At 64.4% G+C, this 228,955-nt stretch carries 203 protein-coding genes, 1 tRNA gene, 3 pseudogenes and 1 riboswitch (2 of these 208 only partly in view); of the genes and pseudogenes, 104 read left to right on the forward strand and 103 right to left on the reverse strand.

The features are described from left to right. From CCOS191_RS15145 to CCOS191_RS15155, 3 genes are all read right to left on the reverse strand, one after another. Positions 1–1,258 carry the 5' portion of a VRR-NUC domain-containing protein gene (locus tag CCOS191_RS15145; RefSeq protein ID WP_046855924.1) on the reverse strand. Its footprint begins 395 nt before the window's first position, so only the first 1,258 of its 1,653 coding nucleotides appear in the window; its start codon is at positions 1,256–1,258; its stop codon lies beyond the left edge, outside the window. Between the two features lie 79 nt (positions 1,259–1,337). After that, positions 1,338–2,717 (reverse strand): hypothetical protein, encoded by a 1,380-nt coding sequence (locus CCOS191_RS15150; protein ID WP_046855925.1) that lies wholly within the window; start codon positions 2,715–2,717, stop codon positions 1,338–1,340. Positions 2,718–2,925: 208 nt separating this feature from the next. Beyond that, positions 2,926–3,951: a zinc-dependent alcohol dehydrogenase family protein gene (locus CCOS191_RS15155; protein WP_046855926.1), complete on the reverse strand. Its 1,026-nt coding sequence runs from the start codon at positions 3,949–3,951 to the stop codon at positions 2,926–2,928. A 207-nt stretch (positions 3,952–4,158) separates the two neighbouring features. Here CCOS191_RS15155 and CCOS191_RS15160 point away from each other — a divergent pair, with 207 nt between their 5' ends. Continuing rightward, positions 4,159–5,073 (forward strand): LysR family transcriptional regulator, encoded by a 915-nt coding sequence (locus CCOS191_RS15160; RefSeq protein ID WP_046855927.1) that lies wholly within the window; start codon positions 4,159–4,161, stop codon positions 5,071–5,073. Between the two features lie 41 nt (positions 5,074–5,114). On the opposite strand, the gene CCOS191_RS15165 is transcribed toward CCOS191_RS15160, so the two are convergent. Genes CCOS191_RS15165 through CCOS191_RS15175 form a run of 3 tightly spaced genes read right to left on the reverse strand, consistent with a single transcriptional unit; the run spans position 5,115 to position 6,862 of the window. Then, entirely contained in the window at positions 5,115–5,666 is a 552-nt protein-coding gene (locus tag CCOS191_RS15165) for a hypothetical protein (protein WP_046855928.1), read from the reverse strand. Continuing rightward, on the reverse strand, positions 5,663–6,187 hold the full coding sequence (locus tag CCOS191_RS15170) for a hypothetical protein (RefSeq protein WP_046855929.1): 525 nt from the start codon (positions 6,185–6,187) through the stop codon (positions 5,663–5,665). Before CCOS191_RS15170 ends, CCOS191_RS15165 begins: the two co-directional genes overlap by 4 nt. Before the next feature lie 21 nt (positions 6,188–6,208). Continuing rightward, positions 6,209–6,862, reverse strand: a complete 654-nt coding sequence (locus CCOS191_RS15175) for a hypothetical protein (protein WP_046855930.1) — start codon at positions 6,860–6,862, stop codon at positions 6,209–6,211. Positions 6,863–7,135: 273 nt separating this feature from the next. On the opposite strand from CCOS191_RS15175, the gene CCOS191_RS15180 reads away from it, so the two are divergent. Next, positions 7,136–7,858 carry a tellurite resistance TerB family protein gene (locus tag CCOS191_RS15180; protein ID WP_046855931.1) on the forward strand — a complete coding sequence of 241 codons (723 nt, stop codon included), beginning with the start codon at positions 7,136–7,138 and terminating at the stop codon, positions 7,856–7,858. Between the two features lie 173 nt (positions 7,859–8,031). Next, complete coding sequence (locus tag CCOS191_RS27445; RefSeq protein WP_082120430.1) at positions 8,032–8,475, forward strand: GFA family protein; 444 nt, start codon at positions 8,032–8,034, stop codon at positions 8,473–8,475. Between the two features lie 165 nt (positions 8,476–8,640). On the opposite strand, the pseudogene CCOS191_RS27450 reads toward CCOS191_RS27445, so the two are convergent. After that, positions 8,641–8,856, reverse strand: a pseudogene (locus CCOS191_RS27450) (cupin domain-containing protein); the annotation flags it as partial. 176 nt (positions 8,857–9,032) lie between these two features. Between CCOS191_RS27450 and dapF the strand changes: the two are divergent. Continuing rightward, positions 9,033–9,839, forward strand: coding sequence for a diaminopimelate epimerase (gene dapF / locus CCOS191_RS15185; protein WP_046855932.1), 807 nt, complete (start codon positions 9,033–9,035; stop codon positions 9,837–9,839). Continuing rightward, positions 9,818–10,057, forward strand: coding sequence for a VOC family protein (locus CCOS191_RS28585; protein WP_156177597.1), 240 nt, complete (start codon positions 9,818–9,820; stop codon positions 10,055–10,057). The genes dapF and CCOS191_RS28585 overlap by 22 nt, the downstream gene beginning before the upstream one ends. A 9-nt stretch (positions 10,058–10,066) precedes the next feature. Here CCOS191_RS28585 and arsH read toward each other — a convergent pair whose 3' ends face one another. From arsH to CCOS191_RS15205, 4 genes are read right to left on the reverse strand one after another with little or no spacing between them, the layout of a single operon-like run. After that, a complete protein-coding gene (arsH, locus tag CCOS191_RS15190) occupies positions 10,067–10,768 on the reverse strand; it encodes an arsenical resistance protein ArsH (protein WP_046855933.1) in 702 nt (233 codons plus the stop codon). A gap of 12 nt (positions 10,769–10,780) precedes the next feature. Beyond that, positions 10,781–11,251 (reverse strand): arsenate reductase ArsC, encoded by a 471-nt coding sequence (locus CCOS191_RS15195; RefSeq protein WP_046855934.1) that lies wholly within the window; start codon positions 11,249–11,251, stop codon positions 10,781–10,783. Positions 11,252–11,278: 27 nt separating this feature from the next. After that, positions 11,279–12,562 (reverse strand): arsenic transporter, encoded by a 1,284-nt coding sequence (locus CCOS191_RS15200; protein WP_046855935.1) that lies wholly within the window; start codon positions 12,560–12,562, stop codon positions 11,279–11,281. A 21-nt stretch (positions 12,563–12,583) separates the two neighbouring features. Continuing rightward, entirely contained in the window at positions 12,584–12,931 is a 348-nt protein-coding gene (locus CCOS191_RS15205) for a metalloregulator ArsR/SmtB family transcription factor (protein WP_046855936.1), read from the reverse strand. A 232-nt stretch (positions 12,932–13,163) separates the two neighbouring features. Here CCOS191_RS15205 and CCOS191_RS15210 point away from each other — a divergent pair, with 232 nt between their 5' ends. The 14 genes from CCOS191_RS15210 to CCOS191_RS15275 all read left to right on the forward strand — a co-directional run bounded on the left by CCOS191_RS15210 (position 13,164) and on the right by CCOS191_RS15275 (position 28,981). Beyond that, positions 13,164–14,390, forward strand: coding sequence for an MFS transporter (locus tag CCOS191_RS15210; RefSeq protein ID WP_046857811.1), 1,227 nt, complete (start codon positions 13,164–13,166; stop codon positions 14,388–14,390). A 137-nt stretch (positions 14,391–14,527) separates the two neighbouring features. Next, on the forward strand, positions 14,528–16,378 hold the full coding sequence (locus CCOS191_RS15215) for an ABC transporter ATP-binding protein (RefSeq protein ID WP_046855937.1): 1,851 nt from the start codon (positions 14,528–14,530) through the stop codon (positions 16,376–16,378). A gap of 144 nt (positions 16,379–16,522) precedes the next feature. After that, the gene (locus CCOS191_RS15220; protein ID WP_046855938.1) at positions 16,523–17,050 is read left to right on the forward strand and encodes a DUF3455 domain-containing protein; all 528 of its coding nucleotides are present in this window, start codon (positions 16,523–16,525) and stop codon (positions 17,048–17,050) included. A gap of 103 nt (positions 17,051–17,153) precedes the next feature. Further along, complete coding sequence (locus tag CCOS191_RS15225; protein WP_046855939.1) at positions 17,154–17,702, forward strand: sigma-70 family RNA polymerase sigma factor; 549 nt, start codon at positions 17,154–17,156, stop codon at positions 17,700–17,702. Continuing rightward, positions 17,699–18,397 (forward strand): anti-sigma factor, encoded by a 699-nt coding sequence (locus tag CCOS191_RS15230; RefSeq protein WP_046855940.1) that lies wholly within the window; start codon positions 17,699–17,701, stop codon positions 18,395–18,397. Before CCOS191_RS15225 ends, CCOS191_RS15230 begins: the two co-directional genes overlap by 4 nt. Positions 18,398–18,526: 129 nt before the next feature. Continuing rightward, positions 18,527–19,360, forward strand: coding sequence for a phytanoyl-CoA dioxygenase family protein (locus tag CCOS191_RS15235; RefSeq protein WP_046855941.1), 834 nt, complete (start codon positions 18,527–18,529; stop codon positions 19,358–19,360). Between the two features lie 13 nt (positions 19,361–19,373). Next, positions 19,374–19,790 (forward strand): RidA family protein, encoded by a 417-nt coding sequence (locus CCOS191_RS15240; RefSeq protein WP_046855942.1) that lies wholly within the window; start codon positions 19,374–19,376, stop codon positions 19,788–19,790. A 136-nt stretch (positions 19,791–19,926) separates the two neighbouring features. Next, positions 19,927–20,631, forward strand: a complete 705-nt coding sequence (locus tag CCOS191_RS15245) for a TetR/AcrR family transcriptional regulator (RefSeq protein ID WP_046855943.1) — start codon at positions 19,927–19,929, stop codon at positions 20,629–20,631. A gap of 211 nt (positions 20,632–20,842) precedes the next feature. Then, on the forward strand, positions 20,843–22,330 hold the full coding sequence (locus CCOS191_RS15250; protein WP_046857812.1) for a flavin monoamine oxidase family protein: 1,488 nt from the start codon (positions 20,843–20,845) through the stop codon (positions 22,328–22,330). After that, on the forward strand, positions 22,327–22,995 hold the full coding sequence (locus CCOS191_RS15255) for a c-type cytochrome (RefSeq protein ID WP_046855944.1): 669 nt from the start codon (positions 22,327–22,329) through the stop codon (positions 22,993–22,995). The genes CCOS191_RS15250 and CCOS191_RS15255 overlap by 4 nt, the downstream gene beginning before the upstream one ends. Positions 22,996–23,189: 194 nt before the next feature. After that, positions 23,190–24,689, forward strand: coding sequence for a flavin-containing monooxygenase (locus tag CCOS191_RS15260; protein WP_046855945.1), 1,500 nt, complete (start codon positions 23,190–23,192; stop codon positions 24,687–24,689). Between the two features lie 72 nt (positions 24,690–24,761). Then, the gene (locus tag CCOS191_RS15265) at positions 24,762–26,405 is read left to right on the forward strand and encodes a 3-(methylthio)propionyl-CoA ligase (protein WP_046855946.1); all 1,644 of its coding nucleotides are present in this window, start codon (positions 24,762–24,764) and stop codon (positions 26,403–26,405) included. Continuing rightward, positions 26,402–27,352, forward strand: a complete 951-nt coding sequence (locus CCOS191_RS15270; protein WP_046855947.1) for an alpha/beta hydrolase — start codon at positions 26,402–26,404, stop codon at positions 27,350–27,352. Before CCOS191_RS15265 ends, CCOS191_RS15270 begins: the two co-directional genes overlap by 4 nt. Before the next feature lie 48 nt (positions 27,353–27,400). After that, the gene (locus tag CCOS191_RS15275) at positions 27,401–28,981 is read left to right on the forward strand and encodes a GMC family oxidoreductase (protein ID WP_046855948.1); all 1,581 of its coding nucleotides are present in this window, start codon (positions 27,401–27,403) and stop codon (positions 28,979–28,981) included. A gap of 198 nt (positions 28,982–29,179) precedes the next feature. Here the strand turns inward: CCOS191_RS15275 and CCOS191_RS15280 are convergent, their stop codons facing one another. The 11 genes from CCOS191_RS15280 to CCOS191_RS15330 form a co-directional block, all read right to left on the reverse strand. Next, entirely contained in the window at positions 29,180–30,604 is a 1,425-nt protein-coding gene (locus CCOS191_RS15280; protein WP_046855949.1) for a coniferyl aldehyde dehydrogenase, read from the reverse strand. A gap of 54 nt (positions 30,605–30,658) precedes the next feature. Beyond that, complete coding sequence (locus CCOS191_RS15285; protein ID WP_046855950.1) at positions 30,659–31,300, reverse strand: hypothetical protein; 642 nt, start codon at positions 31,298–31,300, stop codon at positions 30,659–30,661. A gap of 32 nt (positions 31,301–31,332) precedes the next feature. Next, positions 31,333–31,986, reverse strand: a complete 654-nt coding sequence (locus CCOS191_RS15290) for a c-type cytochrome (RefSeq protein ID WP_046855951.1) — start codon at positions 31,984–31,986, stop codon at positions 31,333–31,335. A gap of 9 nt (positions 31,987–31,995) precedes the next feature. Continuing rightward, positions 31,996–33,483 (reverse strand): flavin monoamine oxidase family protein, encoded by a 1,488-nt coding sequence (locus CCOS191_RS15295; protein WP_046855952.1) that lies wholly within the window; start codon positions 33,481–33,483, stop codon positions 31,996–31,998. A gap of 75 nt (positions 33,484–33,558) precedes the next feature. Further along, on the reverse strand, positions 33,559–34,275 hold the full coding sequence (locus CCOS191_RS15300) for a hypothetical protein (RefSeq protein ID WP_046855953.1): 717 nt from the start codon (positions 34,273–34,275) through the stop codon (positions 33,559–33,561). Between the two features lie 63 nt (positions 34,276–34,338). Then, positions 34,339–35,700 carry an NAD(P)/FAD-dependent oxidoreductase gene (locus CCOS191_RS15305; protein ID WP_046855954.1) on the reverse strand — a complete coding sequence of 454 codons (1,362 nt, stop codon included), beginning with the start codon at positions 35,698–35,700 and terminating at the stop codon, positions 34,339–34,341. Between the two features lie 238 nt (positions 35,701–35,938). Beyond that, entirely contained in the window at positions 35,939–36,892 is a 954-nt protein-coding gene (locus CCOS191_RS15310; RefSeq protein ID WP_046855955.1) for a WD40/YVTN/BNR-like repeat-containing protein, read from the reverse strand. A gap of 10 nt (positions 36,893–36,902) precedes the next feature. Further along, positions 36,903–39,311, reverse strand: a complete 2,409-nt coding sequence (locus CCOS191_RS15315) for an efflux RND transporter permease subunit (protein ID WP_172670896.1) — start codon at positions 39,309–39,311, stop codon at positions 36,903–36,905. Positions 39,312–39,325: 14 nt separating this feature from the next. Then, positions 39,326–40,972 (reverse strand): DUF1302 domain-containing protein, encoded by a 1,647-nt coding sequence (locus tag CCOS191_RS15320; RefSeq protein ID WP_331711933.1) that lies wholly within the window; start codon positions 40,970–40,972, stop codon positions 39,326–39,328. 23 nt (positions 40,973–40,995) lie between these two features. Beyond that, positions 40,996–42,420 carry a DUF1329 domain-containing protein gene (locus CCOS191_RS15325; protein ID WP_046855958.1) on the reverse strand — a complete coding sequence of 475 codons (1,425 nt, stop codon included), beginning with the start codon at positions 42,418–42,420 and terminating at the stop codon, positions 40,996–40,998. Between the two features lie 349 nt (positions 42,421–42,769). After that, the gene (locus CCOS191_RS15330; protein ID WP_046855959.1) at positions 42,770–43,657 is read right to left on the reverse strand and encodes a LysR substrate-binding domain-containing protein; all 888 of its coding nucleotides are present in this window, start codon (positions 43,655–43,657) and stop codon (positions 42,770–42,772) included. A gap of 126 nt (positions 43,658–43,783) precedes the next feature. Between CCOS191_RS15330 and CCOS191_RS15335 the strand changes: the two genes are divergently transcribed. Together CCOS191_RS15335 and CCOS191_RS15340 are read left to right on the forward strand one after the other, a co-directional pair. Further along, positions 43,784–44,419 (forward strand): glutathione S-transferase family protein, encoded by a 636-nt coding sequence (locus CCOS191_RS15335; protein ID WP_046855960.1) that lies wholly within the window; start codon positions 43,784–43,786, stop codon positions 44,417–44,419. A gap of 23 nt (positions 44,420–44,442) precedes the next feature. After that, positions 44,443–45,471 (forward strand): LLM class oxidoreductase, encoded by a 1,029-nt coding sequence (locus CCOS191_RS15340; RefSeq protein ID WP_046855961.1) that lies wholly within the window; start codon positions 44,443–44,445, stop codon positions 45,469–45,471. Between the two features lie 82 nt (positions 45,472–45,553). On the opposite strand, the gene CCOS191_RS15345 is transcribed toward CCOS191_RS15340, so the two are convergent. The 3 genes from CCOS191_RS15345 to CCOS191_RS15355 all read right to left on the reverse strand — a co-directional run bounded on the left by CCOS191_RS15345 (position 45,554) and on the right by CCOS191_RS15355 (position 49,569). Beyond that, positions 45,554–47,965, reverse strand: coding sequence for a TonB-dependent siderophore receptor (locus CCOS191_RS15345; RefSeq protein WP_046855962.1), 2,412 nt, complete (start codon positions 47,963–47,965; stop codon positions 45,554–45,556). Positions 47,966–48,136: 171 nt separating this feature from the next. Then, positions 48,137–49,057 (reverse strand): FecR domain-containing protein, encoded by a 921-nt coding sequence (locus CCOS191_RS15350; protein ID WP_046855963.1) that lies wholly within the window; start codon positions 49,055–49,057, stop codon positions 48,137–48,139. After that, positions 49,054–49,569, reverse strand: a complete 516-nt coding sequence (locus CCOS191_RS15355; RefSeq protein WP_023630684.1) for a sigma-70 family RNA polymerase sigma factor — start codon at positions 49,567–49,569, stop codon at positions 49,054–49,056. The genes CCOS191_RS15350 and CCOS191_RS15355 overlap by 4 nt, the downstream gene beginning before the upstream one ends. Positions 49,570–49,857: 288 nt before the next feature. Between CCOS191_RS15355 and CCOS191_RS15360 the strand changes: the two genes are divergently transcribed. Then, entirely contained in the window at positions 49,858–50,460 is a 603-nt protein-coding gene (locus tag CCOS191_RS15360; protein WP_046857813.1) for a histidine phosphatase family protein, read from the forward strand. 49 nt (positions 50,461–50,509) lie between these two features. On the opposite strand, the gene CCOS191_RS15365 is transcribed toward CCOS191_RS15360, so the two are convergent. The 9 genes and pseudogenes from CCOS191_RS15365 to CCOS191_RS15405 all read right to left on the reverse strand — a co-directional run bounded on the left by CCOS191_RS15365 (position 50,510) and on the right by CCOS191_RS15405 (position 60,846). Beyond that, positions 50,510–50,944 carry an NUDIX hydrolase gene (locus CCOS191_RS15365; RefSeq protein WP_046855964.1) on the reverse strand — a complete coding sequence of 145 codons (435 nt, stop codon included), beginning with the start codon at positions 50,942–50,944 and terminating at the stop codon, positions 50,510–50,512. A 197-nt stretch (positions 50,945–51,141) separates the two neighbouring features. Next, positions 51,142–53,565 carry a TonB-dependent siderophore receptor gene (locus CCOS191_RS15370; RefSeq protein WP_052752619.1) on the reverse strand — a complete coding sequence of 808 codons (2,424 nt, stop codon included), beginning with the start codon at positions 53,563–53,565 and terminating at the stop codon, positions 51,142–51,144. 90 nt (positions 53,566–53,655) lie between these two features. Then, complete coding sequence (locus tag CCOS191_RS15375) at positions 53,656–54,489, reverse strand: FecR family protein (RefSeq protein ID WP_046855965.1); 834 nt, start codon at positions 54,487–54,489, stop codon at positions 53,656–53,658. A gap of 3 nt (positions 54,490–54,492) precedes the next feature. Further along, positions 54,493–55,002 carry an RNA polymerase sigma factor gene (locus CCOS191_RS15380; protein ID WP_046855966.1) on the reverse strand — a complete coding sequence of 170 codons (510 nt, stop codon included), beginning with the start codon at positions 55,000–55,002 and terminating at the stop codon, positions 54,493–54,495. Positions 55,003–55,166: 164 nt separating this feature from the next. After that, positions 55,167–56,102 carry a DNA-3-methyladenine glycosylase family protein gene (locus CCOS191_RS15385; RefSeq protein WP_082120432.1) on the reverse strand — a complete coding sequence of 312 codons (936 nt, stop codon included), beginning with the start codon at positions 56,100–56,102 and terminating at the stop codon, positions 55,167–55,169. 353 nt (positions 56,103–56,455) lie between these two features. After that, positions 56,456–57,463 (reverse strand): annotated as a pseudogene (locus CCOS191_RS15390) (chitinase); the annotation flags it as partial. 37 nt (positions 57,464–57,500) lie between these two features. Then, on the reverse strand, positions 57,501–58,136 hold the full coding sequence (locus CCOS191_RS15395; protein WP_046855967.1) for a lytic polysaccharide monooxygenase auxiliary activity family 9 protein: 636 nt from the start codon (positions 58,134–58,136) through the stop codon (positions 57,501–57,503). Between the two features lie 227 nt (positions 58,137–58,363). Continuing rightward, positions 58,364–60,052 carry a phospholipase D-like domain-containing protein gene (locus CCOS191_RS15400; protein WP_046855968.1) on the reverse strand — a complete coding sequence of 563 codons (1,689 nt, stop codon included), beginning with the start codon at positions 60,050–60,052 and terminating at the stop codon, positions 58,364–58,366. A gap of 23 nt (positions 60,053–60,075) precedes the next feature. Then, the gene (locus CCOS191_RS15405; protein ID WP_046855969.1) at positions 60,076–60,846 is read right to left on the reverse strand and encodes a ribonuclease T2 family protein; all 771 of its coding nucleotides are present in this window, start codon (positions 60,844–60,846) and stop codon (positions 60,076–60,078) included. Positions 60,847–60,999: 153 nt separating this feature from the next. On the opposite strand from CCOS191_RS15405, the gene CCOS191_RS15410 reads away from it, so the two are divergent. Continuing rightward, positions 61,000–61,179, forward strand: a complete 180-nt coding sequence (locus CCOS191_RS15410; RefSeq protein WP_046855970.1) for a DUF2986 domain-containing protein — start codon at positions 61,000–61,002, stop codon at positions 61,177–61,179. Positions 61,180–61,204: 25 nt separating this feature from the next. Then, positions 61,205–61,678, forward strand: a complete 474-nt coding sequence (locus tag CCOS191_RS15415) for a VOC family protein (RefSeq protein WP_046855971.1) — start codon at positions 61,205–61,207, stop codon at positions 61,676–61,678. Positions 61,679–61,690: 12 nt separating this feature from the next. Here the strand turns inward: CCOS191_RS15415 and CCOS191_RS15420 are convergent, their stop codons facing one another. Continuing rightward, positions 61,691–62,563: a LysR family transcriptional regulator gene (locus CCOS191_RS15420; RefSeq protein ID WP_046855972.1), complete on the reverse strand. Its 873-nt coding sequence runs from the start codon at positions 62,561–62,563 to the stop codon at positions 61,691–61,693. Positions 62,564–62,861: 298 nt separating this feature from the next. Here CCOS191_RS15420 and CCOS191_RS15425 point away from each other — a divergent pair, with 298 nt between their 5' ends. After that, positions 62,862–63,854, forward strand: coding sequence for an NAD(P)H-quinone oxidoreductase (locus tag CCOS191_RS15425; protein ID WP_046857816.1), 993 nt, complete (start codon positions 62,862–62,864; stop codon positions 63,852–63,854). A gap of 1 nt (position 63,855) precedes the next feature. Here the strand turns inward: CCOS191_RS15425 and CCOS191_RS15430 are convergent, their stop codons facing one another. The 8 genes from CCOS191_RS15430 to CCOS191_RS15465 form a co-directional block, all read right to left on the reverse strand. Beyond that, positions 63,856–64,566, reverse strand: a complete 711-nt coding sequence (locus CCOS191_RS15430) for a PA1136 family autoinducer-binding transcriptional regulator (protein ID WP_046855973.1) — start codon at positions 64,564–64,566, stop codon at positions 63,856–63,858. Continuing rightward, positions 64,563–65,417, reverse strand: coding sequence for a glyoxalase III HchA (hchA, locus tag CCOS191_RS15435; protein ID WP_046855974.1), 855 nt, complete (start codon positions 65,415–65,417; stop codon positions 64,563–64,565). The genes CCOS191_RS15430 and hchA overlap by 4 nt, the downstream gene beginning before the upstream one ends. 119 nt (positions 65,418–65,536) lie before the next feature. After that, positions 65,537–66,106: a nucleotidyltransferase family protein gene (locus CCOS191_RS15440; RefSeq protein ID WP_046855975.1), complete on the reverse strand. Its 570-nt coding sequence runs from the start codon at positions 66,104–66,106 to the stop codon at positions 65,537–65,539. After that, the gene (locus CCOS191_RS15445) at positions 66,103–67,074 is read right to left on the reverse strand and encodes an XdhC family protein (RefSeq protein ID WP_046855976.1); all 972 of its coding nucleotides are present in this window, start codon (positions 67,072–67,074) and stop codon (positions 66,103–66,105) included. The genes CCOS191_RS15440 and CCOS191_RS15445 overlap by 4 nt, the downstream gene beginning before the upstream one ends. A gap of 3 nt (positions 67,075–67,077) precedes the next feature. Next, complete coding sequence (locus CCOS191_RS15450; protein WP_046855977.1) at positions 67,078–68,289, reverse strand: cytochrome c; 1,212 nt, start codon at positions 68,287–68,289, stop codon at positions 67,078–67,080. Positions 68,290–68,291: 2 nt separating this feature from the next. Then, positions 68,292–68,831, reverse strand: a complete 540-nt coding sequence (locus CCOS191_RS15455) for a (2Fe-2S)-binding protein (RefSeq protein WP_046855978.1) — start codon at positions 68,829–68,831, stop codon at positions 68,292–68,294. Next, positions 68,824–71,655, reverse strand: a complete 2,832-nt coding sequence (locus CCOS191_RS15460; protein ID WP_046855979.1) for a xanthine dehydrogenase family protein molybdopterin-binding subunit — start codon at positions 71,653–71,655, stop codon at positions 68,824–68,826. Before CCOS191_RS15460 ends, CCOS191_RS15455 begins: the two co-directional genes overlap by 8 nt. A 163-nt stretch (positions 71,656–71,818) precedes the next feature. Beyond that, on the reverse strand, positions 71,819–72,730 hold the full coding sequence (locus tag CCOS191_RS15465; RefSeq protein ID WP_046855980.1) for a LysR substrate-binding domain-containing protein: 912 nt from the start codon (positions 72,728–72,730) through the stop codon (positions 71,819–71,821). A 95-nt stretch (positions 72,731–72,825) separates the two neighbouring features. Between CCOS191_RS15465 and CCOS191_RS15470 the strand changes: the two genes are divergently transcribed. The 15 genes and pseudogenes from CCOS191_RS15470 to CCOS191_RS15515 all read left to right on the forward strand — a co-directional run bounded on the left by CCOS191_RS15470 (position 72,826) and on the right by CCOS191_RS15515 (position 90,233). Then, positions 72,826–73,917 carry a tartrate dehydrogenase gene (locus CCOS191_RS15470; protein WP_038705913.1) on the forward strand — a complete coding sequence of 364 codons (1,092 nt, stop codon included), beginning with the start codon at positions 72,826–72,828 and terminating at the stop codon, positions 73,915–73,917. A 229-nt stretch (positions 73,918–74,146) separates the two neighbouring features. After that, positions 74,147–75,745, forward strand: coding sequence for a BCCT family transporter (locus CCOS191_RS15475; RefSeq protein WP_046855981.1), 1,599 nt, complete (start codon positions 74,147–74,149; stop codon positions 75,743–75,745). Between the two features lie 105 nt (positions 75,746–75,850). After that, complete coding sequence (locus CCOS191_RS15480; RefSeq protein ID WP_038705911.1) at positions 75,851–76,972, forward strand: aromatic ring-hydroxylating oxygenase subunit alpha; 1,122 nt, start codon at positions 75,851–75,853, stop codon at positions 76,970–76,972. A gap of 63 nt (positions 76,973–77,035) precedes the next feature. Then, positions 77,036–78,010 carry a PDR/VanB family oxidoreductase gene (locus tag CCOS191_RS15485; protein ID WP_046855982.1) on the forward strand — a complete coding sequence of 325 codons (975 nt, stop codon included), beginning with the start codon at positions 77,036–77,038 and terminating at the stop codon, positions 78,008–78,010. A gap of 435 nt (positions 78,011–78,445) precedes the next feature. Beyond that, a complete protein-coding gene (locus tag CCOS191_RS15490) occupies positions 78,446–81,436 on the forward strand; it encodes a T6SS effector BTH_I2691 family protein (protein ID WP_046855983.1) in 2,991 nt (996 codons plus the stop codon). Positions 81,437–81,438: 2 nt separating this feature from the next. After that, positions 81,439–82,332, forward strand: coding sequence for a DUF6708 domain-containing protein (locus tag CCOS191_RS27455; protein WP_082120433.1), 894 nt, complete (start codon positions 81,439–81,441; stop codon positions 82,330–82,332). Beyond that, entirely contained in the window at positions 82,329–82,937 is a 609-nt protein-coding gene (locus CCOS191_RS27975) for a hypothetical protein (protein WP_177330350.1), read from the forward strand. The genes CCOS191_RS27455 and CCOS191_RS27975 overlap by 4 nt, the downstream gene beginning before the upstream one ends. Before the next feature lie 2 nt (positions 82,938–82,939). After that, positions 82,940–83,832, forward strand: a pseudogene (locus CCOS191_RS27460) (hypothetical protein). After that, on the forward strand, positions 83,829–84,059 hold the full coding sequence (locus CCOS191_RS28590; protein ID WP_156177600.1) for a hypothetical protein: 231 nt from the start codon (positions 83,829–83,831) through the stop codon (positions 84,057–84,059). Before CCOS191_RS27460 ends, CCOS191_RS28590 begins: the two are co-directional and overlap by 4 nt. Before the next feature lie 391 nt (positions 84,060–84,450). After that, positions 84,451–85,344 carry a DUF6708 domain-containing protein gene (locus CCOS191_RS27465; protein WP_082120434.1) on the forward strand — a complete coding sequence of 298 codons (894 nt, stop codon included), beginning with the start codon at positions 84,451–84,453 and terminating at the stop codon, positions 85,342–85,344. 98 nt (positions 85,345–85,442) lie between these two features. Then, entirely contained in the window at positions 85,443–85,544 is a 102-nt protein-coding gene (locus tag CCOS191_RS28760) for a hypothetical protein (RefSeq protein WP_442963646.1), read from the forward strand. 376 nt (positions 85,545–85,920) lie between these two features. After that, the gene (locus tag CCOS191_RS15500; RefSeq protein ID WP_046855984.1) at positions 85,921–87,090 is read left to right on the forward strand and encodes a DUF1624 domain-containing protein; all 1,170 of its coding nucleotides are present in this window, start codon (positions 85,921–85,923) and stop codon (positions 87,088–87,090) included. A gap of 27 nt (positions 87,091–87,117) precedes the next feature. Further along, positions 87,118–87,315: riboswitch (cobalamin riboswitch) on the forward strand. Between the two features lie 109 nt (positions 87,316–87,424). Continuing rightward, the gene (locus CCOS191_RS15505) at positions 87,425–88,438 is read left to right on the forward strand and encodes an ABC transporter substrate-binding protein (RefSeq protein WP_046855985.1); all 1,014 of its coding nucleotides are present in this window, start codon (positions 87,425–87,427) and stop codon (positions 88,436–88,438) included. Next, entirely contained in the window at positions 88,435–89,451 is a 1,017-nt protein-coding gene (locus CCOS191_RS15510) for a FecCD family ABC transporter permease (RefSeq protein WP_046855986.1), read from the forward strand. Before CCOS191_RS15505 ends, CCOS191_RS15510 begins: the two co-directional genes overlap by 4 nt. Continuing rightward, positions 89,448–90,233, forward strand: coding sequence for an ABC transporter ATP-binding protein (locus CCOS191_RS15515; RefSeq protein WP_046855987.1), 786 nt, complete (start codon positions 89,448–89,450; stop codon positions 90,231–90,233). Before CCOS191_RS15510 ends, CCOS191_RS15515 begins: the two co-directional genes overlap by 4 nt. Positions 90,234–90,344: 111 nt before the next feature. On the opposite strand, the gene CCOS191_RS15520 is transcribed toward CCOS191_RS15515, so the two are convergent. The 3 genes from CCOS191_RS15520 to CCOS191_RS15530 form a co-directional block, all read right to left on the reverse strand. Then, positions 90,345–90,665 carry a hypothetical protein gene (locus CCOS191_RS15520; protein ID WP_046855988.1) on the reverse strand — a complete coding sequence of 107 codons (321 nt, stop codon included), beginning with the start codon at positions 90,663–90,665 and terminating at the stop codon, positions 90,345–90,347. A gap of 136 nt (positions 90,666–90,801) precedes the next feature. Then, positions 90,802–91,236, reverse strand: coding sequence for a bleomycin resistance protein (locus tag CCOS191_RS15525; protein ID WP_046855989.1), 435 nt, complete (start codon positions 91,234–91,236; stop codon positions 90,802–90,804). Between the two features lie 47 nt (positions 91,237–91,283). Then, a complete protein-coding gene (locus tag CCOS191_RS15530) occupies positions 91,284–91,655 on the reverse strand; it encodes a GFA family protein (RefSeq protein WP_046855990.1) in 372 nt (123 codons plus the stop codon). Positions 91,656–91,821: 166 nt separating this feature from the next. On the opposite strand from CCOS191_RS15530, the gene CCOS191_RS27985 reads away from it, so the two are divergent. The 5 genes from CCOS191_RS27985 (at position 91,822) to CCOS191_RS15550 (ending at position 96,362) form a co-directional block, all read left to right on the forward strand. After that, positions 91,822–91,977 (forward strand): hypothetical protein, encoded by a 156-nt coding sequence (locus CCOS191_RS27985; RefSeq protein ID WP_156177603.1) that lies wholly within the window; start codon positions 91,822–91,824, stop codon positions 91,975–91,977. A gap of 56 nt (positions 91,978–92,033) precedes the next feature. Further along, positions 92,034–92,513, forward strand: coding sequence for a hypothetical protein (locus tag CCOS191_RS15535; RefSeq protein ID WP_046855991.1), 480 nt, complete (start codon positions 92,034–92,036; stop codon positions 92,511–92,513). A 167-nt stretch (positions 92,514–92,680) separates the two neighbouring features. Continuing rightward, positions 92,681–94,255, forward strand: a complete 1,575-nt coding sequence (locus CCOS191_RS15540; protein ID WP_046855992.1) for a GGDEF domain-containing protein — start codon at positions 92,681–92,683, stop codon at positions 94,253–94,255. A gap of 176 nt (positions 94,256–94,431) precedes the next feature. Continuing rightward, the gene (locus CCOS191_RS15545; RefSeq protein WP_052752620.1) at positions 94,432–94,878 is read left to right on the forward strand and encodes a hypothetical protein; all 447 of its coding nucleotides are present in this window, start codon (positions 94,432–94,434) and stop codon (positions 94,876–94,878) included. Between the two features lie 149 nt (positions 94,879–95,027). Continuing rightward, the gene (locus CCOS191_RS15550; protein ID WP_046855993.1) at positions 95,028–96,362 is read left to right on the forward strand and encodes an MFS transporter; all 1,335 of its coding nucleotides are present in this window, start codon (positions 95,028–95,030) and stop codon (positions 96,360–96,362) included. A gap of 69 nt (positions 96,363–96,431) precedes the next feature. Here CCOS191_RS15550 and katG read toward each other — a convergent pair whose 3' ends face one another. After that, the gene (katG, locus tag CCOS191_RS15555) at positions 96,432–98,666 is read right to left on the reverse strand and encodes a catalase/peroxidase HPI (RefSeq protein ID WP_046855994.1); all 2,235 of its coding nucleotides are present in this window, start codon (positions 98,664–98,666) and stop codon (positions 96,432–96,434) included. A 480-nt stretch (positions 98,667–99,146) separates the two neighbouring features. Here katG and CCOS191_RS15560 point away from each other — a divergent pair, with 480 nt between their 5' ends. Together CCOS191_RS15560 and CCOS191_RS15565 are read left to right on the forward strand one after the other, a co-directional pair. Beyond that, complete coding sequence (locus CCOS191_RS15560) at positions 99,147–100,244, forward strand: carboxynorspermidine decarboxylase (protein ID WP_046855995.1); 1,098 nt, start codon at positions 99,147–99,149, stop codon at positions 100,242–100,244. Positions 100,245–100,274: 30 nt separating this feature from the next. Next, positions 100,275–101,519 (forward strand): saccharopine dehydrogenase family protein, encoded by a 1,245-nt coding sequence (locus tag CCOS191_RS15565; protein ID WP_038705903.1) that lies wholly within the window; start codon positions 100,275–100,277, stop codon positions 101,517–101,519. Between the two features lie 63 nt (positions 101,520–101,582). Here CCOS191_RS15565 and CCOS191_RS15570 read toward each other — a convergent pair whose 3' ends face one another. Then, positions 101,583–102,629 (reverse strand): class I SAM-dependent methyltransferase, encoded by a 1,047-nt coding sequence (locus CCOS191_RS15570; protein WP_046855996.1) that lies wholly within the window; start codon positions 102,627–102,629, stop codon positions 101,583–101,585. A gap of 196 nt (positions 102,630–102,825) precedes the next feature. Between CCOS191_RS15570 and CCOS191_RS15575 the strand changes: the two genes are divergently transcribed. Together CCOS191_RS15575 and CCOS191_RS15580 are read left to right on the forward strand one after the other, a co-directional pair. Then, a complete protein-coding gene (locus tag CCOS191_RS15575; protein WP_046855997.1) occupies positions 102,826–103,314 on the forward strand; it encodes a signal peptidase II in 489 nt (162 codons plus the stop codon). A gap of 171 nt (positions 103,315–103,485) precedes the next feature. Beyond that, positions 103,486–103,752 (forward strand): hypothetical protein, encoded by a 267-nt coding sequence (locus CCOS191_RS15580; protein ID WP_231867438.1) that lies wholly within the window; start codon positions 103,486–103,488, stop codon positions 103,750–103,752. Between the two features lie 46 nt (positions 103,753–103,798). Here the strand turns inward: CCOS191_RS15580 and CCOS191_RS15585 are convergent, their stop codons facing one another. Together CCOS191_RS15585 and CCOS191_RS15590 are read right to left on the reverse strand one after the other, a co-directional pair. Further along, complete coding sequence (locus CCOS191_RS15585) at positions 103,799–104,653, reverse strand: type 1 glutamine amidotransferase domain-containing protein (protein WP_046855999.1); 855 nt, start codon at positions 104,651–104,653, stop codon at positions 103,799–103,801. 13 nt (positions 104,654–104,666) lie between these two features. Next, positions 104,667–104,972, reverse strand: coding sequence for a putative quinol monooxygenase (locus tag CCOS191_RS15590; RefSeq protein WP_046856000.1), 306 nt, complete (start codon positions 104,970–104,972; stop codon positions 104,667–104,669). A gap of 87 nt (positions 104,973–105,059) precedes the next feature. Here CCOS191_RS15590 and CCOS191_RS15595 point away from each other — a divergent pair, with 87 nt between their 5' ends. Continuing rightward, complete coding sequence (locus CCOS191_RS15595; protein ID WP_046856001.1) at positions 105,060–105,986, forward strand: LysR family transcriptional regulator; 927 nt, start codon at positions 105,060–105,062, stop codon at positions 105,984–105,986. A 126-nt stretch (positions 105,987–106,112) separates the two neighbouring features. Beyond that, the gene (locus tag CCOS191_RS15600) at positions 106,113–107,165 is read left to right on the forward strand and encodes a YncE family protein (protein ID WP_082120435.1); all 1,053 of its coding nucleotides are present in this window, start codon (positions 106,113–106,115) and stop codon (positions 107,163–107,165) included. 155 nt (positions 107,166–107,320) lie between these two features. On the opposite strand, the gene gspF is transcribed toward CCOS191_RS15600, so the two are convergent. Genes gspF through gspG form a run of 7 tightly spaced genes read right to left on the reverse strand, consistent with a single transcriptional unit; the run spans position 107,321 to position 115,135 of the window. Beyond that, positions 107,321–108,526: a type II secretion system inner membrane protein GspF gene (gene gspF / locus CCOS191_RS15605; protein WP_046856002.1), complete on the reverse strand. Its 1,206-nt coding sequence runs from the start codon at positions 108,524–108,526 to the stop codon at positions 107,321–107,323. Then, positions 108,526–109,947, reverse strand: a complete 1,422-nt coding sequence (gspE, locus tag CCOS191_RS15610; RefSeq protein WP_046856003.1) for a type II secretion system ATPase GspE — start codon at positions 109,945–109,947, stop codon at positions 108,526–108,528. The genes gspF and gspE overlap by 1 nt, the downstream gene beginning before the upstream one ends. Further along, on the reverse strand, positions 109,944–112,310 hold the full coding sequence (gene gspD / locus CCOS191_RS15615; RefSeq protein WP_046856004.1) for a type II secretion system secretin GspD: 2,367 nt from the start codon (positions 112,308–112,310) through the stop codon (positions 109,944–109,946). Before gspD ends, gspE begins: the two co-directional genes overlap by 4 nt. Next, positions 112,307–112,825 (reverse strand): type II secretion system protein GspM, encoded by a 519-nt coding sequence (gene gspM / locus CCOS191_RS15620; RefSeq protein WP_046856005.1) that lies wholly within the window; start codon positions 112,823–112,825, stop codon positions 112,307–112,309. The genes gspD and gspM overlap by 4 nt, the downstream gene beginning before the upstream one ends. Then, the gene (locus CCOS191_RS15625; protein WP_052752621.1) at positions 112,815–113,735 is read right to left on the reverse strand and encodes a GspL/Epsl periplasmic domain-containing protein; all 921 of its coding nucleotides are present in this window, start codon (positions 113,733–113,735) and stop codon (positions 112,815–112,817) included. The genes gspM and CCOS191_RS15625 overlap by 11 nt, the downstream gene beginning before the upstream one ends. Continuing rightward, on the reverse strand, positions 113,732–114,682 hold the full coding sequence (gspK, locus tag CCOS191_RS15630; protein ID WP_046856006.1) for a type II secretion system minor pseudopilin GspK: 951 nt from the start codon (positions 114,680–114,682) through the stop codon (positions 113,732–113,734). Before gspK ends, CCOS191_RS15625 begins: the two co-directional genes overlap by 4 nt. A 6-nt stretch (positions 114,683–114,688) precedes the next feature. Next, positions 114,689–115,135 (reverse strand): type II secretion system major pseudopilin GspG, encoded by a 447-nt coding sequence (gene gspG, locus CCOS191_RS15635; protein ID WP_038705895.1) that lies wholly within the window; start codon positions 115,133–115,135, stop codon positions 114,689–114,691. 147 nt (positions 115,136–115,282) lie between these two features. On the opposite strand from gspG, the gene gspI reads away from it, so the two are divergent. Continuing rightward, complete coding sequence (gene gspI, locus CCOS191_RS15640; protein WP_046856007.1) at positions 115,283–115,672, forward strand: type II secretion system minor pseudopilin GspI; 390 nt, start codon at positions 115,283–115,285, stop codon at positions 115,670–115,672. Positions 115,673–115,708: 36 nt separating this feature from the next. Here gspI and CCOS191_RS28595 read toward each other — a convergent pair whose 3' ends face one another. Continuing rightward, positions 115,709–115,918, reverse strand: coding sequence for a hypothetical protein (locus CCOS191_RS28595; RefSeq protein WP_331711935.1), 210 nt, complete (start codon positions 115,916–115,918; stop codon positions 115,709–115,711). A gap of 18 nt (positions 115,919–115,936) precedes the next feature. Next, positions 115,937–117,943 carry a TonB-dependent siderophore receptor gene (locus CCOS191_RS15645; protein WP_331711936.1) on the reverse strand — a complete coding sequence of 669 codons (2,007 nt, stop codon included), beginning with the start codon at positions 117,941–117,943 and terminating at the stop codon, positions 115,937–115,939. A gap of 303 nt (positions 117,944–118,246) precedes the next feature. On the opposite strand from CCOS191_RS15645, the gene CCOS191_RS15650 reads away from it, so the two are divergent. Beyond that, on the forward strand, positions 118,247–119,335 hold the full coding sequence (locus CCOS191_RS15650) for a TerC family protein (protein WP_046856008.1): 1,089 nt from the start codon (positions 118,247–118,249) through the stop codon (positions 119,333–119,335). Here the strand turns inward: CCOS191_RS15650 and CCOS191_RS15655 are convergent, their stop codons facing one another. Continuing rightward, on the reverse strand, positions 119,336–119,629 hold the full coding sequence (locus CCOS191_RS15655) for a DUF1330 domain-containing protein (protein WP_038705893.1): 294 nt from the start codon (positions 119,627–119,629) through the stop codon (positions 119,336–119,338). It lies immediately after the preceding gene. A 78-nt stretch (positions 119,630–119,707) separates the two neighbouring features. Here CCOS191_RS15655 and ribBA point away from each other — a divergent pair, with 78 nt between their 5' ends. From ribBA to CCOS191_RS15680, 5 genes are all read left to right on the forward strand, one after another. Then, positions 119,708–120,820, forward strand: a complete 1,113-nt coding sequence (gene ribBA / locus CCOS191_RS15660) for a bifunctional 3,4-dihydroxy-2-butanone-4-phosphate synthase/GTP cyclohydrolase II (RefSeq protein WP_046856009.1) — start codon at positions 119,708–119,710, stop codon at positions 120,818–120,820. Between the two features lie 327 nt (positions 120,821–121,147). Continuing rightward, positions 121,148–122,173, forward strand: coding sequence for a polyamine ABC transporter substrate-binding protein (locus CCOS191_RS15665; RefSeq protein ID WP_046856010.1), 1,026 nt, complete (start codon positions 121,148–121,150; stop codon positions 122,171–122,173). Continuing rightward, on the forward strand, positions 122,170–123,087 hold the full coding sequence (locus CCOS191_RS15670) for an ABC transporter permease (protein ID WP_038705891.1): 918 nt from the start codon (positions 122,170–122,172) through the stop codon (positions 123,085–123,087). The genes CCOS191_RS15665 and CCOS191_RS15670 overlap by 4 nt, the downstream gene beginning before the upstream one ends. Positions 123,088–123,093: 6 nt before the next feature. Continuing rightward, entirely contained in the window at positions 123,094–123,900 is an 807-nt protein-coding gene (locus CCOS191_RS15675) for an ABC transporter permease (protein ID WP_046856011.1), read from the forward strand. 19 nt (positions 123,901–123,919) lie between these two features. After that, on the forward strand, positions 123,920–125,068 hold the full coding sequence (locus CCOS191_RS15680; protein WP_046856012.1) for an ABC transporter ATP-binding protein: 1,149 nt from the start codon (positions 123,920–123,922) through the stop codon (positions 125,066–125,068). A gap of 27 nt (positions 125,069–125,095) precedes the next feature. Here the strand turns inward: CCOS191_RS15680 and CCOS191_RS15685 are convergent, their stop codons facing one another. The 3 genes from CCOS191_RS15685 to mqo form a co-directional block, all read right to left on the reverse strand. After that, complete coding sequence (locus CCOS191_RS15685; RefSeq protein WP_046856013.1) at positions 125,096–137,584, reverse strand: filamentous hemagglutinin family protein; 12,489 nt, start codon at positions 137,582–137,584, stop codon at positions 125,096–125,098. Positions 137,585–137,791: 207 nt separating this feature from the next. After that, a complete protein-coding gene (locus CCOS191_RS15690) occupies positions 137,792–138,940 on the reverse strand; it encodes a substrate-binding domain-containing protein (protein WP_046856014.1) in 1,149 nt (382 codons plus the stop codon). Between the two features lie 467 nt (positions 138,941–139,407). Continuing rightward, complete coding sequence (gene mqo / locus CCOS191_RS15695) at positions 139,408–140,982, reverse strand: malate dehydrogenase (quinone) (protein ID WP_046856015.1); 1,575 nt, start codon at positions 140,980–140,982, stop codon at positions 139,408–139,410. Positions 140,983–141,198: 216 nt separating this feature from the next. Between mqo and aroQ the strand changes: the two genes are divergently transcribed. After that, complete coding sequence (gene aroQ, locus CCOS191_RS15700; RefSeq protein ID WP_046856016.1) at positions 141,199–141,648, forward strand: type II 3-dehydroquinate dehydratase; 450 nt, start codon at positions 141,199–141,201, stop codon at positions 141,646–141,648. Beyond that, complete coding sequence (locus CCOS191_RS15705) at positions 141,645–142,490, forward strand: shikimate dehydrogenase (protein WP_046856017.1); 846 nt, start codon at positions 141,645–141,647, stop codon at positions 142,488–142,490. The genes aroQ and CCOS191_RS15705 overlap by 4 nt, the downstream gene beginning before the upstream one ends. 71 nt (positions 142,491–142,561) lie before the next feature. Here CCOS191_RS15705 and CCOS191_RS15710 read toward each other — a convergent pair whose 3' ends face one another. After that, complete coding sequence (locus CCOS191_RS15710) at positions 142,562–143,224, reverse strand: TetR/AcrR family transcriptional regulator (protein WP_038705885.1); 663 nt, start codon at positions 143,222–143,224, stop codon at positions 142,562–142,564. Between the two features lie 126 nt (positions 143,225–143,350). After that, the gene (quiC, locus tag CCOS191_RS15715) at positions 143,351–145,258 is read right to left on the reverse strand and encodes a 3-dehydroshikimate dehydratase QuiC (protein ID WP_046856018.1); all 1,908 of its coding nucleotides are present in this window, start codon (positions 145,256–145,258) and stop codon (positions 143,351–143,353) included. A 394-nt stretch (positions 145,259–145,652) separates the two neighbouring features. On the opposite strand from quiC, the gene CCOS191_RS15720 reads away from it, so the two are divergent. Then, positions 145,653–147,026, forward strand: a complete 1,374-nt coding sequence (locus CCOS191_RS15720; protein WP_046856019.1) for an MFS transporter — start codon at positions 145,653–145,655, stop codon at positions 147,024–147,026. Between the two features lie 89 nt (positions 147,027–147,115). On the opposite strand, the gene CCOS191_RS15725 is transcribed toward CCOS191_RS15720, so the two are convergent. Next, the gene (locus tag CCOS191_RS15725) at positions 147,116–148,459 is read right to left on the reverse strand and encodes an OprD family porin (protein WP_046856020.1); all 1,344 of its coding nucleotides are present in this window, start codon (positions 148,457–148,459) and stop codon (positions 147,116–147,118) included. A gap of 278 nt (positions 148,460–148,737) precedes the next feature. Between CCOS191_RS15725 and CCOS191_RS15730 the strand changes: the two genes are divergently transcribed. Continuing rightward, entirely contained in the window at positions 148,738–149,061 is a 324-nt protein-coding gene (locus CCOS191_RS15730) for a DUF2790 domain-containing protein (RefSeq protein ID WP_046856021.1), read from the forward strand. Position 149,062: 1 nt separating this feature from the next. On the opposite strand, the gene CCOS191_RS15735 is transcribed toward CCOS191_RS15730, so the two are convergent. Both CCOS191_RS15735 and CCOS191_RS15740 read right to left on the reverse strand, forming a co-directional pair. Further along, positions 149,063–150,217: a GGDEF domain-containing protein gene (locus CCOS191_RS15735; protein WP_046856022.1), complete on the reverse strand. Its 1,155-nt coding sequence runs from the start codon at positions 150,215–150,217 to the stop codon at positions 149,063–149,065. 144 nt (positions 150,218–150,361) lie between these two features. Further along, a complete protein-coding gene (locus CCOS191_RS15740) occupies positions 150,362–151,246 on the reverse strand; it encodes a LysR substrate-binding domain-containing protein (RefSeq protein WP_038705881.1) in 885 nt (294 codons plus the stop codon). Positions 151,247–151,350: 104 nt separating this feature from the next. On the opposite strand from CCOS191_RS15740, the gene CCOS191_RS15745 reads away from it, so the two are divergent. The 9 genes from CCOS191_RS15745 to CCOS191_RS15785 all read left to right on the forward strand — a co-directional run bounded on the left by CCOS191_RS15745 (position 151,351) and on the right by CCOS191_RS15785 (position 159,729). After that, positions 151,351–152,316, forward strand: coding sequence for a DMT family transporter (locus CCOS191_RS15745; RefSeq protein WP_046856023.1), 966 nt, complete (start codon positions 151,351–151,353; stop codon positions 152,314–152,316). Between the two features lie 135 nt (positions 152,317–152,451). Beyond that, a complete protein-coding gene (yghU, locus tag CCOS191_RS15750; RefSeq protein ID WP_023631972.1) occupies positions 152,452–153,291 on the forward strand; it encodes a glutathione-dependent disulfide-bond oxidoreductase in 840 nt (279 codons plus the stop codon). Positions 153,292–153,455: 164 nt separating this feature from the next. After that, on the forward strand, positions 153,456–154,019 hold the full coding sequence (locus CCOS191_RS15755; RefSeq protein ID WP_046857821.1) for a hypothetical protein: 564 nt from the start codon (positions 153,456–153,458) through the stop codon (positions 154,017–154,019). Positions 154,020–154,035: 16 nt separating this feature from the next. After that, positions 154,036–154,620, forward strand: a complete 585-nt coding sequence (locus tag CCOS191_RS15760) for a hypothetical protein (protein ID WP_046856024.1) — start codon at positions 154,036–154,038, stop codon at positions 154,618–154,620. A 208-nt stretch (positions 154,621–154,828) separates the two neighbouring features. Then, positions 154,829–156,532 carry an amidase gene (locus CCOS191_RS15765; protein ID WP_046857822.1) on the forward strand — a complete coding sequence of 568 codons (1,704 nt, stop codon included), beginning with the start codon at positions 154,829–154,831 and terminating at the stop codon, positions 156,530–156,532. Between the two features lie 138 nt (positions 156,533–156,670). Beyond that, positions 156,671–157,366 (forward strand): helix-turn-helix transcriptional regulator, encoded by a 696-nt coding sequence (locus tag CCOS191_RS15770; protein WP_046856025.1) that lies wholly within the window; start codon positions 156,671–156,673, stop codon positions 157,364–157,366. Between the two features lie 15 nt (positions 157,367–157,381). Further along, positions 157,382–158,296 (forward strand): pyridoxal-phosphate dependent enzyme, encoded by a 915-nt coding sequence (locus CCOS191_RS15775; RefSeq protein WP_046856026.1) that lies wholly within the window; start codon positions 157,382–157,384, stop codon positions 158,294–158,296. 100 nt (positions 158,297–158,396) lie between these two features. Then, complete coding sequence (locus tag CCOS191_RS15780) at positions 158,397–159,011, forward strand: TetR family transcriptional regulator C-terminal domain-containing protein (protein WP_046856027.1); 615 nt, start codon at positions 158,397–158,399, stop codon at positions 159,009–159,011. A gap of 52 nt (positions 159,012–159,063) precedes the next feature. After that, a complete protein-coding gene (locus CCOS191_RS15785) occupies positions 159,064–159,729 on the forward strand; it encodes a M24 family metallopeptidase (protein WP_046856028.1) in 666 nt (221 codons plus the stop codon). A 7-nt stretch (positions 159,730–159,736) separates the two neighbouring features. On the opposite strand, the gene CCOS191_RS15790 is transcribed toward CCOS191_RS15785, so the two are convergent. From CCOS191_RS15790 to CCOS191_RS15810, 5 genes are all read right to left on the reverse strand, one after another. Next, entirely contained in the window at positions 159,737–161,149 is a 1,413-nt protein-coding gene (locus tag CCOS191_RS15790) for a DOPA decarboxylase (RefSeq protein WP_046856029.1), read from the reverse strand. 79 nt (positions 161,150–161,228) lie between these two features. Next, entirely contained in the window at positions 161,229–162,173 is a 945-nt protein-coding gene (locus CCOS191_RS15795) for a LysR family transcriptional regulator (protein WP_046856030.1), read from the reverse strand. Positions 162,174–162,299: 126 nt separating this feature from the next. Then, positions 162,300–163,010: a YebC/PmpR family DNA-binding transcriptional regulator gene (locus CCOS191_RS15800; protein ID WP_046856031.1), complete on the reverse strand. Its 711-nt coding sequence runs from the start codon at positions 163,008–163,010 to the stop codon at positions 162,300–162,302. Positions 163,011–163,115: 105 nt separating this feature from the next. Continuing rightward, a complete protein-coding gene (locus tag CCOS191_RS15805) occupies positions 163,116–164,507 on the reverse strand; it encodes an FAD-dependent oxidoreductase (RefSeq protein ID WP_046856032.1) in 1,392 nt (463 codons plus the stop codon). 14 nt (positions 164,508–164,521) lie between these two features. Beyond that, on the reverse strand, positions 164,522–165,838 hold the full coding sequence (locus CCOS191_RS15810) for an MFS transporter (protein WP_046856033.1): 1,317 nt from the start codon (positions 165,836–165,838) through the stop codon (positions 164,522–164,524). Positions 165,839–166,084: 246 nt separating this feature from the next. Here CCOS191_RS15810 and CCOS191_RS15815 point away from each other — a divergent pair, with 246 nt between their 5' ends. Continuing rightward, positions 166,085–166,954: a LysR substrate-binding domain-containing protein gene (locus CCOS191_RS15815; RefSeq protein ID WP_046856034.1), complete on the forward strand. Its 870-nt coding sequence runs from the start codon at positions 166,085–166,087 to the stop codon at positions 166,952–166,954. Between the two features lie 521 nt (positions 166,955–167,475). Here the strand turns inward: CCOS191_RS15815 and CCOS191_RS27990 are convergent. After that, positions 167,476–167,880 (reverse strand): hypothetical protein, encoded by a 405-nt coding sequence (locus CCOS191_RS27990; protein WP_156177607.1) that lies wholly within the window; start codon positions 167,878–167,880, stop codon positions 167,476–167,478. A gap of 1,035 nt (positions 167,881–168,915) precedes the next feature. Between CCOS191_RS27990 and CCOS191_RS15825 the strand changes: the two genes are divergently transcribed. After that, positions 168,916–169,290, forward strand: coding sequence for a DUF2784 domain-containing protein (locus CCOS191_RS15825; protein WP_046856036.1), 375 nt, complete (start codon positions 168,916–168,918; stop codon positions 169,288–169,290). On the opposite strand, the gene tam is transcribed toward CCOS191_RS15825, so the two are convergent. Next, entirely contained in the window at positions 169,267–170,043 is a 777-nt protein-coding gene (gene tam / locus CCOS191_RS15830) for a trans-aconitate 2-methyltransferase (RefSeq protein WP_046856037.1), read from the reverse strand. The two genes, CCOS191_RS15825 and tam, sit on opposite strands and share 24 nt — an antisense overlap. Before the next feature lie 144 nt (positions 170,044–170,187). Beyond that, complete coding sequence (locus CCOS191_RS15835) at positions 170,188–171,597, reverse strand: amino acid permease (RefSeq protein ID WP_046856038.1); 1,410 nt, start codon at positions 171,595–171,597, stop codon at positions 170,188–170,190. A gap of 438 nt (positions 171,598–172,035) precedes the next feature. On the opposite strand from CCOS191_RS15835, the gene CCOS191_RS15840 reads away from it, so the two are divergent. Then, positions 172,036–173,460 (forward strand): aminotransferase-like domain-containing protein, encoded by a 1,425-nt coding sequence (locus tag CCOS191_RS15840; RefSeq protein WP_046856039.1) that lies wholly within the window; start codon positions 172,036–172,038, stop codon positions 173,458–173,460. A gap of 254 nt (positions 173,461–173,714) precedes the next feature. Then, on the forward strand, positions 173,715–174,515 hold the full coding sequence (locus tag CCOS191_RS27475) for an RHS repeat-associated core domain-containing protein (RefSeq protein WP_082120437.1): 801 nt from the start codon (positions 173,715–173,717) through the stop codon (positions 174,513–174,515). 354 nt (positions 174,516–174,869) lie between these two features. Here the strand turns inward: CCOS191_RS27475 and CCOS191_RS15845 are convergent, their stop codons facing one another. Genes CCOS191_RS15845 through CCOS191_RS15855 form a run of 3 tightly spaced genes read right to left on the reverse strand, consistent with a single transcriptional unit; the run spans position 174,870 to position 178,469 of the window. Continuing rightward, a complete protein-coding gene (locus CCOS191_RS15845) occupies positions 174,870–175,907 on the reverse strand; it encodes a histone deacetylase family protein (RefSeq protein WP_046856040.1) in 1,038 nt (345 codons plus the stop codon). Continuing rightward, on the reverse strand, positions 175,907–177,148 hold the full coding sequence (locus tag CCOS191_RS15850; RefSeq protein ID WP_046856041.1) for a Zn-dependent hydrolase: 1,242 nt from the start codon (positions 177,146–177,148) through the stop codon (positions 175,907–175,909). The genes CCOS191_RS15845 and CCOS191_RS15850 overlap by 1 nt, the downstream gene beginning before the upstream one ends. A 16-nt stretch (positions 177,149–177,164) precedes the next feature. Next, on the reverse strand, positions 177,165–178,469 hold the full coding sequence (locus tag CCOS191_RS15855) for an MFS transporter (RefSeq protein WP_046856042.1): 1,305 nt from the start codon (positions 178,467–178,469) through the stop codon (positions 177,165–177,167). Positions 178,470–178,652: 183 nt separating this feature from the next. Between CCOS191_RS15855 and CCOS191_RS15860 the strand changes: the two genes are divergently transcribed. Then, positions 178,653–179,570, forward strand: a complete 918-nt coding sequence (locus CCOS191_RS15860) for a LysR family transcriptional regulator (protein ID WP_046856043.1) — start codon at positions 178,653–178,655, stop codon at positions 179,568–179,570. Between the two features lie 8 nt (positions 179,571–179,578). Here the strand turns inward: CCOS191_RS15860 and CCOS191_RS15865 are convergent, their stop codons facing one another. The 3 genes from CCOS191_RS15865 to CCOS191_RS15875 form a co-directional block, all read right to left on the reverse strand. Then, positions 179,579–179,863, reverse strand: coding sequence for a type II toxin-antitoxin system RelE family toxin (locus CCOS191_RS15865; protein WP_046856044.1), 285 nt, complete (start codon positions 179,861–179,863; stop codon positions 179,579–179,581). Beyond that, positions 179,853–180,098, reverse strand: coding sequence for a type II toxin-antitoxin system Phd/YefM family antitoxin (locus CCOS191_RS15870; RefSeq protein WP_046857823.1), 246 nt, complete (start codon positions 180,096–180,098; stop codon positions 179,853–179,855). Before CCOS191_RS15870 ends, CCOS191_RS15865 begins: the two co-directional genes overlap by 11 nt. A gap of 79 nt (positions 180,099–180,177) precedes the next feature. After that, complete coding sequence (locus tag CCOS191_RS15875; RefSeq protein ID WP_046856045.1) at positions 180,178–180,918, reverse strand: hypothetical protein; 741 nt, start codon at positions 180,916–180,918, stop codon at positions 180,178–180,180. Between the two features lie 364 nt (positions 180,919–181,282). Between CCOS191_RS15875 and CCOS191_RS15880 the strand changes: the two genes are divergently transcribed. The 6 genes from CCOS191_RS15880 to CCOS191_RS15905 all read left to right on the forward strand — a co-directional run bounded on the left by CCOS191_RS15880 (position 181,283) and on the right by CCOS191_RS15905 (position 189,819). Continuing rightward, positions 181,283–184,678: an Ig-like domain-containing protein gene (locus tag CCOS191_RS15880; protein ID WP_046856046.1), complete on the forward strand. Its 3,396-nt coding sequence runs from the start codon at positions 181,283–181,285 to the stop codon at positions 184,676–184,678. A gap of 170 nt (positions 184,679–184,848) precedes the next feature. Next, a complete protein-coding gene (locus CCOS191_RS15885; protein ID WP_046856047.1) occupies positions 184,849–185,817 on the forward strand; it encodes an SCO family protein in 969 nt (322 codons plus the stop codon). A 118-nt stretch (positions 185,818–185,935) separates the two neighbouring features. Then, positions 185,936–186,874 (forward strand): hypothetical protein, encoded by a 939-nt coding sequence (locus CCOS191_RS15890; protein WP_046856048.1) that lies wholly within the window; start codon positions 185,936–185,938, stop codon positions 186,872–186,874. A gap of 121 nt (positions 186,875–186,995) precedes the next feature. Further along, positions 186,996–188,273, forward strand: coding sequence for a bifunctional O-acetylhomoserine aminocarboxypropyltransferase/cysteine synthase (locus tag CCOS191_RS15895; RefSeq protein ID WP_046856049.1), 1,278 nt, complete (start codon positions 186,996–186,998; stop codon positions 188,271–188,273). 63 nt (positions 188,274–188,336) lie between these two features. After that, on the forward strand, positions 188,337–189,101 hold the full coding sequence (locus CCOS191_RS15900; RefSeq protein ID WP_046856050.1) for a hypothetical protein: 765 nt from the start codon (positions 188,337–188,339) through the stop codon (positions 189,099–189,101). Positions 189,102–189,309: 208 nt separating this feature from the next. After that, a complete protein-coding gene (locus CCOS191_RS15905; protein WP_046856051.1) occupies positions 189,310–189,819 on the forward strand; it encodes a hypothetical protein in 510 nt (169 codons plus the stop codon). A 58-nt stretch (positions 189,820–189,877) separates the two neighbouring features. On the opposite strand, the gene CCOS191_RS15910 is transcribed toward CCOS191_RS15905, so the two are convergent. Further along, a complete protein-coding gene (locus CCOS191_RS15910; protein ID WP_046856052.1) occupies positions 189,878–190,174 on the reverse strand; it encodes a DUF3077 domain-containing protein in 297 nt (98 codons plus the stop codon). A 362-nt stretch (positions 190,175–190,536) separates the two neighbouring features. Between CCOS191_RS15910 and CCOS191_RS15915 the strand changes: the two genes are divergently transcribed. From CCOS191_RS15915 to CCOS191_RS15960, 10 genes are all read left to right on the forward strand, one after another. Beyond that, positions 190,537–191,442 (forward strand): AraC family transcriptional regulator, encoded by a 906-nt coding sequence (locus CCOS191_RS15915; RefSeq protein ID WP_046856053.1) that lies wholly within the window; start codon positions 190,537–190,539, stop codon positions 191,440–191,442. 230 nt (positions 191,443–191,672) lie between these two features. Continuing rightward, positions 191,673–192,983 carry an ABC transporter substrate-binding protein gene (locus tag CCOS191_RS15920; protein WP_046856054.1) on the forward strand — a complete coding sequence of 437 codons (1,311 nt, stop codon included), beginning with the start codon at positions 191,673–191,675 and terminating at the stop codon, positions 192,981–192,983. 71 nt (positions 192,984–193,054) lie between these two features. Continuing rightward, positions 193,055–193,978 (forward strand): carbohydrate ABC transporter permease, encoded by a 924-nt coding sequence (locus tag CCOS191_RS15925; protein ID WP_046856055.1) that lies wholly within the window; start codon positions 193,055–193,057, stop codon positions 193,976–193,978. A gap of 10 nt (positions 193,979–193,988) precedes the next feature. Next, positions 193,989–194,822, forward strand: coding sequence for a carbohydrate ABC transporter permease (locus CCOS191_RS15930; RefSeq protein ID WP_046856056.1), 834 nt, complete (start codon positions 193,989–193,991; stop codon positions 194,820–194,822). A 126-nt stretch (positions 194,823–194,948) separates the two neighbouring features. Then, positions 194,949–196,061, forward strand: a complete 1,113-nt coding sequence (locus tag CCOS191_RS15935; protein WP_046856057.1) for an ABC transporter ATP-binding protein — start codon at positions 194,949–194,951, stop codon at positions 196,059–196,061. A gap of 377 nt (positions 196,062–196,438) precedes the next feature. Then, on the forward strand, positions 196,439–197,914 hold the full coding sequence (locus tag CCOS191_RS15940) for a mannitol dehydrogenase family protein (RefSeq protein ID WP_046856058.1): 1,476 nt from the start codon (positions 196,439–196,441) through the stop codon (positions 197,912–197,914). 16 nt (positions 197,915–197,930) lie between these two features. Further along, entirely contained in the window at positions 197,931–199,421 is a 1,491-nt protein-coding gene (gene xylB / locus CCOS191_RS15945; protein ID WP_046856059.1) for a xylulokinase, read from the forward strand. Between the two features lie 41 nt (positions 199,422–199,462). Further along, positions 199,463–200,422, forward strand: coding sequence for a carbohydrate kinase family protein (locus CCOS191_RS15950; protein ID WP_046856060.1), 960 nt, complete (start codon positions 199,463–199,465; stop codon positions 200,420–200,422). Between the two features lie 221 nt (positions 200,423–200,643). Next, on the forward strand, positions 200,644–201,207 hold the full coding sequence (locus tag CCOS191_RS15955) for a hypothetical protein (protein WP_046856061.1): 564 nt from the start codon (positions 200,644–200,646) through the stop codon (positions 201,205–201,207). Further along, a complete protein-coding gene (locus tag CCOS191_RS15960) occupies positions 201,204–201,593 on the forward strand; it encodes a hypothetical protein (protein WP_046856062.1) in 390 nt (129 codons plus the stop codon). The genes CCOS191_RS15955 and CCOS191_RS15960 overlap by 4 nt, the downstream gene beginning before the upstream one ends. 125 nt (positions 201,594–201,718) lie before the next feature. Here the strand turns inward: CCOS191_RS15960 and CCOS191_RS15965 are convergent, their stop codons facing one another. The 4 genes from CCOS191_RS15965 to CCOS191_RS27995 form a co-directional block, all read right to left on the reverse strand. After that, positions 201,719–202,183, reverse strand: a complete 465-nt coding sequence (locus tag CCOS191_RS15965; protein WP_046856063.1) for a DUF6998 domain-containing protein — start codon at positions 202,181–202,183, stop codon at positions 201,719–201,721. A 148-nt stretch (positions 202,184–202,331) separates the two neighbouring features. After that, the gene (locus tag CCOS191_RS15970; RefSeq protein ID WP_052752622.1) at positions 202,332–202,640 is read right to left on the reverse strand and encodes a DUF3077 domain-containing protein; all 309 of its coding nucleotides are present in this window, start codon (positions 202,638–202,640) and stop codon (positions 202,332–202,334) included. Between the two features lie 76 nt (positions 202,641–202,716). Further along, positions 202,717–202,953 (reverse strand): hypothetical protein, encoded by a 237-nt coding sequence (locus tag CCOS191_RS15975; RefSeq protein ID WP_028688843.1) that lies wholly within the window; start codon positions 202,951–202,953, stop codon positions 202,717–202,719. A gap of 445 nt (positions 202,954–203,398) precedes the next feature. Beyond that, positions 203,399–204,442, reverse strand: a complete 1,044-nt coding sequence (locus CCOS191_RS27995; RefSeq protein WP_134694182.1) for a hypothetical protein — start codon at positions 204,440–204,442, stop codon at positions 203,399–203,401. A gap of 150 nt (positions 204,443–204,592) precedes the next feature. Here CCOS191_RS27995 and CCOS191_RS27480 point away from each other — a divergent pair, with 150 nt between their 5' ends. Continuing rightward, entirely contained in the window at positions 204,593–205,744 is a 1,152-nt protein-coding gene (locus tag CCOS191_RS27480) for a DNA cytosine methyltransferase (protein ID WP_197541418.1), read from the forward strand. Between the two features lie 63 nt (positions 205,745–205,807). Here CCOS191_RS27480 and CCOS191_RS15995 read toward each other — a convergent pair whose 3' ends face one another. From CCOS191_RS15995 to thrS, 10 genes are all read right to left on the reverse strand, one after another. Continuing rightward, entirely contained in the window at positions 205,808–207,016 is a 1,209-nt protein-coding gene (locus tag CCOS191_RS15995) for a hypothetical protein (protein ID WP_156177610.1), read from the reverse strand. A 164-nt stretch (positions 207,017–207,180) separates the two neighbouring features. Then, a tRNA-Pro gene (locus CCOS191_RS16000) sits at positions 207,181–207,257 on the reverse strand. A gap of 102 nt (positions 207,258–207,359) precedes the next feature. Continuing rightward, complete coding sequence (locus tag CCOS191_RS16005; RefSeq protein WP_023629031.1) at positions 207,360–207,716, reverse strand: MerR family transcriptional regulator; 357 nt, start codon at positions 207,714–207,716, stop codon at positions 207,360–207,362. Beyond that, a complete protein-coding gene (gene ihfA / locus CCOS191_RS16010; RefSeq protein ID WP_009394049.1) occupies positions 207,697–207,999 on the reverse strand; it encodes an integration host factor subunit alpha in 303 nt (100 codons plus the stop codon). Before ihfA ends, CCOS191_RS16005 begins: the two co-directional genes overlap by 20 nt. 4 nt (positions 208,000–208,003) lie before the next feature. Beyond that, positions 208,004–210,385: a phenylalanine--tRNA ligase subunit beta gene (gene pheT, locus CCOS191_RS16015; RefSeq protein WP_046856068.1), complete on the reverse strand. Its 2,382-nt coding sequence runs from the start codon at positions 210,383–210,385 to the stop codon at positions 208,004–208,006. 31 nt (positions 210,386–210,416) lie between these two features. Beyond that, positions 210,417–211,433, reverse strand: a complete 1,017-nt coding sequence (gene pheS, locus CCOS191_RS16020; RefSeq protein ID WP_023629191.1) for a phenylalanine--tRNA ligase subunit alpha — start codon at positions 211,431–211,433, stop codon at positions 210,417–210,419. 111 nt (positions 211,434–211,544) lie between these two features. After that, entirely contained in the window at positions 211,545–211,901 is a 357-nt protein-coding gene (gene rplT / locus CCOS191_RS16025; RefSeq protein WP_003250671.1) for a 50S ribosomal protein L20, read from the reverse strand. Positions 211,902–211,928: 27 nt separating this feature from the next. After that, positions 211,929–212,123, reverse strand: coding sequence for a 50S ribosomal protein L35 (rpmI, locus tag CCOS191_RS16030; protein ID WP_003250667.1), 195 nt, complete (start codon positions 212,121–212,123; stop codon positions 211,929–211,931). A gap of 63 nt (positions 212,124–212,186) precedes the next feature. Next, a complete protein-coding gene (gene infC / locus CCOS191_RS16035) occupies positions 212,187–212,738 on the reverse strand; it encodes a translation initiation factor IF-3 (RefSeq protein ID WP_172670897.1) in 552 nt (183 codons plus the stop codon). Beyond that, on the reverse strand, positions 212,738–214,660 hold the full coding sequence (gene thrS / locus CCOS191_RS16040) for a threonine--tRNA ligase (protein WP_046856069.1): 1,923 nt from the start codon (positions 214,658–214,660) through the stop codon (positions 212,738–212,740). Before thrS ends, infC begins: the two co-directional genes overlap by 1 nt. 336 nt (positions 214,661–214,996) lie before the next feature. On the opposite strand from thrS, the gene CCOS191_RS16045 reads away from it, so the two are divergent. From CCOS191_RS16045 to CCOS191_RS16055, 3 genes are all read left to right on the forward strand, one after another. After that, positions 214,997–215,299, forward strand: coding sequence for a hypothetical protein (locus CCOS191_RS16045; RefSeq protein WP_046856070.1), 303 nt, complete (start codon positions 214,997–214,999; stop codon positions 215,297–215,299). A gap of 163 nt (positions 215,300–215,462) precedes the next feature. Continuing rightward, positions 215,463–215,675, forward strand: coding sequence for a cold-shock protein (locus tag CCOS191_RS16050; protein ID WP_007956027.1), 213 nt, complete (start codon positions 215,463–215,465; stop codon positions 215,673–215,675). A gap of 124 nt (positions 215,676–215,799) precedes the next feature. Further along, a complete protein-coding gene (locus CCOS191_RS16055; RefSeq protein ID WP_052752623.1) occupies positions 215,800–217,221 on the forward strand; it encodes an ABC-F family ATP-binding cassette domain-containing protein in 1,422 nt (473 codons plus the stop codon). Here the strand turns inward: CCOS191_RS16055 and thpR are convergent. Further along, positions 217,185–217,730 (reverse strand): RNA 2',3'-cyclic phosphodiesterase, encoded by a 546-nt coding sequence (gene thpR, locus CCOS191_RS16060; RefSeq protein WP_046856071.1) that lies wholly within the window; start codon positions 217,728–217,730, stop codon positions 217,185–217,187. The two genes, CCOS191_RS16055 and thpR, sit on opposite strands and share 37 nt — an antisense overlap. A gap of 216 nt (positions 217,731–217,946) precedes the next feature. Between thpR and lpxO the strand changes: the two genes are divergently transcribed. The 5 genes from lpxO to CCOS191_RS16085 all read left to right on the forward strand — a co-directional run bounded on the left by lpxO (position 217,947) and on the right by CCOS191_RS16085 (position 223,496). After that, the gene (gene lpxO, locus CCOS191_RS16065) at positions 217,947–218,846 is read left to right on the forward strand and encodes a lipid A hydroxylase LpxO (protein WP_023632669.1); all 900 of its coding nucleotides are present in this window, start codon (positions 217,947–217,949) and stop codon (positions 218,844–218,846) included. 139 nt (positions 218,847–218,985) lie between these two features. After that, positions 218,986–219,330, forward strand: coding sequence for a carboxymuconolactone decarboxylase family protein (locus CCOS191_RS16070; protein ID WP_046856072.1), 345 nt, complete (start codon positions 218,986–218,988; stop codon positions 219,328–219,330). 78 nt (positions 219,331–219,408) lie between these two features. Next, positions 219,409–219,978: a GNAT family N-acetyltransferase gene (locus CCOS191_RS16075; protein ID WP_046856073.1), complete on the forward strand. Its 570-nt coding sequence runs from the start codon at positions 219,409–219,411 to the stop codon at positions 219,976–219,978. A 154-nt stretch (positions 219,979–220,132) separates the two neighbouring features. Beyond that, positions 220,133–221,962 (forward strand): SLC13 family permease, encoded by a 1,830-nt coding sequence (locus CCOS191_RS16080; protein WP_046856074.1) that lies wholly within the window; start codon positions 220,133–220,135, stop codon positions 221,960–221,962. Positions 221,963–222,077: 115 nt separating this feature from the next. Further along, a complete protein-coding gene (locus CCOS191_RS16085; RefSeq protein WP_046856075.1) occupies positions 222,078–223,496 on the forward strand; it encodes a GGDEF domain-containing protein in 1,419 nt (472 codons plus the stop codon). Between the two features lies 1 nt (position 223,497). On the opposite strand, the gene CCOS191_RS16090 is transcribed toward CCOS191_RS16085, so the two are convergent. Further along, complete coding sequence (locus CCOS191_RS16090; RefSeq protein ID WP_046856076.1) at positions 223,498–224,259, reverse strand: sulfite exporter TauE/SafE family protein; 762 nt, start codon at positions 224,257–224,259, stop codon at positions 223,498–223,500. Positions 224,260–224,360: 101 nt separating this feature from the next. On the opposite strand from CCOS191_RS16090, the gene CCOS191_RS16095 reads away from it, so the two are divergent. Next, positions 224,361–225,278: a LysR family transcriptional regulator gene (locus tag CCOS191_RS16095; protein ID WP_046856077.1), complete on the forward strand. Its 918-nt coding sequence runs from the start codon at positions 224,361–224,363 to the stop codon at positions 225,276–225,278. A 121-nt stretch (positions 225,279–225,399) separates the two neighbouring features. Here CCOS191_RS16095 and CCOS191_RS16100 read toward each other — a convergent pair whose 3' ends face one another. Next, positions 225,400–225,591: a hypothetical protein gene (locus tag CCOS191_RS16100; RefSeq protein ID WP_031315428.1), complete on the reverse strand. Its 192-nt coding sequence runs from the start codon at positions 225,589–225,591 to the stop codon at positions 225,400–225,402. Between the two features lie 611 nt (positions 225,592–226,202). Between CCOS191_RS16100 and CCOS191_RS16105 the strand changes: the two genes are divergently transcribed. Further along, a complete protein-coding gene (locus tag CCOS191_RS16105; protein WP_046856078.1) occupies positions 226,203–226,763 on the forward strand; it encodes a cysteine hydrolase family protein in 561 nt (186 codons plus the stop codon). On the opposite strand, the gene CCOS191_RS16110 is transcribed toward CCOS191_RS16105, so the two are convergent. The 3 genes from CCOS191_RS16110 to CCOS191_RS16120 all read right to left on the reverse strand — a co-directional run bounded on the left by CCOS191_RS16110 (position 226,764) and on the right by CCOS191_RS16120 (position 228,440). Further along, the gene (locus tag CCOS191_RS16110; RefSeq protein WP_023631242.1) at positions 226,764–227,117 is read right to left on the reverse strand and encodes an SH3 domain-containing protein; all 354 of its coding nucleotides are present in this window, start codon (positions 227,115–227,117) and stop codon (positions 226,764–226,766) included. It lies immediately after the preceding gene. 47 nt (positions 227,118–227,164) lie between these two features. Then, positions 227,165–227,656: a GNAT family N-acetyltransferase gene (locus CCOS191_RS16115; RefSeq protein ID WP_046856079.1), complete on the reverse strand. Its 492-nt coding sequence runs from the start codon at positions 227,654–227,656 to the stop codon at positions 227,165–227,167. 79 nt (positions 227,657–227,735) lie between these two features. Then, a complete protein-coding gene (locus tag CCOS191_RS16120) occupies positions 227,736–228,440 on the reverse strand; it encodes an SDR family oxidoreductase (RefSeq protein WP_046856080.1) in 705 nt (234 codons plus the stop codon). 103 nt (positions 228,441–228,543) lie between these two features. Here CCOS191_RS16120 and CCOS191_RS16125 point away from each other — a divergent pair, with 103 nt between their 5' ends. Continuing rightward, positions 228,544–228,955, forward strand: the beginning of a protein-coding gene (locus tag CCOS191_RS16125) for a LysR substrate-binding domain-containing protein (RefSeq protein WP_046856081.1). Its footprint extends 500 nt past the window's final position; 412 of the gene's 912 nt are visible here — the first part of the coding sequence; the start codon lies at positions 228,544–228,546; its stop codon lies beyond the right edge, outside the window.

Here is a 228,955-nt window from a genome sequence, read left to right on the forward strand (position 1 = left end):
GACGCTGCTGGAAATCGCTGTCGTGCAGGTCTTGCGGCCCGGCCTGGAATGGGTTGAAGAAAGCACCTGGTACCGGGGCGAAGATCGCCTCCCAGCACAGCAGGCCGAACAGGCTGTTGAACAAGGTGTTCTCGACATAGTGGGCAGCCCCGCCCTGCTGTTCCAGGTGCTGACGCACCGCCTCTTCCACCCCCAGTGCGGCCATCGCGACCGGCAGTTCCAGCTCGATGAGCGTGACCGCGCTCGTGCGCCGACGCGGTTGTGGCGGGCCGCCGAGCTTGCGCGCCAGGCGTGGCAGCATGCGCTCCAGTGCCTGGCGCTCCAACGCGTTGGCAGGCGCCTGGGCCATGGCCTGGGCCAATGCGAGTGCCGGCTGCCACTGCTCGCTGCGCTCATAGACCCGGACCTGACGGATGCGCGCCTCGGGGTGGGCGCAGTCGGCATAGACCTGCAACGCCAGCTCCCAGTCGCCAGCACGCTCGCATTGCTGGCCGATGCTGAACAGCAGCCGCGCCCGACGTCGGACCAACCAGGGGTTGCTGTGGTCCAGGCCCGCGAGTGCCGCGAGCAGTTCGGCGGGCGCAGCGCCCTGCTCCAGGCGCTCGGCGCACTGGTGCAGGGCCATGGCCAGGTCAACCTCCGTCCGCTGGCGCAAGGCTCGCGAATCGGCGCTGAACGCCACCTGTTCGTAACGGAACACGCCCAGGTCGGCGAGCACGAAATCGGACCAGCTCTGGTACAGGTTGCCAAAGAACAACAGCCGCAACCGGTCGCATAACGGCTGCCGGCTCCAGTGCAGGAGCAGCGTCGGGAAATCGGGGCACCACTGTGCCAGGGGCCTGGGCGCCAACTCGAGTGCCTGCAGCTGTTCCAGCAATTCGGCCTTGCTCGCCCGAGGCCGAGGAATTTTCCCGGCGAAAAGCCCGGCCAGCTCGTCCTTGCGCAGCAAAGCCCACAATTGCTCGACGGCCAACGGTGCGTCGGCTGCTACCCAGCCCAAAGCCAGCAACGGCCCCAGGGCCGCGTCGGTATCGCCGATCTCCGCGTAGTCGAGCTTGTCCCTGCGAAACCACTCGCCCTTGCGCATGACCATCCGTACCAGCAAGGCCTGCGCGGATGCCGGCAGCTTGCCGAACGCCTCGATGAAAGCGTGCTCGTCGTGGTCCAGCAGGTCGGCGTAGCGTTGCCCGACCCAGCTCAGGACCTGACGGAAGTTATACAGGTAGTACAAGGGATCATCGACGGAATGGGCGATCACGGTGCAGGTCGGCCGCGGGGGAACAAGCACTGGTTATACATACAGATCGCCCTCTGAAGCAAGCGCGCTGGATCAACGGTCAGGCGCTGCTCCACGCACCAGCCGGCAGCGGCCGAAGCCACAGGTCGCGCCGCCCCAGCAACTGGTACAGGCGCCGTGCCTGGCTGCCGAGCGTGCCGGCGTACAGCGCCCGCAACTGCGCAAGCTGCAGGCCGCTGGTGTCCACCAGCCACTGGCTGACAGGCTCCGGACAAGTCCGCCCCTGCAGGGCACGGTGCAGGTACGGCAACGCCACGCGCATACCGGGATGGCAGCGCAGCACAAAGGCTTCAAGGTTGTGCCCCTGCGCGTCGAAGGGGGTGAACAGTTGGCAGACCAGCTGCGCTTCATTGACGCCGTATGCCGCAAGCAGTCGCGCCTTCGCCTCGTCGCGCAACGCCCGCCCCTGCGGCCAGGCCACCGACGGCTGGCGCAAGCGCTGATAGAACGCCTGCGCGCCCTCACGATAGGTACGCTGCTCAAGGTACTGCGCCTTGAGGCCATGCAGGTGGGCCAGCGGCAAGGGGTCGAACAACCCGGCCGGCCCCTGGGCGTGCCAGGCCTGCGCCTCCTCCCGCCCAAGCATGCGGTCAAGGTGCCCACCGTCATCGGGATGGCGCAGCAGATCCTCCACGGTCATCAGGTGGGTATCGCTCCAGGGCTGATCATGCTTGGGCGCTGTTACCGGCTGCCAAGGGTCGGACAGCACCTGGTGCAGCTGTTCGACACCGGCGGCCAGTACGCTGTGGGGTGTCACGGTGTGCGCAACCTCCCCGCTATGGCGCAGGCAACGCCGCCCCCAGGCCAGCAGGCGGTGGCGCTGGGCAAGCGGCGCGGCGCTGACCAGGAGTTGCTCGCCGTCTTGCCCACCCAGCACCTGCCCAAGGCTGGCCCCCACATCCAGATACCCCCTGGCCCCGAGCAAAGCCCCCGGTTGCCCGCCGGCGAGGTGCCCGAACAGCAGCCAGGCGTTACCCGCAGCGGCCAATTGTTCGGCCGAACAGGCCTGTCGGGCACCGAACGGGCCGAGCTGCCCGCCATCGGCGCGCAACAGCTCCACCCGCGGATCATCGTGCAGGAACAGTGCGCTGAAGCAACGGTCGTGAAGGGCCAGGGCGGTGTCGTCAAGGGTGGGCAGGCGAACCGCCAGCACCCGCAGGCGGAAGGTGGCGGCGTGGCGAATGGCGATACTCAGTTGCGCGGCGCGCAGGCAGGCCAGCAGATGCGCACTGCGCCGGTCCACGCCGTGCAGGGCCAGGACCCGCAGGTTGCCGATGCAGTCCTGGCCACCGGCGATGACCAGCAGGCGCTGGATCAGCAACTGCACCGAGGCGCGCTGGGCCTGGCTCATGTGCTCCAGCAGGCGTTGCAGGACCTGCTGGTAGATATAGTGCATGGCTTGGTCGTGGGTCTCGGTCATGCTATCGCTCCATCTCCCTGACGGCTTCGAATTGAAGTCCGATTCTGGCAGATGAATAGCTGACCGGGCTTGAAGGAAACTTCCCAAAACCGGGTAGGAAAATTAGCTATGTTTGGTGGCGAGGCCACAAGGCAAAGCCCGCCCCTGCAGGGCGGGCGTCATGTCACGGCGGGAGAAGCAGGCTTACCCGACGCAGGCGTCGGCAGCGTCAGCCCTGCCCGCCCATGTCCAGCACCACCCGGCCACCGCAAGGGCAGGCGTCCATATGCCGGTGCGCCTCGACCACCTGCTCGAACGGGTACACCTTGATGATCTGCGGCGTCAGCAGCTGGTCGGCGGTGAACTGGTTGATGTCGCGCAAGGCCCGCTGCAACGCCACCTGGTCCTGGGTGATGCCCAGCTCCGGCTTGCCGGTGAAGTTGCCGATGCAGTGCACATGGAACTGGATGTTCTTCTGGAACGCCGCGCAGGCCGGGAACGGCGTCTGGTTGCCGCCCTGCAGGCCATACAGCACCAGGTTGCCGCGCGGTGCCAGGACATCGCCGAGCAGCGACATCTGCGGGCCGCCCATGCCGTCGAGGACCATGTCCACGCCACGGCCATCGGTGTACTTGCCGATCTGCATCAGCAGGTCCTGCTCCTCGGTGACGATCACCTTGTCCGCGCCCAGGCCCAGCAGGTATTCACGCTGCTCGGGTTCCTTGGTGGCAGCGAACACCTTCAACCCCAGGGCCTTGCCCAGCTGCACGAAGGCCGGCCCGGCGCAGTGGCTGGCGTCGGTGACCAGCGCGGTCTGCCCGGCCTTGGCCCGGGCCAGGTCGACATAGGCGAAGTAGGCGATCAGCAGCGGGGTGTAGTGCACGCTGGCCTCGATCGGGGTCAGCACGTCAGGGTAACGGGTGATGGCGCTGCGCGGCAGCACGATCACGTCACCGTAGACCGGATGGTCGTTGGGGCTGGTGGCCGGGAAGCTGGCGACCCGGTCGCCCACCGCGATATCGTCCACGCCCTCGCCGACCGCGGTGACCACGCCGGCCATCTCATGGCCGATACCCGCCGGCAGCCGCGCCTGGGACGGCGCCAGGTTCTGCCGCCAGAGCACGTCGTACCAGCTGATGCCGATCGCCTCGACGCGGATCTGCACCTCGCCGGTGGCCGGGGACGGTTCGGCCTGCTCCTCGCAACGGAGCACATCGGCCTGGCCGAACTTGTGGAAACGGATCATGCGGGACATCGCATACCTCGCCTTTGTGAATCTCGTATTACCACGGACTTTATCCGGGCTTTCACGGTTGGACCATCAGTGGCTGTTAATAGTCGACATGCCTGTCATTGATTGGGCCCCTGACAAATCTGTGCATTGGCACCCGGAAATCGGTGCAGGGTACCAGCCTTTGGCCTTAAGATTCACCCCTGCCCCACTTCAGGCGAGCCGCATCGAATGAATCGTAACGACTTGCGTCGCGTAGACCTCAACCTGCTGATCGTGTTCGAGACGCTGATGCACGAACGCAGCGTGACCCGCGCCGCCGAGAAACTGTTCCTCGGCCAGCCGGCGATCAGCGCCGCGCTGTCGCGCCTGCGCAACCTGTTCGACGACCCATTGTTCGTGCGCACCGGACGCAGCATGGAGCCGTCGGCGCGCGCCCACGAAATCTTCGCCCTGCTGTCGCCGGCGCTGGACTCGATCTCCACCGCCGTCAGCCGCGCCGCCGAGTTCGACCCGGCCACCAGCAACGCAGTGTTCCGCATCGGCCTGTCGGATGACGCCGAATTCGCCCTGCTGCCCCAGCTGCTCAAGCGCATCCGCGCCGAGGCGCCCGGCATCGTGCTGGTGGTGCGCCGGGTCAACTACCTGCTGATGCCCACCCTGCTGGCCTCCGGCGAAATCTCGGTGGGCGTGAGCTACACCAGCGACCTGCCAGCCAACGCCAAGCGCAAGGTACTGCGCCGCAGCATGCCCAAGCTGCTGCGCGCCGACAGCATGCCCGGCAACATCACCCTGGACGACTTCTGCGCCCGGCCCCATGCACTGGTGTCGTTCGCCGGCGACCTGTCCGGGTTCATCGACGAGGCGCTGGAGGAGATCGGCCGCAAGCGCCACGTGGTGCTGGCCGTGCCGCAGTTCAACGGATTGGGGAGCTTGCTGGCGGGGACCGATATTGTTGCCACGGTGCCGGATTACACCGCCGATGCGCTCACCGCCGCAGGCGGCCTGCGGGCCGAGGACCTGCCGCTGGAGGTGCGCAGCTTCGAGCTGCACATGGCCTGGCGCGGGGCGCAGGATAATGATCCGGCGGAGCGGTGGTTGAGGTCGCGGATACAGATGTTCTTTGGAGATCCGGATAGCCTCTGACGTCCACCCTCGGAGGGTTTGTTCGCCCTGTCCACGGCTCGCTACTGCTCGACCAGCCCAACCTGCCCCGCATCATCGACATGGGGAATCAGCGCACTGGCCTCCAGGTCGCGCATCAGTTCAGTCAGCATTTGCCGTTGGTTCTCGGTGTTCGGCGGCGGCACATACCAGGCGCCCACACTCATGCCCTCACGCTTGTAGCTGAAGGTGCGCAGCAGCTCGCCATCCTTGTAGACCTTGCCGGTAAGGTTGTGCACATAGCTGTACGGCATCGGGAACGTCAGCAGCGTAAGGGCGTTGAGTACGACCAGAAAACCAGCCCCCTCCCCTGGCGGTTGGCTGATGACCAGGGCGTAACCCTTGCGCGGCAGTCCGTGGTCGACGAAAGAGAACGCGCCGGACGACCTGACCGCCTTGGTCAGCTCGTCGCGCTTCTGGACGTCGAAGCGGGTGTAGCCATCCGGCAGCACCAACAGGCTCATCGGCACATAGGGCTTTTGCGCGTGATAGCCCAGCGGCTTCATCGACGGGTTGCAGCCGCCGAGCAATGCCAGCCCGGCCGCCATCAGCGCCACCTTGACCAGGTTGTTCATCGCTGCGCCTCCAGCGGCTTGCTGGCCAGGTTGGCGGCCTGCATGTCACGGGCGAAAGCACGGGCGACCCTCCGGATGTTTTCCTCGCGTTCAGGAACACCGAGGTCGAGCAGCCAGGCGTACTTGGCCATGTAGTTCTCATAGTGATAGCGCTTGAGCACCTTGCCATCACGCATCACGGTGAAGTCGGCCTTGGTGTCCAGGTCACTCTGCAAGGGCAAGAGGAACAGAGTGGCGGCACTGAGGAACAGTAGAGGAAATGGCGCGACCTTGGGCTGGGCATCCAGCTTGACCATCACCTGGGTCTCCCCTTCGCCGGCGGCACCGTTCTCGACCTTGCTGAACACGCCGCTCTCGCGCAGGTAATTGCGCAGCTCGGTGCCGTGCTCGAGCGAATCGACCATCACCGCGATCGGCGGCAGGTAGTCCTGGCCTGCCTCGATGCGCGGTTCGGGCAAGGTCTGGGTACCTGCGCAGCCGGCCAGCAGCAGGCTGGCGCTGAGGAACAGAGTCTTTTTCATTGCGGGTTTCCTGGGTACGGGTCACTTCGCCGGCTGGGCGATTTGGGGCAGTTGCATGACGAAGGGGAATGCCGGCGCCATGTTCAAGTTCAGGGCCTGCAGGGGTGGCAACCCGGGGGTGTAGCGCCGGGCGATCACTTCATCGCGCGGCTGTTGGTCGCCATGGAAGAACAGGCACGCGGAAAGCCCGAGGCAACGCGAACGGAATTCGCCGATGTAGTACGCCTTGCCGGCTTCCAGATGCATGGGCACGAGGAACTGTTCCCGTGCCCGGATGGAGCTGTAGCCACCGTTGTAGCCGTTCCAGAAGAACTGGAAGTCATAGAATTCGTAGTCGCCAGGCTTGAGGGGCATGACGAACACGCTGGCCTCGCCGGGCAGCGCCTGCTTGTCGGGGCCGCGCACCTCTTCGATGTCTTTCGGGGTGTGGGCCACCTCGGCGAAACCCCACCATGCCGCCGCGCCGTCCTGCGCGCCACGTTTGCGCAGGAGGATGCGCTGGTTGGTGTAGGCACTATCGCGGCCAAGGGGGCCGATGCTGCCTACCAGGTACGTTACTGGGCCACCAGCGGCAGGTTGCAGGGCCTCGCTGACCAGGGCGGGGGATTTGGCGGCGCAGCCGGTAAGTAGGGCAAGCGGTAACAGACGTGCGAACGCACGGAGCAATCCAGGCATGAAAAATCCTTGGGGCGGGTCTCGATCCATCGGCAGCTGCAATCAGCAAGCACCTCAGCTGCGGGCGCGCAATGATATAGCGCGGCAACGGATCAGGCGAGCAGGAATACGGCCTTTTGCCACCACCCTTGCGCAGGCGTTATCGCCCTCCTTCAATCCGAGCAACGACAACGCATTGAGCCGAACGCCCCATTGGTCAGGCGGTCATGGCGGATCGCCTTCAGGGGGCTATCGTTGCTTGTCTGGGCGACCACGACCGACGAGGGCGGTGCCATGAATACCAGTGATCTACTCGAACAGCTGCTGCGGGCCGGACAAGCTACGCAGATGCAACAAGGGAGCGGCGGCAGGTCATCGCAAGACAGCCTGGGCGGCTTGGGTGGTTTGCTTGGCGGCCTGCTTGGCGGTGGCGGTACAACGGCTGGTGGTGGTGGCCTTGGTGGTTTGCTGGGCGGTCTGTTGAGCGGCGGTGGCAGCAACACTGGCGGCTCTACCCAGGGGCGTTCCGCGGGCGGCGTCAACTACGCGGCCCTGGCGTCGCTGGGAATGATGGCATTCAAGGCCTATCAAAGCTGGCAGCGCAGCCAGGCGGCAGCCCCGCAGCAGGCGGTCCGCACGGTGGATCAACTGTCCGGCCCCGAGGCCGAGGATCACAGCCATGCGATCCTGCGCGCGCTGATTGCGGCGGCCAAGGCCGATGGGCGCATCGACCAGCAGGAAGAACAGTTGATCTACGCCGAAATCAAACGCCAGACCAGCGACCCGCAACTGCAGCAATGGCTGGATGAAGAAGTCAGCAAGCCACTCGATGCTGCCGAGGTGGCGCAGTCGGCGCGGGACCCGGCCATGGCCGCAGAAATGTACCTGGCCAGCGTGATGCTGGTGGATGACCAGCAGGAAGCTGAGCGGGCCTACCTGGATGAGCTGGCCGGCGCACTGCAACTCGATCCGGCATTGCAGGTGCATCTGGAGCAGCAGGCCAAGGGCGTCGCCTGACCTGGCTGCGATGCCTGCGCTCGCCATTGATCTGCGGCCAGAGTGGGCAAGGCTTTCGCGACGACAGCCTTGGGGCGATCGCTACCATCTGCGAGTGATCGCTTACGACTCAAAATACTCGCCCCAACCTGTCGGACCGGCCATCCGTTCCCAGACTCAAGTAGAGGAATGCCATGCTCAGTGAAACAAACGATAACCGCGCTGTCTACCAAGCAGCCTGCCATTGTGGGACGGTGCAATTCTCATTGCGCTTGACCGACGGCACGCGTACAGCGCGTAGGTGCAACTGCTCTCTGTGCCGTATGCGTGGTGCCGTGGCGGTATCAGCTAACCTGGGCGACATCACTGTTACCCAAGGGGAAGAGGCGCTTACTCTTTATCAATTCAACACACGCGAAGCAAAGCACTACTTCTGCTCGAAGTGTGGCATCTACACCTTCCACCAGCGCCGTTCTGCGCCCAATCAGTACGGAGTTAATGTGGCCTGCATTCAGGGCATGAGCCCATTTGACTTCCCAGAGGTGCCTGTCTGTGAAGGTCGGACTCATCCTAAAGACCGTGTAGTCGGGGGCTCCGAGGTTGCAGGATGGGTGCGATATGAAAGCACCGCAGAGTGACTGCACAGCCTGCCTGGCGACAGCGCTGCGAGAGCGGGTGGCTCTCGCTGCAAAGAGCGCGTCCACTGTGCACGCCACTGGTTCACCAGCATGAGCGATGAAGTCTAGAGGAAGCAAATTCGAAGTTGAGACCGAGGCTCAGGCCTCGTCACCTGCAACGTCAATTCATATCCAGACGTCATTCACCGCAGTTCGCTCCCCGCCTTCATGGCCGGTGTTCAAAACGCCTCGCGGCTCGATCATCATCAGTTTCGTTTCCGCCTGCGCCGCCGTTCTGTGCTCTACACCACGCGGCACGACATACAGCTCACCCGGTTGCACATACACGCTGCCTTCTGGCAGATCGATACGCAAGGTGCCTTCAAGCACCAGAAACGCTTTCAGTCCAGGCGCCGCAGCGTGACAAAACGGTATGGGCTGGTGCCGTAAAGGGCTCGAAAGTCCCGTGACTATGGTCGTTATCTGTGAAACACCACACTAGAGCCTCAGCTGCCGTGTGCTATGTTTCTGACTCCACTCATTCTTCCCCGCCCCTAAGCGATTTGGTGCCACGACTCATGCAGTTCGTAAAATATCACGCGGCTGGCAATGACTATCTCGTCTACCACGACAATACCCCATTCGAATGCTGTAACCGGGCTATTTCGCTGATATGCGACCGGCATAGAGGACTGGGCAGTGACGGCATCCTGGTTCCTGTCGTCCAGCCAGGCAAGATGCTCTCAGTGCAGATTTTCAACACCGATGGCTCCGAGGCGGAAAAGAGTGGCAATGGCTTGCGAATCCTGTGTCGCTACCTTTGGGATCAGGGCATCGTTTCGCACGAACCGTTCGAGTTGATCACCAAAGGGGGTAAGGTTTATTGCCAGGTACTCGACTCCGGCCGACGCATTTCCATCGCCATGGGCATGGCGACATTCCCCGAGACCGAACGACACTCAATGGAAGTCGATGGCATGCGCCTGCAGCTGAACCTTGTGTCGATGGGCAATCCCCATTGCGTAGTGTTTGTCGATCAGACGACTGAGGCACTTGCACGCAAGCTCGGGCCAACCATTGAGCGGTTGTCTCTGTTCCCAAACAGAACCAATGTTCAATTCGTGCAGGTTGTCGATCGCCGAAACCTGATGGTGCAGATCTGGGAGCGTGGCGTGGGCTACACCCTATCTTCAGGCACCAGCAGCTGTGCCGCTGCGGCAGTCTCACGACGACTTGGGTTCGTTGAGGATCAGGTGACAGTGCACATGCCTGGCGGTCAAATCACCATCGAACTTGATGAGGAGAACAACGTACTCATGCAGGGCCCGGTGTGCAAAGTCGGGCGGTACTGGTTGGATCAGGAATGTCTGAGCCAGATCGGCTGAATACGCTTGCCCTCAGACGATCCACCGTGGATCATCTGGTCATTGTGTCACCGACCCTTCCATTGGGAGCGCAATTCGTTGAGCGTCAGCTTGGAGTACGATTGCAGCCAGGTGGTGCGCATACGCGCATGAGTAGAAAGCCAGCTCGAATCTATTCGCTTACGACCCAAGCGGGCTATCCCCCTATGGGACGCCCTCGGCCAATAGCGGATATTTGAGGCATCGCCTCAGATCGAGCGCTGGTTCACGCGGGCAGAGAGTTGCTCGGCGTTTTCCTTGCGTTCCGAATAGCGATCCACCAAGAACGCCTGGCGGTCGCGCAACAGAACGGTGAACTTCACCAGCTCCTCCATGACGTCCACCACACGATCGTAGTACGGCGAGGGTTTCATCCGCCCGGCGCCATCAAACTCAAGGTAGGCTTTGGGCAGCGAAGACTGGTTGGGAATGGTGAACATGCGCATCCAGCGGCCAAGCACGCGCAACTGGTTGACCACGTTGAATGACTGCGAGCCGCCACACACCTGCATGACCGCCAGGGTCTTGCCTTGAGTGGGGCGAACCGCACCCAGTGCCAGAGGAATCCAGTCGATCTGCGCCTTGAACACTGCTGACATTGCACCGTGGCGCTCTGGAGAGCACCAGACCTGGCCTTCCGACCACTGCACCAGATCACGCAGCTCCTGCACCTTGGGGTGCTCGACAGGCACATCGTCGGGTAGCGGCAGGCCCGACGGATTGAAGACCCTGGTCTCGGCACCGAAGTGCTCCAGCAGGCGTGCAGCTTCCTCCACCAGCAGGCGACTGAAGGATCGTTCGCGGGTCGATCCATACAGCAACAGGATGCGCGGTTTGTGCTCGCTGGAGCGGGTTGCCGCTGGCGGTAGATCGAACAGCGAGAGATCGAGATTAGGCAGTTGCTCGGACATGTTTCCTCCTGCTCAAAGCATAGCAATGCGATCCAGCTCGTTTTTGAGCTGCTCACGGTCCAGATTTTCGAATGGCAGCGCGAAGAAGGCCTGGCAGCGAGACTGGATCCGGGCCAGCGTGGCGCGGAATGCAGCATCGACCGACGCTTCGTCAGCCACGACAGCGGACGGATCCTCCAGGCCCCAGTGCGTCTTCAGCGCAGGGCCGAAATACACCGGGCAGGCTTCGCCGGCAGCGTTGTCGCAAACGGTGATGACGATGTCAGGAGGGCAACGCTCGAACGCGTCATTGCCCTTGCTGCTCAGCCCCTCGATCGAGATGCCGGCATGCTGCAAAGTGGTCAGGCTGCGAGGCAACACTTGGCCTTTCGGGAAACTGCCGGAACTGACGGCTTCAAATCCGTGAGGCGCCAGGTGATTGAACATAGCCTCGGAAAGGATGCTGCGGCAGCTGTTGGCCGTGCACATGAATAGGACTCGCATGAGGGCTCCTGCGCTTCGTGGCGGGTTTCAGAGGCTGAGGCGCAATGCCAGAGCCGAAAGGGTGATCAGTAGAACTGGCAGCGTCAGCAGGATGCCGACTTTGAAGTAGTAACCCCAGGTGATGCGCATGCCTTTGCGCTCCAGCACGTGCAGCCAGAGCAGCGTGGCGAGGCTGCCGATGGGGGTGATTTTCGGGCCGAGGTCGCAGCCGATGATGTTGGCGTAGATCATCGCCTCGCGTACCAGCCCTTGCGCCTCGCTGGCCTGGATCGACAAAGCGCCGATCAGCACGCTGGGCATGTTGTTCATGACCGAGGACAGCAATGCAGCGATCAGCCCGGTGCCGATGGCGGCACTCCACAGCCCTTGCTGCGCAAGGCGGTCGAACAGGTGGGTGAGCATGTCGGTAAGGCCGGCGTTCTTCAGCCCGTATACCACCAGGTACATACCGAGGGAAAAGATCACCACCTGCCAGGGTGCCTCGCGCAGCACACGCCGGGTCGAGATGCGGTGGCCACGGGCGGCGACGGCAAACAGGATCGCTGCACAAGTTGCTGCTACCGCACTGATCGGGATACCCAGTGGTTCCAGTGCGAACAAGCCGATCAGCAACACCAGCAGCACCCAGCCACCCACCTTGAAGGTTGCGCGGTCATGGATTGCCTCATTTGGCATCTTCAGGGCCGCGACCGCGTACTGTCTCGGGATATCACGGCGGAAGAACAGGAACAGCACCAGCAGGGTTGCCGACACGCTGGCGAAATTCACTGGCACCATCACCGCAGCGTATTCGCTGAAGCCCAACCTGAAGTAGTCGGCCGAGACGATGTTCACCAGATTGGAGACCACCAATGGCAGGCTCGCCGTGTCGGCGATGAAGCCGGCGGCCATGACGAAGGCCAGTGTCGCGGCGGGCGAGAAACGCAGCGCGAGCAGCATCGACATGACGATAGGTGTGAGGATCAGCGCCGCACCATCGTTGGCGAACAGCGCCGACATGGCGGCGCCGAGCAGCACACAGAAGGCGAACAGGCGATAGCCGCTGCCGTTTGCCCAGCGCGCCACGTGCAGCGCGGCCCACTCGAAGAAACCGGCCTCATCCAGCAGCAGGCTGATGATGATGACGGCGATGAAGGTGACGGTGGCGTTCCAGACGATGGCCCACACAGTCGGGATGTCGTGCAGCGAAACGGCGCCTGCCGCCAGGGCGATGAGGGCACCGAGCGCTGCGCTCCAGCCAACGCCAAGCCCCTTCGGCTGCCAGATGACCAGGATGAGGGTGAAAACGAAGACTGCAATCGCTACCAGCATGATGACCTCCTACAGTGATGATCAGCAGCAGGCAGCGTCACGAACGGGGCGACCGTCCATGTTCTGCAGGCGCAGGGTGTTCTCTGCCAACCATTGCGTGTTGGCCTGCAGTGTCGCCTGCAAGATCTCGTGTACCCAGGCGGGCAGATCCGGATTGAGGCGGTAATACACCCATTGCCCTTGGCGGCGGTCCAGCAGCATGCCACTGCTGCGCAGCTGCGCCAGGTGGCGACTGATCTTCGGCTGGCTGTCGCTCAGCGCGCACATCAGCTCGCAGACACACAGCTCACCGAGACTGGCGATCAGCAGGCTGGCGCGAGCACGGGTTTCGTCAGACAGACTCTTGAACACATCGGGCGGGGTTATCATGGCTGCACCAAAACATATGGAGATACGAATATACGGATTTCCACATGTATATTGCAAGCGCGTTCAGGCGTGCCAGGGGTGGTCAGTATTCGCGGTACAACAATCGATCAGGCTGATGATTACTATCGAGCGCCCCGCCTGTCGGCTCGGCAAAACCGTCTCTTATAATCGCCAACCATTTTTCCCGCTCCCCGGTCCGCCCCAGGCGGCATCCCCCATGGAATCCAACACCATGTCCAGCGTCACTCCGCCGTCTCACGGCCGTCCCGAACACAGTCAACAAAGCGTCAGCCAACAGTGGCTGGCAATTCTCTCGGTCGCCGTGGGCGCCTTCGCCCTGGTCACCAGTGAGTTTCTCCCGGTGGGCGTACTCAACGATGTCGCCAGCGACCTGGGCATCAGCGCCGGCCAGGCTGGCCTGATGGTCACCCTGCCCGGCATCATGGCCGCCCTCGCCGCGCCCTTGCTGTCGGTGGGCATCGGCGCCCTGGACCGTCGCTACCTGCTGATCGGCCTGACGCTGATCATGATCCTCGCCAACGCCGTCGTGGCCTACGCCAGCGACTTCAGCCTGCTGCTGTTCGGCCGCGTGCTGCTGGGCATCAGCATCGGCGGTTTCTGGGCCACCGCCATTGCCCTCAGTGGCCGCCTGGCACCCAAGGGTGTGGGCGTGGCCCAGGCCACCTCGATCATCATGGTCGGCGTGACCCTGGCCACCGTGCTGGGCGTGCCGGTCGGCACCTGGCTGAGTGGCCTGATGGGCTGGCGCATGACCTTCCTGGCCACCGCGCTGGTAGGCGTGCCGGTGCTGCTGGCACAGGTCTTCCTGCTGCCACGGCTCACCCCCGACAAAGCCATTCGCATCAGCGACCTGCCGGCGCTGTTCGTCAATCCGCAAGCGCGGGTCGGGTTGATCGCGGTATTGCTGATCGGCCTGGCGCATTTTGCCGCCTATACCTATGTCGCACCGTTCTTCAAGCAGAGCGCCGGCTTCGATGGGCCGACCATTGGTTCGCTGCTGTTGCTGTATGGCGTGGCCGGGGTGATCGGCAACATCTTCGCCGGCTTCGCCGCCAACCGCAGTGTGCGTCACACCTTGTTGCTGGTCGCCCTGATGATCGGTATCAGCACCGCCCTGTTCCCCTACTTCGCCACCGGCATGACCGGCGCCGCGATGCTGATCGCGCTGTGGGGCTTCGCCTTTGGCGCCTTCCCCGCCTGCGCCAGTATCTGGATGTTCGTGGTGGCGCCCAAGGATGTCGAACGCGGCATGCCGCTGTTCGTCGCCATGTTCCAGGTGATCATCGCCTTGGGCTCGTTCTTCGGCGGGCGCATTGTCGACCAGCTGGGCAGCGCGGTGCTGTTGAGCCTGGCCACGGCCCTGGTGGGCTGCGGTTTTGTCGCGGTACTGGTGCTCGGGCGCAACGTCTCCAATCGGATGGCGGCGCAGCCTTGCTGACCGATCGCGGTAGATGACACTGGGCAGCAGCTGACCTCTGGAGGACACGAGCGGCAAGGCGAACACCTCGATGTGCGGTATGGTTGCACGATCGCTACGGCGTTGCCGATCAACGCCGCGCCCTTCCGGAGACCAGCATGCTGCGTGTTTTTGAACGATGGCTCGACCCCTTCCCGCCTGATGAGATTCCACCGCCACCGCTAGGCCTGCTGCGCTTCTTGTGGGCCTGCACGCGGGGCGCGCGCGGGTACATCCTGGCCCTCGCGCTGCTCAGTGCCGGCGTGTCGATCTATGAAGCCTGGCTGTTTTCCTTCCTTGGCCAGGTGGTCGACCTGCTTCCCGCCTGGCAGGCAGGCGGCGCAAGCGAACAGGAAAGCCGTGTGCTCTGGAGCATCGGTATCGTCCTGCTGACCAGTATCGTGCTGGTAGCCCTGCGCACCCTGATGCAGCACCAGGTGCTGGCGATCAACCTGCCGCTGCGCCTGCGCTGGGATTTCCATCGGCTGATGCTGCGCCAGAGCCTGTCGTTCTTCTCCGACGAGTTTTCCGGCCGGGTCACCACCAAGGTGATGCAGACCGCGCTGGCCGTGCGCGAGGTGTTGTTCACCCTGATCGAGGTCCTGCCCGGCATCGGCGTGTACTTCATCGCCATCATCGCCCTGGCCGGCGGTTTCGCCCTGCAGCTGATGCTGCCGTTCCTGGCCTGGGGCGCCCTGTTCGGGCTGGCCATGCTGTACTTCGTGCCGCGCCTGGGCAAGGTCGGCCAAGAGCAGGCCCATGCGCGGTCATCGATGACCGGGCGCATCTCCGACGCCTACACCAACATCACCACGGTGAAACTGTTCTCCCACTCCAAACGCGAAGCGCACTTTGCGCGGGCGGCGATGGAAGACTTCAAGCTCACCGGTTTTCGCCAGATGCGCCTGGTCAGCCAGTTCGAGATCGTCAACCAGGCGCTGGTGGTCGGCTTGATCCTGGGCGCCGGCGGCTATGCCCTGTGGCTCTGGCACCAGGGCCAGGTCGGCGCGGGCGCCGTGGCGGCGGTCACGGCCATGGCCCTGCGGATCAACGGCATGTCGCACTGGATCATGTGGCAGATGACGTCGCTGTTCGAAAACATCGGCACCGTGCAGGACGGCATGGCCACCCTGACCCGCGGCCCCAAGGTGCAGGATGCGCCCGAGGCCGGCACGCTGGTGACCCGCGGTGGCGCGGTGACCTTCGACAAGGTGAGCTTCAACTACAACGGCGAACGCCAGGTGCTCGATGACCTGAGCCTGCACATCCGCCCCGGCGAAAAGGTCGGCCTGGTGGGCCGCTCCGGCGCCGGCAAGTCCACGCTGATCAACCTGCTGCTGCGCTTCTACGACGTCAACGACGGCGAGATCCGCATCGACGGGCAGAACATCGCCCAGGTCACCCAGGACAGCCTGCGCAGCGCCATCGGCATGGTCACCCAGGACACGTCGTTGCTGCACCGCTCCATCCGCGACAACATCGCCTATGGCCGCCCCGAAGCGACCGAGGCGCAGATCCGCAGCGCCGCGGCCAACGCCCAGGCCGATGGTTTCATCAGCCAGTTGAGCGATCGGCAAGGCCATAGCGGTTACGACACCCTGGTGGGCGAGCGTGGCATCAAGCTGTCCGGTGGCCAGCGCCAGCGCATTGCCATTGCCCGGGTGATGCTCAAGAACGCGCCGATCCTGTTGCTCGACGAAGCCACCAGCGCCCTGGACTCGGAGGTCGAAGTCGCGATCCAGGAAAGCCTCGACGACATGATGCAGGGCAAGACCGTCATCGCCATCGCCCACCGCTTGTCCACGATCGCCGCCATGGACCGGCTCATCGTCATGGATGAAGGAAGCATCATCGAACAAGGCAGCCATGCCGAACTGCTCGAAAGGAACGGCACCTATGCACGGCTGTGGCGGCATCAGAGCGGTGGTTTCCTGGGCGAGGACCAGGGGCTGGTCGAAGCTGTGGAGTAGCGCTCGGCGTTGCACGTCGATCCTGGAACAGCGCGCCGGGGCGAATATTCTTGCGCAGCGTGCATCCAGATCGGCGGCTGGCGGGTACTGGTAATGGGCGGTCCATGAGCGCCCAGCCAAATGACCTTTCAGGAGCACTGCCCCATGAACATCGAATCCTCCGCCTGCCTGCTCGCCTGCAGCCTCGCCCTGGCACTGCAGGTCGCCAACGCCCAGTCCATGCTGCCGGATGCCGTCAAAGTCCCAGATGGCCACAGTGTCATGCTCGAAACCGTCGGCGTCGGCGAGATCACCTATGAGTGCCGCGACAAGGCCAACACCCCCGGCCAGACCGAATGGATCTTCGTCGGCCCCAAGGCGGTGCTCAACGACCGCGCCGGCAAACCCGTGGGGGACTACTTCGGCCCACCGGCCACCTGGCAGGCCAAGGACGGATCGAAAGTCACCGGCACCCAGCTGGCGGTGGCTCCGGCGGCCAAAGGCGACCTGCCCTATCAGTTGGTCAAGGCCAATCCAGCCGAAGGCCAAGGTGCCATGCAGGGGGTCAGCTACATCCAGCGCCTGGCCACCCGCGGCGGCGTGGCGCCGGCGAGCGACTGCACCGCGCAGAACAAGGGCACGCAGCAGATCGTCAAGTATCAGGCCGACTACGTGTTCTGGACCGCCAAGTGAACGGTGACTGAGAGGACGCCCTGCGATCGATCATCTACGCTCGTTGGCAAGCCCCCGGCCGCATGGCCGGGGTGACCTGTGTGACACAAGGAAACCGCACACCTTGAACTCGCCCGCCGCCCCTTTTGATTTCCACCACTGCCTCACGGCCTGTGCACAGGGTGACCGGCGAGCATTGCAGGCGCTCTACGATCATGAAGGAGCGCGCTTGCTGGGCGTTGCCCGACGCATCGCACGTGACGACGCCACGGCACAGGACATTGTCCACGATGCCTTCATTCGTATCTGGACACGCGCCGCCAGCTTCGACCCCGCACGCGGATCGGCGCGCGGCTGGATCTACAGCATCACCCGCCACCTGGCGCTGAATGCCATACGCGACACCCGCCGTGAAACCGTGCTGGACGAAGCCGATATCGATACTGCGCCCCCGGCACGCGGGGCGCTGGATGACATTGAACTCTGGTCAGGCTCGGCAAAGATCTACCGTTGCCTTGAACAACTGCAGGCCGCACCGCGGCGCTGCATCCTGCACGCCTATGTGGATGGTTGCAGCCACGCCGAGATCGCCGTGCTGCTGGGCGCGCCACTGGGCACCGTCAAGGCCTGGATCAAGCGCAGCCTCAAGGCGCTGCGGGAGTGCCTGGAATGAAGCCTGAAGTTGATAGCGAGCTGGACGCCCTCGCCGGGGAGTACGTGCTGGGGACACTGTCGCCCGAACAACACGCCGCGGTCGCCGAACGCCTGGGCACGGATCCCTCCTTGCGTGCCGCCGTGGATGCCTGGGAGGCCCGCCTGCTGGAGCTGACCACGCTGGCTGCCCCGCTGCCGCCGAGCGCCCGCCTGTGGGGCCGTATCCAGCGCAGCCTTGACGAACGTAGCGCACCTGACGCCCAGCAGCGACCCAATGGGTGGCAACGCCTCGGGCTGTGGCAAGGGCTGAGTGCCGCGGGGTTGGCCGCAAGCGTGCTGCTGGCTGTTCTCCTGCTCACTACGCCACCGCCCACCACCCAATACCTGGTGGTGTTGGTGGCGCCGAGCAGCCAAGCCCCCGGCTGGGTGGTACAGGCCAGCGACAACCGAATGATCGAGCTGATCCCGCTTGGGCAGGACCCAGTCCCCGACGGCATGGCCCTGCAGTTCTGGACCAAAGGCGAACAGTGGCGCACACCGGTCTCGCTGGGCCTGGTGCAGCCAGGCAAACCCTATCGCGTCCCACTGCAGAGCCTGCCGCCGCTGGAGGCCAACCAGTTGTTCGAGCTGACCCTGGAGAAAGCCGGTGGCTCGCCCACTGGGCTGCCGACAGGGCCCATCAAGTTCATAGGGCGGGCGGTCAAGGTGATTTGACCTCTCGCAAACCAGGGTGAGTGGCAGTGAGTGGCTGCCTCGTCACAATTTATAATAACGACCGTTGCGTTATTATCATCTGCTTGCTAGCCTCAAGTTCACCTGTGTAAACCCACCAGGAGAACAGTCATGCAAGACGCGCTGAAAAAGGCTTATCACGAAGACGGAGCAGTGTTGATCAAGGGGCTTCTGAACCCTGAGCAACTGTCGCGTTGCCGCGAAGCCTACGACTGGGCCGTGCTCAACCACGGCCCGCATGCCACCCGCATGTTCGCCGGGACGATCCAGCAATCCCACGTCGACAACGCCAACCCGTTGGCCAAGGAGCGCCTCGAGGCGCTCGTGGCGGAGCTGCCACTAGGGCCGTTGTTCGCAAATCTCTGGGGCTCGCGGAATGTCTGGTACTTCGCCGAGGAGGTTTTCCTCAAGGCCGGGGGCCAGGGCGCCCGGACGCTGTGGCATCAGGACACTTCCTACCTGCCCTGGGCCGGCCACCACTGGGGCAACGCCTGGATCAGCTTCGATGCCGTACCCAAGCGCAACGCCCTGGAAATCATCCGTGGCTCCCATCGTGGGCCGCGCTATGACGGCACGACCTTCACCAACCCGGATGACCCGACCCAGCCATTGCACGGCAATGGCGCCCTGCCCCGCCTGCCGGATATCGAGGCGCAACGCCGGGAAGACCCGCAGGCCTACGACATCCTGTCCTGGGCCACGGAGCCTGGCGATGTGGTGCTGCTGCACCCGGGCTCCTTGCATGGCGGCGCACCCGTGGACGAGGACTTCCCAAGCCGACGGACATTCGTGTTCCGTTTCTTCGGCGACGACGCCACCTTCAGCCCACTCCCGGCCCACAGCGACGCCGGTTACCCCCCGCAAGGCGTGCTGTTCAGCACAGAGCTCGAACACCTGGTCGCGGGCGCCCCGTTCCGCCACCCCACCTTCCGCCAAGTGGTCTGACAGGAGTTCCTCGATGAATGCGAAACCGCTCAAGCGTCAGGCCATCAATCCAACTGCGACCCAGGCTTACTACGACAACTTCCACTTTTCCCAGGCCACCCGCGTGGGTGACCTGATCTGGGTCTCGGGGCAGGTGGGCGTCGACGCGGCCATGCAACCTGCGCAGGGTATCGTCGAGCAGTCGCACCTGGCCTTCCAGTCGCTGAGGCTGGTCCTCGAGACAGCCGGTGCGAGCCTGGCGGACGTGGTCGAGCTGACGACGTTTCACACCCACCTGCAAGCCGACATGGCCGCGTTTGCCCAGGTGAAGGATGTGTACTTTCCGGCGCGCTATCCGTCATGGACGGCGGTGGGCATCAGCCAGCTGGCACTGGCGCCGCTGAGGGTCGAGATTCGCGCAGTGGCCGTCGCGGGGTGCGGCGACGCCTGAGCGGGGCATGCGCAGGTGGGAAGGCTGCGCCGGGGCGGGATGTTTTATTCACGCAAGTTCTCTATGCTGGGGCCTTTGCACCCGCATCGACACCTGTGACCGCCCTTTCAACCGACCTCGACAGTTCTGAGCGCCCATGCCTGAGACCAAAGCCCGCCCCACAGCCGCCCCTTCACGCGCAGACGGCAGCGCGCCGGAAACCGTTGCCCGACGCGGCAGGCCTGTCGGTGACCGCGACGCAAAGCGTGCGGAACTGCTGGAGGCCGCGATCACGGTGATCGCGCAGGAAGGCTATGCCGGGGCCTCGATGCGCAAGGTTGCCAAACAGGCCGGCTGTACCACGGGCGCGGTGACCTACTACTTCGCCAACAAGGAAGACATGATCGGCGAGGTCGCACAGAGCCTGTTCGACCAGGTCGACCTGCTGCTCGCCTCCAATCAGGCCTCCCTCGACATCGCCTCGCTGCTTCGCCAATGGCTGCAATGGGTCAACTTCGACGAATCGACCATGTGGCTCTCGTGGTTGCAATTGCTCGCCCACGCCCGGCATGAACCGGTGTTCGCCGACATCATCAGGCAGCGCTATGCGAAGTTCCGCCAGGTGTTCACCGTGGTGATCGAACAAGGGCAGGCCCAGGGCAAGATCCGCGACGATATTCCGGCCGATGTACTGGCCGACCAGATCAGCACCATCTGCGACGGCTGGCTGATGATGATGCCCATCGAGCCGGAGCGGTTCAGTGCCAAGCGTGGCCAGGCGCTGCTCGACGCGCTGATCCTGCTCATCTCCCCGCCCAAGGTCGCGAAAGCCACGGTCAAGAACCGGGCCAAAGCCCAGTAACCCATCGTGTACTGGCAACAGGCTGCCTGACGACAGCTTCGCAGCGCTCGATCTCAAGAGCGCTGCCCCTCTCCCCGCGAACCTCCTTCCAACGACTCCAGCCAACCTGACCAAGCGCCGTCCAGGGGGTATTCCCTTTGCCGACAGAGCGCAGTAGTATTTTACATAACTAAAGTTATCTAAATACAAGAACAGGTTGGCCGAGGTGCAGATGGATCAGGAAAACACAGAACTGTCATTGTCGGCGCGGCAGCGGCGCTTGCTCGTGCAAGCACTTGCCAGCGCCACCTTGATCGGCGGTGCCGCCCTCAGCGGACGGGCCATGGCGCAAGCCTTGCGAGCAGAACCCGAACAGGTGCTGGACGTGGTGATCATTGGTGCCGGGCTGGCCGGGCTGACTGCGGCCCGTGACCTGCAACGCGCCGGATGCATGTCCTTCGCCGTGCTGGAAGCGCGGGACCGCGTGGGCGGACGCACCTACAACCACCCGCTTGGCAATGGTGTGATCTCCGAAGCCGGCGGGGAATGGATCGGGCCAGGCCAGACCGCGATCTTCGACCTGGCACGCGAGCTCGATGTCGAAACCTTCCCCACCTACTACCAAGGGCGCAATGTCTACCTGGTCGGTGAAGCCCGCTACGAGGAAGACTTGAGCAGCGGCCAGGGCGCCCATCACCCGGCGACCGGAAAGCTCAACCAGCTGTCGCGCCGGGTACCTGGCAAAGAACCCTGGTCCGCGGCGGACGCCGAGGCACTCGACAAGCTGTCGGTGGGCCAATGGCTGGCGAATCAGGGCATCGACAACGCCAGCCGGCTGACCTTCGACACCTCCATAGGCCTGACCACCGGCACGCCACCCTCCAGCCTTTCCCTGCTGCACTACCTCTCCCTCATCAACTCCGCCGACTGCAGCATGGCAAAGCTCGAGGGTTTCAAGGGCGGCGCCCAGGAGACCCGCTTCATAGGCGGCTCACAGGTGCTGTGCACACGCATGGCGCAGGCGCTGGGCGATCGGGTGAAACTGTCCAGCCCGGTGCGCCGGATCGTCGGCTGGGACCAGGACATCGTCGAGATCCACACCGACCAGGGGCTCATCCGCGCACGCCAGGTCATCGCCGCCCTGCATCCGGCGCTGTGCAACCAGATTGTCTTCGACCCGCCACTGCCCGATGGCCGTGCCCAGTTGCAACGCCTGTGGCCGTCCTCGGCGCCCATGCGCAAGACCGTGCATGTCTATGCGCGCCCCTTCTGGCGGGACAAAGGGCTCAACGGCCAAGTCATCCAGGCCGACGGGCCGCTGATTCTGTCCTGCGACAACTCACCGCCAGACGGCAGCGTCGGCATCTTGATGGGCTTCGTGCGCAGCGCGCAGCTCAGCGATGACCCTGGGCAGGCCGCACGCACCCTCGCGAACATCTACGCCAAGGCCTTGGGCGAGGAAGCTCTCGACGTCATGCAGTTCCACGATCACGACTGGGCCAAGGTCGACCCCTGGACCTTGACCTGCGTCGGCTCCATTCCCCCCGGTTTCCTGACCCGCTGGGGGCGCTATCTCAAGCCTGCTGTCGGGCGCTTGATCTGGTCGGGCACCGAGACCGCGGACTTGTGGGCCAGCAGCATGGACGGCGCGGTACGCGCCGGTCACCGCGCGGCGCTCGAAGCCCTGCAGGCACTTGCCGGCACCCGGAGGCACGCATGAAAAGGCCCACCCTGCTGCTGGGCAGTGCAATGCTTGTCGCAGGCTTGCTTGGGGTCACGGCCTTCCATGGCCCGAAGCTGCTCGCGGGATACAGGTTCATGAACGCCCTCGATCAGCATTACGCCAGCTATGAGGCCAATGGCGGCGCCTGGCCGCAACCGCAGGATGCCTGTTCGCTTTGCCATGGCGCTCGCGGGCAACCGCATAACAGCCTCTACCCGGCGCTCGCTGGGCAGCCGGCAGCGTATATCCAGGCGCAGCTTAAGGCGTTTGCCCAGGGCACGCGACACAGCGCGCAGATGCAGCCGCTGGCGGCGGCCCTGAGCGATGAACGCATCAAGGCCTTGGCCGAATACTTCGCCCGCCAGGTTCCGCAGGTGACCGACGCACCGGCCCCCGATGACGCCTTGCGTGCCCGCGGCCACGCCAGTGCCACTACCCGGGGCTGCACCGCCTGCCATGGCGAGACGCTGTCCGGCAGCCCGGTGGCGCCGCGTCTGGCCGGCCAAGGCCAGGCCTACCTGCTGGAGCAGCTCATGGCGTTCAAGCACGGCCAGCGCAGCGATCCCAGCGGCGCCATGAACGCTACCGCCGCCGTCCTTTCCGAGGAAGAACTCGAGGCCCTGGCGCACTACATCGCAGGGCTCGCGCCGAGCGTTCGCTGAGTAGAGAGATGCCTGTTTTCAACCGGGCGGCGATCGTGAATCACTACCCGTAAGGGGTTGTGCCGCAGCGACCGGCGGACCTGAGCGGTGTTGATTCGGCACTAAACATAACAGTTGTTGCGTAAATTTATTCCTCGTTCTACAGTCCGCCATAACAACAAGTACAAGCCTGGGCCGCCAGGCCCGGAGACCTCATGAACCATCAACATTTCGACACCTTGATCATCGGCGCTGGCCTGTCAGGCATTGGTACCGCCTGCCAGCTGGCGCAGGAGTTCCCTGAGCGCAGCCTGGCGATCCTCGAGCGGCGCGCCTGCATGGGCGGCACCTGGGACCTGTTCCGTTACCCGGGCATCCGGTCCGATTCGGACATGCTCAGCTACGGCTACAAGTTCCGCTTGTGGCGCAGCCCCAAGGTGCTCGCCGACGGCGCCTCGATCCGGCGTTACATCCAGGACACGGCCAGGCAGCATGGCCTGGACAAGAAGATCCATTACGGCGTGAAGATCACCGGCGCCAACTGGTGCAGCCAGCAACGCCTGTGGCAGGTCAGCGCCGTGCATGAGGCCAGCGCAACGGTGCGGCAATACAGCTGCAAGTTCCTGCTGTGCTGCACCGGCTACTACAACCACGACGCAGGTTTCCTGCCGAGTTTTCCCGGCGAGGAGGCGTTCAAAGGGGTGCGGGTCCACCCGCAGCACTGGCCCGAGGACCTGGACTACACCGGCAAGCACGTCGTGGTGATCGGCAGCGGTGCCACCGCGGCCACGCTGATCCCGGCCATGGCCGACAAAACCGCGCATATCACCATGCTGCAGCGCTCCCCGTCCTATATTTACTCGCTGCCTTCCACCGACACACTCACCGCCGCGCTCTCGCGCATCATGCCCGCCCGCTGGGCCTATGGCCTGGCGCGCAAGCGCAATATCGTGCTGTATCGGGCCGCCTATATCGCCTGCCGGCAATGGCCGCGACTGATGCGCAGGATCATCCTTTCGCACGTCCGTCGCCAGGTCGGCCCCGACGCCGACATGCGCCACTTCACCCCCCACTACATGCCGTGGGACGAGCGCCTGTGCGCGGTGCCCGACGGCGACCTGTTCAAAGCCATCCGCAGTGGCCGGGCCTCGGTCGAAACCGATCACATCGAGCGCTTCAGCGAAAGCGGCATTGTGCTCAAGTCCGGCAAGCACTTGCCGGCCGACATCATCATCGCGGCGACCGGGCTCAGGCTCCAGGTGTTGGGCGGGATGATGGTGTCGGTGGACGGCGCCCCCTACCCGATTGGCGAGCAGATGACCTACAAGGGCGTGCTCCTGGAAAACCTGCCGAACATGGCCTGGATATTCGGCTACACCAACGTTTCCTGGACCCTCAAGGTCGGCCTGGCGGCCAAGTACCTGTGCCGGCTTTTCCACTACATGGACCAGCACGACTTCGATGTCGTGACTCCCCGCGACGATGCAGCCAACGCATTGGACGACGGGATCATGAACTCGATGAAGTCCGGCTACATCCAGCGCGACCAGCAGTTTCTCCCGCGCCAGGGCAAGGCCTACCCGTGGTTCGTCTTCATGCACTACGGCCGCGACAAGAAGATGCTGCTCAAGGATCCCGTCGAAGATCCGCGCCTGGCCTTCCTCCAGAGCACACGGGAAATCCCTGCCCCACGACCTTCCCGCGTCACCGGTTGACCACACCCTGTTCCCGTCCACCTGGCTACGACCAGCGTGGCCGGGGCATGACAACAAGAAAGGTAGAACCCGATGCAAGGCCAAATGATGACGCTGCCGCTGACCACCCCTTCGCTGCTCGAACATGCCGAGCGCTATCACGGCGACACGGAAATAGTCTCCTGCACCCTTGAAGGTCCCGTTCATCGCTATACCTATGCCGACACGCACCGACGGGCCAGGCAGGCCGCCCACGCGCTGGTCCGCCTCGGCACCGGGCCCGGCAGTCGCGTGGGCACCCTGGCCTGGAATGGCTACCGGCATTTCGAGCTTTACTACGCGATATCGGGCACCGGCGCGATCACCCATACCATCAACCCCCGGCTGTTCCCCGAACAGGTGGCCTGGATCATCAATGACGCCAAGGACGAGGTCGTGTGCTTCGACCTTGGCTTCGCGGCGCTGGTCGAGGCCATCGCAGCGGATTGCCCGGGCGTCAGGCACTGGGTGGCGATGACCGACCTTGCGCACATGCCAGCCATGCAGATCGCCAACCTGCTGTGCTACGAGCAGCTCCTGGCGGCCGAGTCGGCGGACTTCGCCTGGCCCGTGCTGGATGAGCATTCAGCGGCGGCGCTGTGCTACACCTCGGGGACCACCGGCAACCCCAAAGGAGTGCTCTACTCGCATCGCGCCACCTTGCTGCATGCGCTGGCCAGCGCCCTTCCGGACGCGCTGGCATTGTCTGCCTGCGAGGTCGTCGCCCCGGTGGTCCCCATGTTCCACGTCAACGCCTGGGGCTTGCCCTATTCCGCACCACTGGTGGGCGCCAAGCTGGTGTTTCCGGGCGCCTGCCTGGACGGCGAGAGCCTGTTCACACTCTTCGAGCGCGAGCGCGTCACTTTCTCCGCTGGCGTGCCCACCGTATGGCTGAGCTTGCAGCAGCATATGCGCCAATACGCAAGCCGCCTCCCCCGCTTGCGCCGCATGATCGTAGGCGGCGCCGCCTGCCCACCGGCGATGATGCGCAGTTACCAGGAGGAGTTCGGCATTTGCCTGCAACACGCCTGGGGCATGACCGAGCTGTCGCCGATGGGCACGGTGAACACGCCCAAGGCCTCGCACCTCGACCTGGAAGACGACGCTCGCTTCGCCATCGGCGTAAAGCAGGGGCGCCCGCCTTTCGGCATGGACCTGAAAACCGTGGACGAGCATGGCAACGAGCTGCCGCGTGACGGCAAGACCACGGGCACCTTGCTGGTGCGTGGCCACTGGGTGGTCGATCGGTACTTCGGCATCGAGGCAAGCCCATTGGTCGATGGCTGGTTCCCCACCGGGGATGTCGCCACCCTCGACCCTGACGGTTTCATGCAGATCACCGACCGCGCCAAGGATGTGATCAAGTCCGGTGGCGAGTGGATCAGCTCGATCGACCTGGAAAACATCGCCATGGCCCACCCTGCGGTCGCCGAGGCCGCCGCGCTGGGGATCGCCCACCCGAAGTGGGATGAGCGCCCGTTGCTGGTAGTGGTGCTCAAACCCGGCCAGGCCGTGAGCCGCGAAGCGTTGCTGGCCCATTACGCCGGCAAGGTCGCGCGATTCTGTTATCCCGACGATGTGGTGTTCATCGAGGCATTGCCGCACACCGCCACCGGCAAGGTCAGCAAGGTGCTGCTGCGCGAACAGTTGCACGATTACCACTGGCCTACCCCCACCCAGCACGAGGTGGTGTCATGAACGCGCAGCTCCATACCCGCGAAATCGACCCAGCCGAGGGCCGCTGGAAGAACCGCCTGCTCAACCTGGCCTTGCGCCTGCTGGTGAAGTCCGGGCATGGCCTGCGCATCGACATCGGCAAGCTGCGCCGGCAGTTCGAACGGCTCGATGGCCAGGCGCCCAAGACATTCCCGACCGATGTACACCGCGCCGACGTGAACTGCAATGGCGTCGCCGCCCAATGGCTGACGCCGGCCCATTGCCGACCTGAACGGGTATTGCTGTACATCCATGGCGGCGCCTTCGTTGCCTATACCCCCGAGGTCTACGCCGCGATGGTCGCGAGCTGGTGCCGGCCACTGAAGACCCGGGCGCTGATGCTGGACTACCGCCTGGCCCCCGAGCACCCATTTCCAACCGCGCTTCACGAAGCGCTCGACGCCTACCGCTGGTTGCTGGGGCAGGGCTTCAAGGCTAGCGACATCGTCGTCGCCGGCGACTCCGCCGGTGGCAACCTGGCGCTTGCGCTGCTGCAACGGCTACGGGACGAAGACACTCCGCTGCCGAGCTGCGCCGTGCTGCTCTCGCCGTTTCTCGACTTCACCCTCAGCGGCGCGAGTGCCTTGGACAATGCGCGCCATGACCCGATCTTCACCCCGGCCTTCGCCATCGGCATTCGCGGTTTCTATGCCCCCGCCGAATCCCACGGACAGCCGGCGGTATCACCGCTGTTCGGCCGCTTCGATGGCCTGCCGCCGCTGCTGTTCCAGGTAGGCAGTACCGAGATGCTGCTGGATGACTCGGTGCGCGCCGCCGCCAAGGCCTCGGCGGCCGGCGTGCCGGTTCACCTGGAGATCTGGAAGCGCCTGCCCCATGTGTTCCAGATGATCGCCGCCCTGCCCCAGGCCCAGGCGGCGCAACGCAACATCACCCGCTTCGTCAACCAGTACACCGCCTGGGACGGCTAGCCCGCCCGCTCGCCTCCTTTACCTCGCCACCCACTCGAGAACAACAAGATGGAATTCGACTACCTGATCGTAGGCGCAGGCTCCGCCGGCTGCGTCCTTGCCAATCGCCTGAGCGCCGACCCCGGCGTCACCGTGGGCCTGATCGAAGCGGGCCCGGAAGACCGCTCGCCGCTGATCCACACCCCCGTCGGCGTGGCCGCGATCCTGCCGACACGGCATGTCAACTGGGCGTTCAAGACCACTGCGCAGCGAGGCCTGGGCGGTCGCCATGGCTACCAGCCTCGCGGCAAGGTGCTGGGCGGCAGCAGCTCGATCAATGGCATGATCTACATCCGCGGCCATCACGACGATTACAACGACTGGCACGCGCTGGGTAACGAAGGCTGGTCGTTCGACGATGTGCTGCCCTACTTTCGCAAGAGCGAGATGCACCATGGCGGTGACAACGACTACCACGGCGGCGAAGGCGAGCTTTACGTCGGCCCCGCGCATCGCCATGTCGTCACCGAAGCCTTCGTCGAGTCGGCCCTGCGTGCCGGACACGGTTTCAACGAAGACTTCAATGGTGCCCGGCAAGAGGGTGTCGGCTATTACGACGTGACCATCCGCGATGGCCGGCGTTGGAGCACGGCCACCGCATTCCTGAAACCGGTGCGCCAACGCCGTAACCTCACGGTGCTGACCAACACCCATGTCGAAAGCATCGTGCTCCAGGGCGAACGCGCCACTGGCGTGCAGGCGCTGATCAAGGGAACTCGGGTACACCTGAAGGCGCGCAAGGAAGTGCTGCTGGCCGCGGGGACCTTCGGCAGCCCGCATCTGCTGATGCTCTCGGGCATCGGCCCGCGGGCCGAGCTCGAACCCCAGGGTATCGCGGTCAGGCATGAGCTGCCGGGGGTGGGCCAGAACCTGCGTGATCACCCCGATGTGGTGCTGTGCTACAAGAGCAGCGATACCTCGCTGCTGGGCGTGTCCCTGTCGGGCAGCCTGAAGATGGGCAAGGCGACCTACGATTACCTGCGCCACCGTCGCGGCCCTTTGTCCAGCAACTGCGCCGAGGCCGGCGCATTCCTGAAGACCGACGCGACCCTCGCTCGACCGGATATCCAGCTGCACTCGGTGATCGGCACGGTCGATGACCACAACCGCAAGCTGCACTGGGGCCACGGCTTCAGCTGTCATGTCTGCGTGTTGCGCCCCAAGAGCATCGGCAGCGTGGGCCTGGCCTCGCCGGACTCGCGTGTCGCCCCGCGCATCGACCCGAACCTGCTGGACCACGACGACGACGTCGAGACCCTGCTCAAGGGTTACCGCATGACCCGCGAGATCATCGCCCAGACGCCGATGGCCAGCTTCGGCCTGCGCGACTTCTACAGCGCCGGCCTGCACAGCGATGAACAGCTGGTCGAGATGCTGCGCAAACGCACCGACACCATCTACCACCCGGTCGGTACCTGCAAGATGGGCCGGGACGACATGGCCGTGGTCGACAGCCAGCTGCGTGTTCACGGCATCGATGGCCTGCGTGTGATCGACGCCTCGATCATGCCAACGCTGGTCGGCGGCAACACCAATGCCGCCGCGATCATGATCGGCGAGCGCGGCGCCGAGTGGGTCGCCCAGGGCTGATATCGTTCAGGCCCGACATCGCCACCGCCCAACGAGCAATCCGGCGGTGGCGTCCTGCGTGAAAGCTCCACCAGCCTACCCCTGACGCAGCACCCCGGAAAAAAAAGGCGCCCCGAAGGGCGCCAAAAAGGGCATGACGATCACGGGAGCAGCGTCAACTCGGAGCGACTTCGTCATGCCCGCCCAGCACACCGAGCCTCAGCGCAGCATCAGACGCAGCAGCGCCTGGGTGAGGCGACCGTAGGGCGGTTTGAGCAGGAAGCTGCCATTGCGCTTGGCTTGATAGAAGATCGGCCGCATCTTGCTGAATGTCTGGAAACCCTCTTCGGCGTGATAGTGGCCCAGCCCCGAGTGGCCGACCCCACCGAATGGCAGGTTCTCCTGCAGCACGTGCAACATCACGCTGTTGACCGAGACGCCGCCGGAGATCGTCTGCCGCAACAGCGTCTCGACACGCCCCTGGTCCTCATCGAACAGGTACAAGGCCAGCGGCCGTTCGTGGGCGTTGATGTAGTCCACCGCCTCTTCCAGCCGGCGATAACCGAGCACCGGCAGCACGGGCCCGAAGATCTCCTCCTGCATGATGAGCATGTCGTCGCGCACGTCGAACACCAGGTGCGGCGCCAGCTTGCCGACCCGGCGGGCGCCTTCGGCGTCGGCCAGGGCGACTACCCGCGCGCCTTTGTCACGGGCATCGGCCAGCAGGGCTTCGACCCGTGCCATCTGGCGCGGGTTGATCATGCAGGTGTAGTCCGGGTTGTCCGCCAGCGGTACCGGGTAATGACGGCTGACCGCCGCGCTCGCATGCTCGATGAACGCCTCTTCGCTGCCGGCTGGCAGGAACAGATAGTCCGGGGCAACGCACGTCTGCCCGGCATTGAGGCACTTGCCCCAGAGGATGGTGTCGGCAGCTTTGCGCAAGGGGTAATCGGGGGCTACCAGTGTCGGGGACTTGCCACCGAGTTCGAGGGTCACGGGGGTGAGGTTCTCGCTGCAGTTGCGCATGACCTGCCGGCCCACCGCGGGCGAGCCGGTGAAGATCAGATGATCGAACGGCAAGCGCGAGAAGCCGTCGTTGATACCGGGACCTGGCTGGATGACCGCTACCAGGTCCTCGGCAAAGCGCCTGCCCAGCAGCTCGGCCAGCAGCCGCCCGAAGTGGCTCGAATCGCTGGCGACCTTGATCATGACGCGATTGCCGGCGGCCAGGGCGCCGCACAGCGGCCCCAAGGTCAGGTAGAGGGGGTAGTTCCAGGGCGCGGCAATGCCGATCACGCCGAGCGGCTGGGCGAGCACGGCCGCACGCCCTGGCTGGAACCAGAGACCGACCCCGCGCTGGCTCGGTTTCATCCAGCGTTTCAGGCTTTTGATCGCATGATTGATTTCGCTGACCAGGCCAAAGACGTCCAGCAGTTTGGTCTCGTGTACCGAGCGGTGGCCGAAGTCGCTGGAAATGGCCGCCGCGATAGCATCTGCGTGCTCCAGTACCAGCGCCTTGAGCGCTTGAAGGTTGGCTCGACGTGATACGTACGAGGGATAACGTGCTTCGGCAAACGCCTGGCGCTGGAGGGCAAATACCTCGCGCATGCGCTCGACCGCCGGCGCGACTTGTTCAATGGACATGGGCTGTACTCCGGGGTGGATTGCAAGGCTGCGCAGAGCCCGCGAACGGCTGCATCAACGCGCGCAGGCCTTGGCGCGCTCCAGGGCGAAGAAGGCGTAGTACAGCTGGATCATCATGTACGACCAGGTGACCAGGGCGATGGACAGGAAGATCGCCTTGGTATCGTCGCCTGGGATCGGATAGAAGTCGTAGATGCACGCCACGATCAATCCCGATATCGCCGCGACGGTCACGCCCAGCGCATGCAGGCGCTCACCCGCGCGGGCCAGCCTGGCGATGAAATACGCCAGGTAGGCCGAATAGGCGAACCACATGACGACATAGAAGTAAGGCAATGGCTTGGCCATGAAGTCGCTCTTGATCATGACCAGCGTGCTGGCGAAGGTGATCGCGAAGATCGCCGCGTCCTTGAGCTTCGAAGGCTTGTAGTTGTGGGTCACCGCCATCAGGCCGAGCACCGTGACGATGGGGATGCCGAAGCCTCGGGAGAAGGCATCGCAGAAGAACGAGATGCCATAGGAGATCTGCGATTGGGTCAGCAGGAAGATCAACAGGTTGCTGCCGGAAAACGCGACGATCAACCACTCCAGCCCCAGCAGGAAATTGCCCTTGCGCAGAAACTTGATGCCGTAGATACCCCCGGACGCGATCAAGAGCACACAGGTGAGCAAGGCGAAAACATCTTTGGTTTCCATAGCGAAATTCTCTTGTTATAGGAGTCGGAACGTCATTTCGGTGCAGTGGCGAGCGAGGCGAGGTAATGGGCGAGCGCCTTGCGATCCGCCGGTGACAAGGTTGCGCTGATCGCCTGCATCGAACCGCTCGGATCGGTCCGCCGCCCCTCGGCAAAGGCATCCAGTTGTGCCAGGAGGTAGTCAGCGCCTTGCCCGGCCAGGCGGGGGAATGGCCCCTGCCCCAGCAGATGCTCGCCATGGCAGGCCACGCAGGCGCCCGCCGCCGCCAGCTTGCCGCCTTGCGCGCGCAGGGCCGGGTCGGGGTCGAACCCATGGTTGTCGAGCGCCGGCTGACGCGCGTAGTAATCGCTCAGTTCGAAGATCTGTTTTTCAGTCAGGCTCATGGCCAGCGGCTGCATGTTCGGGTTCATGCGCTGGCCACTAGCAAAGTTGTGCAGCTGTGTCTTCAAGTAGTCCGCGGGTTGTCCCGCCAGACTCGGATAACGTTGGTGCAGGGAGCTGCCTTGTTTGCCATGGCACCCCAGGCAGGCATCCGCCGTCTGTGGCCAGGGCCCCTCTGCCTCGTAGGCCTGGGTGGTGGTGTCGAGATAGTCCAGCAGCCGGTACAGCCCAAGCAGGTCGCGCCCGAACAGCGCCAGCAGTACCACCAGCACTACGCCGGTAACCAACAGCAGTTTCTTTTTCATGACCGCCCCTCAAGCCTGACGCAGCGAAGCGAGCGCCTGCAGCGCGCCCTGATGACCCGAACGCACCGCGCCATCCATGTAGCCCGCCCAGATTTCGGCGGTTTCGGTCCCCGACCAGATCAGGTTGCCGCAGGCCGGACGCAGGGATTCCCCATGCTGGCTCCAGAAGCCGGGCGGGATTGCCGATACGCAGGTGATGCTCCAGGGGTCGGCCTGCCCCCAGTCATGGTCGTGATAGCCGATGGGGTTCAGCGCTTCGTCACCCAGGGACCGTGCGTAGATTTGCGCCAGCGCACGCTGCGCCGCGACAGGTTCGGACGGCACCATGGCGTTGACGATAAAAGCGTTGATTACGCCGATTTCGCCATTGGGCGGCGAGTTGTCCCACGCCCACAGCACCTGCCCCTTCACCTCTACGGTGTGGCCATTGAGCCCCTTGTCCCGCCAGAACGGCCGCTTGTAGACCATGGCGGTCTTGCGTGCCGGGCTGTGGGCTGGCCAGGCACGTTGCAGCGCGGCCCGGCCTTCGGGCAGTGCGGGCTGAAAGCGTACCTGGTTGCACAGCGCAGGATGGATCGCCACGATGACCCGGCGTGCGCGGACCTCGCCCTGGTCGGTGACCAGCCTCACCACCTCGCGGTCCCAGTCGGCGATCTCGCGCACCGGGCAGGCCAGGCGCAGCTTGTCACCCAGCCCCTCGGCCATGCGCGTGCACAACAGCTGCGAGCCGCCGACGAAACGTGTGCCCTGCGCACTGTCCTTGATCGAGTCGAGCTTCATGTAGTCGCAACTCGCCGAGTTGATCATCGACAGGAAATGCAACAACCCCATCCTGGCCGGTGGCACGCCGCCGGTGAGGGTCAGACTGGTGTCCCACCCCGATCGCTCTTCGGGCTTGATGCCTTGCCGGGCCAGCCACTCGCCCACCGAGAGTTTGTCCAGCTCTGCAACCCTTGGCGAAGCCCACGGGGCGCCGGAGGGCACGACCTTGGACAGTTCGCTGAGCTTGGCGCCGATGCGCTCGTCCGTGCCGAAGGTGCCGTGCAGGTCGACCTCAAGCCGCCCTTCCCCGCCAAGCACCACGGTCTTGCCCTGGTAGTAGGTCGGAAAAGTGTCTATCTGGAGTTCACGCGCCAGGTCGGCCACCGCAGTTTGCCCAGGCCCGATCCACTGGCCGCCGGCTTCGGAGATCTGGCCCCCGCCCAAGTCATGGTTCAGCACCCGGCCGCCGACACGATTGCGTGCCTCCAGCACCACGAATGATTGGCAGCCTGCGTTGTGCAGGTCGCGTGCGGCGGTCAGCCCGGCCATGCCGGCACCGATGATCGCGACGTCGAGTACACCATCATCGCTGTCGCGAACGCGGGCCGTGCCTTCGGCGGCGCTTGCCGGCAACGCTTGCAGGCCCAGGCCACCGACGGCCGCCGTGGCGCCGGCGAACTTCAGCAATTGCCGACGCTTGAGATCGAATGAATTGGAGGGGGGCTTTTCAGCCATTTCGCAAACCTCGCACGGTTGTAGTTTGAGCACGCGCCTTCGGGCAGCGTGTGGTACGGCTGGCTAACCTGCGGGTCACGCGCCAAGCGCAAGGCGCAGCGAGCGTCGGCGCAACTGCACGCCGAACAGCACCATCCAGAACGGGAAGATCAGCACCACGATGACCAGCAGGACATTGGTCAGGGCATCAAGCTGCGGGAAAAACCCCGCGATGAAGTACAGGCCGAAGCACCAGCCGACGATCTTCAGCGGCAACAGGATCGAAGCCCCCCAACCGGCATGCTTCAACTGGCTGCCGACCACCAGCCCCCAGAACAGCACGACCGGCCCCTCGCACCACCACAGCCCGCGTTGGCTGCCCACCGCGATGCTGGTCCAGGTGACTTCGGCGGCGGCCTGCACCGCCGGAGAGCCGCTCTGGTGAAGCGCCGCGAGGGGATTGAGCACCGACAGTTGCAAGCCGGCGCCCACCACGCCCAGCACCACGTAGGTGGCAATGGCCAGGGCGGCCACGTCACCCAATGCACCGGCCTGGTCACGGAACGCCCGCCAGAGGTAGCCGCCGATCACCAGCAACGGCAGGTAGAAACCCAGCAGGTCGGCGAACATCGACAGCCTGAAGTACTGCCGCAGTTGCTCCGGCAAACTCAGCATCTGCGCGCCATCCAGGGTCACCGTCATGTCGCCGTGCGTCACCATCAGCATGAAGCCGACGTTCAGGTAGGCAAACAGACCGCCCAGGATCGCGGCCCAGGCCGTCACTCGGATGGCCTCGTTGGAATTGCTGTTCATGCGTGCTCCAAGGTTGCGAGCGCGGGCCGGCCTCAGGCGGGCTGGCCTGCGCAGTCGAGAAAGTTACTGGGCCTGGAAGGCCCGGGCTTTGCGGTTCAGATGGCGGTCGAGCCCGTTCACACCCGCCAGGGCGGCCTGCATGGCGCACCACTGCAGCGGTTCGGGCAGGGTCGAAGGTGTCTTGTGGCGTAGCGCCGCCAGCAGCGGGTGCTCGATACCGCCGATGCGTTCGGCCAACAGGTGGCCAACCAGCGACTGGGTACCGACGCCATGGCCGGAACAACCGGCGCTATAGAGAATGTTGTCGCGGGCACCTGTGGCGCCGACCACGGGCAAGGCGTCGTAGGCCAGGCTGATGTAACCGCTCCAGCAAGCGCGGATGGGGGTGCCACGAAGCGTTGGGAAACGTTCGCCCAAAGCCTGCTGCAAGGCTTTGTAGGCGGACACATCCGGCTGGTTGGGCGTGGCCGAGCCGTAGGCATAGCCAAGCTGCTTGGTGGTGACCAGCAAGGTGTCACGCGCCGTCAGGCGATGACTCTCCATGGTCCAGTGCGGGGTGACGATCCCTTCCCTGCCCTGCCATCCCAGGGTCTGTAGCTGCGCCTCGGACAACGGCGCGGTCTCGATCGCCGAAACCCGCAGCGGCACCACCTTGTCGCGCAGCAGCCCCAACTGCGGCGTGTAGGCATTGGTGGCCAAAACCATGAATGGCGCGCTGGCACTGCCGCGTTCGCTGCGGCAGATGACGGTTGCGCCTCCCTGATAGGACAACAGCCGGGTCTGCTCGAACAGCCGCACTCCGGCCCGAAGGGCAGCGCGGCGCAGCCCCATGACGCACTTGCCGGGATCGAGCGTGCCGCCGTGCTGCGTGCAGCCGAACAGGAACGCTGGAGGGATGCCACGGGCGCGCATTTCATCGGGTTCGACGAAGCGTGTGACAGAGCCCAATTGTTGCCCCAGCGCCATGCCATGGCGCAGCTTCTTCTCCTGGGACGGGTGCACCGCAGCGCGAATGATGCCGGAGGGGTTGTAGTCGCAGTCGATGGCCAGTTCACGCAGGCGCCGTTCCACGTAGCTGACGCCTTCATCGTAGAACGCGACGATCTTCCGCGCCTGCTCCACGCCCACCCGTTTGTGGAACAGCTCGAACTCCACGCCCATGCTGCCGGCCAGGTATCCGGCGTTGCGGCCACTGGCGCCGAAGCCTGCAAAATCCTGTTCCAGGACCACCACGCTGGCACCCAGCGCAGTCAGCTCCAGTGCCGTGGACAGGCCGGCGAAACCTGCGCCGATGATGACCACATCGGCACTGACATCGCCCTCCAGCGCTGGCTGTAGATCGTCTGGGCGTTCGACCCAGCCGCCCAGCAGGCGGAACCGCTGTGAACCGGGGTTGGGCTGCGATGTATCGCTGAAAGTATTCATGCACGCTCTCCAGGCAGCGGTAAAACCGCTGTGCGGCAGGCGCTCGAGAAGCGGCTGGCACACATGACGATCCTCCTGCGGCTTGTTGTTGTTTTTTTTGACTCTACTGCGCTGATCGATTTAACGCAACTAGTGTTATGTATTTTAGTAGAGAGGATCCTTGCCGAGGATCGCCAGGGGTGCGCACAGGATCAGGACGATGCGCTTGTGCCACTCGATGCCACAGGCGGTACACACTTCAAGGCAAAGCTTTCCCCGGTCCACGCCGGGAAAACAGCAACGGCCCATCCTCGCCACCGGCCAGCGCGGCGGTCAGCGACACGCCGTCCTTGCGGCGTGACAGCGTGAACGTGCGCCCAACGTCCTCGCTGCGCGCCTGCAGGCCATCGAGCCCCACCGCGACCACGTGCTGGCCGTCCACCGCGATCGAGGTGATCGAACTGCGGCTGTCCAGCGCAATGCGCTGCCACGACGCGCCGTCAGGCGTCCCGCGCAACAAGGTGCCACGCTGGCCGCCCACCAGCAGTCCGCCATCGGGCAACACAGCGCCCGTCCAGAGCGTGCCGTCGTAGCCGGTGTCCAGGTATCGCCAGGTCTGCCCCCTGTCGTCGGAGCGCAACAGCTGCCCGCGTTCGGCCGTGGCATAGAGCCTGTGATGACGATCATCGATGAACAGGCTCATCAGGTTGAGGTCCGCGCGGCCGGCGCCCGCGGGTGCCGGCAAGTTGCGCTCGGTCCAGGTCGCCCCGCCATCGTCGGTGGTCAGCACCAGCGACCACAGCCCCACCGCCACGCCCCGCAGGTTGTCGAAGAAGTGCACGGCGAACAGCGGCCTGTCCTGGTCAGGAGTCAGGCGCTGGACCTGCCAATGCTCGCCGCCATCGTCGCTGGCAAGAATCGCCCCCCAATGGCCCACCGCCCAGCCATGCCTGGCATCGGCGAAGCTGACGCCGGTCAGGCTGCTGGAGACCGGCACGGAGCGGGCCTGGTGATAGCTGCGCCCGGTGTCATCGGAAAGCAGCACGATGCCGTGGTCGCCCACCGCGACCACCCGCCGCTGCGCCCAGGCCGCCCCCAGCATCATGGCCTGGGCAGCGTGCGCGACAGGCGTCGCCGGCACCGCTTCGAGGGCACTGGCCAGACAGGACATGCTCGCCAAGGTGACGCCCAACAGTGTTTTCAGGTATCCCATACCGCTCTCCTCAATGCGCCAGCGCGCCGATCCTGCGCACCGGGCGCTTGCGTGGGAAGACCCGTTCCAGCCAGACCGCGAACGCCGGCAGCACAGTCATGGCCATGACCATGTTGACCATGAACATGAAGGCCAGCAGCTTGCCCATGTCCGCCTGGAACTTGAGCGCGGAAAACGCCCAGGTGGCCACGCCGACCGCCAGGGTGATTGCAGTGAAGATGGTCGCCATGCCCACCTCGCGCAGCGACAGCGCCACCGCGACCCCGACCGGCTGGCCATCGGCCTGGTGCAACTGGATGCGGTTGTAGATGTAGAAGGCGTAATCCACCCCGATACCTACCGCCAGCACCATCACCGGCAGCGTGGCGATGGTCAGGCCGATCTGCAGCGTCTTCATGAACCAGTAGCCAATGAAGGTGCCGATGGTCAACGGCAGGCAGCACACCAGCACGGCGCGCCAGTCGCGATACACCACCAGCACCAGCAAGGCGATGGCGGCATAGACATAGAGCAGCATCGGCGTCTCGCTCTTCTCAACCTCCTCGTTGATGGCGGCGATCACCCCGGCGTTGCCGGCAGCCAGGCGCACGTCAACGCCGGGCAACGGCTGCTCGGCGCGAAACGTCTTGGCCGCCTCGATCACCCGGCCGATGGTGGTGGCCTTGTGGTCCGCCAGGTACAGGTGCACCGCGGTCATGCTGCAATCGTTGCGCATCAGGCCTGGGCTGCGCGCCACTTCGGCGGCCAGCGATGAATAGTTCATCGCATCGATCGGCACAGCGCTCATCTTCGGGTTGCCCTCGTTGTAGCCTTCGTTGAACTGACGCATGGCCGAGGAGAACGACGCCACCGAAAGCACCCCCGGCACCCCTTCCATCGCCCACGCGAAGCGGTCCTGGTATTGCCCAAGCTCGACGTCCTCGCAGGCGTTGCCACCTGCGTCACCCAGCCGCCCGGGCTGCACTTCGAAGACCACGCTGAGCCAGTCAAGGCCGATGTCGTAGTGGCTGGCGATGGCCAGCGCGTCGCGGTTGAAGCGCGCGTCCTCGCGCAGCTCCGGTGCCCCGGCCTGCAGCGAACCGACCACGCGGTCGTGGCTCTGCCAGACGGCCGTGGCGAACACCAGCAAGGCCACCAGCATGACCCAGCGCGCATTGCGCCATTCGGCCAGCGCGGCCAGCCACGCCAGGCGCGCGGCACGACACTCGCGGGCGGACTCCTCGCGGGCCGCGTAACGGCCATCAACCTTCAGCATCGAGGCCACCAGCGGCAACATGACCAGGTTGGTGACAATCTTGAAGGCCACACCGAGCGCCGCGGTGATCGCCAGCTCGCGCACCATGGGGATGGGGATCAGCAACAAGGTGATGAACGACACGAAGGCCGTCACCAACGCCAAGGTGCCCGGCACCAGCAACCCGCGGAAGCTCGAGCGCGCCGCCACCGCGAGCGTGCTGCCGGCGGCGATCTCGCGGACGATGTAGTTGATCTGCTGCACCCCGTGGGAGACACCGATGGCGAACACCAGGAACGGCACCAGCACCGCCAGCGGGTCTAGTCCGTAGCCCAACAGGCGCAAGCTGCCGAACTGCCAGACCAGCGAGGTCAGCGAACAGCCCAGCGCCAGCAAGGTGAAGCGCAGCGAATGGCAGTACCAGTACACCGCCACCGCAGTCAGCAACAGGGCCAGCAGGCAGAACTCCAGCACCGCCGCCGCGCCATCGGCGATATCGCCAATCTGCTTGGCGAAGCCGATGATCTGCACCTCGAACTGCGCATCCTCGAACCGTTGGCGGATCTGCTCCTCCAGCACCCGGTTATAGGCCACGTAATCCAGGTGCTCGCCCTTGGCGTCACGCTCGGTGAGTTCGGCGGTAATCATCGCGCTGCGCTGGTCACGGGAAACCAGGGTGCCGATGAAGCCGCCCTGGGCGGTCGAGTCGGCGATCCGGGCGATGGCGGTGCTGTCCAGCCGCTCGGGCGTCACCGTCCCGGGCACCAGCGGGTCGGCTCGAAACCCCTCCTCGGTGATCTCGTTGACGAACGCGTTGGGCGTCCACAGCGAGCGCACGCTGCTGCGCGAGATGCCTGGCAGGAACGTCACGGCCTGGGTCACATCGTACAGACGACGCAGGCCCGCCTCGCTCCAGATGCTGCCTTCGCGGGCCCTGACCACCAAAGTCAGACGGTTCGCACCGAGCAAGTCGCCACGGTACTGCCTGAAGGTTTCCACGTACTCGTGGCCGATCGGCAGCTGTTTCTCGAACCCGGCATCCATGCGCAACTGCACCGCGAACCAGGCCATCACCGCGGTGAACAAGGCCAGGATAAGCAGCACCACACGCCGCTGCCCGAACAGACCGGCCTCGATGCGCGGCAGGACGCCGCGCAGCGATTGCTTCGATACATCGATAGACATGTTCACGGCAGGCCTCACAGAGTGCGCGACAGAACCACGCCGACATAGTCGCGGTCACGCAGCAGTTGGTCGTAGGCCGTGTCGCCCCCCATGAACTTGGCGTAGTTGAACGACAGCTGCCAGCTGGCGGGGTTGCGCACGAAGTTGAGGTACAGGTTCAGGCTGCTGGCGTCTTCGGTGAAGGTTGCCGCCAGGTTGGGCGTGCGCCCGCCCAGCGAGCGCGCATAGAAGATGCCCGGGGTCACCTGCCAGCCGGGCAGCAGGGTGCCGTCGTAGGTCAGGCTGAAGTCCAGGTTGATCCCCGAGGAGGTCTTGTCGCCATGGGCCTTGGGCGTGCTGGCCGGGTCCAGCTGCCAGGTGTTGGACCCGGCGGCGATCACCTCGCCGTCGTAGCTGTCGTGCAGCCCCGGGTACTTGATGACCACCAGCTCGGTCAGCAGGGTACCGGTGCTTGCTCCCGTCAGGTCCAGCAGCCGCGGCGAATTGGAAGGCGTCATGCTGTACAGCCCGGTGAGGTGCCACTGGAACTTCTTCTCGTCCTTCCAGCACTTGCCCCCGTTGTTCGCGCACAGGTCGAGCACCGGGTTCAGGGCGACGGCATCCTTGGGCCGGTAGGACAGCTCGGTGCCCACCGCCCAGTCGCCGAGCGGCAGGTTGGCACTGATGCCATACATCATCCGGTCTTCGGGATAGACCCATTTCTGCGACACGGCGAAGGTGTCCGGATCAAGCAGCCGGGTGGTCAGCGAAGGCAGCTTGTCGTGGTAGCGCATCACGTACACACCCAGGTTGAGGTCGCTGTCCTGCGGCTGCCAGCGCAGCGAAAGCCCCCACTGGCCACTGTCGCGGGCATTCTTGTCGTCGAAACCGTACGACTTCATGCCCTTGCCGAGCGCAGCGGTGTACGACCAGTAGCTGCCCACCGGCGGCAGTTCGCTCTTGTTCCAGGCGAACTGGTAATAGGCCTCGACATTGACCCCGGCCCCAAGGCCAGAGGCGACGCTGAGCATCGGCGCCGGCAGCACGGCTTCCTTGAGCTGCACGCCCGGGCGCGACAAGGCCTGCACATCGTAGGCGTTGGTGTTGTTGATGCCACCCTGCACGAACAGGCTTTCGCCCCAGTTGATCACCTGGTTGCCCAGCCGTGCGCGCACGCGCTGATCGCCCACGTCGAAACCCTTGCTCACCCACAGGTCGAGCAGGCGCGCCTTGAATGCGAGGTCATCACGCGCCGAACGGGTCAGGCCGTCGCTGCCCACGTCCGCCGGTGTGTTGAACGACAGCGCACCCGTCGTGTCGCTGGCGGCGAAGTCGCGAATCCAGCTGCCCCGGGCCATGAAGGTGAAATCCTCGGGCATCTTGAGCAGCAGCTCGTGGGTGCCCTTGAGGTAGTGGGTGAACAGGTCGCCCTTGTCGTAGTTGAGATCGCCCTGGTCGCCGATACCGGAAGTCTGGGCCAGGCACCCCGCAGGAGGGTGATGGCCCGTTGCCCCCTGGTTGATCAGGTTGCAACCCTGGGACTCGGTGCGCACGCCCATGCCATAGGAGATCGTCGAGTCGAAAGCCCCCCTGACGGATTCGGTTTCAAAGGTGAACCCCATTGCCAAGGGGGTCATGCACGCAATAGCAAGGCCTGAAACTTTTGTGATTGTTGTTTTCATGACGGCGCTCTAGAGGTGAAGGTTCAACGTTCGCTGATGGCCCGCAGGTTGTCGGAGGTGTAGAAATCGCGCTTCAGGCGCGGGTTACCGGCATCCTCGGTGAGCCAGCGGTGATCCTTCTTGCCAACGCCGATGGAGGTCATGTCGTAGAGGTAGCGGCCATCGACCAGGTTGTACTGGGCCTGGGCCTCCATGTCGCAGGTGCCGGTCTCGTAGACCGGGATGGTGTAGCCCTCGCGGACCTTCCAGATCTGCCCCTGTTTGTCGTAGTCGACCGCCATCAGGCCGTTCCAGCTGTCCTCATCGATGTAGAACACCCGCTTGGGCGCCTGGTGGCGCATGCCCTGGCGCACGTTGGCCTCCACCACCCAGACCCGGTGCAGCTCGTAGCGCCGGGCCTGGGGCGCAATGGCGCTCTGCTGCGCGACATCCTCGATGCGCGCCGAACCGTCATAGGCACCGAACGCGTTGTACGGCACCAGCAGCTCCTGCTTGCCGACCAGCTTCCAGTCGAAGCGATCCATGGGGCCGAAGAAGATGTTCGACTCGTCGATGGTGTACTGGTTGTCCAGGCCGATCTGCGGTGCATCGTAGGAATACGACGGCATGCGCCGTACCCGTCGCTGCCCGGGGAAGTAGTAGAAGGTGCTGGCCTGCTCCCCGGCCTTGGTGGTGACCACCCCCGCCTGGCCCGCCAAGGCGGCCGGCTCGTAGTAGTTGAAGTAGGTGGCCACCTCCAGGCGGTCGAACGAGGAGAACAGCGCACTGCCCTTCTGCCCCCAGGGGGTGTACATGAACCAGTCGGTGGAAGTGCGCAGCCAGCTTCCGCCCGCCTCGCGCGGCGACAATCCGGAGACCGTCTTGGACATGTCGAAGCCGACCCCGCGGTAGCGCATCTTCATGTTCCACATGACCTCGGCCCCCGTCGTGGGCAGGGGGAACGGAATGCCGGGAACATGGGCCTCTTGCAAGGCCAGGCCTTCGCCGTCGAGAGTGGCGAAGCCGACGTTCTTGCGCGTGTTGTCGACCACGAAGTCCGGCGCGCCGCAGCTGCGCCGCGTCGGGTAGACGTCCATGCGATAACCCGGGATCTTCTTGAACAGCTCGAGCTGGCCTGGCGACAGTTGCTGGGCATGTTGCGCCACATTGCCGGCGTCGATGCTGAACAATGGCTTGTCGTCCTTGAACTTCCAGTATTGGCCGCGCACCTGGCCGTAGCTCCACCCCGAGTCCTGTTTGCCGGGGACCACCCAGGCCGGAATCGAGCCGTCTGCGTTGGCCGCCACCTCGCCGCCCAGGGGGGTCAGCTTGCCGCCCAACTGCCCGGCGTCAGTCCCGGCAGCCTGGGCCGAGCCGAAGACGGCCAGGGCCGCGAGCGCCACCACCAACGGCCGGGCTACTGCGCAGCAGGCATGGCCGACATCAAGGTGCTGAATCACATCTTTCATTGGAAGGTCCTCATAGGCTCTGAGCTGCCGTCCGCCATTCCTGATCCCAGGAGTGGGGACGACAGGGTCTGTTCGACACCCCGGACGCATGCCCGGACAGAAAGCCTGGAGCAAACCACATGCCAATTTCGTAACAGATGTTTTCTACATATTTTTCAATCGGTTATTATTTTTATAACACTTGCTATGTGATACCTGAAAACCCATCCATGCACGTTGCCGGAACAGTGTTCGCACCAAAAGCGTGAATTTACGAAACATTTGTTACTTTAAAGGTGTTGCCGTCCCGGGCCAGCAGCAAGGTGAGTGGCGATAGCGTCGAGCACTTGTCAGACCGAGCCCCCGCGCTCTAGTCGCCAGCAAGCTGCCCACCCAGCCAGTCGATGAAAGCCCGCACCGGCGGTCGTTCGAGCTTCTCCCTGCGGGCGACCACGTAGTAGGCGAAGCGCGATGGCCAGGGACGGTCCAAAGCCACCACCAGTCGACCCTCGCGCAGGTCTTCCTCGGCATGCTGCGCCTGCACCAGCGCGATGCCCTGGCCACCGACGGCCGCACGCAACAGCAGCAAGTCCTCGTCGAAGCTCGGCCCGCGCCGGCTGCGGCTGTCCGGCACCACGCCGTGGGCCTGCAACCACAGCGCCCAGTCGGCGCGCTCGGCCTCCTGCAGCAGCGGGTATTGCAGGCAGTCCTGCGGCTCGCGCAGCAGCGGCCCGCCGGCGAGCAGGGCCGGGCTGCAGACGGGCAGCAGCACCGGTGCCAGGAAGCGGATCGACTCAAGCCCCGGATAGTCGCCCAAGCCATGGCGCAATGCGATATCAACACGCCCGCGCTGCAGGTCGACCAGTTGCGCGGTAGCCTCCACGCGCACCTCGATATGCGGATGCAGCGCATTGAAAGCGGCCAGGCGCGGCACCAGCCAGCTGGAGGCGAACGAGGGCTGGGTACTGATGGTCAAGGTGCTGGCGCCCACCAACGCGTCCAGGTCCAGCAATGCGCTCTCGATCTCGCCGAAGCCACGCAAGAGGCCCGGGTACAGCGCCGCTCCCGCCTCGGTGAGCTGCACACCATGGCGGCTGCGGGTCAGCAAGCTGACGCCAAGGCGGTCCTCCAGCTGGCGGATCTGCTGGCTGATCGCCCCAGGCGTCACCCCCATGCGCTCGGCCGCAGCCTTCAGACTGCCCAGGCGAGTGGTTTCGGTAAAAGCACGCAAGGCGAGCAATGGCAGGACAGCGCCCATAGGGATTCCTTGGTTTAGAAAATCTAATCCTGGTTACAGAAGCTATCGTTTTAAATGTGCATACAGCATGCATAGGATAGCGCTCAGGCCAAACAACTTACGTTAGTTTCCCTGAGGTTATCCAGCATGCAAGACCCCTCCCTTGTTCTCTACACCGACAGCTCCCCCAACGGCTTCAAAATCACCATCGCACTTGAAGAGATGGGCCTGCCCTATCGTCTGGAGCATGTCCGCATCGAGCACGGCGAGCACATGCAACCAGACTTTCTCGCGCTCAACCCGGCAGGCCGCATACCGGTGCTGGTCGACCGTGATGCCGACATCGTGTTGTTCGAGTCCGCCGCCATCCTGCTTTACCTGGCTCAGCTCAGCGGCCAGTTGCTCGATCAGGCAGCGCAGCCCCGCTGGGCCGCGATCACCTGGCTGATGTACCACAGCGCCAGCATGGGGCCCCTGCTCGGCCAGCGCGTGCACTTCGAGTGCTTCGAGGGCACGCCCAACCCTGCGGCGCTGCAGCGCTACCGCAGCCTGACCGAAAGCACCTTCGAAACGCTCGACCAGCACCTGGCCAGCCGCTCGTGGCTGGCTGGGGACGCTTATTCGATTGCCGACATCGCCACCTTCGCCTGGCTGCATATCGCAGCCCTGGTGGGCTTTGATTTCAGCGCCCACCGCCACCTGGTGCGCTGGTACCGGCAGGTCGAACGGCGCCCGGCCGTGCAACGCGGTATCCGCCTACCCGCCCCGGCCACCGGCCCGTGAACACGCTGACCCAAGGAGCAGCCATGAACACCACCCCGAGCACCTGTGGCGCCAACGCCGACGCCTTTCGCGAGCATCCCGGCTACCGGCGCATGTTCGCCCCCGACACGCTGACGCTGGGCATCTTCATGCCGCTGCGCTTCTATGACGGCGACATGCGCGTGCTGTCCGGCCAGGCGCGCCTGGTCGGCAAGATCGACCAGTTGGGTTTCGCGGCGGTCTGGGTGCGTGACGTGCCGTTGTTCGACCCGCACTTTGGCGATGCCGGGCAGGTCTTCGACCCATTTGCCTACCTCGCCTATCTGGCAGCCCATACCGAACGCATCGCCCTGGTGACCGGCAGTACCGTCTTCCCCCTGCGCCACCCCATCGACCTGGCCAAGGCCGCGGCCACCCTCGACAACCTGTCGGGCGGGCGCCTGGTGCTGGGCATCGCTTCGGGGGACCGGCCCGTGGAGTTCCCGGCCTACGGCCTGGACCACGATAGCCGTGGCGAGCGCTTTGCCCTGGGCGTGGACTACTTCCGTCGGCTACTGGCCCAGCATCCTGGGCCGATCGACTCACCGCTGGGGCAACTGCACGGCGCCCGCCTGCTGCCCGCGCCTGTCTGCGGGCGCATCCCGTTGGTGATGACCGGCTCTTCGCGGCAAAGCCTGCAGTGGCTCGGCGAGCATGCCGACGGCTGGCTCACCTACCCGCACGCCACCCACGACAGGCACGGGCCGCTGCGCCTGGCGGCAAAAGTCCGCGCCTGGCGCGAGGCGATACCGGGTGGCGGTTTCCGCCCGCACATGACCAATGAATGGATCGACCTGGACGACGACCCGCACTTCCCCCGAACGCCCCTGCAGGGCGGTTATGTGCTGCGCACAGGGCGCCATGGGTTGATCGAACTGCTGGAGGAATGGCGCGAGGCCGGGGTGAACCACGCCGCGCTGGGATTGCAGATGGCCAGGCGTCCGGCGCAGGACATCATCCAGGAGCTGGCCGAGGAGGTGTTGCCGTTGTTTCCGACGCTGCCAGGGCCGCAGCCTCATTCACAAAGCTGGTAGCACCAGGCAGCCGCAGAGCCTGTCCATCGCGTTATGTCGGGTGGCCCCAGCCATGGGCGCCACCCGACCTGCCCGACGTGGATCAGAATGCGTAGACCAACGTCGCCGTGGCACTGCGCGGGGTGCCGTACCATCCGCGCCCACCGATCGCGGAGTAGTACTTCTCATCCAGCACGTTGTTGAGGTTCAAGGCGACGCTGGTCTGCGGCGTGAACGCGTACTGCGCCATCAGGTCGACCACACTGTAGGCGCCCTGGGTGAACGTCTCCTTGTTCGGGCCGGCGTTCTTCTTGTACTCCATCCCCTGCCAGCGGACGCCGCCGCCAATCTTCAACTGTGGCAAGGACTGCAGTTGGTAACTGGTGAACAGCTTGAAGGTATCGCGCGGCACCTCAGTGAGCAGGCGCTTGCCATCGGAGTCTTCGGCCTGGGCATAGGTGTAGCTGGCGGAAACCTGCCAATCAGGCAGGATCTGCCCCGCCATCTCCATCTCGAAACCACGGGTCTTGGTGCCGGACTCGGCGCGGTAGGCCTGGTCGCCGTTCGGTGCCAGCTTGTCGCCGTCAGCCACGGCCAGGTTGTCCTGCTGCACCTCGAAGACACTGAAGGCGGTGGTCAGGCGCTTGTCCCAGAACTCGCTCTTGATACCCAACTCGTAGTTCACACCCTCCAGCGGCTCGATGTAGCCGCCACTGGCATCCTGCCTGCTCTGCGGCTTGAAGATCGCGGTATAGCTGGCGTAGGCCGACCAGTTCTCGGCGAAGTCGTAGACCAGCCCCACGTAAGGCGTGACAACCCCGGTTTCGCTGCGCGAAGTGCGCTTGGTCTTGCCGGTCGCCAGGGTGGTGGCGCTTTCGTCGCGCTTCCAGTCGATCACCCGCGCGCCGGTAATCAACGACAGATCATCGGCCAGGCTCCAGCGTACCGAGGCCACCAGGCCATCCTGGGTTTCATCCAGCGCATCTTCCGAAGACTTGGTGTGGATCGCATCCGGGATCGCCAGCGAACCGTCCCAGGTGTGGATGTTGTCAATGGACTGGATCGTCCACAACGGATAACCGTTGTTGCGGTAGTAGGCCCGGTAGTGGCTGGCGCCGAGGTACGCTTGATGCTCGCGGGAAAGCAGCTCGAACGGGCCGCTGGCGGAAAGGTCGAACGACGTCTGCCGGGGCTCGCCCGCCCAACGCCCGGTCCAGGTACTGATACCGCTGCCATCGGGCTTGACGCTACCGGCGGCGGCAGTGGCGAAGGTGTCGTCATAGCTGCGGCGACTGTGCTCGGCATTCAGTTTCAACTGCCAGCCGTTGTCCAGCTGGTGTTCCAGCGTGGTGAACAGCGTTTTCGCGCGGCGCTTGTGATAGCTCCAGTCCGAAGCCGAGTTGAACGAACGCGACGGATTGAAATGGCTGCCATCGGAGTTGTACATCGGGAAGCCGTGGTTGCCCGCGCCGTCGTTATCCATCTCCTGGTACTCGGCGCCCACGGTCAGCATCGTGCTGTCGGTGACGTCCCACTCCACCACCCCGTAGGCTACCTGGCGCTCCAGCGACTGCCGGTCGATATGGCTCTGGCTGTCGGTGGTCGAGGCGACGAAACGCCCACGTACATGGCCGCTCTCCGACAGCTTGCCGGACAGGTCCAGCTCGGTACGGTAGCTGTCCCAGGAGCCGGCCTTGAGGGTCAGCTTGCGCTGCGTCTCGAGGGTCGGCTTCTTGCGCACCAGGTTGATGGTGGCACCGGGATCGCCAGTCCCCGACATCAGGCCGGTCGCTCCGCGCACCACCTCGACCCGGTCGTACGACACCATGTCGGCCAAGTCGTCGCGAAAGCCGAAGGTATCGGGGCGGTTGACGCCATCGACCTGGATGCTGCCGACCTGGAAGCCGCGCACATAGATATGGTTGGCGTCGCTGCCAGCCGGCCCCATGCTGTCGACGACCACGCCCGGCGTCTGCTCGAGCACCTGGGTGACGTCTGTCAGGTTCTGGTCCTCGATCTGCTGACGGGTCACCACACTGACCGACTGCGGCGTCTCGCGTGCCGACAGGCGCAGGCCAGTCGCGGTGCTGGCAGAACCTGTGGTGTAGCTGCCGGTGCCTTCGGTGGTGCTGCCCAGGCCCAGGGCGTCGACGCTGGTCGCTCCAAGCTCGACGGCGCCGTCGTTATACACCTTGCTCAGCACATAGCGCTTGTCGCCCACCTGCTGCACGCGCAGCCCCGATCCCTGCAGCAACGCGGAGAAACCTTGCTCCAGCTCGAAGCTGCCGTGCAGCCCCGAGGAGTGCAGCCCGCTGGTTTCGTCATTGCTGAAACTGATGGTCACGCCGCTGGCGGCGGCGAACTGGCTGATCGCGGAAGCCAGGCTGCCGGCCGGGATATCGTAGCGCTGCGCGGCGGCCCAGGCGGTCGAGGTCGCCAGCGCGGCGCCGCAAAGGCTCAGTGCGAGGGTCGCCTGGCGAATACTGCAGGCTAGCGAGGTACGGCGTGCGGACATGAAAAAGGGTTCCTGTTTCGGGTTGGCTTGGGCACGCTTGATGCGCGCGCCCTCAAGAGCCGAAGCAGAGAAGGAAATCTGCTACCCCAAATACGAAAAATTCTCGAATGTTTGAGAGCGGATGAGATTTCACCCCCTCTTCCCGGCTCGGGCCTCAACGATTGTGGGCCCCTACCCCTTGCCGATTGGCTCCAGGCGCACCCAGTAGCGCGTCATGCGCCGTGCGCGAACCGGCAACGCGTCTTCCAGGCTGGCCAGGGCGACGTCGGTGTCGTCCAGGTTGAATGCGCCAGACAGGCGCAAGCCGGCGACCTCCCCCGTGCAGCCGAGATAACCGGGGCGGTAGCGCGCCAGCTCATGGACCACCTCGTCCAGGCGCCAGTCGACGCTGACCAGCATGCCCTCGGCCCAGGCCTGGCCACCGGGGGCCAAGGGTTGCAGGGGGCCGATGTGGTCGGCGGCAAAACTCAGGCTGTACCCGCTGTCGATACGCACCACCTGCGACGCCCGGCTGGGCCGCACCTCCACGGCATGGGCGGCCACCGCCACATGGCTCACGTCGTTGTCCTGACGCACGCTGAAGCGGGTACCCAGGGCCAGGATGTCGCCTGCCACGGTGCGCACGCTGAGTGGCCGCGCATCCTTGGCGGTTTCCACCAGGATCTCGCCGCGCTGCAGCTGGATCAGGCGTTGGCCCGCGTCGTAGCGAACATCGACACGGCTGTCGGTGTTGAGGTCCAGGCGTGTGCCATCGGCCAGGGTCAGTCGGCGGCGCTCGCCGATCCGTGTCGCATAGTCGGCACTCCAGGGGGAAGCCCGGTACCCCTGCCAACCAACGGCCCCGACGCCGAGCAACAGCGCCAGTGCCTTCACGGCATGGCGCCGGTCGCGCCGGGCGTTTTCCAGGGTCTGCGCGGCACCGCGGGGGGCGCTGTCCAGGCGGCCTTGCAGTTGCTCCAGGCGCGCCCAGGCTGCGGCGTGGCGAGGGTCGGCCATGCACCAGGCTTGCCATGCGGCGCGGGTGGCGTCATCGACACTGCTGTCATGCAGGCGCACGTACCAGTCCACCGCCGCGCTGAGAATGGCCTTCATGCGTCCTCGACCAGCAGGCAATGCATCAGCGCGCGGGCCAGGTGCTTGCGCACGGTGCTTACCGAAACACCCAGGCGTTCGCCGGTCTTCTCGTAGCTCAGGCCATCCAGTTGCACGGCGAGAAACACAGCCCGCGTGCGCGGGCCCAGCCCATCGAGCATACGGTCGATGGCCATCAGGGTATCGAGGATCGCGGCGTGGGTTTCGGCCGAAGGCGCATAACGCTCCGGCTGCTGCGCCAAGGCTTCAAGGTAGGCGCTTTCCAGGCTGCGGCGACGGTACAGGTCGATGGTCAGCCCACGTGCGATGGTCGCCAGGTAGTGCCGCGGCTCCTTGAGGGTGCCGGCGGTGCGCGCCAACAGCACCCGGATGAAGGTGTCCTGGGCCAGGTCCGCGGCATCGGCGGAGTTGTTCAGACGCTGGCGCAACCAGCCGTGCAGCCAGCCGCTGTGCTCACGGTACAGTGTTTCCAGGCCAGTGTGCGCAGTGCCATCGGGAACAACGGTGGACATCACGCCTCCCTAAAAAAGATTACCAGGTGCAAATAAGAACTTGTCTCAAGTGTACTCAGTGAGGGAGGGATTGGGAATGCTGGCATGTGAAAGGGGTCGCAGGAATTGAAGTCCGCCATAGGCCCTGGTGGGTGTGGGCATAGCTGGATGTTTGGGCGAGCGCAAAGCGAGGCAAAGAGGACTTTGCTAGTGGCCCCTTTCGACCCATAGCGGACGTTCGAGATCATCCGCGCCAGGTACTTCAAGGTTGATACAATCCGCCGCTTCTACACTGATGAGATGGATTTCATGGACCTGTATGTCGTACGACATGGTGAAACCTGGGCTAATGTCGAACATCGTTACCTGGGATCGCTCGACCCATCGCTCACGGAGCGGGGGCGTGAGCAAGCTCAAGAACTAAGGGCGAGTTTGCCCCATGAACTGGACACGCTTGTCGTATCTCCTCGTCTACGAGCAATGGAAACCGCCAGTATTCTTAACGAGAAGCTCAAGCTCCCGGCCCAGGCAATGGACTGCTTTCGAGAGCGCGATGTTGGGGTTTTCGAGGGGTTGACCCAGGCGCAAGCAAGGGAACGACATCCGCAGCTTTGGTCGCGAAACATTACGCGCCAATGGGGGGTAGGGCCCACCGGAGGAGAATCGATAGCTGATGTTGTGAAGCGGGTCAGAGGCGGATTGGTAGATCTGGAATCGAGATATCCGTCGAAGCGTGTTCTTCTTGTAGCACACGGCTTTGTTGCGAAGACTATCCGGGCGCTGGCCAAGAATGACTTTTCAGACTTCTACAACTGGCAGCTCTCCAACGGCAGCATGCTGGCCTTGGAAAGCCTTGTACTCCCTACCTCTGACCTAAAGACGCTGCAGGCCTCGCTACCACCAGGCGATTGAGGTAATTGCTAGCGACTTGGCCTTAGGCTCTGCTATGAGTCGGAAGCGCTCAGTCGCTCATCGCTGTTAACGACCACTTCTTGAGTCTTTGAAATAAAAACGTCAGCGCTCTCTGGAACACCGGGTGGCAATCGGTGTAGGGAAGATCATCTAGCGGAGCCCAGAAAAATTCGAACACGTGGCCGTGGTCATCCAGTGTCTGATGAGCCCAGCGCTCAGGCAGGTGTCGTCCTGATCGACAAAGGTGAAACGACCATATCTGATCTCGATGTTCAGCGTCCCAGCAGCCCAGGTCTGTCTCAACCGTAGTGCCAGTGATACCGGACTCCTCTGTCAGCTCACGCAAGGCGGCTTCGCTCGGTAGCTCTCCGTTCTCGATAGTGCCTTTAACCAGTTGGGTGCCCGCCAAGGGATGCCGAAACAGGAGAAGCCTGATCGGTAGCGAAGACGACAGCACCACCGGGCAAGCCTTGTTGGGAAGCATTGCACACTCCATATGTAGCTCGAGAAGCTGATCATACTAAGGATTTACATGGGCTAATATCCGCGAATCAGTGCATGAGAAGGAATTCTATGAAGCAGTTCTCGAACTGAGCGCCCTGTGCTGCTTTCTTCAGCGTCTGCAATGGGTCGAAAGCAGCCGATCGTGGCTGACCGCAGTCGACCCAGAGCAGAGCCAAACTAGAGTTCCGGCGTGTATTTCACACTGAACATGACGTTGCGCGGGTCACCGTAGTAGTTGTTGTAGTCGATGGTGTTGTAGGCCGGCTGGTAGTACTTCTTGTCCAGCAGGTTGTTGAGGTTCGCCGCCACGGTCACCTCGTCGCTGACCTTGTACGCGACCCGAGCATCCCAAATGGCATAACCGGGCAGGTCGAATACGTGGTCGTAGGAGGTGGTGCCGGTGACCGCCGTGGTGCCCAGCCCCACCGAGGTACGGCTCCAGTTACCGGGCAAGGTGTAGTCGGCCCACAGCTTGAACTGATGCTTGGGCGTCCAGGTGCTGTAGACCTTGTCCTTGTAGTTGGCGTCTTCCAGGTAGCGCGTGGTGTTGTAGACGTAGCCGGCCATCACTTGCAGGCCACTGAGGACTTCACCGCTGACCTGCGCCTCCAGGCCCTGGCTGCGCACTTTGCCTGAGGCCTTCGAGCAGTACCAGCCATTGCAGTCCATCGGCCCGCTGCGGTCGAGCACCGCGTGGTGCTCCTGGTCGTAGCGGAACAGCGCGACCGAGGTGTTCAGCGCCCCGTCGAACAACTCGCCCTTGAGCCCCAGTTCGTAGTTGCTGCCAATGATCGGCTCGACCACCGAACCGCTGCTGGTGCGTGCACTCTGCGGCTGGAAGACATCGGTGTAGCTGGTGTAGACCGACCACTGTTTGTTCAGCGCATACACCAGGCCCGCATAGGGCGAAACCTTGCCGTTGCTGCTGGTTGTCGATTCGCTGTAGCCGGTGCGGGCGAAGGACTGGGAGGCGTAGCTGTAGTCGTACCAGCTGGTGCGGGCACCGACGATCAGCTTCAGCGGCTCGGTCAGGTTGATCGACCAGCGCGAATACAAGCCTTTCTGGGTGATCTGGTACTCGGTCAACTCGCCACGGCCCCGGCTTGCCAGGCCGTAGATGTCTGGCATCGGGCGGTGGTGGTCGACGTTACTGGAGTCTGCGCCGAAAGTGGGAGCCCTGGCCCAGCGGTCATCGGTATTGATGCGCGAGTAGTTGGCGCCGAGCAGGAAGGTCTGCTCGAAACCGAAGCCGGTGAACTGGCCGTCCAGGTACAGGTCCAGGCCCTTGCTGTGGGTGGTGAAATCGGTGCTCCAGTCGATGTAGGTGTTGCTGGTGGAGCCGTTGGCCGGGAGGGCATCCCACAACGCCTGGTAGGTCGCGCCGTTGTGTTCGCTCATGTACACGCCGGCAGCCTTCAGCCGCCAGTCGTCGTTGAGCCGGTAGCTGGCGTCGAGGAACACGCTGGTCTGGTCGTTGTTGGCACGGTTCCAGTCCGCGCCGACATAGGTCGAGCGCGACCAGTCGGGGTTGCCGCCGTCGGCATAGCGCGGCAGGCCAAGCATGGCCGGGCGGGCGTGGCCCTTCTGGTTGGCAACGCCAAGACCCATCGTGAAGTCCGGGGTGAAGTCATAGTCCACGGCAGCGTAGACGGTCTGGTTCCAGCCACGCACATAGTCGATGAACGAGCCGTTGTCGTTCTGGCTGACCACCGTGCGGGCACGCAGGGTGCCTTCGGCATTCAGCGGGCCGCCAGCATCCAGTTGCAGGCCATAGCGGTCCCAGGAACCCGCCTTGCCGGTCAGGCTGACCACCGCCTTGTCCTGCCCGCGCTTGCGTACCAGGTTCATCGCCCCGCCCGGGCTGTCACCGCCTTGCAACAGCGCGGCCGGGCCACGCAGCACCTCGACACGGTCATAGAAGCTCAGGTCTTCGGTGAGGTAGCTGCCAAGCGAGTAGGTATTGCGCGGGATCGGCACGCCATCGTACTGCAGCGTGTCGATGCTGAAACCGCGCGAATAGATGAACAGCCCCGACCCCGGCGAACGGCTGGCGGTGAGGCCGGGCGTGCGGTTGACCAGGTCGCTGATGGTCTGGGTGTTCTGGTCGTCCATCTGCTGGCGGGTCATCACCGTGACCGACTGCGGGATGTCCTTGAGGGTCTGCACGCCCTTGCCCAGGGTGACCGCGCCGGAGGTGTAGGAATGGCTGCCCTCGGTGGTGGTGACCGGCTGGCGGCCGATGACGCTGGAAGCGTCCAGTTCCAGCGCACCGTTGCTGGGTTCGCTGGGCAGCGCGATCAGATACTGGCCATCGGCTGCCTGGGTGAGGCTCAGGTGGCTGCCGGCGAGCAAATGGCGCAGCGCCTGTTCGACGCTCAGTTGCTGGTGCAATGCCGGCGCTTGTACCGCGTGCGCGGCGTCAGTGTTGAACAGAATGCGGCTACCGGTCTGGCGGGCAAGGGCGTTGATCGACTGATCCAGCGGTTGGGCCGGCAGGTCGATGCGGTAGTGCGTCTGTTCGGCCTGCACGGGCCCGGCAAGCAGAAATCCGAATGTCGCCAGGCCCATGGCCTGGCGCAGCGGGTGGATAAAGAGCGTCATGGAATCCCCATCAGAGCAAGTGAGAATGCGTTTCATAGGGATTGGCGTTTGTGCTCACCCGCACATTGATGCAGCGCTGAAATTTTTTTCTCAGCGCTGCACATCCACCTGCACAGCACCGCTCTTGTCGCGGCTGACTGTTACCGGTGCCAGCTGCGGCAGGCTGTCGAGCAACTGTTCGACATTGCCGGTCGGGAACTCTCCGCTGAGCCGGTGTTGCCTGGCGGTCGCGCCCTGCAGGCGAATCGGCGCGTCGCGATGGCGGCGCAGTTGCGCCAGGACCGACTCGAGCGGGGTGCCGTCGAAATGGAACAGGTCATGCCGCCAGGCGTCTCGTTCGCCGGGGTTGCTGGCGTGCACCGGCCCCAGGCGCTGAGGGTTGGCAAGCAGTTGCTGGTTGGCCGTCAGCCGTTGACGCGCCATGCCGTTGTCCACTTCCACCTCGCCCTCCAGAACAGCCACCCGCACGCCGTCCAGGTCGCTGCGTACATCGAACACCGTGCCGATATCGCGCACAGCCACGCCCTGGCTACGCACGATGAAGGGCTTGGCTTGATGAGCCACGCTGAACAAGCCTTCGCCATCGAGCAGCTCGAACTGCCGACTGCGCAGGCGATACTCGATGCGCAGCACGCTGCCGGCGTCCAGTTCGACCACGCTGCCGTCGTCCAGGTGCAACGTTTCGCGACCGCTGCTGGCCACCTCGACCTGGCGGTAGCCCAGCGCCGGGTCGGCCAGCCAGGCCCAACCGGCCAGGGCCAGCAGCAAGGCCGTGCCGGCGGCCTTGCGCCGACGATTGGCGTTGCGTGCGCTCTGCGCCTTGGCTTCCTGCAAAAGCGCCTCACGGCTGGGCACCAGCGCACGCAGGGATTCAGCGTAAGGCTCGAGGGCATCGCGCGCGCCGGGCGCGCTACGGCGTTGCATCGATCAGGCCTCCGGCTGCCAGCGTTGCGCGAGGGTGCGCATGGCCCGCATGAAATGCTGGGCAACCATGTTCACGGAAATCTCCAGCTCCTGCGCGATGTCCTTTTGTGGCATGCCGTGGATACGGTGGAGCAGGAACACCTGGCGCTGACGCGCCGGCAATGCGTCGATCACCGCCAGCAAGGCACGCAGGCGCTGTTCGAATTCGAGCGCCATCGCACCATCCAGCGGGTCGCAGTGTTGCTCGACCACGGCGATCTGGCTCTGCGCGTACAGCGTGCGGGTACTTTCCGAACGGCGCCGGTCGATTGCGCGGTTGAGCGTGGCACGCCGCAAAAAGGCCATGGGCACGCTGATGGCGTTGAGCGGCGGCTTTTCCAGGATCTGCACGCAGACATCATGGACCACGTCGCGGGCAAAATGCTGGTTGGAAAAACGTCGGCGAATGTGCTCGACCAAATCGTCGTAGTGCAAGGCCAGGGCTCGCAGAAGATCGTTGTCGGTCGAAGCCATGATGGCAACCAATTGATAGTGAATCTCATTTATATCATGCGCTTTTCAGGTCGGGCAACTGGACCTGCCATGACAGGCACGTCAGCTGTGTTCGGCGCCCAGAGCTTCGACTCCCCGATACTGTCTAGTCCTGAAATTGGTTTACCCCTGTTCAGGCTGGCCTGTCAGTGCAAGCTTTGCCAGGCGCGCAGCACTGCATAGCCGCGCCAGGGTCGCCAGCCCTGCGCGGCTTGCGTTGCCGCCTGTGCGCTGCTCACCCCCAGGGCTTTTTGCAGCGCCACATCGCCCGCCGGGAAGGCATCGGGCCAGCGCAACGCACGCAAGGCGATGTATTGCGCAGTCCAGTCGCCGATCCCCGGCAGGGCGCGCAAGCGGGCACAGGTGGCCGCGACGTCCACCCCGGGGCTCAGGACCAGACCGCCCTCCAGCACCGCCTCGGCCAGCGCCTTGAGCGCCGCCTGGCGCTGGCGCGTGATGCCCAGCCGGCCCAGTTCATCACCGCTGGCCGCGATCAGCGCGACGGGCGTGGGGAACAGACGGTCCATGCCAGGCAGCGGCGTTGTGATGGGTTGTCCGAAGGCCGCGCCCAGGCGTGCGCCCAATGTGCGCGCAGCGGCCACGGTGATCTGCTGGCCCAGCACGGCACGCACGGCCAGCTCGAAACCATCCACCGTCCCCGGAACGCGCAGGCCCGCACCCGAGGGGAACGCACTGTGCAGCACGGCGTCGATGGCGAGCGGGTCGGCATCCAGGTCGAACGCGGCGCGCACGCAGTTGATCACCGTGGGCAGGACACCCGCCAGGGAGTCGCTGGTTGTCACCTGCACATGGGCGCGCGCCTCGTCGAAGGCCACGCTCAACCAGCCGCAATGTTCCTGACCGTCCTGCATGAGGCGCAGCGTACGGGTGTACGTCCCCTCCTCCACACGCTCCACGCCGGGTATCGCCCGCAGGCGCAGAAAGCCGAGCATTGCCGCCGTGTCATAGGGCGGACGCCAGCCCAGGAACAAACAGCCGTCCAAGCGCGCATCGTGCGCTTTCAGTGCCAGGTAGCAGGCGTCGTTTTCGGTGGTGTCGTTGATATTGGCCATGGGTGACATGGTAGCCCCTGTGCATAGCGGTGACTCGCCATTTTCGTACTTGCGCCCTAGTGTGGTGTTTTGCAAATACGACCAATAAATCGCGAGCGATTTTTGCGCTCAGGCAAGGCGTCGCGACGAGTCGTAGCCCAGCTACGGCGAGGAGCGACAACGCTGCATGAGCGCAAAAAGCGCCGCGAGTTATGGTCGTTATTTGTGAAACACCACACTAGCGACCAGGCACAAAAAATCCGATGCCTTGCGGCATCGGATCTTCATGCGGTGATCAAGCCGACAGGCCTCGACTGTCGGGCATCAGGCACGTCTGCCGGATGCTGGCTCGATCAGGCGTCGGTGGACGCTGTGGCCTTGTTGCCACTGTTGATCAGCGGTCCGTAGCGCCGGCTGAACTCCTGGTTGTAGGGCACGTGGTTCTTGTTGACCCCGCTGTCCCAGTTGACCGACCAGGTCATCAGGCCCTTGATCGACACGCCCTTGGCGTAGAGACGCTTGAACGCGTTGGTCACCGCCGTCGGGTTGATCACATAGCCGGTGGCGGCTGCATCGACGTTGGCCGGCAGGCCGATGACGAACTTGTCGGCCGGGATCCGGGTGAAGCCGCGGGTGCCACTGACCAGGCTCTCGGTCAGGTAGAACAGGAAGTCCTCCTTCATGGCATCGTTGTTCTGCGCGATCCAGGCGCCGTTGCCATTGTTGGCCTCCTGCACCCAGAGCCCGTCGCCCCCCTGGTTGTAGAACTGCGGGGCGATGAAGTCGTAGTACCCCTCCAGTGCCTTGAGGTAGTCGACGTAGCGCCCCGCGCTGGTCAGGTAGGGGAACTCCGGTGCCATGCTGATGATGAAATGCTTGCCCTCGGCGGCGTAGTGATCCTTCACCAGTTTCAGCGCGGCAGGCAGGACCGTCTTGTTGGCGGCGAAATCGATCGCGCTCTGTTCAAGGTCGATGTCCAGCCCGTCGAAACCGTAGGTTTCCACCAGGCGAATGATTTCATTGGCCAGCGGTTGTTCATGGCCCGGGTTCAGGGCGATATGCGCATCGGCGCCGCCCAGGGACATCAGCACCGCCCTGCCCTGGCTGTTAAGCACGCCCACCTGGCGCCGGAACTCGGCATCGGACAGGTTGTACGGCTTGAAGGTCGGTATACCGCTGCCCTTCATGAAGGCCACCGCCACCACGTTGTAGTCGCGCGGCACCTCCTCCAGGCTCATGTTGGCGAACTGCCCGCGCTGGTAACCATCCGCCGGGCCGGCCGGCCAGTTGTGCCAGTAGCCCATGAGGATCTTCTTGCCCGCCAGGCTGGGCATTCGCGATGCAGCGTCATCCTGCGCTGCCTTGAGTTGGGTAAAGTCAATCGTTGCCATGTTCTAATCCTTCAGAACGTGTGTAGATCCCGCGGACTTACTGGAAGTCGACGTCGAATGCCTGGTAGAAGGCGTTGCCGGTGTTGGCGACGATCCACATCAGCACGATCACGTGACGGCCCTTTTTGTTGGCCGGCAGCTTCACTTCGTGATCGACCTTGGCCTTCAACTCGCCGGCGTGGCTGTAGTACGGCACCTGCGGGTAGAAGTCCTCGGCGAACGGCTTGTCTTCCAGTTGCGCTCGGGTGATGCGTTGTTTCGGGTCCCAGCCGTCCTTGGTGATCAGCCAGCGATAGCCGCGGGTGGTATGCGGCGCGGTGTAGCGCCAGGTCACCTTGAACACTTGCCCGGCGTCGACATTGATCAGCGGCCAGGTGAAGGCGCGGTTGAGCTTCTTGCCCATCTCCTCGTCGGTGAAGTTGACGCAGTCACGGGCGTCGGTCTTGCCACCGCTGAGGATGTAGCCATCGGCGGGCGGCGCGACGCTCGGGTTGTCCGACTGGAACGGCGCGGGGAACGGACCGGCGGCCAGGGCCGGGAAGTTCTTGCCGCCTTCCATTTCATCGACCTGCCAGCCGCTCAGCACGCCGAGGTCGATGGCGACGGCGCCACGCGAGGCTGGGGTGGTGACACGACCGTGGCGAAGCGGGTTCTGGTTTTCTGGTTGGTTCATCGTTGTAACTCCATGTGGTTTGAGAACTCTCCCTTTCCGAAGGAGAGGCCTTCAAACTAACGGAGCTGGATTTATTGTCCACGCAGCCATTTTTGCTCCTGGCGTGCTCAGGCATTGGAATCGCCAATGAATACTGGACAAATATACAGTACCGTTTGAGTTCTCCTACCCGCCCTGAAGCAAAACACCTACACGCCAGCGCGACGTCTGGCCAGTGCCCGAGCCTGTCAGCCAATGAAGTACTGCCGGCGCTTCGAGCGGTAGTTGGACGGGTCCAGGTGCGCGGGCAGCCATTGCCCGGCCGTCTCCTTCAGATAATTGCCCTGGCTGCCGGGTCGGGCCTGGTACCTTGCCGCCAGGTAGCGGGCGTAGTGATGGTCGAACAGGCGCATGAATTCGCCGAAGTAGATGTCCGCCACCCGGGTGTCGCCGTGGATCACCAGCATGTTCTCGTCGTTCTTCACCTGGGAGGCGCTGCTGAAGTTCGCCGAGCCCGTCACCACCGTGGGCTGCTCGCCCAAGGGATCGACCAGCATGTACTTGGTATGGATGTAATCGTTGCTGTTGAGCGGGTTGTCGCGTTCCTTCAGCGCGTTGGCCAGCGTGTTGTCCTCGCTCAGATGGCTACCGGCCGCGAAGATCACGTCACCGTCGGTACCGATGTTCTCGGTCGCGCTGAGCGGATCGTCCTTGATCACGTAGCGCAGCACATCGTTCTGTGCCTGGAACACCGCCTGGAACTCGGCGGCGATATCGAAGGCAGCGGTGAAGCACACCAATTGACTGGCCGCGCTGGCCAGGTTGGCGTACCACTGCAAGGTCTTGCGCGCCTGGGGCTCGTCCTTGTCCTCGCGCGGGCTGAACACGGGATAGGTGCCCGGCTGCAATGGCAAGGGCGGCAGCGGGCTGGCCAGGGCATTGGGCGTGCGCAACTTGCCCGGCGTCAGGTTGCGTTGCAGGCGTGTCCAGTAGTCGAGGTATTGCCGGGCGATTCCGGGGTCGTGGACGACGTGCCCCACGTTCGAATGGCCGAAGATCCCACCGGCCGAGATATTGGTCGAGCCGGTCCAGACACTGACCGGCTGGCCATGCTCGAGCAGCACGATGAACTTGTTGTGGCGGATACCCTCGCTGACCGTACGCGGATGAGCGTGGGCGGCCAGGCCGGCCTGGGCGATGGTGGCCTGGTTCTCGGCCTTGTACTTGCTGGCCGCGTCAAAGACCACCTGCACGTCGCCTTCACGCGCAGCATCGCTTAGCGCCTGGGCGACCGGCAGGTAGTGAAATTCATAGAACGCCGCGCGCAACCCCATGCCCGGCCTGGCACCGCGTTCGATGAAGGCAAGCAGGGCTTCGTACAAGCCTCGTGAAAGCCATTTCATCGGCTTGGATTGCGGCGCGTCGGGGTCGGGGGCAACGTTGTCGAACTCCCGGGCATAGGCCTGGGAGCCGATCACGCCACGGTTGAAGTGCACGTCATGCCTCACGCCCGCGCCTGGCGCCGCCGTGCTTTCGCAGCGCACACGCACGGCAACACCCAGGGCCTCATCCACACGCAGGTTCTTCGGCTCGCCGAACACCGGTTGCACCGCGTACTCGTAGTCGCCTTCGGCAGTGGCGGTGTAGTCCGCCCACAAGAAACTCTGGATGGGGTGCTCGCTGGTCGGCACCCGCGTGCCCGGGGGCAGCCCCTTGTCCTTGTCTGCGAAGCGTTTCAAGCCACGCAGGTAATAGCGGGTACGCACCTGGCCGGCCGCGTCGAACTGCTTGCGCTGCACGGCAAAGCCCAGCAGGTTCTGCTCGCCGACCAGCGTCGCAAGGTTCGGTGGCGTGACGAAGTCCCAGGCCAGCACCACCACATGGGTGCCGGCGATGGCGCGTACGCGCAGGTAGTCGCCAGTGACGGATGCTCGCATGGGAGGCACTCCTTGCAGGAGGGTTACTGGTAGGGTGTGCGGACCTTGATCGGCTGGTTGTCGGGGGTCCCGCCGGCCGGGCACGGCATTGGGCCGAGCTGTTTGTCCAGGCAGACCCAGAGCTCTTTCAGGCGGTTGCCCGAACCCACCGATACCCGCAGGCTCTGCGCAGGCAGCGCCGGGTTATGGGCCAGGAACGCCTGCTTGATGTCGCTCACCTTGGCGTCCACCAATTGGTTGGGGCCCGCTTCGCTGCCGAGCATTTCCTGCAGGGAGGGCCGCTGCAGCGAGTCGTAGACCCGCTGGATATCGGCAAAGTAGCGCTCCGGCGACGACCAGCCGCAGGTACCGTGGGCTTGCCATTCGTTCTGCATCAGGTCCGGCCCGGGCATCATGCACAGGTGCTGCCTGACCAAGGGCGCCGGCAGCGAACCGACAGTCTGGCAGTTGCGCGGATGGTCCTGGTTGGACCTGGCGTAGCCATTCTGCGGCCACAGGCCGTGCACCACCCATTCGAAACGATTGCCCGAGAAGCACTGGAAGGCATGCTTTTCGCGTTGCGCCTTGGGCTTGTTGCGCTGCGCTTCACAATGCTCCGGCGACCAGGACAGCACCAGGGCCAGGTAATCGGTGGGCAGGTCCTTGTTGACGTAGTCCACCGGGCGGGCCGGCGCAGGCTCGACGTTGTCGGGCAACGCGCAGATTTGCTCGGCGAAGGTGGACGAGGCGGCGGCTGCCAGGCAGCCAAAGAGCAGCGCTTTCAGGCAGGTTGCAGATTGTGGCGTCCATTGCATGATGACCTCCTTGTCGGGTGCGACAGGCTCCGTGCCTGTCGCTCGGTTAAACCCGTCAGGTGATGGTGTAGCGCGAATATGACGATTCGTCAGTGGCGGTTTGCTGTATCGTTCGCCCTGCGGCAGCACCCAGCGTCAATGAAGTGGAATAACATGAACCGTCGTAAAAAGATCAACCAGCTGTTGAAAGCCCACGCCAAGAAGGCCAGTGCCAAGTTGGCGCCGAAAAACAGGAACCCCTACATCTCCAAGGCCGACCGGTTGAAACTGGCGGCCGAGGCCGGCCAGCCCGAAGCAGACTCGGTGAGCGACGTCGCGCCGGCACAGCCCTGAACCTTCTGCATGAGCGAGCAATGCGATGGACCTCAAGTTCAGCCACGTGGATGTACTGGTCGCCGATCTGGACGCCGCCTGTAGCTATTACGCACAAGTGCTGGGCGCCGACACTTCCCGCACGCTGGTCTGGGAACGCGGCGGCCTGCACGTCCACTATGCAATCGCCCGGGTCGGCGAGGAGCGTTTCATGCTGGTCCAGCCGCTGGCGGGCAACCTCAAGGACCTGCTCGATACCCACGGCGAAGGGATGATCTACCGCCACTGCTACTCCACGCCTGACATCGAGCAAGCCTATGACCAGCTGACGGCCAATGGCATCCAGCCCGAGGACGAGAACGGCAAGCCACTGGCTCGCGAGCAGCTGCAATCGCCTGCCGGGGCCCGCATCATCTGGTTGCCCAAGCGTTTCGGGCATTTCTCGATCGAAATCATCGAGGCCCAGGCGCTCGAAGCCTTCATCGCAGACGCGTTCAGCCCTTTGGCCGTTGCAGGCTGACTGCGGCGCCTGTTACTCGCCTGGCCCGGCAAACGCCAGCACCAGGTGGTCGATCACCGCGCGCACCCGCGCCGTGTGGCGCAGGTCCTGGTGGGTGACCATCCACACCTCGTAGGGTTGGCTGCGCATGCGTTGCGGCCAGACTCGCCGCAAGCCGTCACGCTGCCCCAGCTCCACCGGGATCTCCCCGAGGCCCAGGCCTTCGGCGATGCCGCGGCGCAGCATCATGCTGGCGTTGGCCGCCATCACCACCCGCCCCTCGCCCATGGGCACGTCCACCAGGGTCGGTTCGGCGCGATCGCGCCAGTACGGCTCATACACCACCAGGTCGTGGCCGGCAAAGCTGCCCTCCTCCGGCACGCCCCGCCGCGCCAGGTAATCCGCCGAGGCGAACAGGCCCATCTGCCAGCTGGCCAGCTTGCGCAGCACCAGGTCGGGGCTGTCCGGGCGCTGGTTGCGAATGGCGATATCGGTTTCGCGTTGCGACAGGTTGACGATCTCCGAGCTGCCGCTGAGCACAACGCGCACCTCGGGATGGGTCTCATGTACCTGCCGCAGTGCCGGGATGACGAACTCCAGGGCCAGGGAGTCGGTAGTGGCGATGCGCACCTCGCCGGCCTCCTCGTTATCGGCGCCTCGGGTTCGGCGGGCCAGTTCCAGGGCCGCCTGCTCCATCTTCTGCGCCATTTCCACGGCCACTTCACCGATGGCGGTCAACTGGTAGCCGGCCGGCGTGCGCAGGAACAAGGTCGAGCCCAGGTCCGCCTCCAGCGCCGCCACTCGCCGGCCCACCGTGGCCTGGTCGACCCGCAGCACCCGGGCGGCGCGGCGCAGGGTCTGTTCGCGGCTCAAGGCCAGCAGCATGCGGGCATCATCCCAGTTCATTGGTCCACTCCTGATTGGGGGCGCGCCGCGCCCCATCGCTGGCAAGCCAGCTCCCACAGGGATCACCTGCGCATTGTGGGAGCTGGCTTGCCAGCGATGAGGCCAGCACAGGCAACACAAAACCGCTTCCCACAACAATTTGCAGGGATGCGGCGGGCTGAAGAAAATCTGCAAAGGTGCGTCGCAAAATCGCCGCGCGACCGGACAACCCGGGTTGCATACCCTGTGACGCAACGGGCCGACACGGCCTTTCTTCAGAATGACAGAGGTCTTCATGCGTCACATCATCCCCAGCCAAATGAGCGCCATCGACATCACCCGGCCAGGCGGCCCCGAGGTCCTGCAGGTTGCCAGCCATGCCACGCCCCAGCCAGGCCCGCGCGAGGTGCTGGTGCAGGTGCATGCCGCCGGCGTCAACGGCCCCGACCTGCTGCAGCGCAAGGGCCTGTACGATCCACCCGCCGGCGCGCCGGCCATCCCGGGCCTGGAGATCGCCGGCAAGGTGGTGGCCATCGGCGAGCAGGTCCGTCACTTTGCCCTCGGCGATGCCGTGATCGCCCTGGTCCAGGGCGGTGGTTATGCCGAGTACGCCGTGGCCGACGAACGCACCACCGCGCACCTGCCGGAAAACCTGTCGATGGTCGAGGGCGCGGCGCTGCCGGAAACCTTCATGACCGTGTGGGTCAACCTGTTCCAGCGCGGCGGCTTCAAGGCCGGTGAAAACGTGCTGATCCATGGTGGCGCGTCGGGCATCGGCACTACCGCGACGCAACTGGCCCGGGCCTTCGGCGCGGCGAAGATCTTCACCACGGTCAATGGCGCCGGGCAACAGGCCGCAAGCCTGGAACTGGGCGCCGACGTGGCCATCGACTACACCCGCGAGGACTTCGTCGAGCAAGTCATGGCGCACACCGACGGCAAGGGCGTGGATGTGATCGTCGACATCATCGCCGGCGACTACGTGGCGCGGAACTTCAGGGCCGCCGCCATGGACGGGCGCATCGTGCAGATCGGCGTGGTCAAGGGCCCGGCCACCGAGGTCGACCTGTTCCCGCTGCTGACCAAGCGCCTGACCCATATCGGCTCGACCCTGCGCGCGCGCAGCGCCGACGACAAGGCGGCGATCCTCGGCGAGCTGCAGGCCAAGGCCTGGCCCCATGTACGCAGCGGCGCGGTCAAGCCGCTGATCCACGCCACCTTCCCGCTGGCCGCGGCCAGCCAGGCCCATGAATTGATGGAGTCGGGCCGGCATATCGGCAAGGTGGTGCTGAACGTCGCGCACAAGGGCTGAGTCAGTCGAGCGCACCGCTGCCCAGGGCGATCCTGATCGCCTGGGCGGTGGTGCTCACCCCCAGGCGCCGGCGGGCGGCGCGCAGGTGGTTTTCCACCGTGCGCAGCGACAGTCCGAGGGTGGCGGCGATATCGGCCTGGCGCTGCCCGGCGGCGGTCCAGGCCAGGACCTGGCGCTCACGCTCGGACAAACGCCCCTGGCCGCTGGGCGCTTCCAACAGCCGCCGAGCGCCCGCGAACGCGGCCTGGGCCAGCAGCGTCAGGGCCAGGCGTGCGGCAGGTGTCGCCACGACCTGCGCGCCACCGAAACTCATGGCGCCTTCCAGGCCTGCGGGACCGAACACCGGTACCTGCAAGCCGTGGATACCCGGCCCGCTCGGCGTTCGTACCACGCGGTAACGCTCGTTGCCATCGTCCAGCCGCTTGCTCCAGAAGAACGGCTCGCGTGCCGCCAGCAGGTGACGGGTCACCGGACAGTGGCGCACGTAGGTCTGGGCGTCGACCGCCTGGCCATCGCCGAACCAGTCCCCCTCCACCCAATGGATACGCTCGACCACCTCGTCCCGCGCAGCGCTGGCGCTGAACAGCACGAAACGGTCATAGCCCAACGGCCGGGCGACATTGCGCACGGCCGACTGGATATCCGCGAGGTCAGTGGCCTGCGCGATCCGCTGGACGGCTTGCACCACCTGATCGAATGGCAGGTCCCTCATCCGCCGTTGACTGCCTTGAGCAACGCCGAGGCGGCCAGCTTGCCCAGGGCATTGCCGGCCAACGGACTGTCACCGGTGAGCAGCTTGCGGTCCTGGTGGACGGCACCGGAGATACCCTCGTTGATGATCTCGACGCCCTGGGCCTGCAGGCGTTCGCCGAACTTCCAGGTCAGGTGGCCGGGCATGTAGCCGATGTCCGGGGTCTTGGCATCCAGATCGTCAGGGAAGGCGCAGATCTTGTAGCCGTCGTAGAGCTTGCCGCCGGCCAGCAGCGCCGCCGGGCCGTGGCACAGGGTGATGACGAACTTGTCGTGGTCCGCCGCCCATTTCAGCACTCGCCCGACTTCCTCGCTTTCCGGCAGGCCGATCAGCGCGCCGTGGCCGCCCGGGATGAACACACCGATATAGTCCGAGTCCTCACCCAGGGCCTGTTCCAGCACATCGGCGAGCTTGCGCGGCTGCTTGAACGCTGACTTGTAGCGATCGAACAGGCCCAGCACCTCGGTGTCCTCGCCGGGCATGGCCCAGTATTCGAACTTGACCGGGTTGCCCGACAAGGTCGCGACGTCGAAGGCAAAACCGGACTTGTCCAGGTGGTACATCGGCAGCAGGGTTTCCACCGGGTGGTTGCCGGTGGAGAATAGCGTGCCGTTGTCGGTGAGCAGGTAGCGCTCGTCGGCGCCGATCAGCAGGACCTTCCAGCGTCCGCCACGGTAGGCGTCGGGATAGTCGGCGCCGCTGAGGTCGGACTTGCGCGAGGTGAACTGGCTGAGGGAATACGGCGAAGGGAAGAAGGCGTTGTCCTCGGCCGGGTCGGGGGTTGGGCGTTTGTCGTCGTTGGGGCTGGTCATGGTAGTGCTCCTGTGGCCTGGGGTAGGTAACCGGATCCATGCTAGGAGGCCGCCGGATGAGCGGCAATGAGGGTTTTCCCTCAATGGTGGCGTCGGTGAGGTGGCGGCCCCCGGGCAGTCTAGCCGAGCGCCGAGGGCGTATCGACGTCGCGCAGCACACCGCTGTCCTGCAAATCCAAGAGCAAAACGCTGTTCGCATGCCGCCGCAGCACCGAGCGCGCGCCTTCATCACCAGCCAACAGCGTCAGCTCGGCCCAGTAATCCCGGCCGAACACCACCGGGTGGCCGTTCTGCCCCTGATGACGCGGCACCACGATGACCGAGGGCGCCGCCGAGGCGAGCAGACGACGGAAGGTCTCCGCCCCGATCCACGGCATGTCCCCGAGCAGGATCGCCACCGCCTGCGCCTCGCTGTCACCCAGCGACGCCGCGCCGGCCGCCAGGCTATGGCCCATGCCCATGCCCATGCCCGCCTCGGGGCTGTGGACGACCCGGCAGGCTGGCGGCAGCCCAAGATCCTCGGCCCGCTCGCCTGCGCGCAGCACCACGCGCACCTCGTCGAACACCGCCAGGGCGCGCTCGACGCTGTGCTGCAGCAGGCTGCGCCCATCGGCCATCAGGGCCCGGCGCTTGTCCGCGCCGAAGCGCGCGCCCTGCCCGGCCGCGAGTACCAGGGCGACGACCTTCACAAGGCCTCGCGGGCGATGCCGCTGCGGGTCCGCAGGATATCGGCGAGCACCGCCAGGGCGATTTCCGCCGGCGTCTTGCTGCCCAGGTTCAGGCCGATCGGCGCATGAATGCGCGCCATGTCGGCATCACCCAGCTCGCCGATACGGCGCAAGCGCTCACGACGCTTCGCCGACGTGGCCTGTGAACCCATCACCCCGATGTAGAACGCTTCGGTACGTACTGCTTCGAGCATGGCCAGGTCGTCGATCTTTGGGTCGTGGGTGAGCGCCACCACCGCGGTGTCGCGATGGCAGCCGCCGTTGGCGATGAACAGCGAAGGCAGTTCACGACGGATTTCTATCCCGTCCAGCGCCACGTTGTCCATCACCTCGTCGCGAGGGTCGCACAGCACCACCTCGAAGCCCAGGCCCTTGCCGAATTCGGCGCAGAAATGCGCGACGCTCGAATACCCCGCCAGCAACAGGCGCTGGGCGGCGCCGATGCGCAGGCGCACGCAATGCTCGCCACGCTCCACCCGTGGCCCCTGGCCGAGGTCATCGCTCAGCCGCCGTTCACCGCTGCGCAGGTCGACCTCGCGCAACAGCCGCCGACGCCCGAGCAAGGCGCTTTCCAGCTCGGCAAGATGCGCCTGGGTGGCGCAGTCGCCGGGCAGGTTCTCCACCAGCACGTCGAGAATCCCGCCGCACGGCAGGCGAATGTTGCCGCGGGTATCGCTGCCGTCGCCATAGCGCACCACGGCGACCGCCGTGGCGAACTCGCCGGCGGCGACCCGCTCGAGGAAGTCATCCTCGACACAGCCGCCCGACAGCGATCCCACCCACTGCCCGCCCTCGCTCACCGCCAGCAGCGAGCCCGGCGCGCGCGGCGCCGAGCCATAGGTGCACAGCACGCTGCACAGCCACACACGCAAGCCGTCACGCGACCATTGCGCCGCCTGGCGCACCACCTGCAGGTCGAGATGCTGCACGGGTCAATCCGCCTTCAGCTGGGCCAGCTGCTGGGTGGTCAGGTCGCCCGGCAGGCCGCCCCAGGCTTCGCGCAGGTAGTTGACCATGTCGGTCAGCTGCTGGTCGTCGAGCTTGTCGGCAAAGCCCGGCATCGGCTGCATGCGCTCGAAGCCGGTGAACTGCTGTTCGCGGATGCCGTCGACGATGGCCTTGACCAGGTTGCGCGAGTCGGCCTGGCGCAGCACGGTGTTGCCCTGCATGGCCACGGCAATGTGCGGCTTGCCCTCGCCATCGCCACCGTGGCAGCCGGCGCAGACATTGAGGTACTGCTGGCGGCCGCGCTTGGCGCTCTCGCCCAGGGTTTCATGGGCCACCGCCTGCACCACCTTGGCCGCCGGCGGCTGGTCGCCGAGCAGGTAGGTGGCCATGGCCGACAGGTCGCTGTCTTCAAGGTGCTGGGTGCTGTGGTGCACCACCGGGTACATCTCGTTGAACATGCTGCCCTGGGCGCTGATACCGTGCTTGAGGAAGGTAGCCAGGTCGGCCTGGTTCCAGCCGCGGTCGGCCAGGTCCTGGGCCAGCAGGCTAGGCGCCAGGTAGCCCAACAGCAGGCCGCCGGTCAGGCGCTTGTCCTGCTGCAGCGCGCCGATGGGGTTGCGCGGGGTGTGGCACTCGCCGCAATGGCCGAGCACTTCGACCATGTACTGGCCGCGCTTCCATGCCTCGCTGTTGCCCTTGCCTTCCTCCAGCTGCACGCTCTTGCCGTACAGCAGGTTCCAGCCCATCAGGCCGGTGCGCACGTTGAACGGGAAGCTCAGGCTGGTTTCCGGCGCCGGCCGGTTGATCGGTGCCACGCTCATCAGGTAGGCGTGGATCGCATCGGAGTCCTCGCGCTTGATCAGGTGATACGAGGTATAGGGCATGGCCGGATAGAGGTTGGCGCCGTCCTTGCGCTTGCCCTCGGTGAGGGCGGCGAAGAACTCGTCACTGCTGTAGCTGCCGATGCCGTGCTGCTTGTCCGGGGTGATGTTGGTGCCGTAGATGGTGCCGAACGGCGAATGGATCGGCAGACCGCCGGCGTAGGGCGTGCCGCCTTCGGCGGTGTGGCAGGCCATGCAGTCGGCGGCGCGGGCGAGGTATTCGCCGCGCTTGATCAATGCCTCGTCGGCCGCCTGGACGTTGCAGGCGACCAGCGCGCCAATGGCCAGGGCCAGGCTGCTCAGAACTCGCGTCATGCTCAACCCTCCTTGACCAGGCCGAGGTCGCCCAGCACGTCGCGGGTCGCCTCGTAGTAGCGCACATAGCCGGTGCAGCGGCACACATGGTGGCCGAGGCTGGCTTCGATGGCCTGCTCCAGCTCGCTCTTCTTCAGCGGCTTGCGCTGGGCCTTCTCCACCAGCACCGTGGCGGCGTTGACGAAGCCCGGGGCGCAGTAGCTGCACTGGAAGGCGAAGCGGTCGACGAACTTCTGCTGGATCGGGTTCAACTCGGTGGGGTTGCCCGCTTCGTCGCGTTTGGCGTGGCTTTCGATGGTGCGCACTTGCTTGCCCTCGAAATAGTGCGCGCCGGTGATGCAGGTGCGCACCTCCTCGCTGGTGCCGTCGGGGTTGTCGACGATCACCACGCAGGCGTGGCAGATGCCCTGCCCGCAGCCCAGGCGCGAGCCTGTGAGGTTCTGGTATTCGTGCAGGTAGTCGATCATCGCCAGGTCATCAGGGACCACCTCGGTGACGACAGATTGACCGTTGAGGGTCAGTTGCAGCTTGCGGTCAGCCATTGAGGGCCTCCTTGACGCGGGCGGGGGTGATGGGCAGGTCGCGGACACGCTTGCCGATGGCATGGGCCACGGCGTTGCCGATGGCGCCGACCACCGGGATCATCACCACCTCGGCGATGCCCTTGGACGGGTCGGTCGGCGACAGCGGCGGCAGGATCTCGGACGTCTGCTTCCACACCGCCACATGCCGGGCCATCGGCAGGCGGTAGCGGTTGAAGTTCCAGTCGCCCTCGCCTGGGCCACCCTCGTACAGCGGCATCTCCTCCAGCAGCGCATGGCCGATTCCCATGGCGATACCACCCTCTAGCTGGCCCTTGACCAGCTCGGGCACCAGCACCCGTCCACACTCGACCCAGCTGTGATGATTGAGCACGCTGACCTCGCCGCTGCCCTTGTTCACCTTGACCTCGACGATGGTCGCCACCGGGCTGTAGTAGGTGACCATGGCGTTGTTCAGCTGGGTGGCCGGGTACTCGACGTTCTGCCGGTCGAGCAGGTGGAAGCCGGCGCTGTTCATCTGCGCCTTCTTCGCGTTCAGCGCACCGTCACCGTACTTCACCGCCAGGGCATCGAGCGGAAGGCGCTCGCGCACGCCGTCGATGACGAAGTCGGCCTCGGCCCAGCTCCAGCGGTTGAAGCCATGCACGCTGACGCCGGTGATCAGGCCCATCTCGTGGGCCTTCTTCGCAAGCTCCGCGAACGGGATCGGCTCCAGGCCGTTGCCGGTCAGCGCGCCGTTGACCCACACCGCGTTCTCGCGGCGCACCACCAACGGGTTGGCCTGGCCGCCGAACGGGCCCTGGCTCCACAGGGCCATGGCCGCCGGCCACAGGCCGTGGTTGAACAGCACCCGGGCCGCCTCGCGGGTGGCGTGGCTGAAGTAGAACGCCGAGTTGGTCGCCGACGACGGCGAAGCCAGCTTGGCGACCCAGCGCGGGTTGCGCAGCGCGGCGTCCTGCTCGGCCTGGCTGATCAGGTAGGGGTTGCCGCTGGTGCTCAGTTGCAGCTCAGGCCATTCGGTCTGGGCGGTCTGCACGTGATCGGCGACGCGGCCGAGGAAGTCGCTGACCACCAGGGCCTGGGAGGTCGACATGCCGGTGCCCAGCTCGGTGCCGATATGGCGCAAAGTAATCTGGCCATCGGCAGTGAACTCGACCGCCGCCATCGGCGCTTCGGCGCCGGTGCCGAAGTCTTTCTGGGTGATGGCGAAGCCCACGCCGTACCAGTTGTCGTGGTCCTTGGCGTCTTCGGCCTGCTTGCGCGCATGGCGGTTCTTCCACCAGTCGTGTTCCGCGGCCTTGTCGAGGATCTCGTGCAGGCGCAGGGCACCGGCGGGCACCGCGCCCTGGGTGTTCTTCATGCCCGACTTGAGCGCGTTCTTGCGGCGCAGCTCGATGGCATCCACGCCCAGGCGATCGGCGATCTCGTCGACCATCATCTCGGTGGCGGCCATGCTCTGCAGGGTGCCGTAGCCGCGCATGGAGCCGGCCTCGACGCCGCGCGAGTGGTAGGCGGTGACCGACAGGTCGTTCTGCGGCATGTAGTAGATCGACTGCGCGGCGGTAGCGCCTACTGAAGCCACCGACGGGCTGTAGTTGATGCGCCCGCCGCCGTCGACGGTCATGTCGGCGCGGAAGATCTTGAAGCTCATGTCCTTCTTGTCGACGGCCAGCTGGTAGCGGATGTCGAACGGGTGGCGCTTGATGCCGCTCTGGAACTGCTCGTAGCGGTCGTTGGCCAGGCGGATCGGCACACCCGCGCCGTACAGGGCGGCGACGGCGGCGTAGAACACGAAGATGTTGTTGTCCTTGGAGCCGTAGCCGACGGTGTAGCCCGGATGAATGTTCAGGTGCTTCAGGCCGAAACGCGACGGCTTGATCATGTGCACGCATTCCTGCGCCACTTCGAACGGACACTGGGTGGCGACGACGAAATGCAGGGTGCCGGTGGCCGGGTCGAACCAGCCATTGCCGTTGTCCGGCTCGAGGGCTGCGGGCTCGATCGACGGGGTCTTGTAGCGCTCGTCGAACAGCAGCCAGTCTTCCGGCGGTTGCTTGAGCTGCTCGTCGATACGCTGGGCGTAGAACATCCCCTGCTCGGTGAGGGTGCCGTGCTGCTTGGGCTCGGCGGTCCATACCGGCTTGCGCGCCAGGATGGTGGGGAACAGCATGGTGTTCTTCAGGCTCGAGTATTCGTCCTCGTCGAACGGCGTCTTGCCGGCCACGCGCACGAAACGGAAGCTGCCGTAAGGATCGCGCTGGTAAAGCGGGGCCTGGGCGCCGTAGCGGATCGCCTGGTCGTTGAACTGCAGCTTGAGCTTGGCCTTGCGGAAGCGCTCGAAGTCGTTCCAGATCAGGATCGCCACCGGGTGGCCGATGAACATCGGTACCTGGCCGGGCGGCAGCAATGGATCTGGCGAGTGGGCCTCGGGCCAGGCGATGCCGTCCTTCTTCAGGTCATCGGCGCTGACGACGCGGTCCGGCTGCAGCTCGGCGCCCAGCAGTGACAGGTCGTAGCCCGCGTAGATGCGGTCGGCCTTGGTCGCCTTGAGCAGCATGGCGTGGCCTTGCTGCTGTGGCCAGCCAGGCATGTCCTTGGCACGGATGTCGCGGGCGAACACCTTGTTGCCGCAGACCTTGGACAGCGCGTCGTTACGCAAACGCACCTTGCCGTCGTGGTTCATCCACTTCTGCGGCGAGGTGGTGACCTTGCTCTCCATCAGGGCGGCGAACGCCTGGCTGCCGAGCGGCGCCATGGTCACGCCGACACCGGCGATCAGCCCGCCTTGCAGGAACGAACGCCGGGAAATATCACGGTTGGACATGGTTGATCCTCTGGGCAGCTCTTGGGTTGCCCATGCTTTTTCTGGTGCTTGAGAAACTGAAAGGGCGCGCACGATCACAAAAACTGACTACGAAGTCAAGTTAACGATCGTAGGGTGCCCTTGCAAGTCAAGCAGACAACTTGTCGCGGGGCGGCGCGAAGGGTCAATCCGGCAAGCGATAGCGCTCGGCGAAGTACTGGCGGAAGAACTCCACCGCCACCCGAACCTTGGCTGAACCTGCCAACGGCGCGGTATACACCGCCCAGATATCCGCCGCCTGCTGGTACTCGGGCAGCACCTGCACCAGGCGCCCATCGGCGATGCTGTCATGCACGTCCCACCAGGAGCGCAGCAGGATCCCTCGCCCGTCCAGGCACCACTGGTGCGCCACCTCGCCGTGGTTGCTGGAAAGCCCGCCGGTGACGCGCACGCTTTCCTCGCCCTGGGGGCCTTCCAGGTGCCACAGGCCGAACGGGTGGTCGCGTTCCTTGATCACCAGGCAGTCATGGCTGGCCAGGTCGGCCAGCACCCGCGGCGTGCCATGCGCGGCCAGGTAGCCAGGGGCGGCGCACAGTACCCGACGGTTGCGTGCCAGGGGCTTGGCGATCAGGTGCGGGGCGATGACGTTGCCGACGCGAATGTCCAGGTCCACCCCTTCGGCGATCAGGTCCACCAGGCGGTCATGCACATCCAGGCGGATGTCCAGCCCAGGGTAGCGCGCCGCCAGCTCCGACAGCGCCGGCGCCACGAAGCGCCGCCCCAGCCCCAGGCTGCTGGCGATGCGCAGTTGCCCCGCCGGCTCGCGCTGGCCGGCGTTGAGGTCGTCGTCCATGCGCCGCAGGGTTTCGAAGATCTGCTGCGCCCACTGGTACACGCGCTCGCCCTCCTCGCTCACCGTCACCCGCCGGGTGGTGCGGTGCAGCAGACGCACGCCGAGGCTTTCCTCCAGCAGGCGAATACGCTTGCTGATGAATGCCGCCGACATGCCACGCTCGTCCGCCACTGCGGCGAAGCTGGCGCGGCGCGCCACCTGCAGGAAGATGTCGAGGTCATCCAGGTTCGGCAGATTATTCACGTTTCGTGCACCAAGAATTGATGGATTGCCGGATTATCTCCGAAGCACAGCCTTATAGCATGGCCTGCATCTTCCCTGGACACGAGATGCGCCCCATGACCAAGACCTTCAAGATCGCCGCCATCCCCGGTGACGGCATCGGCAACGAAGTCCTCCCCGAAGGCCTGCGCGTGGTCGAGGCCGCCGCCCGCAAGCACGGCCTGGACCTGCAGTTCGAGTTCTTCGAATGGGCCAGCTGCGATTACTACCTGGCCCACGGCAAGATGATGCCCGACGACTGGTTCGACCAGCTCAAGGGCTTCGACGCCCTGTACTTCGGCGCCGTCGGCTGGCCCGACAAGGTCCCGGACCACATCTCGCTGTGGGGCTCCCTGCTCAAGTTCCGCCGCGACTTCGACCAGTACGTGAACATCCGCCCTGTGCGCCTGTTCCCCGGCGTGCCCTGCCCGCTGGCGAACAAGCAGCCTGGCGACATCGACTTCGTGGTGATCCGCGAGAACACCGAGGGCGAATACTCCTCCCTGGGCGGGCGCATGTTCGAAGGCACCGACAACGAGTTCGTGCTGCAGGAGTCGGTGTTCACCCGTCGCGGCGTCGACCGCATCCTCAAGTACGCCTTCGACGTGGCGCAGACCCGCGAGCGCAAGCACGTGACCTCGGCGACCAAGTCCAACGGCATGGCCGTGAGCATGCCCTACTGGGACGAGCGCACCGCCGCCATGGCCGCGCACTACCCCGAGATCAGCTGGGACAAGCAGCACATCGACATCCTCTGCGCCCGTTTCGTGCTGCAGCCGGAGCGTTTCGACGTGGTGGTGGCCTCCAACCTGTTCGGTGACATCCTCTCCGACCTCGGCCCGGCGTGCGCCGGCACCATCGGCATCGCGCCGTCGGCCAACCTCAACCCCGAGCGCAAGTTCCCCTCGCTGTTCGAGCCGGTGCATGGCTCGGCGCCGGACATCTACGGCAAGAACATCGCCAACCCGATCGCGATGATCTGGTCCGGCGCGCTGATGCTCGAGTTCCTCGGCCAGGAAAACAACGATGCCCGCTACCAGGCGGCCCACGACGACATCCTCAAGGCCATCGAGACCGTGATCGCCAACGGCGACACCACCCGTGACATGGGCGGCAGCCGCTCGACCCAGGAAGTGGGCAAGGCCATTGCCGAGCTGCTCGGCGCCTGATTTGGCGCTAGGTCATCGCGGGGCCGATGCGACTTACCCCGCGATATCGCCAGCCCAATCATCCGGATTGTCCGACGATCCTATTGCCACCCACTTCGATTCAATGCAGAATCTGTCAACCAAAAGATACTTGTTATCTGTTAGTTAACAGAAAGGAAACACAGAACCTCGATACGGACTTCCCAACGCCTGACGCCTACTACAAAAAAAATGCTCCAGGAGACAATTGATGTCCCCCAATAACAAAAAGATCGACGTGTTCCTGATCGCCGTGAGCCTGTTGGCCGTGCTGCTCACCGTGATCGGCCTTGCCGCCTTCCCTGCCCAGGCCGAAAACCTGGCCAACCAGCTGTTCGAAGTGGCCACCCGCACCTTCGGCACCAGCGTCCAGGTACTGGTGTTCGGCAGCTCCCTGGCCGTGCTGTACCTGGCCTTCAGCAAATACGGCAACATCCGCCTGGGTGCCGGCAAGCCCGAATACTCCACCACCACCTGGGTGTTCATGTTCATCTGCGCCGGCATGGGTTCCTCGACCCTGTACTGGGGCGTGATGGAATGGGCCTACTACTACCAGACCCCAGGCCTGAACATCGCGCCGATGTCGGCCAAGGCCCTGGAATACAGCGTCAGCTACTCGTTCTTCCACTGGGGCATCAGCGCCTGGTCGATCTACGCCCTGGCCTCGCTGGCCATGGCCTATCACTTCCATGTGCGCAAGAAGAGCGGCCTCAACCTGGCCTCGATCATCGAGGCGGTCACCGGCTTCAAGGCCACCGGCCCGGTCGGCCGCGCCGTCGACCTGATCTTCCTGCTGACCATGATGGGCGCGCTGACCGTGTCGCTGGCGCTCACCGCCTCGACCCTGACCCGCGGCCTTGCCGACCTGGCCGGCACCCCCAATACCTTCACCGTGCAGTTGCTGGTGATCGGCGCGGTGGCGCTGCTGTTCTCGCTGAGCTCGTACATCGGCATCGACGGCGGCCTGCAGCGCCTGTCGAAGATGGTCTGCATCGGCGCCCTGGTGTTCGCCGCCATCGTCCTGCTGGTCGGGCCGACCCAGTTCACCCTGAACAACACCGCCAATTCCATCGGCCTGATGCTGCAGCACTACGTGCAGATGAGCCTGTTCACCGACCCCGCCGGCGACGGCGCCTTCACCCGCAACTGGACGGTGTTCTACTGGCTGTGGTGGGTGTCCTACGCCCCTGGCGTGGCGATGTTCGTCGCCCGCGTGTCCCGTGGCCGACTGATCAAGGAAGTGGTGTTCGCCCTGCTGCTGGGCGGCAGCTTCGGTTGCTGGTTCTTCTTCGGCGCGCTGGAAAGCTACAGCATGCACCAGTTCATCAACGGCCAGATCGACGTACCCAAGCTGCTCGGCACGCTGGGCGGCGAAGCCGCGGTGACCGACCTGTTGCTGGCCCTGCCCTGGGGCACGCTGTTCCTCGCCGCGTACCTGTTCATCATGGCGGTGTTCTGCGCCTCGCACATGGACGCCGCCGCCTACGCCGTGGCCGCCACCAGCACCCGCAACCTGCGCGAAGGTGAAGACCCAAGCCCCACCCTGCGCCTGTTCTGGTGCGTGGTGCTGACCCTGGTGCCACTGGCCATGCTCTTCGCCAAGGCCTCGCTGTCGACCATGAAGACCGCCGTGGTGCTCACCGCGATCCCGTTCATGGTGATCCTGCTGGTGAAGATCTACGGATTCTTCAAGTGGCTGGCGGCCGACTACGGCCAGGTGCCGGCCTACCGCATCGAGGAAGAGGCCACCCGCCTGGCGGGTGAGGAACCGCAGCCGCAGGCACCGCGTAGCACAGCCGTGGCGCACTGAAATACAACCTGGGAGCGGGCTTGCCCGCCCCCGTTCTGGCAAATTTTTTTGCCCAGATTGTTAACCAACAGATACGCGTTAACCAATAAGAACCGAGATAGAGCCATGAACGATTTCAAACGCCTGCCCGCCGACTTCTGCGCCAATCCCGAGGAGGCCTTCACCCTCCCGGCCAAGTTCTACACCCAGGCCGCCGTCTTCGAACACGAGAAGGAAGCGATCTTCGCCCGCAGCTGGATCTGCGTCGGCCACCGCAGCGAAGTCGCCGAGAAGAACGCCTACATTACCCGCCAGGTGATCGGCGAGAGCATCATCGTCGTGCGTGGCCGCGACGACGTGCTGCGGGCCTTCTACAACGTCTGCCCGCACCGCGGCCACCAACTGCTCGAAGGCAGCGGCAAGGCCAAGAACGTGATCACCTGCCCTTACCACGCCTGGACCTTCAAGCTCGACGGCGAGCTGGCCCATGCGCGCAACTGCGAGAACGTGGCCAACTTCGACAAGGACAATTCCACCCTGGTGCAGCTGCGCGTGGAGGAATACGCCGGCTTCATCTTCATCAACATGGACAACGACGCAGGCTCTGTCGAAGACCAGCTGCCGGGCATGCAGAAGCGCATGCGCGAAGCCTGCGCGGTGATCGACGACCTGCACCTGGCCGCGCGCTTCGTCAGCGACACTCCCGCCAACTGGAAATCCATCGTCGACAACTACCTGGAGTGCTACCACTGCGCCCCGGCCCACCCCGGCTTTTCCGATTCGGTGGACGTCGGCCAGTACAGCCACAGCCTGCACGGCAACTGGACCCTGCAATACGGCCTGGCCAAACCGTCGGAGCAGTCATTCACCTTCGACGAGTCGGTGAAAGACCCGTCCTTCGCCGGCTTCTGGGCCTGGCCGTGCACCATGTTCAACGTACCGCCAGGGGCCAACTTCATGACCGTGATCTACGAGTTCCCGGTCGATGCCGAGACCACCCTGCAGCACTACGACATCTACTTCCTCAACAAGGAACTCAGCGAAGAGCAGCACAAGCTGATCGACTGGTACCGCGAGGTGTTCCGCCCCGAGGACCTGCGTCTGGTCGAGAGCGTGCAGAAAGGCCTGAAGTCCCGCGGCTACCGTGGCCAGGGTCGGATCATGGTCGACGCCCAGCGCAGCGGCGTCAGCGAGCACGGCATCGCCCACTTCCACAACCTGATCGCGGTCGCCCACCTGGACGACTGAACACACGCCAGCTCCCCGCCCCGCACCAGGGCCTGGCGCGGGGCTTTGTTGTCGAGGTACGCCATGGCCAAGCAATACGAGATGTTCAAGGTGCGCGTGACCGGTGTGGAACAGGCCACGCCGCAGATCAAGCGCTTCACCCTGGCCCGCGCCGACGGCGGCGCCCTGCCCGCCTTCAGCGGCGGCAGCCACGTGATCGTGCAGATGCAGTCGCCCTGCGGCAGCCAGTTCAGCAATGCCTATTCGCTGATGAGTGACCCGCGTCAATTGCACAGCTACCAGATCGGCGTGCGGCTCGAGGAGCAGTCCAAGGGCGGTTCGGCGTTCATGCACAACCAGGTCGCGGTGGGCAGCGAGCTGACCATCTCCACCCCCAACAACCTGTTCGCCCTGGACGCCGATGCCGGGCGCCATGTGCTGATCGCCGGTGGCATCGGCATTACCCCGTTCCTGGCGCAGTTGCACGAGCTGGAAGGGGGCGCCACTCCCTACGAGCTGCACTACGCCTTCCGCGCCCCGGAACACGGCGCCTTCCAGGGCGACCTGGAACAAGGCCCGCATGCCGGCAACACGCGGTTCTACATCGACAGCCTGGACCGCAAGCTCGACCTCGCCGCGCTGTGCGCGGGCCTGGCCGATGACGCCCACCTCTATGTGTGCGGGCCCAAGCCGCTGATCGACGCGGTGATCGCCACCGCCGCCGCCGCTGGCATCGCCGAATCGCGGGTGCACTGGGAACAGTTCGCCGCCGCCGCGCCGGCCACAGGCGCGGCCTTCACCGTGGTGCTGGCCCGGTCGGGCACCGAACTGCAAGTCGAGGAAGGCATGACCATCCTCCAGGCCATCGAGAAGTCCAAGGCCGCGAAGGTCGAGTGCCTGTGCCGTGAAGGCGTGTGCGGCACTTGCGAAACGGCGATCCTCGAAGGCGAGGCCGAGCATTTCGACCAATACCTCAGCGACGAGGAAAAGGCCGCGCAGCAAAGCATGATGCTGTGCGTGTCGCGGGCGCGCTCGGCGCGGTTGGTGCTGGATCTCTGAGGGGCAGCGGCGGATCGTCTCCCCTGAGAGATGTAACTGAATACCGCCAAATAGCGCCGAAAAAGATAAACAGAGAAACGTCCTACGCGGATTTGGGAAGCCCTGTCGACCACCCATAATCCGTTCCTCGCTAGTGTTTCAGGTCTGCGTCACCGTCGCCCGTGGCTGGCTGCAACAGCCATCCACGGGCCTGCACGACGGTACGGCCATTGCCAGCCAGCGAGGACCTTATGCGAACGTTCCCCGGAACACGTCAGCACCAAAAATACCCGCCCCCCCAATCGAGGCGCTCTACGCCGTCATGCTGCGATAGCTGACAGGCCACTCCCAAGATGCCAGGCAACGACGAGCACCGTCTCGTTCAAGGACAGCCGTATCCGAAGGACCTCTCATGTCCAGGCAATCAAACACTGGCCCCACGCGAGGAGCTAAACCATGACTGACGCCACCGTCAGCAGTGCCACCTCCGGCCCCGCCTGCAGCCCACGCGTGCCCATCCTGCCGGTGCGCTATGCCATCGTGCCGCGTACGGGCGATGCCCCTGTCTGTCGCTACGCAGGCGCAGGCTTCAATCTGGAACAAGGCTTCGCCCCGCTGCAGCATTCGTCCTACACCCTGCGCACGCTGCGCCCAGGCTACATCTACGTGTTCATGAAAGGCCCCCAGGGCGAAAAGCTGGTCATTCATGAGTACGACGGCGAAGGACGCTACCAGGAGCTGCACTATCAAGGGCTGGAGCGCTATCACCAACGTGACCGCTACCTGTCCGGTCAGAGCATGGGCTGGGTCTGGGCCGATACCTGTCAGGACACCGCCAAGGAAGTGTGGATCGGCTACAGCCCGCACCTGTGGACCAACGCCACGACTGCCCGCATCACCGCATCAGCAGCCCTGCGCAAACGGCATATGCGCCAGTTGGACATGGCCGAGCTGATTGCCGGCAACCCGGCCCCCTCTACCCAGCCCCATGTACTGCCGCTCAGTGCGCTGCAAGACTGGGTCGAAGACTACAAACCGGCAAGCCGGCGTATGTCCCTGACCTGGAGCAGCCACGCGTCCACAACCACCTTGTCCGTCGGCAGGCTCAACGCCATTGCCCGGGACTATCCCAGCACCCAGCCGAAAATACCGGTGGTGGTGGCGCTGGCTGATGCTGAAGGCATGGCCCTGGACCTGAGCCTGTCGGTCTCGGCCTACCAGCACCAACTGCACGACCTGATGCCCGCCGAGCAGCTCGAACACACCAAGCCCGCACAAGGCTCCGAGCAGGCAGGCGTACCGGCGTGCTACCAGCTCGATGCCGAACGGCTCAGCCAGCAGAGCCGCGATTTTCACCATCGCAACCTGGTCGCCCTGTTGCTGAACAAAACACTGGAGACGATGTACCCGGCGGATATGCCCGCTACCGAAGTGGTCGAAACAAGACTGCAGTCCACCCGCACCGGACGCCCTCTCTCCCCGGCCGAGACACGTTATCGGGCGCTCACTCACGAGGACTACTCCCCGAACGGTGCGCGTTTGGCGCTGCGCATCGATACCGACAAATACCTGCAGTTCCTCGCCGAACGCGATGAGCTGGAGCAGCGCATTGCAGGCCTGCGCAACCTTGCCCTGCAAGCCAGTCATGATCACGACGCGTGGCTGGCCACGGCCGAAGCCGCGCATATCGATGACCCCTACAGCCTGGCCGCCGCACTGGCGTGCTATGACCGCGACGAACGCATCTCGGCCCGTGGCCTGGAAATCTCCCTGGCCCTGCTGATTTACCCGATGGGCCAGCCGACACCCGGTACCGAAGACCGAGACCGGCGCTTCAAACGCCTGGAACAGTGGCTGGACCAGCACGACAGCCCGCTCTACACCGCCCTGGCGCCGTTCAACCCCTTCAAGGACAAAGCCGACGCGGCCGGCAGTGTGCTGGGTGGTGGCGATAATGTCATCGAAGGGCTGGCCGGGCGTTTTCCGGCCATTGCCGACATCACCGACCTCACGGCCCAGTCCGTCAACGCCGTGGTGCTCAAACGCCTGCGTGGCCACACCCGCTGGGACGCCAGCCATACCCTGCGTCAGCAAGTACTGCTGGCAGCGCGTGAGGCCAATGCCGAGAAAGCGCTGGGGCTGTTGGCGGCGCGTTACCAAATCACCGACCAGGCCATCAGGGAAAACCCGTTCAGCCAGGAGGTGGAGCGGTATTTGAAGAGCGGCATGGCGCAGGTTGAGGAAATGAAGCAGCTGCGTATTTCGGGCAATCGGACGGTGGCGGTCGAGTTGACCACCACTGCGCGGGTTAAACCCAACTTTCTCGGGTTGCTCACCTCGGGCGGGGGCGGTGCTCTGAACGCCGGGATGCTGTGGTTCAACGTGATCTCGCTCAAGACGGCTTATAACAGCCTGCAGAAAAGCAATGCGCCGGAATACACCTTGGGGTTTGCGGCATCGATTTTCGGTGTGATTGGTGCGGCCGCGGCGACACTGGTCAGCGTACGCGCAACGCAGAAGGCCGTGATGCTGAGATTGAGTTCGACGGCGCCGGGGATGGCGTTTGGTAACGGCGTGATCAAGTTCTTGGGGAGCAATCTGTTTGCACGATTATCCGGTTACCCTGCAATTTTTCTAGGACTCGCTTCAGACGTTGAAAAATCCGACAGGCAGAAACTACATGGTAACCCTGAAGCATCTGACTTGACACTGTATGGCGGAAGCGCTGTTGCGGCAGGCTCCGTTTTAGTATTGGAGGGCGGGCTCGCGGTTGCAGGAGTTACATCAGTTGTACCCTTTGCCGGATGGGGCGCAGCAGCGCTTGTACTCCTGGGAGCAGTGATTATCGCTGGAGGCTTATACCTTCACGCCAAATCGTATGAACACCTCCATACCCCTATCGAACTGTGGGCAGCAAGGAGCATATTCGGCAATCGTAAAAACGATGGAGAGGTGCATCCCGAAATCGTTCTGGATCATGAAAAAAAACTTCCTACATTCCCTTCTCTGCAAGAAGAACTTAAAGCCTGGCACGATGAACATTACGGACCAAGGTTAATATCCGCAGAAGAAGCACGATCCTTTGGTATAACCGGAGTCGACAGCGGTTGGCATGAAAATAATTACTGGATGCCAGCAAACTGGACCGCCATCACCCATAACGAAGTCACCACCACACAACCCACCGTTGAATTCACAGTATTCCTACCGGGCTTCATCGTAGGCACAAGCGAATGGTCAGGTAGCTTAACCAGCCCTCGTGAAGACGGTGAAACGGTCGTCTTTCCACTTGCCGCTGTTTGCTACGTTACAGGCGCCGGCTTAATTCTGAATTTCAAGAACACGATAAACAACCAAAATCATGCCTCACTGCATTTAGCCTATAGCTCCAATCAAGGCTTGAATGAAGGGAATGAGGTTAACTCAATTTTCCGTCTCGAGCGATAATCATGGCAGTTATATGGATATTCAATAAAGGCTCAAGCTCTGGATACAAGCCAGCAATTACTGGACAGCTAGAAAATTTATCAATAAATACATTAACCTTGCGAAATCCGTGGGTATCCGACTCTGTATTCATGGGGAAACTATACACCGCCATGACACTACTACTAGCTATTTATTTTTATCCAAGAATTGCAAATCCCGAATACAGAGACATATTACTAGCAAGCGCACACTCAATGGCTCAATACATAATCACACCCTTCATATTCACACCTTTCCTCGCCTACAGAATCTATTTCATAAAAAAACTTTCAAACTTCCATTTTAGCCGCTCAACCAAAAAAATCCTATACCAGCGCGGTAAAAAACTTATTATTTTTGACTGGAACAAGACCCATGGGGGTGTATTCAAACGTACCGAATTTGGAGGCTCATCCTTTAGTACCAGTTATGCACTTGCCTTCGCCCCACCTAGAGAGGATGGCAGCCTGCATCAAAAAGATTGCTTATGGGTCGACAGTAACGAACCCACTGAATCCGACATCAAACACGTCGCCGAAGTCTGGGAATACATTCGCCAGTTCATGAACCACGGCCCGGCCAAACTCCCTCCTCCCGGTGAACCCAACTGGTGGCACCGGCCGCTTCATGCCATCTGCCTGACCCCGGCGGAAGCCTGGCGCCATTACGCTCCCTGGCGGACCGGCGAGCCCGGAGAAATGCAGGGCAAGAAAAACTGGCAACTGCCGTTCTGGGCTGTGTTGTTCCCCTACAACCTCGGCCTTGCCATCGGCTGGTACGCCGTGTGCCGCCTCTTCAATGTCCGGGCAGCACCACCTCCGCCAGAGGCCTTCGACCAAGCCCCAGTACGCTCAACCAAAAGGCAGCGTAAATGACCGACGTTTCTGCCAACAGCGCCACCTCTGGCCCTGCCTGCAGCCCACGCGTGCCCATCGAGCTTTGGGCAGCACGCAGCATCTTTGGCAATCGCATCAATGATGGAGAGATTCGTTCTGAAATTATCCTGGACCATGACAAGAAACTTCCTCCATTCCCCTCCTTACACGCAGAACTCAAAGCTTGGCATGATGAACACTATGGGCCAAAACTATTATCAGCCAAGCAAGCGCAATCACTTGGCGTAACCAATGTCGATACTCAATGGAACCAAAACACTCACTGGGCACAGCCAAACTGGTCAGCTATAAAATTTAAATATGCGGACACATCTGGAGCAACGGCTGAGTTCACCATTCTGCTGCCGGGCTTCGCAATAGGCGCCAGCCAATGGTCAGGAACTTCGAGCAGCCTCCGTGACGATGGAGGAATGGACGTATTTCCAATCACTCCCGCCGCCTACATTGTAGGGGCGGGCTTGATTCTTCATTTCAAGCTCACGCTGACCCACCAAAACCACGTCTCACTGCATCTCACCTATAGCGCCAATCAAGGGTTGACCGAAGGCGCCGAGATTAATTCAAATTTTCATCTAGGGCGCTGATCATGGCAACTATATGGCTGTTCAACTCAACCTCATGCTCAGGGTATAAACCCGCCATTAGTGGTCAGCTATTGAGCGTATCCGAAAACACTCTGTGTCTACGCAACCCTTGGGTGTCAGACTCTATTTTTATGGGCAAGCTGTACTGCGCAATGACTATTGCATCAGTATTCATATTTTATTTTATTTTATTATCCAACGGTAACTGGAAGGATTATGCACGTGCACCCACCCTAATGATCGGAATGGCTCTATCGCCTTTCATATTTCTTCCGTTTCTTTTTTACCGAGTTTGGCTCATCAAAGGGTTATCAAGTGTTTGCTTCAACCGCGTAACAAAAAAATCTACCACCAACGTTTTAGGAGGGCATTCGTCTTTGAATGGCACAATACCGGAGGTGGTCTTTTCAAGCGCACAGAGTTTGGTGGCTCATCTTTCACCACCTCCTATGCACTCGCATTCGCACCCCGTCGAAAAGACGGAAGTCTCCATCAAAAAGATTGCCTCTGGACCGACAGTAACGAACCCACAGAATCCGGCATCAAGCACGTCGCCGAAGTCTGGGAATACCTTCGCCTCTTCATGAACCACGGCCCAGCCAAACTCCCTCCTCCCGGCGAACCCAACTGGTGGTACCGACCGCTTCATGCCATCTGCCTCACCCCGGCAGAAGCCTGGCGCCACTACGCCCCCTGGCGAACCGGCGAGCCCGGAGAAATGCAGGGCAAGAAAAACTGGCAACTGCCGTTCTGGGCCGTGTTGTTCCCTTACAACTTCGGCCTCGCCCTCTGCTGGTATGGCGTCTGCCGACTCTTCAATGTCCGGGCTGCACCGCCTCCACCAGAGGCCTTCGAGCAAGCCCCAGTACGCTCAACCAAAAGGCAGCGTAAATGACCGACGGCTCTGCCAACAGCGCCACCTTCGGCCCTTCCTGCAGCCCACGCGTACCCATCCTGCCCCCTATTGAGTTCTGGGCAGCACGGAGAATTTTCGGCAATCGTAAAAACGATGGAGAGGTGCATCCCGAAATCGTTCTGGATCATGAAAAAAACTTCCTACATTCCCTTCTCTGCAAGAAGAACTTAAAGCCTGGCACGATGAGCATTACGGACCAAGGTTAATATCTGCAGAAGAGGCGCAATCCTTTGGTATAACCGGGGTCGACAGTGGTTGGCATGAAAATAATTATTGGGCACCAGCAAACTGGACCGCCATCACCCACAACGAAGTCACCACCACACAACCCACCGTGGAATTCACAGTATTCCTACCGGGCTTTATCGTAGGCACAAGCGAATGGTCAGCTAGCTTGAGCAGCCTTCGTGAAGACGGTGAGATGGTCGTCTTTCCACTTGCCGCTGTTTGCTACGTTACAGGCGCCGGCTTAATTCTGAATTTCAAGAACACGATAAACAACCAAAATCATGCCTCACTGCATTTAGCCTATAGCTCCAATCAGGGCTTGAATGAAGGAAATGAGGTTAACTCAATTTTTCGTCTCGAGCGATAATCATGGCAGTTATATGGATATTCAATAAAAACTCAGACCCTGAATACAAACCAGCAATAACCGGACAACTAGAAAACTTATCAACAGACACATTAACCTTGCGAAACCCGTGGGTATCCGACTCTGTGTTCATGGCAAAACTATACACTGCCATGACACTAGCCCTGGCTTTTTACTTCTATCCCGACATTGCAGATCCCGAATACAGAGCCATACTATTAGAACGCGCCCACTCCGCAATGCAATATATATTTGCACCACTAATATTCACACCTTTCCTCGCCTATAGAATCTATTTCATAAAAAAACTTTCAAACTTCCACTTCAGCCGTTCAACCAAAAAAATCCTATATCAGCGCGGTAAAAAACTTATCATTTTTGACTGGAACAAGACCCATGGGGGCGTATTCAAACGTACCGAATTTGGAGGCTCATCCTTTAGTACCAGTTATGCACTTGCCTTCGCCCCACCTAGAGAGGATGGCAGCCTGCACCAAAAAGATTGCTTATGGGTCGACAGTAACGAACCCACTGAATCCGACATCAAACACGTCGCCGAAGTCTGGAAATACATTCGCCACTTCATGAACCACGGCCCGGCCAAACTCCCTCCTCCCGGCGAACCCAACTGGTGGTACCGACCGCTTCATGCCATCTGCCTGACCCCGGCAGAAGCCTGGCGCCACTACGCCCCCTGGCGAACCGGCGAGCCCGGAGAACTGCAGGGCAAGAAAAACTGGCAACTGCCGTTCTGGGCCGTGTTGTTCCCTTACAACTTCGGCCTCGCCCTCTGCTGGTATGGCGTCTGCCGACTCTTCAATGTCCGGGCAGCACCGCCTCCGCCGGAGGCCTTCGAGCAAGCCCCTGTCCAGCCAAGTAAAAGGAAGCGCAAATGAGGGTCAACTGACTCGTTGGTCACCGCCCTAGTCGACCATCGCCACCTTTGCCCTCTCCACGGGAAGGCACCGTCATCAGCGGCGCGGGCAGTCCCACAGTGAATGGTCGTGCAATCGCACGCATAGGGGATGAGCTCAGTTGCAGAGCGGTCATCGAGACCGGTGACGCGCATACGTTAATCGAAGGTAGAGCCCCATAGCGCGCCAAGGCGACAAGAGCAGCCAAGGCGCGCTCTGATCGAATGTGACCCCGCTTGGCTGATTGTATAAGGCCGACGCGGTGTCGCTTCGAAGATGCCCGGTTCACAGTCAGTGTCACCGGGCTGCCGCGCCGCAACGAGGACGACTTCAATTATGGGTTGGAGCAAGTCGTGATTGCCGGAAGAGAAGATAGATCCTGATCAACGTCTGCCTTAGACATGTTGAGTTCCTGAGTCGCCGCGCTGTGTCTAACAGAACGACGCATTACTTGCGATGACGTTGGCTACTCCAGCGCATTTCAGTACCCAGGCCCCATTAAAATGAAATAAGATAACGTTTCATTCGAACACCCTTCCAACCTGCGATCCCTCCTCGATGACCAGCTCTCCAACCGCCCTCCCCACCCAACGCCTGCAAAGCATCGACGCCCTGCGCGGCCTGGTGATCCTGTTCATGCTGCTGGACCACGTGCGCGAAACCTTCTTCCTGCATCGCCAGGTCAGCGACCCGATGACCATCGATGCGATCGACGCCACCGAACCCAGCCTGTTCGCCAGCCGCACCCTGGCGCACCTGTGCGCGCCGGTGTTCGTGGTGCTTACCGGGCTATCGGCCTGGTTGTATGGCGAGAAGCACCAGGGCCGCGGCGATGTCTCGGTGTTCCTGTTCAAACGCGGTCTGTTCCTGGTACTGCTGGAATTCACCCTGGTCAACTTCGCCTGGACCTTCGAGTTGCCACCGAGCGTGATCTACCTGCAGGTGATCTGGGCCATCGGCCTGAGCATGCTCGCCCTGTCGCTGCTGGTGTGGCTGCCGCGCCCGGCGCTGCTCGCCCTCGGCGCGCTGATCGTCGCCGGTCACAACCTGCTCGATGGCCTGCACTTCGGGCCGGAATCGGCGCTGCATGTACCATGGGCGATCCTGCATGAGCGCAGTTGGCTGGAGGTGGGCGAACATCTGCGTCTGCGCACGTCCTACCCGCTGTTGCCGTGGATCGGCGTGATCGCTCTGGGTTATGGGCTCGGGCCGTGGTTTGCCCGGGGCAGCGACGCCGGCAAGCGCCAGCAGCGCCTGCTATGGGCCGGCGCCACCTTGCTGCTGGGGTTCGGCGCGCTGCGCCTGCTCAATGGCTACGGCGAAGCCCCCTGGAGCCTCTACGCCAGCGTCGGGCAGACGCTGATGAGCTTCTTCAATATCACCAAGTATCCACCGTCGTTGCTGTTCCTGGCCCTGACCCTCGGCGTCGGCCTGCTCCTGCTGCGCGGCTTCGAGCGTGCCGGCGACGCCCGCTGGATCGGCCCGCTTGCGGTGTTCGGCGCAGCGCCGATGTTCTTCTACCTGCTGCATCTGTATGCGCTCAAGCTGCTGTACGTGGCCTGCGTGGCATTGTTCGGCCTGAACCAGGGCCGCTATTTCGGTTTCGATGGCATCGGGGCGGTATGGCTGACCGCCGTGCTGCTACCACTTGCCCTGTACCTGCCGGTGCGCTGGTTCGCCCGGCTGAAAGCGCGCCGGCGCGATATCGCCTGGCTCAAGTACCTGTAAAAGCGTTTTCACCCGACAGCCCGATGGTCTACCATGCCGCCCGCCGGTTTCCACACGGAATCAAAAGGGAATCCCGGGCTCGCCACTGGCGATCCAAAGGGAACTGCCCCCGCAACTGTAGGTGCCGAGCCTGCGCCATCGATGCCACTGGGTCTGCCGACCCGGGAAGGCTGGCGCCGGCCTGGACGCACCAGTCAGGAGACCTGCCGGCACGCATTCACCAACCGGCGGGGTGTCCGGGATGGTCATCCGCCCTGGCCGCTTGCTTGCGCAGGCTGCCGGGCGATGCCTGTCCGTGGGCCATTCCGTGCACCACTCAGGAGATCGCCCCACCATGCCGCACCGCCTCGCCGCCCTCCTCGCCGGCCTGTCCCTGTCGGGCCTGGCCCATGCCAGCGCCACCCAGTACCCGCTGACCGTCGACAACTGCGGCATGCCGCAGACCTTCACCCAGGCCCCGCAACGGGCGGTGACCGTCGGCCAGGCCGGCACCGAGCTGCTCTATGCCCTGGGCCTGGGTGAGCGGCTGGCGGGCACCTCGCTGTGGTTCAACAACGTGCTGCCGGAATTCAAGGCGCAGAACGACAAGGTCCCGCGCCTGGCCGACAACGAACCGAGCTTCGAGGCGGTGGTCGGCAAACGTCCGCAACTGGTGACGGCGCAGTTCGAATGGATGATCGGCGCCCAGGGCGCGGTCGGCACCCGCGAGCAGTTCCAGGAGCTGGGCATCCCCACCTACCTGCTGCCCTCGGACTGCGAGGGCAAGGACAACCTGGTGGGCGCCGACGGTACCCGCCTGCAGCCGTTCAAGGTGCAGAGCATCTACAAGAGCGTCAGCCAGCTGGCCGAGATCTTCGACGTGCAGGAGCGTGGCGCGCGCCTGAATGCCGAGCTCCAGGGCCAGCTGGAACAGGCCAGGCAGCGCCTGGCCGGCCAGGACCTGGCGCACACCAGCGCGCTGTTCTGGTTCTCCAGCGCCGACCTCAAGACCGACCCCTATGTCGCCGGCCGCCAGGGCGTGGCCGACTACATGCTGCAGACCCTTGGCGTGCGCAACGTGGTCGAGTCCAGCGAAGAATGGCCTACCGTGGGCTGGGAAACCCTGGTCAAAGCCAACCCCACCTGGCTGATCGTCGCGCGCATGGACCGCCGTCGCTACCCGGCCGACGACTACCAGAAAAAACTCGACTTCCTGCGCAGCGACCCGGTCACGCGCAATATGGACGCGGTCAAGCACGGCCGGATCATCGTCCTCGATGCCGACGCCATGCAGGCTGGCATCCGCCTGTTCCGCGGCCTGGATGTGCTGTCCAGCGCCTTCGCCAGCGGTAAAGCACCCCAGCCATGAGCCGCCTGCTGCCCATCAGCCTTTTTGCTTTGCTCGCCCTGTGCCTGGCCATGCTTGCCGGGATTGCCATCGGCGAGACCCGTGTCGGCGCCGAGGCGATCTGGCAGGTGCTGGCCAACCAGCTGTGGCAGGCCGGCCATGCCGTCGACCCGATCGACGCCGGCATCGTCTGGAACTACCGCCTGCCGCGCACCCTGGTCGCCGCCGCCTGCGGCGCGGGGCTGGCGACCTGCGGGGTGATCCTCCAGGCGCTGCTGCGCAACCCGTTGGCCGAGCCGTACCTGCTGGGCCTGTCTGCCGGCGCCTCGACCGGCGCCGTGGCGGTGGGGCTGTTCGGCCTGGGCGGCGCGGTGCTGTCGCTGTCGGCCGGCGCCTTCATCGGCGCGCTGGCCGCGTTCGCCCTGGTGCTGCTGCTATCGCGCGCCAGTGGCAGCCGCCATGACAACGCCCAGGTGATCCTCGCCGGCATCGCCGGATCGCAGCTGTTCAACGCCCTCACCGCCTTCCTCATCACCAAGTCGGCCACCGCCGAGCAGGCCCGCGGCATCCTGTTCTGGCTGCTGGGCAACCTCAGCGGCGTGCGCTGGCCGTCGGTGTGGCTGGCGGTGCCGGTCGCCCTGTTCGGTCTCGCGATATGCCTGTGGCAGCGCCGGGCACTGGACGCATTCACCTTCGGCGCCGACTCGGCGGCCTCGCTGGGCGTACCGGTGCGCCGTACACAACTGCTGCTGATCAGTTGCGCGGCGCTGGTCACCGCAGTGATGGTGTCCATCGTCGGCGCCATCGGCTTCGTCGGCCTGGTCATCCCCCATGCCCTGCGCCTGCTGCTCGGCCCCGGGCACAGCCGCCTGCTGCCGGCCAGCGCCCTGGGCGGTGCGCTGTTCCTGATCATCGCCGACATCCTCTCGCGCACCCTGATCACCGGCCAGGTGATCCCGGTGGGCGTGGTCACGGCCTTGATCGGCGCACCGGTGTTCGCGCTGATCCTGATCAGCCGTCGGGGGCGCCCATGAGCGTGATGACCACCATCGCCGACGCGCCGCTCACCTGCCAAGGGCTCGGCCTGCGCCTGGGCGGACGCGACGTGCTGCACGGGGTCGACCTGAGCGTGATGCCCGGCGAAACCCTCGGCGTGGTCGGCCCCAACGGCTCGGGCAAGTCCACCCTGCTCAAGCTGCTCGCCGGCCTGCGCACGCCCAGCAGTGGCAGCGTGCGCCTGCTCGGCGAAGCGCTGGAGCGTATGCCGCGCCGGCATATCGCCCAGCGCCTGGCCCTGGTCGAGCAACAGGCCGACACCCTGGACGCCATCAGTGTCTACGACGCCGTCGCCCTGGGCCGCACGCCCTGGCTCTCGGCCCTGGCACCGTTCGCAAAGGAAGACCGCGCCATCGTCGAACAGGCGCTGGCCGACGCCGACGCCAGCCACCTGCGCCGACGGCTATGGGGCGAACTGTCCGGCGGCGAACGCCAGCGCGTGCACATCGCCCGGGCCCTGGCGCAACGGCCGCAGGTGCTGTTGCTGGACGAGCCGACCAACCATCTCGATATCCAGCACCAGCTCGGCTTGCTACGCCAGGTACAGGCGCTGCCGGTGACGACGCTGGTGGCGCTGCATGATCTCAACCAGGCACTGACTTGCGATCGGCTGGCCGTGCTCGATCAAGGGCGGTTGGTTGCGCTAGGCAAGCCGGAGGCGGTGTTGACGCCGGAGCGGCTGCTGGGAACGTTTGGGGTGCGGGGGCACTACCTGGTCGACCCGTATGATGGGGCACGGGTGTTGCGGTTTCGTGCCTGAGTCGGCATGGAAAGCGCCGCTGACGCGGCGCATCGCCGGCAAGCCGGCTCCCACGCCGAACGCGCCAGCCTGAAGCCATGCGCCGTCCTGTGGGAGTCGACTTGGCGGCGATCAGGCCGGCTGGTTTACCTGCGGCAGCTTCCAGTCCTTCATCTCCTGCGGCGTCAAGCTGGCCAGCACCTGCATGAAGGTTTCGGTCAGCTCGCTGCTGACATTACCGTGGGCGCGGTAGTTGCTCAGCAGATAGCGCTTTACCGTATTCGGCCAGTTGTTCGCCAGATGGGCGGCTTTGATGATGCCCTTGGCGTCCTGATAGTTGGCGGCGGGCTTGACCTGGGTCAGCCGGTGCTCGAAGTGGCCGAAGCTCCAGTCGTCCTCGCGAGCCTCGAATTCGTCCAGCAGTTTCACCTTGTACAACGCAAGCTCGGGCATGCGTGATCTCCTTGTGATGGGGTGGAAGGAGACGGTAGGCGAATACGCCGGGAATGGAAATGAACACGGTGTTGAGCATGGCGGGTGTCCGTTGGGACGGCCTGTCAGACGCCGGCTGCAGGGGCCGGTGCAAGGGCTACCGCGCTGATAACGCAACCGGGCGCTCGCCCAGTTTCTGTGCCAGCCGCAACAGGTAGCCATCCGGGTCCTGGACCAGGAACTGGCGCAACCCCACTTCGACAGCATCTGCGCGATACCAGACCTCCTCGCACGCCTGGAACAATGGCCAGCGATGGCGCTCCAGCCGTTCGAGCAGCGGCGCGACCGCAGCGACATCGATCTGCAGGTTGATTCCCCGCCCGAAGGGCTTTTCCAGCGGCCCGGTGAGCCAGTGATCATCGGCATCGAGCTGCTCGAGCATCACCTGCGCGCCGTGCAGGTCGAGGTAGGCGAAACGCTGCTCCGGCCGTTGGTAGGCAATCTCGAAGCCCAGCAGCGATACCCAGAAATCCAGGCTGCTGTCGAGGTCGCTGACGATCAGTTCGGGCACCATTCTGTTGCGCTGTAGCATGCGGGTCGTCCTTGAGGGGTATGTGCAAGCGGACGACATGATAACGCTTACCCCAACTTCCACCAGCGTGGCCGGCAAGCACGAAACGAATGCGATGTCGGCCGCAGCGCCTGGGCGCCTTTGGCATCAAAGCAGCCCAGCAGCAAGGCGACCGTGGGGGCGTCATCCACCGCGCCAAGGGAACTGCCGCAGGTAGCGCAGAACGCGCGGCTGGAAGCGTCGGAGGAACGGTACAGCGCCGGAGCCCCGCCCTCCCCGGCCCAGGCGACCGCCGCCTTGTCGAATTCGACCCAGCACAGGGTCAGGCTGCCGGAGTGGCGCTGGCACTGCCCGCACGAGCAGGTATGCGGAAAGCGCGGCTCGCCCGTTGCGCTGAAACGGATGCGGCCGCACAGGCAGCCGCCTTTGTAGGTAGTCATCGGATCGCCTTCCTTGGGGGCCAGGATTGCCGCACAATAGCCAACTTCGCGCGCATGAACCGCCGTAAAAGTGTTACGCCGTATGGCATCCTGGCCTGCGCGCCCGCGCCACTGCTAAAGTGCGCGCCGCGGCCCTCCCGGCCCCAGCAATGATGGAAACCTGCCGATGGAAAGAATGATCCAGTTCGTGGCGGTGGTGGTGGTCTGCACCAGCATCGGCATCGCCTGCGAGCACTACGAAGTGAACCGCTACCTGAAATGGCTGCTAATGGCCCTGCCGGCTATTGTCTGGGTACGCCTGCGCAATCCGTTGCAACGCTGAATTTGCGCATGGGTTTGCAGTAAACTCGCAAGCCTTACCGTGCCCAAGGCTGCCCCATGTCCCGCCTGACCCGATTGCTGTTGCCCGTGCTCCTGCTCGGCGCCCTCGCCGCCTGCGACCAGAAGCCCAGCCGCGAGGAACAGATCCTCGCCAACCTGCCCTTGCAGGAAGCCTACGACCACAACATCGAGCGCATGGCCGGGCTGCTGGCCATGACCCACGCGCAGGTGCCCCAGGACAAGATCAAGGAAGTGCTGCGCAAGCACCTCACCGTCGAGGATCAGCGCCAGGACCTGTTCAAGCTGTACAGCGAGGAGCACTTCGACGACGCCGAGTTCGCCAGCATCGTCCAGGCCACCCGCGACCCGGCCAAGGCCAAGGAGCTTGGCCAGAGCGACGAGGGCAAGCGCTTGAGCGAGAAGCTCACCCGGCTGATGCGCGAGAGCGCCAGCGATCCCCAGGTCCAGGCCCTGGCGCAGGCGCGCATGCAGCAGGTCGAGGATGACCTGCAAGCACTGGAACAGGACGCGCCCTGACCCTGGATAGCACAGGAATCAATCACGGCAAAGTCCGTGATTGTTGTGAGAAACCGGAGCGCCCTCCGTCATCCAACCCTGCAATTGTCTGCCTGCATGGTTCACCTCGCGCCTAGCGCGTAAGGTGAGGTACCTGCTGCATCCCATGAGGCCTAGGATTGCAATACATGCCCCCCCACGCTCGGCGCCCCGACCTGCGCACACTCATACTCGTGCTCTGCGCCATCACCGCGCTGGTGATGCTGCTGGCCAGTTACTTCGCCAGCTACCGGGTGCAACGCCAACTGCTGATCGACAGCGCCCTGGAAGCCAACAGGGCCTACGCCGCCAAGCTGGCCGCGGTGACCGAGACCACCCTGGCCAATGCCCTGCAGCAACTGGCCTACAGCGCCAGCCAATGTGCCCGGCACGCCGATGACGATAGCCTGGTACAGGCTGAGATCGACCGCCTGCAACAGCAAAGCAATCTGTTCAACTCCACCTTGCGGGTCAACGCCCAAGGTGTGGTACGTACGCTTGCGCCAGCGCCGCTGCAACACCTGGCCGGTATCCAGGCCAGCTCGGCCGCGTCCCGGGAAGCCTTGCGCGAGCGCCGCACGCTGGTGTCCACGCCCTTCCTGTCGGCGGCCGGCAACCTGCTGGTGATCATGTCGCAGCCGATCTTCGACGCCGACGGGCGCTACCAGGGCTATATCGGCGGCAGCCTGTACCTGCGTGAACGGAACTTGCTCAACAGCCTGCTGGGCACGCACTTCTACCAGAACGGCGCCTACCTCTACGTGATCGATCGCAACCGTCGACTGCTGTTCCACCCCGACAGCCAGCGGGTCGGCACCCTGGTGGGCGACAACCCCTTGGTCGACGACCTGCCTGGCCTGGACCAAGGCACCCGGCGACTGATCAACAGCCAGGGCGTGGAGATGCTTGCCGGTTTCGCCACGGTGCCCAGCACCGGCTGGGCCATCGTTTCCCAGCAACCACTGCAACAGACCGTGGCGCCGCTGCGCCACCTGATCCTCAATGTCATCGCCATTTCCGCGCCACTGGCCCTGCTCGGCTGCCTGCTGCTGTGCTGGCTGACGCAAGTCATCGCCCACCCGCTCAGGCAACTGGCCACGGTCGCCCGGGGCCCGGGCGAGCAGCAGACCACCGAGCGCATCCACCAGGTCCGCGCCTGGTACGCCGAGGCCGCAGAGCTCAAGCGCGCCCTGCTGTTCGGCCTGAACCTGTTGCAGGAGCGCATCGGCCGGCTCAACCATGACGCCCAGACCGACCCACTCACCGGACTGTTGAACCGTCGCGGGCTGCAGCAGGCACTGCGCTTGCTGCAGGCCGAGAAACGCGGCTTCGCCGTGGTGGTGCTGGACATCGACCATTTCAAGCGGGTCAACGACAACCACGGCCATGACATCGGCGACCTGGTCCTGCAGCGGTTGGCGGGCCTGATGCGTGGCACCTGCCGTCAGGGCGACCTGCTGTGCCGCACCGGCGGCGAGGAGTTCCTGATGCTCCTGCCGGGCGCAGGGCTGGAAGTGGCGACCGCCATCGCCGGCCACCTGCGCCTGAGCGTGGAACAGACTGCCATCGAGCCTGTCGGTGGGATCACGCTGTCACTGGGCGTGGCCAGCTGGCAGTCCCAGGCAGGTGAAGAACCCGCGGATACCCTGCGCAAGGCTGACCAGGCGCTGTACAGGGCCAAGCAGAAAGGGCGCAACCGCGTGTGTATCGACAGTCCGGCCTGATGTCGAGGCGAAAAACGCCCTCAGTCGACAGACTGGAGTAATATCCCGCGCTTTTGCTCAAGGGGGGTGAGGGGGAAGCCTTCCCCCTGAAGAATGAGGCGCCAGCCACGTTAAGCTACTGCCCCTTTTCAAACCGGTACACGCAGGTACCGGTGTTTGCCTCCAAGGACGTTCCCGTGTCGAAGATCCAGCGTTTCACCCTCCTCCCCCTGGCAGCGCTTGGCCTGCTCACCCTCGTGGCCTGCAGCGCCAACCCCGAGGCCAGGGCAAAGGTCGACGCCGCCGCCCTGGCCGGCTTCACGGCGGCCATGCAGAGCGCGCTCATCAACCGCATCGATGCCGCCAACCAAGGCACTCTGGTCGGCGTGGTCACGCTCAAGCTCACCCTGGACCGGAACAATCGCCCCATCGCCTGCAAGGCCGTGCGCAGTCCGATTGCCCATGAACGGCTGTTGCCATTGGGAGTCACGGCATCTCCCCTGAGCCAATTGAAGCAATTGGTCGAACAGGAATGCTGGAGAACCACCTACCCGCCAGTGCCTGAAGGCCTGTTCGAGAACGACCAGGTGGAAGTGATCGCCCCCCTTGTGCTGATCTCTCGCCTACCGATGCAGCGACCCTGAACCCGACATCCGGTGCTAACAGGCATCCGGATGTCGCCCCCGACAAAGCACCCTCGCCCTGCCGCTTGTCTACTGGCCCGAGAACAACGACGCCGCGCCCCGAGCGCGGCGCATCCGTCCAGGCTGCCAAGACCACCGGAGAGCACCCCATGTCCATCGTCCACGAGGTCCCACCCGCCACCTTGCGGCGGGTGATCGCCGCCTCGGCCATCGGCAACTTCGTCGAATGGTTCGACTTCGCCGTCTACGGTTTCCTCGCCACCCTGATCGCCAGCCAGTTCTTCGCCAGCGAGGACGAAAGCGTCGCCCTGCTCAAGACCTTCGCCGTGTTTGCCGTGGCCTTCGCCCTGCGCCCGCTGGGCGGCATCGTGTTCGGCGCGCTGGGCGACCGTCTCGGGCGTAAGCGCATCCTGTCGCTGACCATCCTGCTGATGGCCGGCTCCACCACGCTGATCGGCCTGCTGCCGACCTATGCCAGCATCGGCGTGCTGGCCCCGGCGCTGCTCACCCTTGCCCGTTGCCTGCAGGGGTTTTCCGCAGGGGGTGAATATGCCGGCGCTTGCGCCTACCTGATGGAGCACGCGCCACGGGGCCGGCGCGCGTTCTACGGCAGCTTCGTGCCGGTTTCGACCTTCTCCGCCTTCGCCTGCGCGGCGGTCATCGCCTATGGCCTGGAGGCGAGCCTCACACCCGAGGCGATGAACGCCTGGGGTTGGCGTATTCCGTTCCTGGTCGCCGCGCCCCTGGGCCTGGTCGGCCTTTACCTGCGCTGGCGCATGGAGGAAACCCCGGCGTTTCGCCAGGCAATCGCCGAAGGCAAGGCCCACAGCCATTCGCCGCTGGGCGATACCCTGCGCCACCATGGCCGCACCATCCGCAACCTTGGCGCGTTCATATCGCTGACGGCGCTGTCGTTCTACATGTTCACCACCTACTTCGCCACCTACCTGCAGACGGTCGGCCACCTGAGCCGCGCCCAGGCGCTACTGGTCTCGACCGTGGCGCTGCTGTTCGCCGCGGCCGGCTGCCCGCTGGCGGGCGCCTTTTCCGATCGTGTCGGGCGCCGCCGGACCATCGGCTTCACTTGCCTCTGGGTAATGGTTGCGGTGTTCCCGGCCTACTGGCTGGCCAGTTCGGGGTCGCTGGCGGGGGCATTGCTGGGAGTGATCCTGCTGGCCATCGGCGCGCTGATGAGTGGTGTGGTCACCGCCGCGCTGCTGTCGGAGTGCTTCCCCACGCGCAGCCGCTACACCGCCTCGGCGATCACCTACAACGTCGCCTACACCCTGTTCGGCGGCACCGCGCCGCTAGTGGCGACCTGGTTGATCGAACAGAGCGGCAGCCGCCTGGCCCCGGCGTTCTACCTGGTGGTGATTGCCTTGCTGGCCTTGATCGGCGGGCTGGCGTTGCCGGAGACCGCGCAGGTTTCGCTGCATGAGGAAAACCCGGGCACCGACCCGTTGCAGGCATCCCAGGGGCTTTAAGACGGGGATAGCCAACATCGCGGGGCATGTCGCATCGAAGCGCCGATGCGACATGCCCCGCGATCGGCGTTATGCCAGGTCGAAACGGTCCAGCTCCATGACTTTCACCCAGGCCGCCACGAAGTCCTTGACGAACTTCTCCTTGGCATCGCTACTGCCATACACCTCGCTCAAGGCACGCAGCTGCGCATGGGAGCCGAACACCAGGTCGACCCGGCTGGCGGTCCATTTCACCTGGCCGGTCTTGCGGTCACGGCCCTCGAACGCTTCGTTGTCCGCCGAAGTCGGTTTCCACTCCACGCCCATGTCCAGCAGGTTGCGGAAGAAGTCATTGCTGAGCACGCCGACCTTGTCGGTGAACACACCCTCCTTGCTGCCGCCATGGTTGGCGCCTAGCACCCGCAGGCCACCGATCAGCACGGCCAGTTCCGGTGCGGTGAGCGTCAGCAGCTGGGCCTTGTCCAGCAGCAATTTCTCGGCCTTGACGCTGTAGCGCGCCTTGCTGAAGTTGCGGAAACCGTCGGCCAGGGGCTCGAGCACGGCGAACGACTCGACATCGGTCTGTTCCTGCGAGGCGTCCACGCGCCCCGGGTGGAACGGCACGCTGATGTTGTGCCCGGCATCCTTGGCGGCTTTTTCCACCGCCGCGCTGCCGGCCAGCACGATCAGGTCGGCCAGGGAGATCTTGTTGCCGCCCTCGCTGCGGATCTTCTCCAGCGCTGTCAGCACCTTGTCCAGCCCCTGGTTCGCCGTCCAACCGTTCTGCGGCGCCAGGCGCAGGCGGCCGCCGTTGGCGCCGCCGCGCTTGTCGGAACCGCGGAAGGTCGAGGCCGAGGCCCAGGCGGCGGAGACCAGTTCACCGACACTCAGCCCCGAAGCCAGCACCTTGGCCTTGAGCGCGGCGATATCGGCGTCGCTGGGTTGAGGCCCGGCCTTGGGCAGCGGGTCCTGCCACAGCAGCTCCTCGTTGGGCATTTCCGGCCCGAGATAGCGCGCCAGCGGGCCCATGTCGCGGTGGATCAGCTTGTACCAGGCACGGGCGAAGGCATCGGCGAGCTGGTCGGGGTTGTCCTTGAAGCGCCGGGCAATGGGCTCGTAGATCGGGTCGAAGCGCAGCGCCAGGTCAGAAGTGAGCATCGACGGCGCGTGCTTCTTGCCGGGATCATGGGCATCCGGCACGCTCCCCGCGCCCTTGCCGTCCTTCGGCCGCCACTGGTGAGCGCCAGCCGGGCTCTTGGTCAGCTCCCACTCGAAGTTGAACAGGTTGTTCAGGTACTCGTTGCTCCACTTCGTCGGGGTGGAGGTCCAGGTCACTTCCAGGCCGCTGGTGATGGTGTCGCCACCCTTGCCGGTACCGAACTTGTTGCTCCAGCCCAGGCCCTGCAGCTCGAGGCCCGCCGCTTCCGGCTCGGCGCCGACGTTGTCGGCGGGGCCGGCACCGTGGGTCTTGCCGAAGGCATGGCCGCCGGCGATCAGCGCCACGGTCTCTTCATCGTTCATGGCCATTCGGCCGAAGGTCTCGCGGATATCCTTGCCGGAGGCGACCGGGTCGGGGTTGCCCTCCGGGCCTTCGGGGTTCACGTAGATCAGCCCCATCTGCACGGCGCCCAGCGGGTTTTCCAGGTTGCGCTCGCCGCCCAGGTCACGCCCCTGCTCTTCCGGGCGCTTGGCCGGTTCGGCGACCAGGTCGCCCTTGCCCGGTGGCTCGGCCTTGCCATAGCGAGTATCACCACCCAGCCAGACCTTCTCCGAGCCCCAGTACACATCCTCGTCGGGCTCCCACACGTCGGCGCGGCCACCGGAGAAGCCGAAGGTCTTGAAGCCCATGGACTCCAGGGCGACGTTGCCGGTAAGCACGATCAGGTCGGCCCAGGAGATCTTGTTGCCGTACTTCTGCTTGATCGGCCACAGCAGGCGCCGGGCCTTGTCCAGGCTGACGTTGTCCGGCCAGCTGTTGAGCGGGGCGAAGCGTTGCTGGCCGGAGCCGGCGCCGCCACGGCCATCGCCGATGCGATAGGTGCCGGCGCTGTGCCAAGCCATGCGGATGAACAGCGGGCCGTAGTGGCCGAAGTCGGCCGGCCACCAGTCCTGGGAATCGGTCATCAAGGCGCGAAGGTCTGCTTTCAATGCCTGGAAGTCGAGGCTCTTGAACGCCTTGGCGTAGTCGAAGTCCGGGCCCATGGGGTCGGACTTGCTGGAGTGCTGGTGGAGGATCTTCAGGTTGAGCTGGTCAGGCCACCAGTCACGGTTGCTGGTGCCGCCACCGGCGGTCTGGTGGAACGGGCATTTCGATTCGTTCGCCATCTGCTTCTACCTTTTGGGTCGGTTCAATTCAGATTTCCGGGCGTTCTTGTAATTGCGCTGCCAGGTGTTGGATCAGGCGTTCGCCAAGCGCGCCTGCCCCTCATCGGTTATGGCCGGGCACACCTGTGCGCCGGCTTTTCACGGAACCAGCAGAAAGACTAGCCGAGCTTGGGCAGAGGTCTAATAGAGGCGATATTGGGGGGTGATAGCCTGGCTCTGTCAGCCTGTGGCGCCGGCAGATCAGGATCGTCACATTGATCTGTTCAACTGGGCTCGCCCCGATGCAAAAGCATATTCGGCCGTCCTTCGCGATAGTGGCCGACCCAGCGCCAGGGACGGCGCAGTCACGGGCTTGATGGCACTTGCATAGCCAAGTGCATGTACAACTCGGACGAAATGCGCCTCGCGCCCTTTCGTACCGCGGCAAGTGAAGGCACAATGCGTGTCCTTTTTTTGGCCGGCCTGGCCGGGGGCCTTTAAATGATCAAGACGCCGTACTACCTCATCGACAAAACCAAGCTGCTGAGCAACATGGAGAAGATCGCCTACGTGCGCGAACACTCCGGTGCCAAGGCACTGCTTGCCCTCAAGTGCTTCGCTACCTGGTCGGTATTCGACCTGATGCAGCAGTACATGGACGGCACCACCTCGTCTTCGCTGTTCGAGCTCAAGCTCGGCCGCCAGAAGTTCGCCGGCGAAACCCATGCCTACAGCGTGGCCTGGGCCGACGACGAAGTCGAAGAGATGCTCGACAACTGCGACAAGATCATCTTCAACTCCATCGGCCAGCTTGAGCGCTTCGCCGAGCAGTCCGAAGGCAAGGTGCGCGGCCTGCGCGTCAACCCGCAGGTGAGTAGCTCCGACTACCTGCTGGCCGACCCGGCGCGCCCGTTCAGCCGCCTCGGCGAGTGGGATCCAGAGAAGATTGAGAAGGTGATCGAGAAGATCTCCGGCTTCATGTTCCACAACAACTGCGAGAACGGCGACTTCGGCCTGTTCGACAAGATGCTCACCCACATCGAGGAGCGTTTCGGCCACCTGCTGCACAAGGTCGAATGGGTCAGCCTCGGCGGCGGCATCCACTTCACCGGCGAAGACTATGCCGTGGACGCCTTCTGCGCGCGCCTGAAGCAGTTCGCCGAAACCTACGGCGTGCAGGTCTACCTGGAGCCGGGCGAAGCGGCCATCACCAACAGCGCCTCGCTGGAAGTGACCGTGCTCGACACCCTGTACAACGGCAAGCACCTGGCCGTGGTCGACAGCTCGATCGAAGCGCACCTGCTCGACCTGCTGATCTACCGCCTCAACGCCAAGATGGCCCCCAACGACGGCGCGCACACCTACATGGTCTGCGGCAAGTCGTGCCTGGCCGGCGACATCTTCGGCGAGTACCAATTCGACAAGCCACTGGCCATCGGTGATCGACTGTCGTTCGTCGACACGGCGGGCTACACCATGGTCAAGAAAAACTGGTTCAACGGTCTGAAAATGCCATCCATCGCGGTCAAGCAACTCGACGGCAGCGTCGAAGTGGTGCGCGAGTTCGGTTTCGAAGACTACGTTTCGAGCCTGTCGTAAGACAGGCTTTCATGAAGGAGAGCAGCTGAATTGAAGAAGAACGTTCTTATCATTGGTGCAGGAGGTGTCGCCAAGGTGGTGGCCCACAAGTGCGCACAGCATAACGACGAACTGGGTCGTATTGCGATTGCGTCACGGAACATCTCCAAATGCCAGGCCATCATCGACAGCGTCAAGGCCAAGGGTAGCCTCAAGGTTCCCGCCGACATCCAGGCCTTCTCGCTCAACGCCCTCGATGTCGAGGCGACCAAGGCACTGATCCGCGAGACCGAATCGCAGATCGTGATCAACGTTGGCTCCGCCTTCCTCAACATGTCGGTGCTGCGCGCCTGCATCGATACCGGTGTCGCTTATCTTGACACCGCCATCCACGAAGAGCCGGGCAAGATCTGCGAGACCCCGCCGTGGTACGGCAACTACGAGTGGAAACACCTCGAAGAGTGCCAACAAAAGAACATTACCGCCATTCTCGGCGTCGGTTTCGACCCGGGTGTGGTGAACAGCTACGCGAAACTCGCGCAGCAGCAGTACTTCGACCAGATCGACTCGATCGACATCCTGGACGTGAATGCCGGTTCCCACGGCAAGTACTTCGCCACCAACTTCGACCCGGAAATCAACTTCCGCGAGTTCACCGGGCAAGTCTGGAGCTGGCAGAACAGCCAGTGGACCAGCAATACCATGTTCGAGGTCAAGCGCACCGACGATCTGCCGGTAGTGGGTTCGCAGAACCTGTACCTGACCGGTCACGACGAAGTGCACTCGATCTCGAAGAACCTGAACGTGCCGAACGTGCGTTTCTGGATGAGCTTCGGCGAGCACTACATCAATGTGTTCACCGTGCTGAAGAACCTCGGCCTGCTCAGCGAGCAACCGGTGAAAACCGCCGAAGGCCTGGAAGTGGTGCCGCTGAAAGTGGTCAAGGCCGTGCTGCCGGATCCAGCCTCGCTGGCCCCGGGCTACACCGGCAAGACCTGCATCGGTGACCTGGTCAAGGGCACCAAGGACGGCCAGCCGCGCGAGGTGTTCATCTACAACGTGGCCGACCACGAAGAAGCCTACGCCGAGACCGACAGCCAGGGTATTTCCTACACCGCAGGCGTGCCTCCGGTAGCCGCCGCGCTGCTGGTTGCCCGTGGCCAGTGGGATGCCGGGCGCATGGTCAACGTCGAGGAGCTACCGGCCGAGCCGTTCCTCAAGGCGCTGGACGTGATGGGCCTGCCGACCCGCGTCAAGGATGAAAAAGGCGATCGTCCGTGGGACGCTGAAGCCTAAGCTGCACGACGAAGGGGCGCCAGATGGCGCCCCTTCTGTTTGTGGGATCTATCTGTGGGATCGCTACTTCCTGGCCTCCAGTATCAAGTTGAATGGCGTCTGCGTCGCCCGCCGGAAGTGCCTGAACCCCGCCTCCTCGAACACCGCCCGCAGCCGAGCCTCGCCGGCCTGCGCACCCAACCCCAGCCCTACTTCCTGCGACAGCGAATTCGGCGTGCAGATGAACGTCGACGCCGCGTAGAACAAGCGCCCGACCGGGTTGATATTGGCATCCAGGGTATCCTCGGCGAACGGCTCCACCAGCATCACCGTGCCATCATCCTTGAGCGCCTGGTAGGCATGTCGTGCCGCGCCCACCGGATCGCCCATGTCGTGTAAACAATCGAAGAAACACACCAGGTCCAGGTCGTGGCCGGGATAGTCCTTGGCCGACGCCTGCTGGAAGGCGACCCGCTCGGCCACGCCTGCGTCACGCGCACGCTCGCTGGCGGTGAGCACCGAAGGCGCATGGTAGTCGTAGCCGATGAAGCGCGAGGCGGGAAACGCCTCGGCCATGACGATGGTAGAGGCGCCATGGCCGCAGCCGACATCGGCCACCTGGGCGCCGGCCCGCAGCTTTTCCACCACTCCATCCAATGCCGGCAGCCAATCAGCCACCAGGAACGTTCGGTAGCCGGGTCGAAAGAACCGCTCGGTGCCACTGAACATGCACGGATGGTGATCGCCCCAGGCCAGGGCGCCATCGCCGCGCATGGCCGCCACCAGCTTGTCCTTGTCATGGAACAGTGCCGCCAGCACCGAGGCGCCGCCGGCCATGTAGGCGGGCGAATCTTCCAGCGCCAACGTCATGGCCTGCTCCTCGGGCAAGGTGAACTGTCCATCGTAATGCACCAGGTAGCCCGCCGCAGCCTGGCCATTGAGCCACTCGCGTACCAGCCGCGGCTGGCAGCCGGTGCGTTCGGCCAGGGCCTCGGGCGTGACTGGCTGACTGTCGGCCATGGCCCGATACAGCCCCAGCTCATCCCCAAGGATGACATTGGCCAGCGTCGCCGCCGCGCCCATGTCGCCCACCAGCTTGCCCATGAACTCGTGAAGCCTTGCCTCGTCCATGACCTGCCCTCCTCTGCCAGAAGGCCACCGTCGGCGACGTCCGGTCCGGGAGGCGGTGGTCGGATGGATGATCGGGTCGCATCTGCAGCCGACCCGGGCTTTAAGTCTAGACCCGCCTGCGCTATCTTCGCCGCGCCGCAAGCTTGCCCGCCGACGGCGGACGACCGCATTCGCGATGCCTAAAGGAACTGTCAGCATGTTTTCCAGCCGTACCCTCGTCCTCACCCTGGGCGTTGCCTTCATCATTCTCGACCAGTGGGTAAAACTGATCGCCCTGGTCGCCCTGAACAATCACAGCTATGTCTATGGCAACCAGAGCGTCTGGCTGGACCTGGCCCTGAGCCTCAACCCCGGAGCGTTCCTCAGCCTCGGCGCCGGGCTGGCTCCGTGGCTCAAGCAACTGGTGTTCGTGGTCGCCGTCGGCGTGGTGTGCGCCTGGGCCATGGTCTGGGCCTGGCGCCACTGGCAATCGGCTCCGGTCAAGGCCAGCGCGGCCTGGTTCATCGCCGTTGGCGGGCTGTCCAACTTGATCGACCGGGTGTTTCGCGACGGCCACGTGGTCGATTACCTGGTCCTCAATATCGGCACCCTGCACACAGGCGTGTTCAACCTGGCCGACATCGCCATCATGGCCGGCGCCACGGTGCTGGTGGTGGACGGCATTACCCGGCCGAGCAAACGCTGATCCCGCCTCGCCAATGGGCCGTGCTGCGCAAGGCGGTCGGCCCTGCGAAACTGGCCTTCGGAGCTTTACTACACAATTGTGGGAAGCCAGCTACTGCCTTTCCACCATCATCGGAGCAGCAGACACGTTAGCCTTTTCGCACCTCAGTTCCAATGCATTCGAGGGTGCGACATGGACGAACGTAGACTGGCCGAACTCGAGTTCAAACAGGCCGCACGCGGGCAAAGGAGGACGCATCGCATGACAGCAAAACCCAGTGATTTTGAAGCAACTGTCGCCTACTTCAAGGCCGTTGCCGACGAGAAACTCGCGCGGCTACGCGCATCGCCCCACTACGACAGCTTTATCAACGAAGCAGCCGTGGAGGCGTTTGCCAAAGTCGAAGGTTCCGCCTACGCGGGCCGCCCCAAGCGAGGCAAAGCCTGCGCACCTGAATGACCGAGGCCCTGCCAGCATCCGCAAGGCCTCAATCAGCTGCACTCGCTCAGTTCTTGCGACTACCGACACTCTCCAACTGCTCAAGCAACGCCTTGGCCAACGCCTTGTCGGAAAACGGATTCTGCCCGGTGATCAACTCGCGATCGACCACTACATGGGGCTGCCAGGCCTGGGCATAACTCATGTCGCCTCCTGCACCGGCCATGGCCTTGGCGGGATAGAACTGCAGGCGCTGCTCCTTGAGTGAGCCCTCGAACACCTGCTCCTCAGGGTCAGAGAAAATGGTCATGCGATAGCCCCGGTACGTCCAGTCGCTGGCCGCCGGGGTTTCGCCACGGGCGAGCGCGGCGCGGTAGGCGGCTGGGTCCTGCTGCGCCGAAAGCAACGTGATCGGGCCGTGGCAAATGGCGGCCGTGGGCTTGCCGGCCTGGTGGAAATGACGCAACAGGGCACCGACGTCGGGGTTGTTGGCCAGGTCGATCAGCGGTGCATGGCCCCCCGGGATGAAGATCCCGGCATAGCGGCCCATATCGCCCGCCAGTACCTCCTTCACTGACAGCGTGTCGTCGATATCCGGCAGGCTGTCGACCACCTGGCGGATACGCTGCATCTCGCGGGCATCGCCGCCGAAGTACATCGGGTCGATCGAGCGCTCATCGACACTCGGCGCATTGCCCTTGGGCGTCACCAGCACCAGCTTGTAGCCGGCCTTGAGCAACTGGTCGGCAGGCACGCCGAATTCGTTGAGGTAGTAACCGGTGGGGTACGGTTTGCCGTCCTTGAGCTGCAGCTGGTTCTCGCTGGACAACAGCACCAGTACCTCACCCTTCGCAGCGGCGGCGGCCTGGCCGGCCAGCAAAGTACCAGCCAGTGCCAGCGCGACGGGAGCAATCATGTTCATGGTGTCTTCCTGATCAGTTGAATGGCGCGATATCCAGCCCGTGGGCAAGCTGGACTTGAGTCGGTGCGGCCAACCAGCCGGCGCTGGCGGCGCGATAGGCCTGGTAATGGGCACTGTTGCGATGGGCTTCGACGGCGGCGGCATCGACATACAACTCGAACAGCTCGAACGCCAGTACCTCGCCCTCGCGGACGAACAGGTCATAGCGCAGGTTGCCGGGCTCGGCGCGGGTCTGCTCCACCATCCGGCGCAAGGCCTGTTCTGTGACCTCACGGTGTGAGGGATGCGGCTGGATAGTGGCGAAGATGGCAATGGTCACGGGCGTCTCCCTCAACAAGTTGGGCCCATCCTAACCATCGCGTTATGATTCGATAATTCGAAAGCACTTATTCCTGTGATTCATTTTATGAATATCAGCAACAAGGACCTCAACCTGCTGCACCTGTTCCAGGTGCTCTATGAAGAGCGCAATGCCTCCCATGCGGCGCAACGGCTGGCCCTCAGCCAGCCCGCCCTGAGCCACAAGCTCAACAAGCTGCGCCAGCAGTTCGGCGACCCCTTGTTCGTGCGTGCGCCGCGTGGCCTCACGCCAACGCCCAGGGCCCATGAACTGGCGCCCCGGATACAGCAGCTGATTGCACAGCTACAGGACTTCTACAGGGATTGCGACGGCGATGATTTCCTCTCCCGCCCGACCCAGGTACACCTTTACAGCACCGACTACCTGGAGCAAACCCTGCTGCCCAGACTGCTGCCGATCCTGCGCACCCAGGCACCGAGCCTGACCCTGATCACCCACAACACCCAGGGCAACCTGCCACGCGAGGCGCTGGAAAAAGGCACCTGCGACCTGGCCATCGCCGGTTTCTACAACGGCTTGCCGGACACCTTCCATCAACAGCGCCTGCTCAGTGAGGACTTCGTGGTACTGGCCGCCGCCGACAACCCACACCTGACCGAGGGCATGAGCCTGGAGGCGTTCCTGGCCTGCGAGCACCTGCTGACCACACTCACCGGCGACCTCGATGGCCGGGTCGATCACGCCCTGCGGGCTATTGGTCGGCAACGTCGGGTGGTGGCCGGCCTGTCCAGCTTCATTGCCCCTACGCGCCTGGTGCGCGGCACCGACCTACTGCTGACCTGCCTGCGCTCGCTGGCCATCGAAGCGGTCGAGCGCGACCCCGACCTGCGCCTGCACACCCTGCCCCTGGCGCTGCCCCGGGTCGAAGTGATGCAGATCTGGCACGCGCGCACCCACGCCGACCCCTTGCGCCGCTGGTTCCGCCAACAGGTGTGGGAGGTGGCGCAGCAGGTCACTGCACCAACTGGTTGATCTCGATGATCGGCATCAGCACCGCCAGCCACCGCCGGCGTGCACAAGTCCACTGAAACTCTCGGGCGGCCCGACGGGTCACAGCCAGTGCATGCAACAAGGATCACACCTTCAAGGAGACTGGACATGCCCTACCCCATGACATTCACCCCCCCCTTCCGCCTGCTGGCCCTGGCCGGTGCCCTGCTGGCCTGCGCCACCTTGGCCAATGCCGACGACGTGCTGCTGGTCGGCAACAAGGCCGACGCCAGCGTGTCGGCCCTGGACACTGGCAGTGGCCAGGAAATGATCCGTCTGCCGGTAGGCACCGGCCCCCACGAGGTGGTGGTCAGTGGCAATGGCCTGCTCGCCGTGGTCGGCAACTACGGCGCGCAAGGCACGGCGAACAACAGCCTGAGCGTGATCGACTGGCCGACCCGGACGGTCGTGCGCACCATCGACCTGGGCGAAGACGCCCGCCCCCATGGCATTCGCTTCCTGCCCGACAGCCAGCGTGTGGTGGTCACCACCGAAGCCAGCGAACGTCTGCTGGTGGTCGACCTGGCCCAAGGTAAGGTGCTCGACCGCATCGACGTCGGTGGCGGCAAACCGCACATGGTCGCGCTGTCACCCGGTGCCGACCGCGCCTACGTCAGCCATGTCGAGAGCGGCACGCTGTCGGTGGTCGACCTGCTGCACAAGAAGAAAATCGCCGAGATCCCCACGGGCGCCGGCAGCGAAGGCGTGGCGGTGACCCCCAGCGGCACCCAGGTATGGGTCAGCAACCGCGACGGCAACGAAGTGGTCATCGTCGATAGCAAGCGCCTGGAAGTCACCGACCGTATCCGCACCGGCCTGTTCCCGATCCGCGTCGCGATGACCCCGGATGGCAAGTATGCACTCGTCACCTGCGCCAAGTCGGCGGAACTGGCGGTGATCGATGTGGTGGCCAAGAAAGAGATCAAGCGCATCGGCCTGGCGCGCGAAGGCGCCGAATACCGCCGTACGATGCTCGGCGAAGAGGCGCTGCCAATTGGCGCGGTGGTCTCGCCGGATGGCAAGCGGGTCTATGTGGCGATCAGCGGCGGCGATGAGGTCGCGGTGATCAGCACCGCCAACTGGACCGAGAAAGCTCGCTGGAAAGCCGGCCCCGAGCCGGACGCCCTGGCGATCGTGGTGCAGCCGAAGGAAGACAGCTGAGCACCGCAAAGGCGCCTCGCGGGAGGCGCCTTTGCACCACTGGCCTTGGCTGAATGGAAGAAACCGGCCAGGATCCGCCCCCTCTTGCGTTCACAGCTCAACCCTCCGTCTTGATACTGGTTCCGCCAACAAGGTGTGGGAAGTGGCGCAGCAGATCACTGCACCAGCTGGTTGATCTCGATGATCGGCATCAGCACCGCCATGACGATCAGGAGCACCACCGCCCCCATGATCACGATCATCAACGGCTCGAGCAGCGCGGTCATGCCCATGGCGCGACGCTCGATGTCCTTGGCCAGGCTGTCGGCGGCGCGGTCGAGCATCGGCGGCAGGTTACCGGTCTTCTCGCCGCTGGCGATCAGGTGGATGAGCAGCGGCGGGAAGACCTTTTCCACCGCCAGCGCCGAGGCCAAGCCGGCGCCCTCGCGCACCCGCGCGGTGGCCTCGCTGACACACTGGTCGAGGCGATCGTTGCCCAAGGTCTGGCGCGCCGCCTCCAGCGCACGCAGCAGCGGTACCCCGGCGCTGCCGAGGATCGCCAGCGTGGAGGCAAAGCGCGCCGTGTTCAGGCCCAGCACGAAACGGCCGAACAACGGCAGCCGCAGGATCCGGGCATGCCAGGCCAGGCGCGCCGCCGGGGCGCGCAAGTAGACCCGCCAGGCCCAGAGCGCCCCGGCCATCAGGGCGAAGCACAGCACGCCCCATTCGCGCACGAAGTCACTGGCCGCCAGCATCGCCAGGGTCAGCCCGGGCAGGTCCTGGCGTGCCTGGGTGAAGGCGCTGACCACCTGCGGCACCACGTAGCTGAGCAGGAAAATGACGATACCCACCGACACCAACCCGACCACGCCGGGGTAGATGAACGCAGTGAGTATCTTGCCGCGCAAGGTGTTGCGCTCCTCGATGTAGTCGGCCAGGCGCTCCATCACCTGGGCCAGGTCGCCGGACTCCTCGCCCGCCGCCACCAGCGCCCGGTAGATCTCGGGGAAGTCCCGCGGCCGCTCGGCCAGTGCGTCGGCCAGGCGCATGCCACTGCGCACATCGCCGCGCACCGCCGCCAGCAACTGCGCCACATGCTTGCGCTCGGCCTGCTCCAGGGTCGCGCCCAGCGCCGCCTCCAGCGGCAGGCCGGCGGCCAGCAGGCTGGCCAGCTGACGCGTGGCCCAGGCCAGGTCGCCATCGCTCAGCCTGGCGCTGAACAGGCCTGCGCCCTGCCCGGCAGCGGCCTGGGCCTCGACCTCCAGCGCGGTCAGCCCCAGGCCGCGCAATTGCGCCATCGCGGCGCCCGGGCTGTCGGCTTCGAGCAGCCCTTTGACGATATGCCCCTGGGCGTCGGCGGCTTCATAGCGATAACGGTTCATCAGGCATCCCGTGTCACGCGCAGGATCTCTTCCAGGCAGGTGCTGCCGCTGTCGACCCAGCGTTGGCCGTCTTCGCGCATGCTGCGCATGCCGTTGCCCCGGGCGGCGGCGCGCAGAGCCTGTTCATCGGCGCCCTGGTGCACCAGGGCGCGCACTGCGTCGTCCACGCAGAACAGCTCATGGATGCCGGTACGCCCGCTGTAGCCACAGTGATTGCAGTGCGCGCAGCCCACCGCCCGATACTGCCCGGGCGTGGCCGGGTCGGGCTCGCGGCAGTGCGGGCACAGGCGCCGCACCAGGCGCTGGGCCAGCACGCCGAGCAGCGCCGAGGCCAGCAGGAACGGCTCGACGCCCATGTCGACCAGGCGGTTGACCGCCGACACCGCATCGTTGGTGTGCAGCGTGGCCAGCACCAGGTGCCCGGTCAGCGAGGCCTGCACGGCGATCTGCGCGGTCTCCAGGTCACGGATCTCGCCGATCATGATCACGTCCGGGTCCTGGCGCAGAATGGCGCGCAGGGCCACGGCGAAGCTCATGTCGATACGCGCGTTGACCTGGATCTGGCTGATCCCCGGCAGGTCATATTCCACCGGATCCTCGACGGTGAGGATGTTGCTGACACTGGCATCCAGCCGCGCCAACGCGGCGTACAGGCTGGTGGTCTTGCCCGAGCCGGTGGGGCCGGTGACCAGCACGATGCCATGCGGCTGGCGGATCAACTGGTCCAGCCGTGCCAGCACCGCGGCGTCCATGCCCAGCGCCTCCAGGCGCAGGCGCCCGGCCTGTTTGTCCAGCAGGCGCATGACCACGCGCTCGCCATGGCCGGTGGGCACGGTAGACACGCGGATATCGATGGGCCGCCCGGCCACGCGCAGGGCGATGCGACCGTCCTGGGGCAGGCGCTTCTCGGCGATGTCCAGCTGCGCCATGATCTTGATCCGCGACACCAGCGCTCCGTGCAACGCCTTGCGCGGCGAGACCACGTCGCGCAGGGTGCCGTCGACCCGGTAGCGTACCAGGCAGTGGCTCTCGAACGGCTCGATATGAATGTCGCTGGCCTGGTCGCGGGCCGCCTGGGTGAGCAAGGCATTGATCATGCGGATCACCGGCGCGTCGTCCTGGGCCTCGAGCAGGTCGGTGACTTCCGGGATGTCCTGCAGCAGGCGGTCGAGGTCCACCTCGTTCTCCGCCGCTCCCACCACCGCCGCGGCGCTGCCGGTATCGGCGTAGGCGCTGACCAGCAACGCGTCCATGTTCGCGTCGGTAACCGCTTCGACAGCCACCGCGCCAAAGCGCCGACGCACCTCTGCCACCGCCCAGCCCGGGCTCGAAGGGCAACACGAGAGTACCGCCCTCGCCTCGTCATCGGCCTGCAGCACCACCCGCTGGGCCTTGGCCCAGGCATACGGCAGGCGGCTCAACGGGCCACCTCGTCCACCGGCACGGCACGGATCGAGGCCCGTGGCGCCTGCGATGACACCGGCCGCGCGCGGCCCTGGTCGGGCACGCCCTGCTCCACCGGCGGCAGCAGCGGCATGTCCATGTCCGGCAGCGCCCAGGAGTGCTCGGGCTTGAGGTTGCCCTGGGTACGACGGATGAAGTCATAGCGGTTTAGGGTGATGCTGCGCCCGGCCGCGGCGTCACGCACGATGTACGGGCGCAGGAACACCATCAGGTTGGTCTTGGTGCTGGCCCGGCGCTCGCTGCGAAACAGCGCGCCGACCCCCGGCAGCCCAGACAGCCACGGGATGCCCTCGTTGCTCTGGGTATAGCCGTCCTGCAGCAACCCGCCAAGGACCATGATCTGGCCATCGTCGAGCAGGATGCTGGTGTCGATGGCGCGCTTGTTGGTCACCGTGCCGGCGGCACTGGAGGCGCGCTGGTCGACGCTGCTGACCTCTTGGTAGACATCGAGCTTGACCGTGCCGCCCTCGGATATCTGCGGCCGCACGTTCAGGCGCAGGCCCACTTCCTCGCGCTGGATGGTCTGGAACGGGTTGTTGCTGTTGCCGCCGCCATCGGTGACGTACTGGCCGCTGACGAAGGGGATGGTCTGGCCGACGAAGATGCTCGCCGCCTCGTTGTCCAGGGTCAGCAGGTTGGGTGTCGACAGCACATTGCTGCCACCCTTGCTGGTCAGCGCACGGGCCAGCACCTTGAGGTCGAGCACCTCACCGATGCCGGGGATCTTCACCGTGCCATCGACCACGCCCACCGACAGCCCCTTCGGCAGCACATCGATGCTGCTCGGCCCCTTGACCAACCCGCTGCCACCGAGGTTGGCACCGCCGAACACGCCATTCTTGCCAAGGTTGCCGGCCTGCCACTGGATGCCGAATTCATTGGCGTCGTCCTCGCCGACCTCGACGATCAGGCTTTCCACCACCACCTGGGCGCGGCGCTGGTCAAGCTGGTCGATGACCTCGCGCAGGCTGCGGTACAGCGGCTCGGGGGCGGAAATCAGCAGGGTGTTGGTGGTCTTGTCGGCCTGGATGGTCGCGCCGCCGGCAGAGAATGCGGTGCCTTGGTCGTTCTGCTGCGCGCTGGCGCCGTAGCCGTTCGGCGTGCTGCCGGCGCCCAGGCCGTTGCCGCGGTTCTGGCTGCCAGTTGTGTTGTTGTTCTGCATGCCGGTGTTGTTGTTGCCGGTGCTGGCGCTATTGCTGTTGCCACTGCCGCCGGTGAGCATGCCGCCACCGCTGAGCAGCGCGCGCGTGCCGTCGGCAGTGGCGCTTTCGCTCTCACCGGTCAGCAGCCCGCGCAGGCTCTGCGCCAGCTTGTCGGCCTGGGCATTGCGCAGGTACACCACGTGCAGGTTGCCGGCGCTGTTCTGCGCATTGTCGAGCTTGTAGACCAGGTCGCGGGCCAGCTGGGTACGCTCGGGGCTGCCGGAACGGATCACCACGCTGTTCGAACGCGGATCGCCCAGCACGCTGATCTTCTGCGTCGGGTCGCTGCCCTGACTGTCGAGCAGCTCGTTGACCATGCTGGCGATGTCGCTGGCGATACCGTTGTTGATCGCCACCACATCGGTGTCGATGGCGCTGGGGATATCGACCCGGTCAAGGATCTGCGCGACCCGCTCGAGGTTTTCGGCGTAATCGGTGACGACCAGGGTGTTGTTGCCCGGGTAGGCGTTGATCGGGTTGTCCGGCGAGACGATCGGGCGCAGCACCGGGATCAGGTTGACGGCGTTCTCGTACTGCAGACGGAAGGTCCGGGTGACCATGCCGTTGCCGGCGTCGCGGTCGCCGCTCACCAGCGCGCCGCCGAGCAGTTTGGCGTCGGCCTGGGGCACCACCTGGGCCACGCCGCCGACATCGACCACGCTGAAGCCCTGCATGCGCAGGGCCGACAGCAGCATGGAATAAGCCTTGGCGGCAGGCACCTCGCCTTCGGAAACCAGGGTCAGCTGGCCCTTGACCCGTGGATCGACCAGGAACTGGCGACCGGTGGCGCGGGACAGGCCGCGCACCACTGCCTGGATATCGGCATCGACGAAGTTCAGCTGTACCGGCTGGTCGCCCAGCGGATTGGCCGGCGCGGGTGCGGCCACTGCGCGGCTGTGGCGCTGGCCGACCCGGGGCGACGACTGGCGCTGCAGCGGGCGGCTCTGCGGTTCGCGGTGATCCAGGGTGCCCGCCGTGGCACCAGCTTCGGCCAGCGGGCGGCCCAGCTCGCTGCTGGCCAGAGGGCGTTGCACGCTCGGCGCGCTGGCGCAAGCGCTGAGTACCAGGGCCAGGAGCAAGGGCGCGAACGGCAGTCGCGGTGAACGGAGGCACGTCATGAAGGGTCCTTAGCGCCATGCGCCTGAGTCATGCGAAGGGTTCCGGAAAAGATCACCGGGCTGCCGGGCTCACCGGGGTCCCGGCGCAATGTCAGCTGGCCAACACCGAGCCCAAGGCGCGGCGGCACAGACTGTAGCCAGGCCATGGCCGCCTCTGCGGGGGCCCGCTGCCAGCCCAGGTGCCAGGTGTCGCCCTCGCCGTCGAGCTGTGACTGCGCCAGCAGGCCAGCCTGCTCCAGGCTCTGGCGCAAAGCCTGGGCGGTATCCGCAGGCCGTTGTGCCAGGCGCTCGCCGAGCAAGGCATCGAGCGCCTGCGCCTGGCTGCGCAGCTTGGGTGTTTCGGCCTGCCAGTGGTCGATCCGGGCCAGGGCTGGCAGCACCAGTACCTGCCAGCAGAACAGCGCGCCGAGCAAGCCGCCTGCCAGGGCGACCGCACGACGCTCCCTCGCGGCCAAGGCTTGCCAGCGTTGCCGGCCCTGTCCGCGCAGCAGGTCCAGGCGGGCCCTAATCGACATGGGCCAGCTCCTCACCGGATGGGTTGGCCGCACGCAGGGTCCAGCCCTGCCCACTGGCCTGGCCTTCGATGCCGCGTGCGGCGAGGTCGGCCTGCCAGGCGCTGTCGGCCGGGGCCTTGCCACCATCGTCCAGGGGAGTGAGGCGCAGCACGCCCTCCTGATAATCCAGCGCCTCGACATTACCCGCGAGGAACGGCATGACCTGGCCGGCGCCGTCGAGCAAGGCCGCCAGCCCCGAGCCGGCGCCACCCTGCCCGGCCTGCAGTTGCTGACGTGCCTGCTGCAGGGGGTTGAGCACTACCGGCAACTGCGGGAAGGCCATGCGCACCTGGGCGACCATGTGCGCACGCAACTGCTCACCCTCATCGGCCAGGTGCGCGGCATAGAGGTTCAAGCCCAGGCACCAGATCACTGCCGCCGCGCCCCAGATCGCCAGGGTGTGTCCCAACGCTGGCGATTTCACAGGCCCGGCAAGCCCGCCAGCCAAATCGACCGACGACGCTGTATCGTCCTGCCGGGCGAACAGCCCGGCCACGCGGATACCATCGGCCTGCAGCCATGCCTGCAAACGCGCCATCTGCGCAAGGCCCAGCCAGGCCACGGCGACGTTCCCATCTGCCTGGCGCGGCCCGTGCGCCACATGGACCTGCCCGGCATCGCCGAGCACCAGGCCCTGGACCGCGCAGCCCACCGCCGCGCTCAACCGCTTGCCCGTCAGCGGTGGCAAGGCCAGGACCAGGGCCAGGCTGTCGTGCGCATGCAAGTGCAGGCGCCAGGATGCACCCTTGATCTCGCGCTGCAATTGCCCGCGTGTGGCCTGGCCGCCACGCTCGGCCTGGCGGTAATCCAGCAGCGAGGCATCCTCCAGCGCCGCCAACGGCGGCAGCTGCACATCAACCAGCGTACTCATGCGCCCACCCGGCTCCAGATGACATCCGGCAACTGCCCCTCGCGCTGGCGCAGCAGCGCCTGCAGGGGTAGTTCGCGGCTGCCCAGGCGCGCCTGGCCGCGCAGGCGGAACCAGTCGCTGTTGATCCCCACCCGCACATTGGCCATGGCCAGCTGCGGCATGCGCAAACGGTTGACGAAATCGCCCCGGTTGATGAACCAGCGCCCACTGTCGCGCTCGGCCACCAGCGCCATGGCCTGCTGCAGCGACAGCCCCGGCACCTGCGCGGCAAGCACTTCGGCACTGGCGGTGTTGCCATTGATCCAGGTCAGCGCCGGCAGCACCGTGACGAATCGGCGCAGGCGCTGCAGGGCCTCGGCGTCCATGCCCTTGAGCCCGACCAGGACATCGACGCTGCGTAGCATCGGGCGCCTGGCCGGCAACGGCTCGGCGGCAACGGCCGGCGAGGTCGCACGGCCGCCTTGCAGGCCTTGGCCGGCACTGCCGGGGGATACCGACGGACGCTGTGGGTAGCTGTCGATCACCTGCCCGGCGATGGCCGTGGCCAGCCGCTCGCCGATGCCGATCAGCGCGCACAGACGCTGGAAGGTCGCCAGTGCCTCGCTGTCCACCTGGCCATCGACCACCAGGTTGCGCAGGTTGAACTTGCCCTGCTCATCCTCCAGCTGCCCATCGAAGCGCACGCTACCGGACGGCACATCGCGCATCGGTCGCGCCCAGGGTTGGCCGCCACGTACCAGCGGATCGCGCAGGCGTTGTTCGAACAACACCCGACGGCTCAACTGCAGGCCGCCTTCCAGGGCCCATTGCCCCTGCAGCGCCATCTGGCGGTTCTCTACCTGGCGGGTCTGCAGCCCCTGGCGTTCGATCATGCCCGCGGCGATCACCGCCACCACCGCGGCAATCAACAGCGCACTGATCACGGCCATGCCTTCCTGGCGCGCCATGGCCGGTCACAACTGCCAGGAGCCGAGGTCGGCGTTCACCCCATCGCCCCCGGCCTGGCCGTCGGCGCCCAGGGAAAACACATCGATCTCGCCGTTGGCGCCCGGGTTCAGGTACTGGTAAGGGCGGCCCCAGGGGTCGTTGGGCAGGCGGTCAAGGTAGGCACGCCATTGGCCATCCTTGGCCTGTGCCGGCTTCTCCACCAACACCTTCAGGCCCTGGTTCTGGTTCGGGTAGGCGCCGTTGTCCAGGCGGTACAGCTTCAGTGCCTGCATCAGCCCGCCGATGTCCTGGCGCGCCGCCGTGGCGCGGGCCTGGTCGGGGCGGTCGAGCACCTTGGGCACCACCATCGCCGCGAGGATCCCGAGGATCACCACCACCACCATGATCTCGATCAGGGTGAAGCCCTGCTGGCGCAAGCGGCGGGCGGGAAGGTTGCGGCGGGCGATCTGCATCTCGGCATTCCTTGCGTGAGTTCGAATCGGGGGCCGATTGTGGCAAGGCGGTATGTCACGGATATTGAAAAAGCTCGGGAGTCGGCGTCGTCAAAGCGTCATCGGGCCGCTCTACAGTGCTGCTTTGCCTTGCGCGAAAGGTGCCCTGTGCGTGCCACCGAGGATGGTTTCACCCTGATCGAAGTGCTGGTGGCGTTGACCATCGTGGCGGTGGCCATCGCCGCCGCCGTGCGCGCCAGCGGCTTGATGACCCAAGGGAACGGGCTGTTGCGCGACAAGGCGCTGGCCTTGCTCGCCGCCCAGGGGCGCCTGGCCGAACTGCGCCTGGAAGGCAGCGCCAGGCCAGGCGTCAGGCAGTTCGAATGCGACCAGGGCCGCCTGCGCTTGCGCTGCGAGCAGCGTGTGTCGCGCTCGGCGCAAGGGCTGCTGGAGGTGTCGCTGCAGGTGTTCGACCGCCAGCATGAAGGGCCGGCGCTGGCGCGGTTGCAGACGTTGCTGGGGGGCGCCGAGGCTGCGCCCGCCCCCCCCGTCACATAGGAAGCGGGCGTGCCCGCTTCCCCGTGGCGGGTACCCTCAGAACGCGTAGCGCGTGGTCAGCATGAAGTTGCGTGGGTCACCGTAGTAACCGCCGTTGTAGAAGCCCAGGTTGTTGAAGTACTTCTTGTCGGTGAGGTTGTTGCCGTTGAGAGTCACCGACAACTGCTCGGTCACCTGGTAGCGCGCCAGCGCATCGAGGGTCAGGTAGTTCGACTGGGTGTAGCGGATGGTCTCGCCCGCCGCCACCGGGCTGTCCAGGTCCTTCTAGATCTTGCTCTGCCAGTTGGCCGAGCCGCCCACGGTGAGCTTGTTCCACACCCCCGGCAGGCGGTAGGTGGTGGACAGGCGCAGCAGGTTCTCCGGCTCGATGGTGGAGATCTTGTCGCCCTCGCCATCGCGGGTGATGCGGTGGGTGAAGCCACCCTGCACATGCCAGTCCGGGGTCAGCTCGCCCGCCACTTCCAGCTCGAAGCCACGGGTCTTGGCGCCCTGGATCGCGCGGTAGATGCCACGGTTGGTGACCGGGTCGGTGCGGTCGAGCTCAGCGAGGTTGTCCTGGCGAACCTCGAACAGCGCCAGGCTGGCGTTGAGACGCCCGTCGTAGAACTCGCCCTTCAGGCCCAGCTCATAGGCGTCGCCCTCCTCCGGCTCGATCATCTTGCCGTTGGCGTCCTGCTCGGTCTCGTGCGGTTTGAAGATGCTGGTGTAGCTGCCATACACCGACCAGCTGTCGTCCAGGTCATAGACCACCCCGGCATAGGGTACGACCACGCCGTTCTCTTCCAGGTCCTGGGTCTTGCTGCGCTGGCCGCTGGTGGTGTCCAGGCGGGTGCTGTCGAGCTGCCAGTTGGACAGGCGCCCACCGAGGATCACCGACAGTTTGTCGGTGGGCTTGAAGCGGCCGGTCAGGTAGGCCGCGTCTTCCTGCACACGGGTATCGACCTTCGACAGCGGACGCCCCCAGTCGGGTTCGCTGAACTCGCCGCGCCACTGGTAGATGTTGGCGCCCCCGAACAGGAACGGCCAGTTGCTTTCATGGGCGCGCACGTCACGGTGGGAAATACCCGCTACCAACTCGTGCTCACGCCCCAGCAACTGGAACGGGCCACTGGCATACAGGTCGTAGGCGTTCTGGTCGGTCTGGTAGCGGTAGCGGCCCAGCCACACGCCCATGCCGGCTCCCGTGGCGGCATCGGGGTAGCCACTGGCCGCCGAACCCAGGCGCATCGGCGCATCGGTCTCGCTGCGCGTGGCCGAGGCCTTGAGCGTCCAGTCGTTGGCCAGGCGCTGCTCGAGGGTGACGAACAGGTTGTCGGCGGTGTTGTCCCAGGCACTCCACTTGGCCCCGGGGTTGAACGAGCGCGACATGCCAAAACGGTTGCCCTGGCTGTCCAGCAAAGGTGTCGACGGCCCCCAGGACGAACCTTCCGGGCGGTTGCTCTGGCGGCTCAGGCTGACGCTGAGCAAGGTGTCATCGCTGAGGTCGGCCTCGACGATGCCGTACATCACCTGCTTCTTCTCGGACAGGTTGTCCATGAACGACTGGCCGTCCTCGTAGGCCGTGACCAGGCGCCCGCGCACGTTGCCGTCCGGCGTCAGCGCGCCGCCGATGTCGAACTCGCCACGGTAGGTGTCCCAGCTGCCGGCACCGAACGATACATAGCCGGACAACTCGCGGGTCGGCCGCTTGCGTACCAGGTTGACGGTCGCCGACGGGCTGCCGAAGCCACTGAGCAGGCCCGTGGCGCCACGCAGCACCTCGACCCGGTCGTAGATCACCAGGTCGGTCTGGTCGATGCCATTGCCGAAGCGGAAGGCCGCCGGGATGCCATCGACCTGGAAGTTGTCGATGTCGAAGCCACGGGCCTTGAAACTGGCGCGGTTGCTGTCGAGCTTGGTGACGGTGACGCCAGGCGTCTTGCCCAGCACATCGCTGATGCTGGTGAGGTTCTGGTCGTCCATCTGCTGGCGGGTGATGACCGTGACCGACTGCGGCGTCTGCCGTGGCGACAAGGCCATGCGCGTGGCGGTGCGGCTGGCGCCGGTGGTGTAGGACCCGCTGCCTTCGGTGGTCTCGCCCAGCGCGGTATCGGTGATGGCGGTGGCGCCCAGCTCCAGGGTGCCCTTGCCGCTGGCGGTTTCGGCCCAGGCCGGGCCGGCCGGCGCGGCAAGGCTTGCCGCGAGGATGGCCAGTGCCAGCGGATGGCGCTGGCGGACGGTGGTGGCGTTCCCTGCCCTTTGAACCGTGTTCAGAGAGTGCTGTCGTTGCACGCTTGTCGACCCCTAGTTGTTGTGTCTGCTTGATGCAGGTGGGGCTAATCACTGGCGATTGTTGTGGTTATGCGCCCGTTCTGCGACGGCTGCGGCGCATCCTAGGGTTTTTACGAATTTTTTACAATTGCGAATATTTCGCATTAATTGGATCCAGGCAAAGAAATGTAACAGCCTGCCATTCGGCAACCCCGGCGAACGCGACTAGGCTCAATCGCATGTGATGCCGGGCCCCTCTGACGGTTTGCGCCGCCATGTCGGAATCACTGTTGCCATGCAACGTCGACAATCAAGGAGGGGCTCATGACGGCTCTGCACACATTCCTTTTCACGCCTTTTCTCGGCACCAGCACCTGGTTGTGGCTGGTCTTCATCACCATCGTCATCGCCTTGCTGGTCCTCGACCTCGGCGTGCTGCACCGCCAGGACCGCGAGATCGAGATGCGCGAAAGCCTGCTGCTGTATTCGGGCTACTTCAGCGTCGGCGTGCTGTTCGGCGTATGGGTCTGGTATGAACTCGGGGCACAGCCGGCGCTGGAGTTCTATACGGGTTTCCTGGTCGAGCAGTCGTTGTCGATGGACAACGTGTTCGTCATGGCGATGATCTTCAGCTTCTTCGCCATCCCCCGCCGCTATCAGCACCGCGTGCTGTTCTGGGGCATCCTCGGAGTGGTGGTGCTACGGGCGATCATGATCGGCGTGGGCGCCGCGCTGGTGCAGCACTTCGCCTGGGTGCTGTATATCTTCGGCGCCTTCCTGCTGTTCACCGGGGTGAAGATGGCCCTGTCCAAGGATGACGCCCACCCGGACCTGGCCAACAACCCGGTGCTGCGCTTCGTGCGTCGGCACATGCGGGTAACCGACCAGCTGCATGGCCGGCACTTCTTCGTCCACCTCACGCCGCCCGGAACCGACCGCGCCATCCGCTATGCCACGCCGCTGTTCCTGGCCCTGGTGCTGATCGAGCTGGCCGACCTGGTGTTCGCCGTCGACAGCGTGCCGGCGATCTTCGCCATCACCCAGGACCCGTTCATCGTCTACACCTCGAACATCTTCGCCATCCTCGGCCTGCGCTCGCTGTACTTCGCCCTGGCGGCGCTGATGCACCGCTTCGTCTACCTCAAGTACGCGCTGGCGTTGGTGCTGATTTTCATCGGCTGCAAGATCTTCTGGCACGGGCTGGTGGGCAAGGTACCGGCCGGGATTTCGCTGGGGGTCACGTTCGGGCTGTTGCTCGGCGGCGTGCTGCTGTCGTTGCTGCGCACGCGCAATCAGCAGCAACCGGCCGAACATCAACCCGTGCAGGACGAACCATTGCCCACAGCAGACAAGCCGACAGCCATTGCCACCGACAGCAACCCCGAGAAGAAAGGCCCGCACCTGCGGGTCTGATCAGGGCGCGAGCCCCTCGACGATGATCACCTGCGCCATCGCCGCGCCCTGGCGATGGCGGCAGGCCTCCTGGTACAGGTCCGAGCGATAGCAGGCCACGGCCTGCTCATAGGAATCGAACTCGATCACCACGCTGCGCTGCGGCGTCGCCCGCCCCTCCAGCGCCTCGCTGCGCCCGCCCCGGGCCAGGAAGCGCCCGCCGAAGGCGACAAACGCCGCCGGGGCGCGCTGGGTGTATTGCAGGTATTGCTCGGGGTCGGTGACGTCCACGTGGGCGATCCAGTAGGCCTTCATTCGTCGCGCTCCTGTTGCATGGTCATTTTCGTATTATGGTATACCATAAAACTTTCTTGACCAGCATGAGCGTGCAACATGGCCTTCAACAGCATCGAAGAACTCCTCGAGGACTATCGCCAGGGCCGGATGGTCCTGCTGGTGGACGACGAGGACCGGGAAAACGAAGGCGACCTGCTGATCGCCGCCGAGCGCTGCGACGCCCATTCCATCAACTTCATGGCCCGCGAGGCGCGTGGCCTGATCTGCCTGACGCTGACCGACGAACACTGCCAGCGCCTGGGCCTGGAACAGATGGTGCCAAGCAACGCCAGCGTGTTCGGCACAGCCTTCACCGTGTCGATCGAGGCCGCCAGTGGCGTGACCACCGGCATTTCCGCCGCCGACCGGGCGCGCACCATCGCCGCGGCCATGGCCGCCGATGCCCGCCCCGAAGACCTGGTGCAGCCCGGTCATATCTTCCCCCTGCGCGCCCGTGAAGGCGGCGTGCTGACCCGCGCCGGGCACACCGAGGCCGGTTGCGACCTGGCCCGCCTGGCAGGCTTCAGCCCAGCATCGGTGATCGTTGAGGTGCTCAATGACGACGGCAGCATGGCCCGCCGGCCGGACCTGGAAGTGTTCGCCGCCCAGCATGGCATCAAGATCGGCACCATCGCCGACCTGATCCACTACCGGCTGAGCACCGAGCAGACCATCAAGCGCATCGGTGAACGCGCATTGCCCACGGTGCACGGCACGTTCCGCCTGGTCACCTACGAAGACCGCATCGAAGGCGGCGTGCACATGGCCATGGTCATGGGCGAGATCCGCCGCGAGCAGCCCACCCTGGTGCGCGTGCATGTGATCGACCCGCTGCGCGACCTGGTCGGCGCCGAGTATGCAGGCCCGGCCAACTGGACGCTGTGGGCGGCGCTGCAGAAGGTCGCCGAAGAAGGTGCCGGGGTGGTGGTGATCCTGGCCAATCATGAATCCTCTCAAGCCTTGCTCGAACGCGTGCCGCAATTGACTCAGCCGGTACGGCCCTACCAGCGCGGCCAGTCGAAGGTCTACTCGGAGGTTGGCACCGGGGCGCAGATTCTCCAGGACCTGGGCGTAGGCAAGCTGCGTCACCTGGGGCCGCCGCTCAAGTACGCCGGGCTGGCCGGGTACGAGCTGGAGGTGGTGCAGAGCATTCCGTTCGAGGGCAATTGATTTCACGTGGCTGCAAGCACTGCCTGTCAGCTGGCTCCCACAGGGACCTCGCAACCCCTGAGAGCCGCGCCGTATCTGTGGGAGCCGGCTTGCCGGCGATGGGCCGCAAAGCGGCCCTGTCGCCACGCGGAGTGATGGCCGGTCAGCGCCCACCTCTTGCGAAAAGTTTGGAATACCATAATATGACATTCCGTAGACCTTGAATTCTGCCGGCCGCACCTACACTGACATGACGGCCACGCTCCACCCGTTTGACGCTGCTCCCCGAACATGATTGGCGGGCGACAGAAGCCCGCCTCGAATAACAAAAGCAACGAGGGCGTAACCATGCTGTTGAGCAAACGAGTAACCGCAGTGCTGTCCGCCAGCCTGCTGACCCTGGCCTGCCAGGCCACCCAGGCGGCCGACAGCCTGAACTTCGTCAGCTGGGGCGGGACCACCCAGGATGCGCAGAAGGCCGCATGGGCCGAACCCTTCAGCAAGGCGTCCGGCATCAAGGTGGTGCAGGACGGCCCCACCGACTACGGCAAGCTCAAGGCCATGGTCGAAAGCGGCAACGTGCAGTGGGACGTGGTCGATGTCGAAGCCGACTTCGCCCTGCGCGCCGCCAGCGAAGGCCTGCTCGAACCCCTCGACTTCAAGCAGATCCAGCGCGACAAGATCGACCCGCGCTTCGTCTCCGACCATGGCGTCGGCTCGTTCTTCTTCTCCTTCGTGCTCGGCTTCAACGAGGGCAAGCTCGGCGCCAACAAGCCGGTGGACTGGTCCGCCCTGTTCGACACCAAGACCTACCCCGGCAAGCGCGCCCTGTACAAGTGGCCCAGCCCCGGCGTGCTCGAACTGGCCCTGCTGGCCGACGGCGTGGCGCCCGACAAGCTCTACCCACTGGACCTGGACCGCGCCTTCAAGAAGCTCGACACCATCAAGAAGGACATCGTCTGGTGGGGCGGCGGCGCCCAGTCGCAGCAACTGCTGGCCTCGGGTGAAGCCTCGCTCGGGCAGTTCTGGAACGGCCGCGTGTATGCCTTGCAGCAGGACGGCGCGCCGGTCGGCGTGAGCTGGAAGCAGAACCTGGTCATGGCCGATTTCCTGGTCATCCCCAAGGGCGCGAAGAACAAGGACGCAGCCATGAAGTTCCTGGCCAACGCCAGCAGCGCCGAAGGCCAGGCCGAGTTCGCCAACAAGACCGCCTATGCCCCGGTCAACGTCGACAGCGTGGCCAAGCTCGACAAAGACCTGGCGCCGAACCTGCCGACCGCCTACGCCCAGGACCAGGTGACCCTGGACTTCGCCTACTGGGCGAAAAACGGCCAGGCCATCGCCGCCCGCTGGAATGAGTGGCTGGTCAAATGAAAGTCGCCATCAATGCCCTGCACAACGCGCAAGGTGCCCCCAGCGGCACCGGCGCTCCCGGGGCGGCCGAGCGTCGCCCGCCCATCAGCCAACGCTGGCGCGGCAGCCGCAACCTGCTGCCGGCGCTGCTGTTCCTCGGCCTGTTCTTCTTTGCCCCGCTGGTCGGCCTGCTGCTGCGCGGTGTGCTCGAGCCCGAGCCGGGCCTTGGCAACTATGCGCAGCTGTTCGCCAACTCGGCCTATGCCCGGGTACTGTTCAACACCTTCTCGGTGGCCGGCCTGGTCACCCTGATCAGCGTGCTGCTGGGCTTCCCGCTGGCCTGGGCGATCACCCTGGTGCCCAAGGGCTGGGGCCGCTGGCTGCTGAACATCGTGCTGCTGTCGATGTGGACCAGCCTGCTGGCGCGCACCTACTCGTGGCTGGTGCTGCTGCAGAGTTCGGGGGTGATCAACAAGGCGTTGATGGCCATGGGCATCATCGACGCCCCGCTGGAGATGGTGCACAACCTCACCGGCGTGGTGATCGGCATGAGCTACATCATGATCCCGTTCATCGTCCTGCCGTTGCAGGCGACCATGCACGCCATCGACCCGATGGTGCTGCAGGCAGGCTCGATCTGCGGCGCCAGCCCCTGGACCAACTTCTGGAAGGTGTTCCTGCCGCTGTGCCGCTCGGGGCTGTTCTCCGGCGCGCTGATGGTGTTCGTGATGTCGCTCGGTTACTACGTCACCCCGGCCCTGCTCGGCGGCGCGCAGAACATGATGCTGCCCGAGTTCATCATCCAGCAGGTGCAGTCGTTCCTCAACTGGGGCCTGGCCAGCGCCGCCGCCGCGCTGCTGGTGGTGATCACCCTGGTGCTCTTCTACCTGTACCTGAAGCTGCAGCCGGAGTCCCCGGTCGGCAACGCGAGGTAAACCGCCATGCTGCTTTCCCCCAATGCCATGGGTCGCCCGCTGCGCACCGGGCTGTACCTGACCACCGGGCTGATCGCCGCCTTCCTGCTGCTGCCGGTGGTGTTCATCATCCTGCTGTCGTTCGGCTCGTCACAGTGGCTGGTGTTCCCGCCACCGGGCTGGACCTTCAAGTGGTACGCGCAGTTCTTCGCCAACCCCGAGTGGATGGACGCGGCGCTGGCCAGCCTCAAGGTGGCGCTGCTCACCACCTTCGCCGCCGTGGCGCTCGGCCTGCCCACCGCCTTTGCCCTGGTGCGCGGTCGCTTCCCGGGCCGTGAGCTGCTGTACGGGCTGTTCACCATGCCGATGATCGTGCCCCTGGTGATCATCGCCGTGGCGGTGTACGCGCTGTTCCTCAAGCTGGGCTACACCGGCACCTTGTTCGCCTTCGTGGTGAGCCACGTGATCGTCGCCCTGCCCTTCACCATCATCTCGATCATCAACTCGCTCAAGCTGTTCGACCAGTCCATCGAGGACGCCGCGGTGATCTGCGGCGCCTCGCGCCTGCAGGCGATCGTCAAGGTGACCTTCCCGGCGATCCGCCCGGGGATGATCGCCGGTGGCCTGTTCGCCTTCCTGGTGTCGTGGGACGAGGTGGTGCTGAGCGTGATGATGGCCAGCCCCGACCTGCAGACCCTGCCGGTGAAGATGTGGACCACCCTGCGCCAGGACCTGAGCCCGGTGATCGCGGTGGCCTCGACGCTGCTGATCGGCCTGTCCCTGCTTGTGATGTTCATTGCCGCCGCCCTGCGCCGGCGCGCCGAAAACGCCTGACTGCCCGGAGACAATGACAATGAGTGCAGTGATCAAAGACGATACCCGCAACCAGACCTTGGTCAGCCTGCGCGGCCTGAACAAGCACTACGGCGACTTCACCGCCGTGGACAACCTCGACCTTGAGATCCAGGACGGCGAGTTCCTCACCTTCCTCGGCTCCAGCGGCTCGGGCAAGTCCACTACCCTGTCGATGCTGGCCGGCTTCGAGACGCCCAGCAGTGGCGAGATCCTGGTCGACGGCCAGTCGCTGGTCAACGTGCCGCCGCACAAGCGCGACATCGGCATGGTGTTCCAGCGCTACTCGCTGTTCCCGCACCTGAACGTGCGCGACAACATCGGCTTCCCCCTGGCCATCCGCAAGCTCGGCGCCGACGAGACCCGCAAGCGCGTGGAGGCGATGCTCAAGCTGGTACGCCTGGAACCCTTCGCCCACCGCAAGCCCTCGCAGATGTCCGGCGGCCAGCAACAGCGCGTGGCGATCGCCCGGGCGCTGGTGTACGAGCCGCGCATCCTGCTGATGGACGAGCCGCTCGGCGCGCTGGACAAGAAGCTGCGCGAAGACCTGCAGGACGAACTGCGCCAGTTGCACCGGCGCCTGGGCATCACCATCGTCTACGTGACCCACGACCAGGAGGAGGCAATGCGCCTGTCCCAGCGCATCGCCATCTTCAGCCATGGCCGCATCGTCGGCCTGGGCACCGGCTACGACCTCTACCAGAACCCGCCGAATGCCTTCGTCGCCTCGTTCCTGGGCAACTCCAACTTCCTGCGTTTCACTGCCAGCGGCAACGGCGCCGGGCACTTCGAGGGCCAGCCGGTAACGGTGCGCCTGACCCCGGGCCTGGCCAACGGCCAGGAAGCGCTGATCATGGTACGCCCGGAGAAAGCCCTGGCGCTGACCGTCGAGCAGGCGGCGCGTGAACCCTTGCCGGCAGGCTGGAACGAAGTCACCGCCACGGTCGCCGAGCTGCTGTTCCTCGGCGAAAGCCAGACCTGCCACGTGGTCACCCAGGGCGGCACGGCGCTAACGGTCAAGGCGCTGTCCGCCGCGGGCATGCCCATGCAGCCGGGCGACCAGGTCAGGGTGCGCTGGGCCGTGGCGGATGCGTGCATCTACACCGACTGGGCCGAGAGCGACCTGAGCAAGGGCGCCGGGGCGCATTGAGCCAACCAGGGGCCGTAGCGCGGCCCCTCACAGCAACAGGTTGCCCCGCTCCTCCTCGGTCAATTGCGCCTTGGCCCGCTCATCCAGCGCCCCTGCGCCCAACACCTGCACCGGGCTCTGGCGGTTGTACTGCGGGTTGAGGCTCGCCCCGTCCTGCCCCGGCACCAGCCGCTCGCCACCGAAGCCCAGCACCTGCACGGTGATCACCGATGGCTGGCGCTGGCGCGACGCGGCCTGCTGCTGGCGGCCCGCCTCCTCGGCAGCCTGGCTCGCCGACGACGCCGCGGCGCTGGCCGAAGCGATCGCCCCGGTATTCACCGAGGCCACCACCGGCATGCCCTTGGCATCGCCCTGCACCTGGATGTTGGCAGCGTTGACCACCTGCAGCGCGGCGATGTTGACGTTGCCCGACACGCGGATACCCGCCTCGCCGGCATCGATGGTGCCCAACGGTGCGATCAGGTCGATATCCCCCGGCGCCACCTCGGCGATCGGGTTGAGCGTGGCGATACCGGCACCAGTGCTCGGCACGCTCGGCGCCAGGCCGACATTGCCCCACAGGTCGTAGGTGCGCTTGGGCGGCGTGTACACCACGGTGGTCTTCGAGCCGCGACCGGCGTTGATGTCGCCCTGGGCCGACCAGCCGAGGATCGAGCCGCCGAAGGTGGTCATGATCCGGCTCTGGCCGAGCAGGATGCTGCCCTGGGAGTACAGCTGGATGTCGCCGCTGCCCTGGGTGATCACCCCGGCGGTGGACGGCGGCGCTTCGCCCTCGATGCCGAACACCTGCTGGCCACCCGGGGTCAGCACCTGGATGCCGCCGCCGAAATCGGTGTGGATGCCCGCGCCGCCGTAGAAGGTGGCGCTGCCGTCGTAGCGGATCGGATTGCCGGCCACGTCCTTGTCCGGGAACAGCGTGGCGATCGCCTGGCGACCGCGCAGGTAGCTGCCGGTACGCGGGCCGTTGACGTCGTTGTACTCGCGCCCGCCTTCGCGCAGCTCGCTGAAGTAGACCAGGCGGGCAAAGATGCGCTGCTGCTCGGCGGGCAAGGCGGCGAAATAGGCACGGCTTGCGGCGTTGTCGCCGGTGAAGCCGAAGCGTTCGCGCAGCCAGGCCTGCAGCTCCTGGTCGTAGACCTTGAACGGCTGGTCCGTCGGGGTCTGCTCCGTGCCCAGGTAACGCTCGAGCAGGCGGGTATAGTCCGGCCCGGTCTTGCCGGCGCCGACAACGATGGCGATGGCCGCGCCGTCGTTACCGCCACCGCTGCCATCGACCCGACCGACACTGTTGATCGCCGCCTCCTGATAAGCCGAGCCCACGCCCTGACCGGACTGGAACAGGTTGCCCCCGGCGATCACCTCCAGCTGACCGGGGCCAGCGACATTGAAGGTACTCAAGCGAATGTCGCGGCCGGCGCTGATCAGCGAGACATCCAACGCGTCACCATGGATGATAAGGTTGCCCGAAGAATGGATGTTGCCCTGATCCCCCGCCACCATGGCCGTCGCCCCGAAACGCTCAGTCCCCAGCGCCTTGCCGGCATTGACGATATCGCGCCCGGCCATCACCCGCACCGGCCCAGCGCCCTGGTACAGCTTGAGCCCGGTCCGCTGGTATTCAATGATCTCGCCGGTGTTCAAGCCGAGGATGTCCCCCGTCAAGGCGTAGAAGCGCGCAGGCGCCTGCGGTCGCTGGCCGGCCCTGTAAGTGTTCAGCCCATAGGTGAACAACGGCGCCGTATCCAGGCTGGCGGCAACGTCCCCGCTCAGGTTGCCGGCCCGGTACACGAACGAGAAGTCCTGGCCCAACATGGCTGGTCGCTGCGGCGTGGCGATGGCTGACGTGTCGGTGCCGGTCTGGCTGATCACATAGCCACCGGCATAGATCGAATCACCCGCGATCAGTTGCAGGGCGCTGCGCGCAGACGGGGCGGTCATCAGCGAGTACGCCGATGTCGCGACGCCCCGCTCACTGGCCGAACTGCCGTAGTACAGGCTGCCATTGGCCGCCGACACACGCAGCGCCGTCGGGTAGAACAGCCGCCCGCCGTAGAGCGGCAGGTTGCGCCCTGGCCGGGCGTCATCGATGTTGACCGGCGTGATATTGCCGCCCAAGGCCAGCAGGTCCACAGCGGTGGTCTCGCGCCACAGCGAGAACCAGCTGCTGCCCTGCCCGGCATAGCGCACACCGTTGCCGCCGACGAAGCCGGTCATGTTGAACTGCGGTACCCGGCCTGGGTCACCCACCCCCTGCACGACCAGGTCGCCCCGACTGTCCAGGCGCACGGCAGCATCGCCGGGCATGAGCGTCAGGCCACCCAGCGCCGCGGCCTTGGTCGAGGTATACGGGTCGTAGGCGCGCGACTCGCTGCTGTCATTGAAGGCGAAGCTGCTGCCATATACCTGCCTGACCACCCCGACGCTGCCCGCCTGGACATTCAGGGCACCGCGCAGGTTGACCAGCGTACCGCCCAGGTCGGGGGTGACCCGCGCCATCTCCAGGGCCGCGGATGCCGGGTTGATGCCGCCGGCCACCCGCAGGTTCAGGTCGCCGCCGCCGGTCTGCACCAGGCGACCATCCTCGGCGATGCGGCCGCTGCCGCCGACCACCAGGTTCAAGCCCTGACTGCGCTCGGCCTCCACGCCCGCGCTGTTGCTGGCCTGCAGCAAGCCAGCCGAGCCACCCACGCCGACGTCCAGGTTGCCACCGCCCAGGGTGCCGATGCCGGTGAAACCCACCAGCCAAGGTTCGGCCACCGTGGCCTGGGGCTGCTGGGCGAAGGTACCGAAATTGACCCACCAGGCCGCCGGGGTATCGGCGCTGGGCTGTCCCTGGCGCCATAGCCAGTTGCCCACCGCGGCCGATGCCACTTGCGGCCTGGCGACGGCGCTGCCGGTCCTGGTCGCCACCAGGTTGCCCGTCAGGTCGCCTCCGGCGGCGATCCGCAGGTTGCCGCCCTGCTCCGGATACCAGGCGCGGTACAGGCTGGCAGTCAACGCTTCATAGGCCGTGCCGGCGCCGCCGAGCAGGCTGCCGTCGGCCAGCCGGCCACGGGCGACCTGGTAAGGATCGCTGCCGTCACGCAGCAACGACGGGGCCTGGGTGCCGGCGGTGTAGACGCCGAACAGCGAATCCATGCGCCAGTCACCGGCGCTGAGCAGGTCCAGATCGCCGGTTCCGGTACGCAGCACGCTGAACATCAAGGTCTGCGGCGTGACCTCGATACGCTCGGGCTCGGTGGGCGCATCGATCTCCAGGCACCAGCCGGGGATGCTGCAGAATTCCATGTCGGCCTCGGCCACGGGGGTGCCGGGCTCCATGCCGAAGGTGTTGTCCGGCCCCCAGACCCAGATCTTCTTGCCGCCCAGCACCTTGTCCATGCACCAGCCGTCGATCTCGCACATCACCAGGTCTTCCGGCGCCACCGGGGTGCCCGGCTCCATGCCGAAAGTGTTGTCGGGGCCCCAGACCTTGATGACCTTGACCGCAGGCTCGCACCAGCCTTCGTTCTCGCACATCACCAGGTCCTCCGGTGCCACGGGGGTGCCCGGCTCCATGCCGAAGGTGTTGCGCTCCCCCCAGACCAGGCCGGTCCCCGAACCCTCGCCCCCCGTGCGTTTCTGTTGCGCAATGTAGTGCAGGTCGGCCAGGCGCAGCACGCCGGCATCGGTGTCGGGACGCGTGATGCGACTGTCGGCGGCTTCCAGGTCGGCGCCGGCCACCAGGCGCATCGACCAGGATTGCGAACCTTGCGGCAGCATCTGCGCCAGCGCCCAGTTGCGCCTCTGCTGGCCATTGCTTGCGGGGCGCAGCTCGATCAGATCTACGCCTGCGGCGAGCTTGACATCGGTGCCCGCCGGCAGCCGCGAGCCCACGGCCAGGGTAAGCGCGCTGCCTTGGGTCAGGCCGCCACTGGGCAGGGCGATGCCCTTGCTCCAGATGCCGCCCTGCACGGCCACGCTGACTGGCAGGCGGCTGCCAGCGTCCAGGCGCGTGCCCGAACCCAGGGTGAGCGCCTCGCGCAGCAGCGTGCCAGCGGCGTACAACATGTTGCCGCCAGCGTCGCGTACCGCAGCCTCGAGCACCGTGCCCGCAGGCAGGGTCAGTGGCGTCGACAGGGTCATGGCGCTGGGCAGGCGCAGGTTGGCCGGCAAGGTAGTTGCGGCGAACGGCAGGTCGAAATTGAGCAGGCTGCCTTCGGGGAACAGCGTGCCCTCGGCCAGCTCGACACCGCTGCGCGGGATCACCAGGTCGCTGTCGAAGGGCTGTTTACCAGGCACCAGCAACCAGCCCTTGCCGTCCGTGCGTGTGTCGTCGGTGGCCAGGTCCACCGGCATGAAGCCGTCGCTGATGCTGCCATACACCTCCAGGTTGCCGCCGGCGCGCAGTACCAGGTTGCCCACCTCGCCCGAGCCGTGAACGGCAGTCTTCGGCGTCAGCGGGTTGAGGCTGGCGTAGCGATGGCCGGACAGGTCCAGGTCGCCCTGCACCACCAGGTCGGTGCCGGCATCGACCGTGGCGATCTCCACGCCCGGTCGCAGGTGCAGGGCCTGGGCGTAGCGGGCGTTGTTCAGCCCGGCCAGGCGCACATCGAGCAGGTCGCGGTTGCGCAGCAGGTTGTCGATGAACAGCACACTCAGGTCGTGCTTGCGGGTCAGGTAGTCCTGGTCGATGAGCTGGATCGGCCGGCCACTGGCCGAGGTGCCGCCCGGCGCCGCGTCGGTGTAGCGCTGGTTGCCGATCACGGCGATGGAGCGCGCGCCGAGAATGTCCACCGGACCACGCACGTCGATGGCGATGTCGCCCGCCGTATCGCTGCCCAGGCGCGGGGCGATCAGCTCCAGGGTGCCCCGTGGCCGACCATCGCCCTGCCCGGAAGCAGTGCCGTGACGCAGGTCGATGCGCGCGCCGCTGGCCAGGGTCAACTGGCCCTGGCCGCTGTTGAGCTCGACCACGGCACGGTTCGGCGCATCGATGATCGCGCCGTAGCTGTCGACCCGCAGCACACTGCCGTGGGCGTCGAGCAACGCCCCGGCGCCGAGGGTCAGGCCACGTCCGGCGGCCAGGCGGATGCTGCCGACCTGCTCGCCGCTGGCATCGACATGGCCCTCGACCCTGAGCTGGCCATGATCCAGCGACACGTTGATCTGCCGTGCCTTGAGCTCGTCGCCGATCACCAGGTCGCCCTGCTTGATCTGGAAGCTGCGCGCGCCGAACACCTGGTCCCGGTTCAGGCGCTGGTTCAATCCGGTAAAGTCGTCCAGGTGCCGGGCACGGATATCGACTGCCCCGCCCGCGTAAGGGACCAGAGTGCCGGCGGCATCATACTGGCCGCCGGCCGCACCAAGAATCCGGCCGAGCAACTCGACGCCCCCGCCCTGCTCACCCAGGGCGATGGCGCTCAGGCGACCGGCGCGGTTGTTGCGGGCGCTGAGGTCGATCAGCGCGCCGGCGGCCTGGTGAATGTTGCCGAACTGGCTGCCGAGCACCAGCTCGCCGCCCCAGCTGTACTGGGTCACATCATTGAAGGTCAGGGTGCGCCCGGCCAGGTCCACCCGCGCGGCGTCGCCCAGACGCAGGTCGTCCACGGCCTGCAAGGTCAGGCGGCCGCTGGGCAGGCTGAAGGTGCCATCGACCAGCAGTTGTCGCGCCTTGAGACTCAACTCGGCCCCCAACGCCTCACGACCGCTGGCCAGCGTACCCGCACCGCCCTGCACACGCAGGGTGCCACCGGCCTCGATGCGGTTGAGCGAACCGGCGGTGCCGGTCCACAACGGCGTGTCCACCAGCAGGTCGCCACCGCTGTAGGCAAAGCCGCCGCCGGCCTGGTAGTCGCCACGGCGGTGATGAATCAGCAGGCTGCCTTTGTGGTTGGCCGTCACCTGGTGGCTGGCGTGCAGTTCCACGCGGCTGAAGCCCAGGATCTGGCGCGCCATCTCGACGCTGCCGTCGGGCTGGCTGTTGGCGCCATAGCCGAACTCCAGGTCTTTGACGCGGATGGCCAACACGCCATCGCCACTGCCGGCCCCACCCGCGATCGGCGCCCCTGCGGTGTTGCGGGCACCGCTCCAGATCAGACGCTCGGTGCGGATGGTCGCCTGGTCGCCGGCCAGACCACTGCCATGGATGGCCGGCACCCCGAGGACCAGGGCCTGCAAGCGGTTCTTGCCGGTTACCGGGTCGTAGGTGTCGAGCGCCGTGGTGCCGAAGAAGTTCAGCGAATCAGACGCCGCCAGCGTCAGGGTCTCCAGCGCTGGTACGCCATCGGCCGGGCTGCCCTGCAGCAGGCGGTCGAGCACCTGCTGGTTGAGGGTCAGGCCCTGACCCAGGACCCCGTTGGCCAGGGCCTGGGCCAGCGCCTCGGCGCTGCCGACGTTGATGCGCCCGACCGACAGGCCCAGGTGGCGGGTGCCGAAGGCCACGCCATCACCGAGACTGAAGGTCTTGTCGGTAGCGGCGAACAACGAGCCTTCCGAGTACAGCCGGGTGGTGCCCTGGCAACCGCCGGCACTGCAGCCGCCAATGACAATCGAGCCCGGTGCCCCGCTGGTGGTTAGCGGCGAGGACACCACTTCCAGTCGGCCATTGGACACCGCCAGCAAGGCGCGGCCATTGCTGTTGATGAAGTAGCCGTCATCGGCGCCGAAGGGCACCGCGCCACGGCCAAGGGTAACGATACCGGCCCCCTGCTCGACGACGATGCCACCGCGCGGATCGTTGGTGGTCAGGAACACCTCGCCGACCCGCAGCTCGGCGCCCGAACGCACCCAGATATCGCTGGTGCCTTCAAGGAAGGTCATCTGGTTGCCGCCTTGGCCGTAGAGCACATTGGCGCGGCCGCCCAAGGTCAGCCGGGGTGCCTGCAGGGCATTGAGCTCGCGGGCCGACAGCACCGCGATGTTCTCGCCAATGGCCTGGCCGGCGCCACCATCGGCCACCACTTCAAGACCACGGGCGCCGAACACCGCCGCGCTGCCGGCATGACCGCCTTCGGCGGCGGCGAAGTTCACCCGACCGGCGACACGCAAGGTACTGGCGGCCTCGTTGTTGCCCTGCACCCGCAGGTTCAGCCACTTGCCATCGGCCTCGATCGCCGCGCGCGGCACGCCTTTGGCCACGGCATCGGCACGGGCGAAGGCCGCGTAGGAGGTTTCGTTGTACTGCGAATAGCGCCGCAGCACGTCGCCCGAGGTCAGGATCACCTGGCTCGACAGCGGCTGGCGGATACCGGTGTTGGCCACTGACAGGCTGCCCGTGGTAGTCCAGGAGCCGTTGCGCATCGCCAGGCTGGCAGCGCTGCCCCCGGCCATGGCCAGGCCATTGAGCTCGACCCGGAACGCCCCCGGCAGCAGCGCAAAGCTGGCCGGCAGCAAGGTGTAGGTGCCCGCCGCCAGGCCAGGAACGCTGCCATCCAGGGTGATCTGCTGGCCGATCCCCGGCGCCGTCACGCCGGCCTCGCCGGTCACCGGCGCATAAGGGCCGGTGAAGCTCGGCACAATGGCGTAGACCGGGTTGCTGCCCAGCGTGGGCAGGACCAGGCGGCCCTCGCCATCGAGTTGCATCAGCGGATGGTAGCGGGCGTCGGTAGAGCCGCCACGCCCGGAAACGAAGCCGGCGCCGGTCAGCGTGCCGCCTCCGGACAGGTCGATCAGCGCGTCCTGGCGGATGTCGATGGACTTGCCGTTGAGCGATACCCCATACAGGCTGTCGCCCGCCGCGCCCAGCAACTTCACCGCCTGGCCTCCGAACAGGTAGCTCAGGCCATCCACCGTCCCGCCATAAGGCATGACCAGCCCTGCCGCGCTGACCGAGGTGATGCTGCCCGGCAGCAGGGTGACGGACTTGGTGCCCCCCGTTTCCTGCCCCAGCGACAGCCCGCCCAGGGGCGCGCGCAGCACACCGCCCTGCTCGACCTTGCCGGCGACCAGCGCCAGCCGGCCGAACACCGAGAATGGCTGGTCGGGTGTGCCTTGCCCGGCCCTGCCGATGCGCAAGGTGGCGTCGCTGCCCGTCTCGATCTGGCCGAAGGCGCCGGTGGTCGGGTAGATCTGCGCGGCGAGCAGTTCCAGGTCGCTATTACTGCGCAACAGAGTACGGTCGATACCATCGTTGACCTTGCCCAGCACACGCAGGTCACCCTCGCTGCGCAGGCTGCCCAGGACGAAACCACGGCGGTCGAAGTCCAGCGTGCGCCCCGCGGTCAAGGCCAGGCTGCCATGAGCGCCCAAGGTCAGCGCATCGCGCAGATCCAGCAGATGAGCATCGACCTGTAGCTGCGCCGTACTGTCCTGCGTGGACAGCCCGCCCTTGATTGTCGGCCGGATCGCGGCATCCGTGTTGTGATGGTTGCTGCCGGCAAGCCGCACATAGGGCGCTTGCAGGTGGACGCGGGCGTCGCCGGCGCTCCCTTGGGCCAGCACCAGCGAGCCGGTGTACAGCTGCAGGCTGCGGGCCATGCGCAGGTCGAGGTCACCGTCGAACGCCACCACGCCGTCGCTGAGCAGCGAGAGGCTGTCGAAACCCCCTGCGTTGATCCTGGCGACGTCTAGCCTTCCCTGGCCATAGCGCAGCGTGCCGTCCTCGACGTTGGCCGCGCCCTGGGCAAGGACCAGCTCGCGGGGAGCCTTGACTCCGTCGACCAGGCTACCGTTGAGGTAGAGACCGCTATCCAGCGCCACCTCCAGACTTCCGCCTGCGGCGCCGAGACCACCGGAAGCGGCGCTGAAGCCGCCGTTCAGGCGTAGCCCGTGGCTCGATGCCAGGCTGATGCGCCCACCGTTGCTGGCCATGGCCAACGGCCCCTGGCCACGGATATCCAGCGTGGCCTGAGCACCATCGGCGCGCAGGCGAGCGCCATCGGCCATGTCCAGGAACAGGTAGGCGCCGTTGCTGGTGCCCTGGTCATGGTCGATCTGCCCGCCGATGACGATGCTGCCGCCAGCGTCGACCCGCCCATAACGGCGACCTTGCGCATCCAGGGCGGTGACCGCCCGCCCGGACACATCGATCAGGGCCTGGTCACCCAGGCGGATCGAGCGCTGGTGCGCCCCTTCCGTCACGCCGGAGTCCATGGTCGGCAACCATTGCTGCAGCAGGCTGACACTGCCGCCCCAGGCATTGAGGGTACCGTTCAGGTTCAACTGCGCGGTGCTGGTCAAGCTGATGGACTGCAAGGGGTCAACGCTGATCGTCGCGCCGCGCCCGACCTCGAGCACCGCCGCTTCACGGCTCGCCTGGTCGAAGCGGCTATCACCCGCCGCCAGGGCCAGGCTCGCGCCGGCGCGCGGCTCCAGCTGGCCAGCCACCGCGTTCTGCGCCAACAGCGGCGCCAACACGATCAGCGCCGGATCGCCGAGCGGCCGGCTGGCGTCGAGCTGCTCCACCGGTCGGGTGACGTCGATACGGCTGCCGGCGGCCACACTCAGGCCATGGTTGCCGGTGATGGCGTAATGCGCAAAACCACGGTTGAAGAAATCCTCGGCCAGGTGCACGCCGGTCTCGCCCTGCGCGCTGCCCCCCACGCTCACCCGCTCGGCGGCCACGGTGAGGGTGCCTGCGCCACTGCTGCCGTAGCCGCGCAGCTCGCCGTCGAGGCGCATGCGCCCGGTACCGGTGTTGTCCAGCGCGCTGCTCTGCAAGGTCAGGTTGCCGCCACTGCCACCGAGCAGGCGGTTGCCCTCGCGGCGTACCACACCGCCGGACACGTCCAGCACGCTGCCGCTGTCCAGCAGCACATCGCCGCTGCTGCGCAGGCTCAGGCTGCCACCGTTGCGCCAGGCGCGCTCGCCTGGGTCCGTGCCCTCGCTGCGCAGACCGCTGACATCCAGGCGCACCCCGGCGGCCACGCCGACCTGCGCGCGCAGCCCTGCCGGGGTGGCCAGCGCCTGGTCCTGCAGGCTGGCGAGAACACGCTGGCGGAGCACATCGCCCAGGACCATCTGCCCGCCCCTGGCGGTCAGGTCGGCATTGACCTGGACCTGCGGGGTATAGAGCGTCAGGCTGCCGCCATCGGCCAGGCGCACGGCATCATCGACCTCGATGCGCCGCTGGGCGGCAACGCTCAAACCACCCAGTTCCAATCCGTTGAGCCAGTCGCTGTCGAGTGCCAGCTGGCCACGGCGCCGCTCGTCCAAAGGTGCCTGCAGGCCGACGTCGGCGCTCTGCCCCCCGGTGCCCTGGCGTATCAGCACCTGCTGCATGACCGGGGTCAGGCTGAAGCCCAGCTCCTTGGCGTCGCTGAGGTAGCCGGGCAGCTGTTGGCCGATCACCAGTTGCGCGCCCTGGGCCCGGGCGGTGTGCACCTGGCGATAGCCGTCGCGCCCGCGAACCGGCGCCTGCACCTGGCGCTCGTCCTGCCAGGTCTGGCCGATCAGCTGGCCGTCGAGCAGCGCGCTCTGGGTCGCCACCACCAGGCTGCCGGCGTCGCGCCCCACGGTATAACCCTGCTCGTAACGCTGGCCGGGGGCAATCAGCGGATTGTAGAAGGTGCGGGTCTGGTCCCAGCGCGCGCTGTGCGCCTCGTAGCCGTTGTACAGGCCGGTGTAGAGCAGGTCGCCCGGGGCCTTCGACAGTTCGTAAAGGCGACCGTCCTCACCGCGCAGCCAGCTCTGGCGGATGTAGCCGTCCTGCACCGCCAGGGTGCCGCCGGACAGGTTGATCTCGGCGCCGGCGCGGGTCACCAGGTCCTGGCCGGTGAAGGTCACCGTGCCGCCCTGGGCCATCCACTCGCCGACGCTGTGGTTGCGCGTGCCCAGGTAACCGCCCACCTCGAGCAGGCCACCGGCGGTGTACCAGCGCTCGCTGGCATAGCCGTTGATGCCTTTCTCGACATGCACCAGCTCACGCACGTCCACCCACACATCGCGGTTGATCAGGCCGCCCTTGTCACGGTTGCCGGCCGCATCGCGCTGTTCGTTGCCCTGCACATTGATCTTGATGACATTGCTTTCCATCGCCACCTTGACCCCGAGGGCCCCGGCCACGTCGATGCGCGCGCCATCGTCCACCAGGCTGCGCAGCCCGGCACTGACGGCCACCTGACCGCCGGTGGCCAGGGTCAGGGCGCCTTCCTGGAAATGCACGGTGCCGCCGCTGACCACCTCCACCCGCGACTGCTCGGGGCGGTCGATGACCTTGCTCAGGTTGTCGAAGCGGCCCGTGGCATTGTTGCCGCTGACCCCATCCACACTCTGCCGCGAGGCCTCGCGCTGGCTGTCCAGGGCCTGACTGTCGTCGAGCAGTACGGCAGTGACGCTGCCCTTGCCGAAACTCACCGTGCCACTGGCGTCACTGGCCGAGTTGAGCAGGTGAATGCTGCCGCGCCGATCCACCGTGGTGCTGGCCAGGGCCACGCCGTCCTGGCGCACGGCATGGCCGGTCAGGGTGATATCACCGCCCGCCGCCTGGATCAGTCCGTTGTTGACCACGCTGCCGGCGCTGCTGCCGGGCTTCAGGCTGCTGGCGACCTCGTTGCCACGGGTGGTGGAGAAGGCATTGGCCTGGGTGCCCCTGCCCCGGCGGATGTAGAAGTCGTCACCGGCGGCAAGCGCTGACTGGCCCTGGGGCGTGATGATCTGGCCTTCGTTGTTCACCTCGCTGCCCAGCAGCAGCACATAGCCGCCGCCCTCGGTGGAGGTGGCTGGGGCGCGGGTCTGCAGTTGCGCGCCCCGTTGCACCACGACCTTGCCGCCGGCCTGGGTGAAGGTGGCCTGGCTGCCGTTGCTGTCTACATACAGCCCGCGCTCGCGGAACTGCTCGTCGCTGACCTGCGCCGCCGCCGCCACCAGGTTGCGCACGTTGACCTGGCTGCTGCCGTTGAATACCACGCCATTGCGGTTGACCAGCATCACCGTGCCCTGGGCCTCGATCTGGCCGTGGATCTGGCTCGGCCGGGCATTGGGGTCGTTGACCCGGTTAAGCACCGCCCACTGCGCCTGCTGGTCGAACTTGACCGTGGTATCGCGGCCGACGTTGAAGGTCTCCCAGTTGAGGATCGCCTTGTCGGCGGTCTGTTCGATCAACACCTGGGTCTTGCCGCCCACCTGGCTCTGCTGCGGCGCCTTGGCGTTCTGCCAACCCTTGGTCAGCGGGTTCTCGTCGACCTTCAGGCCGCCCTCGCCCAGGCCGTTGGGCACGGTCTGCGGCTGCACCTGCGCCAGGGTGCGGCCGGCGGCCTGCGCCGCCTGCTGCGCGGCGATGGCGGCCACGGTGTTGTCGAGGTTGCCCAGGGAGCGCTGGAACCGCTGCTGCAGGCGCTGCTGCTGGGCCAGCGGTGGCGGCGCGCCGGGCAGCTGCACTTGGCCGCCTGCAGCGCCGCCACCGGCCGCGGGCGCGGCGCCCTTGGCCGCGAACCAGGCCGAGCTGAACGGCTGCGCGGCCTGGGCCGTGCCCGCCAGCATCAGCAGCGCGATGGCCTGGGCCAGGGGCTTGAGCAGCATCGGCGCGTGGCCTGCAGGCTGGCGACGCTGGTGGGCGACGGTGGCTGGTAGGTCTGGCTGGTGCTGGCCGCGCGACATTGCAGGGTTCCTTGTGCAGGGTCATGGAAGGCAGGTCGGTGCGGCGGTGATGCCGCTTTGCCATAAGGCAGTCGGCCCGGGCGCGGACCGAAGTTTTGTCATGCAAAGTTCATCTGCCTGGGGTACGCGCACACGCGAAAACCGACGGTGCCGTGCCGGCCACCGTCGGTTGTCAGCCCGTTGCGGGCCTGGCGCTTCGCGTGATGCTTACAGACGGCCGATACCGTTGCAGACCGAAGCGTTGGCGATGTCGGTGCCTTCGTTGTAGCCGTTGTCCAGGAACACCTTCTTGATCTCGGCGGCGTAGGCGGCCGGCAGGCTGACGAAGGAGTGCTGGGCGATGGTGGCGGCCTTGGCACCGGTGTACAGATCGTTCAGGAAGCTACGGATGGCGGTGGCATCGGCGGCGGTCTGGTAGCACTGGCCGACCAGCAGGTTGGTGTAGCCGACGATCGGGTAGCCCGAAGTCGGTACCACGCCACCGGCGTTGAAGATCGGTACCCACTTGCTTGGGTCGGCGCGGTCGGCGGCGGTGCTCGGGGCGACAGCGGTACCCAGGGCGGTGCGGGCGTTGGCGGCGGTTGGCAGTGGCGCGGTGCCGGCGGCCATGGCGTTCTTGCTGACACGGGCGACCACGGCGTTGTTGCCGGTGGCGACAAAGTCAGGGCTGACGTAGCCGATGGTGCCATCGGTGGCGTTGACCGCGTTGACCACGTCGGCGCTGCCGGCGACGGCTTGCCAGGTGGCCGGTTCGCTGCCGACGTTGGCGGTGGTGAAGGTGCTGCTGACCACGAAGGACGATGGGCAGGAGTCAGCCAGGAAGCGCGACAGCAGCTCGGTGGTGCCGCTGCTGCCGGAACGGTAGATGACCTTGATCGGCGTGGCGTCGGCGGTGCCCAGCAGCTGGCCCCAGGTGGTGGTAGTACCGGAGAACACGCCGCACAGCTGGGCGCCGGTCAGTTGCAGGTTGGTCACGCCCGACTTCTTGTAGGGAATGGCAACGGAGGTGCCCACCGATGGGATCTGCACCAGCTTGCCCCAGGTGGCGGCCTTGCTGCTGTTGTAGGTCGACAGCTCCGAAGCGCTCAGCACCGAGTCGCTGCCGGCGAAGTCGACGTTGGTGCCGGCTGGCTGGTTGATCGAGGCCGCTGCGTTGGTCAGGAACGCCGTCTTGCCGCCACCGCTGCCGACACCGGTGTAGCTGAAGTCGGCCGGCAGCAGGCGCGGCAGGCTCGAGGTGCCGTTGTAGAGGTTTTCCGGCAGGGTGGCGCCGCCACCGACAACAGCAGCCATGGATTGGGCCGAAGCCAGGGTAGCAGCCACCAGGGAGGCGGCGATCACAGTACGCTTAAACATGAAGCAATCTCCTATCGTCGTGTTCATACGTTGAGTGGGTCGCGCATTGCCGTGGCCACAGGCCGTATACCCTGATCCAGAGGGGCTGAGGCCTGTCCACGGGGCCAACATTCGCAGCTTGTGGTGACAGGCAAAGGAAAAAACATCGGGAGTTCGACGGGCAAAGACTCGGGTGTCGGGAGGCGTTTTTTCAGGCTTACGCGCAGGCGATGGAGGCGGGGCCAGACGCTACGGGTGGGAGCAGTCCGGAGGTTGAGCAGTGGCACACTCGGGTGTTTACGGTGAGGGTGAAAAAAGATGCAACCGCTGTCGACCGGTTCAACCTGACAGGTTGGCTATCGTTCCTGGCAAACCCAAGCGCCGCTGACGCGACGCATCGCCGGCAAGCCGGCTCCCACACCGACCGCGCCGACCTGCAGTCTGGTGCCGTGCTGTGGGAGCCGGCTTGCCGGCGAGCGGGCAGCCGCTCAGGGCGCGGCCACCTCGCTGGGCGATGCCAGTTGCAGGAGTTCGCTGGTATAGGTCCACTCTTCCTGGACCTTGTCGGGGTGCTCGTTCAGGCGGATGCCGTAGGACGGGATGATCTGCTTGATCTTTGCCTGCCACTCAGGCGTGGCCACCTTGTCCTTGAACACCTTGTTCAGCAGATCGAGCATGATCGGCGGCGCGGTCGAGGCGCCCGGCGAGGCGCCGAGCAACCCGGCGATGCTGCCGTCCTTGGCGGTGACCACCTCGGTGCCCAGCTTCAGCACCCCGCCCAGGTTGTCGTCCTTCTTGATGATCTGCACCCGCTGCCCGGCCTGCCACAGGCGCCAGTCTTCCTTCTTCGCTTCGGGGAAGTAGGTCTGCAAGGCGGCGAAGCGGTCATCATCGGACTGCATCAACTGGCCGATCAAGTATTGCACCAGGTCGAACTCGCGCACCCCCACCCGCACCATCGGCCAGGTGTTGTGCAGCGACATGCTGGCGAACAGGTCGAGCAGCGAGCCCTCCTTGAGGAACTTGGTGGAGAAGGTGGCGAACGGCCCGAACAGGATCATGCGCTTGCCGTCGAGCACCCGGGTGTCCAGGTGCGGCACCGACATGGGCGGCGCGCCGGTGGCGGCGATGCCGTAGGCCTTGGCCATGTGGCGCTGGGCGATGGCCGGGTTGTCGGTGACCAGGAACGAGCCGCCCACCGGGAAGCCGGCGTAGTCCTTGGCCTCGTCGATGCCCGACTTCTGCAGCAGGTGCAACGCGGCGCCGCCGGCACCGATGAACAGGAACTTGGCGTCGGTGGTCGCGGTGCCGCCATCCTTGAGGTTCTTGTACTCGACGTGCCAGCTGCCGTCGTCGTTGCGGGTGATGTCCTGCACCTCGCTGGACAGCTTGAGGTCGAAGTTCGGCCGGGTCTGCAGGTAGCCCACGTACTGGCGGGTGATCTCGCCGAAATTGACATCGGTGCCGATCGGCGTCCAGGTGACGGCGAGCTTCTGATTGGGGTCGCGCCCTTGCATCATCAGCGGCACCCATTTGGCGATCTGCGCGTGGTCCTCGGAATACTGCATCGGCTTGAACAGCGGGCTGGCCTGCAACGCCTCGTAGCGCTTCTTGAGGAAGCGGATGTTGTCATCGCCCCAGACGAAACTCATGTGCGGGGTGGTGTTGATGAACGAGCGCGGGTTCTTCAGCACGCCCTGCTTGACCTGCCAGGCGAGGAACTGACGGGTGACCTGGAACGACTCGTTGATCTCCACCGCCTTGCTGATGTCGATCTTGCCGTCCTTCTCCGGCGTGTAGTTGAGTTCGGCCAGCGCCGAGTGGCCGGTGCCGGCGTTGTTCCAGCCGTTGGAGCTTTCCTCGGCCACCTTGTCCAGGCGCTCGACCATCTGCATCGACCAACCCGGCTCCAGCTCGTTGAGCCACACCGCCAGGGTGGAACTCATGATGCCGCCGCCCACCAGCAGCACATCGACGCGCTTGCTGTCGGCGGCGTGGGCATGCAGCCCCAGGGCCAGGGTGAGGGCCGCCAATGCCCATCTGGGCGTTTTTTGGATGTTCATGTGCTCTCCCGTTTTGGTCATTCCGTGCGCCTGGAAGACAAGCTTAGCCGAGTGTTTTGCTCGGGCATGGTCGCTGTGTTTTCTGGCCCCTTGCCCCGCGACAAAGCCAGCAGCGCGAGTTCGATAATCGCCCGTTTTCAACTCTCCGGGATTTGACGAAACTAACCAGATAGTACAAATATCGAGCTATTCAAAAACAACAAAGCGATACCCGCCATGACACCCCGAATACTCGTGCTCAACGGCCCCAACCTCAACCTGCTGGGCACCCGCGAACCCGCCCAGTACGGCCATGAAACCCTCGCCGACCTGGCCAGCCTGTGCGCCGCCAGCGCTCGCGAGCTGGGCCTGGAACTGGAGTTCCGCCAGACCAACCACGAAGGCGAGCTGCTCGACTGGATTCACGCCGCCCGTGGCCGCTGCCACGGCATCGTGATCAACCCCGCCGCCTGGACCCACACCTCGGTGGCCATCCGCGATGCCCTGGTGGCCTGCGAGTTGCCGGTGATCGAGGTGCACCTGTCCAACGTGCACAAGCGCGAGCCGTTCCGCCACCTGTCGTTCGTCTCCAGCATCGCCGTGGGAGTCATTTGCGGCCTTGGCAGCCAGGGCTACCGCATGGCCCTGGGCTACTTCAGCGAACAGCTGCGCGAGCACGCGGCATGAGCGCCCAAGGTATCCTTGCCGGCCTCATCGGCCGTGGCATCCAGGCTTCGCGCACGCCGGCGCTGCACGAACACGAAGGCGACGCCCAGGCGCTGCGCTACCTGTACCGGCTGATCGACGCCGACCAGCTAGGCCTGGACGACAGCGCCCTGCCCGCGTTGCTCGACGCGGCCCAACGCACCGGGTTCAGCGGGCTCAACATCACCTACCCGTTCAAGCAGGCGATCCTGCCGTTGCTCGACGAACTGTCGGACGAGGCCCGTGGTATTGGCGCGGTGAACACCGTGGTGCTGCGTGATGGCAGGCGGGTCGGCCACAACACCGACTGCCTGGGCTTCGCCGAAGGTCTGCGCCGGGGCCTGCCCGGGGTGGCCAGACGGCGCGTGGTGCAGTTGGGCGCGGGAGGCGCGGGCGCGGCGGTGGCTCACGCACTGTTGGCCGAAGGCGTCGAGCAACTGCACGTGTTCGAGGTGGACCCGGCCCGTGCCCAGGCGCTGGTGGACAATCTCACGCAGCGCTTCGGCGCTGGCCGTGCCATGCTCGGCAGCGATCTGGGCGAGACCCTGGCCGGCGCCGATGGCCTGGTCAACACCACGCCGGTGGGCATGGCCAAGCTGCCGGGCACTCCCTTGCCGCCGGCGTTGCTGCACGCACGGCTATGGGTGGCGGAGATCATCTATTTCCCGCTGGAGACCGAGTTGTTGCGCCAGGCCCGGGCCTTGGGCTGCCGCACCCTCGATGGCGGCACCATGGCGGTGTTCCAGGCGGTCAAGGCGTTCGAGCTGTTCAGTGGGCGCCCGGCGGATGCCGCGCGGATGCAGGCGCATTTCGCCAGGTTCTAGTCGCCAGAGAGTTAATTGCGGGGCAAGTCCGCTCCCACGAACTAGGGAGCAAGGCTGCCCCGCGCCTGCATTCAGGCCTTGATGTAACGCATCACCGCCTCGCAGATCACCTGCTTATGGCGTTGCTTGATCTGCTCGTCGGACAGGTCGATCTGGAAGATGTCGCCAAAGGTATGGCGGTTGGACACCCGGTAGAAGCAGAACGAGCTCATCAGCATATGCAGGTCGATCACTTCGATGCCGGGGCGGAACACGCCCTGGGCAACGCCACGGGCGAGGATCTTGCCCAGCGCGTCGAGCACCATGCTGCTCATCTCGCGGATCACCGGCGACTGCTTGACGTACTCGCCGTAGTGGATGTTCTCGGTGCAGACGATACGCACGAAATCGACGTTGTTGGCGTGGTGGTCGAAGGTGAACTCCACCAGGCGCTGGATCGCCTGCTCGGGCGCCAGCGAGTCGAGGTCCAGGCTGTGCTCGGTCTTGCGGATGTCGCCGTAGAGCTTGACCAGGCACTCGACGTACAACTGCTCCTTGCTGCCGAAGTAGTAGTAGATCATGCGCTTGGAGGTGGCGGTGCGCTCGGCGATGGCATCGACCCGGGCACCCGCCAGGCCCTGCTGGACGAACTCGGTGATGGCGGCCTGGAGAATGTTCTCGCGGGTCTTTTCCGGATTGTTCTTGCGCGTCTTGCGCAGGCCTTCGACTTCAGGCTTGACGACCGAATCACTCATACCGACTCACAGGCTCGTTGTAGTAATCCGGGCGATTATCCGTGAGCCGGGCGATGCTGGGAAGCGCGGTGTTGGTCGGCTGCTCAGGTTTGGCCTAGGGGCCCCGTCGCCGGGCAAGGCCCTGGCTCACAACACCACCTTGCGCCCTGCCCCGCTGCGCGCCTTGGCCATCGCTGCCAGGCGCACCGCCACGTTGGCCGCGCCATAGCCGGCATAGCCGCCCCTGCGCTGCAGGATTTCGAAGAAGAAACGCCCCTCGAACGGCTCGGTGTACACGTGGAACAGCTCGCCGCCCTGGGCATCACGGTCGTACAGCACGTTGTAGTACGCCAGCTCGCTGAGGAACTCGTCGTCGAAGTCGAAGCGCGCCGCCAGGTCGTCGTAGTAGTTCAGCGGGATCTCCAGCAACGGCACGCCGGCCTCCTTGGCCCTGGCCACCTCGCGGAAGATGTCGTCGCAGTCGAAGGCGACGTGATGCACGCCAGAGCCGCGATAGCTGTCCAGGGCATGGGCGATGGCGGTGTTGCGGTTCTCCGAGATGTTCAGTGGCAGCCGCAGGGTGCCGCAATGGCTGCGCAGGGCACGGCTCTTGACCAGGCCATAGGGGTCGGGCAACACCACCTCGTCGTCGGCGGTGAAGTCGAACAGGCTCTTGTAGAACAGCACCCAACTGTCCAGGGCCTCGGCCGGCAACGCCAGGGCCATGTGGTCGATACGCTTGAGGCCACCACTGGCGCGGGCTGTCGGGTCCAGGCGGAAATCGGTGTCGTAGAGGGTCTGGCCGTTGCCATCGGGCTGCACCAGGTACAACAGGCTGCCGTCCGGTGCGCGCACCGCCGGGATCTCGCGCTCGTTGGGGCCGACCAGGCCGCGGAACGGCTGGCCACGGTAGGCCATGGCGCGCTGCAGGGCGTCCTGGCCAGCGTTGACCCGCAACGCCGTGGCGCACAGCGACGGGCCATGGGCTTCGAAGAAGTTGTGGGCAAACGAATAAGGTTCGCCGTTGAGGACGATGTTGATATCGCCCTGGCGCAGCAGACGCACGGCCTTGCTGCGGTGCTCGCCGGCCTCGGCGAAGCCCAGGCGCTTGAGCCATGCGCCCAGGCGTGCGCCGACCGCCTCGTCGACGGCGAACTCGAGGAACTCCACGCCGTCGTAGCGGCTGGCGGCCGGCGGCGCGAACAGCACGCCCGGCTCGACCGCCCGCGCCTCGCGCTCGAGCTGACGGCGGGTCTTTTCCTCCAGGTACAGCAGCGAGCGCAGGCCATCGGCGGCGTTCTGCCGGGGTGGCGCCGCGCGGAAACCGTCATTGAAGATCTCCAGCGACAACGGGCCGCGATAGCCGCTGGCCAGGATCGGCGCGAGGAAGCCCGCCAGGTCCATTTCCCCCTGCCCGGGGAAGCAGCGGAAGTGCCGGCTCCACTCCAGCACGTCCATGGCCAGGATCGGCGCGTCGGCCATCTGCACGAAGAAGATCTTCTCGCCGGGGATATCGCGGATACCGCTGGGGTCGCCCTTGAGCGACAGCGTATGGAAGCTGTCGAGGATCACCCCCAGCGCCGGGTGGTCGGCCTGGCGCACCAGGTTCCACACCTGTTGCCAGGTATTGACGTGGCGACCCCAGGCCAGGGCCTCGTAGCCGATGCGCAGGCCCCGCGCGCCGGCATGCTCGGCGAGCAGGCGCAGGTCATCCACCAGCAGCTGTTCATCGCCCAGGGCGTCTGGCTGGACATTGCTGCACACCAGCACCAGGTCGGTGCCCAGTTCCTGCATCAGGTCGAACTTGCGCTCGGCGCGGTCGAGGTTCTTGCGCAGGCGGTCACGGCGGCAGCCCTCGAAATCGCGGAACGGCTGGAACAGGGTGATGGCCAGCCCCAGGTCGGCGCACAACTGGCGCACCTCGCGGGGGCTGCCGGCGTAGTACAGCAGATCGTTCTCGAAGATCTCGACGCCGTCGAAACCGGCGGCGGCGATGGCTTCGAGTTTTTCCGGCAGGGTGCCGCTCAAGGAAACGGTGGCGATCGAACGGTGCATGGCGGGTGTTCCTTGTTATTGAGTGAGGCCTGGCACGATCGATTATTCGCAGGTAAAGTCGCCCCGGCAACGAACTTTGTACGGAACAGTTAGTTTTTTGTTCGATTACCGAACAAAACCCGTTCCAGCGAATTGCTTCACCCACCCCCGTGAACAACCATGAACACCAGTCGCAGGCCCGCCAGCCCTTCTCGCCGCCACGCCGGTCGTTCGGCGGAACCTGCGCTGCACTACCCAACGTCACCACATAATAAGTTCAAGAAAACGGGTACCGAACTATGCACACCTTGCTCGCCCTGCGATCCGCGCCGCCTCGTTCGTCTTCTCCACACAGCCCCTGCCCGCGCCTCAAGCGCTGACCAATCCGGCCCCTGACAAGAACAACGGAGACAACATGGCCCGCTCAAGCTCCCAAGCCAAGAAAGCCACCGCCAGCGGATGGATCGGCTCTGCCCTCGAGTACTACGACTTCTTCATCTACGCCCAGGCCGCGGCGCTGATCTTCCCGCAGATCTTCTTCCCGTCCGCCGACCCGAAGATGGCCATCATCGCCTCGCTGGCCACCTACGGCGTGGGTTACCTGGCGCGCCCGGTCGGCGCCTTCGTGCTTGGCCACTGGGGCGACACCCGCGGACGCAAGAACGTGCTGCTGCTGTGCATGTTCCTCATGGGCCTGTCGACCATGGCCGTGGGCCTGCTGCCGACCTACCACGATGTCGGCCTGCTGGCCCCGGCGCTGCTGGTGCTGCTGCGCCTGGTCCAGGGCTTCGCCGTGGCCGGCGAGATCTCCGGCGCCAGCTCGATGATCATGGAACACGCGCCGTTCGGCCGCCGTGGCTACTACGCCAGCTACACCCTGCAAGGGGTGCAGGCCGGCCAGGTGATGGCCGCCGCGGTGTTCCTGCCGCTGGCCTACTTCATGCCCAGCGAGGCCTTCAACGACTGGGGCTGGCGCATTCCGTTCCTGATGAGCGCGCTGGTGCTGGTGGCTGGCTTCATCATCCGCAAGGAGGTCCACGAGACCCCGGCCTTCGTCCAGGAAGAGCAACAGGACAAGGTGGCCAAGTCGCCGATCAGCGAGGCCTTCCGCCACAGCTGGAAGCACATGGTGCTGGTGATGTTCATGGCGCTGATGAACGTGATCCCGGTGGTCGCCACCATCTTCGGCGCCGCCTACGCGGTGCAGCCGGCCTACGGTATCGGCTTCGACAAGAGCGTGTACCTGTGGATCCCGGTGGTGGGCAACATCGTCGCGGTGCTGGTGATCCCCTTCGTCGGCAACCTCAGCGACAGGATCGGCCGGCGCCCGACCATGATCGCTGGCTGCCTGGGCTCGGGCCTGCTGGCGTTCGTCTACCTGTATGCGATCAGCATCCAGAACGTGCCGCTGGCCTTCGCCGCCTCGATCGTCATGTGGGGCATGGTCTACCAGGGCTACAACGCGGTGTTCCCGAGCTTCTATCCGGAGCTGTTCCACACCCGCTACCGGGTCTCGGCCATGGCCATCGCGCAGAACCTCGGCACCATGATCACCGCCATGCTGCCGGCGTTGTTCGCCGCGGTCGCGCCGCCGGGTTCGGACAATATCCCGCTGGTGGTCGGCGGGCTGGCGTTCCTCATCACCTGCGTGTGCGCGCTGGCCGCCTACCTGGCACCGGAAACCCACCGGCTGGCAATGGAAGACCTGGGCAACCCGCAGGCACAACCCATGGCGCGGGAAGCCTATGAAGCGAGCCGCAAGGGCAGCCTGAAAGCGTTCGGCCACTGACCATCAACAGCCGTTCCTAACATGGTGTTAGGTTTCCCGTACGGGCCTCATCGCCGGGGGCCGCAACACGTCCGTCGAACAGGTGCCGATCAGAGAATCGACAACGGGTACTCGACGATCACCCGCACCTCGTCCAGGTCCGACTCGAAGGCCGTCGCCCGGGTGGTGGCCTGGCGCACGCGCAGTGCCAGGTCCTTGGCCGCGCCAGTCTGCACCACGTACTTGACCTCGATGTCGCGCTCCCAGCGCTTCTGCTCGGTGAGCGGGTCGCCGTTGCCGTCGCGGCGCATGTAGTAGGCGTTGGCATGGCTGTAGTCGGCATCGCTGCCGCGGCCATAGCGGGTCATGAACGACAGCCCCGGTACACCGTAGGCGGCCATGTTCAGGTCATAGCGCAGCATCCATGAGCGCTCTTTCGGCGAGTTGAAGTCGCTGTACTGGATGGAGTTGTCGAGGAAGATCGAATCGGACTGGCGCAGGTAGTCGAAGTCGTCGTCGCCGTTGTTGCGCTGGTGGGTCAGCGCCAGGGTATGGGCGCCGTAGCGCACGCCGAGCTTGGCGCTCCAGATGTCGTTGTCGAACTGGCCCAGGCGCTGCCGCCCTTCCTCCCTGGCGTTGTAGAAATTGAACCCGCCGATCAGCGCCAGCTCGTCGGACAGCGGCCAGGTCACGCTGGTGCCGGCGTAGTACTGGTTCCACACATCCTTCAAGCGACTGCCGAACAGGCTGACGCTGACGTTTTCGTTGATCGCGTAGTCGCCACCGCCGTAGGCGATCCACGGTGAATCCACCGGACCGCCGTAGAACGTCACGAAGTTGTCGCGCAAGTCGCTGGACACCGGCTGGCTCATGGCGTGCAGGCGCCCGCCCTGCAGCGTCAGGCCTTGCACACTGGTGTTCTCCAGCGTCACGCCGCGAAAGCTTTCCGGCAACAGCCGCGAGTCGCCGGCCGCCACCACCGGGTTGACCGGGAACACATCGCCCACCCGCAGCACGGTGTCGAACAGGCGCACCTTGGCCGCGCCGCCGAGCTTGCTGTATTCGTCGCGGGCCTGGCCATCGCGGTCCACCGGCAGCACGTCGAACGAGCTGCGCCCACCGTTGCGCCCGCCACCGGTGTCGAGCTTGAGCCCGAGCATGGCGAAGGCGTCCACCCCGACGCCCACCGTGCCTTGGGTGAAACCGGACTCGAAGCGGGTGATCACGGCATGGGCCCAGGCCTCGGAGTAGCCATTGCCGCTGTCCTTGCCGCTGTTGTAGGTGGGGGCCGGGCCATCGCGATGGTCGCGATTGAAATAGTAATTGCGGTTGAGCACGCTCAGGCGGCTGCCTTCGATGAACCCTTCCTTCTGCTCTTCTGCGGCCCAGGCCGCCGGGCCGAAGCCGGCCAGCGCCACCAGGGCGGCCAGGGAAAGTGTCGGATTGCTCTTCATCCACTGCTCCTTCGATTGCGGCTGTTCTTGTTGTCAGGCCCTGGCGCTGGAGCATCCCTGGTCTGGCCAGATGCGCACGCACCCAGCCCCATTGGCCGAGCCTGATGCTCGCCGCTGGCGGATAACGGGAAGGTGATGGGGGCATTACAATCGTGTCATGCGCAACCGGGGGACCTGCGTACACGCCCAGCTTTCATATCTGTAACCCGGCCGTCATGCCCCTGTTGGCCGGGCATCGCTAGCGTGGTCTGCGAAACGAACCTTTCGGAGGCACGACCATGCTACGACCGACCCTGACCGCCGCCCTGCTGGCGCTTTCCCTCTCGACCCAGGCCAGCGGCTTTTCCAGGCTGGACAGCGAACAGCTGCTGGCGGACCACCAGCAGGCCGTGGCGGCCTATGCGGCCAAACGGGCGAAGCCCATGCCGGAGATCGTCGACTACCGCTACGGCATGAAGCTCGACGTTGCCCGCCTCGTGCGCCAATCGGGCGACCCGCGCACCTGCGAGGTGGTGCCGCGGCTGATGACCTTCGAAGACAGCCAGGGCACCTTGCGCACCGTGCGCTACGCGGTGCAGTCGCAGTGCATCAACAACAAGTAGTTCAGCCGCGCAGCCCGTCCACCAGTTGCAGGCTGTTGCGCCCGCTGCGCTTGGAGGCGTACAGCAGCACGTCGCCTTGCTCGATCAACGCCGCCAGGCTGGCCGGTGGGCGGTCGAACAGGTTGGCGCCAATGCTCAGGGTCACCGCCTCGGGGGTGCGGAACGACTGTTCGGCGGTGGCCTGGAACTGCTGGCGCAAGGCTTCGGCCAGGCGCTGGATGGCGTCGCGCGAAGCCCCGGTCAGGAGGATGACGAACTCGTCGCCACCCAGCCGTGCGGCGATCGCCCGCTCCGGCAGCATGGCCCGGATCATCTCGCTCAAGGCCACCAGCAGACGGTCGCCAGCGGCATGCCCATGCAGGTCGTTGACCAGCTTGAAGTGGTCGATGTCGATCAGCAGCAAGGCCCCGGGGTTTGCCGGGGAAACCTCGTTGAACAGGCTCGCCGCGCGCATTTCCAGGGCGCGGCGGTTGTACAGCGCGGTCAGCGGATCGCGCGCGGCCAGGCGCTCGATGCGCTCCTCGCGGCGGTAGCGCACGGTGCCGGTCATCGACAGGGCGATCAGCATGATCGCCATGGCCCCCTCCACCAGCGACACCTGGATGATCTGCCCGCGAAACGCGGTCAGGTCGATCAGCGTTCCCGGCAGCAGCGCCGGCAGCGTCTTGGCCAGGTAGAACAACCCGTGCAACAGCAGGATGCAGCGCAACTGCACCGCGCCGACGCTGAACGACTTGCCGTGCGGGCGCAGCAACGCGCTGGCGTACAGGGTGAACGCGGCGACCAGCAGCGAGTTGGCCACCAGGAAGGTCTTCGACCAGGTGGGCCACTGCGGCAGCAGCAACAGGCTCAGCCAGGCCAGCGGGGCCAGGTAGCAGAGCCGTGACAGACGGGTTTCGGTAAAGCGTGACACCCCCAGCAGGAACAGCCAATGGGCGGCCACCAGCATGCCGTTGGCGAACCAGATGCCGATGAACAGATAACCGCTGCCACGCAGCAAGGCCAGCGAGGAACCGACGCTGATGGTGGCGAAGCTGGCGCTCCAGCACAGCAGCGAGGACTCGCGCACGCTGCGCCACTCCACGGCCAGATAAAGCGCGGCGGCCGCGGCCAGGGCGATGGTGAGGGTCAGCATGGTGGAAGCGTCGAACGCCATGGGTGGAAGTGGCCTGTATCTGGGTTACCGTTCAGAACGGTGATTGTATGCGTTCAAGGGCCAATGCACAGGCATAAATGATATCCAAATGATGGCATTCGGACGGATAACCCATTCATCCGCCTACCAGACGACAGTCACCCGTCATTGCCCGGAGAGGAAGCTCACCAACTGTCGCCCATGCGAGCTGAGCGCTTCCCAACTGCGGAAGCAGATACGCAACTCCAGGGTCGCCCAACGCTCCTCCAGCGCCACCCGGCGCACCGCCAGTTCCTGTTCGGCGCGCACGGCCGCCGTTTCCGGCAGCATGGCGATACCCGCGTGCTGGGCCACCAGCTGGGCGATGGCTTCGAAGCTGGGCGCGCGTACCCGCACCTTCAGCGGCATGGCCAGGTTCATCGCCAGCTCCTCGACGAAGCGCTGCATGGCGCGCTCGGCGGGCAGGCAGACGAAGGGAAAGCCCAGCGCGTCCGCCAGGCGCAGCTGGCCGCGCCCGGCCAACGGGTGATCGAGCGGCACCAGCAGCACCAGGCGCTCGGTGCGAAACGGCAGCGATACCACGCCCTCGTTGACCAGGTTGCCGTCGTACACGCCGATCTCGCACTCCCCGGCCAGCACCACCCGCAGCACATCGATGCTCTTGTGCTCGACCAGTTGCAGGTCGACCTCCGGGTAGTCGGCCAGGAACGGCCCGAGCACGGCCGGCAACAGGGTGCTGTTGGTCACGGTGGACGCCGCCAGGTGCAGGGTGATGCGCCGCTGGCCGGCGAGTTCGCGCAGCGTGTCCTGCAGTTTCTGCGCCTCGCCCAGCACGCCCCGCGCCGACTCCAGCACCAGGCGCCCAGCCGGGGTCAGCTGCATGCCGTCGGCCTTGCGCAGGAACAGGGTCAACCCGCTGCGCGCCTCGAACAGGCGCAGGCGGGTGCTGGCGGCCGATACCGCCACCGGGAAGGTGGCCGCCGCCTTGCTCAGGCTACCGGTGGCGGCAATGGCGGCGAGCAGCCGCAGGTCGGCCAGGTCGAAGTGCATCAAGGCTTCTCCAAATCAGAACGCCATGTTCGAGAAAAAGCGATTCTAGCGCGGTTGCGTTCTGCGCAGAATAAACCGCACTTCTTCTGTGCCACGGACCCGCCATGACCCGCCTGCCCGCCCCGCTCCAGCGCGCCCTTGCCAACGGCAGCCTGTACGCCGTACTCGCCGCCCTGGGCTTCAGTTTCAAGGCCATCTTCGTCAAGCTCGCCTATGCCGCAGGCCCGGTGGACGCCATCAGCCTGCTGGCACTGCGCATGGCCCTGTCGCTGCCGTTGTTCGCCTGGCTGGTGTGGGCCAGCCGTGGCCAGGGCGGTGCGCCGCTGAGCGCCGGCGACGGCCTGCGCGTGGCCTTGCTCGGCCTGTTCGGCTACTACCTGGCCAGCCTGTTCGACTTCTACGGCCTGCAATACATCAGTGCCGGGCTCGAGCGGCTGATCCTGTTCACCTACCCGACCCTGGTGCTGGTGATCCAGGCCATCGTCCAGCGCGAACGCCCGACCCTGCGCACCCTGGCGGCCATGGGCTTGTGCTACCTCGGGCTGGGCATCGCCTTCGTCCACGACATCGGCGCCGCGGGCGGCGGCAATGCGGTACTGGTCGGCTCGCTGTGGGTGTTCGCCAGCGCGGTCACCTATGCCCTGTACTACTCGGGCACCGGCATGATGCTCAAGCGCATGAATTCGATGCGCCTGGCCGGATTGTGCGGCACCGCCTCCTCGCTGATGGTGCTGGCCCACTACCTGCTGGTGGCCGATGTCGCGCCGCTGCTGCAGCTGCCCGGCACGGTGTGGCTCAACGCGGCATTGATGGCGCTGTTCTCCACGGTGCTGCCGATCTACTGGGTGGCGCTGGCGATCCAGCGCCTCGGGCCCACGCACACGGCGGCGGTGGGCAACCTGGGGCCGGTGCTGACGATGCTGGCCTCATGGCTGATCCTCAGCGAGGCGATCAGCGTGTACCAGGTAGCCGGGTTGGTCCTGGTGCTGTTCGGGGTATCGCGGCTGAAACCGGCAAAAAAGCCAGAGGCGCCAAGCGCACCGACCCCGGCCTCGGCGCGGTCGCTGTAACGACAGCGGTGCGCCTGCAAGGCGCCATGCATCCGCTGCGGGCACGCATTGCATTTGCCCTGCACGGCGAACCCATGGCATAGAGAGGCTGTCCACGTCCTTACCCGGCCACATCGCGCCCTCCAGGAGATTCCCATGAGCAAGCCCCCTTATGTTCCGCCCAAGGTCTGGACCTTCGAGGCTCCTTCCGGCGGCCAGTTCGCCAGCATCAACCGCCCGGTGGCCGGCCCCACCCACGACAAGCCGTTGCCCACCGGCAAGCATCCGCTGCAACTCTACTCGCTGGCCACGCCCAATGGGGTCAAGGTCACCATCCTCCTCGAGGAACTGCTGGCCCTCGGTCACGGCGGCGCCGAGTACGACGCGTGGCTGATCCGTATCGGTGAAGGCGACCAGTTCGGCAGCGGCTTCGTGCAGGTCAACCCCAACTCGAAGATCCCCGCCCTGCTCGACCGCAGCGTCGAACCGCCGGTACGGGTGTTCGAGTCCGGCGCGATCCTGCTGTACCTGGCGGAAAAATTCGGCGCCTTCCTGCCCCAGGACCTGGCCGCGCGCACCGAGACCCTCAACTGGCTGTTCTGGCAGATGGGCTCTGCACCTTACCTGGGCGGTGGTTTCGGCCACTTCTATGTCTATGCGCCGGAAAAGTTCGAATACGCGATCAACCGTTTCACCATGGAAGCCAAGCGCCAGCTCGACGTGCTCGACCGGCGCCTGGGCGAAAGCGCCTACCTGGGCGGCGATACGTACAGCATCGCCGACATCGCCGTATGGCCCTGGTATGGCCAGCTGGTGCGCGGCAACCTGTACGGCGCGGCCGAGTTCCTGGCGGTACACGAGTACGCCAATGTGCAGCGCTGGGCAGAGGCCATCGCCCAGCGCCCGGCGGTACAGCGCGGCACCCGGGTCAACCGCACCTGGGGCGAGGAAGCCAGCCAGGTGGCGGAGCGCCACGCAGCCAGCGACCTGGCCTGAAGGTTCCGATTCGAGCGGCCGAGCATGGCCGGCACAAATAGTGGCATTTTGCACTAAAGCTGCCGGCCCCTTGGCCGTAAACCTTGATCAGGTTCAACTCCGATCAAGGATGACATCACTTGAAGAAACTGTTCCAGGCCAGCGCCGTCGTTGCCTTGCTGACGATGAGCGGCTGCGTCTCCTACAACGTCATCGGCCCGGTGGGCACGCCGCCCCACGCCTCTGCCGTCGCCAGCCCACGCAGCGCCCAGGTCGCCGATGTGCAGGTCAACGCCCCCGGCATTGACAACGCCACCGGCCAGGCCATCAGCCGCGCCCTGACTCCGCAGCTCAGCCAGTACGTGCAGCAAGCCGGCTACTTCAAGGCCGTCACCGAATACCCCACGCGCCTGGACGAACAGGACGTGATGCTCAAGTTCGACATGACTTCGCTCAAGGGCCATCGCGCCCCGCACCCGGCGTACTTCCCCGGCGCCCTGCTGACCCTGACGTTCTGGATCTGGTTCAACGGCCCGATCTACGTCGACAGCTTCGACGTGGCCGGCAACCTGGTGATCGTCGACCGCGACGGCGTCGAATTGGCCAGGGCCAAGGAACAACTGCGTTTCGAACACAACGTCGGCCTCTACGGCGGCGAGTACTGGGCGCCTTCGATGGGCGGCAAGCAACTGACCAAGCTGGTCGGCGAGCTGCTCGACGACGCCACCGTGAAACTGGCAAAACGCTGATAACAGGAACACTTCGATGAACATCTGCAAACACGCCCTGCTGCTCGGCGCCCTGCTGCTCGGCGGCTGCGTCTCCTATTCCACCGGCGACCTGGCACCGGTCGGCACCTGGCCGCCGGCGGCGAGCACCGCCGCGGCCAAGCCCAATGCCTACCTGCGCAGCACCGCGCTGTACCAGGTCAATGACGGCGCGGCCGTGGCCGCCGCCGGCGCCCACGCCGACATGTGGGAGAAGACCATCAGCGAGACCTACCAGCAATCCGGCCGCTTCACCCAGGTCAGCACGCAGAAGGGCGAAGCGGACCTGTACGCCGAATCGACCCTGACCAACCACGAGGAGTTCGTAACCGCGTCGGCGTTCATCACCGGCTTCACCCTGTTCCTCATCCCCTCCACCGCCAAGAACACCTTCACCCTGCAGACCGTGTTCAAGGACAAGGACGGCAAGGAGCTTGGTCGCGTCAGCAAGAGCGAGTCGATCCGTACCTGGATGCAACTGGTGCTGATCGTCGGCCTGCCATTCCAGGCCGACACCCGCGACGTGGTGCGCGAACTGGCCCGCAGCACCCTGGACGAGGCGGTACAGCGCAAGCTGCTCTGATCGTCACCACCGTTCGAATCGGCGGGCTTGGCCCGCGATCGGCGCCAACCGGTCGCGGGCCAAGCCCGCTGCCGTTTCAGCCCCGCCATCCGGCGCTCAGCGTGCCGCGCTGCAACGAACCATTTCCCCGCTGCATGCCTGCGCCCACCAAGACCTTCTTGCTACACTCGCCGCCATGATTTTCCACCTGCACAACTGTGGTGACAGCATGATCGAGGTAACCGAGGTTTCCATTGCCGAGCTGCGCGACGCGCTCGAGTCCGGCCGCACGACGGCCGTCGAGCTGGTCAAGGCGTACCTGGCCCGCATCGACGCCTACGACGGCGCCGACACCGCCACGCGGCTCAATGCCGTGGTGGTGCGCAACCCCGAGGCCCTGAAAGAGGCCGAAGCCTCCGATGCCCGCCGTGCCCGTGGCGAAACCCTCGGCCCGCTGGATGGCATCCCCTACACCGCCAAGGACAGCTACCTGGTCAAGGGCCTGACCGCCGCCTCCGGCAGCCCGGCGTTCAAGGACCTGGTCGCCCAGCGCGACGCCTTCACCGTCGAGCGCCTGCGCGCCGGCGGCGCGATCTGCCTGGGCAAGACCAACATGCCGCCGATGGCCAATGGCGGCATGCAGCGTGGCGTGTATGGCCGCGCCGAAAGCCCGTACAACGCCGCCTACCTCACCGCCCCCTTCGCCTCCGGCTCCTCCAACGGTGCCGGCACCGCCACCGCTGCCAGCTTCAGCGCCTTCGGCCTGGCCGAGGAAACCTGGTCCAGTGGCCGCGGCCCGGCCTCGAACAACGGCCTGTGCGCCTACACCCCGTCGCGCGGGGTGATCTCGGTGCGCGGCAACTGGCCGCTGACGCCGACCATGGACGTGGTCGTGCCTTATGCGCGGACCATGGCCGACCTGCTGGAGATCCTCGACGTGGTGGTGGCCGACGACGCCGACAAACGCGGCGACCTGTGGCGCCTGCAACCCTGGGTGCCGATCCCGGCCGCCTCGAGCGTGCGCCCCGCCTCGTACCTGGACCTGGCCGTAAGTGCCGAGTCGCTCAAGGGCAAGCGCTTCGCCGTGCCACGCATGTACATCAATGCCGACGCCGACGCCGGTACTGCGCAGAAGCCCGGCATCGGCGGCCCGACCGGCCAGCGCATCAATACCCGCGCCAGCGTGATCGAACTGTGGCAGCAAGCCCGCCAGGCCCTGGAAGCGGCCGGTGCCGAAGTGGTCGAGACCGACTTCCCGCTGGTCTCCAACTGCGAGGGCGACCGCCCCGGCGCGCCGACCGTGTTCACCCGCGGCATCGTCAGCAAGGAGTTCCTCCACGACGAACTGTGGGAACTGTCCGGCTGGGCCTTCGACGACTTCCTGCGCGCCAACGACGATCCCAAGCTCAACCGCCTGGCCGATGTCGATGGCCCGCAGATCTTCCCCCACGACCCCGGCACCCTGCCCAACCGTGAAGACGACCTCGCCGCCGGCATGGACGAGTACGTCAACATGGCCAAGCGCGGCCTGAAGACCTGGGACCAGATCGCCACCGTGCCCGACGGCCTGCGCGGCCTGGAAGCCACCCGCAAGCTCGACCTGGAAGACTGGATGGACGCCCAGGGCCTGGACGCGGTGCTGTTCCCCACCGTGGCCGATGTCGGCCCGGCGGACGCCGATGTGAACCCCGAATCGGCGGACATCGCCTGGAGCAACGGCATCTGGGTGGCCAACGGCAACCTGGCGATCCGTCACCTGGGGGTGCCGACCGTGACCGTGCCGATGGGCGTGATGGCCGACATCGGCATGCCAGTGGGCCTGACCTTCGCGGGCAAGGCGTACAGCGACAACAATCTGTTGAAATTCGCCGCCGCCTTCGAGTCTACCGGCTCGCGCCGCATCGTCCCGCCGCGTACGCCGAAACTGGGCTGACGCACCTGATCGCGGGGCCCTTCCGCTCCTGCCCTGGGTAGGAACGGGAGGGCCCCGCGATTGCTTTTGAGCGTTGACACATCGCCAAATTCAACTTTTTGTGTAATATTCAACACAATATTGAATCTGGTGCCGACCATGCTCACCCTCGCCCACGAACGCCAGCTCACCCTGAACGTGCTCAAGACCGCCCTGCAGGCGCTGGGCAGCGTCGTCCCGCGCAATGTGGAAATCCTTCTGCACGACCTTGAACACCCGGAACGCTCGGTGGTGGCGATCGTCAATGGCGAGCTCTCTGGCCGCCAGGTCGGCAGCCCGATACTTGCTGCTCCCGAACAGGACCAAGGGTTCAAGGCGCTGATGCAGGCCGCCGCCGACCAGCAGGGCTGCGACCCTGTGGTGCTGCCCGACTACCCCACGACCCTCAAGGGGCGCAGCCTGCGCAGCGCCACGGCGATCTTCCGTGACAGCACCGGCCAGCCCTTCGCCAGCCTGTGCGTGAACACCGACGTCACCGGCCTGGACGCCGCCATGGCGTTCCTGCGGCACTTGCAGCCGCTGGGCGCCGCGCCAGCCACGGTACCCGGAGACGAACCCGCCGACATGACTGCATTGATGGCCGGGATCATCCAGGACGCACTGCAGCGCAGCGGCCAGGGGCGGATGACCAAGCAGGCCAAGGTCGAGGCCGTGCGCGTGATGCAGGAGCGCGGCCTGTTCATCGTCAAGGGCGGCGTCGAGAAAGCCGCCGAGGCCCTCGGCGTGACCCGCTACACCGTCTACAACTACCTGGAGCAGCTGCGCGGCGAACCCGCCGCGGCTGCCCGCGACTGAGCCACGGAGCCCACCATGCCCTTGCATATCCCAACCCCGCTGATCGAATCCCGTCCGCTGTCGCTGAGCGCCGGCCGCCCGGTGTGGCTCAAGCTCGAAGCCCTGCAACCCTGTGGCTCGTTCAAGCTGCGCGGCGTCGGCCACGCTTGCGCGACGCACCATGCTCGCGGCGCCCGTCACTTCGTCTCCTCGTCCGGCGGCAATGCCGGGCTGGCGGTGGCCTACGCCGGCCGCAAGCTCGGTGTGCCGGTGACCGTGGTGGTACCCGAGACCACCACCGAACGGGCCAAGGAACTGCTGCGCCTGGAAGACGCCAGCGTGGTGGTGCACGGCAGCTCCTGGCAAGAAGCCAACGAACACGCGCAGACCCTGCTGGGGGCCGGCGACGCCTTCATCCACCCGTTCGACGACCCACTGCTGTGGACCGGCCACGCCAGCATGATCGATGAAGTGGCCCAGGCCGGCTGCAAGCCGGATGCCGTGGTGCTGTCGGTCGGCGGCGGCGGGCTGCTGCGCGGCGTGGTCGAAGGCTTGCAGCGCAATGGCTGGCAGGACGTGCCGGTACTGGCAGTGGAAACCGCAGGCGCTGCGTCACTGCACGCGGCCATGGCTGCCGGGCACACCGTGGAACTGCCTGGGATCACCTCGGTAGCCACTTCACTGGGGGCCAAGCGGGTGGCCGAACAGGCGCTGGCCTGCACCCGCCAGCACCCGGTGGTCAGCCACCTGGTGAGTGATCGCGAGGCGCTCGACGCCTGCGAACGCCTGCTGCGCGATCACCGCCTGCTGGTGGAGCCGGCCTGCGGCGCGGCGCTGGCCTTGCTCGAACACCCCGAGGCAGTGGCGGCCTTCGGCAATGTCCTGGTGATCGTCTGCGGTGGCGCCACCGCAACGCTGGAGCAGATCCGCGCCTGGCGCGACGCCTGCTGACCCGACACAGGCTCGCTTGAACACCAGCCTGGGCAGCTGTCGGCGAACACGCTAGCGCTATATACTTTTGAACATATCGATTCAGAAGTACGTGTTTGCCATGCCCAGTATTCGTGATCGCAACCTGCAACTGATCCTCGCCGCCGCCAGCGAGGAATTCGCCCACCATGGTTTCGCCGCCGCCCGGGTCGACGCTATCGCCGCCCGCGCCGGGCTGCCCAGGGCCAACGTGTTCTATTACTTTCGCAACAAGCGCCTGCTCTACACCGCAGTGCTCGACCTGGTGATGGAACCCTTGCTGCGCGCCTCGCGCAGCCTGGTGCCGGAGGCTCACCCCGAACAGGCCCTGCCCCGCTACTTCAAGGCCAAGGCCGAGGTGGCGCGCCAACACCCCGGCGCGGTGCGGGTCTGGCTCAAGGAAATGCTGCATGGCGCCCGGCAACTACCCGGTGAACGCGCCGAGCTGCTGCGCAGCAGTGCCAGGCAGACCCTGGCCTGCCTGGCGCAGTGGATGGAGCGCGGGCTGATCGTGCGCACCACGCCCGAGCACCTGTTGCTGTACCTGTGGTCTACGTCCCTGGCGACCTTCCGCTTCGGCATGGCCCCCGGCAGCTCAGGGCAGATCAAGCCATCCCGCGCCTCGACTCAGGCCCAGGCCGAGCTACTCTTGCGCGGCCTGCGTCCGGAGCCCTGCGCACTGGGCAGGAGCGCATGACCGATATATAACTAAAAATACAACGACTGACCTATCGACAAGGAGCACCGTCATGACCCCGGTCAACGCCGCCAAGGAAGCCGTAGGCGCCCCCTACCAGCTGGAACTGATGAAGCATGCCCAGCACATGACCTGGGAGGCCGTCGAGCGGATCGCCCAAGGCATCCATCCTGGCATGCGTGAATCACAGGCCCGGGAGCTGGGCCAACAGGTGCTGGTCGAGCTGGGCATGCAGCGCATCTGGCACCCCACCCACATTCGCTTCGGCAGCAATACGCTGAAAACCTTCAAGCAGCGCTCCGACGGCGATCCGATGCTGGGCGACAACGACATCTTCTTCATCGACATGGGCGTGGTCTGGCAAGGCCATGAAGGCGATGCCGGCACCACTTTCGTCAGCGGGAACGACCCGCAGATGGCCGCCTGCGCAGCGGCGGCCCGCACCCTGTTCGATGAGGTGCAGGCCCAGTGGCGCGGCCAGGGGGTCAGCGGCGTCGAGCTCTATCACTTCGCCGCCGAGCGGGCACGGCAACTGGGCTGGAAGCTGAACATGGACATCAAGGGGCACCGCGTCAGCGACTTCCCCCACGCCATCTATCGTGCGGGTGACCTGGGTGATTTCGAAGGCGCCCCCGGCGCCGGGCTGTGGATCCTCGAGATCCAGATCGCTCATCCCGAGCTCCCCTACGGCGCCTTCCACGAGGACCTGCTGGCCTGAACGAAGCTTACTCCGCCACCACCGCCTGCAACCGCGCCCACAGCCGCTCGACATGCTCGCGCTCGGTGGGCAGCGCCCCCACCGAGACCCGCACCATCCAGCGCCCGTCCAGGGTCGCCGGGGTCACGTAGGCATCACCCGAGGCGTTGAGGCGCTCGGCCCAGGCGCGGGTGTGGGCATCCAGCGCCTCGCCGTCCAGCCCGTCCGGGCGATGGCGGATGCACAAGGTCTGCAACTGCACCGGCGCCAATACCTCCCACGTGGAAGCCGCCTCCACCTGCGCGGCCAGCCACTGCGCGTTTTCCAGGTCGCGGCGCAGGCGTTGCTGCAGGGCCTCGACACCTTCGCTGCGCAGCATGAACCACAGTTTCAAGGCGCGGAACCGGCGCCCCAGGGGGATGCCCCAGTCGCGCAGGTTCTTTACCTCGCCATCGACCGCCGACTGCAGGTAGCTGGGGTTGGTGCTCATCACCCGGATCAGATGCTGCGGGTCGCGCACATAGTAGATCGAGCAGTCGAAGGCCACGCCCAGCCACTTGTGGGCATTGACCACCACCGAGTCGGCCAGCTCGATGCCGTCCCACATCCAGCGACATTCCGGGAGGATCATCGCCGAACCGGCCATGGCCGAGTCCACGTGCAGCCACAGCTGGTTGGCCTGGGCGATCTCGCCGATCGGGCGCAACGGGTCCAGCGCGGTGGTGGTGGTGGTGCCGGTGGTGGCGACCACGGCGCAGGGCTGGTTGCCGGCGGCGAGGTCCTGGGCGATGGCTTCGCGCAGCGCCTCCGGGCGCATGGCGTAGTGTGCGTCGGTGGGGATCAGGCGAATGTTTTCACGGCCGAATCCGGCCAGCAGCGCGGCCTTGTCCACCGAACTGTGGGCATGGGCGCTGACGTAGACCACCAGGGGCTTGCCCTGGGCCTGCAGGCCGCCGCGCACCTGGGCATGGTCGGTGGCACGCTCGCGGGCGCAGATCAGCGCCACCAGGGTGCTGGTCGAGGCGGTGTCCTGGATCACCCCGCTCCATTGCCCGCTCAGGCCGAGCAGCTGGCGCAGCCAATCGAGGGTGGTTTCCTCCAGTTCGCTGAGGGCCGGGCTGGACTGCCACGACAGGCCGAGCACGCCCAGGCCCGTGCTGAGGAAGTCGCCGAGCACTGATGACAGGGTGCCGTTGGAGGGGAAGTAACCGTAGAAGTCCGGGTGCTGCCAGTGGGACAGGCCGGGCATCACCAGCTTGTCGACGTCGGCGAGGATGGCCTCGAACGGCTCGCCTTGCTGGGGCGCGCCTTGGGGCAGCGCGGCCTTGAGGTAGCCGGGCTCGACCTGGGCCATGACCGGGCGTTCGCCGACGGTCTGGCGGTAATCGGCGATCAGGTCGATCAGTTGGTGGCCGTATTGGCGGAATTGTTCGGGGGTCATGAGTGGTCTCCTGGCTGCACAATGCCTCGCAGTCTAGGCCTCCATCACCCGCCGAATAACCCCGCTTCACGCATAGCTGCTATGGCAAAGGCGCATGCCCACCCTGTACGCCGAACTGCGACTGGCGCCACACCTCGAACACCCGGTTGCGCAACCAGCGATGTTCGGCCGACGCCTGCAGACGCTGATGCCATACCACCCAGTAACGCTGGGTATGCTCGACAAAGCCCATCGGCCGCCAGCTCAGCCCATGCAACCGCGCCAGTTGCCGGGCGATATGCTCGGGCACCGTGGCCAGCGCCTGGCCGTTGCCGACCACCTGGACCATCGCGCTGAAGAACGGCACCTCCAGGCTGACGCGCCGTTGCAGCCCCTGGGCACGCAGATGGCGGTCGATGAAGCTGTCCTTGTCGCCGCCACCGGACACCCGCACATGCTTGAAGGCCAGGTAGTCGTCCTGGCTCAGTTCAGCGCGGGCGCTCAGCGGATGGTCATGGCGCATCAGGCACACCGCCCGGTCCTCACCCAGCAGCCGGCCGTGCAGGTTGGGTGGCGACTCGTCGAACAGCGTGGTGGCCAGGTCGATCTCGCCGCTGGCGAGCAAGGCGTACTGCCCGGCCTGCCAGGTGCGGTACTCCAGCGACACCCCCGGCGCCTCCTTCTCCAATGCTTTCACCAGCTGCGGCAGCATATGTTCGGCCACGTAGTCCGAGGCCGCCAGGCAGAAGCGCCGCTCGCAGCGTGCCGGGTCGAACGCTGCGGGCTGGCGCAGGGCGTTGAGCTCGTCCAGTACCTGGCGCAATGGCTCGACCAGCGTTTCGGCGTGTTCGCTGAGCACATAGCCACGCCCCTGGCGCACCAGCAGCGGGTCGTCGAAGGCCTCGCGCAGGCTGGCCAGCTGGCGGCTCAGCGCCGATTGGCTGCAGCCCAGGCGCTCGGCGGCATGGCTGAGGTTCTTCAGCTGCAGGAGGCAGTCGAGGGTGCGCAGGTGGGCGAGGCTGAGGGAGGCGAAGGTGGGGTTCATGCAAGCTCCCCTTGGGTGAGTCTAAAGGCCTCATCGCCGGCAAGCCGGCTCCCACAGGCATCTGCGCAACCCTGTGGGAGCCGGCTTGCCGGCGATTGGGCCGCAGAGCGGCCCCTGAAGCACCAATCAGTCAGTCAGACCGACATAGACGTTCTGCACGTCTTCGTTCTCGTCGATAGCCTCGAGGAAGGCCTCGACTTCGGCCAGGGCTTCGGCGCTCAGGCTGGCAGCACTCACCGGGTTCTTCGGGGTATAGCCGATCTTCGCCGAAGTCACGGTGAAACCATGCTCCGGCAGGGCTTTCTGCACGGCATCGAGGTCGGTGGTGTCGGTGATGAACAGGGTCGAACCCTCTTCCTCGCCGTCCTCGAAGTCCTGGGCACCGGCTTCGATGGCTGCCATCTCCGGGTCGGCGTCGCCTTCCGGGGTCGCCTCGATCAGGCCGACGTGGTTGAAGTCCCAGGCCACCGAACCGCTGGCACCCAGCTGGCCCTTGCGGAACAGCACGCGGACCTGCGCCACGGTGCGGTTGACGTTGTCGGTCAGGCACTCGACGATCAGCGGCACCTGGTGCGGGGCGAAGCCTTCGTAGCTGACCGCATGGTATTGCACGGCCTCGCCGTCCAGGCCGGCGCCTTTCTTGATCGCGCGCTCCAGGGTCTCACGGGTCATCGAGGCTTTCTTGGCCTGGACGATGGCCAGGCGCAGGCGCGGGTTCATGTCCGGGTCGGCGCCGGACTTGGCGGCGATCTGGATCTCCTTGGCCAGCTTGCCCATGATCTTGCCCTTGGCGTTGGCCGCCGTTTCTCTATGCTTGGCTTTCCACTGTGCGCCCATATCGACTCTCTTTGTTTCAGCGGCCGGTTCAGGAAGCGACCGGCCAAAAAGTGGGGAGAGTTTATACGCCCTGCGCACCGGGTTCGACAAGAAATCGCATCAGCTTCAGCCCTTGTCGGCCTTCCCCGCCGCCGCCGCGAACTTCGCCAGGCGCACATCCAGCCCGCGCGGACGCACGCCGCGGTCTTCGGCGCGCTCCTTGCGGCGAATGGCGTTGCGCACCATCAGCGACCCCAGGTAGCGCACCGGCTCCGGCGGGAAACGCCCCAGCGGACCCTTGACCAGCGGCGAGCGGGTCCAGGCGTTGTCCAGCCCCAAGGCCAGCGACGAGAGGATCTGCCCGCCCATGTGACACGGCCCCACCCCGCTGCCCGAATAGCCGAAGCCATAGAACACGTTGCCCTGCCCATCGAGCCGGCCAAAGAACGGCAGACCGGTCACCGAGCGGTCCGACGGCCCGTTCCAGCTCGCCGCCAGCGGCACCTCGGCCAGCGCCGGGAAAAAATCGGCCAGGCTGTCACGCAGCAACGGCTGGTACGGCGACGGCTGGTCGAACACCGGCAGCATGCGCCCGCCGTAGGCGAAGGTATTGCCGCCCTTGCCGAGCATCAGCCGGCCATCCGAGGTGTTGTGGTAGTAGTGCACGAAGATCCGCGAATCGAGCACGCTGACACCGCTGTCCAGGCCTATCTGGCGCAGCAGTTCGGGGCATGGCTCGGTGATCACCATGTCGCTGGAGACGATCGCCACGCTGCGCTCGAACTGCGGGAAGGCCCGCGCCATCCAGGCATTGAGGCCGAGGACCACGCGGTCGGCGCGGATGGTGCCGGTAGCGGTGCGCACCTGCGCCGGCGCTCCATGTTCCAGGCCGGTCATCGCCGTGCCCTCGTGGATGCGCACGCCACGCTGCAAGGCCACCCGGCGCAAGCCGCGCACCAGCCGCCCCGGCTGCACCGTGGCCGCGGCCGGCGAGTACCAGCCCTCCAGGTGCCGCTGGGAACCGGCCAGGCGCTGCACCTGCTCCAGCGCCAAGCGCTGGAACGAGTTGATGCCGTGGCGCTCCAGCGCGGCGATCACCGCATCGGTGCCGCCGAGCTGGGCCTGGTTGGTGGCGGTGTAGAGCGTGCCGTCCATGCGGAAGTCGCAGCGGATGCCATTGGCCGCGCAGAACTCGCCGATGGAGCCGATACTGCGTTCGGACTCGCCCACCAGGCGCACCGCCTCGGCCACCCCGAACAACCGTTCGAGGGTGAAGTACTTGGCCGACCAGGACAGCGCGCAACCTCCGTTACGTCCGCTGGCCCCGGCGCCGCAGATGTCGGCCTCGATCAGCAGCACCTCCAGCTGCGGCGCCTGTTCCTTGATCATCAAGGCAGTCCACAAGCCGGTGTAGCCACCGCCGACGATGCACACGTCGCAGCGCGCATCGCCGGCGAGCGGCGGGCACAGGGCCTCGTCTTCCTGGTCCAGGGCCTGTTGCAGCCAGAAGGGTCTCATCTGCTCGCTTTCCTCTAGGTACGCAGTGGCTTGATCGCCATGCCGGTATTGGGGGCCACGTCGGTGGCCTGGGGTGCCGTTGCCGGACGGCTGTTCCAGTGCGGCAGCAGCACCAGGGCGGAGAACAGCGCGGTGCCGGCGAAGACGATGAATACCGTGACGCTGTCGAAGTAGCCCGGCAGCAAGCCGCCAAGCACCGCGCCCACCGAGCCGCAGCCGTTGACGAAACCGGCCGCGGTGGCGCCGGCCTTGGCCGTGCCGAAGTCAATGGCCGCGGCGCCGCTGATCATCGAGTCCGGGCCATACAGGGTCAGGCCCATGACGAACAGCAGGGCTACCACCAGCACCACGCTGCCGCTGTGCATCGCCGCCATGAAGCCGGCCAGGGTCAGGGTCAGCAGCACCAGGCTGATCACGCAGGCCGGCATGCGCCGGGCGCCGAACAGCTTGTCCGAAGCCAGGCCGATGAGGATCGGGCCAAGCAGCCCGGCCAGCTCGAAGGCCGTGGGGATGATCGCCGCGCCGACCTTGCCCACCGAGGGCATCTGCTCGAAGACGATCACCGGCCCCCACAGCAAGATCGCGTAGCGCGCCGGCTTGAGCATGAAGTAGGCCAGGCCCAGGGTCAGCACCGTGCGGTTGCGCAGGATCTCGCGCAGCGGTGCCCAGACGCTGCACAGGTTCGCCCCTGGGGCCATGCTCTGTGGTTCGGGCTCCACCGCCGGCAGGCCGACGTCCTCGGGTTTGTTGCGCTGGAAGATGAAGAACAGCACCGCCACCGCGGCCACCACCGCGGCACTGGAGAAGAACGCCGCGTGCCAGGTGCCGACCAGGGTGTAGGCCCACCAGCCGGCGAACGGCGAGGCCACCAGGCCGCCGAAGGCGTAGCACGAGCTCCAAAGCCCGAGCACCCGTCCGCGCTGGGACGCCGGGAAGAAACTGCCGATGTTCTTGCACAGCCCGGCCCAGCCGGTGGATTGCGCCAGCCCCTGGACCAGCATGCAGGTGGCGAAGATCGGGAAGGTCGCGTAACTGCCCATCACCACCGCCGCCGCCGCCGAGATCAGCAGCCCACCAAGCACCACCACGCGCGGCCCGAAGCGGTCGGCGAGCATGCCCCAGGTGAATTGGCCCACGGCATAGGCGGCCAGGTAGATGGCGTCGAGGTTGGCCATGGCGGCCTTGTCGAGCATGAACGAGGGGTCTTCGCCGATGCCGAGCTTGGCCACCGAGAAGGCTTTGCGGGTGAAGTAGAAGGCGGCGTAGGCCAGCCAGGTGATCGCGAAAATCTGCACGCGCCAGCGCTTGATGGCGCCCAGGGATTGGTTCATTTGACTCTGACCTCTTGTTTGAGTGTGCCGGCAGAATGTGAAGAAACGCCTGTCTTGTTGTTGTGTTGCGCACTGCGTGACGGAGGGACGTCACCTGGTCAGATGGCGGTGGTGCCGCCATGGCCGACATGCCGCTGCTCGTGGCAGAGGCGTCGGGTTGAAACACATGGAAACAGCTGCTGACTGATAAATAAAATCGATTTATCGTATTTCACACATAAGCCCAGCTTTTAAGTGGAGTGTTCGATGTCGGTCTCCCATGCTCAACTCAAGGCCTTCCATGCGGTTGCCGAACAGGGCAGCTTCACCCGTGCGGCGCAGAAGCTGTTCCTCACCCAGCCGGCGGTGTCCGACCAGGTGCGCAAGCTTGAGGAGCGCTTTGGCGTGCTGCTTTTTCACCGCAACAAGCGCTCGGTGCAGTTGACCGACTTGGGCGAGCGCCTGCTGGGCGTCACCCAGCGTCTGTTCGCCTGCGAGGCCGAGGCCCTGGAGCTATTGCAGGACTCACGCGCCCTGCACACCGGCAGCCTGACCCTGGCGGTGGACGCGCCGGTGCATGTGCTGCCGCAGATTGCCCGGTTCTGCCAGCGCTATCCGGGGATCCAGGTGAAGATCGAGACCGGCAACACCGATGAGTCGCTGGCGCGGCTGTTCAGCTACCAGGCCGACCTGGCCCTGCTCGGGCGCGATGTCGATGATGAGCGGCTGTTCTGCGTGCCGATGCGGCGTGACCCGATGGTGGCGTTCGTCTCGCACCAGCATCCTTGGGCCAGCCGGGGGCAGATCAGCCTGGCGGACCTGGACGATACGCCGCTGGTGCTGCGCGAGCCGGGGTCGGTGACGCGGCAGACGCTGGAGGAGGAGATGCAGCGGGCGGGGTTGCGGATTCGGTCGGCGATCCAGGTCGAAGGGCGGGAGGCGGCGCGGGAGGCTGTGGTGGTGGGGATTGGCGTGGGGGTGGTGTCCGCGGCTGAATTCGGGGCCGATGCTCGGGTTTGTGCTTTGCCGATTGTGGATTGTCAGCGGCATTTGACGGAGACGTTGGTGTGTTTGCAGGAACAGCGGATGCGGCGGGTGGTGGCTACGTTTTTGGAGATGGTTTTGGAGGGGGATTAGGTTCTTTGGTTATTGTTTTGGTTTTTGTATGCACATTCGTAGGTGATGTCGACTTTTAGTCACCTTTCCGCCCTTACGGCGGCCTACTTTGGTCTTAACTCGCCGTCCGCGGCCAAAGTAGGCAAAACCGTTCGGCTCCGTTCATCCGGCCCCTGCGCTTCGCTCCGGGGTCCCCTCGCTCCGGGCTTGCTCCGGGAGGACGCGCCGACGGGCCATCCATGGCCTGATCGGCGCTTGACGGGCATCCATGCCCGTCACCTCCCTGCGCAAGCCCTGCGCTCGGCCTCCTGAAGTCGCAATTTGTGTCGCCTGAACTATCGCGTGCTTAGAAGCAAAAGCAGGAGCAGGAGCAGGAGCAGGAGCAGGAGCAGGAGCAGGAGCAGGAGCAGGAGCAGGAGCAGGAGCAGGAGCAGGAGCAGGAGCAGGAGCAGGAAAACAGTTTTGGATTGGGAGTTGGAAAGCCTGCACAGAAAACGCCAAATCAGTACTCGCCGTCCCCCAACCCAGCGTATTGCCGCACCCTACTCGAAGCGCAGCAGCAAACTCCCTGTCAAGTGATAATCAATATTTTCGAACCTGAAATCGAATTCAAAGTGCATACTGGCTTGGATACCGGGTTCCCATATCAGATTTTTGATGACTGATTTATTATTCAAGTAAATACTATCATCAACCAATCCACCAACACTCCGGACCTCCAGTTGATTGCCTACGACAGCCACGAATATCAAAACCCCCATTTGACGACCATCATCTAACTGTTCGAACGCTGCTAGTGCCTGTGGCTGATTGGGCGATCCAGTGTAGAAAAAATTGTTTGCCTTGAATTTCCTTACGTCGCGCAACGGAGGGGAGTAATCTCCGTAACTTTCACCGCCAGCTTTCAGCGGCGTTTCATCTCCAAGCGACACAGTTAAACCTTTCATAAAATCACCTTTCGATAGTTTGTAATCAACTTAACCAGAACGCATTAAAACTAACGACCTCCCGACCTGTGTATCTCTGCTCACATGACTCAAAGCATTCCTTACCCACTGCCCCTGCCTGACACACATTCGGTCACCACACGGAAAATTCGAAGTTCCCTAGATCCAGGCGAACCTCTAAATTTCACACTACCCCTTCTCTAATTTTCTGGGTACTGGCAAAAATGTCAGGTCCAACGGCACCCGATTCACCTGTACACACTTTTGAACTCGCCCTCGCGTTCGCGTTAGGCTCTGTCTGAAAAAACCGTCGCATACACCGCATGACACAAGCCAGCGAGACCATCGCGGCATAATTTTTTGCAAGACGCGATGTCGATGATCAGCGGCTGTTCTGCGTGTCGATGCGGCGTGACCCGATGGTGGCGTTTGTCTCGCACCAGCATCCTAGAAGCAAGATCAAGAGCATGATCAAGAGCATGATCAAGAGCAGATCAAGAGCAGATGTTTTGGTTTATTAGTGGATGAAGTTGTTCTTCATTACGCCATCGCGGGTCAAGCCCGCTCCCACGCTGAATGACACAGTTAAACTATCGTGGGAGCGGGCTTGCCGCGAGATGGTGATCTAGAGTTCCCACGATGGTAACTAGCGACTAGCTGCGTTAGTGCAGGCGCCGCCCGTAACTTCGCGACTTCAGGAGGCCGAACGCAGGACTTGCGGAGGGAGGTGACGGGCATGGATGCCCGTCAAGCGCTGCGCCCCAGGATGGGGCGTTCAGCGCGGTCCTCCCGGGAGCAAGGCCGTAGTGAGGGGACCCGGAGCGAAGCGGAGGGCCGGATGAATGGAGCGAGGATTTTTTGGTTCCTTTTTGATCCTTCAAAAAGGGACCCGCCGTAAGGGCGGAAAGGTGAATAAGCGTCGACATCGCAAATGAATGCGCATACAACTATCAAAACAATAAACCAACCTCAGAAACAAAAACCCGAAAAACCATGACAAGCTAACCCATCTCCCCCAGCAAGGCCCCACCCACCATGTTCCACCGCCTGGCCGCCGACACCCTGGTCCTGTTCCACCTCTCGTTCATCCTGCTCGTCCTGTTCGGCGGCCTGCTGGTGCTCTGGCGCCGCCGCGCCCTGCTGATCCACCTCCCCGCCCTAGCCTGGGGCCTGGCCGTGGAAGGCCTGCACCTGGAATGCCCCCTGACCGACTGGGAAAACCACCTGCGTAAAGCCGCCGGCGACGCCGGCTACCACGGCGGTTTCGTCGAACACTACATCTGGCCCGTGATCTACCCCACCGGCCTGACCCCACAGATCCAGCTGTGGCTGGGCACCATCGTGCTGGCGCTCAACCTCGGCATCTATACCTATGTGCTCTGGCGCCTAACGCGTAGCCACCACAAATAGCCGCGGGAACGGCAACAACACCCGACCGTCGCTGGCCGCCGGGTAGTCATGTTGCATGGCCTGCAGATACAACTGCAGAAAACCCGCCTGCTCCTGCTCATCCAGCCGCGCCAGGTAAGGCCGCAACGCAGAGCCCTTGAACCACTCCACCACCGCCTCGGCGCCACCGATCAAGGGGTGGTGATAGGTGGTGCGCCACACATCCACCCGCGCGCACAAAGGGCTGAGCAAATCGTAATAGAACCCCGCGTTGTGCCGCGGCGGCAGGCTGAAGTCAGCGAACTTGTCGGCCCAAGGTCCTTGGCTGGCAATCTCGCGCAAGCGGCGATGAGCCGGCTCGTCGAGGTTGTCCGGCGTCTGCACGGCCAGGCTCGCCCCCTCGTTCAGTTGCCGCACCAGATGCGGATACAGGCTGGCATGGTCCGGCACCCACTGCAGCGAAGCGTTGGCGAGAATCAGGTCCTGGGGCACCTGGGCCGCCCAGCCGGCGATCTCGCCAATCTCGCAACGCACCCGTGGAATGCTCAAGCGTGGCCGCTGCCGGGCCTTGTCGACCATGTCCGGATCGCTGTCCAGGGCGACGACCTGCGCATCGGGGCAACGTTGCAGCAACACTTCGGTGGAGTTGCCCGGACCGCAGCCAAGGTCGGTGGCGTGGCGCACCGGGCGCGTCGGCACGGCGGCAAGCAGGTCACGTACGGCACGGGTGCGTTCGTCTTCGAACAGCGAATACTGGGTGGCGGACCAGGACATGGGACGACTCCTTGTAGGGCAATTGCGTGCAGCATAAGCCATGTCGGCACCACGCAACGTAGGGATGATCCGATTGGCCCAGGCGAAAATGAAAACGGCCGGTCCCTTGACGAGGACCGGCCGTTGCGCGAAACGCTACCGCAGTCAGTGACGCTTGGCGGTACGCATCTGGTGCACCACACCCATGGCCACCACGATGGCCGCAGCGATGCCGGTGGAGATCACCAGGATCTGGTAGTCAGGCATGAAGGCCATGGTCACCAGCGCCGCCACGATGAATACGATCACCAGGTAGGTCAGCCACGGGAACAACCACATCTTCAGGCGCACTTCCTTGCCCTCGGCCACCAGCTTGCGGCGCATGCGCAGCTGCGAGAAGGCGATCACCAGGTACACCAGCAAGGCGATCATGCCGGTGGTGTTCATCAGGGTTTCCAGCACGTCTTTCGGGCGCAGGGTGTCGCTGAAGTTGATCAGCGCGCAGAACACCGCCACCAGGCACGAGCCGATGATCGCGTTCACCGGCACGCCGGTGCCGGTGCGGGTGAACTTGAACAGGCGCGGCGCGTCGCCACGCTGGGCCAGGGAGAACAGCATGCGCGAGGCGGTGTAGTGGCCGGAGATCAGGCAACTGCTCACCGAGGTCAGCACCACGAAGTTCATCAGCAGCTCAGCATACGGCACGCCCAGCAGCTCCAGGGTGCGGCGGTAGGCGCCATAACCGGAGACGCCCAGGTGCGGGTCGTTCCACGGCACCAGGCAGACGATCAGGAAGATCGAGCCGACATAGAACAGGCACACCCGCCAGACCACCGAGTTGGTCGCCTTGACGATCTGGGTGGCCGGGTCCTTCGCTTCGGAGGCGGCGATGGTGACGATCTCGGCGCCGAGGAAGGCGAACATCACCCCCAGCAAGGCGCCGATCACCGTGGTGATGCCGTTGGGCATGAAGCCTTCGGCGGTCAGGTGGCTGATGCCGCGCACCTCGCCGAACTGCCAGACGTTCATCACCGCGGCGGTGCACACCACCAGGAAGCAGACGATCGCCACCACCTTGATCAGCGCGAACCAGAACTCGAACTCGCCATAGTGCTTGACGTTGAAGAAGTTGACGGTGATCAGCAGCAGGGTCGTGGCCAGCACGAACACGTTGACGCTCACGTCGGGGAAGAAGCCGTGCAGGATCTTGCCCGCCACATAGGCCTCCCAGGCCATGAGGATCACCCAGTACCACCAGTACAGCCAGCCGATGGTGAAACCGGCCCAGCGGCCGATAGCGCGGTCGGCGTAGGTGGAGAACGAGCCGGTGTCCGGCGAGGAAGTCGCCATTTCACCCAGCATGCGCATGATCAGCACCACCAGGATGCCGCCGGCCAGGTATGCCAGGACAGCAGCCGGGCCGGCGCTGTGGATCACGCTGCCGGAACCGACGAACAAGGCGCCGCCGATCACCCCGGCGATGGACATCATCGTCAGGTGGCGCGACTTGAGCGAGGCACTGAGCTTGCTCTCGTGCCCATCCTTCGCGGTGGTGGATGTGGATGTTGCGTCCATCAGTTATTTACCCCGTGCTTCTTTTTATCCAAGGAAAAACTGTGAAACCCCGATGGTTATCGGTCTCACCTGTACATCAGTGCTACTGCGGGCAGGGAGGTGTGCGCGAGCACACGCAGGCCATCCGTGGCGGCCTGCTTACGCGGCCAGAGGCGACCCTCTGGACGAACTGAACCATGCTGGGGACGGACGAGCAGCGTCCGGCCACGCGGGAAGAAGGTGCGAGGCGGACCTCGACGGTAAAGCAGCGATGTTGTGATTATTCATGGCGCTGTCATGTGCTGTGTTGGCTATATCTGACACGTAATGTAAAAATGTCGAACACATTGAGCCATGCACAGCTGCATGAAAAACGCACTGCACTGTACAGGCCGCCGATGCAATACACCCGCTGTGCCCCGCAGGCGCCTGGCGTCCCGCACACCTGAAGGCCCCCGAATGCTCCAGCTACATCCGGACTCCTCCACCCCGCTGGTCAACCAGATCATCGACGGCTTGCGCGCGCTGATCGACGACCAGACCCTCAAGCCCGGGGCGAAGGTCCCGTCGATCCGGGCGTTCGCCTCGACCTACTCGGTGAGCACCTTCACCGTGGTCGAGGCCTACGACCGCCTGGTGGCCCAGGGGTTACTGGTGAGCAAGGGCAATGCGGGCTTCTTCGTCAATCGTGCGGCGAACGAGCTGCTGGACAAGCACAGCGTCGAGGCCGATACCAGCCGCCCCACGTTCAACTCGGAGTGGTACCTGCAGCAGATCTTCGAGATCCGCCAGCTGCCGTTCAAACCGGGTTGCGGCTGGCTGCCCAACGATTGGATGTACGAGGAAGGCTTGCGCCGAGGCCTGCGCCAGGTCGCCGGCAGCCCGCTGGAGCTGTCCGGCTACGGCGACCCCATGGGCCTGCCGGAATTGCGCGCTTTGACTGCGCAGAACCTGCAGCAGGAACTGTCGATCGTCGCCAACCCGGCGCAGTTGATGCTCACCCACGGCGCCAGCCAGGCCCTGGACCTGGCCGTGCGCACCCTGGTGCGCCCCGGCGACGTGGTGCTGGTGGACGACCCCGGCTACCCCAACCTGATGAGCATCCTGCGCACCCAGGGCGCCACCCTGGTGGGCGTGCCGCGCACCCCGGCCGGCTATGACCTCGACCAGCTCGAGCGCCTGCTGGCCCACCACCGCCCCACGGCCTTCTTCACCCAGCCGCACCTGCACAGCCCAACCTGCTCGCGCACCCCGCTGGCGCAGCTGCACCGCCTGCTGCAGTTGGCCAGCCAGCATGGCTTCCGCCTGGTGGAGAACAACCTCTACGCCGACATGATCGCCGACCCGCTGCCCTGCCTGGCGAGCCTCGACCATCTACAGCAAGTGGTGTACGTGGGCAGCTATTCGAAAAGCATCTCGCCCAACGTGCGCGTCGGCTACCTGCTGGCCAACCCCGAGCTGACCCAGCAACTGCTGCACCTGAAGATGCGTTCGGGCCTGACCACCTCGCAGGTGATGGAGCGGGTGGTGTACGCCGCGATCATCGACGGCCGCTGGCGCAAGCACCTCAAACGCCTGCGCCAGCGCCTGGCCGAGGCGCACCAGGAAGTGGGCCGGCACCTGCATCGGCTGGGTTTCGAGCTGTTCATCGAATCGGATGAGGGGATGTACATCTGGACCCGCCATCCGGCCATCCCCGACAGCGCCGCCCTGCTCGACGATGCGCTGGAGAAAGGCATCATGCTCGGGCCCGGGCAGTTGTTCATGGTCGATGCCAAGGCCACTGGGTGGATGCGCTTCAATGTGGCGTTCAGTACCGACCCGGCGATGTGGGAGTTGCTGGAGAAGGTGTTGGTCAAGCATGTGCGGCGGGGTGGCGTGTAGGGCCAACGCAGAACATGCCCGAGCACGTGGTGAGGCCAGATTTGGGCGATCGTGAACCAGCCGCTTAAGCGCATGCACTGAAATATCGCATCAGCAAAGAAAATTAGACAACTGATAATTCTGTCAGTAGAAGCGAACAGCCAACGCACCGTAGACTTTTCAATCATAAATCGCTGATAAAGACGGAAATGTATGCTCCTTACACCCTCGGTAAACATTGGTCCTTCGCTGCTGACCTTGGGGAGGGGTAAAACATGTCCAAATGGAGAGCACTGATCGCGGCGGACCTGAGCAAATCTTCCTTGGCGATGCTGCAACCTAATGGCTGGACCGGCACCACCTATACCCCGTATGGCGACGCGCCGAAATCTTCATTGGGGCAAGTAAAGTTCAACGGCGGGCGACTGGAGCGAGTGACTGGACACTACCTGCTTGGTAATGGTTATCGAGCATTCAACCCCTTCTTACAACGTTTCAACAGCCCGGACAGCCTGAGTCCCTTTGAAGATGGAGGGCTCAACGCCTACGTATTCGCCTTGAATGATCCAATCAACCGCGTTGACCCAACCGGTCATGTCAGTGGCAAACCCTTGCTGGATCGCGACGGAGTAATTGCAATTGCTAATCGTACATGGAGAGGGAAGCGCCTGACGCTGCTAGCACATGGACTAGCCGGGGTAGTTAAAGTAAAAAAACAAACACTAAACGCAGAACAATTCTATAACTATCTAAACTTGCAAGGTATTAACCTAGATTCCTACAGTCAAATCCATCTTGTCATCTGCCATTCCGCATCTAGCAAGACACCGTCAAGCGTACCATTCGCCCAACAGCTCGCAGACTATAGCCAAACATCTATCATGGCTTATGCCGACCAACCAACTTATGTCACAACCTACTCGCCCAACAGCGAAAAAATGTCTTTAAAAGTATTAAAAACAGACACTCGCTATAGGTACCGAGAAACCCATAATATGAAAAATGAAGGCTCATTTTCTTATGAGCCCCGTAATTTCGAACCCTCGACAACAGCTCACCAAGTTCGCAAATCATAGTACCGCCAGACAGGCCAGACCTAGCGCCAACTACCGCTTCACATCGACATTTACGACACACACAGTGCGTGATCAAATATGAAACCATCAGGACGTAATGCTGTTCCTGATTGCCAACAATCGCAGTAGCTAACGCCCTCGGATTGCCAGGCTCTACACTTTAGGCGACTGGCCACATATCGGTGACATTCAAGGCTTATGAAGTTATTGATGGCATGTGTGACCGAGGCCTGGTCAGCCGAAGCAAGCAGGGTTTCATAACCGACTCCGAACTGACCCAACATTGGAGCGCGTGCCGTACGCTCCACGGACATTTAATCACTCGCTCCACCTCAACAATCGCGGGAGCGGGCTCTACCCGCGAAAGGCCAAGCGCCAATCTCGCTTTTCGCAGAAGAATGCCCGCGCATTCGCCTCCAGGCTCTCCAGGTGGTACCCGCCTTCCTGCACGATCAGGCACGGCAAACGCAACCCACGAATCTGTTCACCCAGCCGGGCGAACCCTTCGGTAGTCACCGCCACTTTGCTCTGCGGGTCCAGCTCGTAGATATCGAAGCCCAGCGAAAGTACCAGCACCTCGGCGCCGAAGTCCTTCACCGCTTGCAACGCAACCTCCAGCTGCGCCATGAAGTCCGCTTCACTCGCCCCGTGGGCCATCGGCAGGTTGAGATTGCAGCCCTCTCCTGCTCCACTACCGCGCTCGTCGGCAAAGCCCGCTACCCCAGGATAGAAATTGGTCGGGTCACCATGCACCGAGACGTACAGCACATCGTCCCGCTCGTAGAAAATCTCCTGGATGCCCTGCCCGTGGTGCATGTCGGTATCCAGGATCGCCACGCGCTGATAGCGGCCGCGCAACACCTGGGCCGCGACGGCGGCGTTGTTCAGATAACAGAAGCCACCGGCAGCGTCGTACCGGCCATGGTGCCCCGGCGGACGGCACAGGGCATAGGCGGCGGATTCTCCGTCAAGGATGGCCTGGGCCGCGGCGACGGCGCTCTGTGCCGACCAGTAGGCCGAACGCCAGGTATGCTCCCCCACCGGGCAACTGCCATCGGCCAGGTAGCGCCCGGCCTGGGCAAGGATGCCGCGCAGGGCGTTGGGTTCGCGGACGAAGATGTTGGACATCACCTCGTCGCCCCAGTCCTCCGGCACTTCTTTCCAACGCGCATGGGCTTCTTCGAGGAACGCCAGGTAGGCCTCGCCATGCACCGCCTTGAGTGGTGCCAGGCCGGCATCCTCGGGTTTGCGGATATCGAAGCCAAGGTCATTGGCGGCCTGCAGCAGGCGCTGGGCGCGCTCGGGGACTTCCTGCGGGGTGCGCATGGCGCCGCGCGAATAGTAGCTGCGCGGGTGGTGGAGCAATTGTTCAGGGTGGAAATAGCAGCGCATCAGGCTTCTCCTTCGACAACCTGGCCGGCACGGGCCAGCACGGCGTTGAGCAATACATCGGCGCCTTGGCGGGCATCCTCGGGCAGCACATCCTCGGCTTCGTTGTGGCTCAGCCCACCGACGCAGGGGATGAACACCATCGCCGTGGGGCAGTAGCGCGCCAGCAGGATCGCGTCATGGCCGGCGCCGCTGACGATGGACTGCTGGCTGTAGCCCAGGCCATCCACCGCTTGCTGCACGGCGGCCACGCAGTCGGCGTCGAACGGCGTGGCCGGGCTGACCCAGTGGCGCTCGATGCGCACCGCCAGGCCACGCTGGCTGGCGATGGCCTGCAACTGCAGGCTGATATCGCGCTCCATGGCGTCGATGGCCTCGTCGCGGTGATGACGCAGGTCGAGGGTGAAGCGCACCAGGCCGGGAATGGTGTTGCGCGACGACTTGGCGATGCTCAGCTCACCCACCGTGGTCAGGGCCTCGGGGGCGAAGTCGCAGGCCAGCTGTTCGATGGCCTGGATCATCCGTGCCACGCCGTACAAGGCGTCCTTGCGCAGCTTCATCGGCGTGGTGCCGGCATGCGCGGCCATGCCTTCGACGGTCACGTCGAGCCAGCGGATTGCCTGACCGCCGCTGACCACACCGATGCTCCTGGCGTTGTCCTCGAGGATCGGGCCCTGTTCGATATGCGCCTCGAAATAGGCGTCCACCTTGCCGCCCAGCGGGCGCTGGCCGGCATAACCGGTACGCGCCAGTTCATCGGCGACGCTGATGCCGTCGGCATCGCGGATCGCCAGGGCCTGGGCCAGCGGCAAGGTGCCGGTGAACACCGCCGAGCCGAACATGGCCGGGGTGAAGCGGGCGCCCTCCTCGTTGGTCCACACCGCGATTTCCAGCGGTTTGCGGGTACGGATACCCAGATCGTTCAGGCGGCGCACCACTTCCAGCCCGGCCAGCACGCCGTAGACGCCGTCGAAACGCCCGCCCTCGGGCTGGGTGTCGAGGTGGCTGCCCATCATCACCGGCGCGGCGTGCGGGTCGCTGCCTTCGCGGCGGGCGAACAGGTTGCCGATGGCATCCACGCTCAGGCTCAGCCCGGCCTCGCGGCACCAGCGGCCGAACAGTTCACGCCCGGCCTTGTCCTCGTCGCTCAGGGCCAGGCGGCAGCTGCCGCCGCGGGCGGTGGCGCCGATTTCGGCCATGGCCATCAGGCTCGCCCACAGGCGATCGCCATTGCTTTTCAACATTGCGGATACTCCAGATTCAGGCCAGCTCGAGCTGGCGGCCAAGGGCGTAGCGGCGCGCCAGCGCCAGCACGCAGACCAGGGAAGTGCAGGCGATCAGGCTGTAGAAGACCGCCATCGGCCACCATTGGCCGCTGAAACTGTGGGCCAGCCAGGTACCGATCAGCGGGGTCAGGCCACCAGCAATGGCGCCGCACACCTGATAGGCCAGGGAGATGGCGGTGTAGCGCACGCGGGTGGCGAACATGCCGCTGACATAGCCTGCGATCACTGCGTAGAACGACGCCATGCACGCCGCCGCCAGGGCGATGCCGAGTACGATCAGCGGGCCTTCGCCGCTGCTCACCAGCACGAACATCGGGTACGGCGAGGCCATCGCCAGCAGCGCCATCAGGGCCAGGAAGCGCGTGGCGCCGAGCCGCTCGGACAGCCACGCCGCCAACGGCTGCACGCAGAACTGGATGATCGCCACGAAGAACAGGCATTCGAGGATCAGCGAGCGCTCCAGGTGCAACTGCTGGGTGGTGTAGCTGATCATGAAGGTATTGGTGAAATAGACCCCGGCGATGCCCAGGGTGTTGGCGCCGATGCACAGCAGCAGCGGCCGCCAGGCGCTGCGCAACACTTCCAGCACTGGTGCCTGCTCCTTACGCCGGGCCTGTTCGGCCTGCTCACGGCTGGCGAGGAACTCGGGCGACTCGTTGACCCCCAGGCGGATTGCCAGGCCCACCAGCAGCAACAGCGCGCTGGCCAGGAACGGCACGCGCCAGCCCCAGCTCATCAGGTCGTCTTCCGGCAGGCGGGTGACCGCGCTGAACGCCAGCAGCGACAGGATCAGGCCTGCCGGGCTACCCAGCTGGGCGAACGAGGCGAAGAAGTTGCGCCGGCCCTTGGGCGCATGCTCCCCGGCCATCAGCACCGCCCCACCCCACTCGCCGCCCACGGCGATGCCCTGGACCACGCGCAACAGGATCAGCAGCACCGGCGCGCTGGCGCCGATCTGCGCGTAGGTCGGCAGCAGGCCGATGGCGACGGTGACCACGCCCATCATCAGCAAGGTGATGATCAGCGATTTCTTGCGCCCGATACGGTCGCCAATATGGCCGAAGATGATGCCGCCCAAGGGCCGGGCGAAGAAGCCCACGGCAAAGGTGCCGAAGGCAGCCATGGTGCTGAACAGGCTGTTGTCGGAGGGGAAGAACAAGGCACCGAACACCAGCGCGGCGGCGGTGGCGTAGATGTAGAAGTCGTACCACTCGATCATGGTGCCGATGAACGCGGCGGCGGCGGCACGGCGCGGTTGGGGCGAAGCGGCGGGCTTCATGGGTGGCTCCTTTGGTTGTTTTTCTGGCAGGAGTGGTTCAGGTCACGGTGGCGCTCTGGCGGCGCCTGGGTCGGGCTCCGCGAAGAGGCCCGCACTGCTGGAGATCATTCATCGCGGGCGCCTATAATTCAATTTTCTATTTATTATTCGAACTATTAACCACGCTTATCATCGAGCCCGACCATGCCCGACCGCCTGCTCAACGACCGCCTCGACTGGAACCTGCTGCGCACCTTCCGCGTCATCGGCCAGGAACTGTCGATCAGCCGCGCCGCCGCCCGCCTGCACCTTACCCAGCCCGCCGTGAGCCAGGCGCTCAAGCGCCTCGAGGAGCAACTCGGGCGCCAGCTCATCGCCCGCCGTGGACCGCGCTTCGTGCTGACCGAAGTGGGCGAGCAGTTGTTCCAGCTGGCTGGCGAGGTGTACGGGCAGATGTCGCAGATCGGCGGCCTGCTGGAGCAGCCGGCGGACGAACTGGTGGGCAAGGTGCGCCTGTTGATGATCAGCCGTATCGTCAGCGAACGCTTCGACGACTTCCTCGCCGACTTCCACCGCCAGCACCCGCGGGTGGAGCTGGAGATCGACGTGATGCGCAGCTCCGACATCGTCGCCGCCCTGCAGGAAAAAACCGCCACCGCCGGCCTCAGCCTCAACCGCCGGCCCCAGCCACGGCTGGAGCAGCGGTTGTTCCTGCGCCAGCGCTACGCGTTCTTCTGCGGCAAGCACCACGCGCTGTTCGGTCAGGCCGAAGGCGACCTGCAGCGGGAGAATTTCGTCAGTTTCACCAGCGACCAGATTGGCGGCATGCTCTCGCCGCTGACTATCTTCCGCGACCAGCAGGGCTTCGCCGGGCGCATCGTCGCCTCGTCGCCGAGCCTGGAAGAGGTGCGCCGCCTGGTGATCGCCGGCTTCGGTATCGGCTGCCTGCCCGAGCATGTGGTGGCGCCGGATGTGGACGCAGGGTTGTTGTGGAAACTGCCGCCGCAGGAGGGCATTGCCGACGTCGACATCCACCTGTTGTGGAACAAGGACCAGCGCATGAGCCGCGCTGAAAGCCTGTTCGTCGAGGCCTTGCTGTCGGCCGCCACACCTGTGATCTAGCGGCAATCCTATAGGCGATCAGCGGCCGAGCGGTAGGCTTGCCCACGTTCGCGCTTGCCTATCGCCACGACCACGACAACTACCCGATCATCCTCGACGCGGTAGACCACCCGATAGCCGCTGGCCTTGAGCTTGATCTTGAAATGGTCAGGCAAATCACGCATTGCATCCGCCCCAACCCTGGGCGAGAGCAGACGCTCCTTGAGTTTTCTCCTGGCTTGCTCGCGCACGGTGTGCCCCAGCTTCTTCCATTCTTTCAGCGCCGAAGGCAGAAACTCGAGCTTATAAGTCATCCAGTTCGACCGGGATGCCTTTCTCTCCCGCACGCGCCTTTACCAATGCCGCAAGTTCCATGTCTTCCAGTCGCTCCATCATCGCCTCGTAGAGTTCAGCGGGCACCATGTAACCCATGACGCGATTATGGTTGAGAACGGCCACCGGCTTCCCCTGCGCATCGGCCATCACCGCCGTAGGATTCTTCTTTAGTTCCGAGACGCTGACGGTCACGTCGGCAAAGATGTTCTGCATATCGATCGCCCTCATTCAAGAGCCATAGATTGGTCTGAATTCAGGTCTTTTTCAAGCCGGCGTGCCATAGGCCTATCGCCTACAGGCTATGTGATACCCCGGCAACCCGTGCCCGCCCCAACCAGATATACGCCAGCGCCAGCAACCCCAGCCCCAGCGCGGCGAACACCGCCACCACCACCTGACTGTAGCGCGCCAGCAGCGCCGGGAACCCCGTCACTTCACGAACCACCTGGATATCGGCACTGCCATCGGCATCGCGAATACTGATCCCACCCTGGCGGATCTGCGAATAGTCAGCATCGAAGTACACCCAGACCTTGCTCTCGCTCACCCCGTCAATGGCCGGCAGGTCGATGCTGCTGGTCGGCGTCGGCACCAGCGTGTCGTTGCCGGCCGCATCGCGCACCTGCACCAGCCCCTTGGCCGGCAGGCGAATGTGCACGGCCTTGAGCGGTACACGGGCGGGGTTGGACAGCTCGATGAGCAGACCGGTGCGGTGGTCCACCAGGCCGGCCTCGAAGGGCCTGGCGAACAGGTGCAGATACGGCGCCTGGGCCAGATCGACCAGTTTGTCGATTTGCGGGTGGCTGAGGGCGCCTGCGCCGATCTCGCTGATCTGGGCATGCAGCCGCTCGTACTTGAGCAGGTCGTTGGCCTGGCTGATGCGCTCATTGAACTGGCCCGGGTAGGTGAGATGGGCGTAGGTCAGGCGCGCCTGCAGGCGGTCGTCGTCACGCAACGCCATATAGAACGTGGCGGCGACGGCAACCAGGGCCAGCAGGCCCACCAGGGATTTACCGACTTTTTCCCAACTCACCTTGAAGGTTCCTTGTTTGATGGGCGTGACGAGACGCAAGGCAGGCAAGGGTGCCAAGAACACCCGTTGCGGGCAAGGCCTGGCTGCCTATGGCGACACTATCGCGGGGCAAGCCCGCGACAGGAGCCTAGCCCACCTCGTGTTCGAGAAGTGGGGAGCATTCCCCACCCAGCCCTGGGTGTCTATCCCCAGGTTTGTGGCAACTGCCCGAGCGTGTCTCATTCGCACCTTTGCAACATCTTGAAACACGTGGCGTTTAGCCATTTGTCGATTGGCACAGCGGTTGCTGACCTCTGTTCAAGGCACATCGCCACTTATCACAGTGGCAACAGATGCCAACCTGCACAACACGGGGCACACGGCAATGAAGAAACCAGCTGCAACATCGACCCAGATGTTCAGGTTGTCCTCCGTCACGGCGTTGCTGCTCAGCCTCGGGCTGGCCAGCGCGTTCGCCGGGTCGCTGGACGACGTGAGCCAACCACCACCCACCGACCCCTCGGCCTTCAGCGACCCGGCCGCCGACCCAGTGGCCCAGGCCGCCGCACTGGAAGCCTTGAAGTCGATGCCCGAGGCCAACGAAGGGTCGCTGGAACTGAGCAACGGTGCCTACGGCACCCGCGCCACGGTGACCAGCAACAACGTGCTGCCCCCCACCCTGCAGACTTCACGCAAGTACCCCACCAACGGCAAGCCCAGCCCGCTGTTTGGCGCCGAGCCGTTCACCCAGCAACTGCTGCTGTTCGAAGAATTCGGCCCGGAGAAACTCGACCCGGCCACCCCGCCCTACAGCCTGACCTTCCCGCCCCCCGTGATCGGTGCCGCGCCCGCCCAGGACCCGGACTACGCCGCGCGCAGCAGCCCCAACGGCAATGCCCTGGAGGCGTTCCTCACCCAGCCGGGGCTGACACCGTTCCCGTCGCAGTACGCCAACGTGCTCGACCGCAACCCGTGGAAGGCGCAGATCGAGATGTTCCTCAACCGCAGCGGGGTCGGCTCGCCCGCCGAGGGCCGCCCGCCAGGAAAAGGCTGGTCGCACCAGCGCTGGAACGAGTTCTACCCCCAGGCCGCATTCAAGACCGCGCAGGCCGGCGCGCGCATCAACCAGGGCCTGCGCGACCGCAAGCAACTGCACAACTACGCCAAGGGCGAATTCGCCCCCGGCGGGCTGTACTACCAGACCTCCGACATCCCCACCACCCTGGGCACCACCAAGGGCATCGATACCCGCTTCCATCCGAAGATGCCCTTGCAGGGCCACAAGGCGCTGTGGACCTTCGACGGCACCTTCCCGGTCAAGCTGCTGATGGTGCGCTATGGCCAACCGGTGCTGATGCGCCACTACAACGCCCTGCCGATCGACCCCTCGGCCAACAACGGCTTCGGCCTGCACACCATCTCCACCCACGAGCACAACGGCCACTCGCCGGCCGAGAGCGACGGCTTCGCCAACGCCTACTTCTTCCCCGGCCAGTACTATGACTACCGCTGGCCGATCCAGCTGGCCGGCTACGACACCATCAACACCCGCGCCCAGGACCCGCGCGCCGCCTTCCCCTGCGCGCCGGGCGAAACCCTGTACGTCAACGATGCCTCCCCGGGCCTCAAGACCTGCGAGAACGGCAGCATCAAGATTCGCGGCGACTGGCGCGAGACCATGAGCACCCACTGGTTCCACGACCACATGCTCGATTTCACCGCGCAGAACGTCTACAAGGGCAACGCGGTGATGATGAACTACTACTCGGCCATCGACCGTGGCAACGAGGCCCTGCAGGACGGCGTCAACCTGCGCTTCCCCAGCGGCGCGGCGATGCCGTGGGGCAACCGCGACTATGACGTCAACCTGGTGATCGCCGACAAGGCGTGGGACGCCAACGGCCAGTTGTGGTTCAACCCGTTCAACACCGACGGCTTCCTCGGCGACCAGATCCTGGTCAACTGGCAGTACCAACCCAAGCTCAAGGTGCGTGCGCGCAGCTATCGTTTCCGCATTCTCAACGGCTCGGTCTCGCGCTACTTCAAGTTCGCCGTGGTGCGTGAAATCGCCGGCAACAGCGGCGAGTTCAAAGGCCCGAGCGGCTCAAACGTCTCCTATGCCCGCGTGCCGTTCCACATGATCGCCAACGACGGCAATATCATGGAACACGCCGTGCCGTTCGACGGCACCCTCGACCTCAACGGCGACGGCAACCTGCAGGACAACAACGCCATCCTGCCGCTGCAGGGCATCGCCGAACGCTACGACATCATCATCAATTTTGCCAAGAACGGGATCAAGGTCGGCGACAAGCTGTACTTCGTCAACCTCATGGAGCACGACACCGGCAAGGGCCCGAAACAACCCATCGCCCTGGCCGACGTGCTGTCGGGCAAGTACAAGCCCGTGATCAAGCAGACCAGCAACGGCCCGGAATGGGATGGCGGCGACCCGGTGGTCGGCAAGTTCATGCAACTGATCGTACAGCCCTACGCCGGCCAGGACCTCAGCATGGACCCAAGCCTGTATGAACCGGCCAAGCCCGGCAAGGCTGCTGGCCTGGTGATGATCCCCCTGCCGATCGACCGCAACAGCGCCAGTGACCAGGTCAAGATCAAGGCCGCCCGCCACCGCGAATTCATCTTCGGCCGCTCCGACGGCACCGACAGCACCCCCTGGACCATCAAGACCGACGGCGGCTTCGGCTACACCATGGACCCCCGGCGCATCAGCGCTGCCCCGCAACTGGCCAACGAGGCCACCGACGGCGGTTTCAGCGGCGACGGCACCCTGGAAGTGTGGAAGATCAAGAACGGCGGCAACGGCTGGAGCCACCCGGTGCACGTACACTTCGAGGAAGGGGTGATCCTCAGCCGCGACGGCAAGGCTCCGCCGGAATGGGAAAAATGGGCGCGCAAGGACGTCTACCGCATCGGCCCGGACAGCGACTCTTCGGAAGAAGTGGAAATGGCCATCCGCTTCCGTGAGTTTGCCGGCACCTACATGGAACACTGCCACAACACCCAGCACGAAGACACCTCGATGCTGCTGCGCTGGGACCTCGAGCACCCCGGCCAGTTCCAGATGATGCCGACGCCATTACCTGGCTGGGATGGCGTGGAGTATGTCAACTCCGCAGCCCTGCCGACCTTCCGCACCTCGAGCAGCGGCCCGGGCAACGACAGCAACAAGCCGCCGGTGGCGGTCAACGACAGCGCCGCGACCATGGCCGGCAGGCCGATCGTGCTCAACGTGCTGGCCAACGACACCGACCCCGACGGTAACCTGCCGCTGAGCGTCAGCAGCCTGGCCCAGCCCGACTCCGGCCAGGGCACGGTCAGCAGCAACGGTACCCAGGTCACCTACACCCCACCGGCCACCGTCGCCACGGCGTTCACCGCCAGCTTCACCTACGCCGCGCGCGACGCCAAGGGCCTCGAATCCGTGGCCCCGGCCACGGTGAGCATCGCGGTTTCGCCCGCAGTGCCAATGGACGAGATCCAGGTCAGCAGCGCTTCGGTGCAGTTGCGCAGCAACAGCCGCTGGACCTGGGAGATCTCCGGCACCACCTCGGTAGCCGCCGGCAACAGCATCCGGGTGACCACCAACACCACCAGCGGGCCGCTCGACCTGGGCCTGGCAACGCTGAGCGCCAGCGGTTCCGGGGCGCGCTGGAAACTGTCGGTGACCACCACCGGCAGCGGCCCGGCCTCGCCACCGGCGGTAACGGTCAAGTCGGCGCTGGGGCAGAGTGTGACGGTACCGTTGAGTATCAAGTGACGTCGTGCAAGGGGCCGCTGCGCGGCCCTTTCGCCGCGGTTCGTCGCCACGACAAGCCGGCTCCCACAGTTGCTGTGCATGCCTTGTGATCGGCGCTGTACATGTGGGAGCTGGCTTGCCAGCGATGGCCTGCATCGCAGGCCCCATCAGATATCCAAGAGGGTAAGACCATGCCCCACACCTGGCGCCTGCTGCTCCCCCTGCTGATCATCCTCAGCCTGCCCTGCGCCCTGCCCCCGACCAGCGCCAGCGCTGACCCCGACACCCCCTGGGGCGCCGACTACTTCCCCAACATTCCCTTGCTCACCCAGGACGGCCGCCAGGTCCATTTCTTCGACGACCTGATCAAGGACAAGGTGGTTGCCATCAATTTCATCTTCACCGGCTGCGGCGACTCCTGCCCGGTGGAGACCGCCCGCCTGCGCCAGGTACAGAAGCTGCTGGGCGAACGCGTCGGCCAGGACATCTTCATCTACTCGATCAGCATCGATCCCTACAACGACACTCCCGCCACCCTCAAGCGCTACGCGGAAAAATTCGCCATCGGCCCCGGCTGGACCCTGCTCACCGGCGAAGCCGCCGACATCGAACAGCTGCGCCGCAGCCTGGGCCTGTACATCGAAGGCCTGGAGAATGGCCGCAGCAAGGACCACAACCTCAGCCTGATCATCGGCAACCAGGCCACCGGCCGCTGGATGAAGGCCTCGCCCTTCGAAAGCCCGTACATCCTCGCCGACCGCCTGGCCAACAGCCTGCACAACTGGAAAACCGCCAGCGCCCAGCACCGCGACTACACCCAGGCCCCCGACATCCGCCCGCCGAGCAAAGGCGAACAACTGTTCAGGACCCGCTGCTCGTCATGCCATACCCTGGGCGATACCGAGCCAGGCGTCACCCATGGCATCGGCCCGGATCTGCTGGGAGTGACCCGGCAGCGGGACGAGGCCTGGCTCAAGCGCTGGCTGATGGAGCCCGACAGGATGCTGGCGGAGAAAGACCCGTTGGCGATGCTGCTGTATGAACAGTACAACCAGCTGGCTATGCCGAACATGCGCCTGGGTGAAACCGAAATCACCGCCTTGCTCGACTATCTCGATGAGGAAACCCAACGCCGACAAAGCGCATCAGCACAGCGCTGATCACCATGCGAGCAGCAATCCACACTTCAAAAACATCATTTCGCCAGCATCTCGCGCTAAGCTAGCGAGTCACACATTGAGGACCGCCCTGGTATGCCACGCGTACCGGACTAAAACCATGCAACTAATCTCTGCAGCCTGCCCCCTATCAATTTCCAGTGTTGCCAAACAGTACATGTTGTCGCCACTGCTCAGCAGCTCAGGGCCTGATTTTCATTGGAAAATCGTCATTGCTTGGGCGGTCTTTGCGCTTGTGGCGACAGCTGTGCCGTACAAATTCAGGACGACCTGGAGCCAACTGGCGGGGTTCGTGATTGCCACGATTGGCGCTTTGTTCATCTTTTTTTCCGTGGCGGCAGACAGCCTTCAAGCCAAACGAGCGCTGACTGTGCTCACAGAGCAAGTATCAACAATCAATGAAACACTGAAGAACCTAGAGCTAGCGGATAACGTTCGCAGCGTGCTCATGGAAAGCAAAAAGTTCAACATGGACGAAGCGGATTACCACACCGTCCGTATTGACCTGGCGGGGGTGCTTACCAATTTCGCGGCCATGACGCTTGGCGGTTTTGGCGCCGGCATGCTTGCGGCCTTCGTTACCTCCGGAAAATCCCGTAGAAGAGAAGCTCAGGAAGAGGCGTTGGCCTTTGAGTGGCTGAGACGAAACCTACCCCCTTTGTTCAGTTTCGTCATGTTGTCGGCGCTGGCAGACATCGTTGCGCTTACAGTGGTGGCTAACAGTGACTTCATCGCTATCCCCTGCGAGGCGAAATACGTCGGCGCTCTCTTCGGTTTTGTCGTCTCGGTGCTGCTGGTGCTATGCGGCTTCGTTTTAAACGCCACCAGGGCGGTCAGCCCACTCAAACGCGGGGCGTTGGTGCTGATATCGGTGCTGGTGATCGCCATCTATCTACGTGCGACTTATCTATCGGCCCACTATCTGGGGGCGATGCTGCTACTGAATGCGCTGTTGCTGCTGGTTCATCACGACTATAGACAGCGCATCCTGCATGCCTTGTCCCGGATGACGAAGTTCAATCGACATTCACGCAGTTGATCAAATGGTGACCCGGGTGGATGCATAAGTAGCCGGCTTACAGCACCTTCCGCGCGCTTGACCGCCTGCTCGCTCCCGCCCATGCTCGACCGCTTCCACCCCACGCTCAAGGAATGACCGCATGAAGCTGGAAACACTCGCCATCCACGCGGGCTTCAGCCCCGACCCGACCACCAAGGCGGTGGCCGTGCCGATCTACCAGACCACCTCGTTCGCCTTCGACGACACCCAGCACGGCGCCGACCTGTTCGACCTCAAGGTTGCCGGCAATATCTACTCGCGCATCATGAACCCCACCAACGATGTGCTCGAGCAGCGCATGGCCGCCCTCGAAGGCGGGGTTGGCGCGCTTGCAGTGGCCTCGGGCATGGCCGCCATCACCTATGCCATCCAGACCGTCGCCGAGGCCGGCGACAATATCGTCTCGGTGGCCAAGCTGTACGGCGGTACCTACAACCTGCTGGCCCACACCCTGCCGCGCCAGGGCATCACCACCCGCTTCGCCGCCCACGACGACATCGCCGCCCTCGAGGCACTGATCGACGATCGCACCAAGGCAGTGTTCTGCGAGTCCATCGGCAACCCTGCCGGCAATATCGTCGATATCGCCGCGCTGGCCGAGGCCGCCCACCGCCACGGCGTGCCGCTGATCGTCGACAACACCGTGGCCACGCCGATTCTCTGCCGCCCGTTCGAACACGGCGCCGATATCGTCGTGCACTCGCTGACCAAGTACATCGGCGGCCACGGCACCAGCATCGGCGGCATCGTCATCGACTCTGGCAAATTCCCCTGGGCCGATCACAAGCAACGTTTCGCCCTGCTCAACACCCCAGACCCGTCCTACCACGGCGTCACCTACACCGAGGCCTTCGGTCCCGCCGCCTTTATCGGCCGCTGCCGCGTGGTGCCGCTGCGCAACACCGGCGCCGCGCTGTCGCCGTTCAACGCCTTCCTGATCCTGCAAGGCCTGGAGACCCTGGCCCTGCGCATGGAGCGGCATACTGAAAACGCGTTCAAGGTTGCCCGCTACCTGCAGGAACACGACCAGGTGGCCTGGGTGAAATACGCAGGCCTGCCCGATCACCCCGAGCACCAACTGGCCCAGCGCTATACCGGCGGCAAGCCGGCATCGATCCTGTCGTTCGGCATCAAGGGCGGCCAGGCTGCCGGGGCGCGCTTCATCGATGCACTGCAACTGGTGGTGCGCCTGGTGAACATCGGTGACGCCAAGTCGCTGGCCTGCCACCCCGCCTCCACCACCCACCGCCAGCTCAACGACGAAGAGCTGGAAAAGGCCGGCGTGCCGCGGGACATGGTGCGCCTGTCGATCGGTATCGAGCACAGCGACGACATCATCAGCGACCTTGCCCAGGCCCTGGAGGCCAGCCGCGGCTGATCCACCCGCGCCCCACCCAATGCCGACGGCGGGCGCCCCCTTGCAGAACCGGAACCGCGCGCAATGACCCTCTTCTACCTGAAACTCCTCGTCACCCCGCTGCTGATGTGGGCCATCTCACTCGCTTCGCGGCGCTGGGGCGGCCTGCTCGGCGGCTTGCTGTCCGGCCTGCCGATCACCTCGGCGCTGGTTATGACCTTCCTGTGCCTGGAGCAAGGCACGGCCTTCGCCCTGGGCGCGGTGCCGGGTGCGCTGGGTGGGCTGGCGGCCGTGCAGGCCACCTACACCTTCTACCTGTTCGCCACGCGCAAGCTCGGCATCGCGGCGGCGGTATCGCTGGCGATCCTGTTCTATGGCCTGGCGGCCTATGCCTTCACCCACTGGGGCGGGTTGTACCTGTCGGTCGGCGTGGCGCTGCTGCTGATCGGCGTGCTGATCCGCGCCAGCGGCCGCGAGCCCAGGCCCGATACGCTTGCCCGGCCTCGGCACCGTTATTGGGAGATCCCCTTGCGCATGGTGTCCGCCACCGCGCTGCTGATGCTCACCACCAGCCTGGCCAGTTGGCTGGGGCCGGCAACCAGCGGGATGCTGGCGCCGATCCCGGTGATCGCCTGGCCGTTGGTGGTGTTCGCCCATGTACAAGGCGGCCGCGCCGGGATGGCGGCGATGGTGCGGGGCAATGCCATCGGCGCGGTGGGGGTGATTGCGTTCTATCTGGCGATGGCGGGGTTGCTGGAGCGGTTGGGAGTTGCCATGACCATCAGCCTGGCCATGATGTTCGCTGTGGTTTTGACCGTCGCGTTGGCGGCGGCGCTGCGCCGACCATGAACAATCAGCAGTACACTTGCTCGCGTCGCGGATCAAGTACGAGAAAGTGGACTCAGAACCACTCGACAGTGGCAAGCGTATCAGCACCTACTGGAATGCAGTATCGAGTTGCCATGGAAGTCTATCATTTCATCAAAAAAAAGGGAGCAGTAAGTTGCAGACAGGAGTACCAGCGTTATTGAAAAGAGCCTTGGACGATGGACTTTCCATGCCTGTATTCATCGCTTGGTCATTGTTGCTCAGCACAATCATCGAGGCCAGCGGGAAGGAGCAGATTCAAACGTTCTTCGTCAATGTGCTTGAGGAAGGTATTGCTCTGAAGAGCATCATAGCGCTCTCCATAATTGCATTGCTCACCACGGGGATAGCCATTATTTTTTGTCCCTCACCTGGCGGTAAGTGGGAACACATTCTTTGCAGTCCCTCGCGACTCGGCAGGGGAATGAGTGCGACTACGCTGGCCTTCATGATTGGCACACTGCCGGTGCTATGGTTCACCCAAGAATGGCAAACGCTCATACACTTGATGATTCTACCTTTAGGCTGCACCACCTTGTTCTGGATAATTTTTTCAGCAGGGGATTTTGTGATTTACAACGCGAGTCATTTGAGAGAAGAAACCCTTTTCAGGGTATTCAAATGGGCGTTGCCAATCATTTTCTTGGTAACGTGCAGCCTCTTCTACCTGCAAATCATCGGCGGCGCATACGCGAAATAAGATCAAGTGCTTACGCCCCTTCCTGCCTCGGAAGGGGCCGCTCACAGTCTGATCAAATTCAATGGTCGCGATGTTTTTCGGTCGCCGGCAACTGCCCGTCGATCATCGCCTTGGCCATCCCGCTGAGGTAGTACGTGGCGCGCATCAGCGTCTGTGCCTCTTTCGGCTGGCTCAACGCCTGGTACGTGAGCGCGGTGATACAGCCCAGGATGATCGACGTTTCCTGCAGCACCTCGGCCGTCGGCAACCCCGGTATCGCCTGCACCCAGTCGCGTACCGAACGGCGCCGGGTACGGCCGACCAGGCTGACGATTTTCAGTTCGCCGCTGCGCTTTGTTTGTTCGTCCTTGTCCATGACCCCACCCCCTGAAAAAAGAAAGAGCCCGTCGCGTCTCACCGCCCGGGGCCAGCGGGCCAAACCGCGCGATCCCTGCGCGGTGCTCTGCCCAAAGGCCCGGCCAACCCCGGACGGCGAAACACGACGAGCAGGGCGAGACTAAAGGGCCTATTCACTCGCTACAACGGCCTGGCGGGTGGAAAAGCTACCTTTAGGAAAAGGACTACATGAACTACGGAAGAATGGCTGTAGGACCTACAGAATTTGCCTGAGCAACCGCCTGAACAGGTCCATGGCAAAGCACGCGGCTACAACAATGTGCGCTGCTCCGCAACTTCAGGCTACGATGACACCTCGCCCCTCCAGGCCCAGTCACCGCCATGCCCAGAACGAGCAAAGTCACCGACCCGTCCTACGAGCTGATGGACGACCACGAAGGCGCCTCGCTGATCTACCGCCAGCACGGTTTCCCCAGCCCGCTGGTGCGTTGGCACTTCCACAAGGAGTACGAGCTGCACCTGATCGTCGCCAGCGCCGGCAAGGTGTTCATCGGCGACTACATCGGCAATTTCGCCCCCGACACGCTGTTCCTCACCGGCCCCAACCTGCCGCACAACTGGATCAGCCAGGTCGGCCCCGACGAAGTGGTGGGCAAGCGCGACATGCTGGTCAACTTCACTGACGAGGTGCTTGAAGAGGGCAGCCAGGTGTTCGCCGAGCTCACCCAGCTGGCACCGCTGCTGGCGCGGGCACGCTATGGCATCGAGTTCCGCGACCCGGCACTGATCAACGAGAGCCGCCAACTGCTGCAACGTATCGCCGACAGCCGCGGCATGACCCGCCTGGGATACTTTTTTATCCTCATGGAACAGCTCGCCGCCTGCGAGGACTACCAACTGCTGTCCACCGTCACCTCTTCGCAGCTGGCCGACGAACACAACGTCGAGCGTATCAATCGGGCGGTGGACTACATCTTCCAGCACTATGCCCAGGACCTGAGCCAGAACGAGGTGGCCGAGCACCTGGGCATGACGCCGACCTACTTCTCGCGGTTTTTCAAGCAGGCCGCCGGGCGTGGCTTCGTCGAGTTCGTCAACCGGCTGCGGGTGAGCAAGTCGTGCGAGCTGCTGGCCAAGGGCGAACTGCCGGTGACCGAGGTGTGCTTCGAATCGGGCTTCAGCAACCTGTCGAACTTCAACCGACGCTTCCTGCAACTCAAGGGCATGACCCCTTCCGACTACCGCAGCCTGGTGACCCAGCGGCTGACCGAGCAGAACCGCGCCTGATCTTGCCCGGCATCTGGGTGGGAACCTGTAGGAGCGGCTTCAGCCGCGATGCAGGCGCTGCGGTGTCTGGCACCCACTTCGTGGGTGATCGCGGCTGAAGCCGCTCCTGCAGACACTCCGCATCCACTGCAAAAAAGTATCAGCCAAGGTGCAGGCGAGGCTTTGTCGGCATCGCCGTGCACGGGTGTAATCAGCGCCGAGCGATACAAAAACAATAAGGGAGTTCACTGATGAACGACTCGATCAAGGCCTGCCTGGCCGCCGCCTGCCTCAGCCTGCCGCTGCATGCCCAGGCCGCCGACACCCTGACCATCGCCACGGTCAACAACAACGACATGATCCGCATGCAACGCCTGGCCAAGGTGTTCGAGCAGCAGCACCCGGACATCCAGCTCAAGTGGGTGGTGCTTGAAGAGAACGTGCTGCGCCAGCGCCTGACCACCGATATCGCCACCCAGGGCGGCCAGTTCGACGTGCTGACCATCGGCATGTACGAAGCCGCGCTGTGGGGTGCCAAGGGCTGGCTGGCGCCGATGACCGACCTGCCCGCCGACTACAACCTCGACGACGTGTTCCCCTCGGTGCGCAACGGCCTCTCGGCCAACGGCACGCTGTACGCCCTGCCCTTCTATGCCGAAGCCTCGATCACCTACTACCGCAAGGACCTGTTCGAGCAAGCCGGGCTGAGCATGCCCGAGCAACCCACCTGGACCCAGCTCGGCGAGTTCGCCGCCAAGCTCAACCAGCCCGACCAGGGCCAGTACGGCATCTGCCTGCGCGGCAAGGCCGGCTGGGGCGAGAACATGGCGCTGATCGGCACCGTGGCCAATGCCTTCGGCGCACGCTGGTTCGATGAGCAATGGAAACCCGAGTTCAGCGGCAGCGAATGGAAGAACGCGCTGAATTTCTATGTGAACACCCTCAAGCAATACGGCCCGCCCGGCGCCTCCAGCAACGGCTTCAACGAAAACCTCGCGCTGTTCAACAGCGGCAAGTGCGCGATGTGGGTCGACGCCAGCGTCGCCGGCTCGTTCGTCACCGACAAGACCCAGAGCAAGGTCGCCGACCAGGTCGGCTTCACCTTCGCGCCCAAGGAAGTCACCGACAAGGGCGCCACCTGGCTGTATTCCTGGGCACTGGCGATCCCCACCAGTTCCAAATCCAAGGACGCCGCCAGGACGTTCGCCACCTGGGCCACCTCCGAGGCCTACGGCAAGCTGGTGGCCGAGAAAGAAGGCGTGGCCAACGTGCCGCCCGGCACCCGCGCCTCGACCTACAACGACGCGTACCTGGCCGCCGCGCCATTCGCCAAGGTCACCCTCGAATCACTCAAGCGCGTCGACCCCAACCACCCCACCCTCAAGCCCGTGCCCTACGTCGGTATCCAGCTGGTGACCATCCCCGAGTTCCAGGCCATCGGCACCCAGGTCGGCAAGCTGTTCGCCGCCGCCCTCACCGGGCAGATGAAGGTGGACCAGGTGCTGGCCTCGGCCCAGCAATCCACCGAACGCGAGATGAAGCGCGCCGGTTACCCCAAGTAACCCGCAGCGCCCCCCGACCGCGCCGAACCCCGGCGCGGCGGCCGCCCCTTTTTGCTGCACACGGAGTCGCCATGAACACATCGGCCCTCGACACCCCGAGCCTCGCCACCGCACGCCCCGGCAAACGCCGCGTCGGCCCCGGCTGGTTCCTGGTCAGCCCTTCGGTGGCGCTGCTGCTGTTGTGGATGATCGTGCCCCTGGGCATGACCCTGTATTTCTCGCTGATCCGCTACAACCTGCTGTACCCCGGCGAAAACCAGTTCGTGGGCCTGGAGAACTTCGCCTTCTTCATCACCGACGCCGGCTTCATGCCCGGCGCCCTGAATACCCTGACCCTGGTCGGCAGCGTGCTGGCGATCAGCGTGGTGCTCGGCGTGCTGATTGCCGCGCTGCTGGAGGCCGGCGAGTTCTGGGGCCGCGGCGTGGTGCGGGTGCTGTTGATCTCGCCGTTCTTCATCATGCCCACGGTCAGCGCGCTGCTGTGGAAGAACCTGATCTTCCACCCGGTGTCGGGCATCCTCGCCGCCGTGTGGCGCCTGTTCGGCGCGCAACCGGTGGACTGGCTGGCGCACTACCCGCTGCTGTCGATCATCCTGATCGTGTCGTGGCAATGGCTGCCGTTCGCCATCCTGATCCTGATGACCGCCATGCAGTCGCTGGACCAGGAGCAGAAGGAAGCCGCGCGCCTGGATGGCGCAGGCCCCTTGGCGATCTTCTGGCACCTGACCCTGCCACACCTGGCGCGGCCCATCGCCGTGGTGGTGATGATCGAGACCATCTTCCTGCTGTCGGTGTTCGCCGAGATCTTCACCACCACCAGCGGCGGCCCCGGATACGAGTCCACCAACCTCGCCTACCTGATCTACAACCAGGCGCTGCTGCAGTTCGACGTCGGCATGGCCTCGGCCGGTGGCCTGATCGCCGTGCTGATCGCCAATATTGCCGCCATCGTGCTGGTCCGCATGATCGGCAAGAACCTCACCGCGCGCAGCTGAGGAGCCCGCCATGCTGACACTCAAGCAAACCCGCACCCTGAAGAACGCCCTGCTCGGCCTGCTGTGCTGGGCCATCGCCCTGGTGATCTTCTTCCCGATTTTCTGGATGCTGCTGACCAGCTTCAAGACCGAGCTGGACGCCTTCGCCACGCCGCCGCAGTTCATCTTCGCGCCGACGCTGGAGAACTACCTGCACATCAACGAGCGCAGCGACTACTTCGCCTACGCCTGGAACTCGGTGCTGATCTCGTTCTCGGCGACCCTGCTGTGCATGCTTATCGCCGTGCCGGCCGCCTACTCCATGGCCTTCTTCGAAACCCGCCACACCAAGCGCACGCTGCTGTGGATGCTGTCGACCAAGATGCTGCCGCCGGTGGGCGTGCTGATGCCGATCTACCTGCTGGCCAAGCAGTTTGGCCTGCTGGATTCGCGCCTGGCGCTGGTCATCGTCTACACCCTGATCAACCTGCCGATCGTGGTGTGGATGGTGTACACCTACTTCAAGGACATCCCCGTGGACATCCTCGAAGCGGCGCGTCTGGATGGCGCCGGCACCTGGCAGGAGATCGTCCGCGTGCTGCTGCCGATCGCCCGCGGCGGGCTGGCCTCGACCCTGCTGCTGTCGCTGATCCTGTGCTGGAACGAGGCGTTCTGGTCGCTCAACCTGACCTCGTCCGCCGCCGCCCCGCTGACCGCGCTGGTGGCCTCCTACTCCAGCCCCGAAGGGCTGTTCTGGGCCAAGCTCTCGGCCGTCTCGACCCTGGCCTGCGCGCCGATCCTGATCTTTGGCTGGATCAGCCAGAAGCAGCTGGTGCGCGGGCTCTCCTTCGGTGCTGTGAAATGACCTGGCTTCGCAATTCCGTTGTGGGAGCTGGCTTGCCAGCGATGGGCCGCAAAGCGGCCCCTTTGCAAGCCAGTAATCCCCACAGACCCTCATTCAATCAACCGGCCACCACAGAGGTGACTAGCCATGGCTGACCTGAAAATCCGCAACCTGCACAAAGGCTTCGATGGCCACGCCATCATCAAGGGCATCGACCTGGACGTGCGCGACCGCGAGTTCGTGGTGTTCGTCGGCCCCTCCGGCTGCGGCAAGTCCACCCTGCTGCGCCTGATCGCCGGCCTCGAGGAGGTCAGCAGCGGCAGCATCACCCTAGACGGCGCCGACATCACCGACACCGCCCCGGCCAAGCGCGACCTGGCCATGGTGTTCCAGACCTACGCCCTGTACCCGCACATGACCGTGCGCAAGAACCTGTCGTTCGCCCTGGACCTGGCCGGCGTCGCGAAGCACGAGGTCACCGCCAAGGTCGACAACGCCGCGTGCATCCTCGAGCTGCAACCGCTGCTCGAACGCAAGCCGCGCCAGCTCTCCGGCGGCCAGCGCCAGCGGGTGGCGATCGGCCGCGCCATCGTGCGCAACCCGAAGATCTTCCTGTTCGACGAGCCGCTGTCCAACCTCGACGCCGCCCTGCGCGTGCAGATGCGCCTGGAGCTGGCGCGCCTGCACCAGGAGCTGGCCGCGACGATGATCTACGTGACCCACGACCAGGTCGAGGCCATGACCCTGGCCGACAAGGTGGTGGTGCTCAACGGCGGGCGCGTCGAGCAAGTGGGCTCGCCGCTGGAGCTGTACCACCATCCGGCCAACCTGTTCGTCGCAGGGTTTCTCGGTACGCCGAAGATGGGCTTCCTGCGTGGCCACCTGAGCCGTAACCAGGGCAACCAGTGCGAGGTAGCCCTCGAATGTGGTGCGCGCATCGCCCTGCCGCTGTGCGCGGGCGAGCTGCATACCGGCAGCCAGGTGACCCTGGGGATCAGGCCCGAGCACCTGAGCATCAGCCCGGTGTGCCAGGGCGCGCCGGGCTCGCTGCAGGTGACGGCCGATGTCAGCGAGCGGCTGGGCAGCGACAGCTACTGCCATGTGCGCGCCGCGTCCGGCGAGATGCTCACCGTGCGCGTGCGCGGGGACTTTGCGCCGGGGTATGGCGAGGCGCTGGAGTTGGGATTTGATCCGAGCCAGTGCCATCTGTTTGACAGCAATGGGCAGGCGCTCGACAAGCGTCTGCAGCAGGTGGCCTGAGGTGTTCGGCGGGAGGGTTGTGGCGCTCTTGAGATCGAGCGCCGCCCGCGCGGCGCATCGCTGGCAAGCCAGCTCCCACATCTGTTTCGGGCCAGTTACTTCTGGTCCATCTCCACTGTCCGCCTTGTTTGTACGACGCGGTTTCAGCATTGGCGCTGATGCCGCACCACCAGACTTGAGACATGCACCAAGGCGGACAGTGGAGACCTCACAGGATTGACTGGCCCGAAACAAATGTGGGAGCTGGCTTGCCAGCGATGCGCCGCGCGGGCGGCGCTCGATCTCGAGAGCGCTACAAAACTACCGCCAAGCACCTCGCCGCCATCACGCGATCAACAGCCTCAACGGCCTACGACCTCGAAAGGAATGCCCCCAGCATGAAACTGAACAACCCCAACCTAGACCACCTCCCCCCCACCGTCGCCCGCCCCAGCTACGACCCAAGCCAATTGCGCCAGGGCATCGTGCACATCGGCGTCGGCGGCTTCCACCGCGCCCACCAGGCCGCCTACACCGACGCCCTGATGAACCTGGGCGAAGGCCTCGACTGGGCCATCTGCGGCGCCGGCCTGCGCCGCGAAGACCGCGCCATGCGCGACGCGCTGACCGCGCAAGACCACCTCTACACCCTGTTCGAACTGGGCGACCAACCCGACACCCAGATCCGCGTGATCGCCGCGATCAACGGCATGCTGCTGGCCGAGGACGGCGCCGAAGCGCTGCTGGTTAAACTGGCCGAACCCAACATCCGCATCGTCTCGCTGACCATCACCGAAGGCGGCTACTGCATCGACGACAGCACCGGCGAATTCCGCGCCGACCTGCCGCAGATCCAGCACGACCTGGCCAACCCGCAAGCCCCGCAGAGCGTGTTCGGCTTCCTCTGCGAAGCCCTGCGCCGCCGCCGCGAGGCCGGCAGTGGGCCGTTCACGGTGATGTCCTGCGACAACCTCCCGCACAACGGCGACGTCGCCCGCAAGGCCCTGCTGGCCTTCGCCCACCTGCAGAACCACGACCTGGCCCGCTGGATCGACGGCCACGTCAGCTTCCCCAATGCCATGGTCGACCGCATCACCCCGATGACCAGCCCCGCCCACCGCCAGCAGCTGCTCGAGCGCCACGGCGTCGACGATGCCTGGCCGGTGGTGTGCGAACCGTTTTTGCAATGGGTGGTGGAAGACAGGTTCGTCGCCGGCCGCCCGGCCTGGGAGCAGGTCGGCGTACAGTTCACCGACGACGTCACGCCCTATGAAGAAATGAAGATCAAGCTGCTCAACGGCAGCCACCTGGCCCTCACCTACCTGGGCTTTTTGCAGGGCTACCGCTTCGTCCACGAGACCCTCGCCGACCCGCTACTGCGCCGCTACATGCACACCTTCATGGACCAGGACGTCACCCCGCAACTGGCCCCGGTACCGGGCATCGACCTGACGCGCTACAAGCACAGCCTCACCGAACGCTTCGCCAACCGCGCCATCGCCGACCAGCTGGAGCGCGTGTGCTCCGACGGCTCGTCGAAATTCCCCAAGTTCATCGTGCCCACCGCCAACCGCCTGATCGCCGACGGCAAGCCCCTGGAGCGCGTGGCCCTGGTAGTGGCCGCCTGGGCCCTGTACCTGCGCGGCGAGGACGAACAGGGCACCCGCTACAGCATCCCCGACCCCCGCGCCGCCGACTGCCAGGCCCGGGTGGCGCAGCGCGACGGTCTGGCCGCCCGGGTGCTCGGCGACGAGGCGATCTTCGGCACGGCGATCCCCGCATCCAAAGCCTTCGTCAGCGCCTTCGAGCGCCTATACGACAGCTTGCGCGAAGTCGGCGTGAGTGAAACCCTGCGCCAGGTCCTCGGCGACTGACACGGAGGCTTTCGAAATGGACGGACTGTTCCTCGGCATCGACTGCGGTACCCAGGGCACCAAGGCCCTGGTGCTGGACGCCGGCAGCGGCCAGGTGCTGGGCCTGGGCAGCGCCGCCCATGCGCCACCCCAAGGCCGAGATGGCCGACGCGAGCAGGACCCGGCCGACTGGCTGCAAGCCCTGCGCACGGCGGTGTCCGCTGCGTTGCACGATGCCGGTGTGGATGGCCAGGCCATTCGCGCATTGGCGGTGTCCGGCCAGCAACACAGCCTGGTGCTGCTCGACGCCCAAGGCCAGGTGCTGCGCCCAGCCAAACTTTGGTGCGACACCGAAAGCGCGCCTGAGAACGCGGAGTTGCTCGATACCCTCGGCGGCGCCCAGGGCTCGCTTGAACGCCTCGGGCTGGTGATCGCGCCGGGCTATACCGTTTCCAAGTTGCTGTGGACCCAGCGCCAACATCCCGAACTGTTCGCCCGCCTCGCCCATATCCTGCTGCCCCACGACTACCTGAATTACTGGCTGAGCGGTCGCGTCTGTACTGAGCCCGGCGACGCCTCCGGCACCGGCTACTACGATGTGCGCAGCAGGACCTGGGCGCCTGATGTCCTTCAGCACATCGAGCCCGGCGAGCGTCTTTTGGCTGCGCTGCCTGAACTGGTCGAATCCGGCGATTGCCTCGGCACCCTGCGCAAACAGGCCGCCATTGCCCTCGGCCTGAGCCCACAGACTTTGGTAGCCACTGGCGGCGGCGACAACATGCTCGGTGCCATCGGCACCGGCAATATCGCCCCCGGCATGATCACCCTGAGCCTCGGCACCTCCGGCACCCTGGCCGCCCATGCCGACCAGCCCCACGTCAGCGCCCAGGGCGAAGTAGCGACCTTTTGCGCCTCCAGCGGCGGCTGGTTGCCGTTGATCTGCACCATGAACCTCACCAGCGCCTGCGCCCTGGCGCGCGACCTGCTGGAACTCGACCTCGACCGCTTCACTGAGCTCGCCGCCCAAGCCCCGATCGGCGCCGACGGCCTGCTGATGCTGCCCTTCTTCGACGGCGAACGCGTGCCCGCGCTGCCCGAAGCCACGGCCAGCCTGCACGGCATGACCAGTGCCAACCTGACCCGCGCCAACCTTTGTCGCGCCGTGCTCGAAGGCACCTGCTTCAGCCTGCGTTACGGCCTCGACCTGCTGCGCGCCAGCGGCCTGCCAGGCAGCGAAATCCGCCTGGTCGGCGGCGCGGCGAAAAGCCCGCTTTGGCGCCAGATACTGGCCGACCTGCTCGGCCTGCCGGTGGTATGCCCCCAACAGACAGAAGCCGCCGCCCTCGGCGCCGCAATTCAGGCCGCCTGGAGCCTCGGCCGCCAGCTGGGCCAGGGCGACAACCTCGAAACCCTGTGCCAACGCTGCGTCGCCCTCGACGAAAGCACCCGAACCCTGCCCCGCCCGGCGCAACAGGCCGAGTACGAGGTCGCCTATCAACGCTACCGGGATCAACTGCCTGCGCACTGAGCGCAGGTATCCTGCCCTTATCTATCGTTCTGGAGAACTGCATGTACCTGGTGTGTGGCGAGGCCCTGTTCGATGTCTTCAGCCTGGAAAACAGCAACCGCAGCAGCGAGCTGGGGTTTACCGCGATTGCCGGCGGGTCGCCGCTCAACGTCGCTGTCGGCCTGCGCCGGCTGGGCGTGGAATCGGCGTTGTTCGGCGGGTTGTCCAGCGACTACCTCGGCGCCCGGCTGCGCCGGGTACTGGAAGAGGAACGGGTGGACTGCCGCTACGTGGTGACCAGTGCTGCGCCGACCACCCTGGCCATGGTCGGGCTGGATGCCAATGGCTCGGCGCAGTATCAGTTTCGCGGTGAAGGGTGTGCGGATCGGCAGGTGATGCTGGAGCATCTGCCGGTGCTGGATGAGCGTGTGCGGGGGTTGCATGTGGGCTCGTACACCCTGGTGGTGCAACCCGTAGCCGATACGCTGTTGGCGCTGGTGGAGCGCGAGCGGGACCGGCGCTTGATCAGCCTTGATCCGAATGTGCGGCTTAATCCGCAGCCGGATGTGGCGCTGTGGCGGCGGCAGGTGGAAGCCTTTGCCGGACATGCGCATGTGATCAAGGCCAGTGAGGAAGACATCGCCCTGCTCTATCCGGGCCGGGAGACTCGGGACGTGGCCCGAGGCTGGCTGAACGAGCGCTGCCGACTGGTTTTCATCACCCATGGAGCAGATGGAGCCAGCGTGCATTGCGCACATGGCTCATGGCAGCGCCCAGCAGATACCTCGTTGCCAGTAAGCGACACCGTAGGCGCCGGTGACACCTTCCAAGCCGCCGTGCTCGCCTACCTGGCTCGCCTAGGAGCAGACAGCCCAACCGGTGTGGCGACGCTCCCCCATAAAACCATCGATGCAATCCTCGCCTACGCAATCCATGCCGCAGCGATCACCTGCTCCCGAACAGGCCCGAACCTGCCCTTCGACCATGAGCTGCCAGCCAATCCATACGCCGCCCCCCTGTAGGAGCGGCCTTGCGCCGCGAAAGGACCGCAAAGCGGTCCCGGCGATTGCCGCCCAAACCACAACCCCAACCTCAAACAATCCAACCACCCACCATCCAAGACTCCGCTTACTGCCTCACCGCGCTACAAGCCCTTGGCCATTAGCACAACCGCCCTAATCGACCCGACTCACCCAGCGCTCGTATAGTCCCTTCTTGATTACAAAAACCAGGAAAGGACTCCATGGGTCGCAAACTTCCCCCCTTCTGCCAATGGCTGGCCATCCTGGCCCTCACCTGCAGCACCCCGGCCCTGGCCGCACCCGCCTCGGGCGACTACTGGATCATCTACGGCAAAGGCGAACGCCTGCACAACGAGGTCTACGTCGCCGATGCCGCCGGCATCCTGCAAAAGCCCGGTGGCGTGCAATCTGCCCAGGTCATGCAGCTGTTTGAAGACCCGGCCTTCCCGACCCTCGCCGCTTACGAGGTGCAGGTCAAGTGCAAACAGCGGCAGATCCGCCTGGACAGCGCCCGGGCGATACGTCGCTTCGACGGCGCCGTGCGCGATGTGAAAACCAACGCCAAAGACTGGGCCGCACCAAAGGACTACTGGTTGCAGCGCACCTTCGCCTTCGTCTGCGCCCCCGACAACCGCGCGCGCAACCAGATGCTGTCGATCGGCAAGATGCCGGCGGCGAAGATGGTTGCCACCATCCAGGCCATGTTCATCCAGTTGATTGGCGTGCAGGCCAACAGCCAGGCGGTGCAGGAGCTGGACGACATGCTGGCGAACACCCCACGATGAGCACGCGCCCTCTGCTGATCCTTGGCCTGTTGCTGCCGACGTTGGCCGGCTGCATCCCGACCCTGCCAGAGCTGATGGCAGGCAACCAATGGCAAGGGCGCGACGCCAAGCAGGCCATCGACTTCTTCGGCCCGCCCATGCGCATGGAGCCGTTGCCCGACGGCGCTGGGGTGCAGTTGGGCTGGTACCGCGATACCACCTACGTGCAAAAGGAGGTGGTCGGCAGCACCGCCGAGATGCAAGGCAACGTGATGGTCCATACCAATTACTGGGACGACGTGGCCCATCCTGGCGGCTGTACGATCCTGATGTCGGTGAACAAGGCGCGGCAGATCAACGATTTCTCCACCAAGGGGCGCTGTAACGGCGTGAACCTGGCGCCATAGCGACAAGGCGAAAAACAAATCCTGTGGGAGCGGGCTTGCCCGCGAACACCGGCGCAGCCGGTGCCATCCACCACATGGCCTGCTTCGTAGCGACCTAGGGGCCTACCCTACCAAACCAACTCCGCTCAACGCCGCGGTATCCGATCCTGCTCAGCCACCGTGCCATTTAGCCGCCTGAGCATGGCCATCAGATTCCCATGCAACCCCGTACGCGTAGGCCTACGCCCAGCCAGTTGCTGCTGGATCAAGTAGCCCGGACCGTTGTAGACCTCTTCAAACGTGCCGTCCCGGTTCATGCGAATACCGAGGTAATAGTCAGGCACGTGGTGCACGGGGAATGTCAGGGTGGTGCCGAAGGTGGTCTTGATTTGCACATTACGCCCCGCATCACACACCGCATCGTGATGCTTGGTGAGCCCGTCATTGAGCGTCAGCCTGTACGCAAGACTCGCCACCACCTCGCCGATATCGCCGACCAACCTGCCGTCCAGGGTAAAAGGCTTGCCAGGATAGGCAGCCTGCAGTTGCCCAACAGCGGCGAATAGATCGTGCAGTGCGTTTTTGATCTTCGGTTCAATGGTCGCATCCATGGGCAGGCCTATAGCTGAATACGGTGTCGTCGGCGGTACAGCGCACAACGTTGCTCGGTAGCGCTGGACTAGTGCAGCTGAATATTCCCTCACAACGTCAGAATGGGAAAGCGCCCAGGCAATATTGCCTGGGCGATTTACTCAATCGCTATTCGGCCGGCAAACGAACCGTCAGCCCATGATTTACATCCTGGGCCAACGCCTTGGCCATGCCACTTAGGTAATGCACCGCCGTCAGCAGCGTAGGCAGATGATCAGTCTCCACCATCGCCAGATCACTGATCTTGTGCACCGCACACATCAGCACGGTCGCCTGCTCCACCGCATGGTCCAGCGGATGCCCCGCCACCACGCGGAACAGCGGGTCTTGCACACCCGCCTGCGCGCCTTCGCCGAAATGCCCGACGCCGGTGGTGGCGAGTTTCTTGATGCGCGGGATTTGCAATTCCTTCTCCATACCATTCCTCCTGCGGCCCCGCGAACAGCGCGGGGCCTGATCGGTGAAGATCAAGTGCGAGCCCAGGCTCGCCAGGTCAGTGCCGGGATTGCACGCGGCTCAGCGCTACTTCCACCAAGGTGCGGGCGCTGTCGATTTCGTGCATGGCGGCGAGGGTCAGGACCTGGCCTGGGGGTTTGGCGTGGAGCAGGACGGTCTGCTGGCTGACGGTCAGGGCGCAGACGAGGTATTCGGAGATCTGGACCAGGAGGTCTTCGAGGGTGTGGGTGGTGTATTTGTCGTGTAGGGGTGGATCGGGGACGATCTTTAGCATGTTGTTTCTCCGTCTCGGTGGAGCCACCACACCCTGCTGTCAAACAGAGGGTGGCAGCTGTACGTGGGTTGACAGACCGAGGAGACGAAGAAAACCCGGCGCACACGAGGTGCCCCACGTACAGCCGCCATAACGGCTTGCTACGAGACTTCGTTCTACCTGCGGCCTGTCAAAGCCGGTCGCTGGATTGGTAGCGACTTGGCGAGACTAGCCGTCTGATAGACGAGCAGCAACAGACAGTAAGACCATATTAGTATGCTTGGGAAATGTACTACAAAAAAGTAGGAATAATCCTAAGTTCGCCCTGGGCCTGCTAGTTAAATATTGTTACGCCATACTAGGGACCGATCCTACCCAGCACACAAGCAGACACAGTGAAAAACAAACAACAACATACCCCAATGCACAGACCAAAACACTCAGCCACACATACCCTACAGATTTATCAGTCAAGAGCAATCAAGTTATCAAAGCGCTTCATCAGACCATCAAAATGTTCGACCGCATGCGGCACCCCACTCACAATATTTGACAAATTAAATGCCCCTTGAAGCAGCCCTTGATTCTTCATGGCTTTAAGCCCATTATGTGTCGTACCTCGGCTAGTCTTTCCTGTCACCATCTCTTCTGAAATCAAGGTCCCGAAGAACAGTCGGCCGCGATCGATATTTTCTGCCGCCCAAGTACGCAAATGGTTATAAAGACCAGGCAGCCAACTTTCCCACGCATTAGAAAGATCTTTCCTACCTTTAATTTCTCCGACGGCCACTTCCACCGACCGGTTAAATACTCTAACATCAGGCCTATCTCCCCCACTCACAAACTCGAAGAACAGAACCCCTGAAATACGAATACGCTTCACTTCCGAAATTGAAACAGACGCAGAGTGTGCAACCCACTCCTCTAGACCATATACAACCTCAACATCAGTTGCCCTACCCCTAGCTTCGAACCATTGAATAATCAATGCTTTAAGAATATCAACCGCATCGTTACCACCAATATTTTGACTCTGACCAATGATTCTCCCGCCTAGAATCATAAGCACAACAGAAAGCGCCAACATTCTGTCATCACAGCTATCAGGAGCAAACTGCGAGTCAATTTCAAAGTTCACCCAATCAGAGAATGCTTGCATTTGTGCTGGTAAAACGACTCCCCCTTCTCTGAGTTTTTTAACCATACCTTCAGGTCGTCGGTTCAAACCAAACTGCCTACACCTACCAGACAAATTTCGAAGGGTTTTTATTGAATAACCCGCTAAACTTATATACCAATCTGCAGCATGCTTCTCTGTCAGAAGTATCTCTGGATTGCATCGATAGAGCCCGCCAACTGCGAGCAGTCTGATGGAAAGCGCCGAATAAATGCCATAATTTTTTACAATAAGGTCGACCTTTCGCTCACGATCTAGCACCCAGGCGGACTCTTCATCCCCGCCTATCAAAGCCTCTACTGCTGGAAACTCGAGATCAGTAAGATATGACATACATCGATCCAATATTAATTTAGTTTTACAACAAACTATTTAATCTTAAACCGCATATTACCATGTCGAGAAAAAATCGCCATTATTGCAATGGAAATTAATCCGTGCTATTATTTTTCGTTTTTATCTAAACCTTGCAGGACCTACCCAATGCACTGGACCGTCGTCGACTTATTCTCTGGCTGTGGCGGGATGAGCCACGGGTTCTATAGTCATAAGGACCATTTTAAAATAATTGGTGCAGTCGACCTGCAAAAAGGCAAGCCTGGCAAAGGGAAAAGCCCCGGCTCCTCGACTCAGTGCAACCCTACATACGCAAGAAACATAGGGATCGAACCCAAAAATGCCGACCTCTCGATCCTATCTCCTAGCGCCTACCGCCAAGAACTTAATCTAAGGCGTGGAGAGTTAAACGTATTGATATCTTGCGCCCCTTGCACTGGTTTCTCGCAAAAAAACTCTAAGAACCACGTTGAGGATGATCCTCGCAACCAGCTCGTTGTGCGCACCGGCGACTTTGTAGAAGAGTTTCTGCCAGAATTTTTGGTAATGGAAAATGTCAAAGAAATTCTTCAAGGCAAGCAAAAGCATCATTTCAATGTACTTCTAAATAGGCTTGAAAACGAACTTGGATACAAGGTCTGGTACGAAGTTCACGATCTCGCCGAGCTTGGGCTGCCCCAGCGTCGCATCCGTTTCCTTCTCATTGCCTGGCGAGACGGTACGGTGAAGCCCTTGCCAAAAGGAAAACTCCCCCCGGTAACAGTGCGGGAGACAATTGCACATCTTCCGCATTTACTCGCAGGGGAGCAGGACCCTTTCGATCCCATGCACATAGCCCCAGGGAATACATCGAAAGTTCTAGATAGAATTCGCGCGACACCTAAAAATGGTGGCTCATGGTCTGACATCATGAATAACCCAAAGCTCACCGCGGAGGATAAAGAATATTTACTTATCCCTGCCATGTTTAGAGCAAGACCCGGTTCATTCCCTGATGTATATGGCCGCCTGTGGTGGGATCGCCCTGCCATCACGATCACACGCGAATGTGGCCACACGGGGAATGGTCGGTATCTTCATCCTGAACAAGATAGGCTGCTGAGCGTTCGCGAGATGTCCCTGCTGCAAGGATTCCCGAAAAATTATGTTTTCGAAGGCAAACTCTCCGCAAAATATAATCAAATCGGCGATTCGGTCCCACCACTCATTTCAAAACAGATTGCAGCTCATATAATAAGCATGAAATTAGAAAGCCTTAGTAAAGACAAAACAGAAGAAGACTTATCAGCCTACGCCTAAAATCCAGGGTGGCAACGGAAAGCCACCCATGTAAGATTTTATACTGACGATTTATCAGAAGCACTAGACATTAAGATCAATAGTTTGAATTGAACCATAGTCCATCCTTAAGTCCTGTTTATTCAAAACCCCAGCCGCATTACTCATCTCAATTCCATAAGCCTTAACTATCTGCGTCTGAACAAAGGATGGCGGAAGACCTTTTAGCGCCGTCAAGTCTGATTCACGCGCAATTTTCAAATAACAATCAGCCGCCTGCATCTCAAGCTCGAAATTCTTAATCTTCTCACCATGTATTTTTGCATCCAGAAGCTCAATTTCTTTAGCTTTTATCTTCTTATCAATTTCATGTAACTCCTTAGCACGCTTCTCTTGTTGAAAAGCTTGATAAGCCGTTACACCCGCTTCAAATAGCGCACCTAACGGGCTATTTTTCTTAATTTCCTTTAACTCTAGCCCCGTGCGCTCTTGCTTATTGACCAGCGAACGCCCAAGTACTCTTAATTTACCATGACCGACTCTCGCGCACACCAGAGGCCTAACAGTGGCATCAAACTTATCAAAAAAGGAAGTGAGAAAATTAGCAAGCCGCCGCTCATCACGAGCATTCGAAGTCAATAACTCCAGCCGTTCGTCGTCTGTCAATCCAGAAAGCTGCAGTAAATCTTTATCTGACTGACGCCTAAATTTATCCGCCTCAACCAATGCGCGCTCAACATCCCCCCGCTTCAGCTCTTTCTTTTTCTTACCTTTTTCAACCGCAATTCTATAGCTTTTTTCCGCCTGATCCAAAGCCAAGTCTATGAGGCGCGACCTTACCAACTCGACCCCTTCGACACCTAAAGATTCATACAACCCCACAACAGCCTCCAGTCTCAGAGGCTGTACGCGACGAATTTTTAATAGCGAATTTACCGACTTAAAGGCCAGATACAAGTACCTATAATTACTTGACCACTCACTTGGCACCAAAGCAACCGGGAGCCCAATTGGATAGAAAAGCTTGGCAGCATACGCTTCCGATATCAAATTCATCTCTGCATAACGCTCATATAGCGGCAGAGAGTGATCAAAAATAATTATATCCTCAGCAGCAACCCCATGATTTAATGCAGAGCAAATAGAGTTTAGCAGTTCAAATTTATAATAAACAGTATTGAAACCCTTTAGGAAACTAGCTATCTCCCAAGGATAAAGCGGCTCATCTCGCCTTTGAATAAATTTAAAACGGACTCGTGTCTCTATATTCTTATATACATAATCATCAAACATTCCAAACCCCTTTACCAGACACGAAAGATCACTGATGGCACAATAATGCCAACGTTATCGGTATAGGTAAAGATCCTACGACCTGAGCCATAAAGCGAGGCGTGTCTTTTTTGAGCAAACGAAAAAGCCCAGTCGTTTTCGACTGGGCTTTTTCGTTTCAATAATGGTCGGGACGGAGTGATTCGAACACTCGACCCCTTGCACCCCATGCAAGTGCGCTACCGGGCTGCGCTACGCCCCGACAAGGCGGTTCTCAATGCTGCCGAGAACGAGAAGAAATGTACCCTAACCTTTTGATTAATGGAAGCTTTTTTTTAAAAAACTTTCCACTCGTCGGCTCTGGTCACTTCTTGAGCACCACCAACACATCCTCCAACTCCGCAATCATCTGCCGAATCAGCTGCTTGTACTGGCTGGACTCATCCTTGACCTCATCACTGGAGAGCCGCAGTCGCGCCCCGCCAATAGTAAAGCCCTGGTCATACAGCAAAGCGCGGATCTGGCGGATCATCAGCACGTCCTGGCGCTGATAATACCGCCGGTTGCCACGGCGCTTCACCGGGTTGAGCTGCGTGAATTCCTGCTCCCAGTAGCGCAGCACGTGCGGTTTTACCGCACAGAGCTCGCTGACTTCACCGATGGTGAAGTAGCGTTTGCCCGGGATGGGGGGCAGCTCGTCGTTATGGCTTGGTTCCAGCATAGGCCTCTACCCGGGCTTTCAGCTTCTGCCCTGGACGAAAGGTGACGACGCGGCGCGCGGTGATCGGGATCTCTTCCCCTGTTTTAGGGTTGCGGCCCGGCCGCTGGCGTTTGTCGCGAAGGTCGAAGTTGCCGAAACCGGACAACTTGACCTGCTCGTTGTCTTCAAGCGCGTGCCGAATTTCTTCGAAAAACAGCTCGACCAGCTCCTTGGCCTCACGCTTGTTAAGCCCCAGCTCCTCGTACAGCCTTTCGGCCATCTCAGCTTTCGTCAGAGCACCCATGCCGTTATTTCCTTAACGTGGTGTTCAACCTTTGTTCAAGCGAGGTGAGGATGGTTTGCAGGGTTTCATTCACCTCATCGTCGTTAAGAGTGCGCGATGGATGTTGCCAGGTCAAGCCGACCGCCAGGCTTTTTCTATCAGGATCAATGCCTTTACCTTGGTAGACGTCAAACAGCCTGAGGTCTGTGAGCCATTCGCCCGCATTGTCACGAATTACTTCAAGCACCGAGCTAGAAGCTACATCACGTCCTGCGATCAAGGCCAGGTCACGACGGGTTTCCGGGAACTTGGACAGTTCGCTGAACTTCGGCAGGCGACCTTCGACTACATCGCCGAGCACCAGCTCGAAGACAAACACCGGGCGGTCGAGGCCGAGGGTCTTGGCCAGCTCGGGGTGGATCGCGCCGAGGTAGCCGACTTCCTTGCCGTCGCGCTCGATGCGGGCGGTCTGGCCGGGGTGCAGGGCCGGGTGCTTGCCGGCAGCGAAGGTGAAGTCGCTCAGGGCACCGGAGTAACCCAGCAGGGCTTCCACGTCGGCTTTCACATCGAAGAAGTCGATGCTGTCGCGGCCGTTGGCCCAGCCTTCCGGCAGGCGGCTGCCGGTGACGACGCCGGCGATCATCGGTTGCTGCTTGAGGTCACCGAGCTGGCCGACGAAGCGCAGGCCGCTTTCGAACAGGCGCACGCGGTCTTGCTGGCGGTTGAGGTTGTGCTGCATGGCCTTGACCAGGCCCGGCCACAACGAGGCGCGCATGGCGGCCATGTCGTTGGAGATCGGGTTGGCCAGCAGCAGCGGCTCGACGCCTGGGGTGAACAGCTCGAACAGTTTCGGGTCGATGAAGCTGTAGGTAATGGCTTCCTGGTAGCCGCGGGCAACCAGCAGGCGACGCAGGTTCGGCAGCTCGCCACGGGTTTCCGGGCGGGCTTGCGGGGCCAGGCGGGCCTGCGGGTAACGGACCGGCAGGTTGTTGTAGCCGTACAGGCGGGCCAGCTCTTCGATCAGGTCGACTTCCAGGCTGACGTCGAAGCGGTGACTTGGGACGGTGACAGTCCACTCCCCTGCCCCGTTAGCGCTGGTGTTCAGCTCCAAAGCGTTGAGCAGTTGCTCGACCTGGGCGGCTTGCATTTGCATGCCGAGCATCTGGGTGATGCGTTCGTCGCGCAGGGTGATCGGGGCGATGTTCGGCAGGTGCTGCTCGCTCACGGCTTCGACGATCGGACCTGCTTCGCCGCCGACGATCTCCAGTACCAGGGCGGTGGCGCGCTCCATGGCTTCACGGGCCAGTTGCGAATCCACGCCGCGCTCGTAGCGGTGCGAGGCGTCAGTGTGCAGGCCGTAGGAACGGGCCTTGCCAGCGACGGAAATCGGCTCGAAGAAGGCGCTCTCGAGGAACAGGTCGCGGGTCTTCTCGGTGTTGACGCCGCTGTGCTCGCCACCCATCACGCCGGCAATGGCCAGGGCGCGGGTGTGGTCGGCGATCACCAGGGTGTCGGCGCGCAGGGCAACTTCCTGGCCGTCCAGCAGGACGAGTTTCTCGCCCTCCTCGGCCATGCGCACGCGGATGCCGCCGTTGATTTCGGCGAGGTCGAAGGCGTGCATCGGCTGGCCGAGCTCGAGCATCACGTAGTTGGTGATGTCGACGGCGGCGTCGATGCTGCGCACGTCGCTGCGGCGCAGGCGCTCGACCATCCACAGCGGGGTCGGCTTGCTCAGGTCGACGTTGCGGATCACCCGGCCCAGATAGCGCGGGCAGGCGGCCGGGGCGCTGACTTCGACCGGGCGCACTTCGTCGTGGGCAGCCGGTACGGCTGGCACCACCGGGCGGGTGACCGACACGTCGTACAGGGCGCTGACGTCACGGGCCAGGCCAGCGATGGACAGGCAGTCGCCGCGGTTCGGGGTCAGGCCGATCTCGATGCTGGCGTCGTCCAGGTTCAGGTACTGACGGATGTCCTGGCCAACCGGGGCGTCGGCGGCCAGTTCCAGCAGGCCGTCGTTCTCGTCGCTGATCTGCAGCTCGGAAGCCGAGCAGAGCATGCCGAAGGATTCGACGCCGCGCAGCTTGGCCTTCTTGATCTTGAAGTCGCCCGGCAGTTCGGCGCCGATCATGGCGAACGGGATCTTGATGCCTGGGCGGGCATTCGGAGCGCCGCAGACCACCTGGAAGGTCTCTGCGCCGTTGCTTACCTGGCACACGCGCAGCTTGTCGGCGTCCGGGTGTTGTTCGGTGGTGAGGATCTCGCCCACCACGATGCCGCTGAACTGGCCGGCAGCGGGGGTCACGCTGTCGACTTCGAGGCCGGCCATGGACAGGCGGGCGACCAGTTCGTCACGGGAGACTTGCGGGTTTACCCAACCGCGCAGCCACTGTTCACTGAATTTCATGCTGTTCTCCTGAAAGTTGCGTCGATTGGGCCTAGCGGAATTGAGCCAAGAACCGCAGGTCGTTGTCGAAGAACAGACGCAAATCGTTGACGCCATAGCGCAGCATGGCCAGGCGCTCGGCGCCCATGCCGAAGGCGAAGCCCTGGTACTCTTCCGGGTCGATGCCGGACATGCGCAGCACGTTCGGGTGGACCATGCCGCAGCCCATCACTTCCAGCCAGCCGGTCTGCTTGCACACACGGCAGCCCTTGCCGGAACACATCACGCACTGGATGTCGACTTCGGCACTCGGCTCGGTGAAGGGGAAGAACGACGGGCGGAAGCGCACGGCCAGTTCTTTCTCGAAGAACACCCGCAGGAACTCTTCGATGGTGCCCTTGAGGTCGGCGAAGTTGATGCCGCGATCGACCAGCAGGCCTTCGACCTGGTGGAACATCGGCGAGTGGGTGATATCCGAGTCGCAACGGTACACACGGCCTGGGCAGACGATGCGGATCGGCGGCTGGGTGCTTTCCATGGTGCGCACCTGGACCGGCGAGGTGTGGGTGCGCAGCAGCATGTTGGCGTTGAAGTAGAAGGTGTCGTGCATCGCCCGGGCCGGGTGGTGGCCGGGGATGTTGAGCGCTTCGAAGTTGTGGTAGTCGTCTTCGACCTCAGGGCCTTCGGCGATGCCGTAGCCGATGTGGGTGAAGAACTGCTCGATGCGCTCGAGAGTACGGGTGATCGGGTGCAGCCCGCCGGTGGTCTGGCCACGGCCTGGCAGGGTCACGTCGATGCATTCGGCGGCCAGGCGAGCGTTCAGCTCGGCCTCTTCAAAGGCGGCCTTGCGTGCGTTGAGCACGTCGGTGACGCGTTCCTTGGCGTCGTTGATCAGCGCGCCGACCTTGGGGCGCTCTTCGGCTGGCAGGTTGCCCAGGGTCTTCATCACCTGGGTCAGCTCGCCTTTCTTGCCGAGATATTGGACCCGGATCTGTTCCAGGGTAGTGATGTCTTCAGCGCGTTCCACGGCCTCGAGGGCTTGGGCGACCAGCGCGTCCAGGTTTTCCATGTACAGACTCCAGATACGAAAATAGGGGAAGAGCTTTTGAAGGCTCTTCCCCTATCCGATGACGTTTTACACCCGACGGCGCAGGCGCCGCCGGATGATTGTCGTGGGTACTTAAGCCAGTACGGCTTTAGCCTTCTCGACAATCGCAGCAAACGCCGCTTTTTCGTTCACTGCCAGATCAGCCAGAACCTTGCGGTCGATTTCGATCGACGCTTTTTTCAGGCCAGCAATCAGACGGCTGTACGACAGACCGTTGGTGCGGGCACCGGCGTTGATACGAGCGATCCACAGTGCGCGGAACTGACGCTTCTTCTGGCGACGGTCGCGGTAGGCGTATTGGCCTGCCTTGATGACCGCTTGCTTGGCAACGCGGAATACGCGCGAGCGTGCACCGTAGTAGCCTTTAGCCAGTTTCAGAATTTTTTTGTGACGCTTACGAGCGATAACGCCGCGCTTAACACGAGCCATGAGTAACTTCCTCTATCTTAACCAGAATTAACGAACGCGCAGCATGCGCTCGACTTTTGCCACGTCAGACGGGTGCAGCAAGCTGGCACCGCGCAGTTGACGCTTACGCTTGGTCGACATTTTGGTCAGGATGTGGCTCTTGAAAGCGTGCTTGTGCTTGAAGCCGGAAGCCGTCTTCAGGAAGCGCTTCGCAGCACCGCTCTTGGTTTTCATTTTTGGCATGTTGGAACTCCGCATTCGAATAAAAATTACACAATAATCATCAGGCCTGCCGTGCCCGGGAGATTACTTCTTCTTTTTGGGGGCGATGACCATCATAAGCTGGCGTCCTTCCATCTTCGGATGCTGCTCAACGGTGCCGTATTCCACGAGGTCAGCTTCGACCCGCTTCAACAGCTCCATGCCCAGCTCCTGGTGGGCCATCTCACGGCCGCGGAATCTCAGAGAGATCTTGGCCTTGTCCCCATCGCTAAGGAAACGTACCAGGTTGCGTAGTTTTACCTGGTAATCCCCTTCTTCCGTCCCTGGACGAAACTTGATTTCTTTGATCTGGATCTGCTTCTGGTTCTTCTTGGCTTCGTTGGCCTGCTTCTTCTTCTCGAAGAGGTGCTTGCCGTAGTCCATCACCTTGCAGACGGGCGGTACCGCGTCTGCAGAGATTTCCACCAGATCCAGCTTCGCTTCATCAGCGATACGCAGCGCTTCATCAATCGAGACGATGCCAATCTGCTCGCCGTCAGCACCAATTAACCGAACCTCGCGTGCCGAGATATTCTCGTTGATCGGGGCTTTCGGTGCAGTTCGTTTATCGTTTCTCATTTCACGCTTAATAGTCATTACTCCGATTCTTGGCGACCACGCCGGGAAACCGCTTGCGACAGCAGCTCAGCGAACTGCGCGACGGGCATCGAGCCCAGGTCTGCGCCTTCGCGGGTGCGCACAGCGACGGTTTGCGTTTCGACTTCGCGATCCCCTATAACCAAAAGATAAGGGACCCGCAGCAACGTATGCTCGCGGATTTTAAAGCCGATCTTCTCATTTCTCAAGTCCGACTTGGCACGGAATCCGCTACCGTTCAGGGCTTTTTCCACCTCGAGGGCGAAATCGGCCTGTTTGTCGGTGATGTTCATGATCACGGCCTGGGTCGGGGCGAGCCAGGCTGGGAACACGCCGGCGTAGTGCTCGATGAGCATGCCGATGAAGCGTTCGAACGAACCGAGGATGGCGCGGTGCAGCATCACCGGGCGCACGCGGCTGTTGTCTTCGGCGATGTAGCTGGCATCCAGGCGCTCGGGCAGGTTCGGGTCGTACTGCAGGGTGCCGCACTGCCAGTTACGGCCGAGGCAGTCACGCAGGGTGAACTCGATCTTCGGCCCGTAGAAGGCGCCCTCGCCCGGCTGGTATTCCCACTCCAGGCCCGACTCGTTCAGGGCGTCGGCCAGTGCGCCTTCGGCACGGTCCCACAGCTCTTCGGAGCCCACGCGCTTGGCCGGACGGGTCGACAGCTTCATGGCGACGTCGGTGAAACCGAAGTCCTTGTACACGTCCAGGGTCAGCTTGATGAAGTCGGCGGCTTCCTTCTTCACCTGCTCTTCGGTGCAGAAGATATGCGCGTCGTCCTGCACGAAGCCGCGCACGCGCATGATGCCGTGCAGCGCGCCGGACGGCTCGTTGCGGTGGCAGGCGCCGAACTCGGCCAGGCGCAGCGGCAGGTCGCGGTAGGACTTCAGGCCCTGGTTGAACACCTGCACGTGGCACGGGCAGTTCATCGGTTTTACCGCGTAATCGCGGTTTTCCGACGAAGTGGTGAACATGTTCTCGGCGTAGTTGGACCAGTGGCCGGAACGCTCCCACAGAATGCGGTCGACAACCTGCGGGGTCTTGATTTCCTGGTAGCCGTTTTCGCGCTGGACCTGGCGCATGTACTGCTCGAGCACCTGGTACACGGTCCAGCCGTTGGCGTGCCAGAACACCATGCCAGGGGCTTCTTCCTGCAGGTGGAACAGGTCGAGCTGCTTGCCGATCTTGCGGTGGTCGCGTTTTTCGGCCTCTTCGATGCGCTGGATATAGGCGGCCAGCTGCTTCTTGTCGGCCCAGGCGGTGCCGTACACGCGTTGCAGCTGCTCGTTCTTGGCATCGCCGCGCCAGTAGGCGCCGCTCAGCTTGGTCAGCTTGAACGCTTTCAGGAAGCGGGTGTTCGGCACGTGCGGGCCACGGCACATGTCGACGTATTCTTCGTGGTAGTACAGGCCCATGGCCTGTTCATCCGGCATGTCCTCGACCAGGCGCAGCTTGTAGTCTTCGCCACGCTGGGTGAACACGTCGATGACTTCGGCGCGCGGGGTCATCTTCTTGACGACGTCGTAGTCCGTGTCGATCAGCTGCTGCATGCGCTTTTCGATGGCGGCGAGGTCGTCCGGGGTGAAGGGACGCTCGTAGGCGATGTCGTAATAGAAGCCTTCGTCGATCACCGGGCCGATCACCATGCGGGCGGTCGGGTACAGCTGCTTCACTGCGTGGCCGATCAGGTGGGCGCACGAGTGACGGATGATCTCCAGTCCCTCTTCATCTTTAGGGGTGATGATCTGCAGGGTGGCGTCGTGGTCGATCTTGTCGCAGGCATCGACGAGCTTGCCGTCGACCTTGCCGGCCAGGGTGGCCTTGGCCAGGCCTGCGCCGATCGAGGCGGCGACTTCGGCTACGGATACCGGCTGGTCGAACGTGCGTTGACTGCCATCGGGAAGAGTAATAACGGGCATGGCGCCTCCTCTCCTAGTGGTGACCCCTACCAAAGGTCACGTGGGTTGGGATGAGCCAGTACAAGATCCGCCCTGCCTTTCCCACGGGAAAGCCTGCCTCACAGTGGCAGAGACCTTTCGGCCTGCCAGGGACGAACCAGAGTGACTGGAAGGTATAAAAAGAAATGCGCCCGCACAGGGCGTGGCGCAAGGGAAGCATGCTAGCACGGGGCTAGAGCGGCCGGCAGAAATATTTGGAATTTACGCCGTGGCGGTGAACTCTTGCGGAAAATTTCCTATCAGACTTTCTGAAGCAACCTACTCTTGATGAGACCATTAACCAAGGAGTGTCCGGTTATGCGACTTCAGTCCCTTCTGGCTGCCTGCGCCGCGAGCGCCCTGCTGCTGCCCCTGGCTGCCAACGCAGGCAATTTCCCCGCCGGCAAGGAAGCGTCCTATATGGCGCAGTGCCAACAAGTGGCGAGCGGCCAAGGCGTGGATGCGGCGACAGCCAAGAAGCACTGCGAGTGTGGTGCCCAAGCCATCAAGAAGAATTTCAACGACAAGGAGATCGAGGACCTCGACAGCCAGGACGGCGTAGACGCCAAGCTGATGCAGAAGGCCCAGCAGGTGGTTCAGGCCAGCTGCAAGCCAAAATAGGCCGGTTTTTCCGGCGATCCGTCGCATCTTTTGCCCTGGATCAACATCCTGCGAAGGTAATAGGGGCTAGATGCGAAGAATTAGACTATAGTGTCGTCGGTGCCACTGAAGCTTAGGCGACACTGCACCCCGATAAAAAATCATGTTTCTGGAGATTCACCCCATGTCCAATCGCCAAACCGGCACCGTCAAGTGGTTCAACGATGAAAAAGGCTTCGGCTTCATCACTCCTCAAGGCGGCGGCGACGACCTGTTCGTACACTTCAAGGCCATCGAAACCGACGGTTTCAAAAGCCTGAAAGAAGGCCAAACTGTTTCCTTCGTAGCCGAAAAAGGCCAGAAGGGCATGCAGGCTGCGCAGGTTCGTCCGGAGTAATTTTCGGATAGCTGCAAAAAAACCCGCCCTCGTGGCGGGTTTTTTATTGGGCGCTTGCCAAGGCAGGCCGTGCCCATGTGCGCTGCCGATCAAGCGCGAAAGTGGCCAGGAGGGCCACCATCCCATGGCAATGATCGAACTACACGGCGTGGGCATGCACCATGGCCGCAAACACCTCTTCAGCGAACTCGACGCGCGCATCGAATGGGGGCAGCGCATCGCCATCATCGGCGACAACGGCAGCGGCAAGTCGTCACTGCTGCGCCTGCTGCAGGGCAGCCTGGCGCCCAGCGAGGGGCACATCGAGCGCCACGGTGGCTTGCGTGTCGGCCATGTGGCCCAGGTACTGGACGGCGAGTCGTCGCTCAGTGGCGGCCAGCGTGTCAACCAGGCGTTGAGCCAGGCCCTGGGCCCCGACCTGCTGCTGCTGGACGAGCCGACCAACCATCTGGACGCCGCCAACCGCCGTTCGCTGTCGCGCATGCTCGAGCATTTCCATGGCACCTTGGTGCTGGTGACCCACGACGTGGCGCTGATGAACCAGACCTGTGACACGCTCTGGCACTTGCACCACGGGCGCCTGGACGTGTTCAACGGCAGCTACGCCGACTACATGGCCGAGCGCGACCTGCAGCGCGGCGTGCTCGACAAGCGCATTGCCGAGGTGCGCCGCGCCCGTGACGACGCCCACGACTCGCTGATGCAGGAACAGGCCCGCGCCGCCGGTGCCCGCAAGCGCGGGGTCAAGGCGATCCAGAACAGCAAGTGGGCGACCGTGCGCTCGCCGACCAAGCTGGGCCGCGGCAACACCACGGCCGGGCGCAAGCAGGCGCAGATCCTGCAGCAGCAGCGCGAGCTCGGCGAGCAGTTGGCCGAGCTGCGCCCGGAGCCGGTGATCATGCCACGCTTCCACCTGCCGGCGACGGGCCAGTCCTCGCGGGTGCTGATCCAGGTGCGTGGCGGCAGTGTCGGCTACGCAGACGCAGCGGTGCTCAGCGGCATCGATCTGCAGCTGGACGGCGGCGAACGCCTGGCCCTGACCGGCAACAACGGCAGCGGCAAGTCCACCCTGGCGCGGGCGATCCTCGGCGACCCGCGGGTCTGGCGCCGTGGTGACTGGCTGCTGCCGGCGCCCGAGCAGATCGGCTACATCGACCAGCACTACAACACCCTGCCCGCCGATGCCAATGTGCAAGAAGCCCTGGCGCGACAAGTGCCGGATTGGCCGCTGGAACAGTTGCGCGCGCACCTGGCGGACTTCCTGTTCCGCCAGGCCGATGCGGTGCAGGCGCCGGTGGCCGGGCTGTCCGGCGGCGAGAAGGCCCGCCTGTCCCTGGCCTGCATCGCCGCCCGGCCACCGCAACTACTGATCCTCGACGAGCCGACCAACAACCTCGACCTGCGCATGCGCACCCACCTGCTGGAAGTGCTGGTGGATTACCCCAACGCGCTGCTGGTGATTTCCCACGACCAGGACTTCCTCGACGGCCTGGGCATCGACCGCCACTTTCACTGCGCCAGAGACCACTCGGCCAAAGGCCAGTAGCGGCCCTTGCGTGACTCGTACAGGGTGAAGTGGCGGGCGATAAGGTGGAACGCCGGCGCCTCGCCCGCCTCCGGCAATGGCTCGCGAAAATCCCGGGACAGGGTCAGGTGCGGCCGGTACTCACGCACCGACGGCTCGATGCCCAGCGGCAGCAGCGCCTGCTGCAAGTCGTACACCAGCTGGCGCAGGGCCAACGGCGCCTGCGCGGGCGCCAGCACCAACGCCGAAGCCCGTGGCCACACCTGCAACTGGTCGAGGACCAGGCGCAACTTGGCTTCAGGAAGCCGCAGCGCATCCACTGCGGCGCACACCGCCGGCACCTGGGCGGCATCGACATCGCCCAGGAACAGCAAGGTGACATGGAAGTTCTCGCTCGGCACCGGCCTGCCGCTGCGCAGGCCCAAACCACGCCGCCACTGGCTGATGCCACGGCGCTGTTCTTCGCCCAGCGCCAGGGCGAAGAACAGCCGCTTGAAGGGGGCCCCGTTGGGGCGTGCGTCCTGGATCATCGGGAGTTCCTTGCTGGATGGACGACCACCCGAGTGTAAACGCCGGGTCGTCAAAAAATCCCCACTCATGCACATGAATCGTTTGCGCAAGCTGTAGGCCATGCCACCTAAGTCGGGCGGTTTTGTCGTAACAATAAGTACAAACCCGCGCCACGATTGTTTATGCTGGCTGGCTTACGCCATGGCGCATGGCCATTTTTCGACAAGTAAACGTCCATGAAAATTGCACTCGTACTGATCTTCGTCCTCTCGATCGCCTATGTTCACCTGCGCGGTCGGGTACGTCACAAGCTGACTCGCCAGCTGGGCGACCACTCCAGTTTCCTGGCCCCGGTCAACGCCTTCCTGTACCTGTTCTCCAAGCACCCGGCCAAGCCTTACCTGCCGGTCAGTGCCTTCCCCGAGCTGCAGGTGCTGCAGGACCACTGGCAGGAGATCCGCAAGGAAGGCCAGCAACTGCTGCAGGCCGGCGAGATCAAGAAGTCCGACAACTATGACGATGTCGGCTTCAACTCGTTCTTCAAGACCGGCTGGAAGCGCTTCTACCTGAAGTGGTACGGCGAGAGCCACCCCTCGGCGATGACCCTGTGCCCACGCACCACCGAGCTGCTTCAAGGCATCGGCACGGTCAAGGCAGCCATGTTCGCCACCCTGCCGCCGGGCGCCAAGCTGGTGCGCCACCGCGACCCCTACGCCGGCTCGTACCGCTACCACCTGGGCCTGGACACGCCCAACGACGATGGTTGCTACATCGACGTGGACGGCGAGAAGTACTCGTGGCGCGACGGTGAGGGCGTGGTGTTCGACGAGACCTACATCCACTATGCCGCCAACACCACCGAGCACAACCGCATCATCCTGTTCTGCGACGTCGAGCGCCCGCTCAAGTACCGCTGGGCAGCCGCCTTCAACCGCTGGTTCAGCCGCAACGTGATGGCCGCCGCTGCCGCGCCCAACGATGCCAATGACAAGACCGGCGGCATCAACCGCCTGTTCACGCGCATCTACAAGATCCGTGAACGCGGCAAGGCCATGAAAAAGCGCAACCGCACCCGCTACTACCTGGAGAAGTGGGCAGTGGTCGCGGCGCTGGTGCTGGTGTTCATCTACATCTGATCCGGTCGTCATCCTCGCGGGGCAAACCCGCTCCTGGCAACAGTGGGAGCGGGCTTGCCCCGCGCGTGTTTTCCCCGCTGCAAATCCCGTCTTCGACTAGCCTGAAAGCTCCTGTTGCCAACCTGACAAGGTGAAGACGATGAGCATGATGGACTGGGACGCCTACCGTAAGCAGTTGATGGCCGGCATCGGCGATCTCAAGCAACTGTCCCCCGATACCGTGGCCGGCTACATGACCGCCAGTGGCGCCGGGGCCAAGACCAACCACCTGGACGCCAAGACCCGCGAACTGATCTCCCTGGCCGTGGCCGTCACTACCCGCTGCGACGGCTGCATCGCCGTGCATTCGCAGCAGGCGGTCAAGCATGGCGCCACCCGCGAGGAGATCGCCGAGGCCCTGGGCGTGGCGGTGGCGATGAACGCCGGCGCAGCACTGGTCTACTCGGCCCGGGCCCTGGACGCGGTGGGCAAGGCCGGCGCCTGACACACCAAGGCGTCGCCGCCCTTGCGCGACGACGCCCTGGCACCCAGACTTGGCGGCTCAGCCCGTGCAGGAACCGCCATGATCCAGATTCGCCCCATGACCCCGGAAGACTTCGAGCGCTTCTGGCCGACCTTCCAGGCCATTGTCCAGGCTCGCCAGACCTACGCCTTCGACCCCGCCCTGAATATCGACCAGGCCCGCACGCTGTGGCTGGAGAACCCGTTGCGCACCCTGGTGGCCGAGGCAGACGGCGAACTGCTCGGTTCATACTTCCTCAAGGCCAATGCCGCCGGCCCTGGCGGGCACGTGGGCAACTGCGGCTACATGGTGTGCGAAAACGCCCGTGGCCGTGGCGTGGCCAGGCTGATGTGCGAGCATTCGCAGAAGCTCGCCCGCCAGGAAGGCTTCCTCGCCCTGCAGTTCAATTCGGTGGTAGCGACCAACGAAGTGGCCGTGGCGCTGTGGCACAAGCTCGGCTTCGAGACCGTCGGCCGCCTGCCCAGGGCTTACCGCCATGGCGAGCTGGGCCTGGTCGATTGCCTGGTGATGTACAAGTGGCTGGCCGACGAGCCGGTGGTGGAGAAACCGCCGCTGTTGATCGGGCGCAAGAACATCGAGGCGCGGGTGTCGCGGCGACGCGGGCGCTAGCGACTGCTCCAGCGGGCCGCCGACCGGCCCGCCCCTGCCCCTTGCCGGGTCATCACCCGGCAAAACACTGCAGCACGTCAACGACGCAGTCGCGTCAAGCTGCCACACTAGGGCCATTGTCTTTCGTGCCTGTGTGAAGGAACACCCCCTCCCCATGAACCATGAGCTGCTCTGGGTCCTTGGCCTGCTGGCCGTCGTCGTCGTCCTGTTCATCCTCAACCGCCCGCGCATGGACGTGGTCGCCCTGCTGGTGATCGTCGCCCTGCCGCTGTCGGGCATCCTCACCGTGGAGCAGGCCATGGCCGGCTTCAGCGATCCCAACGTGGTGCTGATCGCCGCGCTGTTCGTGATCGGCGAAGGGCTGGTGCGCACCGGCATCGCCTACCGCATCGGCGAATGGATGAGCGAGCGCGCCGGCAACAGCGAGGCGCGCCTGCTGGTGCTGCTGATGGTGGCCGTGGCCGGGCTGGGCTCGGTGATGAGTTCCACAGGCGTGGTGGCGATCTTTATCCCGGTGGTGCTGAGCATCGCCGCGCGCCAACAACTCTCACCCAGCCGACTGATGATGCCGCTGAGCTTCGCCGGCCTGATCAGCGGCATGCTCAGCCTGGTGGCGACGCCACCGAACGTGGTGGTGCACAGCGAACTGGTGCGCCACGGCGAACAGGGCTTCGGCTTCTTCAGCTTCACCCCTTTCGGCCTGGTGGTGCTGGTGCTCGGGATCGGCTACATGTTGCTGACCCGCCACTGGCTCAACGGCGAGGTGCGCAAGGACGGCCGGGTCGAGAGCCGCCGCACCCTGCTCGACCTGGTGCTGGACTACAAGCTCAACGGTCGCGAACGGCGCCTGCGCATCCGCCCGCATTCGCCGCTGATTGGCCACACCCTCGGCGAGCTGGAGCTGCGCACCCGCCACGGTGCCAACGTGATCGGCATCGAGCGCCAGCACAAGTTCACCACGCGGGTGATCAGCGCGGACTCCGGCACCCTGCTGCAGCAGGGCGACGTGCTGCTGCTGGACCTGTTCGCCAACCGCGACGACCTGCGCAGCCTGTGCCAGACCATGCTGCTCGAGCCCCTGCACTTCAAGGCCGCCTACTTCATCGACCAGTCCCAGGAGCTGGGCATGGCGGAGGTCTCGCTGCCGCCCGGCTCGCAACTGATCGGCAAGAACATCCTCGAACTGGCCTTCCGTACCCGCTACGACCTCAACGTGGTCGGCCTGCGCCGTGACCAGCAAGCCATCGAAGGGCAACTGGTGGAAGAAAAGCTGCGCCTGGGCGACACCCTGCTGGTCGTCGGCCCGTGGAAGGCAGTGCGCCAGCTGCAGGGCAAGCCACGCGATTTCCTGGTGCTGAGCCTGCCGGCGGAAATCGACCAGGTCGCGCCGGCGCGCGCCCGGGCGCCCTATGCGCTGATCAGCCTGGCGGTGATGGTCGGGCTGATGGTCAGCGGCCTGGTGCCCAACGTCATCGCCGCGCTGATCGGCTGCCTGCTGATGGGCGCCGGGCGCTGCATCGACATGAACAGCGCCTACCGTGCGATCCACTGGCAGAGCCTGGTATTGATCGTCGGCATGCTGCCCTTTGCCCTGGCCCTGCAGAAGACCGGTGGCATCGACCTGGCCGTCGGTGCGCTGGTCGGTGCGCTCGGCGGTGCCGGACCCAGCGTGATTCTCGCCTGCCTGTTCGCCGTGACGGCGCTGATCGGGCTGTTCATATCCAATACCGCAACTGCGGTGCTGATGGCCCCGGTGGCGGTGAGCACCGCGCAGCAGCTGGGCATGTCGCCCTACCCGTTCGCCATGACTGTGGCCCTGGCGGCGTCGGCGGCGTTCATGACGCCGGTGTCGTCGCCGGTCAACACCCTGGTGCTGGGGCCCGGCCAGTACCGCTTCGCCGACTTCGTCAAGGTTGGCGTGCCGTTCACCCTGCTGGTGATGCTGGTGACCGTGCTGATGGTGCCGTGGGTGTTCGGGCTGTAGTCGTCGGCACGATCCGGGCCGATCGCGGCGAATTGACATCAATTGACCAGTTGAAAGACACTGGCATGACATCGTCCCAGGTGCCTACAGCCGTTTTCCTGGATTCTGTCTTCGCTTGCCGGTCGAGCTCATGGTGTCTCCAGTCCCGTCGCGCCTGCTGCCCCCGCTGATTCTGTTCGGCTTGACCCTGGCGCTGACCCTGGGCGGCATCCTCGCCCGCCCGATCGAATCGCTGTCGCTGTTCTGGCCGGTGAACGCGGTGCTCGCCGGCGTGCTGCTGCGCAATCCACGCCAAGCCACCCCCGGCGGCTTCGCCCTGGTCTACCTGGCCATGGTCGCTGCCGACCTGGCCTGCGGCAGCGCCTGGCGCCCAGCCCTATGGTTCAACCTGTGCAACCTCGGCGCCATCGCCACCATCTGGTACCTGATGGCCCGCCTGCCACGCGTGCATCGTCGCCTGCGCACCCCGCATGGCACCTTGTGCCTGTTCGGCGCCTGCGCCGTCGGCGCGATGGTCGCCGCAAGCCTGGCCTGCGTGATGGCCGCGCCGTGGTTCGAGCAATCGCTGCGCGCCACCTGGCTGGCCTGGTTCAGCGAACAGTTCTCCACCAGCGTGCTGGTCCTGCCGGTGCTGCTTACCGCGCCATCGCCCAGGGCCCTGACCCGCCCCGGCAATACCGGGCAAACGGTGCGCCTGGCGCCGTTGCTGGTGCTGCTGGCCTCGCTGAGCGTCAGTATCGTCTTCGGCGGGCCCGGCGCCATCGCCTTCCCGATTGCCGCGCTGCTGTGGTGCGCGCTCAGCTATTCGCCCTTCCTCGTCTCGCTGCTGGCCCTCACCGCGGGCAGCACGTTGATCGTCGCCGTGGCGCAGAACCTCATGCACTTCAACATCCCGCAGAGCGAGTCGGGGGTCACCACCTTGATGTCGGCGCGCCTGGGCATCGCCATGCTGGTGCTCGGCCCGCTGGTGCTGGCCTGCGTCAGCAGCGCCAACCGCAGCCTGATGGCGCGCCTGGCGCACCAGGCGACCATCGACCACCTGACCGGCGCTCTCAGCCGCAGCGCCTTCATCCGCCGCGCCCACGCCCTGCTCGACAACCGCCAGCAAGCGCCGCTGACTTTGATGATGCTCGACATCGATCACTTCAAGACCATCAACGACCAGCATGGCCACGCAGTCGGCGACCAGGTGCTGCGCCAGTTCGCCACGACCCTGCAAGACCAGTTGCACGACGGTGAGCTGTTCGCCCGCCTGGGCGGCGAGGAGTTCGTCATCGTCGTGCCGGGGCTGGCGCCGGAGCTGGCCAGGTTCACCGCAGAGCGCCTGCGCCGGGCGGTGCAGGACCAGCACATCGCGCAGCCCGGGCAGCCACTGCGGATCACCGTGAGCATCGGTGTGAGCGGCTGCGCCGCCGACACCCCGGCACCCAGCCTCGACGAGCTGCTGGCCAGCGCCGACCAGGCGCTTTATCGGGCCAAGGCCCAGGGCCGCAACCGCGTCGAACAGGCCGATGGGCAGCGCCAGGTGGTGTGAGTCAACCGGCCAGCAGGTCCCAGCTCAGCTTGGCGATCAGCACGCACAGCAACACCAGGAACAGCCCCCGCACGAACCCCACGCCCTTGCGCACCGCCAGCCAGGTACCGGTCAGCGCGCCAAGGATATTGAACAGCGCCATCGGCAGCGCGATGGCCCACAGCACATTGCCCGACGGGATGAAGAACACCAGCGCGGCCAGGTTGGTGGCGATGTTGACCAGCTTCGCCGAAGCCGAGGCATGCAGAAAATCCAGGGCGAAGAAACGGATGAACAGGAAAATCAGGAAACTGCCGGTGCCCGGCCCGAACAGCCCGTCATAAAAGCCGATGGCGCCACCGATCAGCACCGCCAGGCACTGTTCCTTGCGGCCGATGGCCATGGGTTTGTGCAGGGTGCCGAAATCCTTCTTGCAGAAGGTGTAGATGGCCATCAGCACGATCAGCACCAGCACCATCGGCCGCATCACGCTTGCCGGCACCAGGGACACGGTGGCCGCGCCGAAGAACGACATCACGAAGGCGCTCAGCGCCGCCGGCACGATCAACCCCCAATCCAGTTTGACCTTGCGGATGAACGAGCGCGCCGCGAACGAGGTACCGCACACCGAGGCCAGCTTGTTGCTGCCCAGCAGCGCCGCCGGCTGGGCGTTGGGCAGCACGTTGAACAGCGCGGGGATCTGGATCAGCCCGCCGCCACCGACGGCAGCGTCGATCAGGCCAGCGGCGAAGGCAAACAGCGAAAGCAGGGCAATATCCATCATCTCGAAGGTCCAGGCGGCACAAAACAGGCTGCCAGACTAATCAAAGCGCCGCGCTTGTGTTGAAATGCCATATTGCAAAAACTGCAACGAGGAATCCCGCCATGGCCCTAGACATGCTGCGTGAAATACAAGCGTTCGTCAGCGTTGCGCACAAGCGCAGCTTCGTCAGCGCCGCCCGTGCCCTGGGCCGCTCGCCCAGCGCGGTAACACGTGCCGTGCAGGCGCTGGAGGACAACAGCGGCGCCAAGCTGTTCAACCGCAGCGCCAGCGCCGTGTCCTTGACCGAGGCCGGCGAGCGTCTGCTGCCCCACGCCGAACGCTTGCTGGATGTGCAACGGGATGCTGCCGACGAGTTGGCCGCGCTGACCGGCAACGCCCAGGGCTGGATCCGCCTGGCCGCACCCGAGGTGCTGGCCCAGCAGATATTGCCGGGGGTGCTGGCCGGGTTCTCTCGTCGCCACCCTCATGTCACCCTCGACGTGCAGTACAGCGATCAGGCTCTGGATCCGCTGCAAGGCAAACTGGACTTTGTGATCCGCGGTGCCTTCCCGCAATCCAGCGAACTGATCGGCTACCCGCTGTGGCGTTATCGCCGCCACCTGTACGCCAGCCCCGAGTACCTGGCGCAGGTCGGCACGCCCCAGGAACTGGAAGACCTGGAACGGCATTCACTGATCCTGCACACCGCGCCGCGCATCCTCAAGGCCTGGCATTTCAGCAAGGACGGGCGCATCTCCAGCCTGCGCCCACGGCCGCGGCTGCGCCTGGGTTCGGGAGTGGCTGTATTGCAAAGCACCCTGGCGGGTGCCGGTATCGCGCGGCTGGCTGATTGGCTGGGGGAACCGGAGGTACGCGCCGGACGGCTGGTGCGGGTCTGCCCCGATTTTCACCTGACGTCCAGCACCGGGCATGACCCGCAGATGCATGCCGTATACCCCGCCGGCGACCTGCCGGCGCGGACTCGCGAACTGCTGCAGGCCCTGCGCGATGCTCGTCCGCGCCTGTGGGAACAGCCCTGAACAGGGCTGCTCAATTTCTGCTCAATCTAACAGAGTGCCTGCCAATACTGGCCTGTAGCGTTTTATCCACAGACCTACCCACGATTTTTGTGGACAGTTTCCGCAAGGCTTGAAGGAAAAATTACAAACGCAGCAAGGCCACGTTGGCCAGCTTGACCAACTCGATCCATTCGCTTGCGCTGATCACACCGGAACGCTCCAACTCTTCGGCACGGCGCAGTGCCTGATCGTAGTCCTCTTCGTGGAGGATGCCCTCGCCGAGAAAACGACCGCGCCACTCCAGCATCGCTGCAGTGCCTTTCTTGCATTCCATAGTGTGTATTGTCTCCAAGGCAAGTGAATGGCCCGTGTGCCCGGGCCCTGGGATTGGGGGCGGGAGATTACACGAGCGACTTGCACTTGAGAACGACTTGCAGCTACCGCTTGTCTAGACGACTGCGGTATTCGGCGGGGAAACCGGGAGGGAAGAGTCTGGCCCGCCATTGCGCCAGGCGGGCCGGGACAGGAAAAAGTTGCGGCTCAGCTTGGCGGAATGGTGCCCAGCAGGCCAATCATGATAGTCAGCAGCAGAAAACCACCCAGAAACAGCGCGAGCTTGCCCATCGGAACCTCTACAGTGTGATGACGTAACGGCGGGGCTGGCCGCTGCGGTAGTGCAGCGGGGCAGCCTGCCCAGCGCACACCGGATTGGAAGGCTGGGCCTGGGCGTATTGTCCGGCAGTGGCTGATACGGTTACAGATTCAGGTTCGTGGAAAAAAAGCGGATCAGATGGTAATCGATCATCGCAGGGCAAGCCCGCTCCCACGCGTGCACAACCTGAGGTCAACGCGGTTGGCGTGGGAGCGGGCTTGCCCCGCGCTACATCCGCACAGGCAGCACACTTGTGCTACGGTCCGAAGCCCAGACAAGGAGAACTACCGCAGATGACCGCGCTCGCCAGCAATGCCGCCCTGCTGATCATCGACATGCAGAACGGCATCAACCACCCTCGCCTGGGCCGTCGCAACAACCCCGAAGCCGAACAGCGCATCAGCGAACTGCTCGCCTTTTGGCGCGCGAGCACGCGCCCGGTGGTGCACGTGCGCCATATCTCCCGCGATCCGGATTCGGTGTTCCGGCCAGGTCAGCCCGGCTGCGAGTTCCAGCCCGCCTTCACCCCGCAGGCGCACGAGACCGTGTTTGAAAAACACCTGCCCGACGCTTTCTGCAACAGCGGCCTGGAACACTGGCTGCACCAGCGCGGCATCCAGCAACTGGTCATCACCGGCGTGATCACCAACAACTCGGTGGAGTCGAGCGCACGCTCGGCGGGCAACCTGGGGTTCGCAACGGTGGTGGTAGGCGACGCCTGCTACACCTTCGACCAGCATGATCTGCAAGGCCGGCTGTGGCCGGCGGAGGATGTCCATGCCCTGGCCCTGAGCAACCTGGCCATGGACTATGCGCGCGTTCTGGACAGCACGACGGTGCTGGCCGCAGGCTGATCACGCCAGCGCGCGCAGCTTGGCCAGCGGCACCCAGCCGAGCTCGCCATTGCTCACCCGGCGGCACCAGGCCCAGCCATTCAAGGGGCGCAGGCTATCGAGCTGCTGGCCGGGGTCGACGTCCAGTTCATGGGCCGAATAGGCTTCCAGCGCCCTGCCCCGGCCCACGCCCAGCCGTTCGATGAACTGGGCTGGCACCCACCCTGCTGCCTGGCCCTGGCAACTGCACAGGTACCAGTCCTCCCACTGCTCGTCGCCCTCGTAGCGCTGGCCGATCTCCAGCAGCGTGCCACGGGCAAACGTGATGGGCGCAGGGTACTCACTGCGGTGTGTCTCGATCACGACGTACTTCACAAGCCTCTCCCTGGCTGCGAAAAGCGTCGATGCTAGTCGAAGGGTCTCTACAGCACCATGACCATTTCATGCCAGGCCATGCCGCCATGGTCGGAAGCCGACGGGCGTACATAGGCGTAGCCCATCTTCTCGTACAACCCGACATGGCGCTCCTTGCACATCAGGTGGATGGTGGCCTTGCCGCGCTCGCGCATCTGCGCGACGAAGCGCGCCATCAACCGGCTGGCATGGCCCTGGCCCTGGTACGCCGGGTCGAGCACCACCGACATGATCACCACATTGGGCGCCTGCGGGTCATGCCCGACCAGTTCCTTGAAAGCCTCATCCGACATCACCACCTGGTCGGCGCAACCGCTGTTGATGAAGCCGATTACCTGGCCCTCGGCTTCCAGTACGAGAAAGCCTTCCGGGTACTGGGCGATGCGCGTGGCGATCTTTTCCCGGGTGGCGGCTTCGTCGCCTTCGTAGGCGCTGGTCTCGATCTGGTAGCAACGGTCCACGTCGCTGGAGGTGGCCTGGCGGAATGTCGGTGTGCTCATGGGGCGGAGTCCGGATAGCGGAAAACAGGGGCGACATCCTAACGGAAGTCGCCGCCCTGCTACAGGCTCGCCATACCCCTTACACCGAACGGGTAATACCCCCATCGACCCGCAGGTTCTGCCCAGTGATGTAACCCGCGCCCTCGGAGGCAAGGAAGCTGACAGTGGCCGCGATTTCCTCGGCCTTGCCGTACCGCTCCATGGGAATCCGGCTACGGAACTCCTCCTTCTCCGGCAGGCTGTCGATGAAGCCCGGCAGCACGTTGTTCATGCGGATGTTCTCGGCCGCGTAACGGTCGGCGAACAGTTTGGTGAAGGCCGCGAGCCCGGCGCGGAACACGCCGGAAGTCGGGAACGCCGGATCCGGCTCGAAGGTGGCGAAGGTCGAGATATTGATGATGGTCCCGCCTTTTTGCCGCTGCATGATCGGGGTCACCAGGCGGGTCGGGCGCACCACGTTGAGGAAGTACACCTCCATGCCCCGGTGCCAGTCCTCGTCGCTGAGCTCGAGCACCGGCGCACGCGGGCCATGCCCGGCGCTGTTGACCAGCACATCGACACGCCCCCATTGCTGCATCACGGTATCGACCAGACGCTGCAGGTCCTCTGCCGACTGGTTGGAGCCGGTCACACCGATGCCGCCCAGCTCGGCCGCCAGGGCCTCGCCCTTGCCCGAGGACGACAGGATCGCCACCCTGAAACCGTCGGCCGCCAGCCGCCGCGCAGCCTCCGCGCCCATGCCACTGCCACCTGCGGTGATGATTGCCACTTTCTGAGAAGACATATGTCGCTCCTTCCGGGAGTTGATCAAGTGGGCCCATGAAGCCAGAATCCGGCTCAACGCACCAATCACGAATACTGGCAGCAGCCTGCAGGAAATCTACTGGATGAGCGCGCCCAAGCGACGCAACGCCCCCGCCATCGTCAATCACCTGGTGGCCTTCGAGGCCGCCGCCCGCCTGGGCAGCTTCCGCGCTGCCGCCGACGAGCTGCATGTCACGCCGGGCGCGGTCGCCCAGCAGGTGCGCACCCTGGAAGACAAACTTGGCCGCCCCTTGTTCGAGCGCCTGCCCCGCGGCCTGCGGCCCAACCGGGACGGCGCCGACTACCTGGCCCGCGTGCGCCTGGCCCTGGAGATCATCGAGGACGCCACCGGCGAACTGCTGGAGCGCGACAACCAGCGCGATCCGCAGCAGGTCCTGCTCAGCACCACCCCCGCCTTCGCCAGCCGCTGGCTGATCCCGCGCCTGGGGCGCCTGGCCGAGGCGCATCCGCAGGTGGCCCTGATGATCGACGCCT

It is taken from the genome of Pseudomonas sp. CCOS 191 (assembly GCF_001007005.1).
Classification (GTDB): domain Bacteria; phylum Pseudomonadota; class Gammaproteobacteria; order Pseudomonadales; family Pseudomonadaceae; genus Aquipseudomonas; species Aquipseudomonas soli.

Bases quoted from the DNA above. Each gene is read 5' to 3' on its own strand.
- CCOS191_RS15150 (WP_046855925.1), bottom strand. From the start codon at position 2,717: ATGACCGAGACCCACGACCAAGCCATGCACTATATCTACCAGCAGGTC.
- CCOS191_RS15155 (WP_046855926.1), bottom strand. From the start codon at position 3,951: ATGTCCCGCATGATCCGTTTCCACAAGTTCGGCCAGGCCGATGTGCTC.
- CCOS191_RS15160 (WP_046855927.1), top strand. From the start codon at position 4,159: ATGAATCGTAACGACTTGCGTCGCGTAGACCTCAACCTGCTGATCGTG.
- CCOS191_RS15165 (WP_046855928.1), bottom strand. From the start codon at position 5,666: ATGAACAACCTGGTCAAGGTGGCGCTGATGGCGGCCGGGCTGGCATTG.
- CCOS191_RS15170 (WP_046855929.1), bottom strand. From the start codon at position 6,187: ATGAAAAAGACTCTGTTCCTCAGCGCCAGCCTGCTGCTGGCCGGCTGC.
- CCOS191_RS15175 (WP_046855930.1), bottom strand. From the start codon at position 6,862: ATGCCTGGATTGCTCCGTGCGTTCGCACGTCTGTTACCGCTTGCCCTA.
- CCOS191_RS15180 (WP_046855931.1), top strand. From the start codon at position 7,136: ATGAATACCAGTGATCTACTCGAACAGCTGCTGCGGGCCGGACAAGCT.
- CCOS191_RS27445 (WP_082120430.1), top strand. From the start codon at position 8,032: ATGCTCAGTGAAACAAACGATAACCGCGCTGTCTACCAAGCAGCCTGC.
- dapF (WP_046855932.1), top strand. From the start codon at position 9,033: ATGCAGTTCGTAAAATATCACGCGGCTGGCAATGACTATCTCGTCTAC.
- CCOS191_RS28585 (WP_156177597.1), top strand. From the start codon at position 9,818: ATGTCTGAGCCAGATCGGCTGAATACGCTTGCCCTCAGACGATCCACC.
- arsH (WP_046855933.1), bottom strand. From the start codon at position 10,768: ATGTCCGAGCAACTGCCTAATCTCGATCTCTCGCTGTTCGATCTACCG.
- CCOS191_RS15195 (WP_046855934.1), bottom strand. From the start codon at position 11,251: ATGCGAGTCCTATTCATGTGCACGGCCAACAGCTGCCGCAGCATCCTT.
- CCOS191_RS15200 (WP_046855935.1), bottom strand. From the start codon at position 12,562: ATGCTGGTAGCGATTGCAGTCTTCGTTTTCACCCTCATCCTGGTCATC.
- CCOS191_RS15205 (WP_046855936.1), bottom strand. From the start codon at position 12,931: ATGATAACCCCGCCCGATGTGTTCAAGAGTCTGTCTGACGAAACCCGT.
- CCOS191_RS15210 (WP_046857811.1), top strand. From the start codon at position 13,164: ATGTCCAGCGTCACTCCGCCGTCTCACGGCCGTCCCGAACACAGTCAA.
- CCOS191_RS15215 (WP_046855937.1), top strand. From the start codon at position 14,528: ATGCTGCGTGTTTTTGAACGATGGCTCGACCCCTTCCCGCCTGATGAG.
- CCOS191_RS15220 (WP_046855938.1), top strand. From the start codon at position 16,523: ATGAACATCGAATCCTCCGCCTGCCTGCTCGCCTGCAGCCTCGCCCTG.
- CCOS191_RS15230 (WP_046855940.1), top strand. From the start codon at position 17,699: ATGAAGCCTGAAGTTGATAGCGAGCTGGACGCCCTCGCCGGGGAGTAC.
- CCOS191_RS15235 (WP_046855941.1), top strand. From the start codon at position 18,527: ATGCAAGACGCGCTGAAAAAGGCTTATCACGAAGACGGAGCAGTGTTG.
- CCOS191_RS15240 (WP_046855942.1), top strand. From the start codon at position 19,374: ATGAATGCGAAACCGCTCAAGCGTCAGGCCATCAATCCAACTGCGACC.
- CCOS191_RS15245 (WP_046855943.1), top strand. From the start codon at position 19,927: ATGCCTGAGACCAAAGCCCGCCCCACAGCCGCCCCTTCACGCGCAGAC.
- CCOS191_RS15250 (WP_046857812.1), top strand. From the start codon at position 20,843: ATGGATCAGGAAAACACAGAACTGTCATTGTCGGCGCGGCAGCGGCGC.
- CCOS191_RS15255 (WP_046855944.1), top strand. From the start codon at position 22,327: ATGAAAAGGCCCACCCTGCTGCTGGGCAGTGCAATGCTTGTCGCAGGC.
- CCOS191_RS15260 (WP_046855945.1), top strand. From the start codon at position 23,190: ATGAACCATCAACATTTCGACACCTTGATCATCGGCGCTGGCCTGTCA.
- CCOS191_RS15265 (WP_046855946.1), top strand. From the start codon at position 24,762: ATGCAAGGCCAAATGATGACGCTGCCGCTGACCACCCCTTCGCTGCTC.
- CCOS191_RS15270 (WP_046855947.1), top strand. From the start codon at position 26,402: ATGAACGCGCAGCTCCATACCCGCGAAATCGACCCAGCCGAGGGCCGC.
- CCOS191_RS15275 (WP_046855948.1), top strand. From the start codon at position 27,401: ATGGAATTCGACTACCTGATCGTAGGCGCAGGCTCCGCCGGCTGCGTC.
- CCOS191_RS15280 (WP_046855949.1), bottom strand. From the start codon at position 30,604: ATGTCCATTGAACAAGTCGCGCCGGCGGTCGAGCGCATGCGCGAGGTA.
- CCOS191_RS15285 (WP_046855950.1), bottom strand. From the start codon at position 31,300: ATGGAAACCAAAGATGTTTTCGCCTTGCTCACCTGTGTGCTCTTGATC.
- CCOS191_RS15290 (WP_046855951.1), bottom strand. From the start codon at position 31,986: ATGAAAAAGAAACTGCTGTTGGTTACCGGCGTAGTGCTGGTGGTACTG.
- CCOS191_RS15295 (WP_046855952.1), bottom strand. From the start codon at position 33,483: ATGGCTGAAAAGCCCCCCTCCAATTCATTCGATCTCAAGCGTCGGCAA.
- CCOS191_RS15300 (WP_046855953.1), bottom strand. From the start codon at position 34,275: ATGAACAGCAATTCCAACGAGGCCATCCGAGTGACGGCCTGGGCCGCG.
- CCOS191_RS15305 (WP_046855954.1), bottom strand. From the start codon at position 35,700: ATGAATACTTTCAGCGATACATCGCAGCCCAACCCCGGTTCACAGCGG.
- CCOS191_RS15310 (WP_046855955.1), bottom strand. From the start codon at position 36,892: ATGGGATACCTGAAAACACTGTTGGGCGTCACCTTGGCGAGCATGTCC.
- CCOS191_RS15315 (WP_172670896.1), bottom strand. From the start codon at position 39,311: ATGTCTATCGATGTATCGAAGCAATCGCTGCGCGGCGTCCTGCCGCGC.
- CCOS191_RS15320 (WP_331711933.1), bottom strand. From the start codon at position 40,972: ATGAAAACAACAATCACAAAAGTTTCAGGCCTTGCTATTGCGTGCATG.
- CCOS191_RS15325 (WP_046855958.1), bottom strand. From the start codon at position 42,420: ATGAAAGATGTGATTCAGCACCTTGATGTCGGCCATGCCTGCTGCGCA.
- CCOS191_RS15330 (WP_046855959.1), bottom strand. From the start codon at position 43,657: ATGGGCGCTGTCCTGCCATTGCTCGCCTTGCGTGCTTTTACCGAAACC.
- CCOS191_RS15335 (WP_046855960.1), top strand. From the start codon at position 43,784: ATGCAAGACCCCTCCCTTGTTCTCTACACCGACAGCTCCCCCAACGGC.
- CCOS191_RS15340 (WP_046855961.1), top strand. From the start codon at position 44,443: ATGAACACCACCCCGAGCACCTGTGGCGCCAACGCCGACGCCTTTCGC.
- CCOS191_RS15345 (WP_046855962.1), bottom strand. From the start codon at position 47,965: ATGTCCGCACGCCGTACCTCGCTAGCCTGCAGTATTCGCCAGGCGACC.
- CCOS191_RS15350 (WP_046855963.1), bottom strand. From the start codon at position 49,057: ATGAAGGCCATTCTCAGCGCGGCGGTGGACTGGTACGTGCGCCTGCAT.
- CCOS191_RS15355 (WP_023630684.1), bottom strand. From the start codon at position 49,569: ATGTCCACCGTTGTTCCCGATGGCACTGCGCACACTGGCCTGGAAACA.
- CCOS191_RS15360 (WP_046857813.1), top strand. From the start codon at position 49,858: ATGGACCTGTATGTCGTACGACATGGTGAAACCTGGGCTAATGTCGAA.
- CCOS191_RS15365 (WP_046855964.1), bottom strand. From the start codon at position 50,944: ATGCTTCCCAACAAGGCTTGCCCGGTGGTGCTGTCGTCTTCGCTACCG.
- CCOS191_RS15370 (WP_052752619.1), bottom strand. From the start codon at position 53,565: ATGACGCTCTTTATCCACCCGCTGCGCCAGGCCATGGGCCTGGCGACA.
- CCOS191_RS15375 (WP_046855965.1), bottom strand. From the start codon at position 54,489: ATGCAACGCCGTAGCGCGCCCGGCGCGCGCGATGCCCTCGAGCCTTAC.
- CCOS191_RS15380 (WP_046855966.1), bottom strand. From the start codon at position 55,002: ATGGCTTCGACCGACAACGATCTTCTGCGAGCCCTGGCCTTGCACTAC.
- CCOS191_RS15385 (WP_082120432.1), bottom strand. From the start codon at position 56,102: ATGTCACCCATGGCCAATATCAACGACACCACCGAAAACGACGCCTGC.
- CCOS191_RS15395 (WP_046855967.1), bottom strand. From the start codon at position 58,136: ATGAACCAACCAGAAAACCAGAACCCGCTTCGCCACGGTCGTGTCACC.
- CCOS191_RS15400 (WP_046855968.1), bottom strand. From the start codon at position 60,052: ATGCGAGCATCCGTCACTGGCGACTACCTGCGCGTACGCGCCATCGCC.
- CCOS191_RS15405 (WP_046855969.1), bottom strand. From the start codon at position 60,846: ATGCAATGGACGCCACAATCTGCAACCTGCCTGAAAGCGCTGCTCTTT.
- CCOS191_RS15410 (WP_046855970.1), top strand. From the start codon at position 61,000: ATGAACCGTCGTAAAAAGATCAACCAGCTGTTGAAAGCCCACGCCAAG.
- CCOS191_RS15415 (WP_046855971.1), top strand. From the start codon at position 61,205: ATGGACCTCAAGTTCAGCCACGTGGATGTACTGGTCGCCGATCTGGAC.
- CCOS191_RS15420 (WP_046855972.1), bottom strand. From the start codon at position 62,563: ATGAACTGGGATGATGCCCGCATGCTGCTGGCCTTGAGCCGCGAACAG.
- CCOS191_RS15425 (WP_046857816.1), top strand. From the start codon at position 62,862: ATGAGCGCCATCGACATCACCCGGCCAGGCGGCCCCGAGGTCCTGCAG.
- CCOS191_RS15430 (WP_046855973.1), bottom strand. From the start codon at position 64,566: ATGAGGGACCTGCCATTCGATCAGGTGGTGCAAGCCGTCCAGCGGATC.
- hchA (WP_046855974.1), bottom strand. From the start codon at position 65,417: ATGACCAGCCCCAACGACGACAAACGCCCAACCCCCGACCCGGCCGAG.
- CCOS191_RS15450 (WP_046855977.1), bottom strand. From the start codon at position 68,289: ATGACGCGAGTTCTGAGCAGCCTGGCCCTGGCCATTGGCGCGCTGGTC.
- CCOS191_RS15455 (WP_046855978.1), bottom strand. From the start codon at position 68,831: ATGGCTGACCGCAAGCTGCAACTGACCCTCAACGGTCAATCTGTCGTC.
- CCOS191_RS15460 (WP_046855979.1), bottom strand. From the start codon at position 71,655: ATGTCCAACCGTGATATTTCCCGGCGTTCGTTCCTGCAAGGCGGGCTG.
- CCOS191_RS15470 (WP_038705913.1), top strand. From the start codon at position 72,826: ATGACCAAGACCTTCAAGATCGCCGCCATCCCCGGTGACGGCATCGGC.
- CCOS191_RS15475 (WP_046855981.1), top strand. From the start codon at position 74,147: ATGTCCCCCAATAACAAAAAGATCGACGTGTTCCTGATCGCCGTGAGC.
- CCOS191_RS15480 (WP_038705911.1), top strand. From the start codon at position 75,851: ATGAACGATTTCAAACGCCTGCCCGCCGACTTCTGCGCCAATCCCGAG.
- CCOS191_RS15485 (WP_046855982.1), top strand. From the start codon at position 77,036: ATGGCCAAGCAATACGAGATGTTCAAGGTGCGCGTGACCGGTGTGGAA.
- CCOS191_RS15490 (WP_046855983.1), top strand. From the start codon at position 78,446: ATGACTGACGCCACCGTCAGCAGTGCCACCTCCGGCCCCGCCTGCAGC.
- CCOS191_RS27455 (WP_082120433.1), top strand. From the start codon at position 81,439: ATGGCAGTTATATGGATATTCAATAAAGGCTCAAGCTCTGGATACAAG.
- CCOS191_RS27975 (WP_177330350.1), top strand. From the start codon at position 82,329: ATGACCGACGTTTCTGCCAACAGCGCCACCTCTGGCCCTGCCTGCAGC.
- CCOS191_RS28590 (WP_156177600.1), top strand. From the start codon at position 83,829: ATGACCGACGGCTCTGCCAACAGCGCCACCTTCGGCCCTTCCTGCAGC.
- CCOS191_RS27465 (WP_082120434.1), top strand. From the start codon at position 84,451: ATGGCAGTTATATGGATATTCAATAAAAACTCAGACCCTGAATACAAA.
- CCOS191_RS15500 (WP_046855984.1), top strand. From the start codon at position 85,921: ATGACCAGCTCTCCAACCGCCCTCCCCACCCAACGCCTGCAAAGCATC.
- CCOS191_RS15505 (WP_046855985.1), top strand. From the start codon at position 87,425: ATGCCGCACCGCCTCGCCGCCCTCCTCGCCGGCCTGTCCCTGTCGGGC.
- CCOS191_RS15510 (WP_046855986.1), top strand. From the start codon at position 88,435: ATGAGCCGCCTGCTGCCCATCAGCCTTTTTGCTTTGCTCGCCCTGTGC.
- CCOS191_RS15515 (WP_046855987.1), top strand. From the start codon at position 89,448: ATGAGCGTGATGACCACCATCGCCGACGCGCCGCTCACCTGCCAAGGG.
- CCOS191_RS15520 (WP_046855988.1), bottom strand. From the start codon at position 90,665: ATGCCCGAGCTTGCGTTGTACAAGGTGAAACTGCTGGACGAATTCGAG.
- CCOS191_RS15525 (WP_046855989.1), bottom strand. From the start codon at position 91,236: ATGCTACAGCGCAACAGAATGGTGCCCGAACTGATCGTCAGCGACCTC.
- CCOS191_RS15530 (WP_046855990.1), bottom strand. From the start codon at position 91,655: ATGACTACCTACAAAGGCGGCTGCCTGTGCGGCCGCATCCGTTTCAGC.
- CCOS191_RS27985 (WP_156177603.1), top strand. From the start codon at position 91,822: ATGGAAAGAATGATCCAGTTCGTGGCGGTGGTGGTGGTCTGCACCAGC.
- CCOS191_RS15535 (WP_046855991.1), top strand. From the start codon at position 92,034: ATGTCCCGCCTGACCCGATTGCTGTTGCCCGTGCTCCTGCTCGGCGCC.
- CCOS191_RS15540 (WP_046855992.1), top strand. From the start codon at position 92,681: ATGCCCCCCCACGCTCGGCGCCCCGACCTGCGCACACTCATACTCGTG.
- CCOS191_RS15550 (WP_046855993.1), top strand. From the start codon at position 95,028: ATGTCCATCGTCCACGAGGTCCCACCCGCCACCTTGCGGCGGGTGATC.
- katG (WP_046855994.1), bottom strand. From the start codon at position 98,666: ATGGCGAACGAATCGAAATGCCCGTTCCACCAGACCGCCGGTGGCGGC.
- CCOS191_RS15560 (WP_046855995.1), top strand. From the start codon at position 99,147: ATGATCAAGACGCCGTACTACCTCATCGACAAAACCAAGCTGCTGAGC.
- CCOS191_RS15570 (WP_046855996.1), bottom strand. From the start codon at position 102,629: ATGGACGAGGCAAGGCTTCACGAGTTCATGGGCAAGCTGGTGGGCGAC.
- CCOS191_RS15575 (WP_046855997.1), top strand. From the start codon at position 102,826: ATGTTTTCCAGCCGTACCCTCGTCCTCACCCTGGGCGTTGCCTTCATC.
- CCOS191_RS15580 (WP_231867438.1), top strand. From the start codon at position 103,486: ATGGACGAACGTAGACTGGCCGAACTCGAGTTCAAACAGGCCGCACGC.
- CCOS191_RS15585 (WP_046855999.1), bottom strand. From the start codon at position 104,653: ATGAACATGATTGCTCCCGTCGCGCTGGCACTGGCTGGTACTTTGCTG.
- CCOS191_RS15595 (WP_046856001.1), top strand. From the start codon at position 105,060: ATGAATATCAGCAACAAGGACCTCAACCTGCTGCACCTGTTCCAGGTG.
- CCOS191_RS15600 (WP_082120435.1), top strand. From the start codon at position 106,113: ATGCCCTACCCCATGACATTCACCCCCCCCTTCCGCCTGCTGGCCCTG.
- gspF (WP_046856002.1), bottom strand. From the start codon at position 108,526: ATGAACCGTTATCGCTATGAAGCCGCCGACGCCCAGGGGCATATCGTC.
- gspD (WP_046856004.1), bottom strand. From the start codon at position 112,310: ATGACGTGCCTCCGTTCACCGCGACTGCCGTTCGCGCCCTTGCTCCTG.
- gspM (WP_046856005.1), bottom strand. From the start codon at position 112,825: ATGTCGATTAGGGCCCGCCTGGACCTGCTGCGCGGACAGGGCCGGCAA.
- CCOS191_RS15625 (WP_052752621.1), bottom strand. From the start codon at position 113,735: ATGAGTACGCTGGTTGATGTGCAGCTGCCGCCGTTGGCGGCGCTGGAG.
- gspK (WP_046856006.1), bottom strand. From the start codon at position 114,682: ATGGCGCGCCAGGAAGGCATGGCCGTGATCAGTGCGCTGTTGATTGCC.
- gspG (WP_038705895.1), bottom strand. From the start codon at position 115,135: ATGCAGATCGCCCGCCGCAACCTTCCCGCCCGCCGCTTGCGCCAGCAG.
- CCOS191_RS15650 (WP_046856008.1), top strand. From the start codon at position 118,247: ATGACGGCTCTGCACACATTCCTTTTCACGCCTTTTCTCGGCACCAGC.
- CCOS191_RS15655 (WP_038705893.1), bottom strand. From the start codon at position 119,629: ATGAAGGCCTACTGGATCGCCCACGTGGACGTCACCGACCCCGAGCAA.
- ribBA (WP_046856009.1), top strand. From the start codon at position 119,708: ATGGCCTTCAACAGCATCGAAGAACTCCTCGAGGACTATCGCCAGGGC.
- CCOS191_RS15665 (WP_046856010.1), top strand. From the start codon at position 121,148: ATGCTGTTGAGCAAACGAGTAACCGCAGTGCTGTCCGCCAGCCTGCTG.
- CCOS191_RS15670 (WP_038705891.1), top strand. From the start codon at position 122,170: ATGAAAGTCGCCATCAATGCCCTGCACAACGCGCAAGGTGCCCCCAGC.
- CCOS191_RS15675 (WP_046856011.1), top strand. From the start codon at position 123,094: ATGCTGCTTTCCCCCAATGCCATGGGTCGCCCGCTGCGCACCGGGCTG.
- CCOS191_RS15680 (WP_046856012.1), top strand. From the start codon at position 123,920: ATGAGTGCAGTGATCAAAGACGATACCCGCAACCAGACCTTGGTCAGC.
- CCOS191_RS15685 (WP_046856013.1), bottom strand. From the start codon at position 137,584: ATGTCGCGCGGCCAGCACCAGCCAGACCTACCAGCCACCGTCGCCCAC.
- CCOS191_RS15690 (WP_046856014.1), bottom strand. From the start codon at position 138,940: ATGTTTAAGCGTACTGTGATCGCCGCCTCCCTGGTGGCTGCTACCCTG.
- mqo (WP_046856015.1), bottom strand. From the start codon at position 140,982: ATGAACATCCAAAAAACGCCCAGATGGGCATTGGCGGCCCTCACCCTG.
- aroQ (WP_046856016.1), top strand. From the start codon at position 141,199: ATGACACCCCGAATACTCGTGCTCAACGGCCCCAACCTCAACCTGCTG.
- CCOS191_RS15705 (WP_046856017.1), top strand. From the start codon at position 141,645: ATGAGCGCCCAAGGTATCCTTGCCGGCCTCATCGGCCGTGGCATCCAG.
- CCOS191_RS15710 (WP_038705885.1), bottom strand. From the start codon at position 143,224: ATGAGTGATTCGGTCGTCAAGCCTGAAGTCGAAGGCCTGCGCAAGACG.
- quiC (WP_046856018.1), bottom strand. From the start codon at position 145,258: ATGCACCGTTCGATCGCCACCGTTTCCTTGAGCGGCACCCTGCCGGAA.
- CCOS191_RS15720 (WP_046856019.1), top strand. From the start codon at position 145,653: ATGGCCCGCTCAAGCTCCCAAGCCAAGAAAGCCACCGCCAGCGGATGG.
- CCOS191_RS15725 (WP_046856020.1), bottom strand. From the start codon at position 148,459: ATGAAGAGCAATCCGACACTTTCCCTGGCCGCCCTGGTGGCGCTGGCC.
- CCOS191_RS15730 (WP_046856021.1), top strand. From the start codon at position 148,738: ATGCTACGACCGACCCTGACCGCCGCCCTGCTGGCGCTTTCCCTCTCG.
- CCOS191_RS15735 (WP_046856022.1), bottom strand. From the start codon at position 150,217: ATGGCGTTCGACGCTTCCACCATGCTGACCCTCACCATCGCCCTGGCC.
- CCOS191_RS15740 (WP_038705881.1), bottom strand. From the start codon at position 151,246: ATGCACTTCGACCTGGCCGACCTGCGGCTGCTCGCCGCCATTGCCGCC.
- CCOS191_RS15745 (WP_046856023.1), top strand. From the start codon at position 151,351: ATGACCCGCCTGCCCGCCCCGCTCCAGCGCGCCCTTGCCAACGGCAGC.
- yghU (WP_023631972.1), top strand. From the start codon at position 152,452: ATGAGCAAGCCCCCTTATGTTCCGCCCAAGGTCTGGACCTTCGAGGCT.
- CCOS191_RS15755 (WP_046857821.1), top strand. From the start codon at position 153,456: ATGAGCGGCTGCGTCTCCTACAACGTCATCGGCCCGGTGGGCACGCCG.
- CCOS191_RS15760 (WP_046856024.1), top strand. From the start codon at position 154,036: ATGAACATCTGCAAACACGCCCTGCTGCTCGGCGCCCTGCTGCTCGGC.
- CCOS191_RS15765 (WP_046857822.1), top strand. From the start codon at position 154,829: ATGATCGAGGTAACCGAGGTTTCCATTGCCGAGCTGCGCGACGCGCTC.
- CCOS191_RS15770 (WP_046856025.1), top strand. From the start codon at position 156,671: ATGCTCACCCTCGCCCACGAACGCCAGCTCACCCTGAACGTGCTCAAG.
- CCOS191_RS15775 (WP_046856026.1), top strand. From the start codon at position 157,382: ATGCCCTTGCATATCCCAACCCCGCTGATCGAATCCCGTCCGCTGTCG.
- CCOS191_RS15780 (WP_046856027.1), top strand. From the start codon at position 158,397: ATGCCCAGTATTCGTGATCGCAACCTGCAACTGATCCTCGCCGCCGCC.
- CCOS191_RS15785 (WP_046856028.1), top strand. From the start codon at position 159,064: ATGACCCCGGTCAACGCCGCCAAGGAAGCCGTAGGCGCCCCCTACCAG.
- CCOS191_RS15790 (WP_046856029.1), bottom strand. From the start codon at position 161,149: ATGACCCCCGAACAATTCCGCCAATACGGCCACCAACTGATCGACCTG.
- CCOS191_RS15795 (WP_046856030.1), bottom strand. From the start codon at position 162,173: ATGAACCCCACCTTCGCCTCCCTCAGCCTCGCCCACCTGCGCACCCTC.
- CCOS191_RS15800 (WP_046856031.1), bottom strand. From the start codon at position 163,010: ATGGGCGCACAGTGGAAAGCCAAGCATAGAGAAACGGCGGCCAACGCC.
- CCOS191_RS15805 (WP_046856032.1), bottom strand. From the start codon at position 164,507: ATGAGACCCTTCTGGCTGCAACAGGCCCTGGACCAGGAAGACGAGGCC.
- CCOS191_RS15810 (WP_046856033.1), bottom strand. From the start codon at position 165,838: ATGAACCAATCCCTGGGCGCCATCAAGCGCTGGCGCGTGCAGATTTTC.
- CCOS191_RS15815 (WP_046856034.1), top strand. From the start codon at position 166,085: ATGTCGGTCTCCCATGCTCAACTCAAGGCCTTCCATGCGGTTGCCGAA.
- CCOS191_RS27990 (WP_156177607.1), bottom strand. From the start codon at position 167,880: ATGAAAGGTTTAACTGTGTCGCTTGGAGATGAAACGCCGCTGAAAGCT.
- CCOS191_RS15825 (WP_046856036.1), top strand. From the start codon at position 168,916: ATGTTCCACCGCCTGGCCGCCGACACCCTGGTCCTGTTCCACCTCTCG.
- tam (WP_046856037.1), bottom strand. From the start codon at position 170,043: ATGTCCTGGTCCGCCACCCAGTATTCGCTGTTCGAAGACGAACGCACC.
- CCOS191_RS15835 (WP_046856038.1), bottom strand. From the start codon at position 171,597: ATGGACGCAACATCCACATCCACCACCGCGAAGGATGGGCACGAGAGC.
- CCOS191_RS15840 (WP_046856039.1), top strand. From the start codon at position 172,036: ATGCTCCAGCTACATCCGGACTCCTCCACCCCGCTGGTCAACCAGATC.
- CCOS191_RS27475 (WP_082120437.1), top strand. From the start codon at position 173,715: ATGTCCAAATGGAGAGCACTGATCGCGGCGGACCTGAGCAAATCTTCC.
- CCOS191_RS15845 (WP_046856040.1), bottom strand. From the start codon at position 175,907: ATGCGCTGCTATTTCCACCCTGAACAATTGCTCCACCACCCGCGCAGC.
- CCOS191_RS15850 (WP_046856041.1), bottom strand. From the start codon at position 177,148: ATGTTGAAAAGCAATGGCGATCGCCTGTGGGCGAGCCTGATGGCCATG.
- CCOS191_RS15855 (WP_046856042.1), bottom strand. From the start codon at position 178,469: ATGAAGCCCGCCGCTTCGCCCCAACCGCGCCGTGCCGCCGCCGCCGCG.
- CCOS191_RS15860 (WP_046856043.1), top strand. From the start codon at position 178,653: ATGCCCGACCGCCTGCTCAACGACCGCCTCGACTGGAACCTGCTGCGC.
- CCOS191_RS15865 (WP_046856044.1), bottom strand. From the start codon at position 179,863: ATGACTTATAAGCTCGAGTTTCTGCCTTCGGCGCTGAAAGAATGGAAG.
- CCOS191_RS15870 (WP_046857823.1), bottom strand. From the start codon at position 180,098: ATGCAGAACATCTTTGCCGACGTGACCGTCAGCGTCTCGGAACTAAAG.
- CCOS191_RS15880 (WP_046856046.1), top strand. From the start codon at position 181,283: ATGAAGAAACCAGCTGCAACATCGACCCAGATGTTCAGGTTGTCCTCC.
- CCOS191_RS15885 (WP_046856047.1), top strand. From the start codon at position 184,849: ATGCCCCACACCTGGCGCCTGCTGCTCCCCCTGCTGATCATCCTCAGC.
- CCOS191_RS15890 (WP_046856048.1), top strand. From the start codon at position 185,936: ATGCAACTAATCTCTGCAGCCTGCCCCCTATCAATTTCCAGTGTTGCC.
- CCOS191_RS15895 (WP_046856049.1), top strand. From the start codon at position 186,996: ATGAAGCTGGAAACACTCGCCATCCACGCGGGCTTCAGCCCCGACCCG.
- CCOS191_RS15900 (WP_046856050.1), top strand. From the start codon at position 188,337: ATGACCCTCTTCTACCTGAAACTCCTCGTCACCCCGCTGCTGATGTGG.
- CCOS191_RS15905 (WP_046856051.1), top strand. From the start codon at position 189,310: ATGCCTGTATTCATCGCTTGGTCATTGTTGCTCAGCACAATCATCGAG.
- CCOS191_RS15910 (WP_046856052.1), bottom strand. From the start codon at position 190,174: ATGGACAAGGACGAACAAACAAAGCGCAGCGGCGAACTGAAAATCGTC.
- CCOS191_RS15915 (WP_046856053.1), top strand. From the start codon at position 190,537: ATGCCCAGAACGAGCAAAGTCACCGACCCGTCCTACGAGCTGATGGAC.
- CCOS191_RS15920 (WP_046856054.1), top strand. From the start codon at position 191,673: ATGAACGACTCGATCAAGGCCTGCCTGGCCGCCGCCTGCCTCAGCCTG.
- CCOS191_RS15925 (WP_046856055.1), top strand. From the start codon at position 193,055: ATGAACACATCGGCCCTCGACACCCCGAGCCTCGCCACCGCACGCCCC.
- CCOS191_RS15930 (WP_046856056.1), top strand. From the start codon at position 193,989: ATGCTGACACTCAAGCAAACCCGCACCCTGAAGAACGCCCTGCTCGGC.
- CCOS191_RS15935 (WP_046856057.1), top strand. From the start codon at position 194,949: ATGGCTGACCTGAAAATCCGCAACCTGCACAAAGGCTTCGATGGCCAC.
- CCOS191_RS15940 (WP_046856058.1), top strand. From the start codon at position 196,439: ATGAAACTGAACAACCCCAACCTAGACCACCTCCCCCCCACCGTCGCC.
- xylB (WP_046856059.1), top strand. From the start codon at position 197,931: ATGGACGGACTGTTCCTCGGCATCGACTGCGGTACCCAGGGCACCAAG.
- CCOS191_RS15950 (WP_046856060.1), top strand. From the start codon at position 199,463: ATGTACCTGGTGTGTGGCGAGGCCCTGTTCGATGTCTTCAGCCTGGAA.
- CCOS191_RS15955 (WP_046856061.1), top strand. From the start codon at position 200,644: ATGGGTCGCAAACTTCCCCCCTTCTGCCAATGGCTGGCCATCCTGGCC.
- CCOS191_RS15960 (WP_046856062.1), top strand. From the start codon at position 201,204: ATGAGCACGCGCCCTCTGCTGATCCTTGGCCTGTTGCTGCCGACGTTG.
- CCOS191_RS15965 (WP_046856063.1), bottom strand. From the start codon at position 202,183: ATGGATGCGACCATTGAACCGAAGATCAAAAACGCACTGCACGATCTA.
- CCOS191_RS15970 (WP_052752622.1), bottom strand. From the start codon at position 202,640: ATGGAGAAGGAATTGCAAATCCCGCGCATCAAGAAACTCGCCACCACC.
- CCOS191_RS15975 (WP_028688843.1), bottom strand. From the start codon at position 202,953: ATGCTAAAGATCGTCCCCGATCCACCCCTACACGACAAATACACCACC.
- CCOS191_RS27995 (WP_134694182.1), bottom strand. From the start codon at position 204,442: ATGTCATATCTTACTGATCTCGAGTTTCCAGCAGTAGAGGCTTTGATA.
- CCOS191_RS27480 (WP_197541418.1), top strand. From the start codon at position 204,593: ATGCACTGGACCGTCGTCGACTTATTCTCTGGCTGTGGCGGGATGAGC.
- CCOS191_RS15995 (WP_156177610.1), bottom strand. From the start codon at position 207,016: ATGTTTGATGATTATGTATATAAGAATATAGAGACACGAGTCCGTTTT.
- CCOS191_RS16005 (WP_023629031.1), bottom strand. From the start codon at position 207,716: ATGCTGGAACCAAGCCATAACGACGAGCTGCCCCCCATCCCGGGCAAA.
- ihfA (WP_009394049.1), bottom strand. From the start codon at position 207,999: ATGGGTGCTCTGACGAAAGCTGAGATGGCCGAAAGGCTGTACGAGGAG.
- pheT (WP_046856068.1), bottom strand. From the start codon at position 210,385: ATGAAATTCAGTGAACAGTGGCTGCGCGGTTGGGTAAACCCGCAAGTC.
- pheS (WP_023629191.1), bottom strand. From the start codon at position 211,433: ATGGAAAACCTGGACGCGCTGGTCGCCCAAGCCCTCGAGGCCGTGGAA.
- rplT (WP_003250671.1), bottom strand. From the start codon at position 211,901: ATGGCTCGTGTTAAGCGCGGCGTTATCGCTCGTAAGCGTCACAAAAAA.
- rpmI (WP_003250667.1), bottom strand. From the start codon at position 212,123: ATGCCAAAAATGAAAACCAAGAGCGGTGCTGCGAAGCGCTTCCTGAAG.
- infC (WP_172670897.1), bottom strand. From the start codon at position 212,738: ATGACTATTAAGCGTGAAATGAGAAACGATAAACGAACTGCACCGAAA.
- thrS (WP_046856069.1), bottom strand. From the start codon at position 214,660: ATGCCCGTTATTACTCTTCCCGATGGCAGTCAACGCACGTTCGACCAG.
- CCOS191_RS16045 (WP_046856070.1), top strand. From the start codon at position 214,997: ATGCGACTTCAGTCCCTTCTGGCTGCCTGCGCCGCGAGCGCCCTGCTG.
- CCOS191_RS16050 (WP_007956027.1), top strand. From the start codon at position 215,463: ATGTCCAATCGCCAAACCGGCACCGTCAAGTGGTTCAACGATGAAAAA.
- CCOS191_RS16055 (WP_052752623.1), top strand. From the start codon at position 215,800: ATGGCAATGATCGAACTACACGGCGTGGGCATGCACCATGGCCGCAAA.
- thpR (WP_046856071.1), bottom strand. From the start codon at position 217,730: ATGATCCAGGACGCACGCCCCAACGGGGCCCCCTTCAAGCGGCTGTTC.
- lpxO (WP_023632669.1), top strand. From the start codon at position 217,947: ATGAAAATTGCACTCGTACTGATCTTCGTCCTCTCGATCGCCTATGTT.
- CCOS191_RS16070 (WP_046856072.1), top strand. From the start codon at position 218,986: ATGAGCATGATGGACTGGGACGCCTACCGTAAGCAGTTGATGGCCGGC.
- CCOS191_RS16075 (WP_046856073.1), top strand. From the start codon at position 219,409: ATGATCCAGATTCGCCCCATGACCCCGGAAGACTTCGAGCGCTTCTGG.
- CCOS191_RS16080 (WP_046856074.1), top strand. From the start codon at position 220,133: ATGAACCATGAGCTGCTCTGGGTCCTTGGCCTGCTGGCCGTCGTCGTC.
- CCOS191_RS16090 (WP_046856076.1), bottom strand. From the start codon at position 224,259: ATGATGGATATTGCCCTGCTTTCGCTGTTTGCCTTCGCCGCTGGCCTG.
- CCOS191_RS16095 (WP_046856077.1), top strand. From the start codon at position 224,361: ATGGCCCTAGACATGCTGCGTGAAATACAAGCGTTCGTCAGCGTTGCG.
- CCOS191_RS16100 (WP_031315428.1), bottom strand. From the start codon at position 225,591: ATGGAATGCAAGAAAGGCACTGCAGCGATGCTGGAGTGGCGCGGTCGT.
- CCOS191_RS16105 (WP_046856078.1), top strand. From the start codon at position 226,203: ATGACCGCGCTCGCCAGCAATGCCGCCCTGCTGATCATCGACATGCAG.
- CCOS191_RS16115 (WP_046856079.1), bottom strand. From the start codon at position 227,656: ATGAGCACACCGACATTCCGCCAGGCCACCTCCAGCGACGTGGACCGT.
- CCOS191_RS16120 (WP_046856080.1), bottom strand. From the start codon at position 228,440: ATGTCTTCTCAGAAAGTGGCAATCATCACCGCAGGTGGCAGTGGCATG.